Genomic DNA, 230686 nt, shown 5'->3' on the forward strand with positions numbered 1-230686 from the left:
TAACCGCCAGAAGGATCCTTCTGCAAATAGGCTTTTAATAACAGCGAGGTATTGTCATCCGGCTGCCACAGTAAGGAAGGCGATATCGCATAACGCTCTTCGCGGGTATGGTCATACTGGGTGTCGCTGGTACGGGTCATTCCGGTGATGCGGAAGGCCCACTGATCGTTAATGGCATTGGTGTAATCGAATGCGCCCCCTTTGGTATTCTGGCTGCCGGCAAACAGCCGGAAGTGCCCTTCAGAGGTAAACTGCGGGCGTTTGGAGGTCATATTGACCAGGCCGCCCGGCACCGTCTGGCCATATAACGCTGAAGACGGCCCTTTTATGATATCAACACGTTCCAGGAACCAGGGATCGATCTGCAAATTGTTATGGCTGCCGCTGTCGCTCATCACCCGCAGGCCGTCGAGGAAGGTGTTATCCACATCCCCTCCGTGAAAACCGCGCAGCGAAATAGTATCAAAGCGGGTCGCCGCGCCGGCGAAGTTGGTAAACACCCCCGGCGTATAGTTGAGGGCCTGGTTCAGGTTCGCCGCCCCCTGATCTTCGATCTGCTGGCTTGTCACGACAGAAACCGACTGCCCAGTGGTGATCAGCGGCTGGTCCGTTTTGGTTGCGCCGCTGCTGGTCTGCACGGTATAGCCGTGGGTTCCGCTCTGTGCGGAATCTTCAGGCGCTGAAGTCACCACTACGGTTTCTTCGGCAAACGAAGCGCCGGGCAGCAGGATAGCCAGCGAGCATAACAGGCAGGATCGTTTTAAACTGAAAGGCACCCACATAATCTCTGAACTCCTAAAAGAGGCATTGAAAATCGCACCGTGCAACACTTACCGTATGGCCGGCAAAATAAATGGAATGATAATCATTAGCGTCGAACTGTAAAACTTTCAAGTATATTCAGAAATTTATTATTCAAAATAATACATTGAAAATATTGTGGTTATTGACTACTTCCGCAGATGGACTCATTGCGCTGGCAAATAATTAGCTGATTTCAAATAAAAAAACAAGGAGATGCCAGGGTTAGCGCAACGCAGCTAAACAACGCCGACGCAAATAATACCGTGGATGGAAATAACCACATTATTAGTCTGGTCTGTTTGGGTAATTAATTGTTTTGATGATAACCATTACCCACAACATTATCCCTTGGTGGCAATCACAACTCTGGCTGGAACGCATTTCTTTTTCACAAGGCGCCGTATAAACTTACGGAAAATAGCCATACAAAAGGTTTGGTCGACATGGATCATCTGGGGTTAAGCGATCTTTCCTATCGCCATTTTGTGGAAAACGTTAAAGACTACGCGATTTATATGCTGAATCCTGATGGCACCATCGCCAGTTGGAATTTAGGCGCGCAAAAAGCCAAAGGCTATACCAGCGAAGAAATCGTTGGTCAGTTTTTTGGCATTTTTTACAGTGAATCCGAACAGCGGGCCGGGGGGCCGGAAAAAAACCTGGCGATGGCGCGCCTGAACGGCAAATTTGAAGGCGAAGGTTGGCGCTACCGCAAAGATGGCTCGCGGTTTTGGTCACACGTAATGATCGATACGATTTATGACGGAGAAGGTACGCTGCTCGGTTTTGCCAAAATCACGCGCGATATTTCCGAACAGAAGCAGATGAACGATCGCATGCATTACATGGCGCGCTACGATTCCCTGACTGAATTGCCTAACCGCCTTGAGTTTTTTACCGTGGTTGAAAAAATGCTCGCCGAAGCCCCGGAGCGCAACATCGCGATTTGCACCATTGATGTGGATAAATTCAAAGAGATCAACGATCGCGAGGGGCACCACACCGGCGATCTGTTGCTGCAGCAAACCGCCTCACGCATCCGGCAAACCCTCAGCGGTGATGAGATCGTCGCCCGTTTTGGCGGCGATGAATTTGTCGCCGCCAAGCCGTTTAGCGACAAGCGCGAGCTGGAAGCCTTCGTGCACCGCCTGTATTCCTGTTTTGCCGGGCACCGCGCCTTTGCGCAAACCGAGCTGGTGGTAAATGCCAGCATCGGCGTCTCGATATATCCGGATGACGCCACCGAAATCAACACGCTGATCGGCAATTCCGATCTGGCCATGTATCGCGCCAAGCACAATATTAATGAGAAAATCTGTTATTACGTTGTCGAAATGGATGAGAAAACGCGCCAACGCAACCAGATTGCCGCTGATATTCGCACTGGGCTACAGCAGGAACAGTTTTATATTAATTATCACGAAAAATATTCGCTCAAAGACGGAACGGTTACCGGCTATGAAGCATTATTACGCTGGAACCACCCCAGGCTTGGCCCAATATTGCCAGAAGTCTTTATTGTTATTGCCGAGGAATCCGGCGCAATTATCTCTTTAGGCTATTGGGTTATTGAGCATGTATGCCGTGAAGCGTTAAATAACAAGGTGGATAAAAAGGTCTCCGTCAATATTTCACCGGTGCAATTACGCGATCCGGTTTTTATCGACAAAGTGCGTGAAATATTAATGCGAACCGCGTATCCGCCAACGCAGCTGGAGTTTGAAGTCACAGAAACTGCATTTATCACCAATAAACAATTGGCGTTCAACCTGCTGCATCAATTACAAAAAATGGGGATTAGCATTGCATTGGACGATTTCGGCACCGGCTATTCTTCGCTAAGTATGCTGCGCGACTTTAATTTCGACGTGATTAAGCTCGATCGCTCGTTCGTCAGCAATGTTGAAAGCAATTTCCAGACGCGCTCCTTTGTGCGCGCGATGGTCACGCTAAGCCACTCGCTCAAAACGCCTGTCGTCGCTGAAGGCGTAGAAACGCGTGAGCAACTGCGCATTCTGGAAGAAGAAGGCTGCCAGGAAATTCAGGGCTTTCTGTTCGGCCAGCCGGTGGGGATTGAAGATCTGCGCAAATAAGCCGCCACCACCACGATAACGGGTACAGGCACGGCACAACGACTGCCGTGCCCATTCCCAATGCCATCACAATAAAACATTAATTCAGTGCCTCCTATCATAAAAAAAACTTATGGCAATTAGAAAGCGGTTGTATTACCTTCCAATTGATAACATTCTTACGCGTTTATACCCTTCATACTTCAAGTTGCAGGTGTGTTGGCTTTCCTCGCTCACCCCAGTCACTTACCGGAGTAAGCTCCTAAGGACTCGCTGCGTTGCCGCCTTCCTGCAACTCGAATTATTTTGGTTATAGGATAAGCCAGTAGCACAGACAGGTTAATTAAAAGGTTCACAACATCTATGTCACAATCAAACAAACTAACATCATTTATTATTATATTTATGGTGTTAGGGGTCATCACCGGCGCATTGGTTCATCAATATTTGGCGCCTGATATCGCCCAGTCTTATGCCAGCAATGTCTCCCTGTTGACCGATATATTCCTTCGCCTGATTAAAATGGTGATCGCCCCGCTGGTTTTCACCACGCTGACCGTCGGCATCATGAAAATGGGCGATACATCCAAAATTGGCCGCCTGGGCGGGAAAGCCTTCCTGTGGTTTATTTCTTCCTCGATCATCTCGATATTTCTTGGCCTGCTGGTGGTGACGTTACAGCAGCCCGGGCATGGGCTTAACCTGCAGATCCCGGCAGGCGCAGTGGACACCGGCCTGGCCGTCAGCGGGATGTCGCTGAAAGCGTTTATTTCGCACACCTTCCCTTCCAGCATCATTGAAGCGATGGCCAACAATGAGATCCTGCAGATTGTAGTGTTCGCCCTGTTTTTTGGCATTGCCGGCGCGTCCTTCGGCGAAACCTTCACCAAACCGCTGAGCGACAGCCTGAACGTGGTTGCCAATATCATGCTGAAAGTGACCGGCTACGTGATGTACGTTGCCCCACTGGCGATTTTCGCCGCGGTATCATCGGTGATCGCCACCCAGGGCCTGGGGATTTTGCTCAACTACGCATCGTTCGTCGGCGGCTACTATATTGCCATTCTGCTGGCCTGCACGCTGATGATCGCCTTCTGCTACCTGGTGTTAAAACAAGACACCTTCCGCCTGGTCAGCATGCTGAAATCGCCGGTATTGGTCGCCTTTACCACCAGCAGTTCGGAAGCGGCTTATCCAAAAACGCTGGAACAGCTGCGTAACTTTGGCTGCCCAGGCAACATCGCGTCGTTCGTGCTGCCCATCGGCTATTCGTTTAACCTGGTCGGCTCAATGATCTATTGCTCATTCGCCTCGATGTTTATCGCCCAGGCTTACAATATCCATCTGTCATTTTCTGAAGTTGCGGTGCTGATGCTCACGCTGATGTTGGCTTCCAAAGGGATCGCCGGGGTGCCGCGTTCGGCGCTGGTGGTGCTGGCCGCCACCATTCCCAGCTTCAACATTCCCGTCGCCGGCATCCTGTTGCTGATGGGGATTGACCACTTCCTGGATATGGGCCGTTCGGCGATTAACGTGCTGGGCAACGGCATTGCCACCGCCATGCTGGCGCGCAACGAGCCGGCAGAAGAAGAAAGCAGCGAACTGGCGGGTTCAACCGAACTCCCGTAAGCCAGCCACGTAACGGGCAGGGCGATACCCTGCCCTGTTTAGCTTCCCATCCACCGTTACGCCTCTTCGCGCTCCGCCCGCGTGCGCCGTACCTGCTGGCTATAGAATGCCAACGTTTGTTCCAGCGATTCCAGCGTCACCGGCTTCGACAGGCAGTTATCCATCCCCGCCGCCATACAGCGTTGCCGTTCTTCCGCCAACGCATTGGCGGTGACGCCGATCACCGGCGCACTAAAGTGCATCTCCCGCAGGCGCTGCGTCAGCTTATAACCGTCCATATTCGGCATGTTCACGTCGGTCAGCACAATATCGACCGGGTGATGGTTCAGCATCCCCAGCGCATCGACGCCGTCGTTGGCGGTCACCAGTTGATAGCCCAATGAAGAGAGCTGATCGGACAGCAAACGGCGGTTGATCGGGTGATCGTCCACCACCAGCAGGTGGATATCCTGGTTGCCCGCCGCCGGCGTTTTGGCCGCCGCCGGCAATTGCATCGGCGCTTTGTTGCCCCCCACGCCGAACAAACGGTTGAGCAGGCCGATGGTTTCCCGCGGGGTGGACGTACTGTGCACCCAATAGCCCGGCCGGGTTTGCTGCGCCGGGCCGATATGCTCAATGGAAAATTCGATCTGCGCCAACAGCGGCTGGGTAAACATCAGCGGGTAATCGCTGATCAGCACGTCGCCCTTCCCGGTCGCCTGCCCGGCATACCGCTGCAGTTGCGCGCCGTAGCCGGCGAGGATCTCCATCAGGTAGTTCTCTAACCGTTGGTTGCGAATGTCCAGCCATAGCTTGAGCCCCTGCCAGGTGTCGCTGGCCTGCGGCAGTACAAACTGGGCATCAAACAGCGGGATGCGGATAATAAACATGCTGCCTAGCCCAGGCTCAGACTCCACCGCAATATCGCCATCCATCATATTGATCAACTTTTCGCAGATCGCCAGCCCCAGGCCGGTGCCCTGGAAATGGCGCTGCACGCCGGTGCCCACCTGGAAGAACGGATCAAACAGCCGCGGGATCTCTTTCGCCTGAATGCCGACGCCGGTATCGCGCACGCTGAATTCCAGGTAGTTATCACGCGCACGTACCTGCAAAATAATGCAGCCGGTATCGGTGAACTTGATGGCATTATTCAGCAAATTGGAAAGCACCTGCTGCAAACGCACCGGATCGCCGGAGATTCGTTCAGGCACGGTTTGCTCAATAAAACAGAACAGCCCCAGCCGTTTTTTCACCACCAGCGGCAGATAGTTGCCGGCGATATGGGTAATCAGCTCCAGGCAAGAGAAATCCCTCGGCTCGATCTTGAGCTGTTCCGATTCAATCTTGGAGAAGTCCAAAATATCGCTGATGATTTTCAACAGCAGCCCGGACGAATTGTTCATCGCGTTCACCAGCCGATCGACCCCCAGCGGCAGCTCCTTGGTTTGCAGCAGCTCCAGGTTGCCGATAATACCGTACAGCGGGGTGCGCAGCTCATGGCTGACGGTCGCCAGGAACATCGACTTCGACTGGCTGGCCTGTTCGGCGGCGGCGGCCATTTCCTGCAGTGACTCTTCCATCTTCACGCGCGCGCTCACGTCGACCAACACGCAAATCGCCACGTCCTCGTTACGGTAACGGGAGTGAACGAAGCTGATCTGCAGGTTGTTGTTGTCGCTGGTCATGACATCAACAAAGTTCACCTGCTGCTCGCAGATGATGCGCGTGATGCGCTCCCGGTCTTCATGGGTCAACATGTTGATGTAGTTATGCGCCAGCTCATTGCTCAGGATATTGGTGCCGTCGCTGATGCGCAGAATACAGATCCCCACCGGCGCCGAAGCGACAATCTTGCGGTTAAACTGCTCGTGCTCTTCCAGCCGGAAGGCGTTGTTTTCCGCCGGCATGAACATTTTGCGTTCAAATAGCCAGGCCAGGCTGAACAGCACGATCGCCGAGAGCATGTTGAGCAGGACGGCGTTGAGGATCAGGATCTTGAAGCGCTCCGCCACGTTTTTTATCGGCAGCGAATACACCACGCTCAATGAAGACGGCGGCAGCGCCTTTTTCATGATCAGATCGTGGTAGCTGTCCACGTAGCCAAAATAGATATGCAAATCCGGGTAGCTGTCCGTCGGCAGCGCATCATCGGCCAGGCGCAGCACCGGTTCATTGTCTTCATCCAGCAAGGTGACGCCAGTCGACAGGTTGCCTGGCGCAACAAAATCCTCCAGGCGCACCGTTTGCTCGATGCCCAGCAACGCTTCCAGCTTGTTGCCGATATAAATCGGCGCCAGTACGTAGAGATAGCCCACATCCGGCCGCTGCGAGCTGGGGTTGATCCAGTACAAGTTGCTGTCTTTATCCTGGTTTTTGGCATTGCGGTATTTCAGGATGCGATCATGCAGCGATTTCAACACATCTTCGCGATCGATCACCCCGGTGCTATTGCCGAACTCCGCCATACACAGGCTGTCGCCGCCGATCACAAACACCCGGTTAAGATCGTAGGCGGCGACGAAGTTCTCGCGCCAGTATTGAATCAACCCGCTTAGCGAATCATACAGGCTGTGGTAGTTGGTGTTGAGCGAACAGTTGGATTCAGGGTAGAGGGGATAAAACACCGGCGGGCTGCTTTTGGCCGGGAACACGCCGCTGAACATGTCCAGATTGCTGACCGAACCGTTGAGGCGGTTCTCGGCCATGTATTTGATATCGCGCATCACATCCGCAGCATGGCGAATATAGCCCTGGGCCTGATCAAAATTCAGGTTGTATTCTTGCCGCAGCTCGGATTCTTTATCATGCAAGATGTTGAGAATATAAAAAGTGGTGAGCAACGCGCCCAATATCCACAGCATAATCGCCAACACCCGGAACAGATAGCGGGAGATTTTTAGCGCAGTACGAAAAGAGGCTAGATATTTCAATCTGATACCATATGAATGTAAATGGTGGCAAGCACGTTCTTACCTGAAGCCACATCCTGTGTTTGGCAGACCCATCACCCTGTTTATCCCCTGCATCATTCAAGCTGCAGCAACGCCTTTACGTCTGCAACCAGAAGTACGACGAGTATAACTGAAAAAAGGGCCCGGCATCGCAGCCAGGCCCTCTCTTTTATAACCTGCCGGAGCGTTACGACCCGGCAGACATAGCCACCCACTAAACGTTATGCGTCTTCGCCATCCGCATCGTCGGCCGCTTCGTTGTCGTCGCCGTCATCATCCAGCGGTGCGGCATCTTCTTCTACCGCTTCACCCGCTTCGATGCTGTCGAGCTCTTCATCTTCAACCGGTTCGGCAACGCGTTGCAGACCCACCACGTTCTCATCTTCAGCGGTACGGATCAACGTTACGCCCTGGGTATTACGGCCCACCACGCTGACTTCCGCCACGCGGGTGCGCACCAGCGTACCGGCATCGGTGATCATCATGATCTGGTCGGTGGTTTCCACCTGAACCGCACCGACGACCTGGCCGTTACGTTCGCTCACCTTAATGGAGATAACCCCTTGGGTGGCGCGCGATTTGGTCGGGTATTCGGTCACCGCGGTGCGTTTGCCGTAGCCGTTTTGCGTCACGGTCAGGATATCGCCTTCGCCGCGCGGCACAATCAACGACACCACGCGATCGCTCTCGCCCAGATTGATGCCGCGCACGCCGGTTGCGGTACGCCCCATTGATCGCACCTGCGACTCTGGGAAACGCACCACTTTACCGTTGGCGGAGAACAGCATCACTTCGTTGCTGCCGTCGGTCAGATCGACACCAATCAGCTCATCCCCCTCGTTGAGGTTGACGGCGATGATACCGGCGCTGCGCGGACGGCTGAACTCGGTCAGGGCGGTTTTCTTCACGGTGCCGCTGGCGGTGGCCATGAAGACATGGCGCCCTTCTTCATACTCGCGCACCGGCAGGATGGCGGTGATGCGTTCATCGGCCTCCAGCGGCAACAGGTTGACGATTGGGCGGCCACGTGCGCCACGGCTGGCTTCAGGCAATTGGTAAACCTTCATCCAGTACAGGCGCCCACGGCTGGAGAAGCACAGAATGGTGTCGTGGGTGTTGGCCACCAGCAGACGATCGATAAAGTCTTCTTCTTTTATGCGGGCGGCAGATTTGCCTTTGCCGCCGCGGCGCTGGGCTTCGTAATCGCTCAGCGGCTGATACTTCACATAGCCCTGGTGCGACAGCGTCACCACCACGTCTTCCTGGTTGATCAAATCTTCGATATTGATATCGGAAGAGTTGGCGGTGATCTCGGTGCGGCGCTGATCGCCAAACTGCTCACGTACGGCGACCAGTTCTTCACGAATCACTTCCATCAGGCGTTCAGGGCTTTCCAGGATGAAGATCAGTTCAGCGATTTGGTTGAGCAGCTCTTTGTACTCATCGAGCAGTTTTTCATGCTCAAGGCCGGTCAGTTTCTGCAGGCGCAGATCCAAAATCGCCTGAGCTTGCTGTTCGGTCAGGTGATATTTGCCGTCACGGATGCCGAATTCAGGCTCCAGCCACTCTGGCCGCGCCGCATCGTCGCCCGCGCGTTCCAACATCGCGGCCACGTTGCCCAGTTCCCAGGATTGCGCAACCAGCCCGGCTTTCGCTTCAGCCGGGGTCGGCGCGCGGCGGATCAGTTCAATGATCGGATCGATATTCGCCAGCGCGATCGCCAAACCTTCCAGGATGTGCGCACGATCGCGTGCCTTGCGCAGTTCGAAAATAGTACGGCGGGTCACCACTTCGCGGCGGTGGCGAACAAAGGCTTGCAGAATGTCTTTCAGGTTCAGCAGCTTTGGCTGCCCCTGGTGCAACGCCACCATGTTGATGCCGAAGGTCACCTGCAGTTGGGTTTGTGAGTACAGGTTGTTCAGCACCACTTCACCCACGGCGTCGCGTTTGACTTCAATCACAATGCGCATGCCGTCTTTGTCGGACTCGTCGCGCAGAGCGCTGATGCCTTCGACGCGTTTATCTTTCACCAGCTCGGCGATTTTCTCGATCAGGCGCGCTTTGTTCACCTGATACGGAATTTCGTGCACGATGATGGTTTCGCGGCCGGTTTTCGCGTCGGCTTCCACCTCGGCGCGGGCGCGGATATACACTTTGCCGCGGCCGGTGCGATAGGCTTCTTCAATGCCGCGACGGCCATTAATGATTGCCGCGGTTGGGAAATCCGGCCCCGGGATATGTTCCATCAGCCCTTCAATGCTGATGTTTTCATCATCGATATAGGCCAGGCAACCGTCGATAACCTCGGACAGGTTATGCGGCGGAATATTGGTCGCCATCCCTACCGCGATACCGGAGGAGCCGTTGATCAGCAGGTTAGGGATTTTGGTTGGCATGACTTCCGGAATCTGTTCCGTACCGTCATAGTTAGGCACAAAGTCAACGGTCTCTTTTTCCAGATCCGCCAGCAATTCGTGTGCGATTTTCGCCATGCGTACTTCGGTATAACGCATTGCCGCTGCGGAGTCGCCATCGACCGAACCGAAGTTCCCCTGGCCGTCCACCAGCATATAGCGCAGCGAAAACGGTTGGGCCATACGTACAATGGTGTCATAAACCGCGCTGTCGCCGTGCGGGTGATATTTACCGATCACGTCGCCGACGACACGGGCCGATTTCTTGTATGGCTTATTCCAGTCGTTACCCAGTACATTCATCGCGTACAAGACGCGGCGGTGCACCGGCTTTAGACCATCACGAACATCTGGCAACGCACGCCCGACGATAACGGACATTGCGTAATCCAGATACGAGCTTTTCAGCTCTTCTTCGATGTTTACCGGTGTGATTTCTCTGGCAAGGTCGCTCATGGAGCTGCTATCCCTCTACTAATGATTCATCTGCCCGCATGCCATAGTGGCAAAGGTGTAAAACTATATCACAAAGCGCGCTTTACAGGAAAATTACGCAGCAAAGAACCGTTTCCTCTCCGCCGGCTTGTGCCTTGCGGCACAGGCTGGGGACAGCGGCGCGCCAGAACATGTATACTCTCCGCAACAGGAACAGGAGCCAGAGCATAGCCATGAATGTAGAGACATCCAGCCAAGCGCAAAACGTCGACCAACAGGAAATCGCCAAGTTTGAGGCCGTGGCCTCGCGCTGGTGGGATTTGGAAGGGGAATTTAAACCGCTGCACCGCATTAACCCGCTGCGCCTGGCGTACATCATGCAGCGCGCCGGCGGCATCTTCGGCAAGACCGTGCTCGACGTCGGCTGCGGCGGCGGCATCCTGGCCGAGAGTATGGCGCAGGAAGGCGCCCTGGTGACCGGCCTGGATATGGGCGCGGAGCCGCTGCAGGTGGCGCGCCTGCACGCGCTGGAAAGCGGTGTCAACGTCACCTATACCCAGGAAACGGTGGAAAGCCATGCCCATGCCAACCCGCAACACTACGATGTGGTGACCTGCATGGAAATGCTGGAGCACGTGCCGGATCCGGCCTCGGTGGTGCGCGCCTGCGCTCACCTGGTGAAACCGGGCGGCCATGTGTTCTTCTCCACCATCAACCGCAATACCAAGGCCTGGCTGATGGCGGTGATCGGCGCCGAGTATATTCTCAAGATGGTGCCGCAGGGCACGCACGATCATAAAAAGTTTATTCGCCCGTCTGAACTGATCGGCTGGGTCGACGGCACCCCGCTGCGGGAAAAACACATGATCGGCCTGCATTACAACCCGATCACCGATCGCTTCAAGCTTGGCCGCAACGTGGACGTCAACTATATGGTGCACACCCAGCACCAAGGTTAACGCTCCCCATATCCTCGCCGATGGGGTCTATAGTAAATAGACCCATCATATGTTTTTACTTGGCACCCGCCGGGTAAAAACGTGCCGCAGGAGATCGATATGGCAACCGTTTCCCGCCGTTATTTTCTGCAGTTCATCTCCAGCCTGGCGCTCGGCGCGCCGGTGCTGCTGGCGCGCGCCGCGCACGCCGCTCCCATGGCCGAACAGCTGCGGCTGGAGCGCAACGGCTGGGTGCCCAATAACCCCCATTTGCCGGTGCTGCTGTATCGCCAGGTATTGCCCGGCCAGGATACCATCGCAAACGCGCAGGCGTTGTTCGGCCGCACCGGCTGGCCGCCGCAATGGGTGGCCGACGTTTATACTTTCCACCACTACCACAGCACCGCCCATGAAGTGCTGGGCTTTGCCGGCGGCAGCGCACGCCTGATGCTGGGTGGGCCGAACGGCCATGAGATCAGTGTGCGCGCCGGCGACGTCGCGTTGCTGCCCGCCGGCACCGGCCATTGCAAACTCAGCAGCAGCAGCGATTTTGTCGTGGTCGGTGCCTATCCGCCGCAGCAACGCTGGGATTTATGTCGGGCGGCGCCAACCCCGGCCATGCTGGAACGAATCGCCAATCTGCCTTTCCCGTACAGCGATCCGGTATCCGGCCCACAGGGGCCGTTGTTACAGTTCTGGCGCTAATCACCGTGAAAATGCTGCGCGGCCTTATCCATTTGCTGTTGCCCTGCCAGCGCTGTTTCGGCAAAACCTGGCACGGAAGCAAATGGAACAGCGCATCCCACATTAACCCCCGTGCCGGCGGGCGTGTTCAGCGCCGGCGGGGAAAAAATGGCGGGCGGCAGTTTTTTTATAATATTAAACCAGATCAATATGCCGTTTTTTTCTAATGTTTAAGAAAGCGGCAAACGATCATGTTTTTTAGCAAATCAGCAAAATCCGATCCTGCTTATTGACAACAGCGCCATGCCAGACACGGCGCGCATTGTGGAGCGGGCTTAACATTTTGCCCCCAAGTTATCCACAAAACAGGCCGTTTCTGTTCACTTGCCAAGGCCCTTTTTTCTCACTATCTTGACGCCTCTACCACATATAACCCCTATATATAGTGTTTACATACTGAGCAGAGCGACTACACTTCTGCCTGGCAGACATTATACGGAAAACAGCATATGAACCAGAGTCTACTTGTTACTAAGCGCGATGGCCGCAAAGAGCGCATCAATCTTGATAAAATTCACCGGGTCATCGACTGGGCCGCAGAAGGTTTAAATAACGTCTCGGTTTCTCAAGTAGCATTGCGTTCCCATATTCAGTTTTACGACGGCATCAAGACCGCTGATATCCATGAAACCATCATCAAGGCGGCGGCCGATCTGATCTCGCGCGATGCGCCGGATTACCAATACCTGGCCGCGCGCCTGGCCATTTTCCACCTGCGTAAAAAAGCTTACGGCAAGTTCGAGCCGCCGAAGCTGTATGCGCACGTGACCCGCATGGTCGAGATGGGCAAATACGATAAACATCTGCTGGAAGACTACAGCGCTGAAGAGTTCGAGCAGATGGACGGTTTTATCGATCACTGGCGTGACATGAACTTCTCTTATGCCGCCGTCAAGCAGCTGGAAGGGAAGTACCTGGCGCAGAACCGCGTTACCGGCGAAATCTACGAGAGCGCGCAGTTCCTGTACATTCTGGTGGCGGCCTGCCTATTCTCCGGCTACCCGCGCGCAACCCGTCTGGATTACGTCAAACGTTTCTACGACGCGATCTCGACCTTCAAAATCTCGCTGCCGACGCCGATTATGTCCGGCGTGCGCACCCCAACCCGCCAGTTCAGCTCCTGTGTGCTGATCGAATGCGGCGACAGCCTGGATTCGATTAACGCGACCTCCAGCGCGATCGTGAAATACGTTTCCCAACGCGCCGGCATCGGCATCAACGCCGGCCGTATTCGCGCGCTGGGCAGCCCGATCCGCGGCGGTGAGGCTTTCCACACCGGCTGTATCCCGTTCTATAAACACTTCCAGACCGCGGTGAAATCCTGCTCCCAGGGCGGCGTGCGCGGCGGTGCCGCCACCCTGTTCTACCCAATGTGGCACCTGGAAGTCGAAAGCCTGCTGGTGTTGAAAAACAACCGCGGCGTGGAAGGCAACCGCGTGCGCCACATGGACTACGGCGTGCAGTTGAACCGCCTGATGTACCAGCGCCTGATCAAAGGCGGCGACATTACCCTGTTCAGCCCATCCGACGTGCCGGGGCTGTACGACGCCTTCTTCGCCGACCAGGATGAATTCGAACGTTTGTACACCCAGTATGAACAAGACAGCAGCATCCGCCAAAAACGCGTGAAGGCCGTGGAGCTGTTCTCGTTGATGATGCAGGAACGCGCCTCCACCGGCCGCATCTACATTCAAAACGTCGACCACTGCAATACCCACAGCCCGTTTGATCCGCAGATCGCCCCGGTGCGCCAGTCTAACCTGTGCCTGGAAATCGCTCTGCCGACCAAGCCGCTGGAAGACGTCAACGACGAAAACGGCGAAATCGCGCTGTGCACCCTCTCGGCGTTCAACCTGGGCGCGATTGACAGCCTGGACGATCTGGAAGAGCTGGCCACCCTCGCCGTGCGTGCGCTCGACGCCCTGCTCGATTACCAGGACTACCCGATCCCGGCAGCCCGTCGCGGCGCGATGGGGCGCCGTACCCTGGGGATCGGTGTCATCAACTTCGCCTACTACCTGGCGAAAAACGGCGTGCGCTACTCCGACGGCAGCGCCAACGCCCTGACCCACAAAACTTTCGAGGCCATCCAGTACTATCTGCTGAAGGCGTCTAACCGCCTGGCCCAGGAACAGGGCGCCTGCCCGTGGTTCAACGAAACCACCTATGCGCAGGGTATCTTGCCGATCGACACCTACAAAAAAGACTTGAACGCCATCTGCGACGAGCCACTGCATTACGATTGGGAAACGCTGCGCAAAGAAATCAAAGAAACCGGCCTGCGCAACTCGACCCTGTCTGCGCTGATGCCGTCAGAAACGTCGTCACAGATTTCCAACGCCACCAACGGTATTGAGCCGCCGCGTGGCCACATCAGCATCAAAGCGTCGAAGGACGGCATTCTGCGCCAGGTGGTGCCAGAATATGAGCGCCTGAAAGAGGCCTACGAACTGCTGTGGGAAATGCCGAACAACGACGGCTACCTGCAGCTGGTTGGCCTGATGCAGAAGTTTATCGATCAGTCGATCTCTGCCAACACCAACTACGATCCGGCTCGCTTCCCAAGCACCAAAGTGCCGATGAAGCAACTGCTGAAAGATCTGCTCACCGCCTATAAGTTCGGCGTTAAAACGCTGTACTATCAGAATACCCGTGACGGCGCTGAGGATATCCAGGAAGACTTGCTGCCAGCACAGGGCGGCGATGACGACTGTGAAGGCGGCGCCTGCAAAATTTAACATTCATGCGTCGGGCCGTGGTAATGCGGCCCTCTCGCGTTTTCCTCACCAGGGCCGGATCACTCCGGCCTCTCTGCGTGGGGCAGCAAAGGATTAAGGCTTATGGCATACACCACTTTTTCGCAAAACAAGAACGATCAACTGCTTGAACCGATGTTTTTCGGCCAGTCGGTCAACGTGGCGCGTTTCGACCAGCAAAAACATGAAATCTTTGAAAAGCTGATCGAAAAACAGCTCTCCTTCTTCTGGCGCCCGGAAGAAGTGGACGTCTCACGCGATCGCATCGACTATCAGGCGCTGCCGGATCATGAAAAACACATTTTCATCAGCAACCTGAAATACCAGACGCTGCTGGACTCCATCCAGGGCCGCAGCCCGAACGTGGCGCTGTTGCCGTTGATTTCCATCCCGGAGCTGGAAACCTGGGTGGAGACCTGGTCGTTCTCGGAAACCATCCACTCCCGTTCCTACACCCACATTATCCGCAATATCGTCAACGATCCGGCGCTGGTGTTCGATGACATCGTCACCAACCAGGAGATCCTCAAGCGCGCGAAAGATATCTCCGGCTACTATGACGATCTGATCGAAATGACCGGCTATTACCATCTGCTGGGGGAAGGCACTCATCAGGTGAACGGTAAAACCGTCAAGGTTGACCTGCGCTCGCTGAAAAAACAGCTTTATCTGTGCCTGATGAGCGTCAACGCGCTGGAAGCGATTCGCTTCTACGTCAGCTTCGCCTGCTCGTTCGCCTTTGCCGAGCGCGAACTGATGGAAGGCAACGCCAAAATCATCAAGCTGATCGCCCGTGACGAAGCCCTGCACCTGACTGGTACCCAGCATATGCTGAACCTGATGCGCGCCGGCAGCGATGACCCGGAAATGGCGGAAATCGCCGTTGAATGCCAGCAAGAGTGCTACGATCTGTTCCTGAAAGCGGCACAGCAGGAAAAAGAGTGGGCTGAATATCTGTTCAGCGGCGGCTCGATGATCGGCCTGAACAAAGAGATCCTCTGCCAGTATGTGGAGTACATCACCAACATCCGCATGCAGGCGGTTGGCCTTAGCCTGCCGTTCGAAACCCGTTCCAACCCGATCCCGTGGATCAACGCCTGGCTGGTTTCCGACAACGTGCAGGTTGCCCCGCAGGAAGTCGAGGTGAGCTCTTATCTGGTCGGCCAGATCGATTCCGAAGTCAACGCCGACGATCTGAGCGATTTCGAACTGTAACACTCGCCCAGGGAGGGATGCCTTTACTATTATGGCAACGTCAACCGTAACGCTGCGCGCCACCGGCACGCAGTTGGCCTGCCCGGACAGCGAACACAGCCTGCTTGATGCGCTGGAGCGGCATAATGTTCAGGTGGAATACCAATGCCGCTCCGGGTACTGCGGCTCCTGCCGGCTGAAGCTGGTGAAAGGCCAGGTCGCCTATCGCCAGCAGCCGCTGGCGTTTATTAATGACGGTGAGATCCTGCCCTGCTGCTGTATGCCGCTGGCAGATATCGAACTGGAAATCTGAACCCCCTGCGCACGCCCCGCTCGTTTCCCGACGCGGGGCTTGCCGAACCCCTTCCTGGCGTTAGCCGATACGCTCGACCACATCCAGCCAGCTATAGTTGCCGCACGCGTTGCCCCCTTGCAACCAACGGCGCAGCATATCCAGCGCCAACATCGCCACCGATTCCTGGCGCAGGCTCAACCCGTGGCGCGCAGCGCGATATTGTACCGTCTGGGCAAATTCGCCCTGCGGCGTAGACAACGCGATATTGATCCGTTCGTCGACCATCGCGCCGACCGCCAGCGCCAGCGGCGCCCCGGCAAGCTGCGCCAAAGAGCGGGCGCGCGCCAGCACCGTGGGCAAATCCTCAATGCAATGGCTGGGCAACAGTTCGCCGCCCGCCAGCGGCGCACCGGCGGTTTGCAACTGCAGATTGATGAGGCCAGCGCTGAATTGCTCGCTGAGCGCCAGATGCAGCCCGCGCTGTTGCAGCGTTTGCGCCAACACCCCCGGCAGGCCGAGGGTGCCTTCGAAAATAGTGTTATCGCCCGCAACGGCACGCACCCGCTCCCATGCGGTTTCCATCGCCGCCCGCTGCTCCGCCGGCCCGGTCAACTTCAGCTCAATAATCGGGCTGGATGAGCGGTAACCCAGCACCACGCCCGCCGGCAACGCCATACCGTCCAGCTCGGCGGCCAGATCGCTTTCCGAAGTGCCAAAGGTGGTCAAACGCAGGCACAGCGGCGGCTCGGGCAAGGTAAAGCGCTGGCGCAGGCGCGGCACAATCTGTTCCGCCACCATCACCTTAAATTCCGACGGCACGCCGGGGGTGAAAAACATCAGGCATTTATTCAACGTCAACGCGAAACCACAGGCGGTGCCGACACGGTTATCAAGCATCTCCGCATTGGCCGGGATCTGCGCCTGTTTACGGTTGGACGCCGCCATCGGGCGCCCGCGTTCGGCAAAATAGGCGGTCATGCGCGCCAGCCATTCAGGGTGCTCGACCAACGCCACGCCGCAGGCGTTAGCCGCCGCCAGCGCGCTGAGATCGTCACTGGTCGGCCCCAGGCCGCCATTAACAATCAGCACGTCCGCAACGTGGCTGCGCTCCTGCAACGTTTCCACCAGCGAAGACAAATTATCCCCCACCGTTTCACGCCCGCTCATCGGCAAACCCTGCTGGAACAGGTAGTCCGCCAGCCAGGCCGCGTTGGTATCGATAATTTGCCCATACAGCACTTCATCGCCAGTGCTTAACATCTCCACCCTTAACATTGCTCTCTCCCGCATTTTTTGTTTTACCCACTATAGATGGCTGTAAACAACTTTTCACCCGTCACGTACCCTTCACGGTTGCCAGGCCCTCTACCCCCTTAATCGTAAATATAAATTTACACTCACTGTAACATCAGTTTGACTGAAAATAATCGTTCCTCTATTCTGCCGCCCTGCAAATGAGTTACTGATTATGTTGCCAAAATAGGCAACGGTAGAGAAAAACGTGAAGAATCGTACCCTTGGTAGTATTTTTATCGTGGCCGGCACCACTATCGGCGCCGGTATGTTGGCGATGCCGCTGGCGGCGGCCGGCGTCGGGTTCGGCGTCACCCTAGCGCTGCTGATCGGGCTGTGGCTGCTAATGTGCTATACCGCGCTGCTATTGGTGGAGGTGTACCAGCACCACCCGGCCGAAACCGGTCTGGGCACGCTGGCACGGCGTTATCTTGGCAGCGGCGGCCAATGGCTGACCAGTTTCAGCATGATGTTCCTGATGTATGCCCTCACCGCGGCCTACATTAGCGGCGCCGGCGAATTGCTGGCCGCCAGCATCAGCCACTGGACGGCCCGCAACGTGCCGGCCGTCTTTGGCGTGGTGCTGTTTACTCTGGTGGCGGGCGGCGTGGTGTGCATCGGCACGCATTCCGTCGATTTGTTCAACCGTATTTTGTTCAGCGCCAAAATGTTGCTACTGGTGGCGATGCTGGGGTTAATGTTGCCCAATATTCACCGGGCCAACCTGCTGACGCTGCCGCTGGGGCAAGGCCTGACGCTCTCGGCAATCCCGGTGATCCTTACTGCGTTTGGTTTCCACGGCAGCGTGCCCAGCGTAGTAAATTACATGGGCGGCGATATCCGCCGGCTGCGTTGGGTGTTTATCACCGGCAGCGCAATTCCGTTGCTTGCCTATATTTTCTGGCAATTGGCCACGCTCGGCAGCATCAGCTCACTCACGTTTGTCGGCATACTGGCGCAGCAGGCGGGGCTGAACGGGCTGCTGCAGGCCGTACGCGATGTGGTGGCTTCCACACATGTAGAATTGGCGGTACACCTGTTCGCCGATCTGGCGCTGGCGACTTCGTTCCTTGGCGTGGCATTAGGGCTGTTCGATTTCCTGGCCGATCTATGTAAACGCCGTAACACCGCGCATGGCCGCCTGCAGACCGGGCTTATCACCTTTTTGCCGCCGCTGGCCTTCGCCTTGTTTTATCCGCGCGGCTTCGTGCTGGCGCTGGGCTTCGCCGCCATTGCGCTCTCGGTGCTGGCTTTGCTGTTGCCCGCCTTGCTGGCCTGGAAAACCCGCCAACAACACCAGGCCGCCTACCGGGTGCGTGGCGGCCGCCCTGCGCTGGTGCTGGTGTTTGCCTGCGGCGTGTTGGTGATCGCCATTCAACTGGGCATCGCCGCCGGCCTGCTGCCCGCCGCCGGCTAACCCCCTTCCCCGCTTTGCCCTTCACGCCGCCCTGACGTCGCCGCCAGGGCGGCGGTATGTTTTTTGCACCTTATCATCAACCCGGGTACACGTCGGCAATGATAACCCACGCCTATTTGCTGCCGGCAAATAATAGGTCTACAACTAATAGGGAAAATTTAAACCGGCGATTAAGGAAAGCAAGCCATTGCCTTAACGGCGCTACAAGGTATTACGGGACACAACCCGGCCACCCGATCACGATTTCACTGTGAAAAGTAAGGAGCAACTGATGAGCAAGAAAGGACTGACCACCGTCGCCGGCGCGCCGGTGGTGGATAATAATAATGTGATTACCGCCGGAAAGCGCGGCCCAATGCTGCTGCAGGACGTCTGGTTCCTGGAAAAACTGGCCCACTTCGACCGTGAAGTGATCCCGGAACGCCGCATGCACGCCAAAGGTTCCGGCGCTTACGGCACTTTCACCGTCACCCATGACATTACACGCTATACGCGTGCGAAAATTTTCGCGGAAATCGGCAAAAAAACCGAGATGTTCGTGCGTTTCTCCACCGTCGCCGGTGAACGCGGCGCCGCCGATGCCGAACGCGACATCCGTGGCTTCGCCATGAAGTTCTACACCGAAGAAGGCAACTGGGATCTGGTGGGCAACGACACCCCGGTATTCTACCTGCGCGATCCGCTGAAATTCCCGGATCTGAACCACGTGGTAAAACGCGATCCGCGTACCAACCTGCGTAACCCGGTATACAAATGGGACTTTTTTTCCCACCTGCCGGAAGCCTTGCACCAGTTGACCATTGATTTCAGCGACCGCGGGCTGCCTAAATCCTATCGCCATATGCACGGTTTCGGCAGCCACACCTACAGCTTTATCAATGCCAACAACGAACGTTTCTGGGTGAAATTCCACTTCCGTTGCCAACAGGGCATCGAAAACCTGATGGATGACGAGGCCGAAGCCATCGTCGCCAAAGACCGTGAAAGCTCACAGCGCGATCTGTTCGACGCCATTGAACGCGGCGACCACCCGCGCTGGAACCTGCAAATCCAGATCATGCCGGAACATGAAGCCTCGCAGACCCCGTACAATCCGTTCGATCTGACCAAGGTATGGCCGCATGCGGATTACCCGTTGATTGACGTCGGCTTCTTTGAACTGAACCGCAACCCGGACAACTACTTCTCCGAAGTGGAGCAGGTGGCGATGAACCCGGCCAACGTGGTGCCAGGCATCAGCTTCTCGCCGGATAAAATGTTGCAGGGCCGCCTGTTCTCGTATGGCGACGCACACCGCTACCGCCTGGGCGTCAACCATCATCAGATCCCGGTCAACGCCGCAAAATGTCCGTTCCACAACTATCACCGCGACGGCGCGATGCGCGTTGACGGCAACAGCGGCAACGGCGCTACCTACGAACCCAACAGCTTTGGCGTATTCCAGGAGCAGCCGGATTTCAGTGAACCGCCATTGAGCATTGAAGGCGCGGCCGACCACTGGAACCACCGTGAAGACGAGGACTATTTCAGCCAACCGCGCGCCCTGTTCAACCTGCTGAGCGCCGAAGAACACCAGCGCATGTTCACCCGCATTGCCGGTGAGCTGTCGCAGGTGCCCGAGGCCATCCAGCGCCGCCAAATTGCGCTGTTCACCAAAGTGCACCCCGACTACGGCGCAGGCGTTGCCAACGCGCTGGGCCTTGCATAAGGCGAAATGCCCGGTGCGTAAACGTGCCATAACAAAACGCCCCCGGCCATGCGGCAGGGGGCGTTATACGTTTGAACGCCACGATACGCCAACGGGTTAGCGGATTGGCGAACCGGCGGGCAGTTGGCCGTGCTGGCGTTGACGCTGCCGCTGCAATACCGGCAGCAGCAGCGCGGCAACCAGCCCACACAGTGCCGCGATCGACAGCCACACGCCCGGCATCGCCTTATTGCCGGTCACATGGATCAGGTAGCTGGCGATGGCCGGCGTAAAGCCGCCAAACAGCGCGGTCGCCAGGCTGTAGGCCATGGAAAACCCGGTGGCGCGCACTTCCGCCGGCATCACCTCCGTCAACGCCACCACCATCGCCGAGTTATAGCTGGCATAGAGGAACGACAACCACAGCTCGGCTTCCAGCAGGTGAATAAAGCTCGGCGCGCTCACCAACCAGCTCAACACCGGGTAGGCAGTCAGCAAGATCAGCGCGGTGAACAACAGCAACAGCGGCCGGCGCCCCACCTTATCCGAGACGCTGCCCATCACCGGCAACCAGAACAGGTTGGACAACCCCACGCACAGCGTCACGATAAAGCTTTGCTGCTCGCTGAACTGCAAGACGGTTTTGCCGTAGGTCGGCGTGAAGGCGGTGATCATGTAAAAAGCCACCGTGGTGGTCACCACCATCATCATCCCCACCAGCACAATCGGCCAGTTGCTGGCCACCGAGCGGGCGATTTCCCCCATCGACGGGTGATGGCGGCGCTGGCGGAATGCGTCGGTTTCTTCCAGCATACGGCGGATCCAGAACAGGAACGGCACAATCATGCAGCCGACGAAGAACGGAATGCGCCAGCCCCAATCCGACATGATGGTTTTCCCCAGCCATTGGTTCAGCACCACCCCAAGCAATGCGGCGAACACCACCGCAATCTGCTGGCTGGCGGACTGCCAGCTAACATAGAAGCCCTTTTTCCCTTCCGGCGCGATTTCCGACAGATAAACGGAAACGCCGCCCAGTTCCACCCCGGCGGAGAAACCCTGCAGCAAGCGCCCAACCAGCACCAGTATCGGCGCTAATACGCCAATGCTGTGATAACCGGGCACACAGGCGATGGTCAGCGTACCGATGGCCATCAATCCCAGGGTGATCAGCAGCCCCTTGCGCCGGCCATGATGATCGATATAGGCCCCCAGCACCATGGCCCCCAACGGGCGCATCAGGAAGCCGGCGCCGAAGGTCATCAAGGTTAACATCAGGGAAGCAAACGGATTGGAACCGGGGAAAAAAGTGCCGGCAATGGCGCTGGCATAGTAGCCAAACACCATGAAATCATACATTTCAAGAAAGTTGCCGCTGGTAACGCGGAAAATATTCTTGGCATTCCCCTGCCGGGCGGCGGCAGGCCGGGTGTGTTTTGCTAACATACTGGCAGCTCCTGTTAATTTATTATTAAATAATTAACATCTGTTTATCATCTGCCACTGTGATCGCGCCGACACTTTCCCCCCAGGCGGGGAAAATTTCAGTAACACAATGTAAATCAAAAGGTTATGGTTTTTATGGCGTTTATGGTTTTAATGGTGTTAATCCCTGCCAGCGCCCTTAGCCGCCGCAGCGTTGCCCGCTTTGCACTACCCCCTCCGCCCAGGCTTGCACCTGCCGCCGGGCGATTTTAATCCCGCCGGTTTTCAACTGCGCCGGCAGCGGCAGCAGCGCCACCGGCCGTTGGAAATTTGCCAACTGATCCTGCGCCCATGCCAGTAGCGCCGGCAGAGACAGCGCCGCATCCCCTTCAAACACCGCCACCGGGCGCTGACCAAACTCCGCATCGTCCACCGGCACCACAAACACCTGCTCTATCTGTGGGTGGGCCGCCAGCACCCGCTCCACGTCTTCCGGCTGCACCCCTTCGCCGCCGCTGAAAAACAGGTTATCCAGCCGCCCGAGGATGCGCAGTTCGCCGTCAACCATCACGCCGCGATCGCGGGTGTGGAACCAGCCCTGACCATCGGCAATCGGCCGCAGCGCGTCATCGCACCAATACCCCAGCGCCAGGCTGGCGCCGCGTACCCACACTTCCTGATCCACCAATTTGATCTCACGGCCATGCAGCGGCAGCCCGACGCCCGGCAGCGCATCGGCACGTTTGCCACAGACGGTTGACGCCAGCTCGGTCATGCCATAGCCGCACCAGCAGCGGATGCCCGCCGCCTCTGCCCGTTCGGTAAGCGCCACCGGGATCATGGCGCCGCCCAACAGCACATCGGTTAACCCCGGCGCGCGCCGGGGTTCAGCCAGCAAACGCCAGAGTTGGGTTGGCACCAGCGACGCATGGCTGCAGCCAGCCAGCGCATCGGCCAGCGGCAGCCGATCGCGCACCACCAACCGGGCGCCCGCCGCCAGCCAGCGCCAGACGATCCCCTGCCCGGAAACGTGGAACAGCGGCAGCGACAGCATCCAGCTGTCCTGCGCCCGAAAGTTCATCAGCCGCAGCACCCCTTGCGCACTGGCGAGATGCCCCTGATAGCTGTGCGCCGCGGCTTTCGGCAACCCATTGGAGCCGGAGGTCAGCGTCAGAGTGGCTAAACGGTCGGCAGCCCATGCCAGCGGCGACGAGGATACGGCCGTTGACTGTGGCGCCAACGGCCGGATTGAATCAGGCAACGACGACGCGCCGTCCGGGCAATAGGCCAAAGAGATATTCAATGCCGGCAACAGCGTGGCCAGCAGCGCCGGCGGCAACGCCGGGTTCAGCGGCAGCAGCCGGGCGCCGCACTGCAGCAGCGCCAGATAGGCCAACAGCAGCGAGTAGCTGTTTTTGCCGCACAGCGCCACGCCGACGCCGGGGCTAACCCCCTGCTGCCGGAATGCCGCTGCCAGTTGCGCCACCTGTTGTTGCAAAGCGTGCCAACTGACGGCCTGTTGGCCCACCAGCAACGCCGTAGTCTGCGGCCGGTGCTGCGCCCAATAGCGCCACGGCCAGTCGGTCAACTGCGCCATACGCACTCCAGCCCGGCCTCGCCCTGCACGGGCAATGCGCTGCCGGGCCACGGGCGCAGCAGCTGCGCCTGCATCAAATGCAATGTATCCAGGCCCGGTACGGTGCCCGGCGTCAGCCACTGGGCCAGCCGCGCCAGTTGGGTCAGCCCCAGGCTGGATTCAATGCTGGAGCTGATCACCGCCGTCAGCCCGGCCTGATGCGCCTGCGTAACCAGCGTGCGACAGCGTGCCAGGCTGCCGACCAGCGTCGGCTTGATCACAATCGCCGCGACGCCAGGCTCGGCCTGCACGACGAAATCGGCGTCTCGCACGCTTTCATCCCAGGCAATAGCGATCCCGGTCGCCTGCGCAAAGGCGCGCGACTCATCGCGGGTTTTGCACGGCTCTTCCAGAAAGGCGATGCGATCGCGCCAGGCGGGATTGACGTATTTGGCGAAGCCTTGCGCCTTGGCCAGTGGCCAACTGCGGTTGGCGTCCAGCCGCAGTTTCAGATCCGGCAGCGCTTCCAGCAGCATATTAACGATCATGCCGTCGCGCACCGCTTCATACAGCCCGACCTTCACTTTGGCGATCTTCTCCCCCGGCAGCGCCGCCAGCAGCGCGAACAGCGCATCGGGATCGCCGGTGCACAACGGCGCCGTGCGATAATCCGCCTGCGGCGGCAACGCCCCGCTTAGCTCCGCCAGCGCGCAGCTGGTGCCGAATGCCACCGCCGGCAGGCCGCTTTCCGCCGGTTGCCCGCCGCGTAGCCAAACCGGCAGCCACGCCAGCAGCGCGCTTTGCGCCTCGGCCAGCGTTTCCAGGCTAAAGCCCGGCAGCGGCGCGATCTCTCCCCAGCCTTGCTGCTCGCCCTGTTGCAGGTGCAGCAGCAGGCCGTCGCGGGTTTTCAGCCGTTGGTTGCGCAGCACCACGCCGGCTTCCATCGGCAGTTGGTAACGGTATAGCGCCGCGCTGCGGGTTAGCTTATCCATCAAGGGTTACGCTTGAATTTGCTGAAGTCAGGCTGGCGTTTTTCATTGAATGCGTTGCGCCCCTCCTGGCCTTCGTCGGTCATGTAAAACAGCATGGTGGCGTTGCCCGCCAGCTCTTGCAAACCAGCCTGCCCGTCGCAGTCGGCGTTCAGCGCCGCCTTCAGGCAGCGCAACGCCATCGGGCTGTTTTGCAGCATTTCACGGCACCAGCGCACGGTTTCTTTTTCCAGATCCGCCAGCGGCACCACGGTGTTCACCAGCCCCATATCCAGTGCCTGCGCGGCATCATATTGGCGGCACAGGAACCAGATTTCGCGTGCTTTTTTCTGGCCGACGATGCGCGCCATGTAAGAAGCGCCCCAGCCGCCATCGAACGAGCCGACCTTCGGCCCGGTCTGGCCAAAAATGGCGTTGTCGGCGGCGATGGTCAGATCGCACATCATATGCAACACATGGCCGCCGCCGATGGAATAGCCCGCCACCATCGCCACGACCGGTTTCGGGCAGGTGCGGATCTGGCGCTGAAAATCAAGCACGTTCAGGTGGTGGACGCCGCTGGCGTCTTTGTAACCGCCGTAATCGCCGCGCACTTTCTGATCGCCACCGGAGCAGAATGCTTTCTCGCCAGCGCCGGTAAGAATAATGGTGCCAATGCCGTCGTCATAGCGAGCGTTGGCCAACGCTTCCAGCATCTCTTTCACCGTCAACGGGCGAAAAGCGTTGCGCACCTGCGGGCGGTTGATGGTGATTTTGGCAATCCCGTCGCTGGATTTGTGATACAGGATATCCTCGAAATCACCGCTGCAGTCTTGCCATTCAATCGGCGCGTAAAGCTGTTGTTCATCTGGGTAGAGCATGTTCTGTTCCTTCAAACGGGGTTATCGAGAAAATGATGCAGTTGGGCGACGAAATCCTGCGGGTTGCCCAGGTGGGCGTTGTGCCCGGCCTGCGGCACAATGCCCAACGGCAACCCGGCTTCGCGCACCAACGCCTGAAATTTATGATCGCTGTCGCCGCAGAGTACGCGCAGCGGCACCGGCAGTTGGCGCAGTTGGTCGCCCAGGTAAGGCTGGCGCCCGAGCGAGGTGGCTTCGAGCATGTCCGCCACCGCAGGGCCGTCATTAACAGCCCGTACGGCAATCAGCGCTTCGCGATGCACGGTGCTGAGATCGGCAAACACCGGCTGCTGGTACCAATCGGCCAGCACGCGGGTAATGGGTTCATGGCGAAAACGGCTGGCCCAGGCGGCGTCATGGGCGCTGCGCTGCTCGCGCAGGCTTTCGCAGCCTAAACCGGGGTTGCCGCCTTCAATCACCACGCCCTGCAAACCACTGTGGTTGCCCTGGCAGGCATGGTACATCGCAATGCGCCCGCCGAGCGAATAGCCCACCAGCCAGTACTTTTCAATACGGTAAAGCGCCAGCACCGCGTTGATTTGCCGGCTGACGTCGTCAAGACCGGTGCAGTGCTGGTTGGCCGAATCGCCATGGCCGGGCAGATCGATCGCCAGTGACGGCCACTGCGGGCAGTGGCCGGCTATCACCCGCCACTCGTTGTTATTCCCAAGAAAACCATGTAACCACACCAGCCAGGGGCGATCGCCCTCGCCGCTTTGCAATACTTTTGCTGCCAGCATCAGCCTGCCACCATTTGTTGTATCAGGTATTGCACCGCCTCTGCGCCATCGCTCGGCGGCACCTGTAATTCAATCAGCGTAGCGCCGCTGTGGCGCCAGCCCTGCTCCACCGCCTGGCATAACTGTTGCCAGTCGGCCGGGCAGGCATAGTTAATCTGGAACATCGCCGCTGCGTGGCTGAACGCCACATCTTGCGGCATGCAGTAGAAGCGCTGACGCTCCGTTTCCGGGGTGGGTAATAGCGAAAATATCTGGCCCCCGTTATTGTTCACGACGATCAGCACCGTCGGCGCCGAGCAGTGGCGCAGGAGCGCCAGCGCATTCAAGTCATACAGCGCGGAAAGATCGCCCACCACCGCCAGCGTGGGCTTGGCCGTGGCGCGCTGCACCCCAGCCGTCGTGGAAAGCAGCCCGTCAATACCACTGGCGCCGCGGTTGCTGAACACCGGGTAGCCCGGCGGCAACTGCGCCAGCGCATCAACCAACCGCACCACCAGGCTGTTGCCCAGAAACAGCTGGCCGTTTTCCGGCAGCAGTTGCGCCAGGCGATGCGCCAACAACGCTTCGCCAAAGCGATTGCGCAGATAGCCGGTCACCTGCTCATGGGTTTGCGCCGCGATAGCGGCCAGATCGTCTGCCCAGGGGGAGCGCAACTGCGCCGGATGCGCATCAAGCCATTGCCCCACCGGGCAACAAATACGCCGGCCGCGGTGCTGGGCGGGATCACGCTGCCCCGGCAGCGCGTCCACCAGCCAGTATTCTTGCGGCTGGCACTGCGCCTGCCATTGCAGCACGCGTTTGCCCGTCAGGCTGGCGCCAAATTGGATCACCAACTGGGCGTTGGCCAGGATGCCCTTGGCTTGCGGGCGCGCCAGCCACAAATCGGCACACGGCAACGGCTGCCCGGTCTGCGACAACACATCGCCAATCAGCGGCCACCCCAGCATCTCGGCCCAGGCCGCCAGTTGCACGCCTTCTTCTGCGCTGATGCGCCCGGCCACAATCACCCCGCGCTTCTGGCGCCAAACATGCCAGTCAGGCTGCTTCGCCACGCTCAACGTGGCCGGGGTGCAAAGCCAGGGGCGACGATCGTGCCACCAATTACCTAATTCAGCCGACCAGGCCGCATAGTGTTGTTCGTCGCCGCCATACAGCGGTTCGGCGAACGGGCAATTGATATGCAGGACGCCATGGGCCAGGTTCGCCATGGCGTTGTCCACGGTGGCAACCAGCCAGCGAGCCGGAATATCCGGGGTGGGCCGCGGCAAGTCTATCGCCTGCGCCGGGTGGCCGGCATACAGGCCGTGCTGGCGGATCGCCTGGTTGGCACCGCAGTCGATCAGCTCCGGCGGGCGATCGGCCGTCAGGCAAACCAGGCGTTCGCCGGTAAGGCTGGCTTCAATGATGGCAGGATACAGATTGGCAGCCGCCGTGCCGGAGGTGACGATCACCGCGACGGGCTCTTGCGCTGCTTTCGCCAGGCCCAGCGCCAAATGGCCCAGGCCGCGCTCGTCAAAATGGGTATGGCAAATGAAGGCGGGGTTGGCCGCCGCCGCAAGCGTCAACGGCGTGGAACGCGATCCGGGGGCAATGCAGACATGCCGCACCCCATGCCGAGACAGCGCTTCCAATAACAACGCCGCCCAGCGGCGATTAAAAACACTTGTCGACATAGTCCGCTCACAAATCCGTTAACAGAATTATTTCTCTGGCATTAATCACGCCAACGCAATGATCAAATTATATGAGTAGTTTTCAACACGGCTTTTGCGCTGGCGCAAAAACGCCGTATATCCTTAAAGCGCAATGGCGGCTTCTTACCCTGAAAGATCAAAGTTAATGTCTTGGTGAATGGCCGGTCGCCCATAATTGCAACCAAAAATGAACAAATAAATTACAGGTAGCTTACACGCAAGCGCACGGCTTCTCCATGCAGGGCCATGATTTCGGGATACATAAACAGCTCGCCCGGACAGTTAGCGAGTTTAGCGGCAAATGCAGCACAGAAGGCAGATAAAAAAGAGGGAAATGCGTGGAGAGACAAAGAAAGAAACAGGGCGCGGCACGCGCCCTGCCCGCTGCGTGCTAGCGTCGCGCCAGCAACAGGCCGAACACCAACCCCACGGTGGCGCCGATGCCGACGCTTTGCCAAGGTTTCTCGTGCACATAGAAATCCGCGCGCAAAGCGGCATCTTTGGCACGCGCGCAGTACGATTCCGAGACGCTTTCCAGCCGTGTTCTTACCTCTTGCAGCGCCTGCTCGGCATGGGATTTGATATCGACATAGGCCTGATCGGCGCGATCGCCGGAATACGCCAAAACCTCTTCCAGCGTGTCAGACAGCATTTTCAGATCGTCATCAAGGGTCGTTTGATCGTCGTCCGTATTTTTCGACATTTTCGTTTCCTCCGCCGTTAGAAAATTCACCCTGCCCCTAACTATAGGAACAAACCCCGTTTGCCGCCATGAGACTTTTGGCACCCCGGGTTGAACGCCAGACGCTATACGGCGACAGACATCCCGCCATCGACAAACAGCAGTTGGCCGTTAACAAAATCAGCCGCGCCGGAGGCCAGGAACACCGCCGCACCGATCAGTTCCGCCGGATCGCCCCAACGGGCCGCCGGCGTGCGTTTGGTCAGCCAGCCGGTAAATGCCGCATCGTCCGCCAGCGCCTGCGTCATTTCCGTTTTGAAATACCCCGGCGCGATGCCGTTTACCTGGATATTGTAACGCGCCAGTTCCACGCACATGCCGCGCGTCAGCATTTTCACCGCGCCTTTTGACGCTGCATACGGCGTGATGGTGTCGCGCCCAAGCTCGCTTTGCATCGAACCGATGTTGATAATTTTGCCGCGCCGGCGCTGCACCATATGGCGCGCGACCGCCTGCGACACCACAAATACCGCCTTCTGGTTAACCGCGATGATTTCGTCCCATTCGCTTTCCGGGAAATCGATAAACGGGTGGCGGCGTTGGATACCGGCGTTATTGATCAACACGTCAATCGGGCCAAGATCCGCCTCAACTTGTGCAATCGCCTGGTGGATAGCCTGCGAATCGGTAACGTCGAACGCCACCGCTTCGGCCTGCAGGCCCTCGCTGCGCAGGGCGTTCACCGCACGCTCGGCGCTTTCCGCCCTGGTGGCGTTCACCAGGATCTGCGCGCCGCGTTGCCCCAGCCCTTTAGCCAACAGGAAACCGATGCCGCGTGAAGAACCGGTGATAAGTATTCTTTTGTTTTCCAATGAAAATAACGGATCCATAATGCCCCCAGCCAATGCCGTGTAACGAAAATCGCCATGTGATAGCGTCTCTGTAGCATAGCTTACGCTCTGCCGCTGCCCTTATGGCGGTTGTTGCGCGCAAAAAAAACAGCGTGCAAGCACGCTGAAAATGATACACAACAACACCAGGGAAACCGCTCGCCATACTGCGCGGGGTTATCAGCGCGGAAAGTCTGCGCGCATCGCCCACAGGCCCAACCCCAAACACACTACGGCATTAACCAAAAATAGCAGATTGACCGCCACACTCAGGCTGACATGGTCAATAACCACCCCCAACAGGATAGGCACCCAGTTGGCAATGTAAGCAATCACGTAAAACAGCGATACCAGCCGCGCATGGCTTGCCGCGGGGGATATCAGGTTCACCAGCATGGCGCTGCCGACAAAAACCGCGCCGTAGGCATAACCGGCGATCGCCATCCCCACTGCCGCCATGCCCAGTGAGTGAAACGCCAGCGCAATGGCAAACACCACTACCGACAGCGCCTGCGCCAGGCAGCCGAGCATCAGCGAGTAACGGGCATTCGCCCGGCGGCTCAGCAGTTGGCTGATACCGGCAATCACCAGATACACGGCAATCACATAGCCAAACACCCCGCGGCTATGCATGCCTAACAACGTTTCCGCCACGCTGGGCCCGATCACCAGCATACTGGCCGCCAGCACCCAGCAGAAAAACAGCGCGCCGGCACACAGGAAAAACTTACCGCCGGTGGCCCGCAGGCCCTCGGCCAGCGCCCCGCGCACGGGCAGCGATGTATGCGTTGGCGCCGTACTCACCACCGCTGCGGCAGGCCCAGGTGGCCAGCGCAGCACCACGCCGATCAGCGCCACCGCAGCGATCATCATAATGATAGCAAACGGCAGTGCGGTGGTATAAAAACCGGTTTGCAACGCAATGCCGCTGAAAATCGGCCCCAGCGCCAGGCCGGCAGTAAACGATAAGGTGGCAATCAACGCCGCCGTTTTGCCCCCGTCCTGCGGGCCAAAGCGCATCAGCGCGATATTGGCGGCGCCGGTCAGCGCCCCGGTGCCAATGCCGGCCAGCAAACGCGCCATCAGCAGCATCACCAACGAATCCGCCATGGCGAACAGCAAAGCGCCACCCAACACGGCCAGTAGCGCCGGCACAATCATGATACGCAGGTCTTTTACCCTGCCCGCCAGGTTACCCACGCCAAACAGTGAAATGAGCACGCCGGCGGCATAGGCGCCATAAATAACCGTCAGGCTAACCGACGAAAGCCCCAGTTCCCGTTGGTAAAGCGGATACAACGGCGACGGCGCGCTACTGTTAAGCAATGCGGCCATTAACGCCAAGGCCAAAAACAGCAATACCGCAAAATGCGACGTACGCGGCCCTATTTTTAGGGCCTTTTCAACAGCAATACCTGCCGGCATCGATTCTCTCCCGAAACAATAAGGCACTAACCTTAAATAAATGTGTCACCCTGAAAGGCATTTCTAATAAGGGAACACAGTTATCTTACTGCCCGGGTATAAGGCAAAACATCACCAGAAATGCATCATGGTGATTCATTAATGCATCCCAACCGGAAAGGCCAGCCGATCAGGCAACCACGCGCGCATTTAATAACCAATTCAGTGCAATCAACAACGTATGAACTTATTTTGGCGACTAAGCCGGCAAAAGGCCAGCCCAACAGATGAATCAATCGGGAATAATAATATAAGAGAACGGACTAAGAGATGCCGTACAATTTGTGGCTACTTTCCACAGCGCACAGAAAACAACGCGGGCAAGCATTACAGCGGCAATTGCCTTTTTTCCATCTCGGCACGATAGAGCGCATAAAATTCGCCCTGCATCCTAACGAAAGATTTATAGAAAATACCGAAGATCAGAATGGGTATCAGGCGCTGATCTTTTTTCTTTTTATAAGAATGGTAAAATTTTGTAACTTTCTTATCGCTCATTTTCCCTGAACTCAGACGGCGCTGGAGTAGTTTTTTTGATAGCGCCGTTATTCCACGCACATAAAGCCCCAAAATTAAATATACCCTTCATACTTCAAGTTGCAGGTGTGTTGGCTTTCCTCGCTCACCCCAGTCACTTACTGGAGTAAGCTCCTGGGGATTCACTGCGTTGCCGCCTTCCTGCAACTCGAATTATTTTGGGTATAAACACTCACAACAATAACCACTAAAATAGCGATCTGCGCAATAGCATTTAACATTCCCGCATCCTTTAAAAATGAAAACGGAATGTATTGTAAGCGCCTGCAATATACCGAACAAGGGAAAAGGTCAGGTTTTGATTATGGAGTATACACTGCCAGAGAAGTAACGTAGCGGCTTTAACGTCATTTGTCACATACGCTATTTTTTAATACACTAACGAATTGAAAAATATGAAAATAATCGCATAAATAGATATAACGGCATGCAGTTAAGATTAATCTCAAAAACATGCCGTACATTTCATTCTTTATTCAAAATATTAAATACTCCCTTTGACCGGCATTACTTTCACACGCCCTGTATCACTGCTTTATGGTGATAGTTTTGGCCTTTCTGGCCGGAGCCCGCCTTAAAATAGCCAATGCCCCCGACAATATAATCAGCGCCATACCCGCCGCCGCGATATAAGACAGACTTTCGTCAAAGATCAGATACCCCAATAGCGTAGAGAAAATAATCGTACTGTACGAGAGGATGCTGACGATCACGGGGTTACCGCTGCCGTAGGCACGCGTCATACTGATTTGCGCCAGGCTACCAAACAAACCAATGGCGCACACACAGAGGAAGGTGCCGGCATCAAGGGGGGAAAAGCCAACCGTGGTCGCCATCACCACGCCAACCAGCGTGCCGACCAACGAGAAATAAAATACCACGCGCAGTTCAGGCTCGCCGCTGCGCACCAGTTTCCCGACGTTAAAATAGGCCAGCGCAGTCAACAGGCCGGATGACAGACCGACAAGGGTAGCGGCATATTCGCCGTGCGGCATATCCGGCCGCAGCAGCACAATGATACCGAGAAAGCCAAGCAATACCGAAAAGAGCAGTTTTCCCGTCAACTGCCCCTTCGCGGTGATAAAGGTGATCACCGACTGGAAAATGGGGTTGGTATAGCCCAACGTCGTGGCGGTGGCGATCGGCAGATGAATCAACGCATAAAACCCGCAATACATCGCCACATTACCGATTGCCGCGCGTTGCATATGCAGCCCCAGTTTGCGGGTACGAAAGCCGATATTCTTTATCTTGATCAGCGCCGCAACGATCAACACATTGATAAATGAACGGTAGAAAATGATTTCGAAAAAACCGACTTTAGCCGAGGCCAATTTAATGCTGGCGCCCATTAGCGCGAAAAACGCGCTGGCGACCACCATCCATAACGCAACCATGATTTCCCTTAAACACCACCCAAGCAGGCATTTTTTATTTATGATAACGGGGCACAAACGCCTCCCAGCGCCACGCCCGGCGTGAAACATCAGCCAGGCAAACAACACCTGCATCTTCGCGCCATTCAGCGCAGAACACAATATCCCTTGGCAACCCAACCGCCGTTTTCCCCGTCACTTTCGGCATAAAAAATGCCAGCCGGTAAAACCAGGCTGGCACGTTACGCTTGAGCCGGCGAGCGGCGATCAGAACATCGGCTGTGCCAACTGAACCAGGCTAATCAGCGGCTGCGGGTAGAGCCCCAAAAACAGCACCAGCGCAGCGGAGATCAGCACCACGACGCCACCGGCGGTCAACGCCCAGTTGTTTGGCGTATCGCGCACCGGGGTTTCCGGTGCGCTGAGGTACAGGCTCACCGTGACACGCAGATAATAATACAGGCCGATCGCACTGCCCACCACCACGGCACCGGTCAACCACCACTGGTGTGCGCTTACGCCGGTGGCGATAACAAAGAACTTACCGATAAAGCCCAGCGTCATCGGGATCCCTGCCAACGACAGCATCATCACCGTCATCACCGCCGACAGCACCGGCTTGTGCCAGAACAGCCCGCGATAAGCGAACAGAGAATCGGCGTCCGGGCCACGGTACGGGCTGGACATCAGGCTGACCACGCCAAAGGCCCCCAGGCTGCTGAACAGGTAACCGGCCAGGTATACGCCGACGGTTTCCAGCGACAGCTGGTGGGTTTGTACCGCCACCAGCGCCACCAGCAGATAGCCCAGATGCGCAATGGAGGAGTAACCCAGCAAACGCTTGATGTTGGTCTGGCTGATTGCCATCAGGTTGCCGAACAGGATCGAACAGAAGGCAATGATCGCCAGCACCATCCGCAACGCATTGCTGTCCGCCGCCGGGGCGTACAGGAACAGGCGCATCACCACCGCAAAAATGGCGATCTTGCTGGCGGTCGCCAGGAAGGTGGAAACTGGCGCCGGCGCCCCCTGATACACATCGGGCGTCCACAGTTGGAACGGCACCAATGACAGCTTAAAGCCCAGGCCGACGATCATCATGCCCATCCCCGCCAGAATCAACGGCTGGTGCAGCATGTTCTCGCTTAGGCTTTTACCGAGCATCGCCAGCGACAAATCGCCGGATTCCGCATACAGCAGCGCCATACCGAACAACAGGAAGCTGGACGCCGCCGCAGACAGCAGCATGTATTTGATGGCTGCTTCCAGCGAACGTTTCTGGCGGTAGGCATAGCCCACCAGCCCGAACAGCGGCAGCGAAATCAGCTCAATACCAATGAACAGCGAAGCCAGGTGATTGGCGCTCGCCAGCAGGATACCGCCCATCGCGGCAATCAGCACCAGCAGGTAGAACTCTTCACGGTTGTCCGGATACCCCACCAGCCACGGGTAGGCGAAGGTACAGGTTGCCAGGCTGGCCATCAGCACCAGGCCGGTGTAGAGCATGGAATAACCGTCAACCCGCAGCAGCGGGGTCACGTCCATCGGGCCTGCCTGGCCGACAAAGTAGAGTGAAAGCAGCGCCAGGTTGAGGCCAACCACTGCCAGCGTGGCGTTGATAAAGTGGTCGCGTCGCCACGCAATGCTTAGCATCACAACCACCACCGTCAATCCGACGATCAACAGCGGTAATAGTGCGATCAGTTGTTGAGGAGTTATTGTCATGGCGAATTACGGCCTTGTTGTTGAAATTGCAGAAACTGACGAACCAAACCAATGTTGCACGTTGCTCATCGCCGTGGCCGAGGTATCCAGAATCGGCTGCGGGAAGAACCCGAGCAGCACCAACAATACCGCCAGCAGCAGAATGATGAACAATTCCCGCGCGGTCATGCCAGGCAACGGCTGTTCGGATTTCGGCGCGCCATAGTAGGCACGCTGCATCATGATCAGCGAGTAAACCGAAGCGAACACCAAGCCGAAGGTAGAAATCACGGTAATGACCGGCACAACCTGGAAGCTGCCGAACAGGATCATGAACTCGCCGACGAAGTTACCGGTGCCCGGCATCCCCAGCGTTGCCACGGCGAAGAACAGCGATAGCGCCGGCAGATACTTGATGCGGCCCCACAGCCCGCCCATTTGGCGCATGTCGCGGGTGTGCAGGCGCTCGTAAAGCTGGCCGCAGATAATGAACATCCCGGCCGCCGACAGCCCGTGGGCAATCATCTGGATCACCGCGCCCTGATAGGCCAGTTGGCTGCCGGTGTAGATGGCGATCAGCACAAACCCCATGTGAGAAACCGAGGTGTAGGCAATCAGGCGTTTGATGTCGGTTTGGGCGAAGGCCATCCAGGCGCCGTAGAAAATCCCCACCACGCCCAGCCACATGGCGATCGGCGCAAACTCATGGGATGCGTTAGGGAACAGCGGCAGGCTGAAGCGCAACAGCCCGTAGGCCGCAGTTTTCAGCAAAATCCCCGCCAGGTCGACCGAGCCGGCGGTTGGCGCCTGGCTATGGGCGTCCGGCAGCCAACCGTGCAGCGGCACAACCGGCATTTTCACCGCAAAGGCGATGAAGAAGCCCAGCATCAGCAGGTATTCCACGTGATGCGACATCGGCGTGCTCAGCAGATCCTCATAGTTGAAGGTCCACACGCCGGTGTTGTTATAGTGCACAAACACCAGGCCCAAAATGGCAATCAGCATCACCAAGCCGCTGGCCTGGGTATAGATGAAGAATTTGGTCGCGGCGCTAATGCGTGTTTTACCGTCCGATGCCTTATGGCCCCACAGGGCTATCAGGAAGTACATCGGCACCAGCATCATTTCCCAGAAGAAGAAGAACAGGAACATGTCGATGGCAAGAAACACGCCGATGACGCCGCCCAGGATCCACAGCAAGTTGAGGTGGAAGAACCCCTGATATTTCTGGATCTCATTCCAAGAGCACAGGATCGCCAGCACGCCCAGCAACCCGGTCAAGACCACCATCAGCAGCGACAGGCCGTCCAGCGCCAGATGAATGGAAATACCAAAGCGCGGGATCCACGGCAGAACAAATGTTTCCTGCCACTGCGGAATACCCTGCGGCGTGGTCAACGTATAGCCACCCTGCAGCCACAGCAGCAGCGAGAGCACCAGTGTCAGCCCCATGGCAATCAAGGCGATCCAGCGTGGCGTCTTCGTGCCAAAGCGCTCGCACTGCCAGCACAGCAGGCCGCCAATAAAGGGGAGAAGAATTAGCCAAGGTAATAGCATGGCGTTTTGTGTCCCTTATCTGAATAATCTAAAGTCTGTATCAGGCCCCTGCTCACCAAGGGCCAAACCCAAAATGCGTTTGTTTAAATTATTCGTTAAACCCAAATCAACAGCGCCAAGACGACCACTGCACCCACACCCATCGATGCGATATACCACCGCACCTGACCATTCTCCGATACCGTCAGGCCTCGATTCCCGAAGCGGGAGAACACGGCCGGCAGATTCATCAGGCGGTCCAACGGATCGCGCTGCAGCAAACGGGCGATCCCCAGATATGGCCTGACGAACAGTTTGTCGTACAGCCAGTCAAAGCCCCAGGCATGGAACCACCAGACGGAGAAGAAACGGCCCGGCGCGCTAGCCGCCACGCTGTTGACCAGGCTACGTTTGCCGAGCCACAAGGCGGCCGCCAGCAGGATGCCGACAACGGCGACGATGCCGGAGGTGATTTCCAACGTCAGCATGGAACCGTGCGCCAGCTCGGCCGTTTCCGGCAGCACCCCTTGCAATGGCGGCACAATCAGCGCCCCGACAAAGGTGGACAACACCAGCAGAACCAGCAGCGGCAGGTGGTGGGTAATCCCCCGCCCCGCGTGCGCTTTGATTTTTTCTTCGCCATGGAACACGATGAAAATCATCCGGAAGGTGTACAGCGACGTCATAAACGCGCCGATCAGCCCCGCCAGCATCAGGTTGATATGGCCGTTGGCCATCGCCCCCGCAAGAATTTCATCCTTGCTGAAGAAGCCGGCGGTAATCAGCGGCAGCGCCGACAGCGCCGCGCCCCCCACCAGGAAGCACACGTAGACCAGCGGAATGCTCTTGCGCAGGCCGCCCATTTTGAAAATGTTCTGCTCGTGGTGGCAGGCCAGGATCACCGAACCGGAAGACAGGAACAGCAGCGCTTTGAAGAACGCGTGCGTCATCAGGTGGAAAATCGCCGCGTCCCACGCCTGCACGCCCAGCGCCAGGAACATATAGCCGATCTGGCTCATGGTGGAGTAGGCAAGCACGCGTTTGATGTCGGTTTGCACCAGCGCGGCAAAGCCGGCCAGCAGCAAGGTCACCGCCCCAACGATCCCCACCAGGTGCAGCACTTCCGGCGCCATCAGGAACAGGCCGTGGGTACGGGCGATCAGGTAAACGCCCGCGGTCACCATGGTGGCGGCGTGGATCAACGCGGACACCGGCGTTGGGCCGGCCATCGCGTCCGCCAGCCAGGTTTGCAGCGGCAACTGGGCAGATTTACCCACCGCCCCGCCCAGCAGCATCAGCGCCGCCCAGGTGATGGCCGGATCGCCCACCGCCAGTTTTTGCGGCGCCAGCACCATCAGCTCACGGAAGTTCAGCGTGCCCAGCTCGTGGTAGAGAATGAACAGTGCGAAGGCCAGGAACACGTCACCGACGCGGGTGACGATAAACGCCTTCATGGCCGCCGCGCCGTTGTGCGGATCTTTGTAATAGAAGCCAATCAACAGATAGCTGCACAAGCCCACGCCTTCCCAGCCCAGGTACATCAGCAACAGGTTATCCGCCAGTACCAACACCACCATGCTGGCGATAAACAGGTTGGTGTAGGCAAAGAAACGCGAATAGCCTTCTTCACCGCGCATGTACCAGGAAGCAAACATGTGGATGAAGAAGCCGACGCCGGTCACAACCCCCAGCATCGTCAGCGACAGGCCATCCAGCGCCAGGTTAAAGCCGATATTGAAGTTGCCGACGGCCATCCAGTTCCACAGGCTTTGCTCGAACACCTGCGCGCCGGTGGCCTGTTGACCGAGAAAACCGACGGCCACAAACACCGTTACCAGCGCCGCCAGGCCGACGGACCCCACGCCGATGGTCGCCGATGTGTTTTCGGACCAGCGGCCGCGGGAAAATGCCAACAGCAGAAACCCGATCAGCGGTAGCAGAATAGTTAAATATAATAGGTTCATCCGCGCATCTCACTGACTGTATCAATATTCAGGGTGTGACGGCGACGGTAAAGCTGCAGCAGCAGCGCCAGGCCAATGCTGGCTTCGGCCGCCGCCAGGCTGATCGCCAGGATATACATCACCTGCCCGTCCGCCTGGCCCCAGTAGCTTCCCGCCACGATAAACGCCAACGCCGCGGCGTTAATCATCACTTCAAGGCTGATCAGCATAAACAGCAGGTTGCGGCGCACCAGCAGCCCGGTCAGCCCAAGCACAAACAGAATCGCCGCCAGGATCAAACCATGTTGGAGAGGGATCATGCTTGTTCCTCCGATTTTCTTCTCGCCATTTCGCCACCGGCGGTGGCATTGCTCAATACCTCGCCCGGTTTGTGTTCACGGCCAATGTGGAAGGCAACAACCAACCCCGCCAACAGCAGCATTGAGGCCAGCTCCACCGCCAGCACGTAAGGGCCGAACAGGCTGATCCCCACCGCTTTGGCATCCACCATATCGCCGCTGATGCCCTGATCGGACACGCTGCGAATGGCCACAATCAATACCGCCAACAGCAACAGCGACAGCACGCCGGGGCCGATCCAGACCACCGGCCGCAGCCATTCGCGTTCCTGCTGCTGCACCGCACTGCCCAGGTTCAGCATCATCACCACGAACACGAACAGCACCATAATGGCGCCCGCGTAGACGATGATTTCCAGCGCGCCGGCAAAATAGGCGCCCAGCGAGAAAAAGACTGCCGCAATCGCCAGTAATGAAACGATCAGGTACAGCAGCGCATGCACAGGGTTGGTGTGCGTAATCACGCGAAGTGTCGCGAGAACCGCAATCAAACCTGCCAGATAAAAGGCAATTTCCATGCTCAGCTTGCTCCTTAGGGCAATAGACCTTTGACGTCAATCGGCTTGGCTTCGTTTTCGGCTTCACCTTTGGCTTTGCCGTCAATCGCCATACCGGCCATCCGGTAGAAGTTATATTCCGGATATTTACCCGGACCCGAGATCAACAAATCCGTCTTTTCATACACCAGATCCTGGCGTTTGAATTCCCCCATCTCAAAATCCGGCGTGAGCTGGATGGCCGTCGTCGGGCAGGCTTCCTCGCACAGCCCGCAGAAAATGCAGCGTGAGAAGTTGATGCGGAAAAATTCCGGATACCAGCGGCCGTCTTTCATCTCGGCCTTTTGCAGCGAGATGCAGCCTACCGGGCACGCTACCGCACACAGGTTACAGGCAACGCATCGCTCCTCGCCGTCCGGATCGCGCGTGAGCACGATACGGCCGCGGTAACGCGGCGGCAGATAAACCGGTTCTTCCGGATACATGCGGGTTTCACGTTTGGCAAAGGCATGCAGGCCAATCATCCAAATGCTGCGCACCTGGGTGGCGAAACCAACCACTAACTCTTTCAATGTCATGGTTCATTCACCCCTTTAATTCGCGTTATACAAAATGACCGCGGCAGTCGCCAGCAGGTTCAGCAGCGTCAGCGGCAGGCAGATCTTCCAGCCGAAGGCCATCACCTGGTCATAGCGCGGGCGCGGCAGCGCGGCGCGGATCAGAATGAACATCATCATGAAGAACGCCGTTTTCAGCGCAAACCAGATAAACGGCGGCAGGAACGGGCCATGCCAGCCGCCAAAGAACAGCGTCACAATCAGGGCCGAAACGGTCACGATACCGATGTATTCCCCCACAAAGAACAGGCCGAACTTCATGCCGGAATATTCAATATGGTAACCGTCCGCCAGTTCCTGTTCCGCTTCCGGTTGGTCAAACGGGTGGCGGTGGCACACCGCAACGCCGGCGATGGCAAAGGTCAGGAAGCCGAAGAACTGCGGGATCACATTCCACAGATGCGCCTGCGATTCCACGATCGCCTGCATATTGAAGGAGCCGGCCTGCGCCACCACGCCCATCAGCGACAGCCCGATGAACACTTCATAGCTCAGGGTTTGCGCCGAAGCACGCATTGCCCCCAACAGCGAGTATTTGTTGTTGCTTGACCAGCCGGCAAACAGCACGGCATACACCGCCAGGCCCGCCATCATCAGGAAGAACAAAATACCGATGTTAAGATCGGACACCGCCCAGGTCGGGCTGACCGGCACAATGGCAAACGACAGCAACAAAGAGGTGAAGGCGATCATCGGCGCCAGGGTGAAGATCACCCGGTCAGAGAACGCCGGCACCCAATCCTCTTTGAAGAACATTTTGATCATGTCGGCGACCAGCTGCAGGGAACCGCCCCAGCCGACACGGTTCGGCCCGTAACGGTTCTGGAACAGCCCGAGCAGACGGCGTTCGCCAAAGCTCATGAATGCCCCGCAGGTCACCACGACCAACAGAATGACTACCGCTTTCAGGATGGCGATCAGAATGGCGATCACCTCAGGGGTTAACCAGCTCATCGTGCCGCCTCCCGCAGATTCTCAACCTTCGATCCCACCAGCACCGGCGGGATCCCCGGCAGCCCCAACGGCAGGCCAAGCTGGCCCGGCGCCAGGCCTTCGCTCAGGCGCACCGGCAGGCGCAACTGCTGGCCGGCGCAGTTAAATTCCACCATCGCGCCGGCGTTAACGCCCAGCTGTGCCGCGTCCGCCGGATTAACCGCCACGTAGGCCTGCGGCATACGCTGCTGAATCACCGGGGAACGCTGCGACATCTCATCGCTGCCGAACAGGTGGTAATACGGCGCCACGCGCCAACCCTCGGCGTCGAACGCGGCCGGCACCTGGGTGAAGTAATCCAGGCTGCCCTCCCCCGCTTCAATCAGCCGCACGCCCGGATCGCCATGGCGCAGCTTGCCGCCCACTTCGGCCTGGAATTTGTTCCAGGCTTGCGGTGAGTTCCAGCCTGGCGCCCAGGCGAATGGGATCTGCTGGCGGTCGGCCAGCGGGCTGTTGTTCCCTTCCATCGAGAAAGCAAACATTGTGTCTTTATCCTGCGGCTGGCGCGGCTCATGCACGCTGATATTCGCGCGCATCGCCGTGCGGCCGCTGTAACGGTGCGGTGAACGCGCCAGCTTCTGGCCGCGAATGCGGAACGTGGCGTCCGGCGCGGCATCCACAATACCTTTCAACTGCGGCAGCGCCTCGGCGCAGGCATCGATCACATGATCGAGCTGCGTCCAGTCGACCTGGCGGCTGGTATAGGTGGAGTGCAGCGAGTGCAGCCAGCGCCAGCTTTCCAGCATGATGCTGCGCACGTTTTTCCCGGCATCGTCGTAGTAGGCGGGATCGTACACCTGGAAGAAGCGTTGAGCGCGGCCCTCCTGGTTAATCAGGGTGCCGTCGCTTTCGGCAAAGCTGGCCGCAGACAGGATTAAATCGGCCTTTTCCATAATGGCGGTGCGTTGATGATCGGCGACGATCAGGTTATTAACCTGCGCCAGCGCGGCATCTACCTTCTCCGCTGGCGCATGGCGGTACAGATCGTTTTCCATCACGATCGCCGTATCGGCGCTGCCCTCGGCCAACAGCGCCAGCGCGTCGTCAAGCGCCCCGCCGCCCATCATGGCCAAGCCCATACTGTTAGCGGCGCTGGCGACGAAGGTGATACCGACGTCAACCCCGCGCCCTTTCAGCGCCTTGGCGATATTAGCGGCGGCTTCGATAATCGCTTCGCTGCCGGCGTTGCTGCCGGTCACGATCAGCGGTTTCTGCGCACCGGCCAGCGCCTGCACGATAACGTCGATTTTCTTGTCCAGCCCGGCGGCCAGATCGCTGACGGCCGGCGCCGCCGCATCCAGCGCATGGGCGATGGCGAAGCCCAGCCGGGCCTGCTCATCCACCGGCGCCCGGTAGTTCCAGGCCGCAATGTCGTCCAGGCGGGTGCTATCCACGTTGGTGACGAACAACGGGTGTTTGGCGTGCTGGCCGATGTTCTGCACCGCCGCAATCTGCCAGTCGGCGACGCGCTGCGCCGCCGCCATCGCCCGGGCTTTGCCTTTCACTGCCTGGCGTACCGCCAGCGCGATGCGCGCGCCGGTTTGGGTCAGATCTTCGCCCAGGATCAGCACGGCGTCGTAGCTTTCGATTTCGCGCAGCGCCGGGGTATAAACGCCGCTGTTTTGCAGCACGTTCAGCATCAGCGCCAGCCGGCGCTGTTCGGCGCTGGCGATACCGGTGTAGAAGTTTTCCGCCCCGACCAGTTCACGCAGCGCGAAGTTGCTTTCCAGACTGGCGCGCGGCGAGCCGATACCGATGGTCTTCTTCGCCTGGCGCAGAATGTCTGCTGCCCCCTGCATCGCCTGCTCGGCGTTCAGCGTGATCCAATCTTCGCCGCGGCGCTGCTGCGGCTGGCGCGGACGGTCTTTCAGGTTGACGTAGCCGTAACCGAAACGCCCGCGATCGCACAGGAAGTAGTGGTTAACGCTGCCGTTGTAGCGGTTTTCGATGCGGCGCAGCTCGCCATAGCGCTCGCCCGGGCTGGTATTGCAGCCGATGCTGCACTGCTGGCAGATACTGGGCGCAAACTGCATGTCCCATTTGCGGTTGTAGCGTTCGGAATGGGTTTTATCGGTGAACACGCCGGTCGGGCACACTTCCACCAGGTTGCCGGAAAACTCGCTTTCCAGCACACCGCTTTCCGGGCGGCCGAAGTAGACGTTGTCGTGGGCGCCGTAAACGCCAAAATCCGTGCCGTCGGCATAATCTTTGTAATAGCGCACGCAGCGATAGCAGGCGATGCAGCGGTTCATTTCGTGGGAAATGAACGGCCCCAGTTCCTGGTTCTGGTGGGTGCGTTTGGTAAAGCGATAACGGCGGAAACTGTGCCCGGTCATCACCGTCATATCCTGCAGGTGGCAGTTGCCGCCTTCTTCACACACCGGGCAATCGTGCGGGTGGTTGGTCATCAGCCACTCAACCACGCTTTCACGGAACTGTTTCGCTTCGGCATCGTCGATGGAAATAAAGGTGCCATCGGCTGCCGGCGTCATACAGGACATCACCAAACGGCCGCGCGTATCTTCCGCGTTTTGATATTGCTTCACCGCACATTGGCGGCAAGCGCCGACGCTGCCGAGCGCCGGGTGCCAGCAAAAGTAAGGAATATCAAGGCCAAGAGAGAGACAAGCCTGCAACAGGTTGTCTGCTCCGTCGACGTCGTATTCTTTGCCGTCTACATGAATCGTAGCCATAGTCAGCATGCTTCCAAGTGGCCTGCCTTACGACAGGCGTTAATCAAAAATTCGGCCGTGCAAGGCGCTTAGCGCGCCCGGAAGCGGCTGTTTACCAGCGTTGCTTCAGCAAGTTGTTCGGCTGAATACCGCCGATCGCATGTGCATTGCTAAAGTGCTGCACGGCGATGCCCGCTTCGAACTCGTCACGGAAATATTTAATTGCGCTTTGCAGTGGCTCTACGGCACCTGGCGCGTGGGCGCAGAAGGTTTTGCCCGGGCCCAGGAAGCGGCAAAGCTGCTCCAGGGTTTCGATATCCCCGGGTTGCCCTTCGCCTTTTTCCAGCGCCCGCAGGATCTTGACGCTCCACGGTAGGCCATCGCGGCACGGTGTACACCAACCGCAGGATTCACGGGCGAAAAACTCTTCCAGGTTACGCACCAGCGACACCATGCCGATTTCGTGATCCACCGCCATGGCCAACGCCGTCCCCAGACGGCTGCCGGCTTTGCCGATATGCTCGAAATCCATTGGCAGATCGAGGTGATCCGCCGTCAGGAAGTCGGTGCCGGCGCCGCCCGGCTGCCAGGCTTTGAACTTCAGGCCGTCACGCATGCCGCCGGCGTAATCTTCCAGTATTTCGCGCGCCGTGGTGCCAAACGGCAGTTCCCAGACGCCGGGGTTTTTCACCCGGCCGGAGAACCCCATCAGTTTGGTACCGGCATCGTTGCTTTTGCCGGCGGAAATCCCCTGGTACCACTCCACGCCGTTGGCCAGGATGGCCGGCACGTTGCACAGGGTTTCCACGTTGTTGACGCAGGTCGGTTTGCCCCACACGCCGGCAGAGGCCGGGAACGGCGGTTTGGAGCGCGGGTTGGCGCGGCGCCCTTCCAGCGAGTTGATCAGCGCGGTTTCTTCGCCGCAGATGTAACGGCCGGCGCCGGTGTGCACAAACAGCTCCAGATCAAAACCGCTGCCCAGGATGTTTTTGCCCAGGAAGCCCGCTTCGGTGGCTTCGGCGATGGCGCGGCGCAGGTGTTTGGCCGCCTGCACGTATTCACCGCGCAGGAAGATGTAGCCGCGGTAGGCCTTCAGCGCGAAGGCGGAGATCAACATGCCTTCCACCAACAGGTGCGGCAGTTGCTCCATCAGCAGACGGTCTTTATAGGTGCCCGGTTCCATTTCATCAGCGTTACACAGCAGGTAACGGATGTTCATGGATTCGTCTTTCGGCATCAGGCTCCATTTCAAGCCGGTAGAGAACCCTGCGCCACCACGGCCTTTCAGGCCGGCGTCTTTCACCTGATTGACGATCTCTTCCGGCGCCAGCCCCTTGAGCGCTTTTTCCGCCCCGACATAACCGTTTTTGCTGCGATATTCATCCAGCCACACCGGCTGGTGATCGTCGCGCAGCCGCCAGGTCAGCGGGTGCATTTCGGCAGTACGTTTGATATCCATCATTTATACCGCTCCAATAGTTCGACCACGTTTTCCGGCGTCAGATGAGCATGGGTGTCCTCATCGATCATCATATTCGGGCCTTTGTCGCAGTTCCCCAGGCAGCAGGTCGGCAGCAGCGTAAACCGGCCGTCAAAGGTGGTTTGCCCTGGCTTGATGTTGAGCTTTTTCTCAAGCGCAGCCTGAATGCCCTGATAGCCGTTGATGTGGCAAACCACGCTGTCGCAGTAGCGGATGACGTGGCGCCCCACCGGCTGGCGGAAAATCTGGCTATAGAACGTGGCCACGCCTTCGACATCGCTGGCCGGGATACCCAGCACATCGGCGATGGCGTATATCGCGCCGTCCGGCACCCAACCGTGCTTTTTCTGCACGATCTTCAAGGCTTCAATCGACGCGGCGCGCGGATCTTCGTAATGGTGCTTTTCCTGCTCTATCGCATCACGTTCTTCAGCGCTCAGCGCAAAGGCCTCGGCGCCGTGCGGCAAAGGCGCGGCATCAATCGGCTCTGGCGCATCGTGACTCACGTGAGTGTCTTTTTGAGAGTGCATAGTTAGCGGTCCACATCTGACATGACAAAATCGATACTACCCAGATAAACGATCAGGTCGGAAACCAGGCTGCCGCGTATCACCGCTGGGATTTGCTGCAAATGCGCAAAGCTCGGCGTGCGTACCCGGGTGCGATAGCTCATGGTGCTGCCGTCGCTGGTCAGGTAGTAGCTGTTGATCCCTTTCGTGGCTTCAACCATCTGGAATGATTCGTTCGCCGGCATCACCGGCCCCCAGGAAACCTGCAGGAAGTGGGTAATCAGCGTTTCAATGTGCTGCAGCGTGCGCTCTTTCGGCGGCGGCGTCGTCAACGGATGATCGGCCTTGAACGGCCCTTCCGGCATGTTGTTCAGGCACTGTTCAAGAATACGCAGGCTCTGGCGCAGCTCTTCCACTTTCAACATGACGCGGGTGTAGCAATCGCTATTGCCATCGCCGATCGGCACGTCAAAATCGAAGTTTTCATAGCCGGAATAAGGCCGCCACTTACGCACGTCGAAGGAAATACCGGTCGCGCGCAGGCCAGCGCCGGTAACGCCCCAGGCCAACGCCTCTTTGGCGTTGTAGGAAGCCACACCGATGGAACGGCCCTTGAGGATGCTGTTCTGCAACGCCGCCTTCACGTAGGAATCCAGGCGCTTCGGCATCCAGTCGAGGAAATCACGCAGCAGGCGATCCCAGCCTTTCGGCAGATCGTGCGCCACGCCGCCGATACGGAACCAGGCCGGGTGCATACGGAACCCGGTGATCGCTTCCACCAGATCGTAGATTTTTTGGCGATCGGTAAAGGCGAAGAACACCGGGGTCATTGCGCCGACGTCCTGGATAAAGGTGCTGATGTACAGCAAGTGGCTGTTGATACGGAACAGCTCCGACAACATCACGCGGATGGTGTTGACGCGATCCGGCACCACGATACCGGCCAGTTTCTCAACCGCCAGCACGTAAGGCATTTCGTTGACGCAGCCGCCCAAGTATTCGATGCGATCGGTATAGGGAATGTAGCTGTGCCACGACTGGCGTTCGCCCATTTTCTCGGCGCCGCGGTGGTGGTAGCCGATATCCGGCACGCAGTCGACGATGTCTTCACCGTCCAACTGGAGGATGATTCGGAACGCGCCGTGCGAGGACGGGTGGTTGGGGCCGAGGTTAAGGAACATAAAGTCCTCGTTCTCGGTGCCGCGCTTCATGCCCCACTCTTCCGGTTTGAAGGTCAAGGCCTCCATTTCCAGATCTTCTTTCTGTTTGGTCAACACAAAGGGATCGAATTCCGTGGCGCGCGCCGGGTAGTCCTTGCGTAACGGATGGCCTTCCCAGGTCTTCGGCATCATGATGCGTGTCAGGTGCGGGTGGCCGTCAAAGGTAATGCCGAACATCTCCCAGGTTTCACGCTCATACCAGTTGGCGTTGGGGAAGATTTGGGTCACGGTGGGCACGTGCAGATGTTTTTCCGACAGCGCCACTTTCAGCATGATGTCGCGGTTGCGATCGATGGAGATCAAATGATAGAAAACGGAGAAGTCCGCCGCCGGCAGGCCCTGGCGATGGGTGCGCAAGCGTTCGTCCATGCCGTGCAGATCGAACAGCATAACGTACGGCTTCGGCAGTTTTCTTAAAAACGTCATTACTTCCAGCAGTTGTTCAACCTTCACCCATACCACGGGTATGCCGGTGCGGGTGGGCTGAACAGTAAAGGCTTCCGGCCCAAAACGGTTGCGCAGTTCGCCAATCACCGGATCATCAAGATGATCGCGGGTTTCCCATACAGGACGGGCAGTCTGGGCGTCGTGCGTCGTTAAATCTGTCATAATTTTTTCACCACGTTAAATGGTCATTTTTATTGCAAGCTTAACTGCTCTTGGTTACCGAACCGGCGCAACAAGGTCGGCATTCATCCACACGCTTAAATCTCGTCGGGCGTGCGAAGGTTAGTCACCGCGATGCGTTCGCCGTGCTTACGTTCCCTTTCAGACTGCATATTGGCGCGGTACACGCCCTGATCGCCAACCACCCATGACAACGGGCGGCGTTCTTTGCCGATGGACTCCTGCAGCAGCAGCAGCGCCTGCATGTAGGCCTCCGGGCGCGGCGGGCAACCGGGGATATACACGTCAACCGGCAGGAATTTGTCGACGCCCTGCACCACGGAATAAATGTCGTACATGCCGCCGGAGTTGGCGCAGGCGCCCATGGAGATCACCCATTTCGGCTCCAGCATCTGCTCATACAGGCGCTGAATAACCGGCGCCATCTTGGTAAAGCAGGTGCCGGCCACCACCATGAAATCCGCCTGGCGCGGAGAGGCGCGCAGCACTTCAGCACCGAAGCGCGCCACGTCGTGAACGGCAGTAAAGGAGGTCACCATTTCCACATAGCAACAAGAAAGGCCAAAGTTATAAGGCCAAAGAGAGTTTTTACGCCCCCAGTTCACCATGTCATGCAACGCATGCTCGAGTTTACCCATGTAAACCGTACGGTGAACCTGCTGCTCCAGAGGATCGCTGACGATCTCCTGCTTTTGCAGGGGGTAACGGTCATTCTCACCGTTCGGGTCTATGCGGGTGAGCGTATAGTCCATGTTAATGCCTCGCTGTTACTGCGGATGACTGTTGGTGTTAGTAATGATGCCTGGTTTGACCTGACGCTTGGAACGCGCCGGCGTCCAGTCCAGCGCGCCGATGCGCACCAGATAAAACAGGCCGGCCAAAAGCACCAGAATGAAGATGGTGGCTTCGACAAAACCCAACCAGCCGCTCTCACGAATAGAGACCGACCAGGCGTACAGGTATAAGGCTTCAACGTCGAAAATAACGAAGAACATGGCGACCAGGTAAAACTTGGCGGAGAGGCGCAAACGCGCCGACCCGACGGAGTCGATCCCTGATTCATAAGGGGTATTTTTGGCACGGGCTCTGGCTCTTCCGCCGAGGAAAAACGCCCCCAGCAGCATGAGGCCGCATAGCCCGATAGCTACGACAAGAAATACGGCAAACGCCCAGTGATGGGCGATAACTTCAGTGGTTGTTGACATACTCTTTGCTTACTCATCAAAAGCGGTGTCGGACATCCTGCTCTTATGGCTGGCAGTTAGCGCACCGCATCGATTCAAGGGAAGGATAAATAACCACAATAAAAAACTGCATTTAGATCACATTAGACAGTGATTTTAATGTGGTTTTTTACTCCTTTTCATAACCTTTTGTCAACTTTAACAAAAGATTCCTCACGTTAATTCACATATATAGCAATTTATTAACACTTAATGCGTCTTGGTTAGGCTAAATCGTGTCAGTCAACGGCGGTATAACGACCAACAGTAATAAACCAACATTAATATTCAGGTTTTAGTCTAACATTTTCTCAGGAAAGCCCGGTGTTTCCACTCACTACCTAGGGGTATTTTTTTGATCCAAGACACGTTTCCAGCAAAAAAACTGCTCCAGCCGTGCAAGGCATTGGCAACGCTTATCAATTTTCAGCCAACGCAATGCCGCGAATGAAAATAGCAAAATAACCACACTAACTCCAGGTTTTTACTTGGTTGTCTCATGAATGAAAAACAAACGGAACAGGCGATTAACACCACGGACGGGGAATATTGCTGGCAGGCAGACTGCAGGCGGGAAATGAGGTTACAGGCATAAAAAATGCCAACCGGTTTTAGCCCGGCTGGCATTCGCATAATCACGGCAATGTGTTACCAGAAAATAAATCTGGTGTTACTCATCGGCATCGGCGGCGCCGCTATCATCCTTGGCGCCCACGTCGGTACTGGTGAAGCTATAGCTATCGTTACCATTTTGCACCGCACGGAAAATGGCCATTGCCAGCTCATTCTCACACTGCGTGTCCTTGCACAAGACATACTGCGTATCCGGCAACGGCGGCAACCCTTCGGAGGAACCCAGCACGCGCAGATCCGGGCTCATCATTTCGATCGGCCGGGCCGTTACACCCAGGCCCGCCTTGCATGCGGCACGCACGGCGGAAAGCGTGGAGGCCACATAGGCGATGCGCCAGGGGATGCCGGCTTCGTCCAGATGCTTGATCGCCATAGCGCGGAACGGGCTGGGTTCGTCAAGCACCACCAGCGGGATCGGCTCACCCTGCTGATAACGATAATCCGCAGAGCAATACCACAGCGTCGGCGACGTGCGCAGCACAATATGTGGGTGCCCTTCGGCATCGACGGTGGTGATGGCCAAGTCGACCTCACCGGTTTTCAGCATATCGATCATAAACGGGCTGCGTTTCACCCGCACATCAATCGCCAGCTTGGGATAGACGGACGTCACGCGGCTGAGCAAAAAAGGCAGGATGGTATCGGCAGTATCATCAGACGCGCCAATCGTCAGGACACCCTTGATATTGTTGTACATCAATGAGGCACAGGCTTCATCGTTAAAGCGCAGGATTTTCCTGGCATAACCAAGCAGCTGAATGCCGTGTTCCGTCAACAACTTGTTACGGCCATGGCGGGCAAACAGTTCCTTGCCAACCAATTGCTCTAACCGCTGCATTTGCTGACTGACTGCTGACTGTGTTCGGCACACGGCGACGGCCGCGGCGGCAAAAGTATTTAAATCAGCAACAGCCACAAATGTCCTTAGCAGATCGAGGTCGAGATTAAGTATCGGACGATTTGCATTTGTCATAGTGTGTTCTTCACTTTTTGAATTCTATTAATTTATAAAACTACCCTGGTGTATTTCTAAGACGCCGTTTAAAGGGACGGCGCCAGATATGACAGTACCCCACTCATAAGTGGAGGGCAAAAAAATTACTTATATTTCGTTACCTCCATCGCCTTTTACGCTAAAACATATCGATATTACTTATCAAATACCGATACATACACGCTTAAAACCATTAACAATACGTTATCAAAAGGATTTTACGTAGTTGTCTGTTCCTTTTTCCATGCTATTCGTGCGCAACGGCGCCAAAAACAGCATGATTGCCGCAGCGGCAGAGATTCTTCAGGCAACGACAACGAAAAAGGAATCGCCATAACGGCCGGCTAACGCCGCCGATTCAATGAATAACCGTTTACGATCCGGCACACGTTAGCGTTTACCGCAATCAATATAACCCTAAATAGTTAAGTTATATTAATGTAATTAAGCATTCTCTCATACTTTTCCGGCGAGGACTATAGCGCCGCCTTCAGCCCGCCGCGCCGGCGACGCCGCAGAAAACAACCGAAAACAGGCGTAATCTTGGTGATTATAACCATAAAATAAATTCATTCAGACTTATCATCGCTACAGTCGCCCTTTCGGCAGATTTTTTACGTCGAAGGTGCCTGGAACTCTTCAAAAGCACCGGCGGCAGGAGTACATTGTGCGGATTGCGGAGTTCCACGGTAGGAGCCCCCGCTTCCAGTAATAAGGCTCAACATTCTATGTCCCCCATTGAGAAATCCAGCAAACTGGACAACGTCTGTTATGACATTCGCGGTCCGGTGCTTAAAGAAGCAAAACGCCTTGAAGAAGAAGGCAACAAAGTCCTCAAACTGAACATCGGCAACCCCGCGCCTTTCGGCTTTGAAGCCCCGGATGAAATCCTGGTCGACGTGATCCGCAATCTGCCTACGGCCCAGGGCTATTGCGATTCCAAGGGGCTGTATTCCGCCCGTAAGGCGATCATGCAGCACTACCAGGCGCGCGGCATGCGTGAAGTGACCGTGGAAGATATCTATATCGGCAACGGCGTTTCTGAACTGATCGTCCAGTCGATGCAAGCGCTGCTCAATAGCGGTGACGAGATGCTGGTGCCGGCGCCCGATTACCCGCTGTGGACCGCTGCGGTTTCGCTTTCCAGCGGCAATGCGGTGCACTATCTGTGCGACGAGCAGGCCGGCTGGTTCCCCGATCTTGACGATATCCGCAGCAAGATCACCCCGCGCACCCGCGGCATCGTGATCATTAACCCGAACAACCCAACCGGCGCGGTGTACAGCAAGGCGCTGCTGGAACAGATCGTCGATATTGCCCGCGAGCATAATCTGATCATCTTCGCCGACGAGATCTACGACAAGATCCTCTACGATGAAGCGGAACACCATTCGATCGCCGCGCTGGCGCCGGATTTACTCACCGTCACCTTTAACGGGCTGTCCAAGACCTACCGCGTCGCGGGCTTCCGTCAGGGCTGGATGGTGCTCAACGGGCCGAAAAAACACGCCAAAGGTTACATTGAAGGGCTGGAAATGCTGGCCTCGATGCGCCTGTGCGCCAACGTCCCGATGCAGCACGCCATCCAGACGGCGCTGGGCGGCTATCAGAGCATCAGCGAATTCATTCAGCCAGGCGGCCGCCTGTATGAACAGCGCAACCGCACCTGGGAATTGCTCAACGACATCCCCGGCGTTTCGTGCGTGAGACCCGAGGGGGCGCTGTATATGTTCCCGCGTATCGATGCCAAGCGCTTTAATATCCACGACGACCAGAAAATGGTGCTGGATCTGCTGCTGCAGGAGAAAGTGCTGTTGGTGCAGGGCAGCGCCTTCAACTGGCCTTACCCGGATCACGTACGCATTGTCACCCTGCCGCGCGTTGACGATCTGGAAATGGCCGTCGGCAAGCTGGGGCGTTTCCTGGAACACTACCGCCAGCTGTAACGCCGCACAGGGGCGCAGGCACTGCGCCCCTTATGCCGGCCCGATCGCACCACAAGATTTGCATAACCCGCCCCTACTGCCCACAATGTAGCTCTCACTTGCCGTTATAAAGAGAGCACCATGAGCCAGAGCCATTTCTTTGCCCACCTGTCACGCCTGAAACTGATTAGCCGCTGGCCGCTGATGCGTAACGTACGTACCGAAAATGTCTCCGAGCACAGCCTGCAGGTGGCCTTCGTCGCCCATGCGTTGACGGTGATTAAAAATCGTAAGTTTAATGGCAACCTGAACGCGGAGCGCGTGGCGCTGCTGGCGATGTACCACGATGCCAGTGAAGTGCTCACCGGCGACATGCCCACGCCGATCAAGTACTACAACCCGCAGATTGCCCATGAATATAAGAAGATCGAAAAAATCGCCCAGCAAAAGCTGCTGGATATGATCCCGGCGGAATTTCAGGATGATTTCCGGCCGATCCTCGACACCAGCTATTACACGGAAGACGAGCAGCATCTGGTCAAGCAGGCGGATGCGCTGTGCGCCTACCTGAAGTGCCTGGAGGAACTGTCTGCCGGCAACAATGAATTCAAACTGGCCAAGGCGCGCCTGGAAAAAACCTTACAGCAGCGCAACAGCCCGGAAATGGATTATTTCATGGCGGTGTTTATCCCAAGCTTCAGCCTCTCGCTGGACGAAATCAGCCTGGATTCGCCGCTGTAACCCACCTTCTGCCCGGCACGCCGCCGGGCCAGCCGCTAAAAGCCGTACAGCCACGGCACCACCACCACGCTGACCAGCATCACCAACAGGGTAAAGGGCACGCCCATCCGCACAAAATCGCCGAACTTGTAGTTGCCCGGCCCCAGCACCAGCGTGTTAACCGGCGAGGAAACCGGCGTCATAAATGCCGCCGATGCCGCAATGGCGATAATCATGGCGAACGGATACGGGGAGACGCCCATTTCCCGCGCGGCGGCAATGGCGATCGGCGCCATCAACACCGCCGTGGCAGTGTTCGAGATAAACAGGCCAATGGTGGCGCACAGCACGAACAGGCACACCAGCATCACCCGCGGCCCCATGCTGCCGGCCACGTCCATCAGCCCATGGACGATCAAATCCACCCCACCGGTTTTTTGCAGCGCCTGGGCGAACGGCATCATCCCCACGATCAGGATCACACTGGGCCAATGGATGGATTTATAGGCGCTCTCCATATCGATGCAGCGGAACTGCCCCATCAACAGACAGGCGATCAGCGCCGCAATCGGATTGGGGATTTCATCGGTCAGCATCATCGCCACCATCAGCGCCAGGCAAAACAAGGCGTGAGGCGCCTGGGTGATGGCCGGCGCGACTTCGTCCACTTCCGCCGGCAGGTTGAGCACGATAAAGTCGTGGGTTTCGGCCTGCAGTTGGCGGATCGCTTTCCAGTCGCCAATCACCAGCAAAATATCGCCAAACTGCAGCGGCTCATCCACCAGTTTGCCCGCCAGCGCCTCGCCGTTGCGGCGAATGCCCACCACATTCAGATCGTAGCGGGTACGGAATACCGTTTCGCGCAGGCTTTTGCCCAACAGGGCGGAATCCGGGATCAGCGATACCTCCGCCATGCCCACATTGCGCGCCTGCTCGGAAAAGTAATCCCCACGCAGCACCATCGGCTCCAACAGTTGTTCGCTACAGAACTGGCGCAGATCGACGTCGCTGTCCGACATATCGATCAGCAATACGTCGCGCTCGCGCAGTTCGGTGCTGCCGGAAGCGCTGATCATCACACGCCGAAAGCGCTTCCAGCGTTCGATCCCCACCACGTTCGCCCCATAGCGGGCGCGCAGATGCAGTTCATCCAGCGAATGGCCGACCAGCGGCGAACCGCTGCGGATCGCCAAACGGCGCGCGCGGCCGCTCAGCTTGTAATCACGGATCAAATCGCGAAAGGTGCGCCGCTGCCAGGTTTCGCGCGCGCTTTCCCCATCATCATTGCCCAGCCAGCGGCGTGCTATCAGCATATAGCCGATGCCCAACAACAGCACCAGCACGCCGACCGGCGTAAAATCGAAAAAACCAAAGCCGTGGGCGCCTTCACGCACCAGCTCACTGTTCACCACCATATTCGGCGGCGTTGCCACCAGCGTCATCATGCCGCTGATCAGGCCGGCAAAGCTCAACGGCATCATCAACCTGCCGGGCGCGGTTTTCATCCGCGCCGCCACGCTCAACACCACCGGGATGAAGATCGCCACCACGCCGGTCGAGCTCATAAATGCCCCCAGGCCCGCCACCGTCGCCATCAACAACGCCAGCATTTTGGTTTCGCTGCTGCCGGCCACCTTGACCAGCCAGTCCCCCACTTGGTAAGCCACGCCGGTGCGCACCAGCCCCTCGCCAATCACGAACAGGGCCGCGATCAAAATCACGTTGGGATCGCTAAAGCCGGCCATGGCCTCTTGCAAGGTCAATGTGCCGCTCAGTACAAAAGCGACGATCACCAATAACGCCACCACGTCCATGCGTAGTTTGTTAGTGGTGAACAGTACAATGGCCACCAGCAATAAACTCAATACCCACAGTAATTCACCGTTCACAGCGTTCCCATATGATCGTGATCCAAAGGCCTAAAAAATAGCATAAAAAAACCCCGCAAATGCGGGGTACAATCAATTTGTCTACAGATTACCGATAGCGCTTAGCGCACCACGTCGATACGGGCGCCCTGCGCCAGCTTGCCAACCTGTAACTGCGCCAGCGAAGACAACGCCAGCGCGACCTGATCCAACTTCGGCGCCTCCGCCGGCGCATTCACTGCGATCACCTGGCAGCCGGCCGCCAGCCCGGAAAGGATACCGGCCGCAGCGTCTTCCACCACCACGCACGCCTGCGGCGCCAGGCCCAGCCGTTCAGCGCCCAGCAGATAGGGATCCGGCTCCGGTTTACCGCGCTGTACCTGTTCTGCGGTGATAAACACCGCCGGGCGCGGCAACCCGCTGGCGGCCAGCCGCGAAGTGGCTACCGGCACCGAGCCGGAGGTGACGATCGCCCAAGGGATGTCAAGCGTATTCAAACGCGCCAGCAGCGCTGCCGCCCCCGGCAACGCGTGGACGCCATCGGTATCCTGCGCTTCCACCTGCTCAAGCACCGCGTGTTCATGCTGAATGTCCGCTTCGCTGGCGCCCAGCATAAAATGGCGCAGCGAAGTGATCGCCTGTTTACCATGAATAAAATCCAACACCTCCTGCACATCAAGGCCGCGACCCTTGGCCCAGTTGCTCCAGGCGCGCTCTACAACAGGTAATGAATCCACCAACGTTCCATCAAGATCAAATAGAAAACCCTTACACTCCACAGAAAACCTCTTTGTATACTCAGGCATTGATGATTTGCGCGATCTCCACAGCGCTCAGGTGATACTGGCGTGGGCAAGAGAGCCAAATGGCCAGCATACGCTGGTATTTTTCCCACATCTTGGTTTGGGCATTAAAGCCGTGGCTGCCGGAATCAAAGTGAGTATAACGCCCTTCCGTGTTGACCAGAAAACGCACGTAGCTCAGATAACGCGCCTCCGTGGCCGCATCAAAACCGAGGAATTCCAAACGACGCGGTTCAACACCCTGTTTATCCTTGAGGTTTTCCCATGAAACCTGAAGCGCATGGTGCATTTCCATAATATTGATAATTGTACGGCACACCTCTTCGCTCATTTCACCAAAATCCCGATCCAGCTCACGCAACTGTAAGCCAAAACCGCGTTCAATAATGGTTTGCAAGCGGCGATAGCGTTCCGCATTGTCTGGATCAAGCATCGACATCATTTTGTACTGATTAGACAGAATCAGGCGCTGGGCATTCGTCATTTCCATCATACTTTCCTCGGTGCTGAATAATGGCGCAAGCATCGCACAGCGCAAGAAAAGGGGAAATGACAACCCGCTCATTTTTTGATTTAACGTGGGGTTCTTGGGCAAGATCAAAAAACAGGCTGTTTGCAGAAACAGCCTGTTTTGATCTCAGAGGTCATCGAGGAAGGTTTTATCCAACTGTTTAAACGCACGCTTGAGCAAATCGGCCAGCGATTGATAGGTCGGCGGCCCTTCGATCGGCGCCACGGCCTGCCCGGCTTCGGCCAGCTTATTGCGCACCTCATGGAACCATTGCAGCAGCGTTGGCGGCAGCGGAGTGATGGCGCGGCGCCCCAACCACCACAGCCCCTGCATCGGCAGGCTACAGGCGAACAAGGCGGTGGCGATCGCCGGGCCCAGTTGCCCGCCGAGGGCGATCTGCCAGGTGAGGGTAAAGATCGCCAGCGGCGGCATGAAGCGCACGGCAAACTGCGTCGCCCGCGAAACGCGATTTTCCGGAAAAACAGGCGCCAGACGCTTATCCGCCGGCCAGGTTTTCATGTAGTGCTGCCCGCGCTGGAATACCTGAAACCAGCTTACAGTACCGGACGGTTTACTTGTCATGGCTACCTCAATTTCACGGTTGAAAATGTTTGTTCAGTCTGCGTCACTACTAAAAAATTTGAAGCTTTAAATTTATTTTGTGTTTGCCGCAGGCTATCGGTATGCTAAGCCGGCCTTTTGGCCGGTTAAAAGATGGCTTTTTTATCGCCACCGTTTAGCCCAATAAAAACGTAGATTATTTAAACCGCAGAGAAATCTCCGGTTTTTCCATCATCATGTGCTTTGCTTCACCCACATGATGTTAATCATAAATGTCAACGGCACTCTGCGCTACGCTTGTTGTCTGATTGACGGTTTATTCACCATTGTTTTGGGTCTCCCTTTAACAACACAAACTATTAAGTAGGTACTTCCATGTCGAGTAAGCTAGTACTGGTTCTTAACTGCGGCAGTTCTTCCCTGAAGTTCGCCATTATTGATGCAACCAACGGTGAAGAACACCTCTCTGGCTTGGCCGAGTGTTTCCACCTGCCAGAAGCCCGCATCAAGTGGAAAATGGACGGTAGCAAGCAGGAAGCGGCATTGGGTGCCGGTGCGGCACACAGCGAAGCGCTCAACTTCATTGTTAACACGATCCTGGCCCAAAAACCTGAGCTGTCCGCCAATCTGACGGCGATCGGTCACCGTATCGTACACGGCGGTGAAAAATTCACGGCCTCTGCGGTGATCAATGACGAAGTGCTTCAGGGTATCAAAGATTCCGTACCTTTTGCACCACTGCACAACCCAGCTCACCTGATCGGCATCGCCGAAGCGCTGAAATCTTTCCCTAAACTGGCCGATAAGAACGTTGCCGTGTTCGACACCGCGTTCCATCAAACCATGCCGGAAGAATCTTACCTGTATGCCCTGCCGTACAGCCTATACCGCGATCACGGCGTGCGCCGTTACGGCGCTCACGGCACCAGCCACTTTTACGTGACTCAGGAAGCCGCGAAAATGCTGAACAAGCCGGTTGAAGAGGTTAACCTGATCACCTGCCACCTCGGCAACGGCGGTTCGGTTACGGCGGTGCGCAACGGTAAGTGTGTTGATACCTCCATGGGGCTGACCCCGCTGGAAGGCCTGGTGATGGGTACCCGCAGCGGCGACATCGATCCGGCGATCATCTTCCACCTGCACGACACGCTGGGCATGAGCATCGACCAGATCAACAAGCTGCTGACCAAAGAATCCGGCCTGCTGGGCCTGACCGAAGTCACCAGCGACTGCCGTTACGTTGAAGATAACTACGCCAGCAAAGAAGACGCCAAGCGTGCGATGGATGTCTTCTGCCACCGCCTGGCCAAATACATCGGCGCCTATGGCGCGCTGATGGAAGGCCGCCTGGACGCGGTTATCTTCACCGGTGGCATCGGTGAAAACGCCGGTATGGTGCGCGAACTGACGCTGAACAAACTGGGCCTGATGGGCTTTGAAGTGGACCACGAACGCAACATGGCGGCCCGCTTCGGCAACGCTGGCGCGATCACCAAAGATGGCAGCCGTCTGGCACTGGTCATCCCGACCAATGAAGAATTGGTCATCGCGCAAGACGCCAACCGTCTGACCGCTTAATCCCCCAGCACCGCCAGCCGCCTCCAACCGCTGGCGGTGCTGTTTCAGGACTTGCATTGGCCGGTGGGCGTTCCTTCCCCGCGTAGCCATGCCGAATAAACCCGTGAAGAGGACTATTCTGTGTCACGTATAATCATGTTGATCCCTACCGGCACCAGCGTCGGCCTGACCAGCGTCAGCCTGGGCGTCATTCGCTCCATGGAGCAAAAAGGCGTTCGTCTGAGCGTATTCAAACCTATCGCGCAGCCACGCAGCGGTGCCGATACGCTGGATCAAACCACCACTATTATCCGTAGCAACTCCAGCATCCCAGCGGCCGAACCGCTGCGCATGAGCTACGTTGAAAGCCTGCTGAGCAGCAACCAGCAGGACGAGTTGATGGAAGAGATCGTAGCGCGCTACCACGAGAACACCAAAGATGCCGAAGTGGTGCTGATCGAAGGCCTGGTGCCGACCCGTAAACACCAGTTCGCCAACGCGCTGAACTATGAAATCGCCAAAACCCTGAATGCCGAAATCGTCTTCGTGCTGGCGTTGGGCAATGACTCCCCGGCACAGCTGACCGAGCGCATCGAACTGGCGCGCAGCAGCTTTGGCGGCAGCAAAAACAAAAACATCACCGGCGTTATCATCAATAAACTGAACGCGCCGGTTGACGAACAGGGCCGCACCCGCCCCGATCTGTCTGAAATCTTCGATGATTCCAGCAAGGCCAACGTGGCCAACGTCGATCCCTCACAGCTGTTCGCTAACAGCCCGCTGCCGGTGCTGGGCTGCATCCCGTGGAGCTTCGATCTGATCGCCACCCGCGCGATTGATATGGCACGCCACCTGAATGCACGCGTGATCAACGAAGGCGACATCATGACCCGCCGCGTGAAGTCCGTGACGTTCTGCGCACGCAGCATCCCGCACATGCTGGAACACTTCCGCCCCGGCTCCCTGCTGGTAACCTCTGCAGACCGCCCGGACGTGCTGGTTTCCGCCTGCCTGGCAGCGATGAACGGCGTTGAAATCGGCGCACTGCTGCTGACGGGCGGCTACGAAATCGACGGCGCCATCAAAAAACTGTGCGAACGCGCCTTCGAAACCGGCCTGCCGGTGCTGATGGTCGACACCAACACCTGGCAAACCTCGCTGAGTCTGCAAAGCTTCAACCTGGAAGTGCCGCCGGATGACCATCAGCGCGTTGAGAAAGTCCAGAACTACGTGGCCAGCCACATCAGCAGCGCGTGGATCGACACGCTGACCGCCACCTCTGAGCGTTCACGCCGCCTGTCGCCGCCGGCATTCCGTTACGAGCTGACCGAACTGGCGCGCCAGGCCGGCAAACGCATCGTCCTGCCGGAAGGTGACGAACCGCGCACCGTGAAAGCGGCCGCCATCTGCGCCGAACGCGGCATCGCACACTGCGTGCTGCTGGGCAACCCGGATGAAATCCAGCGCGTAGCCGCCGCGCAAGGCGTTGAACTGGGCAAAGGGATTGAGATTGTCGATCCGGTACAGGTGCGTGAAAACTACGTGCCGCGTCTGGTTGAACTGCGCAAGAGCAAGGGCATGACCGAAGTGGTTGCCCGCGAGCAGTTGGAAGACAACGTGGTGCTCGGCACCCTGATGCTGGAAAAAAGCGAAGTGGACGGCCTGGTTTCCGGCGCGGTTCACACCACCGCCAACACCATCCGCCCACCGCTGCAGTTGATCAAAACCGCGCCGGGCAGCTCGCTGGTGTCTTCCGTGTTCTTCATGCTGCTGCCGGATCAGGTTCTGGTCTACGGCGACTGCGCGATCAACCCGGATCCGACCGCTGAACAGCTGTCTGAAATTGCCATCCAGTCTGCAGATTCCGCCGCGGCGTTCGGCATCGAACCACGTGTAGCGATGATCTCTTACTCTACCGGCAACTCCGGCGCCGGCAGCGACGTTGATAAAGTGCGCGAAGCCACCCGCCTGGCGCAGGAAAAACGCCCGGATCTGATCATCGACGGCCCGCTGCAGTATGACGCCGCGATCATGGCTGACGTTGCCAAATCCAAAGCGCCGAACTCACCGGTTGCCGGCCAGGCTACCGTGTTCATCTTCCCGGATCTGAACACCGGTAATACCACCTACAAAGCGGTACAGCGCTCAGCAAACCTGGTATCTATCGGGCCGATGCTGCAAGGTATGCGCAAGCCGGTTAACGACCTGTCCCGTGGCGCACTGGTAGACGATATCGTCTACACCGTAGCGCTGACGGCAATTCAGGCCGCACAGGCAGAAAAACTGGCAGCCAAAGCGTAAGGCTGCAAGCCGCCCTCTCCCCCACAGGGAGAGGGCGTTTTATGCCAATGCCGGGCTTAGCCTGGCAGCAGTTGGTTGGCCACCGCAACGATATGCTCCGCGGTCAAACCATACTCCTGTTGCAGGAAGTCCTGCGTTCCCACCTGGCCATAGCGCTCTTTCACCCCCACTCGCCGCATCGGCACCGGGCAGGTTTCCACCAGCACTTCCGCCACCGCAGATCCCAGGCCGTTATGAATACTGTGATTTTCACAGGTTACGATACGCCCGGTTTTCGCCGCATAGGTCTGGATAATGTCCCGATCAATCGGTTTCAGGGTGAACATATCGATCACCGCCGCACTGATGCCGTTTTGCGCCAGCATCTGCGCCGCCTGCAGCGCTTCCGCCACCATGATGCCGTTGGCGATCAGCGTAATATCGCCGCCGTCACGCAGCAGGTTCCCCTTGCCGAGGGTAAAACGCGCCCCGTCTTGGTAGATACGCGTTGCCTGCTTGCGAATGGTGCGCACCCAGTAAAACCCCTCCAGCGCCATGAGCTGCTGCAAGATGTCTTTGAACATGGTGGCGTCCGTCACCTCCAGCACCACGGAATTCGCCAACCCACGCACGATGCCCATGTCTTCGAAAGACATATGGGTGCCGCCGTTATGGCAAGCGGTCACGCCGGCGTCCGAGGCAATCACCTTGACGTTATTGCGCTGATAGTCCAGAGACATAAACAGCTGATCAAAACAGCGGCGGCTGGCGAACGCCGTAAAGGTATGAACGAATGGCACGCGCCCGGTCAACGACAGGCCGGCGGCGACGCCAATCACGTTCGCTTCCATAATGCCGCAATTAATCACGTGCTGCGGGTAATCCCGATGCACGCCGTCCATCGCCATGGAGCTCATCAGATCGGCCTCCAGCGCAATGATCGGATGGCCGGCCTCTATTTGCCGGCGCACTTCGCCGGCGTATACCTTGCGCATCTCTATGCTGTCTTTTTCCAGCGGCGTAACGACATTACCCATGAGCGGCCTCCAGTTCAGCGATGGTTTTTTCGATCTCCCGCTTAATCTCCGGCGTCAGGCGCAGGTGATGCGAGTTCTTCATCTGCTCCAGGCAGGGCACGCCCTGCCCTTTGATGCTGTCGAGGATCACCACCAGCGGGCGCTGTTCGCCGCCGCGCACCGGCGCCGCTGCGGCGTGAATGGCGATAATATCGTCGCCTTTCACGGTGGAAACCTCAAAGCCGAAAGCGCGGAATTTGGCGGCCAGATCAAAAGGGTTGATCACTTCGTCCAAATTGCCATCCAACTGCTGTTTGTTGTAATCAATAAACAGCGTCAGATTATTGAGGTTATGGTGAGCAATAAACTGGAACGCCTCCCAGCACTGCCCCTCGTTCAGCTCGCCATCGCCAAGTATGCTGAACACCCGGTTGTCGCGCCCGGCCAGGCGATGCGACAGCGCCATCCCAGCGGCAATCGACACCCCCTGCCCCAGCGAGCCGGTAGTCGCATCCACGCCGGGCGTGCGCAGGCGATCCGGGTGGCTGGGCAGCCGGGTACCGTTCTGGTTGAGGGTTTTCAGCATTTCCCGAGGGAAATAGCCCTTGATCGCCAGCGTGCTGTAGAGCGCCGGGCCGGCATGCCCCTTCGACAGCACAAAATCATCACGCGCGGGCCAGCCCGGCTGGGCCGGATTGATACGCATCACCCCGCCATATAACACTGCCAGGGTTTCCACCACCGACATACACCCGCCATAGTGGCCAAACCCCAGCCCGGTCAGCGCCTTCAACGTTTCCAGGCGGATCAACCGCGCCAGTTCGCGCATTGCTTCGATATTTGCCGTTACAGAACTCATCATACCGCCCTCACTCTTTTTCAACGCCGTTGACAGCCGCGCCGCCCCCGCGTTTGCCCAGGAAGTTGTGCGCGACCAACAGCGCAAAGATGGCCACGATCGCCACCATGATCATTTCTTTGGACATGAAGCGCGCCATATTCCCCAGCACAATGCCCACCACGCCAAAATCAGCATCGGAGAAAGTGGTATTGGCAAAGCCGAGCGCGCCCAGTACCGGCAACAGCAGCACCGGCAGGAAGGTAATCAGCAAGCCGTTGGCAAACGCGCCCAACATGGCGCCGCGGCGCCCGCCGGTGGCATTGCCGAACACCCCGGCCGTGGCGCCGGTAAAGAAGTGCGGCACCACGCCAGGCAAAATCAGCACCATTTTCATTTGCCCAAGCAGGAACAGCCCGACCAACCCACCGAGGAAGCTAAACAGGAAGCCAATCAGCACCGCATTCGGCGCATAGGGGTAAACCACCGGGCAATCCAGCGCCGGGCGCGCATTCGGCACCAGCTTTTCTGAAAAACCGGTAAAGGCCGGGACGATCTCGGCTAGGATCAACCGTACCCCCTGCAGGATGATGAACACCCCGGCGGCGAAGGTAATGGCCTGGATGATCGAATACACCAGATAGTTCTGCCCGGCGCTGAGCTGGCTTTCCACATAGGCCTGGCCGGCGCAGATCGCCATAATCAGGTAGATAATGATCATCGTTATCGAAATGGAAATCGAACTGTCGCGCAGGAAGCTCAGGTTTTTAGGCAGGTTCATCTCTTCCGTCGAGCGCGAGTTTTTGCCGACCCGCGCCCCGATCCAGCCCGATAGCACATAGCCCAGGGTGCCAAAATGGCCGAAGGCAATGTCGTCATTGCCGGTGATGCGGCGCATATAGCGCTGCGCAAGCGCCGGAAAGAACGCCATCACCAACCCCAGCGACAATGCGCCGGTGAACACCAGCGCAAAACCCTCAAACCCGGCGACGGTCAGGATAATGCCAATCATGCAGGCCATATAAAAAGTATGGTGGCCGGTAAGAAATATATATTTCAGCCGGGTAAAGCGCGCCACCACAATATTCGCCACCATCCCGAAAGCCATAATTAACGCCGTAGAGGCGCCATACTTTTCAAGGGCAATAGAGACGATAGCTTCATTATTGGGGATAATCCCCTGAATGTTGAAGGCATGTTCGAACATACCGCCGAGCGGGTTCAGTGAACTGACCAATACGGTAGCGCCGCCGCCCAACACAATAAAACCAAGAATGGTTTTTACCGTCCCTTTTACGATATCAGAAAATGATTTACGTTGCGCCAGCAAACCGATAAGGGCAATAAGCCCCACCAGCACGGAGGGCACCTTTAATATATCAACCACGAATTTAAGCGTTTCCTGGATAAACATATCCACCTCGCCATTGGGTCTGATTAAAGAATGGAGTGTGCTGCAAAATACGCGCGCAGCTTGGTTTCCAGCTCATTGATACCAATAATATTGTCGATCACAACCAGTTGATCTTGCACAACGCTGGCGCTGCCGGCAATATCCTTCGCCATCACAAAAATATCGGCCGCACCGGGCGTAGCCGAAGATAAATCGGAATGTTCCACCTCTGCTTCTATACCCAGTTTCTTCAACACTTTCTTTATGTTCATTTCAACCATAAAGCTGCTGCCGAGGCCGGAGCCACAAATAGCCATGATTTTCATGATATTCACCCGCCTGATTTTTGTGTAAGATCTCCCCGCCGAAACAGTGCCCGGCTAAATAAAGGAGACCATCATGGAAAAAGACAAGTATTAATAGTGGGAAATAATATCCTCAATTTGCTGTTTATCTTTGGCGTTGAATAACTCATCCATCGCCGCATTGTTTGAAAATAGTTCAGCAAGCTGTGCAATAATATCAATATGGCTATTGCTGTCCGGCGCGGCCAGCATCACCACCACATAGACTGGATCATTATCCACAGAGTGGAACTTTACCCCCTGGTGTATTTTTAATAACGATAACCCCAGCGCTTTCGCCCCTGCTTCCGGCCGCGCATGCGGCATGGCGATACCAGGCGCCAACACAAAATAGGGCCCCAACAGCCGATATTGCTGCAGAATCGCCGTGACGTAATCGGGCGTGATCGCCCCGCGCAGCAGCAGTGGCTGTGCGCTCAACGCCACGGCCTGTTGCCAGCCATCAACGCGGTCACACAGTTGGATCGTGTCATTATTCAGCCAGTCATTCAGCACGTTCCCTCCTTGCCATCCAATCAGGAATCGAACATCTGCATCGGTTGAAGAACCAGGTGCCAGCGGTGGCGCAGATTTTCACGGCCGGCGCCGTTGGCTGCCACAACCTGATAAAACTTTAATCAACGCACCGATCGCCAGCCGTGATTGTCATCACAAAGATAGCGCTACCAAAAATTTACGATAGGATTTTGTGATAGCGCTATCAAATAAATGGCATATCCTGTTGTGTCTTGCCCGCCTTGCGCCAGCCATGCCGCAATGGCGCCAGCGCGCTTTGCCGTTCGGTGCTATGCGGCGCACAGTTTTTTATCACGCCCCACAAAGCCGCGGGTTAGAATAGGCTGAAAATGCGGCCGGTTCCGCAATACTCCTGCCCGGCAGCGCCGCAGGGGAAATCGTCCACCGTTTATGCGCACGATGCGCGGTTTAGTCAGGATTACACATGTCGATCGGTAAAAAACGGCGCAGTACCGGAAAGGTCACACTGGCCGACGTCGCCCAACTGGCCGGCGTTGGCACCATGACCGTTTCCCGGGCGCTGCGCACCCCGGAACAGGTCTCCGATAAACTACGAGAAAAAATCGAGGCGGCCATCAACGAGTTGGGCTATTTGCCTAACCTGGCGGCCAGTTCGCTGGCATCCGCATCTTCCTATACCGTTGCCATGGTGGTGCCCAGCCTGTCTGAATTCGGCTGCGCCGGCATGTTCGCCGGCTTGCAGCACGTATTACAGCCGGCGGGCTATCAGATCATGTTGGCGGAATCACAGCACCACCTTGAGCGGGAGGAAAAACTGCTGGAGACGCTGCTGTCGTATAATTTGGCCGCCGCGGTGTTGTTGAGCGTCGAACATTCGCAAAATACCCGCAACGCGCTGAAAATAGCCAATATCCCGGTGGTTGAAATTGGGGCGATACGCGCAGATCCGATTGATATGAATATCGGCATTGATTACGTGGCGGCCATGTATCAACTGACGCAGACGGTCATCGCCCGCGGTTACCAAAACGTTGGGCTGCTGTGCGCCAATCAGGAACAGTGGATTTTCCAACAGCACCTGCAGGGCTGGCACAAAGCGCTGCTGCATAATCACATGTCGCCGCACCGGGTGATCAACGCCGCACAGCCGGCCAGCTTCAGCATCGGCGCGCAGCAACTGCCCGAGTTCCTGCTCGCCTGGCCAGAGCTGGACGCGCTGGTCTGCGCCGCCGACGAGCTGGCCTGCGGCGCGCTGTACGAATGCCAGCGGCGGCACATCAAAGTGCCGGATCAGTTGGCGATCGTCGGCTTCGGCAACAGCGACGCCAGCCGGGTTTGCCAGCCACCGCTGACGACCATGACCGTGCCGCACAAAGAGATTGGTATTCAAGCCGGCAAAGCCTTGCTGGCGCGTTTGAATGATGAAGCCTGGCAACAGGAAGGATCGCTACCTTCCACGCTATGCCGGCGCAGCAGCTGTTAAAAAGCACAACACCGGCCAAATGGCCGGTGTTGTACATGACACTAGCAAACGATCAGGGCTGATCGTCACCCTCTTCTGGCTCCGCTTCCCGCGCCAGCGGCTTACCGTAAGCCTGCCCATTGTTGCGCGTCAGCCACAGCGACAGCGCTTTCAGCGAGTCTGGCGTAAACTCATCGCAACGCGCGGTAATTTCCTCCGGCTTCAGCCAGCACACTTCGGCAACTTCTTCTTCCTGCAGCGCAAACGGCCCGTGCGAAACGCAGCTAAACAACGCACCCCACACCCGGCACTGCGTTTCCTCGAAGTAGAACAGGCCATGCTCGGCAAACGGCACACCGGCGATACCCAGTTCTTCTTCCGCCTCACGGCGGGCCGACTCCAGCACGTTTTCGCCGCTTTGCACCACGCCGCCGGCGGTTGCATCCAGCCAGCCCGGATAGAAGTCTTTGGTTTCGGTGCGGCGCTGCACCAGTATTTTCCCCATCCCGTCATGCACCACGATATAGGTCGCACGATGACGCAGCCGCTCTGCACGCATTTGCTGGCGACTGGCTTGAGCAATCACTTCATTTTGCTCGTTGACAATATCAACCCACTCAATATCTGCAGCCTGACCCTGTTCCGCCATCCTCTAAAACCTTCTGTGTTGGCACGATGAATTCCGCGCACTGGTTGATCAATGAGTGTTATTCATAGATTCTTATTATGCAAATACCCGCCATACTGCAAGCTGCGTGCACATTGGCTTTGTTAGCAGGCAAAGGCCGCACCAACGCCGTTTCGCGCTGCAACTCGAATTATCGAGGGTATAAATTAATGGGATAATGACACCTCTGCAACCGTCTTGCCCTCGTGCAGAGACACTACCCGCAAAGTGTCTTCATCCAGCAGCCCGTAGCTGGCGGGAAAACCGCCTTTCGGTATGCTGACCGAGCCGGGATTAAAACAAAAGATATCGCCCTGCCGTTCTGCCTGCGGCAAGTGCGTGTGGCCATAGGCCAATACGTCGCCGGCCGATAGCGGCGGCAACGCAGAGGGATGATAAAGGTGACCGTGGGTCAAAAACAATCGTCTTTTTTGCAACAGCACTTGCTGCCAAGGGGCGGTGATTGGGAACGCGAGCAGCATCTGATCGACTTCGCTATCGCAATTCCCGCGAACGGCGATAATCTTGTCGCTATAGCCATTCAATTGTTCGGCAACCTGCGCCGGTTGATAGTTGTCCGGCAGCGCATTACGCGGCCCATGATTAAGAAAATCGCCAAGCAGGATCAGCCAGTCGGCGTCATGTTCTTCAAAACGTTCCAGCACACGTTCCGTGGCGGACAGTGAGCCGTGCAGATCGGAAGCAAATAACAGTTTCATACCCATTCCTGATGTCGCGAAGTGATTAGTGATGTTAGCGCCGCCTGGCAGCGCTACCCTGGCGTAACGGCGCCGGCCGCCGCCGCTTGGTTTACGTTAGCGAAGCCCGGCGGATTTTCCTAAATCTGGATCAAGCAACTCGCGATCGCCTACGCTGAACTGATATCCTAAGCCGCGTGATTGAGAACCATTTCACTGCGCCGTACGCAGGCTCGCTATCGCCGGGTGGTTTGATCCTTCAGGTTCACAGACGGCGTGCGGCGGCTGATTAGCCTTTTGGCGCCAACCGGCCCATGTTTCATCTTATGACGATGTTTTACAAGGAGTATCACTACATGATTGACCTGTATTACGCACCGACGCCCAACGGCCATAAGATAACCCTGTTCCTGGAAGAGGTTGGCTTACCCTATCGCCTTCACCCTGTGAATATCAGCGCCGGCGATCAGTTCAAACCCGAGTTTCTCGCCATCTCGCCCAACAATAAAATCCCGGCGATCGTCGATCGCAGCCCGGTCGACGGCGGCGCGCCGATCTGCCTGTTCGAATCCGGCGAGATCCTGCTTTATCTGGCAGAAAAAACCGGCAAACTGTTGAGCAAAAGCCTGCGCGAACGCGCGGCCACATTGCAGTGGTTGTTCTGGCAGGTGGCCGGCTTTGGCCCCATGCTCGGGCAAAATCACCACTTCACCCACTATGCGCCGCAGCCGGTTCCCTATGCCATCGAGCGCTACCAGTTGGAAACCAAACGCCTGTACGGCGTGCTGGAAGCGGAGCTGCAAAAGCACCCGTACCTGGGGGGCGATAATTACAGCATCGCGGATATCGCCACCTACCCCTGGGCCGCGGCGCATGCCCGCCAACGTATCGATCTGGCGGACTACCCGGCGGTGCGCAACTGGTACGAGCGTATCGGCAACCGCCCAGCCACCCAACGCGCCTATCAGAAGGCTGACCAGGCCTGACGGAGGGATGAGCTGCCGCCGGCGGCTCATCGCCGGCACCCCGCATTATATTTTCCCTACTTTCCGTGTATTCTGGGCGAAAACATTCAGCTCACGGAGAATTACTGATGTCATTTAGCCAACCTGACGCCATTATTCGTATAAAAAATCTACGGTTACGCACATTTGTCGGTATCAAGGAAGAAGAGATCAATAACCGCCAGGATGTCCTGATCAATGTAGCAATCCACTACCCCGCCGATAAAGCCCGCAACAGCGAAGACATTGCCGACGCCCTCAATTACCGCACCATTACCAAAGCCATCATCCGGCATGTGGAAGATAACCGTTTCGCGCTGCTGGAAAAATTAACCCAGGATGTGCTCGATATTGTGAAACAGCACCCGTGGGTGACCTATGCTGAAGTAGAAATAGACAAATTGCTGGCGCTGCGCTACGCCGATTCGGTTTCCATGACCATGAGCTATCGCCGGGGCTAACAACCCGTTATTCAGCGGCGAACCTGGCAGCGCAGCGTTACCCTGCCCTTCACGGGGTACAGCCAAAGGGAGATCTCCATGCGTATCCTGATTACCGGCGCAACAGGGCTGATAGGCAGCACACTGACGCAGCGCCTGCTCACTCAGGGCCATAGCATCACCGTACTGACGCGCAGCGTACAGCGGGCGCGCAAGCTGTTTGGCGAGCAAGCCAGCTACTGGCCCTCGCTGGCGGAACAGCGCGATCTCGACGGCATTGACGCCGTCATCAACCTGGCCGGCGAACCGATCGCCAACAAACGCTGGAGCAACACCCAGAAGGAACGGCTATGCCAAAGCCGCTGGGCGCTGACCGAGCGGTTGGCCGCCCTGTGCCACGCCAGCCGCCGCCCCCCGCAGGTGCTGATTTCCGGCTCCGCCGTCGGCTATTACGGCGATCAGGGCCAGGCGGTCGTCACCGAAGACACCCCGGCGCACGACGAATTCACCCACCAGCTATGCCAACGTTGGGAAGCCTTGGCCCTAAGGGCGCAAAGCCGCGAAACGCGGGTCTGCCTGCTGCGCACCGGCGTGGTGCTGGCCGCCAACGGCGGCGCGCTGGCGAAAATGCTGCCCCCGTTTCGTTTGGGCCTCGGCGGGCCGATAGGCGAGGGTAGCCAGTACCTGCCGTGGATCCATCTTGACGACATGGTTGGCGGCATCCTCTTCCTGCTGGCTGACGCTAACCAGCAGGGGCCGTTCAATATGGTGGCGCCCAATCCGGTGCATAACGAACAGTTTACCACCCAGCTCGCCAGGGTGCTCAACCGCCCGGCGTTTCTGCGCGTGCCGGCCTTCGCCATGAAGATAATGATGGGGGAAGCGGCGGTTCTGGTGCTCGGCGGGCAGCACGCCATCCCGAAACGGTTGGAACAGGCGGGATTCAGCTTCCGCTACAGCGAACTGGCGCCGGCGCTGGAGAACGTGATAAACGGCAAGTAGAGCGCCGCGCCGCACGCACGGTGCGGGCGCGGCTCGCGGCGGCTTATTTCAATGCGCCGGAAAGGAACTGCTGCAGGCGGGGGCTTTTCGGGTTGCCAAACAGCTCATCCGGCGGCCCCTGTTCTTCGATAACCCCCTGGTGCAGGAAGATCACATGGCTGGAAACGTGGCGCGCAAACTCCATTTCGTGCGTCACCACCACCATGGTTTTCCCCTCTTCGGCCAGTTTCTGCATGATGCGCAACACTTCGCCCACCAGCTCTGGATCCAGCGCTGAAGTCGGTTCATCAAACAGCAGCACCTCTGGCTCCATCGCCAACGCGCGGGCGATCGATACGCGTTGCTGTTGGCCGCCGGAGAGATGCACCGGATATTTACCACGCGCACGCTCGTCGATCCCCACCTTGTCCAGATAGCGTATGGCGCGCTCACGCGATTCCGCCTTGCTCAGCCCCAGCACCTGGATCGGCGCTTCCATCACGTTCTCCAGCACCGTCATATGGCTCCACAGGTTGAAATGCTGGAAGACCATCGTCAGGCGGGTGCGCAACAGCTGCAGCTGTTTTTTATCAAATACCTTAAGCTGCCCGTCTTTATCCCGCACCATGCGGATATCTTCATTGTTCAGGCTGATGGAGCCTTCGCTGGGCTTTTCCAGGAAGTTGATGCAACGCAGGAAGGTACTCTTGCCGGAGCCGGAGGAACCGATAATGCTGATCACGTCCCCCGCGTTCGCCGCCAGTGAAACCCCTTTCAATACTTCGTGTTCGCCATAGTGCTTATGCAACTCCGTGACGGCCAATTTTTTATCAGACATAGCGTTGTTCCCGTCATTCATCAATGTTGTTTAATGTGTACCATCCAGCGTTTTTCCGCCTTGCGGAACAGGCTGACAAGCGCATAAGAAATCACCAAATACAGCACCGCCGCAATGCCGAAGGCGTAGAACGGTTGGTAAGTGGCCGAGTTGATGTCACGCGCGATCTTCAGCAGATCCGGCACGGTGGCGGTAAAGGCCAGTGCGGTGGAGTGCAGCATCAAAATCACTTCATTGCTGTAAGCCGGCAATGCGGTGCGCAGCGCCGAAGGCAGAATGATACAGCGGTACATTTTGAAGCGTGAAAAGCCATAGGCTTCGGCCGCTTCAATTTCGCCATAAGGCACGGCACGGATCGCGCCGGCAAAGATTTCGGTGGTATAGGCGCAGGTGTTAAGCGTCAGCGCCAGGATGGTGCAGTTAAGCCCGCTGCGGAAAAACGCATTGAGAAACTCGCTGCCGCGCACGATCTCCAGGCTGTACATGCCGGAATAGAACACCAGCAGTTGCACATACAGCGGCGTGCCGCGGAACACATAGGTGTAAAACCACACCGGCAGGCGTATCCACGCAATGGAGGAAACCCGCCCCACCGCCATCGGTATCGCCAGCAGGCCGCCGAACACCACGGAAAGAATCAGCAGCCACAAGGTAACGGCCACGCCGGTAAAACGGTAGCCATCACTCCATAGCAGCGACTGCCAGTATTGCTGCAGGATCTCGATCATAGCTCCGCCCTCTTCACGCCCAGCGAATAACGCCGTTCAAGCCACAGCAACACACCGTTGGATACCGTGGTAAAAAACAGATAAACCGCACCGGCCACCAGCGCGTAAAACATCGGCTGATAGGTGCCCTTGCCCGCCAACTGCGTGGCTTTCACCACATCGTTCAGGCCAAGAATCGACACCAGCGCCGTCGCTTTCAGGATCACCTGCCAGTTATTGCCGATCCCGGGCAGCGCGTAGCGCATCATCGCCGGGAACATGATACGGCGGAAGATTTGGCTGCCGGTGAAGCCATAAGCGGTCGCCGCTTCAATCTGCCCGCGCGGTACCGCCAGGTAGGCGCCGCGGAAGGTTTCGGTGAAATAGGCGCCGTAAATAAAGGCCAGGGTAATAATACCGGCACCGAGAGGATCGATATCAATTTGTGCAACACCGAAAAACTCGGTGATATTGTTCAAAACAATCTGCAGGCCATAGAAAATCAACAGCATCAACACCAGATCCGGCACACCACGGATCAGTGTGGTGTAAGCGCCGAACAGCGAGGAGATTATGCGGTTTTGCGACAGTTTGCCGGCCGCGCCGATCAGACCGATCGCCACCGCCAGCAACACGGAACTGATCGCCAGTTCCAGCGTCACCAAAGCGCCTTCATAGATAATTTGGGAATAGCCTTGCAGCATTACTGGGCCCTGTCGTCATTATTCGTGAACTTCCAGAGAGGCACGCCTTCCCTGGCTGCAAGACAGGCTTGCAGTTCGCAGGGGCCGGTATACGGCCCCGTAGTTACCCTTCGGTAGGGCGTGTGGATTAACCGCCGTAGACGTCAAAATCGAAGTATTTTTTCGCAATCGTGTCGTAAGTACCGTCTTTACGCATTTCAGCGAAGGCTTTATCCAGCGCGGTTTTCAGCTCGGTGTCACCTTTGCGCAGCCCCATACCGGTGCCAACGCCAAAGAATTTATCGTCTTTCACCGCTTCGCCAGCGAAAGCATAGTTCTTGCCCGGGGGTTGTTTCAGGAAGCCGTCGCTGCCCGCCACTTCATCCTGGAATGCCGCATCGATACGCCCGGAAGCCAGATCGGCGTAGACCAGGTCCTGATTCTGGTAAGGCACAACCGTCACCCCTTTCGGCTGCCACAAGGCATTGGCGTAGGCTTCCTGTGTGGTGCCCTGCAGCACCCCAACGCTCTTGCCTTTGAGTGATTCAATCGTCGGCAGAATGCTTGAGCCTTTCGGTGCGATCAGCCGTGCGTTGGCCGCATACAGCTTGTCGGTAAAGTCGATTTCTTGCTGGCGTTTTTCAGTGATGGAAAGTGACGAAATAATGGCGTCGATTTTCTTGGCTTTCAGGGAAGGGATCAATGCATCAAAATCGCTCTCCACAAAAGTGCATTGGGTCTTTATACGTTTACACAGCTCTTTTGCCAAATCGATATCAAAGCCGACCAACTCCCCCTGCGCGTTTTTCGATTCGAATGGCGCATAGGTAGGATCGGTACCGATCTTTAATGGCGATGGAATCGCAGCGAATGCGCTGTGCAATGCACAGGCCATAAGCAGAGGAAGAATCAAAACCCGCTTTTTCATACATTACCCTCAATTGTTTTTGATGCCGCCTGGGCATGCTGTCATTATCCGCCAACGCGGGCCGGCAAAGCTGGCGCGTATCACATGTGACGGTTAACCACAGAATAAAAACCTACCCTATCCATCCGTATTAACTGCAGCAATCATGCCACATTTGCCATTGCCGGCCACAAGATGCGTGTCAAGCGCCCCGGGATGCGAATATGGCTACCATCAGCACAGAATTCGAACGTTCACACCCAGGCCGGCGCCCAGCCCATGACGAATAATTAAACACGGAAACAGCAGGGTTAAAATGGGTGATCCATTAAAGTGCAGACAAAGCACCACATTGGTGCAGTGTTGCATAAATGTATCAATATGGGGATTAACGGCTAATGGCTGCCCTGCCAGCGGGCAAACAAGTCGTGCGGCAAGGCAATATCGAACTGATCGATCACCCGGTTGACGGTCTGATCGATAATCGCTTCTACGCTGGTGGGTTGATGATAAAACGCCGGCATCGGCGGCATGATGATCGCCCCCATTTCCGCCGCCTGCGTCATCAGGCGCAGATGCCCCAGATGCAGCGGCGTTTCACGCACGCACAGCACCAAACGGCGGCTTTCTTTCAATACCACATCGGCGGCGCGGGTCAGCAGACCGTCGCTATAGCTGTTGACAATGCCGGATAACGTTTTAATCGAACAGGGTAAAATCACCATGCCGAGCGTTTTGAACGAGCCGGAAGAGATACTGGCGCCGATATCGCGCGTATCGTGCACCACATCGGCCAACGCCTGCACGTCACGCAGACTGAGCGGCGTTTCCAACGCCAGCGTCTGGCGCGCGGCGTTGCTCATCACCAGGTGGGTTTCCACATCGTCAACCGAACGCAATACCTGCAGCATACGCACGCCGTAGATAGCGCCGCTGGCGCCAGAAATACCGATGATGAGTCGTTTCATTCGCAGGCCTCTGCCTTGGGGATAAATCAGGGCGACTTTGCCGCAATACGGGCGAATAAGCAAGCCGTAACGGCGCGATGCACCACCAGCAAACCGGCCTGCACCATTTTAGCCAGCAGAAAATAGCGCCGTGCCGGTGATGAAAAACACAGGGCGAGGCCCCCAAAAGGGAACCTCGCCCACGATCACCGCCTGTAAACCTGCAGGAAAGTTAACCTTCGTTGTGCATTTCCAGGTTTTCGGCTTCCGCCTGGCCGCGCAGCGCCTTGGCGTCGTCGTTACGCAACGACTCCAGGTACTCCAGATAGCCCTGATCGACGTCCTTGGTCACGTAAATGCCGTTGAAGACCGAGCATTCAAACTGGGTGATATCCGGGTTCTCTTCGTTCACCGCGGCGATCAAATCCTCCAGGTTCTGGAAGATCAGCCCGTCGGCGCCGATAAGCTGGCGGATTTCATCCACTTCGCGGCCATGCGCGATCAGTTCATTGGCGCTTGGCATGTCGATGCCGTACACGTTAGGGAAGCGAATTTCCGGTGCGGCAGACGCCAGATAAACCCGTTTGGCGCCGGCGTCGCGCGCCATTTCCACGATTTGTTCTGACGTGGTGCCGCGCACGATGGAATCGTCCACCAGCAGCACATTCTTGTCGCGGAACTCGGCGCGGTTGGCATTCAGCTTGCGGCGTACGGATTTACGGCGCGCCTGCTGCCCCGGCATGATGAAGGTACGGCCGACGTAGCGGTTTTTTACAAACCCCTGGCGATACGGCTTGTTCAGGATACGGGCGATCTCCAGCGCGATATCGCAAGAGGTTTCCGGGATCGGGATCACCACGTCAATATCCAAATCTTCCCATTCGCGGGCAATTTTCTCGCCCAACTTTTGCCCCATGCGCACACGGGCGCTGTACACCGAAATCTTGTCCATGAAAGAGTCCGGGCGGGCAAAGTAAACGTATTCGAACAGGCAAGGGTTGGTTTTCGGGTTCTCCGCGCACTGACGGGTGAACAACTGCCCCTTTTCCGTGATGTACACCGCTTCGCCCGGCGCCACATCGCGCAGGAACTCAAAGCCCAGGGTATCCAGCGCCACGCTTTCGGAAGCAACCATATACTCGTTGCGGCCGTCTTCCAGCGTGCGTTTGCCAATCACCAGCGGCCGAATGCCGTGCGGATCGCGAAACGCCAGCAGGCCATGGCCGATGATCATCGCCACGCAGGCATAAGCGCCGCGCAGTTGCTGATGCATAGCCGCCACGGCGGTAAAGATGTCGTCGGCGCCCAACGGATAATGCGGGAAACGGTCCAGCTCGGTGGCCAGTACGTTCAGTAGAATCTCGGAGTCGGAGGTGGTGTTGACATGGCGGCGCCCGTTTTCAAACAGCGCCTGGCGTAATTCGTGAGCGTTGGTCAGATTACCGTTATGCGCCAGCGTAATGCCGAACGGCGAGTTGACGTAGAAGGGCTGAGCCTCGGAGGCGCTGGAGCTGCCGGCCGTGGGGTAACGCACATGGCCGATCCCCATATTCCCCTGCAGACGCTGCATATGACGTGCTTCAAACACGTCTTTCACCAGACCGTTTGCCTTACGCAGACGGAACCCGTTATGCGCATCGATAGTGACGATGCCTGCGGCATCCTGACCACGATGCTGAAGCACCGTCAATGCATCATAAATCGACTGGTTAACCGGCATAAAACCGGCGATACCGACAATACCGCACATGTTGTCTTTTCCTCTAAGCCGCTACCGCCCCGGTAAGTGGGCCGGTAAGAAACTCGACGTGCTCTGCAGATAGTCAAAAAACCACCTGATGATATAACTGAACTGCGGGATTAACTGTGACTGTTTCCAGTCTTCACTGTGTGAAAAGTCGGTAAAGGTATCCAGAAAGAACAGGATGGCCGCGACGATAAGCACCCCACGCAGCGCCCCGAAACAGATGCCCAGCACCCGATCGGTTCCTGACAGCCCGGTTTTTTCCACCAACGAGCTAATCACATAGTTAACAATCGCCCCGACGATCAGGGTCGCGATAAACAGGATAGTAATCGCGATACCATTTCGCACCAGTTCATCTTGAAAACGCGTGAAATAGACGGCAAGAGATGGGTAGAAATGGCTGGCAACAAAAAACGCACATCCCCAAGTCACAAGTGACAAAGCTTCGCGGACAAAACCGCGGATCAGGCTGACCAGAGCAGAAAAGCCAATCAGCGCAATAATGACGTAATCAATCCAGACCATGAACTATTCCAATAGTGAATCGCCCCTGCGTCCAATCGCGGCGAATTCTAACAGAAAAAGAAAACGTTTGCGTAGGGGATTTTCCCGAGCGCCGCAAATAAAAATCGGCGATGAAATAATTCCCAGCCGCCTCACAGGGATAGGCGATCGCCCCCGCACGGAGCTTACCACAGGGGCGGCGGGGGCCGCCCCTTGGCCGTTAGCGCACGCCGTACGGTTTGATCTGCCCACTCAATCCGCTGAGCGAGTTCAACTCCGGCAGCGCCGCCTGCAGTTTTTGCCGCGATGCATCCGGGCCAACGTAAATGCGGGTGATCTGCCCCTGCACCGGCGTTGCCGGCACGGTAAAGGCGCGGTGGCCGGATAACCGCAGCGAAGCGACGATCTCATTCACTTTGGCCGCGTTTTTCAGCGCCCCCAACTGCACCACGTAGGCCTGCCCCGCCGGCGCTTTTTCTTCGGCCGGTTTGGTTTCTGCCGGTTTAGGCTGCTCCACCGGTTTTGGCGCGGGCTTCACTTCCGGCTTCGGCACCGGTTTAGGCTTCGGCTCAACAGGCTTGGGTTCCACCGGTTTCACTTCGGCCGGCTTCGGTTTCGGCTGCGGCGCCGGTTTGCTTTCGGCCACCGCCGGCGGCGCAACGGCGGCAGGCTGCTGCTGCGCCGCCTGGTTGGCCGCCTGCTGCATGGCCGCTTCATTCGCCGCCTGCTGTTCTACCAGCGAAGCGGCGCCTTCCGGCGGTTGCGCCGGCAATGGCTGGCTAACCGGCGGCACCACGTCGGATTCTTCTACATCGCCGGGTTTCGGCACTAATGGGATTGCCGCAAACTCATCCTGATAGTGTTTCTTTTTGCCGTCCAGCAGCCCAGGCAGGATAATCACGCCCAGCGCCACCAGTATCACGGTCCCAACCAGACGGTTCTGAAATTTGCTTGCCACTCACTCTCCCCGTATCTCGTCTAACGCCGCCATCACGTGCGCAACGGTGTGGAACGATCCACAGACGATCACAATATCCTGTTTTTCTGCGTCCTGCATCGCCTGGCGCCAGGCGCTTGCAACATCGGCGAATTGCCGCGGCTGCGCTAAATGCTGGGCCAGCAGATCAACGCTTGCGCCACGCGGGCCTTCCAACGGCGCACAGTACCATTCATCCACTTCAGGCGCCAGGCAGGCCAGGGTGCCGGCGATGTCTTTATCCGCCAACATCCCCACAACGGCGCGCACCTTGCCGCCATTACGCGGCAACTGCGCCAGGCGGCTGGCCAGATAGCCGGCAGCATGTGGATTATGCGCCACGTCGAGGATCAACGTTGGCTCCTGCTGCACGATCTGGAAACGCCCTGGCAACAGCGCCTGCTGCAACCCGGTGAAAATCGCGCGCTCGTCCACTTCCAGCGCCGCATAGTGCAATGCAGCCAGCGCCGTCGCCGCATTGGCCAGCGGCACGTTCGGCATCGGCAAATCGGTCAACAGCGTGCCGTCGCCCTGCCACTGCCAGCGCTCGCCCTGCACGCTGAACGACCAGGCTTCGCCGCGGCGGTACAGCTTCGCTCCCAGCGATTGCGCCACCTGGGCAATGCTGGCCGGCATATCCGGCTCGCCGACCACCGCCGGTTTGCCGGCGCGGAAAATCCCGGCTTTCTCGCGGCCGATGCTCTCGCGGTTATCGCCCAGCCAATCGGTGTGATCCAACGCAATGCTGGTGATCACCGCCACATCGGGATCGACGATATTGGTGGCATCCAGGCGCCCGCCCAAGCCCACTTCCATGATCACAACATCGAGCCGCGCCTGTTTGAACAACTGCAGCGCCGCCAGCGTACCAAACTCGAAATAGGTCAGCGACGTCTCACCGCGCCCGGCTTCAACCGCCGCGAACGCGCGGCAGTGTTCGGCTTCGCTCAGTTCCTGGCCCTGGATCCGCACCCGCTCGGTGTAGCGGATCAGGTGCGGCGAGCTGTACACCCCCACCTTCAACCCGGCGGCCAGCAAAATGGCCTCCAGCGTGCGGCAGGTGGTGCCCTTGCCATTGGTGCCGGCAACGGTGAATACGGTCGGAGCGGGGGAAAGAAGATCAAGCTGCGTTGCAACACGCTGAACGCGTGCTAGCCCAAGTTCGATGGCCTGGCTGTGCAGACGCTCCAGATAGTAAAGCCACGCGCTGAGTGACGACGTGGCCTGGGGGATTTGGTGGTTTTGCATGCGTCCCATCACTGATTGGGTCATTAGTTCATCAGCGCACCACCGTCAACAGCGGCTAAGGGTGGTGCTCTCCGTTGCCAGCCAACGCTAAACCATAACACTGGCAAATTGCACACCGCGCGGCCTGGGCCGGCGCGGTGTTACCGCCTGAATTTAAGCATCCGCCTGGCTGTCCGGCGCAACCACCGGTGCCGTTTCGCCAAAGTTCGGCTGCGGCTGGTTGGTCAGCTTGGAAAGAATGCTGGCCAGCGTCTGGCGCAGCTCGGGGCGGCGCACGATCATGTCGATGGCCCCTTTTTCAATCAGGAACTCACTGCGCTGGAAACCAGGCGGCAGTTTTTCACGCACGGTTTGTTCGATCACGCGCGGGCCGGCGAAGCCAATCAGCGCCTTCGGCTCGGCGATGTTGATATCGCCAAGCATGGCCAGGCTGGCGGAAACGCCGCCCATGGTCGGATCGGTCAACACCGAGATATACGGCAGACCGCGCTCCTGCAATTTGGCCAGCGCAGCGCTGGTCTTCGCCATCTGCATCAGCGACATCAGCGCTTCCTGCATACGTGCGCCACCGCTGGCGGAGAAGCACACCAGCGGGCAGTTGTCTTCCAGCGCCTGTTCAACCGCACGCACAAAGCGCGCACCGACGACTGAAGACATGGAGCCGCCGATAAAGGCGAATTCAAACGCCGCCGCAACCACCGGCATGCCGTAGAGCGTGCCTTTCATCACCACCAGCGCATCTTTCTCGCCGGTCGCTTTCTGCGCCGCGCTCAGGCGGTCTTTATACTTTTTGGAATCCCTGAACTTCAGAACGTCTTTCGGTTCCAGTTCGCTGCCCAACTCAACTTCAGAGCCTTCATCCAGCAACGTGTGCAAGCGTGCGCGCGCAGACAAACGCATGTGGTGATCGCACTTCGGGCAAACTTCCAGATTACGCTCCAGCTCGGCGCGGTAAAGAACCTGGCCGCAGCTATCGCATTTGGTCCAAACCCCCTCGGGAATGCTCGCCTTACGGGTTTGTGTAATATTGCTTTTGTTAAGAATTCGTTCAATCCAGCTCATCGATGACCTTTCTGTTTGAACCTGGCAGACGCCAATCTGCTGTTCATGCTTTAGCAATCCCCTTGTGAACGCCCCCAAAGAAAAATGCCTGACAAAACGCGGCAAGCGCGCAACGCAGGCTTCGGGGTTGTTCACAGGAACAGACCTGTGAATGTCGCTCATTAAACCATATCGGCCCGGCGCTGTGGATAAAAAACTGGTCGAACCGATAGGTTAAGCGATGTTTTTGTTATTTTTGCTGGCGTGCAGCGGCGCGTTTATGGCGCCAAATTTCTACCACGCCCGGCAGAATCGAAACAATGATAATAGCAACAATCAAGAGTTTCAGGTTTTCTTGCACCACCGGTAAATCGCCAAACAGGTAGCCGGCGTAGGTAAACAGTAGCACCCACAGCAATGCCCCCGCCACGTTGTACGCGGCGAAATGGCGATAGGACATATGCCCCATACCCGCGACAAACGGTGCAAATGTCCGCACGATCGGCACAAAACGCGCCAGGATAATCGTCTTCCCGCCGTGCTTCTCATAAAACTGATGCGTTTTTTCCAGATAGCTGCGGCGGAAAATCTTCGAATCCGGATTGCTGAACAGCTTTTCGCCAAACAGCCGGCCGATGGTGTAATTCACCGCATCGCCGACGATGGCGGCAATCGCCATCAGCAGCACCATGGTGTGCACGTTCAAATCGTTACTGGGCAGTGCCGCCAGCGCGCCGGCGACAAACAGCAGAGAGTCCCCCGGCAAAAACGGCGTTACCACCAGGCCGGTTTCACAGAACAGGATCAGGAAAAGGATGGCGTACACCCACATGCCGTACTGCGCGACCAGCTCAGCCAGATGCACATCAATATGCAAAATAAAATCAACAAGGAACTTAATAATTTCCATAGATTCTCTCTTATGACCGGGCGAGCCACCCGCCCGGCGGATTAATCAGGGAACAATGCTTAATCATCAGGTAAAAACAGCGGCCCCAGAGTTGGCCGCGGTAATGCAAAATGCGCAGGATAATCCACGGAAACCAAATACAGCCCCCCTGCCCGCGCCGTCGCCGCCGCCAGATTGCGATCCTTCAACGCCAGCAGTTCAGCCATCCAGTTTTCATCCTGGTTGCCGCAGCCAATTTCCAGCAGGCTGCCGACAATGTTACGAACCATATGATGCACAAACGCATTCGCCTTGATATCTACCACGATATATTGCCCATGACGCGAAACTTTAACGTGTTTTACGTTTCTCCAGGGGGTACGCGATTGGCACTGCACGGCACGGAACGAGGTGAAGTCATTTTCCCCCAGCAATGCCTGTGCGGCGCGGTGCATACGGTCGGCGTCCAGCGGATGGTAAAAATGGGTGACGCCCTGTTGCAGCACGGCCGGGCGGTAGCGGTGATTGAAGATGATATAGCGGTAACGCCGCGCCGTAGCGCTAAAGCGCGCGTGGAAATCCGCCGGCACATCGGCCACCCAACGTACCGCGATGTCCGGCGGCAGGTGGGTATTCACCCCCATGGTCCAGGCGGCATCTTTGCGGCGCACGTTGGTTTCAAAGTGCGCCACCTGCCCAGTCGCGTGCACCCCGGCATCGGTACGGCCGGCGCAAAACACCACGATCGGCTCATCCGCGACTTTGCTCAGGGCCGCTTCCAGACAGCCCTGAATGCTGTCCACTTCCTGTTGGCGCTGCCAGCCGTAATAGCGGCTGCCATCATATTCAATACCCAGCGCAATTTTGTACGGTGGGGTTGCAACCTGTGACATCAGTACAACTGCTCCTGCAACAGGCGTTCGGCGGTTTCAATCGCCATCAGCGCGCCGCCAAAGCGCACATTATCAGCCACGGACCAAAATTGCAGCAGTTCCGGGATGCCGTAGTCATTGCGCAAGCAACCGATGCTCAACGCGTCGCTGCCGGAGGCTTCCGTCACCTGGGTGGGGTAATCGTCTTCTTCGCTCAGTTGGATATCCGCCGCCTGTGCATACTCCGCACGCGCTTCTTCGGCCGCCAGCGGGCGCAGTGCCTCAAGGTGCACCACCTGCGCATGGCCGTAAAACACCGGCGATTGCACGCAGCTCACCGAAATCGGCAGGCCGTCGTCCTGCAGTACTTTGCGCACCTGATCGACAATCAGCCGTTCTTCGCGCACGCTGCCCTGCTCGTCCGCCAGCAGCGGCAGCAGGTTAAACGCCAACTGTTTGCTGAACATGCCGGCTTCCGCCGGGATGCCGTTGAGCAGGCGCGCGCTTTGGCCTGCCAGTGCATCCACCGCGGCCTTGCCGCGTGAAGACACGGACATCAGCGTGGTGACGTGCAAACGGGCAAGGCCGGCCTGCTCCACCAGCGGTTTGATGGCGGTCAGTAACTGGCTCACCATACCGTCAGCCACCGCCACGATATTTCGGTTGCGGTAATCGGCCAGCGCCTGCGGGTTAACCCCCGGCACCACCAGCGGCACGTCCGGCTCCAGCGCAAACAGGCCGCTGCTGTCGATCACCAGGCAGCCCATGTTGCCCGCGTCTTCGGCATAGCGGGCCGAGGCTTCGCTGCCGGCGACGAAAAACGCCAACTGGGCCTGCGACCAGTCAAACTGCGCCGCGTCCTGCACCTGCAGGGATTTACCGTCGAAGCGCACCGTTTCGCCGGCGCTGCGTTCACTGGCCAAAGGATAGAGTTCACCCACCGGGAACTGACGTTCCTGCAACAATTCCAGCAACGCTTCCCCTACTGCGCCCGTAGCGCCGAGCAGAGCGATATTCCAGCCGTCAGACATTGGGTTTTCTCCAGAGTATGTCGTTCAAATGCAGACGGGCGTTACCGCCCTGGCCTTCCACACCCGCGTGGAAGGCGTTGGCGATACAACGCCCGCAGAGTAAAAATGTTGTCGCGGGTTGCCGATGGCCCCCCATGCCGCGCTACGGCAAGCTTATTGCACGGTGAAGCCCAGTTGGTGCAACAGTTCGGCGCTGGCGCTGTCATCACAGCGTACGCGCAGCGATGACCATTCGCGGCGCTCCTGATACTGCTTGCGCAAGCGATCGAACTCGCCGGGCTGGCCGGCCACTTTACGCAGCGGCGCGTCATCGCGGCGCACATCATACACCAAGTGCATCAATCGTTTTAACTTCGCGTCATCCAGCGGCCCGTGCAGGCGGATTTCACTGAATGCCGGCACCGGCAGCAGCGCCGCCAGCTCAACCTGCTGTGGCCGATCAAGATACTGACTAAAGGCTTCAAACACCTGCGTGGTGCCGCGCGCTTTGCCTTCCAACGAATAGCCGGCGATGTGCGCGGTACCGATATCCACCCGCGCCAGCAGCGGCAGAGAAAGCGCCGGCTCCGGCTCCCAGACGTCCAGCACCGTGCTCAATTTCTTGCCTTGCTCCAGCGCCTGCAGCAGCGCCGCGTTGTCGACCACCGGGCCGCGGCAAGCATTGATCAGGATCCGGTTATCCGGCAACGCCGCCAGCAGCTCGGCATCAGCCAGGTGCAGGGTGTTATACGGGCCGGATTTATTCAGCGGCGTGTGGAAGGTCAACACATCGGCTTCCGCCACCAGTTTTTCCAGCGGCCAAAACGCCCCGGCGTCGCCACGCGCGGCGCGCGGCGGATCGCACAGCAGCGTGCGCACGCCCAGCGCCTTCAGGCGCGCATCCAGCCGCGAACCCACGTTGCCGACCCCGATGATGCCGACCGTTTTATCACGCAGTTGAAAGCCGTCGCGCTCGGCCAGCAACATCAGCGCAGAAAATACATATTCAACCACCGCAATGGCGTTGCAGCCCGGCGCGGCGGAAAAGGCAATGCCAGCCTGTTTCAACCAGGCGTCGTCAACGTGATCGGTGCCGGCGGTGGCACTGCCGACAAAGCCGATGCGCGTGCCGGCCAACAGTTCTTCATTCACTTTGGTCACCGAACGCACCATCAGGGCGCCCGCATCAGCCAGCGCATCACGTGGGATCGGGCGCCCGGGCACCGCCCGCACTTCCCCCAAACGGCTGAACAGCTCAGCCGCATACGGCATATTTTCATCAACCAGGATTTTCACTTCGCTCTCCGGCGGGTTAAAACAGTGTTCGTCTGGCAATAGTTTGCCACTGAATGGCGCAGAAACCCAATGTTGTTATGCCCGGCGGAAACGCTCCGGCGTGGTGCCGGCGATCTGCTGGAACATAACGATAAACGCCGACGCCGAGCTGTACCCCACCTCCAGGGCAACCTCCTGCACGGTTTTGCCCTGCTCAAGCAATGAAGTGGCATACAGAAAGCGCAGGCGCTGGCGCCATTCGCTAAACGACATGCCCAGTTCCTGCTGGCAGCGGCGCGAAAGCGTGCGCTCGGTGGTATACACCCGCGCCGCCCACTGCGCCAGCGGCGTGTTGTCCGCCGGGCAGCGTTCCAGCGCCTGCAGCACCGGCGCCAAAAACTTGTCCCGCGAAGCAGGCAGATAGGCCTGTTGCTGCGGCGAACGGTGCAGTTGATCGATCAGCACCCGGCAAAGGCGCAAATCTTCCCGGGTCTGCGGCACATATTGCCGGCGGGCGTAAAAATCTTCGGCGATAGCACGAAAGATCGGCGTCACGTTAACCAGGCACGGTTCGGCCGGCATCCCGGCGCACAGCGGCTGCATGATATCCACCATCCTGCACTGCGCCTGCCTGCGGTTATAGCAAGAGTGCTCCAGCCCCGCCGGCGCCCACACCACAAACTCCGGCGGCGCCAAAAAGCGCTGGCCGCCGATGTTCAGCGCCATCACCCCGGCTTTTACCCACATCAGTTGCCCCCAGCTATGGCTGTGCGGCTGAAATTCTGTGTGCGCGTTGAAATCTTCGCAGCGAAACTGCACCGGGCGCGGAGCAAGAATGTGCTCGGCGGGAAAGTAACGGATCTCGGCCATCGTGTTAGCCCGTAGGTTGTCTTGTTTACGCAGCAATTTGTCTGGTTATCGTTATATATAATAAACCAGACACGCGTAAACTACCCGCTACGTTATCCGCAGTAAAATACGAAGATACAAGATTATGAACGCACTTTTCCCGTTGCTGGCGGTGTTCATCTGGTCTGTCAACGCCATCGTCAGTAAGCTTTCCGCGACCGCGATCGATCCTGCCGCCATCTCGTTCTACCGCTGGCTGCTGGCGCTGATAGCCCTGACGCCGATGGTGCTGCCGGGGCTGCTGCGCAATTGGCGCGCCGTACGCACCAACGGCTGGAAACTGTTGATTCTTGGCCTACTCGGCATGGTGCTGTACCAGAGCCTGGCCTACTATGCCGCGCACAGCGTCAGCGCGCTGTTTATGGGGATTATCGTTTCGCTGATCCCGCTGCTGACCATCCTGATCAGCATCTGGTTGCTGAACGTGGCGCCCACCCTTGGCGTGATGATTGGCAGTGTGCTATCGCTGGGCGGCATGGTGTGGCTGGTGAGCGGCGGCCAGCCGGGATTGCTGCTGGAACACGGCATCGGCAAGGGCGAACTGATGATGTTCGCCGCCGCCGCATCATACGCGCTGTACGGGGTGCTGACCAAACGCTGGGCAATCCCGATGCCGAACTGGCAGGCGCTGTATGTGCAGATCCTGTTCGGGGTGGTGCTGTTGCTGCCCAACTTCCTGCTGGCGCCGGATATCGGGCTCACCCGTGAGAACATCCCGCTGGTGCTGTTTGCCGGCATCCCGGCTTCAATCGCCGCGCCCTATCTGTGGATCCAGGGCGTAATGCGCATGGGCGCCAACACCGCGTCGATCTTTATGAACCTAGCGCCGGTATTTACCGCCGTGATCGCCGTGGCGTTCCTGCATGAGCATTTGCACAGCTACCACCTGATCGGCGGCGGCGCCACCCTGCTGGGGGTAATACTTTCCCAACGCCTGCGTACCCCGATCGGCCGTAAAAAACCGGCGGAACAGGCGAAAACCTGTAAAGACTGACGCTCGCCGCCGCGCTGGCTGAAATATCGGCAAGCGGGCGGCACGTCCGTCTTCAGTGAAAGAAATCTCGCCGAAACAGTATTGATAACCGTTATTTGCAGGTATCATTAAAGTACCTGCGCCGATACGGCGGGGATGACTTTTTTTCTACATTGGGAAGGACTGGTAATATGCAACCTTTGAGCGGGCCCGACACCACTAACGCCCCCGACAGTCCTTCTGCTCCGGGTAGCCAAAACGCCGGCGGCGGCGATCAGCCGCTCTCTACGGCACAGCGCACCACGCTGGAAAAACTGATCGTCAAAATCATGGCGCTCAGCCCGGTGAAATCCGCAGAAATCTGGGCCGCACTGCGCCACGATCTGGCGATAGACAACGGCAGCGAACTGCTGGCCCGCCATTTCCAGCCGGCGGAACAGCGCCTGCAAAGCCGCCTGGCGCAGGCACAGCAAAACCATGCCAGCCGCCAACTGCTGCAACAGCTGACCGAACTGCTGCCCCAGGGCAACAACCGCGTGGCCGTCAGCGACTATATTCGCCAGCAATTTAACTGCACGGTGCTCAGCCAGCTCAACGATGCGCAGCTGCAACAGGTGCTGGATCTGTTGCAAAGCGGCTCGCTGGCGATCCCCGCGCCGCAGCAGGCGATCGTTACCGATCGCCCCTTGCTGCCGGCGGAACACCAGAGCCTGGCGCCGTTAGTGACGCGCCTGAGCGCAACCACCGGCGAACCGCCGGCCAAAATCAGGCAGGCGATCTTCCACCTGGTCGGCATCAAAAGCAACGAGCCGTTGCCGGCGCGCCACTTCCAGTTGCTCAGCCAATACCTGCAGGTGAAAACCACGCTCAGCCAGCAAAGCGCGCCGACGCTAAACGGCCTGCTGGCGGCGCTTAAACAGCCGGCAGACCGGCAGGAGCGGCAGTTGCTCAGCGATTATTGCCTGTCGCGCTTTAACCGCCGCGCCAACGCGGCGTTAACCCAGGATCAGCTCAACGACGCCATTGGCCTGCTGTTTTCGCAGCGCCTGGAAAAAGCCGGAACGGCGACGCTGATCCGCAGTGAAGATATCGCCACCCCGCCGCCAGCACCCAGTTGGTGGCAAGCTATCGCACGCAAACCGCTGGTGCCGGCGATCGTTGCGCTGGTGATCATCATCGGCGCACTGATGCTGCTGTTCTAGGCAGCGTCAGCCTTACCCACAGCCGCAATCCCCGGCCGGCCGTGCGCCCCATTCACCCGCTAGCTCACCCGTGACTAACGGGTGGCCGTCGCGCAGCCAAAAATCCAGCCCGCCGATCAGCTCCTTCACCTTGAGGCCATACATCGCCAGCTTATAAGCGCCTTTGGTGGAGCCGTTGCAACCAATACCATCGCAATACGTGACGTACACCTTGCTGGGATCCAACTGCGCCAGCCGCGCTTCGTTCATCTGCCGGTGCGGCAAACTCAGCGCGCCGGGAATATGCCCGGCCCGATAGTATTCCGGCGAACGGGTGTCGATCACCACAATCGCAGTCACACCGTTGCGCAGATCTTCAGCCACGTCCCAGGCGTCGGCGTAGTAACTCAACTTGGCCTGCAGATAGGCCAGGTGTTGTGCCGGATCGGCGGGGGGAAAGGCTAAAACAGATGAAACGATAGCCATCGCTGACAGCTCCTGTGTTGTTTAAAGGCAGACCAAAGATGATAGTCCCACTCATCATGAAAAGAGGGAAAACTTAGGTTATACCGGGCTTTGTTGCTGATGAATCTTTATTTTCCTTTCCGTTTTCCTTTATCAGGAATCAACCAGAAAATAAAACAACCGATGAAGAATACTATGGCAGGCATAATATATCGCATGGAACCCTCGTTAAGCACGATAGCGCCAATCACGCAGAACGCGGTGATACCCATAACTATCCCACCCAAGGCATCAAAAAAAACGCGCAAAACCCTATCACATATTGTTGATTTCATTGATAACGCTCTCCAATTGCGCGGGATTACTTCGGGCTAACTTACTGATGGATAAGAAGTTTTCGAGAGGTTTTTCAAATAGAAAATAGAGCATGTCGAAATTTTGCACCCAAAGCTTTTGATACAGTCCTGGATTTTCATGGCGTAAACGGCGAGAGGCTTGAGCAGCTCGCGAAATTAACCCTTGGGTGAGTACAACACCGATAGAAAATGATGTCCCTATACGGATAGCCAACCTGCTAATGGCAGCGGCAGCTATCCCATCAACTAACCTTGCGCCGATGATACCACCAATGGCTAATTGTGTTATCTGCCGGGAACCAACAGCAGTCGCTTTACGAGCTATTGCATCATGTATTTTCTGGACAGCGCTATCTGGAAGGTGGCTTAGGGCATCATTAATGATGATTTCTGTTATCTGGATAATGACCGTCCGATTAGCACAAATCCTTTTCAACCCTTGATATAAACGGGTATCGTCATCAAAATTACGGCTCTGGTACATCTGCCCGCCGTCGCTTAAACTAAGGTCTTCCAAAGTTCGCTCAACACCGTAATAAAAATCGACGGGGATTGATACTACACCGTCTATAACCCCTTTACCTATACTTGCTATGTTCATCAGCCGCTTCCCATATCGTTTTTTTCCAATGATAACCTTATGAATAATCTGGGGGAAGCACAGACAAGCACTCAATAATACGATTAGGAATACTGCCTGATAAACGCCGGCCTTATGCCGCTGGCGATGCGCGCCGGGCAGCGATTTTTTACTTTCAGCCTTTTCATTTGCCGCGCTTTGCTCTATTTGTAACGCCCTTATCTGTTTTTAAGGGATGCACTATGGCTCACATTTATGCCAGGGTTTTGCTGCTGGGCGCCACGCTGGCTCTGCTCAGTGCCTGCGACAGCGCGCAAACCCGTCCACAGGTCACCATTGAAGGTAAAACCATGGGCACTTTCTACAGCGTTAAAATCAGCGGCGAACTGGCGGAAAGCCAGCAGCAGCTCCGGCAAGAGATCGACGCGCTGCTGGAACAGGCCAACGACGATATATCTACCTATCGGCCCGGTTCCGTGCTTTCCAGGTTCAACCACAGCCCAAGCACGGCACCGCAGCCGATTCCGCGCGGCATGGCCGATATTATCCTGATGGCCCAGCGCATCGGCCGCGACACGCACGGCGCGATGGACATCACCGTCGGCCCGCTGGTTAATCTGTGGGGCTTCGGCCCGGATAAACACCCGTGGAAAACCCCGGATCAACAGCAAATTGAGGCGGCGAAAAGCCTTGTGGGTTTACAGCACCTGCAATTGATCGGCAACAGCCAGGGCGAGTGGCTGCAAAAAGATCTGCCGGCGCTGTATGTTGACCTTTCCACCCTGGGTGAAGGCTACGGCGTGGATCAACTGGTGCAGTTGATGGCGCGCAAAGGCATCACCAACTACCTGGTTTCCGTGGGCGGCGCGGTTTCTTCACGTGGGGTGAACGGCCAGGGCAAACCCTGGCGGGTGGCGATCCAAAAACCCACCGACCAGGAAAACGCGGTGCAGGCACTGGTGGATCTGCAAGGTTATGGCATCAGCACTTCCGGCAGCTACCGCAACTATTTTGAGGAAAACGGCAAACGCTATTCTCATGTGATCGATCCCACCACCGGCCGGCCGATCGACCATAAGCTGGTTTCCGCCACGGTGATCGCGCCCACCGCGCTGGAAGCCGACGGCTGGGACACCGGGCTGATGGTGCTCGGCCCGGAAAAGGCGCTGCAACTGGCGCAGCAGAAAGGGCTGGCGGTGTATCTGATCACCAAGACCGATAGCGGCTTCAACGCGGTGATGACGCCGCAGTTCAAAGCTTTCCTGGTACAGCCGAGCGACTGACACTATCCGCCGCCGCCTAATACCGGGCGGCGGCGACATGTTATCGCTGGATTACCCTTTGCGGTGCAACAGCAGATACACCGCCGGGATCACCAGCATCGACAACAGCGGCGCGCTGATCATACCGCCAATCATCGGCGCAGCGATGCGCCGCATCACCTCGGAGCCAGCCCCATCCCCCCACATGATCGGCAACAGGCCGGCCATAATGGTGGCCACCGTCATCACCTTCGGCCGCACGCGCAATACCGCGCCTTCACGGATACCGGCCAGCACCTGTTCACGCGTTAACGGCTGCCCTGGCAAACGCTGGCGCGCCAACGCCTGGTTCAGATACAGCACCATAATCACGCCGAATTCGGCGGCCACCCCGGCCAGCGCAATAAACCCAACCGCGCCCGCGACCGACAGATTATAGTTGAGCAGATACAACAGCCACACGCCGCCGATCAATGCAAACGGCAACGTAGCGATAATCAGCAGCGCATCGCGCACGTTGCTGAAGGTGATAAACAGCAGCACAAAGATAATCATCAACGTGACCGGCAGCACCACCTTCAATTGGGCGCTGGCGCGTTCCAGGTATTCAAACTGCCCGGACCAACTCAATGAAACACCCGCCGGCAGTTGCACCTGCTGCGCCACCCGCTGTTGCATCTCCTCCACCGCCGAGCGCAAATCGCGCCCGCGCAGATCGACATAGATCCAGTTAGACAGCCGCGCGTTCTCGCTCTTGAGCATCGGCGGCCCTTCGCTGATGCGGATATCCGCCAGCGCAGAGAGCGGCAACTGTGCGCCGCTGGCGGTCACCACTGGCATCTCCCCCAACGCGGCGAACGAATCGCGGATCTCACGCGGATAACGCACGTTGATCGGGTAACGCGCCCGCCCGTCAAACACTTCGCCAACGTTTTCCCCGCCGATCAAGGTTGCCACCATCGCCTGCAGTTCCTGTACCGTCACGCCATAGCGCGCGGCGCGCTGGCGATCGATGTCGATATCCACGTAGCGCCCGCCGGTAACGCGCTCGGCCAGCGCCGAGGTCACCCCGGGTACCTGCTGGACGATTTGTTCGATCTGCCCGGCCACGCGTTCGATATCCGCCAGGTTGTTGCCGTTAACCTTGATGCCCACCGGGCTTTTGATGCCGGTAGCCAGCATGTCCAGCCGGTTGCGGATCGGCGGCACCCACACGTTGGCGATGCCGGGAACCTTAACCACACGATCCAGCTCCGCCACTAGCTTGTCCATGGTCATCCCCGGCCGCCACTGCTCACGCGGCTTGAAACGAATGGTGGATTCCAGCATGGTCAGCGGCGCCGGATCGGTGGCGGTTTCCGCGCGCCCGGCCTTGCCGAACACGGTGTCCACCTCCGGCACCGTTTTAATCAGCCGATCGGTGATCTGCAGCAAGCGCCCGGCCTCACGTGCCGAGATGCCCGGCAGCGTGGAAGGCATGTACAGCAGATCGCCCTCGTCCAGCGGCGGCATAAATTCGCTGCCCAACCGGCTAAGAGGATAAAACGTTAGCGCCAGCAGCAGCGCGGAAATCCCCAACGTGGTTTTCGGCCGCGCCAATACCACCGCCAGCAGCGGCTGATACAGACGAATCAGCCAGCGGTTGAGCGGGTTGGCATGCTCATCAGGAATACGCCCACGGATAAAATAGCCCATCAGCACCGGCACCAGCGTAATGCCAAGCCCGGCGGCCACCGCCATGGCATAGGTCTTGGTAAAGGCCAGCGGCGCAAACATGCGCCCTTCCTGCGCCTGCAGTGTAAAGACCGGAATAAACGACAGCGTGATGATCAGCAGGCTGCAAAACAGCGCTGGCCCCACCTCCACCGCCGCCTGTTCGGAAATGCGCCAATAATCGCCGCTGGCCGGCTGCCGGCCGGGATGATCGTGCCGCCACTGTTCCAGCACCTTGTGCATGTTTTCGATCATCACTATCGCCGCATCCACCATCGCGCCAATGGCGATGGCAATGCCGCCCAGCGACATGATATTGGCATTCACCCCCTGGTAGTGCATCACCACAAAGGCGCCCAGGATGCCCAGCGGCAAAGTGACGAGCGCCACCAGCGCCGAGCGCAGGTGGAACAAAAACAAAGAACAGACCACCGCCACCACCACGAACTCTTCCAGCAGCTTGTGCGACAGCGTTTCTATCGCGTGCTCAATCAGCTGCGAACGATCGTATACCGGCACGATCTCCACCCCCGCCGGCAGCGTATGCTGGATCTGCGCCAGCTTGGCCTTTAGCGCCTGGATGGTCGCCAACGCATTTTTGCCGTAGCGCATCACGATGATGCCGCCGGCCACTTCCCCCTCGCCGTTCAGCTCCGCCACGCCCCGGCGCAGTTCCGGCCCGAGACGCACTTCCGCCACCTGCGGCAACATAATCGGCACACCGTTGCGCTCGGCCACCAGCACCTGGTCAAAATCCGCTAATTGCCGCAGATAGCCGGTAGTGCGCACCATATATTCGGCTTCGCCCATTTCCAATAGCGCGCCACCGCCGGCCTGATTGGCACGCTGCAACGCATCAACCACCTGCTGCTGGGTAATGTTCAGCGCGCGCAGGCTTTGCGGATTAAGCACCACCTGGAACTGCCGCACCATGCCGCCAACGCTGGCCACTTCCGCCACGTCCGGCACGGTTTTCAGTTCAAACTTCAGCGTCCAGTCCTGCAGCGCGCGCAGATCGGCCAGGCTGTGTTTCCCGCTGCGATCCACCAACGCATAGGTATAGATCCACCCCACGCCGGTGGCGTCCGGCCCCAGTTCCACCTTCACCTGATCCGGCAGCGCGGCCTGCACCTGGCTAAGGGATTCCAGCACGCGTGAACGGGCCCAGTAAGGATCGGTGCCGTCTTCAAACAAGATGTAGATATAGGCGTCGCCGAACATGGAAAAACCCCGCACCGTTTTCGCGCCCGGCACCGTCAGCAGCGTGGTGGTTAACGGATACGTCACCTGATCCTCAATCACCTGCGGCGCTTTGCCGGGGTAGCTGGCGCGCACGATCACCTGTACATCGGACAAATCCGGCAGAGCATCCAGCGGCGCTTTCTGCAATGCCCATATCCCCCAGCCGGCCAGCATCAGTGAAGCCAACAACACCAGTAGCCGGTTACGCAACGACCAACGAATCACTGAAGCGATCATAGGTGGCCTCCATGCTCTGCGGCTTGCGGCATTATCCGGCTGATATGCGGGCCGTTGTCATCCACGCTGAAAAAGAACCTCACCTTGCTGCCCACCGGCAAACCGGCCGGCAACCCGCCGGGCGGCAAAGCGAAGTCCATGGTCATCGCTGGCCATTGCAGCGCCGGCACCGGGCCGTGCGCCAGGGTGATGGCGCCGTCCGCCAGTGCCACAATAGTGGCTTCGGCCTGGTATTGGGCGGCAGGCGCGTTTTCCCCAGCAAACTGCGGCAATGCGCTGCGCATGCTGGCCTCGGAGTCAATCAGGAACTGGCCGGAGGTCACCACCCGCTGCCCGGCCTGCAGGCCCTGTTTTATCTCGGCCCATCCGCCCTGCACCCGCCCGGCCACCACGTCGGCCGGCGTAAAATGCCCGTCGCTTTCGGCCAGCAGCACCGTGGTGCGATCGCTGCGGCTGATTAACGCCTCCTGCGGCACGGCAAGTACCGGTTGCCGCTGCCCGGCGGGCGATAACGTGGCCTGTAGAAACATGCCCGGCTGCAGTTTTTGCTGTGGGTTCGCCAATTCCACACGCGCCTGCGCCGTGCGGGTCTGCGGATCCACGTTCGGCAACAGTTCACTTATCCGCCCGATAAAACGTTCGCCAGGCCAACTGGCCGCACTGGCCTGCACCGCATCGCCCGGCTGCACCGGCGCGCCCTGCGGGTAATCGATCACCAGCCACACAGGATCCAGCGCGGCAAGCTCGAACAGCGCCTGGCCCACGGCCACCTGCTGCCCTTCCCGTACCGATAGTTGGTTAATAAAACCGCTGGCCGGCGCGTTAAGCGTCACCCATGGCTGCGGTTTACCGCTGCGTTCCACCTGGCGGATCACCGCTTCCGGCATAAACGCCAGTTGCAGCCGTTGGCGGGCGGCGGCGGTTAATGGGCGATCCCCCAGTTGGAGTACCGCCAGGTACTCCTGCTGCGCGGCGCTCCATTCCGGGATCCACAGTTGCGCTAACGGCTGCCCCTGTTGCACCCGCTGCTGGTTGGCGCGCACGTACAGTTTCTCGATCTGGGCGTTGGCGCGGGCAGCGATCACCTGCACACCGCGCTCATCGGTCGCGATGCGGCCAACGGCGTTCAACGGTGCTTCAAGCACGCGCATCTGCGCCTGCTCGGTGCGCACCCCCAGATTTTGCTGCTGGCGTGCGCTGATGGTCACGCCCCCTTCCGGCGCGGCCTCATCGGCATAGCGCGGCACCAGTTGCATATCCATAAACGGCGATTTCCCCGGGCGATCGAAGCGTTGGCCGGGCACCATCGGATCGTACCAGTACAACACCTGGCGCTGCGCATCTCCGGCCGGAGCCGGCGCGTGCTCGGCGGCCAGCCAATAGCCGGCCAGACCGCCGCCGGCCACTGCGGCCGCCAATAATGCAAGACTTAAGCGTAGGTTCATTGCGCGGCCTCCTGTAGCGTGAGATAGCGGATCGCCGCCCAGATTTGCGCCAGTTCACGCGCCGTGCGCCCTGCTTCCAGGCGGCTTTCCAGCAACGCCAGACGGGCTTCCAGTGGGCCGGCCAGCGCACTCTGGCCGCTGCGGTACTGCGCCAACTGCAGCGCAACCCGCTGTTGCTGCAGCGGTATCACCTGTTGTTGCTGGCGCTGCCACTGCGCCAGCGTGGCCTGATACTGCGCCAGCAGCGTATCGAGCTGCGCCTGGTGATCGCGGATCAACTGCGCCAGACGATCGTTGGCCTCCAGCGTGCGGGAAACGTCCGCCGCGTAGTCTTTGTCCTGGCGTTGGGCGGTGAACAACGGCAGATCGACGGTGAACATCACCCCGGCCATGTCTTCATAGCCGTCGGCGCGCTTGCCGTAATACACCTCGATGCCCACGTCCGGAATTGCCGCCACCTGTGACTGCGCCGAACGCGCCCGGGCCACATCCGCTTCGCGGCGGGCCTGCAGCACTTCCGGGTGTTGGGCAATGGCCTGCTGCAACACGCGGCTTTCCGCCGGCAGGCGCTCAAAGCGCGGCAACGGGCCTGTGACGCGCACCGCCGCATCGCCGGTGAGCTGAGTCAATCTGGCTTGCGCCACGGCGGTATCGCGTTGGGCTTCGCTGAGGCGATCCTGCATCGTCAGCAACGACAGGCGCGCCTCGATAAGCGCGCTGGCTGGGGCGCTGCCGCTTGCCACTCCAGCGCGCTGGGCGGCGATCTGGCGTTCGCTTTCCTGCACCAGGGCCCTGGCGTCTTGCCACGTCTGTTGGCTAAGCGCCAAATCAAGCCAGGCCTGCGCGGTTTGCTGGCGCAGTTGGCTGAGGATCACCACGCTGCCGGCGCCGGCCTGGCTGGCCTCGGCGCGCAGGGTCGCGGCCTTGCGCTGGCGTTTGCTGCTGCTGACGTAATCCTGCATGATGCCGACCCGCTCCATCGTCATACCTTCACGGGTAAAACGGCGGCCGTTGCCGCCCTGCACCGGCACGTTCTCAATACCGAACTTCAATTTGGGGTCGGGCAGTTGCATGGCCGCATCGGCCTGGTTATTCAGGGCATTGATTTGATGCTGGCTGGCCGAAAGCGCCGCCGAATGGCGCTCCGCCGCCGCCAGCGCCTGCGCCAGCGTTAACTCGGCGGCCAGTGCGCCGCTGGCCCAGCAGGCCAGCAGCAGCCCGCCCACCCGCAGTGGGTAAGAAAGACGTTTGTTCATGGTGGCTCCCGTTACCGCTGGCTGGCGTGGATCGCCGTCAATTGGTAACCGCCGGCGACCTGGCGGAAGCTGAAGTCAACCGGTGTGCCGGCCGGCAAGGCGCTAACCGGCGGCGGCGGCAACAGGAAGCTCATGGTCATCGGCGGCCAATTCAGCGCCGGGATCGCCTGGTGAGCAATCGACACCGCCTGCGGGCGCCAGGCTTTGATAACCCCCTGGGCATGAATTTCAGCGGATGAGGATGGCGCAAGCGCCGGGGCGGCTGGGGCCGCGACAGGGAACAACAGGAAAAGGGCCATAGCGGCCATCAGGTTACGCATAGTACAGACTCCGTAAAATAGTCAACAAACACCAAAACCACCCGGCAATGCGGGCGCGCACAGGGTTGTTGGGCTATTCACGGAAGCAACAAAAAGCAATCTCTGCCGGTGGGCCGACGATCGGCGGCATCTGCCAGACCGGGCGGGCGCCGTGGTATTGCACCGGTGGGATCACCGCCACCCGTTCGGTACCGGCAGGCAACGCCGCCAACACCGGCCCGGAGTGATCCTGCTGGGCGTTATCCGGCACGCAGTGTTTACCGCACACCGGCTCTGCGGCCGCATGCCGTTCGGTCTCGGCCGCACTGGCGTGCTGCATATGCTGCATCGCCGGCGCATCCAGCGTCGCCTGCAGGTGGCAAGCGTGGCTGGCGAGCGCCAATTGCGTATTCAGCAGCAGCCAGACGGCTACCCACAGCCAGGCGGCCGGCTTCTTCACCAGGCCGGCGTGATGCGTGGATAATAATCTGCTGATCCTGGCTGACATGCTGGTATTCCGCTCAACGTAACAGCGCGAGTATAACGGGGGGATAGGGGTGCAGAAACGGGATTTACATCAACTGACAAAGCCAGCCCGGCATTCAGCAATATGCGGCAACTATGTTGATTTAAATCAAAAAAAACAGAATAAAGGTAAAAAAAACGGGCGCGGCAAGCCGCACCCGATTGACCGCATACCCAGCAGGATTATGCCTGGTATTTACGCAGCGTCAGCGTTGCGTTGGTGCCGCCAAAGCCGAACCCGTTGGTCATCACGGTGGTCAGTTCACGTTTGGTCGGTTCAGTGATGATGTTCATCCCTTTCGCATGCTCATCCAGCGTTTCAATATTGATGCTCGGGGCAATAAAGCCGTGCTCCAGCATCAACAGCGTGTAGATGGTTTCCTGCACGCCAGCGGCGCCCAGCGAGTGGCCGGTCATTGCCTTGGTGGCAGAGATAGCCGGCACGTTGTCGCCGAACACTTCACGGATCGCGCCCAGTTCTTTCACATCACCAACCGGCGTAGAGGTGCCGTGCGTATTGATGTAATCGATCGGCGTATCAACACCTTGCATCGCCATTTTCATGCAGCGCACTGCGCCTTCGCCCGACGGAGCAACCATGTCGGCGCCATCAGAGGTGGCACCGTAGCCAACCACTTCAGCAAAGATGTGCGCACCACGTGCCAGCGCATGTTCCAGCTCTTCCACAACCACCATACCGCCGCCGCCGGCGATAACAAAACCGTCACGGTTAGCGTCATAGGTGCGGGATGCTTTTTCCGGCGTATCGTTGTATTTGGTGGACAGCGCGCCCATCGCATCGAACTCACAGGCCATTTCCCAGGTCAGCTCTTCGCCGCCGCCGGCGAATACGATGTCCTGTTTGCCCATCTGGATTTGTTCAACCGCGTTGCCGATGCAGTGTGCAGAAGTCGCACAGGCGGAACTGATGGAGTAGTTAACGCCATTGATTTTAAACGGCGTGGCCAGGCAGGCGGAAACGCTGGAAGCCATCGCTTTGGTCACCACGTAAGGACCAACGGCTTTCAGACCGCGCGGGCTGCGCATGGCATCGGCACCGAACACCTGAAAACGGGCGGAGCCGCCAGAACCGGCGATCAGACCAACGCGCGGATTATTTTGGTAAACGTCTTCAGTCAGACCGGCAGAAGCCACGGCTTCTTGCATGGACAGGTATGCGTAAATGGATGCGTCGCTCATGAAACGCACCACCTTGCGGTCGATGAGGCCGGTCGTATCCAGTTTTACGTTGCCCCATACGTGACTACGCATGCCGGAATCTTTCAGTTCCTGGGAGAAAGTGATCCCAGAACGTCCTTCCTGCAGGCTCGCCAGGACCTCCTGCTGGTTGTTACCAATGCTGGAGACGATGCCCAGGCCAGTAATCACTGCACGTTTCATTCAATACCTCTTCCACAATTATTACATTCGGGATTTCGTCACGCACTTTAGCGTACAGTTGTAAGCCGAACAAGTCCGATCAGCGTGATTCTTGTCTGATTTGCACCGGGAGGGCGCTGCGGCTAGAATCCCGTCACCCCTTGAGCTATGAGCAACCGCCGTGAATCACGCCCCCATCCAAACCGCCGCATTAACCTGGAATGAACAGGGTACACCTGTTTCGCAACAGTTCGATGACGTCTATTTTTCCAATCAGGATGGGCTGGAAGAAACCCGCTACGTTTTTTTGGGCGGCAACCGGTTGCCGCAGCGTTTTGCGCAGCACCCGCGCCCGCTATTTGTGGTGGCGGAGACCGGATTCGGCACCGGGCTGAATTTTTTGACCTTGTGGCAGGCGTTCAACGCCTTCCGGGCGCAGAGCCCGCAAGCCAGACTGCAACGCCTGCATTTTGTCAGCTTTGAAAAATTCCCACTGCAGTTGGCCGATCTGGCGGCGGCGCATGCGCGCTGGCTGGAGCTGGCGCCCTTCGCCGAGGAACTGCGCGCCAACTGGCCATTGCCGCTGCCCGGCTGCCACCGGCTGCTGTTGGACGGTGGGCGCGTCACGCTGGATTTATGGTTTGGCGACGTCAACGCCCTGCTGCCCACGCTCGATCACAGCATGAACCAACAGATTGACGCCTGGTTTCTCGACGGCTTCGCCCCGGCGAAAAACCCCGACATGTGGAGCCCGGCGCTGTTTAGCGCCATGGCGCGTCTGGCGCGCCCGCAGGGCAGCTTCGCTACCTTCACCGCCGCCGGCTTTGTGCGCAGGGGCCTGCAGCAGGCCGGCTTCACGGTGGAAAAATGCAAAGGGTTTGGCCAAAAGCGGGAAATGCTCACCGGCTGGATGCCGGCCGATGCGCAGCCCGCCGCCGACCCAACGCCCTGGTTCTATCGCCCGGCGGCGCACACGCCTGAAGACGTTGCCATTGTCGGCGGCGGCATCGCCAGCGCCCTCATCGCCCTGGCATTACAGCGGCGCGGCGCCCACGTCACGCTCTATTGCGCCGATGGTCAACCCGCAGAAGGCGCATCCGGCAACCGCCAGGGGGCGTTGTACCCTTTGCTGAACGGCCGCAATGATGCCCTGGAGCGTTTCTTTTGCGCCGCCTTCCCCTTTGCCCGCCGGCTATATGACGCGTTAGAGCAGCACGGCGTCGCGTTCGCTCACCAGTGGTGCGGCGTCAGCCAACTGGCCTATGACGAGAAAAGCGCCGGTAAAATCGAGCGAATGTTGTCCGCCCTCTGGCCACCGGAACTGGCGCAGGCGGCCGATCGGCACGCACTGAGCGCGCTTTGCGGCGTCGACAGCGGCTTTGGCGGCGCACACTACCCACTGGGCGGTTGGCTGTGCCCGGCCGAGCTGACGCGCAGCGCCGTCACGTTAGCGCAAAGTCAGGGGCTGGTCTGCCGCTATCAACACCGCCTCACAACGCTGGATCAGGACGCACAGGGCTGGCGGCTAGGGTTTGCCGATGGCGCAACCCAGCGGCACGCCACGGTGATTCTGGCCTGCGGCCACGCCTTAGCGGCGCTGGCGCAAAGCGCCGCGCTGCCGGTATATGCCGTCCGCGGCCAGGTTTCCCATATCCCCACGACGCCGGCGCTGGGCAAGCTGAAACAGGTGCTGTGTTACGACGGCTACCTGACGCCCGAGAACCCCGCGAATCAGCAGCACTGTATCGGCGCCAGCTACCAGCGCGGCGACACCGCCACCGACTATCGGGAAGAGGAACAGCAGGAAAACCGGCAGCGTTTATTGCGTTGCCTGCCGGCGCAGGATTGGCCGCGACAGGTGGATGTCAGCGGCGGCCAGGCGCGCTGTGGGGTGCGCAGCGCAACGCGCGACCATCTGCCGATGATGGGCGCCGTGCCGGACTATGCCGCTACGCGGGATGTTTATCAGGATTTGCCGCGGCAGCACCAGCGTGGTGAAGCGGTAGCCGATGCGCCGGTTTATCCGAATCTGTTTATTCTCGGCGCACTGGGCGCCCGCGGGCTTTGTTCCGCCCCGCTGGCCGCGGAAATACTGGCGGCGCAGATCTTCGGTGAACCCCTGCCCGCCGATGCCGAAATGCTGGCGGCGCTGAACCCCAACCGAATGTGGGTACGCAAGCTGCTGAAAGGGAAGGCGGTTTAATCCCCCTCACCCCAGCCCTCTCCCTAAGGGAGAGGGAGCAGTATGTGCACCGGTGATGAAATGCCCCTCTCCCCGAGGGCGAGAGAGCAGTATGTGCACCGGTGCTGAAACGCCCCTCACCCCGGCCCTCTCCCAGAGGGAGAGGGAGGAGTATGTGCTCCGGTGATGAAATGCCCCTCACCCCGGCCCTCTCCCCGAGGGAGAGGAGCAGTATGTGCATCGGTGCTGAAACGCCCTCACCCCGGCCCTCTCCCTGAGGGAGAGGGAGCCGTATGTGCACCGATGCTGAAATGCCCCTCACCCCGGCCCTCTCCCAGAGGGAGAGGGAGGAGTATGTGCACCGGTGCTGAAACGCCCCTCACCCCGGCACTCTCCCCGAGGGCGAGAGAGCAGTATATGCACCGGTGCTGAAATGCCCCTTATCCGGCCCTCTCCCAGAGGGAGAGGGAGCAGTATGTGCATCGGTGCTGAAACGCCCTCACCCCGGCACTCTCCCCAAGGGAGAGGGAGCAGTACGTGCATCGGTGTAGGTGAAGGGATAACGGAAACGGCAAACGGCGGCGGACGATCCCCTCTCCCGGCGGGAGAGGGTTAGGGTGAGGGCGAAAATCAGGCGGTGGGCAGCGCCTTTTGGTACAAATTCTCCCACATCCCGAGCACCAAGATCTGATCCGGCGGGGAAAGCTCACCGGCGCGGATGGCTTTATCCAGGCTGTGCTGCACGCGGGCCTTCAGTGCTTCGGCCGTATGCTCACCGTTCTCTTCCACTTCCGCCACTGCCAGCGTCAAATGACCGCGCAGGTAGCCACCGGCAAACAGTTCATCATCGCTGGCGTGTTCTACCATGTCATCAATCAGCGCCAGAATGCGCGCTTCAACTTCTGCGATCATCAAATTTCCTCTTAAACTCATTCAGTTGAGATCTTCCGGATAGGGGAAGTGCTCCGCCGTTAACGGGGGCGTATTGTAAAACGATTGTAGCGCCTGAATAAAGCGCGCAGGCCGTGTGGGTATTCCCTGTTCCAGCAGTTCCAGCACCCGCGCGCGCACTTTACGCTGGAAGGCGATGCGATCCGGCTCGCAATCCCCGTTCAGGTTGTCGCAGCTGACGTTGAACGGGAAGCCCGCCGCCACGCAGAACATCCACTCCAGCGCCTGCGGCTTGATCTCCACCGCCTCAAATTCGCTTTGCGTCTGGGCGTCGCGCCCGTCCGGGCAGTACCAGTAACCAAAATCCACCAACGTCCGGCGTTGTTCGCCGGCGATGCACCAGTGGGAAATCTCATGCATACCGCTGGCGTAAAAACCGTGGGCGAAGACGATGCGGTTATAGGGCACCGCGTCGTCCGCCGGCAGGTAGATCGGCTCATCATCGCCTTTTATCAGGCGCGTATTGTAATCACCGCTGAAACACTGATTGAAGATGTCGATCAGTTGGGTGTAATGATGCTTGTCGGCCATAGAAAAACCTGAATAACCCTAAAAATAAGGCGGCAATTATTTCATCTTGCCGCCCGTTTCGCCCATTAAAAATGCACTGCCAGCCACTGCATGATTTCTGCGCCGTGGTTATCGTAAAGCAACTTCAGGCTCATCAGCAGTGAAACCACCACGATCATCGGCCGGATCAGCTTTTGGCCGCGGGTCAGCACCATGTGCGCGCCAAGGCGTGCACCCAGCACCTGCCCCACCAACATCACCAGGCCCATGCTCCACACCACCTTTCCGCCGATGATAAACAACATCAGGCCGCCAAAGTTGGAGGTGAAGTTCAGCACTTTGGCATGCGCGGTGGATTTCGCCAGGTTAAAGCCACACAGCGTAACGTAGGCCAGGGCATAAAATGAGCCGGCGCCGGGGCCGAAGAAACCGTCGTAGAAACCGACGCAGCCGCCGGCAACCAGCCCGAACGGCACCGCGCTCAGGCGCCGCTGGCGATCGCTCTCCCCCAGCCGTGGGGTGAACAGAAAGTACAGGCCGATACCGATAATCAGCAGCGGCAACATCTGGCGCAGCAGATCGGCCCGCATATGCTGCACCAGCAGCGCACCAATCACCGAACCCAGCAAGGTCAGCGCAATCGTCAGCTTCTGATCGTGCAGATCCACCGCGCGGCGGCGGATAAAGTACAGGCTGGCGGAAAGGGAGCCGCCAACCGATTGCAGCTTGTTGGTGGCCAACGCCTGCGCCGGCGGTACGCCGACGGCCAGTAACGCCGGCACGGTCAGCAAACCGCCGCCGCCCGCAATCGAATCGATAAACCCAGCCAATAACGCCACAGCAAACAAGATCCCGAGCAGCCCGGGACCTGCAACAAGCCAATCCATGAATTATTCCGCAGTGAAATGATTATCCAACAACGCCTGGCAGGCAGGCGGCAAAGGCGGCGGTACGGGCTTACCGGGCTTCGCGCTCGGCAGATGCGGCTTAAACCAGCTTGCCAATTCAGCGCCGCAGCCATCGCCTGCCGGCGGCGCATCCTGCTCCTTGCACTCCAGGCTGCCCGCCGGGCAGCGCAAACGCACGTGCATGTGCGCACGATGGCCAAACCACGGCCGCACCTTTTGCAGCCAGGCGCGATCGCTGCCGGCATCTTCACACAGGCGCTGCTTGATCGCTGGATTGACAAAAATACGCGTGACCTCGTGATCCTGCGCCGCCAGCTTGATCAACTGGCCCACTTGCGGCTGCCACTGGCGCTCCACTACGCGCTTGCCGTCGGCGGAAACCAGATCAATCGGCTGCGGCTTCAGCAGTTGCTGCTGCGACCAGCGCTGGCGCGGCAATTGCAGCCAGATATCCACGTCCAGACCCGACTGGTGGCTGGCGTGGCCGCTGCTAAAGCGCCCGCCGGCCGGCATCGCCATGTCGCCGATCAGGACGGTGCCCAGCGCATTCTGCCGGGCTTCGCGGCCCAGGCGTTGAATAAACGCCAGTAAATCCGGGTGGCCGAAATAACGGCGTTGGTCGGTACGCATCACCTGATAATCCGCCGCTTCCAGCGGCAGCGGCTGCGCGCCAATCAAGCAGCCATTAGAGAAGCCGCCGATGGCCTGCGGCGCGCCGGCGACCGGATGATCGATCTTCTGCCACGGCGTGAGCGCCATCGCAGACGCCGAGGCCAGCAACGCAACAAGGCCGAACATGACGTTTTTCATGGCGGCTACCAACGCGGAACCGGGGAAGCCACATCACCGTTTTGCGCACGTTGGCGCAGCAAGTGATCCATCAGCACGATCGCCATCATCGCCTCGGCGATCGGCACCGCACGGAGGCCGACGCAGGGATCGTGGCGGCCGCGGGTGATCATTTCCACCGCTTCGCCCTGGCGATTGATCGTGCGCCCAGGCACCGTAATGCTGGAGGTCGGTTTCAGCGCCAGATGGGCGATCACCGGCTGGCCGCTGCTGATACCGCCCAGAATGCCGCCGGCATGGTTGCTCTGGAAGCCCTGCGGGGTGATTTCATCACGGTTTTCACTACCACGCTTGGTGACCACGGCAAAACCATCGCCGATTTCCACGCCTTTCACCGCATTGATGCTCATCAGCGCATGGGCCAGATCGGCATCAAGGCGATCGAATACCGGTTCACCGAGCCCGACCGGCACGTTTTCAGCCACTACGCTGACCTTCGCGCCAATCGAGTCCCCTTCTTTCTTCAGGGCGCGCATCAGTTCATCCAGCGCTTCCAGCTTGGCGGGATCCGGGCAAAAGAAGGGGTTCTGCTCAACCTGTTGCCAATCTTTCAGTTCACAGTGAACGTCCCCCATCTGCGCCAGGTAGCCGCGCACGGACACGCCAAACTTCTGCGCCAGGTATTTTTTGGCGATCGCCCCTGCGGCCACGCGCATCGCGGTTTCACGCGCCGAGGAACGGCCGCCGCCGCGGTAATCGCGCACGCCGTATTTTTGCTCATAGGTATAATCGGCGTGCCCCGGGCGGAACAGATCTTTAATCGCCCCGTAATCCTGCGAGCGCTGATCGGTGTTTTCAATGATCAGGCCGATGCTGGTGCCGGTCGTTACCCCCTCGAACACCCCGGAAAGAATACGCACCTGGTCCGGCTCGCGGCGTTGGGTGGTATAACGGGAAGTGCCTGGGCGGCGGCGATCCAAATCGTGTTGTAAGTCGGCTTCCGTCAATGGGATGCCCGGCGGCACGCCATCGACGATACATCCCAGCGCCACACCGTGGGATTCACCAAAAGTGGTGACGCGGAAGATTTGCCCAATACTGTTCCCTGCCATCACGGCTCCTTTTACCGTTGATTATTATCGTTATCAGGCCCGGCGCTGCGGGCCTGGTGAGTACATTAGTTGCGGTACGCGCTAAAATGCGCTTCACAGCCGACCAGTTGCTGTTTGGTCAGCATGAACACACCGTCACCGCCGTTTTCAAACTCCAGCCAGGTGAACGGAATATCCGGATACTGTTCCATAACATGTACCATGCTGTTGCCGACTTCACAAATCAGCACGCCGTCGTCGCTGAGGAAATCCGGCGCGCAGGCCAGAATGCGGCGCACCAGATCCAGGCCATCGTGGCCGGCGGCCAGGCCCAGTTCCGGCTCAAAGCGGAATTCCTGCGGCAGATCGGACATATCTTCAGCGTCGACGTACGGCGGGTTGGTGACGATCAGATCGTATTGGATCGCCGGCACATCGCGGAACAGATCGGAGCGAATGGGGATCACCTGCTGTTCAACGCCATGCGCCTGTATGTTGCGTTCGGTCACCGCCAGCGCGTCGCTGGAAATGTCCACGGCGTCCACCTCGGCTTCCGGGAACGCGTAGCTGCAGGCGATGGCGATGCAGCCGCTGCCGGTGCACATATCCAGAATATGCCGCGGAGCATGCGGCACCAGGCCGCTGAAACGCGCGTTGATCAATTCGCCGATCGGTGAACGCGGCACCAGCACGCGTTCATCCACGTAGAACTCCATGCCGCAGAACCAGGCTTTATTGGTCAGGTAGGCGACCGGGATGCGCTCGTTGACGCGGCGAATCACGCGCTCAACGATACGGTGGCGCTCGCTGGAGGTCAGGCGGGCGGTATGCATGTCTTCCGGAATATCAAGCGGCAGGTAGAGGCTGGGCAACACCAGTTGCACCGCTTCGTCCCATGGGTTGTCGGTGCCATGCCCATAATAGATAGCGGCGGCGTTAAAGCGGCTTACGGTCCAGCGCAGCATATCCTGGATGGTGTGCAGTTCACTGACTGCTTCATCGACGAAAATTTTGTCCAATTTGCCCTCCGGCAGGCATGATAATCACTCTATAGCCACATAGTTTGCCATGAAGCCGGCGACAAATCAGCAGCAATAGTCGCTCGCCGCCGTTGCCGCGGGGGGGGAAGGCGGCAGTTTTGCGTCGACAGAACATGGCAAGACGGTAAACTATTCGCTTAAACGACGATATCCGGTGAATAAATAATGAAAAATAAACCCTCTCTGAGCAAAGATGAAGTACAGCTCTTCAGGGAATCGGTGGCCGGCGCAAGAACACTGCGGCAGGATACCATTGTCCACCCCAAGCCAAAGGCCAGGTTCCGGCAGGCGGCCCCGCAGCGCCTGCTGCAGGAGCAGGTTGATGCCAGCTTTTATTTTTCCGATGAATTTCAGCCGCTGCTCGACGAAGACGGCCCGGCACGCTACGTGCGCCCCGGTTACAGCCATTTTGAGCTGAAAAAGCTGCGCCGCGGGGATTATGTGCCGGATTTGTTCCTGGATCTGCATGGGCTGACGCAAAAACAAGCCAAGCAGGAGCTGGGGGCGCTGCTGGCGGCCTGCCAGCGCGAACATGTGCACTGCGCCTGCGTGATGCACGGCCACGGCAAGCATATTCTCAAACAGCAAACGCCGCTGTGGCTGGCGCAGCATCCGGCCGTGCTGGCGTTCCACCAGGCGCCGAAAGAATGGGGCGGCAATGCGGCCATTCTGGTTTTGGTCGAACTGGCCGATTAGAAAACACTAAGGGCGATGCCATGCATCGCCCTTGTGGTTGACCGGGTGATGACGGGCTTTGGACGCAACGACGGCACCACGACCTATTGCGGGACACAGCCTAGGCTTTTACCGTCAATTGCGACGGCGCAACCTGCCATTCAAAGCTTCCGGCGCTGCCGTCGGCGGCCAGTTCAACATCCGCAATGGCCGAAGTGGCGAACATAGGCGCAGATTCACCCGGGCACAGTTCCGCCACCAGGTAACCCACCAGCGGCAAGTGAGAGATAACCAACACGGCCCCTACCCCTTCTTTTGCCAGAGCCTGCAGATAGCAGCTCACCAGGCCCGCGTCGCCGCCGGGAGTCAGTTCCGGCAGCACTTCAGCGCCTTCGGGCAGTGGCAACGCTTCACGCACCGCTTCCAGGGTTTGCTGTGCCCGCAGGTAAGGGCTGACCAGCACCCGTTCAATATCCACCGGCTTGGTGCTTAACCAGGCCGCCATTTGGCGTGAATCATCACGACCGCCGGTAGTTAAAGGCCTTACCGAATCGCTGGCGGCATCGAGTTCTGCCGCTCCGTGACGCATGATCAAAACTTGCATATTGCACCGCTGTTGTTAGCCAAAAAACGCTATACCCGCCATCGTGTAAGTTACAGGCGTGTGGGCTGCACTTGGGCTATAGGGTATAACAGAAACGCCGCGCGCACTTACCACATCGCGGGATTTTCCCCCAACGATAACGCACCGTCTCTCTGTGATGACCGGGCATTTTGCCTGAAAGTTCCGGTAAAAGAAAACGCTGTTTTTTACATCAGCGGCAACGGCCGCAGAATTTCCGGCGTATCTGCTCCCCATTCAACAGCTTAATATTTAATCTTCAACAAGATGAATTTTATTGATGACCACAGCGCCACGCCCCACCGTTGATCATTGCACGCACCGCCGGCGCATTGCCGGCCGCGCGCGGCCTTTCACGGATAGAAGCGCGCGCCCTGCTGCGCCATCTGCTGCAAGCGTTCGCAGGGCGCGAAATGCTCGCCGTACTGTTGCTGCAGATGGGCCAGGATTTTCACCACCTCCGCCGCCCCCAAGCGATCGATGTAGCGGAACGGGCCGCCGAGAAACGGCGGGAAACCAATGCCGAACACCGCGCCGATATCTCCGTCGCGCGCACTGCGCACCACGCCTTCATCCAGGCAGCGAACCGCCTCATTAAGCATCATCATCACGCAGCGCTGGGCGATCAACGCATGGGGGATATGCGCCTTCGGCGTGATGCCCAGAAGGGTATAAACGCGCTCGTCAACCCGCTTGCGCCAACGCCAGCGCACTTTCCCCGTGGGGTAAAGATAAAAACCGCGGCCGTTCTTGCGCCCTTTGCGCCCGTCTTTATGCAGCGCATCAAATGCCGCCGGCGCGGCAAAGCGCGGCCCAAGTTCAGCCTCCAGCACCGGGATAATCTTGGTGCCCACGTCAATGCCCACTTCGTCCAGCAGCGTTATCGGGCCAACCGGGAAACCAAAATCCACCAGCGCCCGATCCAGCGATTCGATCGGCTCCCCCGCCAGCAGGCAACGCGCCGCTTCATTGATATAGGGCGCCAAAATACGGTTGACGTAGAAACCGGCGCGATCGGCCACCACGATCGCGGTTTTCCCCTGTTTGTGCGCCAGCGCCACCGCGGTGGCGATCGTTTCATCGCTGGTGCCGGCATGGGGGATCACCTCCACCAGCGGCATTTTTTCCACCGGGCTGAAGTAATGCAGGCCGATCACCTGCTGCGGCCGCGCCGCGTTAGCGGCGATCTGGGCAATCGGCAGCGATGAGGTATTAGACGCGAAGACCGTGTGCGGCGCCGCGTGCTGTTCAACCTCGGCCACCATCTGCTGCTTGAGCGCCAGTTCCTCAAACACGGCTTCAATAACGATATCCACCTGTTCAAAGCCGCACCAGTTGGTTGCGCCGGAAATCAGCATCATCTGTTTTTGCCGCTGCGCCGGGCGCAGGCGTTTACTGCGCACCCGTTTACCCAGCAGGTTCCAGGTATATTGCAAAGCGCGATTGATCCCCTGCGTATCAACGTCTTTAATGCGCACCGGCAGTTCGCCGCGGGTGGCGGTAACGCAGGCAATGCCACCGCCCATCAGGCCGCCGCCGAGGATGCCGACACGGCGCAGCGGATGCGGTTGCGCTTCGCTGCCGCGCGCCTTTTTCAGCGCCGTCGCGGCAAAGAACAGGCTGCGCAACGCCGCCGACTGCGGCGACATCGCCAGCTCGCCAAACGCCAAGGCTTCCGCTTCGTAACCGCTGCGGCTGCCGCTATCAAGCCCGGTTCTGACCACCTGGATGATACGTTCCGCCGCCGGGTAGTTGCCGCGCGTTTTTTCCCGCGTTTTGCGCCGCACGATGCTGAACAACAGGCTGCGGCCCAGCGGCCCGTTCAACAACCGCTCGCGCCATGGCAGTTGCCGCTGCGCGCGCCAGCCTTGTTTAACCTGTGCCACCGCCGTCTGCAGCAGGATCGCCTGCGGCACGGCATCGTCCACCAGCCCGCTGCGCAACGCCTGGCGGGCACGCAGGTGTTTGCCGGTCAGCATCATATCCAGCGCCCGGCTGGCGCCCACCAGACGCGGCAACCGTTGAGTGCCGCCAGAACCGGGCAGCAACCCCAGTTGCACTTCCGGCAACCCCAGCACGGTTTTATCGTCCAGCGAACAAACGCGGCTATGGCATGCGAGCGCCAGTTCCAACCCGCCGCCCAGACAGGCGCCGTGGATAGCCGCCACCACCGGCACCGGGAACGCCGCGATTTGCGCCAGGGTGCTCTGGCCTTTTTTCGCCAGCGTTTGTGCCGCCTCGCGGCTGGCGCAGGCGGCAATCATGCTGATATCCGCGCCGGCGATAAACGAATCCGGCTTGCCGGAGATAATCACCAGCCCTTCCAGCGCGGCAATCTGCTGCGCCTTAAGCAGCACGGCATTTATCTGCTCGGCAAACTCCGCCTTGAGGGTATTCACCTTCTCATCCGGCACATCGATGGTGATCACGCCAATGTTGTCCGGCCGCAGCGTGAATTGGAACGCCGAAGGTTTGGCACGCTGTTCGTGCAGTGCGTTTTCCGTGCGCATCATGCCGCCTCCACCACCATTGCCGCCCCAAGCCCGCCCGCGGCGCAGGCCGTTGCCAGCCCCAGCCCGCCGCCACGGCGTTTCAGCTCATGCAGCGTTTGCGTCACCATACGGGCCCCGGTGGCGGCGAACGGATGACCATAGGCGATCGAACCACCCAGCACGTTGAATTTATCCATATCCACCTCGCCTATTGCCTGCGCCAGGCCCAGTTTCTCACGGGCAAACGTGGGGCTGGCGAACATTTTCAGGTTAGCCAGCGTCTGGGCGGCAAAGGCTTCATGCATGTCAATCAGAGCCAGATCTGCCAGCGTGATACCGGCACGCGCCAGCGCCAGCGGCGTGGCATAGGACGGGCCCAGTAGCATATCCTGCCGGACATCGATCGCCGTAAATGCATAGCTGCGCAGATAACCCAGCGGCGCCAGCCCCAGTTCCCTGGCGCGCGCCTCGCTCATCATCAGCACGGCCGCCGCGCCGTCGGTCAGCGGCGTGCTGTTGGCGGCGGTCACGCTGCCATGCTGACGATCGAACGCCGGTTTTAGCCTGGCGTAGGCCGCAAGGCTGGAGTCTTTGCGGATGTTGTTGTCTTCGGCAAGCGCGGTGTGGTAAGGCGGCACATAGGCGGTCATCACTTCATCAAGCAGCAGCCCCTGCGCCCAGGCCTGGGCGGCCAGCGTGTGGGAACGGTGCGCCAACGCGTCTTGCTCTTCGCGGCCGATCGCATAGGTTTTGGCCATTTGCTCCGCGGTATCGCCCATGCGCAAACCGGTGGAGTATTCCGCCACCGCGGGTGGCACCGGCAGCAGATCGCGCAGTTTCAGTTGGCTAAATAGCTTCAGGCGCTCCGCCAACGTCCGCGCCTTGCTGGCATCCACCAGCGTGCGCGCCAACGCTTTACTGACGCCGATAGGCAACACCGAGGACGAATCCGCACCGCCGGCGATGCCAATGCCGATATTACCGGCGATGATGCTTTCGGCCACGTTGGCAATCGCCTGGAAGCTGGTGGCGCAGGCGCGTGAAACGCTGTAGGCATCGGTATGCACGCTCATCCCGGTGCCGAGCACGATTTCACGCGCTATGTTGGGCGCCTCCGGCATTTGCACCACCTGGCCAAACACCAGTTGTTCAATAAGCTGCGGATCAACCCCGCTGCGCGCCAGCAGTTCACTCACGGCCATCTTGCCCAGATCCATCGCTGGAATGCCGTGATAGGCCGTCGCCTGTTTGGCAAAGGGCGTGCGCAGGCCGTTTACAATCGCAATGCGGTCCCCCTGGCGGGTCAGCAGCGGCAAAGCCTTACTCATCGGTGAAGCTCCTGAAAAAGAGAACGTCAGCACCATGGGTAACAAGAAGAGGTCTGACCTGATCGAAGGTCATTGTTAACCAAATATTTACATTTGGCAAACCGGCAAAAGTGAAAACTGCGAGCGGGAGCAACTTTCTAACAGGGAGAGGGGGAGCGGGAAGGAAGATGCGCGGGCAGCCCGCGCATGGCAGTACGTGTCGCGCTTAACGCAGGCCGAGTTGGAAAATCAAGGTTTCAGCCTGGCAGGCAAAGGTGAAATCGACGTCGAGCTGCACGCCGCCGTCAACCGGCTTGACGCTGCTGTTAATCGCGCAGGGTTCTGATTCCACGGCGCGCGCTTTTTCAGACAGCGCCGCCAGGGTGGTTTCCGCCTCCTGCTGGTTGGCGAACACGCGGCTGTAGGAAGCGGTGCAATCGGTGTTGTCCATTACGGTGCCGACATCCACACAGCAGCATGCTGCGGTTTCCTGTGCACTGCATTTGTTAATTGCATCTGACATAGGGCTATCTCCTCACGCGGGGCGCCGGGCCCCGATTGCCAATAATGATCTGGCGCAAAAACACAAAAATCTGCTGATTATTTTACCCTCACCGCCGACTAATCACTAGCACTTACTTTCTTTGGGTGTTTTAAGTGATGGATATCACAAATAAAAATCAGCAGTTGCTATCAGAGGGTAGGAATTTTGTTATTTTGCGCATTTTTTTGTTAGGCGGATCTCCTTTTCAAGATCAAATCATTAAATTTATATAAACAAATTTGCAACATTACCGGGAGTCAACCCTATAATTCAGCAACTGGTCAGATTTGTTGGGATGCTTACGAACCCTACAATCCGCGCTCCTTTGTTACCCGGTGTAACAATAGCTATCATAATAAACACAATGAGGTTTTGGTCATGAGCCAGAAAAACCTGTTCACTAAATCAGCACTCGCAGTTGCAGTGGCGATGATGACTTCAAACGTATATGCCGCTGGGTTCCAGCTGAACGAGTTTTCCGCCGTTGGTTTGGGGCGCGCGTATTCTGGCGAAGGCGCAATGGCGGATACCGCCGCCTCGGCCAGCCGTAACCCGGCCACCATGATGATGTTCGATCGCCCGGTGTTCTCCATCGGCGCGATATTCATCGATCCGGACGTGGATATCTCCGGGCGTTCACCTTCAGGCGCCAGCCTGGATGCAAAAAATATCGCCCCCACCGCCTGGGTGCCAAACCTGCATTACATTCACCCGATCAACGATCAGTGGGCGGTGGGCGGTTCGATCACCAGCAACTACGGCCTGGCCACCGAGTTTAACAGCGGCTATGCCGCCGGCGCCTACGGCGGCACGACCGATCTGGAAACCCTGAACCTGAACCTGAGCGCCGCCTACCGCCTGAACCAACACCTTAGTTTTGGCCTGGGCTTTGATGCGGTGTATGCCCGCGCCAAAATCGAGCGCTACGCCGGCGATCTGCCACAGTTGGCGGTGGCCTCCGGCCAGGTGCCGGCGGCCTACGCCGGCGCAGTGGGCAGCCTGCCGGCAGATACCCAGATCGCCCATTTGAAAGGCGATAAATGGGGCTACGGCTGGAACGCCGGCATTCTGTACGAAGTGGACGATAACAACCGCTATGGCTTCACCTACCGTTCGGAAGTGAAAATTGACTTCGACGGCGATTACAGCAGCAGCCTGCCGCCGGCGCTGAACCAGATCACCCAGGCCATGGGGCTGCCGTACGGTACCGGCGGTAACACGATCCCCGGCTCGCTGACGCTGAATTTGCCGGAAATGTGGGAAGTGTCAGGTTATAACAAAGTGGCGCCCAAATGGGCGGTGCACTATAGCCTGGCCTACACCAGTTGGAGCCAGTTCCAGGAGTTGAAAGCTACCGGCAGTAACGGCCAGACGCTGTTCCAGAAACATGAAGGCTTCCGCGATGCCTACCGCATTGCTCTCGGCACCACCTACTACTACGACGATACCTGGACCTTCCGTACCGGTATCGCCTTCGATGACAGCCCGGTGCCGGCAGAAAACCGCTCCATTTCCATCCCGGATCAGGATCGCCTCTGGCTGAGCGCAGGCACCACCTATGCCATCAGTAAGGATGCTTCGGTAGACGTGGGCGTATCCTACATGCGCGGCCAGAAAGTCTCCATCACGGAAGGCCCCTATACCTTCCAGTCCAAAGGCCGGGCCTGGCTGTACGGCGCCAACTTCAACTACAGTTTCTGATCGCCAATGCTTGCCGCCCTGCAGTCTGGGGCTTAAGCCAAAAAAAGGGCGCTGTCACAGCGCCCTTTTTGTCCCTACAACCTGCCAGAATGGCGTTAGTTGGCTGAATCGATATCGTTCAGATCGCCCTGAATCGCCTTGGCGTTCGGGTTTTCTTCCGGCTTCAGCACGCCGCCGTTGGCAATAAAGTCATGACGTTGGAAGTAGGCTTCGCGCACCATCAGGTAAGGATCGGACGAATTGCGCAGCAGCCCATCGGAATCCAGCAACTGAGCGCGACTTTCGATACCTTCGACCACCCATTTCCCCGCCGACATCCAGAAGGTCAGATAGCTCAACACCGGATAGATGGTATCGGCATAGTCGCCGGCGTCTTCACGCAGGGTAAAGCTGCCGTAGCCCGGCAACATCACGTAGGGGCCGTAACCCACGCCGTAGTGGCCAAGCGTACTGCCGAAACGGTTGGGCTCTTCCCGCGCCAGTTTCGGGTTCGCCATGCCGGCCACGTCAATCAGGCCGCCCATCCCCAGAATGGTGTTCAGGAAGAAACGGTTGAAGTGGATCATCCCGCGATAGGGATCGCCTTTAAGGAAGGCGTTGACCATACTGGCCGGTTCTTCCAGGTTAGAGGTGAAATTGCTTAAACCGTTGCGCGCCGGCATCGGCACATAATCGCGCCACGCCACCGCAACCGGCCGCAGAACATAAGGATCCAACACGTTGTAGTTGAAATTAAACATCGTGCGGTTGAACCCTTCCAGAGGATCAGAACGCCCTTGTGGATCATTGGGAGTGCTGGCGCACCCCACAAGCAGCACTGAGGCAAAAACCAGCCCTGTCAGGCGAAAATTCATATTTTTCTCCATAAAAACGCACGTTCAGTTTCTCTTTCAGGGAAGTTGCTTATCTATCTGAACGTTAATCTGCCCTTTACCATTAAAGCCCTGCACGGCGCTTTCGCCAAACCACTCCCCTGGCTGCGGGGTGGCGAGGCCCGCCTGCGAAATACGGACGCGCACCTGCACCTGATGCTGGGCGGAAAGCAACCGTTCCGGCATCATGGCGTTACTGTCATCCAACGAAAACGACAGCGGGAAACGGCTTAAAGGTAACTGTTTTACCGCAACCGGCAACGAATTATTACCATCGGTGACCGAAATAACCAGCACGCCTTGCTGCGGCAGTGCCTTTTCAGCCTGCGGCGACAGCGCCACATTGACGACAAGTTTAACAGTTTCTCCGCCTGCCTGTATTTTTGCTTGTTCAATACTGCGCTTGACCATGTCGATACGGCGATCGCCGGCCGGCAACAGCGGCAGCATTTGCTGCCAGGCCGCTATTGCCTGCGGGTAGTCTCCCTGCTCAAAGGCATTAAACGCCAGCAGGCTGCGCGCTCGCAGATCGCTACTATCCTCTGCGACCCGTTTGCGCAGTAAAACGGCAGCCTGCCTGTTATCCTCTGGATCGTTGGAACGCGTCAAGACTTCCGCATAGCCCAGGCGCACTTCCGGATTATTCGGATCCAGCCGATAAGCATGGGCAAACGCCTGGGTCGCCGTTGTCGCATTGTTCAGCGCCACGCCGATCCGCCCCAACATCATCCAGTCGTTGATATTGCGATCGTCATGCTGCAATGCGGTACGCAGCCCCAACCCCAGCCGGGCGATCTCTTCCATATTCAACGGGGCGGCATGCTCATCGGTCAGGCGTTCACGCAGCGCTGGCAGCTCGGCGCTCACCTGCTGCCAGGCCAGCACCTGCGCCAGACCGCCGGTTTTAAGGTACAGCCCCACCGTAACCAGCAGCAGCAGCAGCACGCCCGGCGCCAGCGCCCAGCGGTTGATCGGCCGCGCCTGCTCCGCCTGTTGATTGGGAATGTCATGCAGCAGATTTTGCTGTAATTCTTGGATTAGCGCCGGGCGCTCGGCGACCACGCCCTGTTCTTCGTCCTGCGCCAGCTCTTGCAGGCGATCCTGATAAAACGCCTTGTTGAGTGCGTCACGGCTGGCGGCGCCATCCCGCGGGGCCTGCCGCAGCGCCGGCACCACCAGCAACAGCGCGGCGCCCACCAGCAGCGCGATCATTATCAGCCAAAAAGCCATTAGGGTTTCTTCCTGTCAGTGTCGTCCAGCAGCGCCGCCAAACGCTGCCGCTCCTGCTCGGAGATATCATCGTTATCGCTAGCGGCGCGGCGGCGGCTGCGTGTTATCACCACCGCGCCGCCGATCAGCACAAACAGCAGCGGCCCGAGCCACAAAACCAGCGTCGCCGGCGTCAGCGGCGGCTGATAGGTCACAAAGTTGCCGTAGCGGGCCACCATGTAATCAATGATCTGCTGTTTGCTCTGCCCTTGCATCATCAGTTCATAAACCTTGGTGCGCATATCCGCGGCGATGATGGCGTTGGAATCGGCAATGCTGTTGTTTTGGCATTTCGGGCAACGTAGCTGTTCCGTCAGCTCACGGTACTGCTGCTCTTGCTCCACCGATTTGAACTTATAGGTGTCAATCGCGGCGGCGGCGTTCCAACTTAACAGCGCGGCACATATCAGCACGACCAGCCTCATGCATCACCCCCGTATTTACGGTACAGCGGCAGCACTTCCTGCTGCCAGACGCGCTCGTTCAGATCGCCGGCGTGGCGATAGCGGATAATGCCCTGGCCGTCGATCAGGAAGGTTTCCGGCGCGCCGTATACGCCCAGATCCAGCCCCAACATGCCGTCGCCATCGTACAGGCTGAGCGCATATGGATTGCCCAAGGTGTTCAGCCAGGCGATCGCTTTGGCGCGATCGTCCTTGTAGTTAAGGCCCACCACGCGCACGCCTTTAACCGCCAGGCTATTTAAATACTCATGTTCCGCCCGGCAGGTTGGGCACCAGGTCGCCCAGACGTTAAGCAGTATCGGCTTGCCGTTGCGCAGCACCGCTTGGCTATAGGTCTTTCCTGGTTGATCGAGGGATTCCAGCGTGAACACCGGCACCGGTTTGCCGATCAATGCCGATTCCAGCAGGGTGGGATCCTCCCCGCCGGCATTACGCGTCAGCTGTACCAGAAACGCCGCCACCAGCAGCAAAAACAGCATCAATGGAATGAATAACAGTTTACGCTTCATGCTTGCTCCCCTGATGCGCCCCGGCGTTGCTGTTTGCGGCTCATGCGGTAGCGCGGATCTAAAATACACAGCAGGCCGCCAAGCGCCATCAACACCCCGCCGTACCAGATCCAACGTACAAAGGGTTTGTAATACAGGCGAACCGCCCAGGCGCCGTCATCCAGCTCTTCGCCCAACGCCGCGTACAAATCGCGCGCCAGATTGCCGTCGATGGCCGCTTCGGTCATCATGCTGCGCGCCACGTTGTAATAGCGTTTTTCAGCATGCAAGGTGGCTTCCGGCTTGCCGTTGCGCGTTACGTCGATAATGCCAACGCCGCCGGTATAGTTCGGCCCGCGGATCTCATGCACGTCGCGGAAGATAAAGTGATAATCATGAATATCCACGCTATCGCCAGCCTTCATGCGCACGTCGCGTTCAACGCTGTAGTTCTGGCTGAAGGCGATGCCGATCACCGTGACCGCCACGCCAAGGTGCCCCAGCACCATGCCCCAGTGGCTGCGCGACAGGTGGCGCAGGCCGCGCCAGAAGCTATGGCGGTGGGTGGCGCGTTCGTGCAGTTCCACCAGCGACAGAACGATCACCCAAAACGCCATCACCAGGCCCACCACCGTCATGCCGGCGATGCTGTCTTGCAACAGCCACGGCAACAGGATCGATAACGCCAGCGTCACCACCAGCGCCGCACCCAGGCGGCGCCACAGCGTGGCCGGATCGTCACGGCGCCAGCGCACCAGCGGCCCAATGCCCAGCAACAGCGCCAACGGCGCCATCAGCCAGGTGAACATGGTATTAAAGAACGGCTCACCGACGGAAATGCTGCCCAGGCCAAGCTGTTTATGCACCAGCGGCAGCAGCGTGCCAAGCAGCACCACCAGCATGGCGGCAACCAGCAGCACGTTGTTGCCCAACAGGAAAGTTTCACGCGAGAAGGTTTCATGCTGCACCCGGCTGCGCACCTGGCCGCCTTTTATCGCATACAGCAACAACGAACCCCCGATGACGATCACCAGATAAGCCAGAATAAACATGCCGCGCGCCGGATCGGAGGCGAACGAGTGCACGGAAACCAGCACCCCGGAGCGCACCAGGAAGGTGCCAAGCAGGCACAGCGAGAAAGCCGTGATCGCCAGCAACACCGTCCAGGCCTTAAAAGTGCCGCGCTTTTCGGTTACCGCCAGCGAGTGGATCAGTGCGGTGCCGACCAGCCACGGCATAAACGAGGCGTTTTCCACCGGATCCCAGAACCACCAGCCGCCCCAGCCCAGCTCATAATAGGCCCAGGCCGAACCCAACACGATGCCCAGCGTCAGGAACACCCAGGCGGCGGTGGTCCAGGGGCGCGACCAACGGGCCCAGGCGGTATCCAGCCGGCCGGCCATCAGGGAGGCGATGGCGAAGGCAAAGGCGACCGAGAACCCGACGTAGCCCATATACAGCAGCGGCGGGTGGAAGATCAGGCCGATATCCTGCAGCAGCGGATTCAGATCGCGCCCGTCAATCGGGAATGCCGGCAGCGTGCGGGTGAAGGGGTTGGAAGTCAGGATGATGAACAGCAAAAAACCGACGCTGATCATCCCCATCACCGCCAGCACGCGCGCCACCGCATCTTGCGGCATGCGGCGGCTGCACAGCGCGACGGCCAGCGACCAGCCGCTCAGCAGCAGCACCCATAGCAGCAGCGAACCTTCATGCGCCCCCCAGGTGGCGGCAATGCGGTAATACACCGGCAACTGGCTATTGGAGTTGGCCGCCACATACGCCACGGTGAAATCATTGGCGACAAACGCATACACCAGGCAGAGAAAGGCCAGCGCAATGGCCGCAAACATGCCGTAGGTGAGCGGGCGCGCGACGTTCATTATGCGCACGTCCTGACGCACCGCGCCCCACTGTGGGTAAATGCTCAGTAGCAGTGCCAGCGCCAACGCCAGACACAGCAGAAAACTGCCCAGCTCAGGCATCATGGCGTGTTCCCCTGTTGCGGGCTGCGATAGGCGGCGGCCGGGCCCTGGTGATTTTCTTTCATGGCGTCGGCCACCTCCGGCGGGGTGTAGTTTTCATCGTGTTTAGCCAGCACTTCACGCGCATTGACCACGTTACCTTCGCCCAGCACGCCCTGGGCCACCACGCCCTGCCCTTCGCGGAACAGATCCGGCAGAATGCCTTCATAGGTAACATCGATGGCGCCGCGGGCATCGTAGATTTTGAACGTGACCTTCAGGCTTTGCGGATCGCGCTTCACCGATCCCGGCATCACCATCCCGCCGATACGTAAGCGCTGGCCAACATAGGGTTTTTGATGGCTTTCGCCTTTGCCCTGCAGGATCTCGCCGGGGGTGTAGAACAGATCGATATTGCTGCGCAGCGCATACAGCACCAGCGTTGCCGTCAGCGCAACGCCGATCAAGACCACCAGCGCCAGATACAGGCGGCTTTTGCGGCGTGGGTTCACAATGATTTCTCCGGCTGATTGGCGGCCTGCGGCGCGGATTGGCGGGCATGGCGGATACGCTGTTCACGCGCCTGGCGGCGGCGAACTTCGGCCAGCAGTTGCCGGCGTTGCCACAGGGTGTGGCAAACCAGGCCCAGCAGTGGGATTAAGGTGGCGGCGACCGCCAGCCAAACGTAGAAGGCATAGCCGCCCATGGCGAAAAACGCCGCCCAGGAATCGAATGCGGCGCTCATGATTGGCGCTCCTTGTTAACCAACGCGGCAACCCACGGGCGGCGGCTTTCTTGCGATAAAATCAGGTTACGCAGGCGCATCAGCGTCAGCGTAATAAAAAACAGCAGGTAGCCGAGGATCGCCCAGCGCAGCGGCGTGCGCATACTCGGCGCAATGCTCTGCTGCATGTTGGTGGAGCCCTGGTGGAGCGTATTCCACCATTCGACAGAGAAATGGATAATGGGAATGTTGACCACCCCGACCAGCACCAAAATACCGGCTGCGCGCCCGGCCAGGCGACGATCGTCAAAGGCGTTATACAACGCAATGATGCCCATATAGAGGAACAGCAGCACCAGTTCCGAGGTGAGGCGGGCATCCCACACCCACCAGGTGCCCCACATCGGTTTGCCCCATGCCGAGCCGGTAACCAACGCGATAAAGGTAAACACCGCGCCCACCGGGGCCATCGCCGCCACCAGGGTATCGGACATTTTCATCTGCCACACCAGGCCGATGAACGCCGCAACCGCCATAGCGGCATAGACGCCCATTGACCACATTGCCGCCGGCACATGGATATACATGATGCGGAAACTGTCGCCCTGCTGATAATCCCTGGGGGCAAAGCCAAAGCCCCATGCCCAGCCCAGCAGCAGACATGCCGCCCCTGCCAGCCCCAGCCAGGGAACCCAGCGGCCACAGATGTGGTAAAGCCGCTCTGGCCGGGCAAATTGATGTAACCATTTCCACATTGTCGTCATTGCTCACATTAACATTAATACGGTAGGCCGCCCCGCCAGCCGGAGCGTGCAACCTTCATATGCGACGGAATACGCTCTTGGTGGCGTTAATCCATAATTGAATCAGTCTGTCAGTGCACGCTTACGCGCAAGGCCGCCGCAATAGCGAACGGCGCCAGGGTGGCGCTGCCTGCCAGCATCGCCCCCAGTAGCGCCAGGTAGCCATCAATCGCCATCCCGGTGGCCGCGGCATCGATCGCCGCGGTCGCGAAGATCAACACGGGGATGAACAGCGGCAGCACCAGCAGGCTCAGCAGCATTCCGCCCTTGCGCAGCCCGACCGTCAGCGCCACGCCGATCGCGCCAACCAGGCTTAACGTTGGCGTGCCTAACAGCAGGGTTAACGCCACCGCCAGCCAGGTATGCATATCCAGCGACAACAACAGCGCCACCAACGGGGAAAGCACCAACAACGGTAACCCAGTTACCACCCAGTGAGCGCATACTTTGCCCAATGCCGTTAGCGGCAGCGGCGCCGGCAACAGCAGCAACTGCTCCAGGGAGCCGTCGAGAAAATCATCGCGGAACAGGCGCTCCAGCGACAACAGCGCTGCCAGGAGCGCGGCAACCCAGATAATGCCCGGCGCGATCCGCGCCAACAGCTGTGGCTCAGGGCCGATCCCTAACGGGAACAGCGTGATGACAATCAGAAAGAACCACAGCGGATTAACAATCTCTGCCCCTTTACGGAAGGCGATTTTCAACTCACGGCGCAACACCAGCAAGAACATCAGACTGACTCCGCGAACGTTGCCGCCAGCCGGATTTTACCCACCGTTTGCGTGGCGCCCGCCAATGCCTGATGGGTGGTTAACACTACCATCCCACCCTGCCGGGCATGTTGCTCAAAAAGCGCAATCAATTCGGTAACGCCCTGTTTATCAATCGCCGTTAGCGGCTCGTCCAAAATCCACAGCGGGCAGGCGCTCAACCACAGCCGCGCCAGCGCGACGCGCCGTTGCTGGCCGGCAGAAAGCTGCACCACCGGTATATCTTCGTAGCCCACCAGCCCTACCTGCGCCAGGGCTTGCCAAATGCTTGGGGTATCGGGCCGCCGATGCACCGCCTGATAAAACTGCAGGTTTTCAAACGCAGTGAGCGTGGCCTTGATGCCCGGCTGGTGGCCGATAAACAGCAGTTCCTGATAATAGGCGGCACGGTTGCGCAACGTGTTTTTCCCGCGCCAGTGGACCTCGCCATGCTCTGGCCGCGCCAGCCCGGCCAGGATGCGCAGCAGGCTGGTTTTGCCGGCGCCATTCGCCCCTTCCACCTGAACAATGTCGCCAGGGTTAACTGAAAAGCTTAACCCGCTAAATAACGTGCGTTCGTCACGCACACAACTCAGGTTTTTGGCTTCCAGCATGGGGGAAAACTCAACGTTAATTTCAGGGAGAAGGAATCATAGCATAAGCAATTTGGCCGACGTAGCCTGCGGCACGGCCAAGCGCTACTCCGTTGGGGGTAATATTACGATTCAGATCAATTCTGCACGAAAAAACACGCAAATTAAAATTTTGTTACTTTTCATAAAGTTTAGCACAATGCCGGCCAGCAACTATGCTTAGCCTGTATTGGCTGTTACTGCGTGATTAATAAATGAATGCCCGTGGCTGATTGCTGAATGGGGCGAGATGTTTAGGGAGAGAAGTATGAATGATAACGTGCCACGCACGGGCAAGGGCATCGATGCGCTAAAAGTTGAAAGCAAAGAGCATGACGAAGGCAAAACGGATATCGAAATAAAAGAAGAGAACCTGCCCTCCCGCGCCGCCGCGGTGCATGAACAGATCCGCATGGAAGGAGAAAAAGAGCTGGAGCGCGACTGGCAGGCACTGCTGTGGTCTGCCGTCGCCGCCGGGATTTCGATGGCAGCTTCGCTGATGGGAAAAGGCATTTTTCACGCCCGCCTGCCCGATGACCCAAGCCGTTTCTTTATTGAAAACATCGGCTACACCTTTGGATTTGTTATCGTCATCATGGCGCGCCAACAGCTATTTACCGAGAACACGGTAACTGCAGTTTTGCCGGTGATGCACCGGCCGACGCCACGCAATGTGTTGATTCTCTCACGGCTTTGGGGGCTGGTGCTGGTGGGCAACCTGTTCGGCACCGCCCTGGCGGCGCTGGCGTTTATCCATATGCCGATTCTGGATGACGGGGTGCGCAAGGCGTTTGTCGCCCTGGCGGAAGAGGTGATGCATAACTCACCGACGCAAATGTTCGCCGACGGTATTCTTGCCGGCTGGATCATCGCGACCATGGTGTGGATGCTGCCCGCCGCCGGCGCGGCGAAAATTTGGGTGATCGTACTGATGGTTTATCTGATGGGGATTTGCAACCTTACCCACATTGTGGCGGGTTCGGCCGAGATCCTGTATCTGGTGTTTACCGGCGCACTGCCCTGGCAAGCCTTTTTCTACCCGTTCGCCATCCCAACGCTGGCAGGCAATATCATCGGCGGCACCTTTATTTTCGCCCTGCTGAGCCATGTGCAGATCCGCAACGATCTGCGCCACGCGGCCAGAGCGGCAGAAAAGCAGGCCGGAAAAGCGCAAAAACCGTAATCCCATGCGCTTGCAGCCGCCAAATCCGGGCCGATTGGCGAGGGAATAAGCAAACGCACTGCTAAACGCTTATTATGCCGGTAAAAAAAGGTATAATGCCCGCCAGCACGCTTTTGCTGCTGGCGTGTCCCCGTAGTTAAACGGATATAACAAGCCCCTCCTAAGGGCTAGTTACTGGTTCGATTCCAGTCGGGGACACCATTTTGCTGCCGCTACCTTGTGGCGAAGGCTGCTCACCACAGCAAAATCAATAACAACGGGCACGACTAATCCCCACACCTTTCGTGTTATTGCTCATCCTGATTCCGAAGTTAACCCTCGCGCATCACACACATTATCTGCCAGCAAGCGCTGCCGGTTTTCATGGCAACGGCGCGGACTGTTGCACTTCCTGAGTCTGCTGGGTAAAACCGGCCATCAGCTGTTTCAAGTGCAGTTCCGTCTGCGCGCGCAGAGCCGCCGATGCCGGGCTGTTCGCCGGCTGTGCGGCCAACTGGCGCAGTTGCTCCTCTACCGGCACCGTCCGGTTCAGGGCCTGAGTGATGGAAAAAACCTGCGATTTGAGTTCGCTGACCGTCATGTATTTCCCTTTCTTTTCATCCAGGCCGTTGAGACGATGGGCCAGCTGTTGCAACTGCGCCATACCCTGATGCCAACCGTCCAGGCTGGCGGGTAACGCCGCCGCAGCGGCCAGTTGCTGTTGCCACTGCCGGGTGAGAGCGGCCGTTTCCGGTTGGTTCGGCCAAAGGCGCTGAGCCTGGTGAACCAGCCCGCTCCCGTAATCCCAGAGCCAGGCCGGCGACAGCGTGGGAAGCAGTTCCAGTTGCCGTTGCGCCTGCGCCAACCATACCGGATCAAAACCCGGCGCGGTCTGCTGCATCGCTTTCAGGGCGTCATCAGGTAAGGCGGCAGGCAATGGCGCCACTGTGGCCATCAGCACTTTCTGCACCGGGTTTTCGGCCAGGCGGTGTGCGCCCCATAGGGCTGTAGCCCCAACGATCAACGTGACCAACACGCCAGCCGCAAACGGTTTCCAGGGTTTTACCGGCCGGGCGGGCGCCACGTTAATCCGCGGTTCCGGCGCCGGCTGCACCACGTATACCCACCTGGGCGACGCGGCCTGGGCATTTTCCCCAGGCATCACCGCGGTTGGCGCCAGAACGACGGGCGGTGAAGCCGCGGTGCCAGCATCGCTATTTTCCAGACGAACGGCGGCGGTGTGAAGCAACTGACGCAACACATCAAGCCCCGCCTGATGCCGCAATTCCAGGCGCTGCAGGGCTTCGCCAACGTTAGCAAGATGTTTTTCCGCCTGGTACAGCGCGCCCAGATCGGCGTAAATCAGCGTCATGGTACGCAGCTGTTGCTGCAGGCGTTTATTTAGCGAAAACAGGATCTCGATACGGGCATGTACCTGCTGCGGCCACAGGCTTCCCCATTGCCGGGTAATCAGTGCTTCCAGAATGGACAACCCTTCGTTCAGCCCCGTCAGCCCGGCAATCTGAGTGCGCGCCAGCGTATACCAGGCGGCAGTTTGAAGCTCAATGCCATTATGTTCAAACAGGCTGAGGCAGAGCTTTTCGGCATAATGCCAATTTACATCGGGGCGCGCAGGATGCACCAGTTTGTTCAGCTCGTCGCGCAGGAGGACGTAATCCGCAAACGTGCGCGGATCGCCGCCGGTTCTGAGATGGCGTTCGGATATGTGTGTCATGATGATTATGAGTGATGATTAAGGTGAGAAAAAAGACCGTTACAGCGCAGCTCGCGGGGCCAGATAGTGTTGCTGTTTCAGGTAGCGCAGCAATATCTTGCCCTCGGGCATAAATTCGGTGCCGTAGCGAACCAGGCCCAAACCTTTCAGTTCGGCCTCAATGGCATAGCGCAGCTCGCCGGGTTGTGTTTGCTCCAGCAGCACCACGTTGATTTCTTTCAGCCGCGGCTCGTATTTCAGCAAAACGGCGGACAGCGTGCTCATCAGTTGATGGCTGGTGCCAGGCATCCCCTGCAGAATTTTGGTCATATCCGGCAGACCATAATCCGGCAGATGCGCCAGCGTGCCGGCACGGCAATTGAGAATACGCTGCATATTGTCCAGCACCGACAGGATCACCTGGTTTTGTTCGCTGACCTGATGAAGATCCAGGCCGCCGGAGAAATTGCCGTAGAGTATTTCGTAGAGTGAAGGACGCGGCATTTTACTCATCCTTCACAGGTTTCAGCGCCAGGCTGTTATTAGCGGCCTCGATAATCCTGGCCTTATCCGGATCGAGCTCATCGCGGGCCAGCACGATGCGCCAGGTATTATTCACCAGGTCTGGCGAGATAAACATGCCCGCCACAGCCACATACCGAGTGCCCTCTTCCATCGGCATATCTACCGTCACTGCCCCGCCGGGGGTAAGGCGAACATCTTTTTCCGCCAGCCAATCCGCTTTAATAGCCTGGCTATCACTAGCAAACAGTGACGGATAATCCGTACTGTCAAAGGCCCTCCGATCCTTTAACTGATAGATACGAATCACCGTGGAGAGCGCAACACCACCAGCATTGCTGTTGACGGCCTCGCGGGCCTGAATATCAAGGTGCAGAGTCTTCACCTGCTTGTAAAATATGGATTTGGTCACGGCCACGGTACCATCCGTGACCTTCTGCGCTAGCCCACAGCCAACAAGCAGCAGAGTGACCCCGGATACCAGAATAAGTAATGGGGCCCTACCAGCGGTAATCGCCATGCTCATCGATCTCCCTTCGGTGAATATTCTCCTGAACGCGCTCGTAACGCCCCAGATTGATAATGATTGCCTTGTCTGCTTGCGTTTCGGCAGCCTTAAGCGGCCTCATCACCGCCGTGCGGCCCAATTGCCCGCCCGATGCCCCCGAAGCACTGCGCATCTGGGCATCGGGAAGCAGGCTTCTGCCGACACACAGTTGCAGGCGTACGTCCAGACGAGCGCCCAGATAAACATGCAGCAACGCCAACAGGTCCGTGTGCAAACTCCCTCCCGGCAGCCAACCCTGCACTTCTTGCCGGCTGGTCGTGGTCAGGCGCATCAGCACCTGGCTGTTAACATCGGTTGCGTAAGCCCCCATCACTGGGCGCCCCTTCAGACTAACCGGCTGACGCACGCTCATAGCCAACTGTTTTTTCAACGGCACCCTTCGCCGATCATGGTGCCAGATCTGCGCTCGGGTATACGGCGCCAGCAGGCTGACCAGCGACGCCATGCCTTCCGCAGTACGACCAGGTAACAGCATGACCGGCAACAGGGCCAGAAAGCGGGATGCAGGGGTGGCGATATTTTCCGCACAGCCATCAATCCCCAGCCCTGCCAACCCCAGCAGATACTGTGAGGTTTTGTCCTTTCCTCCGGCCTTGAACGTCGCCGGGTAAGAGTATTTACGCCAGATCCTGTAATACTGGGTAATCAGGCGATGATTGAAAATATCGAGAAAATCAGCGGTCGCCTCAACGCCTTCCCGCCGCTGGGTGATGTCATCGATATAGTGCGTCGGCAGCGGCGACTCCACGCCGTAGAGCCCCATAAAGGTAATACGTACCGTAGGCGGCAGGTGCGGGTGTTCAGCGGGCTCGAATGCTTTGATTTCGGACGCTGGAAATCCCATTCCAGGATGCGGACGGAAGCGCACCGGCTCATGACGTACCTGCCAGGTGCTGCCGGCCACCGGTTTATCCGGCTGGCTTTGCTCCAGCAACTGGCAGAAGCGATAAAAGTTAATGTACGGCAACCGGTCACCCAGTTGCGCTATCAACCGGGCAGGCGCTGACTGTGGTTCTCTTTCCACCGGATGCATTTTCCTTCTGGCTGAACGATGAGGGTGAGCTGATTAAACTGGTTCATGTCGGCATAAAGCGCGAAGAAACGGTTGAGCATTTCCCCGAATAAATGAATATCGCCTTCACCGGTGAAGCCGTTGCTGTCAAGGGCCACCTCTATATCCAGGCCCCGGAGCAGGAAACCACCCTCGAAGCGCTGAATACGATGATGCGCAACACGCTGGATAGCATCCAGCCGACGGGTGTTTAGTTCATCATCCTGCCAGTTATAAAGCGCCAGCGTTCCACGCAGCACTTCCGCGCTGCTCATCATATTAAGGAAGCCGGAACCCAGATGGCTCAGCACCCGCCAATGAAAACGGTCTTCGGCAGGCGGGTAAACCGGCAGCGTGGGCTTGCAGATATTTTTCACCGACAGCGGTGTCTGCACCACCTGTTCGCAGCGGTCCAGCAGCGTGCTTTGCAGCGCCCGGCGCGGCAACTGACCATTAGTGCCGGTGATACGTAATGACACCGTTTCTCGGGCAAAAGCGCGATCGTCCTCCCACTGATGCCCTCCGAGGATCAGCCAGGTATCATGCAGGCCGGTGACACTGCGCTTAACACGGGTGTGGTAGTAACGCGGTGGCGCCTGGCGACGCATCATCCCACCTTTGTGACGGAAACTGCTGAACGGCACATATTCGGCATCGCCGGTACGGCCAGAGCCCATCACGGCGTCGACGGAGTAAATTTCGGTATGCCCGTCCTGCAGCCGTTTGGGGCGTAATAAGTATTCGCTTTCAAGCCCCGTAATGGTGAGCGGATCTGCCTCCAGCGTGAACAGATTGATGACGGGTACACAATGCAAGCGAATGGCGGCATCCGTTACCGGCAGGTCTGACGGCCAAGGCTGGCTCAGTACCACGTCAATATCAAAGTACGCCACACCTGAGGGGATCGTAATGCCATCCAGCCCGTTGAGGTGGACAAACATAAACTTGTCCCGGAAGGTGAAATACTCCAGCAGCAGTTGGTAGCCACTGAACGCGGTGTCCCCTTTAGGCCACAGACCATCTTCTTCACGAAAGCCGCCCGGCGAGAAATACCCATCAAGGCGAATACGGTCGGTCTGCCCGGGCAGGCGCATGTACAGTGCCGCCTGGCGTTTCGTCAGCATCAGGTGCAGATGACTACTGACCGGTTCATCTGCGCCGAGATACAGGCTCAGACGGCTGAGGTCGGCATGCGACCAGTCAGCCTGACTGCTGCAAGCAAAGCGCATCCGCAACAACGAGCGGCCATCAGGCTCAGTGGTCATGGTGATGCCTGAGATGCTTAGCGGATTGAGCATCACATCCTGAGTGGTGCAGTAGCGGCAAACAGTGTTCTTCGGCCCCACCGGGCGGGAATACACTTCCAGACCCGCAGGCACGACTTCCGCCATTTTCATGGTATGGAGAGCCGGCGTGAGCGCTACTACAGAGAGCGACGGAATGGTGCGCAGGTAGTGTGGCCAGAGCATACTGACCAGCCCTTCAGTCAACTCCGGCAGGTCGTCGTCAATCTTTTCCCGCAGCCGCCCCATCGAGAAGGCGAAGCCTTCGAACAGACGTTCGACATACGGATCGGGTATACCTGCTTTATCCAGATCCAGCATAGCAGCCCGGTCAGGGTGGATCTGGGCAAATTCTTTGGCGGCTTCACGCAGGTAGCGCATTTCCGCGTCGTAATAACGCAGGGTTAAATCTTCCATGTTGTTCCAGACAGGTGAGTTTAAATAGAGAGGCTGGCCAGTGGCTGGACAGATTAATCATGAGAAGCCGTGGCCAGAACATTTCCATCGTTGTCACGGTAAATAGCACCACCATTTGCGTCGAGCAGGGTGACGCTGCCAATGATATTCCCGGACTGGTCCTTATATATTATTTGCTTACCGGCCTCTGCTGTGGATGTACCTGCCAGATGTCCGTACTTGTTGCGGTAAGTCGTGCTGCCATCCTTTTCCTTTATCGAGGTCCCGAGTATCTGTCCGGCTTCATTTGCATAAGTGGTTTTGCCCATTGAATCAGTGACTTCATCAATCCGGTGGAAACCGCCATTCAGATAAAACACAGAAAACCCGTCAAATGAATGCGCCAGGGGAACAAATAAAAAACAAACAGCCAGAAGATACTTAAACATAATGCGTATGCCTTTCTTTAGTCATGTTTTTGGGGTAATAGGGCAGATACTTCAGTTGCGCAGGGCATTTTCATTATCCACAGAGTATTGCCGCCCGCACCGGATCAACCGCTATCAGCCCAGCCAGTAGATGGTCCATCACCGGCGTGAGGCGTACTCTGTCGGCCTCGCTGCGCCCGGCTTTTATTCTGAGTAATTTCAGATGGCGGGCGTGCACTTCAAACAGCAGTTCAGGCTCCCATTCAGTGAGGGTGACCTCATCGGCCCGTTCGCCCAGCTCAGCGAACAGATGCACCGCCAGTTCATTTTTACCGTACTGCTCCGCGATACGCCCCATCAGCAGGCGCAGCAGCCACTGCTGTCGCACAGTGGTGATATCTGGGCGATTCTGTAACCAGCCCAGGGCTGCATCCGGGCCTTCGCTGTCAGCCAGCGCCACTGCTTCTGGCTCCAGTGCCAGAATGTCATCGTTACCGACAGCCATCGGGGTGGATGGCGTGTCATTGCTCCACCCGCCCGTCGTATCCAGCACACTCTGCTGGATCCAGTTCAGCGTCACTTCATCCGCAAACGGGGTGCCGTCACTGAACGCCAGCGTCTCCAGCCCGGACAGGCGGGACAACAGTCCCTTCAGGTCAGCGGCAACAATATCGGCCAGTGTCTCCTGGCCGGATTTCGTCAGAGCCTGGTGGATATACCATTGCAAATCCAGCCACAGATGGTTAGCGCCGCGGGAAAAGGTGCTGTCCGCCGTCTCCAGCATTTCAGCCCAGTTCTGTTGCAAGTACAGGCGCTTAAGCAGCGCACGCTGGTCCGCCCTTGGCGGCTCGATACGTGTGCGGCCCTGAGCATCCGGGGCCGGAATAGCCCGCAGGGTATCGTGGCGCAGACTTTTCATCAGGTGGTGTGCTGATAGCCAGCCATCGGGCTGTTCACGCAGGTATTCGGTAAGGGTGCGGGCCTGTGCCAATAAATCCTGACCGGACGTGATACGTCCAATTGACGGTGCATCACTGTGGCCGATCGTAGATTGCGGTTCGCTGCTGCTGGCGTTCTGCGGCACCACGGCATCCACACCGCCGGCTTTCTGTAGCCGGCTTTCCAGCGCACCGTACAGCGCACTGAGCTGAGGGCGGGTTTCCTCCGGCTCGCTCTCGGTGAGTTGTGCTATCAGCAACAGTGCGCCGGTGGTACGCACCGCCTCTTCTCTGACCACCTCCGGGTACAGGGACAGACTGTCGGTCATACGCGAGCCGGCCAACCACTCCAGCGCCGCCTTTCGGCTGCGGTCACGTTGCGGATGCAACTGTACGCCAAAACGCTCAAGAAGGCCTGCCAGCAGTTCGAGCCCTTCGGCCAGCCCCTGCTCACCTTCGCGGTGCAGCTTTGCCCAGCAGCAGTAAGTTGCCACACGGATATCTTTGGCGGTGGTGGTCAGTAACTTCTCTGCCAGCCGGCAGATGAGCTCCGTATCGGCTCCGGAGAGTTTGTTGACCTCTTCGCGCATCTGCTGGAAATCATCGTCATAAACAGGGTCCTCACCGGCGGGCGATGAACCGGAAAAAGGCTGCAGCCAGTTGTCCCACTGCGCCACACGTTCACGGGTGGCGGCAAGCAGTGATTCCTGTTCGACCTGGCAAGCACTGAGTAAGCCATTCGGGGTATTCATCAATACACCTCCTCTTCATCATTGCCCGCGCTGGCGACCGGGTCTGATGGTGTCGCCCCAGTCGTGCTGAAGATGATCTCCGGCAGGTGGAAATTACGCAACTTCAGCAGTGCCAGTGGCCCCTCACCGGCCTCAGTGCGCAGCGTATAATTGAGATTACGCCCGTCCTGCGCTTTCCAGCTCAGACTGTAACTGCTGCCGACACCCGGGTAGGCTCTCACCGCAGCCCTATCAAGCAGGCGTATCCAGCCCCAGGCGCCGGGAATATCCGCATACTGACGGGTACCCGCCTGCGTGCTAATCCAACTTAAGTAGGCACCCGGCGCTTCGGTATCCGCAGGCCACGTAAAGCGCTTCCACGCCGGCATCTGATTGACGTAAGTCAGCTTCTGGCTGTCAATAGTCATGTCGGTCTGAATCACACCGGCAGCAGTGCCCGGGCGCAGTTCGAAATGCATCCCAGCGTTGCCTTGCGTAAATGCAACGTCAGAGAGCTGGCTCAGAATGTTAATGGCCTTCAGGAAGGCTGGATTAAAGGTCAACCCCTGTGAATTAATGCTGTCCGGCACCCAATGACTACCTTCCCGGTGCAGCACGCCTTTGAGCCGCGTCTGCAGGAATTGTGCAATACGGCCCGAATCGGCATTCAGGTATTTCGCCAGTAAAGGTAGGGAGACATCACTGCTGGAGTCACTGAACGGATAGCGCCCGCCAAAGGCGCTGTTCCACTCACTGACTACTGCCTGCTGCCACTGGGCATTAAGACTGTCCGCCGCCGGAGTCAGCACCTGCTGCCAGGCCTGCTCCATCGGCTGTACAAACACCGTCCGGCCAAAGCCACTCCATTCCTGGCCAAGGCCTGCGGCTATCAGGCTGCCATAATCGCGGGTTTCGGTCAGATCCACAGTTTTACCCTGGAACACCGTCTGGGCCAGCACTTGGGCCATCGCCTGCGGGTCAGCCGCGTTGGTGACCTGTTGCAGGCGAAGACGCACCTGGGTGACACGAGTCAGATATGCCTGCAGATTTTGTGCCTGCCCTGCGGTTTGGTTCCTGTCCATCAATGCCAGTACCGGACTGAAGGTCGCATCCAGCGGGCCATGAGCTCCCACTTGCTGGTCTATGGCGTCTTTGTTTTCTCCGCTCAGCAGGTTTTTCGCTGATTTCACCAGCGAGTCGGATATCGCCCCCCCGGTCTGGCCGGTACGGCCTTGAACGTTCAGGGTGTTCATCAGCGCGACCAGTGGTGACTGACGCACATCGGCCATCAGAGTTAACTGGTCAATAGAATCCGGCAAGGTGGCGGCACGGTGCCAGCGCAGGCTGTTAAGAAACGCCAGCCACGCCCCGCCGAAATCGGCAAAGTAGCGCTCCGTCAGCCGCTTTTTCAACGCTTCCGGGGAGGTTTCATCCTGTATTTTTGCCTGACGCTTGCTGTCAGTGAGCACCCAGTCGAGTTCGTCCCGACGCGCATTCACCACTTTCTCGATGGCTGGCTGTACCGCCTGCTCCCAGGCCTGGCGGGTGAACATCCCCGGCACAATTTCGGTGGTGCTGAACAGACGGGACACGTCGGTATCGCCGGTCATGTCTTCGAGGCGCATATCGACATACAGCTGTGCCACCTGAGAGAGCATCTTCTGATACAGGGTCGATTCGCTGTTACGCATCCCCATCAGGCGAACCAACAGGGAACGCGCCTGGCTGACCATGCTCTCATCAGCAGGTAACTTCCACTGCGGATGGGCCGCCAGCTGCGCACCGTAAAACGACAGCAGTGACGGTGCCATGCCCTGCCAAACACCGTCTTTCACACCGTCGCGCTTCGGCCAGTTATGCAGCAGCGCAGAACTGAACCAGGCGGCGTCCATATGTTCTGGGCGAGTCAGCATCAGGTAGAGCTTGAGCTGGTCATAGGTGGTTTTTGCTATCTGCTCACGCAGCGGGCTGCCCGGCGGCAGCGCATTAAAGGCGCTGACCTGCCTCTGCAGATGATCCGCGGCCGCATCACGCAACAGAGGCAACGCACTGTCCTGATAACGGGGCCAGAGTGCGGCCAGCAGAGCGTTATTCTGGCTCAACCCGGCCTGCGCATACCATGGCACACCATGCTCTGAACGGTACTGCAGGCGGGCCAGGGTTTTCTGCAGTTCAGACAGCGCGTGCAGGCGCTGTTCCAGTGGCTGATTTTGCCGGTCGGCCATCGCGGCCTGTGCATTCGCGCTGTCAATCTGGCTGCGGTTGGTCACATACGCGATGCCCATCCACGCAGCCCATCCCACCATCGCCAGGGCGACAACAAAAGCCATCACCTTGCGCCATGGAATACCCGGTTTGTGCGGGCGCAGTCCGGCAGGAAGCATCCGGACAGACTCTGGCAGAATATCCCAGCGCTTATCCATACCCCAGTGATGTTGCACGGCACGTTCAGCACCAGTAGAAGGCTGACTGAACACCACACCGGCCAGCGGCAGCGGGCGGTACGGATTGAGCATCACCGACAGCGGTGCGGTCACGCTCTCCGGTTCGCGGATGAGCTGGTCAGCCAGGGCAAGCAAAAAGTTGTGTTTCACATCATTACAGGTCTGTTGCAGACCCTGCGAGGTCAGTTCAGGCGTCAGGGCAGACAACTGCTCTATTAGCCCCTCTGTACGACAGCCGGCAGGCAACAGACAGCCTGTTGCCTGCGCAATCCGCCCTTCCTGCTTACCGGCTCGGGGATGCAGGGACCAGATATACAGCGGGAGTTTCCAGCCCAGCGCATCCATGCGCTCGCTGATGGCATGAGATAGGGAGTCCATGGTGCTTTCAGAAGGCACCGGCAATGGGCGTTCCTGGCCGGGGGCGGACAGTTGGTCGAAAGCCGAGGTTACCCACACCAGGCCATCGATCGGCCGGCGACGCAGCTTACGCAGTGCCGTCAGCCAGGCGTTGTCGGCTGGCGAGTTGAGGTCACCGCCCCACAACAGCAGCGTGCCACGATCTTCCTGCCAGAGCTGGCCGGTGAGACCAGGAGTCAGTTGCTCCACATCAGCGGCGGTACCGGTTATCAGCAGGATGCGGATTTTGCGGAACCACAATGAACCATAAGTGGATCTAAGCTGTTGCCGCAAATCCCTGAGTGGCGGAAAGCTGGAGGAATCAGCCTTTTTATTGACAGGCTGATTATCTTTACGATCATTCATATTTTCAGGACTGTAAATGAACTGTGCTTTCTTCTGCTTTCTCTGTAACCAGAATGGTGAAGCAATGACACACAGTAATAACGCTGAAAATACGCCTCCCCAAATAAACCAGGCTTTACGTACTGTGATGCCATTATCAACAATTCGGTCCTGATTAAAAAACAATAATAATGCACATATCCCGGCAAGACCAATAATCAATATGATATAACCAGCGATACTGTAACGCATTTCAACTTCCGTCGTAGATTTCCCTTCCATCATAAAAATAGTTCCCTGGTAATCAGACAAAGTGAATATGCATTTTCCTTCTGCCGGGAAATAAGTAGTTGAATTTCACCGGTATGGACGGCGGCGTCAGCTATCAGTGCAACCGAAACGGGAAATGATAGTGGCCCGTAGGGACCGAAGGAGTGATCAAGCAAATAGCAGGGTAGTTTCGCCGGTAACTGCCATTGCTGTTCTCCGGCATACTGAATAATACTCATCCGATCATCATTATCAGTTCCTGTCAGCCAGATATGGTGTAAACCTGCATTGTTCAGCCTGTTGTATTCATTCAGTATATCCAGCGCACAAGTTAATGAATCAGAAGATAAAAACCGCCCCAAACCGGCCATGACAGGCAGTGCATGTTTTGAAGCGAACGAAACCGATGTGATGATTTGCCCAGTGATAAATTCACTGTATTTTTTGCCGTTATCAGTAAACCAGTCCTGGATGCAAAGCAGCAAAGTCAGCCTGTCCTGTTCGGGATCTGACTGGATGTCATCAACTGAATTAATATATTCCGGATACAGGTCCCATTGTTTATAAACTGCCTGTTCGATCGATACCCACTGACTCGAATCAGGAATAAGAACTTTTACTGAATATAAAAAATGACGGTACCCCGGACACTGTATCTCCATCCGGGAATCAATGTATTCCAGCCGGTTACCCAGCCCAACAAGAACAGTGTGTAATGGCCGGGCCCTGCACGGGTATGCAGGTATATTAGCATAATCCCCCAGGAGGGAGATAATGCCGTCTTTTTCCGGCGTCAGAGCAACATTCCCCACGATAACCCATTGCCACATACACCAGCGCTGCCAGATTAATTTCGTCCGCTCAGACTCCTTATTCCACAATAGGGTATCATTAACTGATTTTTCATAGCGATGCCAGATAACACCAAAGAAACACAACCAGACGAAAAATGCAGGCAACACACCATACAGAATCATCTGTCCGTAACTAGTAACCCTGGAGAAAAATAACGCCAGCAATCCTCCCGCAACCAGCGTAAGGAAAAGAATAACGCCCCATCTTCTGTATTTCGGGCGAGGGTACGGTTGTTTCTCCGGGATGTCAGGAACAGGCCATTGCATATTTATGACTCAATACTGTTTTCGGGATGAGAACTGATAACGCGGCAGCCACACTCACAAAGACAAGAATCCACAACGACAGACACGCCTTCCTCTGATGCCGTGGGATCACCTTCAGTAATACGGTTTACTTCATGAACCGGACAGGACACAAGGTCACCGACCAAGGCAACCTGAATACCATTAATAAACAGAGTGGAGGATGCTGAAATGACTTTACCGCCGTGTGTCGTGGCATCACCCAGGCAAACTAATGCTGGCATAAATTTTACCCTTATTAAAAAGCATTCGGACGTAAGCGAACAGTATGGGTAATAGCGTCCCAGAAGGTAATGATCTCCTCCTGTGTATAAGGTGTGGGATTTCGACTGATATTACCTAGATCCAAGGTTAGCCCAGGTAACTTATAGCTGGCTATTTTTTCATTAATATACAGACCAAAACTATACCTGGATTCATTGTTCGATGGTTCAGGAGCCATCATCAGAATTTCTTCAGCATGCAGTCCATTAATATCAAAAGAACCCTTCCTGACAATATACCCATGCATTCTGGATAAGTCTCTGGAAATATCTCCCGCCCGCTCCAGCACACTATCACGCCCTTTAGTAAAATTATCCATATTTAGAGAAACCTTCAATCCCCAGGCCACATCACTGGTATAATTACGGTAAATATCTTCCTGCCCCTGTGCATATTTATCAGCGGCAATAAACGCATCAGCAATACAGCTTCCTGGCGTGGTCGGAATTTCACCCTCCTGTCTGCCGGTAATTCTGAAAAGCAGACTATTCATCCTATCTATATCCCGTGGAATAAAATTTCTGATTGGGTCACCGTCTCGGTCTTTTTCATAACGGGGAGAAGAATTATTAACGCTCACTTTTTGTAGTTTAATAGCGACACCATTAGTATAGAGATAACCTTCAAGTGTCCTCATGGCATCATTTGTTCCTGAATCTACGTTTCGCTCAAATATTACACCTTTCATCCCATTCGATAGTACCCAGACTTTTTTTAGATAGGGTTTGTTCAGTGGATTAATAACAATTCCCTGAGCAATCTCTTTTTCTCGTCGCTGAATAAACTGTTCAAATGCAGGGGAGTACATGCGTTTTGTTGTGATATATGTCTTACGTGAGTCATCTGGCATACTGACATTTGCAACCCAGTGGTTATCTTCTAACTGCTGAGAGCTCCGGTATGGGGTAAATGATGCCGGCAGGTCAATTAAGTAACGACCAACACAACGGGTTCTCATTTCTTTCAGCATTTCTTTCACATTAGCCTCCTGCCGGGACGTCAGTGTTTCTTTCGGGGGATAAGGGCGATTATACCACCAGACAATTGTTCCGGTAGCAATAATTACACACAAAACAATACGGAATTTTTTATTCATCCGCATAGGCCAGCCCTGTTTCTTTTATTTCCTGCGCTATCTTCAGAACTGCCCGAAGGGTGAACCTACGTGAATCCATTGACTCATCGTCTTTATAAGCCCCTTCATGATCTACACTCAAACCAATCTGAGATTTCAGCCCCGGAGCGTTAAAAACAGCACCGCGTACCGGAACCGTACCATCGCCATCTGCGTCCGGAGGTAAGAGCGTAAATTTCTTATACAAATGAGCATCTTCATCAGTCATTAGCCCGGCTATTCTAGTCGTTTTATTATTAACTTCCGGAGGATAAAAGATAACACCATCACTGGTTATTTTCTGGTTGTCGCTATCTTTATATTTTACCCCACTGACACCTTTCCAGTTAATTGTGCTATAAGAAGGAAACTTACTTCCGTTATTACCATAAAACATCCACGTATTTTTATGATAATGAGTTCGCAAATCTTCAATACCGGGTTTGACATAATTAGTTATCAAGTCTTTATAAATATCCCAATCATCATCAAATTGATTCTTATCCATTTCTTTATTCTCAGGGTTAATAAATCGCTCTTCACATAACCCCCACCATGCCCTGCGTTCCAGATAGATTTCCTTATAGGGATCACTCTTCGGCAACGATACCATCCCGTCAATACGGAGCCAGTGTGGCCCGTAAGCGAAACCCGGTAACAGCTGTAACGGCCCGGGAGACTGTGCCAGCACAGCCGTCATTTCGGCACCGTTACTGCCAATCACCCAACCTGTCCTTCCTGCTTCCCCGGTTTTCATTCGTTTATAGGCCATCGGTGAACCGGAATCCGGCATTACCCCGTGAACAATCCCCAGAATATCTTTATTTCCACCCTGTAATTCAGAACAACAACGTGCAACCAGTCCGCCCATGGAATGGGTCACTAGGATGATCTTCTCACATTTATACCCCATGGACTGATAATCCTGAATTGTTTTTTCTATCCTTTTTTTTATTATTTCGGCTGAAACCAAATTGGACTGGAGCCAGTTATAACCCATAGCATGAACGGGGAATAAATACTTATAACTTAACGCCACCTCACTGTCGGTCAGGCTGGACTCGCCTTTTTCCGCATTCAGATTCATATCCATTAATTCTTCACGGAGCGTCTTCTTACCGTTGTTTGACATTTTATTAACGATCATGCTGTCATGATCATTTAATGCATCCTGTAACCAAGGCAAAAACGTGCCATAGCTCATGGCGGCCACTTCACCCCACCCCCGATCCTGACGGGATTTAAACATCACCCGTTCTTTTGCTCCTTCAGGTTCAATATTTCCACCATTAAAAACGGAAGTACTATCCGGGTTAAGGATTTTCTTTCTCTGATCTGCGTTTTTTCCGATCCAGGTCAATAAATCCCACGAAGTCGTACTGTTTGCCAGCCATACAGCGTCCCCATTTTCATTCTTTAAATTACTGCCCATCACTCCGGGGAGAAAAATAACGGGTATGACTCGCTCAGGCCGTTTATATATTTTGGCCACGACATTTTTGTCTTTTCTGTCCGTGACTACAGGGTAATATGGCAAAGGGCCTTCTCCATAGACAGGCTCAATGATTATTTCATTATTTTCACTCATATTTTAACCCTCATCACTCAAATGTATATTAAGCCCGTCAATATTCATGCTTTTTTGTTTTTCCGCTTCACCGGATGCTGAGGTTTTCATACTTCTGGCTCCACCATCCCCCCCTGTCGCACTCATACTCTGTCCACTTACAGGGGAATTGTGGTATGGCCAGACTACTTTCGGCGTAACAGCAAAATCAGCACTATCCCACTGCTGAACCGCTTCACTGATGCTTTGCCCGCCAAACTTCTGCCACACCGCACCACGCTCAATAATTTTATCCGGTGCCGCGCACTCCACTGTGCCATCTGCTATCCGGATATAACCACCTCCACTGGTCAGAATAATTTCTTTTTTTGCATTGATGATGATTTTCCCTTCACTACTGCTCACTCGGATATCTTTCAGCGCATCCAGCATCATTTCATCCCCCTGGGCCTGAATCTCCACTTTCCCTTTACCGGCAAACAATTTGATACCCAACTTTTGGGCATACAGACTGATTCGCTCACCCGCAGCTACCGTCAGTTTCTTCAGGATACTAAAATCGGTATTACCGCCACTGGTCGCCGTGATATTTTCTCCTGCAGACAATTGCAAAGATTTCGGCGTCACTTGCGCAATGCCTTCTGGTGCAGACAGCAGTACAGCTGATTTTTTGAGATCCATCAGCGCTTCACTCAGTAACGTTTTCTGCGTCTGCAGATCTGCCAGTTCTGCCTTTGCCATGTCAGCTGCGCTGCTTAACGACTCCACCAGACTCTGAGCCTGTTGTAACTGGCTCAGAGCTGCAGCCATACCCAACATCATTCCATTTGCTGAAGACTGCTTATCCGCCGTGATGAACACCCCTGCTCCCCCACGAATGGAAACGTGCCTGTCGGTGCGTAGTTCTGCACCTTCACCACGCAGTTCACGGGAAGCATCCACGTTGTGCCCTAAATTAAGCTGTGTCTTACCCCCGTACTCCGTACTGAGCTTGATGTGCTCCTCACCACGTTTGTCTTCCATCCGCAGTTTGTTCAGACCAGCCGTGCGCACCACATTTCGTGTGCTGTTGGCTTCAGTGACATGGTCAACATGGCGAGAGTCATGCAGGGCGTGGGCGATGTATGGCCGGTCTGGATCGCCTTCATGGAACGCGATCGCCACTTCGGTCCCCTGAATCAGCGGAAAGTGAAAGCCGTATTTGTCGCCACCATAGGGCTTCGCCAGCCGCACCGGCATGCTTTCCATCCCTTGGCTTTTGTCATCCCGGTCGGCATCAAATTTCACCCGGTAAAGACCGGCTTCATCCTGCCAGGCGTAGATATCGTTATTTTTAGCACTGGTGATACGAGCCGTCAGGGTGCCGCTGACCACCGGGCGCTTTTTAGCGGCCGGGCGCCAGCAACGGTTCTCGTAGTACGGCATTGCCGCCCATTCCACCTTCAGCGCGTTCTGACGGCTGGCGGAGTAACCGGCGCTGATGATGACGAGGCCACTTGCGGTTTCACGGGGCAGCGTCGGCGGGATAGCCGTTTCGGTGATAGTCAGTACCTGTGCCGGCCCCAGGGTGTGGTCGGTGCTGCTGCCAGTCACCGTAGTCTGTGCGGACAGGAAGCGTTCATGCTCCAGGCGCGCCCAGAAGTTACCGGTTTCCGCTGAAGGTGTGATTTTGTCGCCACGCTCAAGGTGACGCGGGCGGTAGTGATACACATCACCGTAAGTGATACCGTCACCGTCGCCACAGGTCATGTCCGCCGGTACAGAGGTCAGGATATTCTGAGCTTCACGGTGATTGTAATCGCTGGCGGTGACAGAGCGCTCAACCACGTTGTGCCAGACGTGGATACCCCAGACCGAGTCAACCGCATTGTCATTCGCCCCTGACGGGCTGTTGAGCGGCAAAGTTTTCCCGAACGTCCAGGCACTCTGCTTGTCCGCGAAGTGCACTACTTCGGTCTGTGTGTCGGGCTGCAGGGTGAAGAAGTAAAAAATCCCCACCTCCGCCAGCAAGCGTTCAATGAACGCCAGGTCATTTTCCTGATACTGGTTAATCTGTTCACGCTTCGGATAGTCGGCTTTGAGGGTGAACGCGTACTCCCAGCCTTTCAGGCCATGCTCCTCAAGCACCTCTGCGACCACCTCCGGCACCGATTTGTTGACGAAAAAGCGGTGGGTACGGAACTGGTTACCCAGCAGCGCCAGAAACGGCTCCAGCACGATGCAGTACTGCGCTTCATCCGCTGAACCGCCAGTCCGTTCGAAGTGGGTAACCACCCCGTGAACCACCTTACGCTCCGTCAGGGAGAGCAGGTTACCCGCGCCCATGGTCAGGGTCGCCGGCTTGCTCAGCATCTGGCGGGCATCAATGGTTTTGTCCGCACTGGTGAAATTGATGGTGTAGCTGTACAGCGCACTCATCGCCTCCGAGCCGCTGAAATCCTCCACGTCGATATCTGCCGTACAGGAAGGAATATCGAGGCGGTAGCGGTTCAGGGTTTTTCCGGCGACGGTGGCCGCCATCGTGTTCAGGGTATCCGTCAGGCTCATGGCGTTGACTCCATTATGTAATCGGTTTTTCCGTCAGGGCTGGCCCGGGCCAGCATCGGTCACAGAAGTGGAAAAGGGGTTATTTTTTCGGGCGTTGTCGCAGCCAGTCAGCATCAGCAGGAGGTATGCCCCGACACCGCTCAACAGGGCCTTTATCAGGATCACCGTCATGGCAAGGTTATCCATCCCTTCCTCACCGTCCCCCTGCACCGGGAGGTGGTTAATGGTAAAATCGGTAAGATAGCCGTCGGGCAGGAAGAACGAGCCGAGTAGCGCGATGACAAGCACCAGCAGGATTTTCATTCTGCACTCGCCTTCTTCCGTTTCAGAGCCTGCTGCGCCCGCCGCTTCTCAGCCTCTTCCTTAGTTTTCTTAACTTCTTCCTCGCACTGGCTGAAATCAGGCGTGCCACGCACATCGATACGGGCGTAGGCCATCAGGCCATTGCCGCCCGGAACCGGAAACGTACCGCGTTGAAGCAGCAAATGGCGCAGATGCTGAAAATCGCTGTAACGGCGCAGGGTGATGCAGCCCCAGGATTCACCAGTGCCATCACTGTTAAGTGGATGAAGACGAAAACCCGTTCGGTTTAATCCATTGACGTTCAGTCTGTCTTTTTGGGTTTTATCGCTGAACAGCGCAAACCAGTCGGAATGGTGGTTTCGGTAATGGCTCCAGGTATCTATCGCCTCCGCCCGTACCCGGTTATACAGGCTGCCGGCAGAGCGGTCGGTGACCCAGTAAGCCCCGACCGGTATAGCGACTTTTTCATGGTCAGCGCAGTCGGGATTGTTGATATAGCGCTCAATACCGGACAGCACTTCAAACGTGCCGATGCCGTAGCATTTCAGGTACGCTGTTTTGCCATCCGCCGACAGGTTGCCGTAATCCATCATGCAAATCTGCATCTCAACCTCCGTGCGCCTCGTCAAACTCCAGCCCAATCCCTTCTTCATCATTCCAGCCAAGCGTCAAAGATTGCGGCTTTTGCTTAGCGGCCATATGGGCCAGCAGTTGCTGGCTCAGCACCGGCAGAATTTGTTGGTTGAGCAGGCTGTCGACGTTGCGTGCGCCGGTGTCCGGCAGCAGGCAGGCAGCCGTCAGCGCGTCATACAGGCTCTCATCAATCTGCGTGGTCAGGCCGTAGTGGCGGTGCAGGCGTTTGCTCACCTGCTCAAGCTTCATTTCCACGATGGTGCGCATGGCAGTCTCATTTAGCGGCCGGTAAATCACGGTCTGGAAGCGGGCCAGCAGCGCTGGCTGGAAGTGGTCGCGCAGAATTGGGCGCAGCAGTTCGTGCAAATCCCCCTCGGTGGCTTCCGGCCGTTCGTCCAGTAACTGCATCAGATGATCGCTGCCGAGGTTGGAGGTCATCAGGATAACGGTGTTACGGAAGTCGATTTCACGCCCTTCGCCGTCGCGCATAAAACCGCGATCGAACACCTGATAGAACAGGTTCATCACATCACGATGCGCTTTTTCCACTTCATCCAGCAGCACCACACTGTATGGCCGCTTGCGAACCGCTTCGGTAAGAATGCCGCCCTGGCCGTAACCCACGTAGCCTGGGGGCGAGCCTTTCAGTTGGGAAACGGTGTGTGGTTCCTGGTATTCAGACAGGTTAATGGTAATCAGCGATTTTTCACCGCCGTATAGCGCATCCGCCAGCGCCAACGCGCTCTCTGTTTTGCCCACCCCACTTGGCCCCACCAACAGGAATACGCCCTGCGGACCGTTCTCGGCGGTCAGGCCGGTTTTAGCGGCGCGCAGGCGCTGGGCAACGGCGGCCAGGGCCACTTCCTGACCGACTACCCGTTTACCGATTTCCTGTTCCAGCGTCAGCAGTTCGGTCTGCTGGTCTTTCATCAGCGAGGAGAGCGGCACGCCGGTCCAGTCGGCAATCACGTTGGCGACGGTGCGGGTATCCACATCAATCTGAATCAGGGCCGTATCCTGTTGCAGCGCTTCGAGCTTCTTCTGTAAATCATGGATATCCGCCTGGTACTCATCCCCAGGCTGAATGCCCTGGCGGCGGGCTATCAACTGCATCGCCAGCGTTTTTTCTGCTGCAAAATGCGCTTCCTGCCGTTGCAGAGTCGTTGACAGTTGGATGCGCTGCTGTTCAATGGCACGCAGGCGATCGCCGTGCTTATTGCTGCCCGTAGCGATATCTTCTTGCAGCGCCTGGGCTTCCAGCTCCAGTGCCGTCAGTTGCGCCTTCAAACGAGTGAGGGTTTCCGGGACGGTATCAAGCCCCATACGCACGCGAGCAGCGGCGGTATCCAGTAGATCGACCGCTTTGTCCGGCAGTTGCCGCCCGGTCAGATAGCGCCTTGAGAGCGTAACGGCGGCGCGTACCGCATCATCGGTGATGTGCACGCCGTGGTGCTCCGCGTAACGGGGTTTCAGGCCGCGCAACATCAGGCAGGCGGTGTCGTCATCCGGCTCATCCACCTTCACCATCTGAAAGCGGCGCTCCAGCGCGGCGTCGCGTTCAAAATACTGTTTGTATTCGCTCCAGGTAGTCGCGGCGATAGTGCGCAGTTCGCCACGCGCCAGCGCAGGTTTCAGCAGGTTGGCAGCATCAGCGCCCCCCGCCTGGTTGCCCGCGCCGATAATGGTGTGCGCTTCATCGATAAACAACAGAACCGGATCCGGCGACTGCTGTACGGCTTCAATGACATTTTTCAGGCGCTGTTCAAATTCACCTTTTACACCGGCTCCCGCTTGCAGCAGGCCGAGATCCAAAGTCCGCAAACTCACGGGTTTCAGGCTTTCCGGTACGTTGCCTTCGGCAATGCGCAGCGCCAGCCCTTCCACCAGCGCGGTTTTGCCCACGCCGGGTTCCCCCACCAGAATCGGGTTGTTCTTCCGGCGGCGGGAGAGGATGTCCACCATTTGGCGAATTTCGCTATCGCGGCCAAACACCGGATCGATTTTACCTTCGCGAGCTTTGGCGGTGACATCAAGGGTGAATTTGTCCAACGCATTTTGTAACGCCGGGTTGAGTTCCCCCGGTTTCACTTCCGCTCCAATCGGGCGGCCAACAAACACCACGTCGCCACCGTGCTCTTGCGCCAGTTCGGCTTCCTGTTGAACGTCCGGACGCTCGTCCGACTGCGCATCCAGCAGCGGGCGCAGGCGCTCCAGTTGGCTCCGCCCCAGGGTCAACAGCGGCCACAAACCATCGCAGCGAACCAGCTTCGGTTTATCAATCAACGCCATCAGCAGATACTGGCTTCGAATTTGCGCTTCACCGGCAAGCGAAGCCAGCAGCCAGGCTTGCTGCAACAGCGTTTGGGTGCTATCAGAGAGCTGTGGGCGGCTGCGCAACGCACGCGGCAGCTTGTCCAGCCAGCCGAGCAAATCCTGCCAGATCGCATCCATATCCCATTCGTAACGGCGCGCCAGCACCGTCAGATCGCCTTCGCCCTGCTCCAACAGTTTCAACAACCAGTGTTCTGGTGCGATTTCCGCGTGTGCGCGGGTCTGGCACAGGCAAGCCGCGCCTTCCAGCGCACGGGCACAGTAAGGATTAAGACGACGCAGGAGGATTGCCGGGTTTTCCATGTTATTTAACTCGCTATCAGAGACCTTCGGGCACGCTACCGCCCATCGCTGTAACCAAAGCGCATCAGGTCAGATTTCCGGGATATGTTCTTTTTTGAGTACCCGCCAGGCAGGTACTCAGAAAAGAAACTGCGAACAGGAAGCCCTGCCCGCATAGGATTTTGGGCTAAGGTTCCTGTTCCTCAACAACCGGGACCGCTTGCAAAACGCTATGAGCGCTGTCGCGTATATTTTTCTGCACAGCCACCGCCCCAAACAACGCCATAAAAAATGAGACGCCATAAAACCCTTTTTCGCTTGGCATCAGGCTGGCATTCCACAGACCAATTACCAGCAGGATTACCGCTATAGCGAAAGCCAGCAGACATACCATGTGATACAACTGGGTGGTGGGGATGCTTTCCAGTCGATCGCGTACCGTTTTTTGCAAAGAGACAGCAGCGAATAGCCCCAAAACCAGCACTGCCACGTAGTAACCTTTTTCATTGAGTTCCATATCCGCACGCCAGAGACCAACCAGGTAAACCAGTACACCCCCCAACATCGCCAGCCAGGAGATCACAATAAATGCGGGTGAGACGGGAATATTTTGCGTTTTCATAGTGATTCCATGTAATAAGCCACCTTCAGCAGACATACCTGTCTGCTATTTCGATGATTACGCGCAGTTGCGTATCAACACCTAGCCGCCAGCACAAAGCGGCCTGATAAAAACTGCGGACAGGCAACCCTGTCCGCATCGGGCTTATGCCGTGGCGCGTTCGTTCCACGAATCGGAATGAATGATGTTGCCGTCTTTGTAGGTCCAGGTGATTTTTTCGTAACGCAGTTCGATCTGCTCGAGATGGTTGTGCTTCTCGTAAGAAGGATCCTTGATGTCGTGCATCAGCGGGTTCACTTTCACCACTTTCACGTTTTCCAGTGTGGTGTTGAAGTACTCCACTTCCTGGCCCGCGTCGTTGATTTTGTACCACTTGAATTCCGCCGATTTCAGGGTCTGGCCGGTAGTCACCGCCTTGTACAAGTACGGGCTGGATGAGTCGATCTCCTTGGTGAACAAGAACGGGGTGTGAATACGGGTGCCGGTCAATTTGCCGGTGTTGTTGTCGGTTGGGATGTACAGGTTGTGCTCCTGAGCGACCACTTCGATGCTGCCTTCACGATCCTGAACATCCACAGACCCTTTGATGTCTGCGCCGCCGTCGTCTTTCAGCCAAAGATAAACAGGGATTGCCATGGTATTACTCTCCATTGTGTTGTGATGCGTCATCATCCTGCGATGGCGCCAGGGTATTGCCCGGTATCTGGCAGGCATCCGCCTGCGGTACCAGACTGATTTCGACACGGCGGTTGAGCGCGCGGCCTTCCGCAGTGTCATTGGTTGCGACCGGGCGGCTCGCGCCATAGCCCTGCACCGCAAAACAGCTTTCCGGCACGTCGCCGGTGTCGCGCATCCAGTCACGCACCGCTTCGGCGCGCTCGAGCGACAACGTTTGGTTTAGCTTCGGGTTGCCGGTGTTATCGGTGTGCCCGGCCACCACAATCAGCCAGCCCGGCCTGGCCTTAATGCCCACCAGAGAATTCACCAGCATTTTGGTCGAACCGGTTTTCAACGCAGACTGGCCGGAATCAAACAGCGACATGCTGTCGAGGCGGATAGTCTTCAGCCCCTGCACGATTTTGTTAATCACCGGTGGAGGTGTCTGCGACGGTGCCCAGTCACTGATTGCAGTTTCTACCGGCGCGATCAGGCACCCCCCTTGATACAAGCCCATGCGGTAACGCAGCGGTTCTCCCCGGCGCAGCCAGTCATCCAACAGACGTGCGTCAGCACGCAGGTGTTGCTGTGCCTGAAACTTAGGTTCTGGTGGCTCGCCGCTAAGGCGATGGTAGAGCGCAAGATGATCACCCACGCTACGGATAAGGCGCTGATTGTTGATAAACGAAGCCAGCATCGCCAGTGCAAGAAATACGCCGCCCAGCAACCCAACCCACCGCCAGAACACCATCCTGCTGCTGATCCCACGACGGCGCGGCAAACAGGAAAGCAGTAGCTCCGGTAGCGGCAGCGTATCCGCCAGGCCAATGCTTGCCGGCGCCAACGCCGTGATATCGGTTATATGTTGTTGCCAAAGGTTGCCACTCTTGCCATTGACTGGCGCCATGCAAAAGGCCTGCGCACAGGGCTTCTGTGCGGGCAACTCCCCCTGACGTACAGCCAACAGACTGTTCACCCTACTGGCCTGCCAGCCCAACAGGCTGTCGAGCCACAGCGCCTGGCTCAAACGGGTAAGATGCTCGGATGCATCGCTTTCTGTTATCCAGTCCGCAAGTGGTAGGTTCCCCTGCCCTGGCTGATAAACCTGCAAACCGGCGCTGTTATTGACGGAAACAAACCAGGCAGGATCTTCCCCCGCACAAGCACCTGGCGGTGAAACCCAGGTCACCGTGCATATGGGCGGTAAGCCGCTGAACCACGGGCGACACTGCACCGCGGCACGCAGCCAACCCCGCAGGCTTTGGGTAAAATCATCCGCGCAGGTATGGCGTTCAGGCTGTACCGCCAGCAACACGGACACCTGCGAGATCAGCGCCGGGCGCACAAGACTCAGATGCTGCGCCAACAAAGGAAGCTGTTCTGCATCCAACACCTGCAAGTACCAGCCCTGGCGAGTTTCACGGTGCCGGGAAGCAGCTTTAAACAGAGGGGAGCCGTCACCACAGACGAGAATCACGGCCCCCTGAAAATCTTCAGGGGGCAGGCTGCCATCCGCGATGCTGCGAACCGCTTCATGCCGTGCATGTGTCGCCAGCCACTGTCGCCACAACATCACACCGCAAGCCAGAACAACCAGTAAACTGAGCGCCACCCAGCTGCCCAGGGAAAACGGCCAGAATCCCAGGACAAGCCACAGGACAAGAAGCCCTACCAGTGTGGTCAACAGGGCGCGGTAAACATCACGCATCGCTTACCCCGGCCTGATTGTCTGGCTCACCATGTCGGTGAGGGAAGAAGAGAGGAAAAACCAAAGCGCCGCCAGCACGGCTATCCCGGCAATCCACGACAACCAATATAGACGGCGACCGCTGCGCAGACGTGACGCCCGAACAACAATCGGCGCGTCCTGCGCCAGAGTAAATGGCGGAACCCGCTCGCCAAGCGTGCGCACCACATCCTCACGGCGTTCGTCATTCTGTGCGCGGTACTGCCCGACAAACCCCAACTGCAGAGTGCGGTACAGACAGGTCAGCACGGCCGTATCCGGCGAGTTTTCCTTAAGAATATTGCGGATCCGCTCCCACAATTCCTCACCCGCCTTCAGAGTGCCAAAAAAACGCGCCTGCAATGGATCACGCCGCCAGAACAGATAACCATCATCATCCACGCCACGGTTAAGCACGCTCTCATCCAGCAGCGCACACAGCGCATAAATCATATGCTCCCGGCTGGCCTCGCTGTAACCGGCATCGGCCAATGCTTTACGGGCGCTTTCCACCAGATGGCAAGCACGGCGATACAAACGTTCACCATCATGTACTTTCTGCCCGCCGCGCAGTTGGCTGGCCATCAGCCAGCCGGGGTAAAAAATACGTTCTATCTGGCTAAGATCGGATCTATTCATGTACGCAGCACCGCATAAAGTTCCAGTTTCACATCCCCGAGCGATCGCGGGGTGTAGAAGGTACAACTGCCCGCTTCCAGCATCGCCCGGGCCGCATCCGTCGAGAGATCCAGCGCAAAATACTGGTTCTCAAGACGCAACGGGATAGCAGCCGGCACGTGGCTAAGCGGTTTGATGACCATGCCGCTCAACGCCACGTTCACCACATCGGAAACGTCATCAAAACTGCCGGCCTTACACAATTGCGGGAACCTGACCTGCAACTCATGATTTGGCATCGGGGAGCGCACCGAGAGGTAGAAATCAGCCCCTTCACGCAAACGGGCGTCGTGCAGCGAGCCTTTCCAAATTTGATCCTCATGCTCAAGTTGGATACTGACCACACGGGAAGGCAGGCTGGCTTCAAGGAGTTTGTCGAGCAGCGTAAGCAATGGCAGAAACACCTGCTCCGGCGCATCGTGCTGATAAGCCGGAATATCCCTGACATCATGTTCAAGTGAGAACGTCAGCAAGCTGCCGGCCAGGCGTGCCAGTTCCCGGTACAACAGCTCGGGATGACGGGCAGGCGCCTGCAAAAGCTCTGCCAGCACCGGCTCCGCGCTGTTCAGGGCATTCAGTAACCAGAACAGGGAAACATCCGCGACGGCGAAATCCGCCATCCGCTCATTGCTTTCGCGGCGCATGGCCATCAGGCGCTGGCGTCTTGCTTGCAGACGTTTCAGCAAGTCGCCCAGCGCCATCGCCAGCACAGGGCTCGCGGACAACGAGAGTAACGGTGGGATAAAAGAAATATCCCGGCTCCACTGCCCCTGCGCATTACGCACAAGCCGTGTGGCCGGGCAGGTCAGATACGCGGTATTTTCCTGTGAGGAAAGGCGCAACGAAATAGCATGACGCAGGATAGCCAGCTCGCCACGTTCGGTTCCGGCCAGATCCTGTACCTGCACGCGCTCAGCCTTCCAGCGGCGTGGGCGATCGCTATCTTGCCCGTCATCCAGATTACCGCCATTGGCGCTGAGCAACGGCAAAGCGAGCAGCACGTCCACCACATCCTGGCCGGATGCGGCAGACAAATCACAGACAGGGGGCAAATTGTCGGCCAGATCGGTATCGACCAATGTGCCATCCGGGAAACGCGCCACTATGCGGGTTGCATTGAGGCGGGATAATGCCAGCCCAGCGTCATCGAATTCTGCAGCAATAACTCCCCACGGATGGGCCAGCCCCATCCGTGCAACGATGTCGCTCACATACGCATCCCACTGCGCCTGCTGTTGAAACTGTTGCGGGGCCAGAAAGGCCCCGTCCTCCCATAATGGACGAAAAATCTTCATCGGCTTCCTGCCTTACTTTACTTAGGCTTTCGCCTTCGGCATCTGGGAAACCAGCGATAGATTGACGTCCATCCCTTCAACCTGGAAATGCGGCACGGCATACAGCTTCACGCGGAAGAAACCTGGGTTGTCTGCAATATCCTCAACGATCACTTTGGCATCGCGCAGCGGGTGAGAAGCCTGCAGCTCGTCGCCTGGATCGGTCATTTCGGTCACCAGGCCACGTACCCAGGTGTTAAGTTCCAGCTCTAACAGCCGGCGGTCTTTGGTGGTGCCGATGTTTTCACGCTGAATAATCTTCAGGTAATGAGCGATACGCGACAGCAGGAAGATATACGGCAAACGGGCGTTAATACGGCTGTTGGCCGTCGCGTCAGGGGTGTCGTACAGCGCCGGTTTTTGGGTGGAGTTCGCCGAGAAGAAACAGGCGTAGTCGCGGTTTTTGTAGTAAGACAGCGGAATGAAGCCAAGATTGGAGAACTCAAACTCACGGGTTTCCGGGATCATCACTTCAGAGGGGATTTTCACCTGATTGCCGGTGCCCAGGTCATACAGATGAATCGGCAAATCCTGAACCGCGCCGCCGGCCTGCGGGCCACGGATCTGCACGCACCAGCCATTGTTGATAAAGCTGCGCACCATATTGGAAGCAAAGGCAAACGAGGCGTTAGTCCACAGGTATTTCTCGTGTTCCGGGCCTTTCACTTCTTCCACATAGTTGAAGCTGCGCACCGGCACGGTGTCTGGGCCATACGGCAGGCGCCCCAACACGCGCGGCATCACCAGGCCAATATAACGGCTGTCGTCCGTCTCGCGGAAGGATTTCCATTTGATGTACTCGGCGCGGTCAAAGTAGTTGCCAATATCTTTAATGGCAGCCACCTGTTCCATATCCTCCTTCAGGAAGAATTTAGCGCCGGCGGCACCGATAAACGGCATATGGGCAGCGGCGGAAACTTTGGCGATGTTACGCAACAGCGCCACATCCTGGGCGGATGCGTCAAATTCATATGCCGAGATCACCGCCGCAATCGGCTCGCCCCCTGGCGTATCGTACTCGGCAATATACGTCTGGCGGTACAACCCACTCTGAATGATTTCCGGCGAGTCTTCGAAATCCTGGCGTAGATCTTCTTTGGCGAGATCGAGGATTTCCAGTTTCACGTTCTGGCGAAAATCCGTGTTGTCCACCAGGTGTTTAAGCCCGCGCCACAGGCTTTCAACCGCCTGAAATTCCGCATGGTGCATCACGGCATCAAGCTGGCGGCTAATCTGGTAATCCAGTTCAGCAATCTGGTGATCGATTAAGGTTTTATCGAGTTTATCAACCTTCTGGCCGGACTGTTTCAGGCGATCCAAAAACACCTGCACACCAGCGGTAATACGTTCATTCGCCCCAGCTTCGGCCATGGCGGTTTCATCCTGCCAGATACTGATATCGCTTAAATGCGTGGCCGGTTTGAGATTGATTTTTTCAAACAAGGAGGCGTATACGCCACCCGCTTCAGAACGTTCCCGAACGAGGGTTTCGCCGGAAGACGCCGTCGTGTTTTGTACAGACATGGGCATTCTCTCGTGTTGATCCGTGGAATTATCAGGCGTCTTTCGGAGCCAGTTCAGACAGTTCAGCGCGCAACTCCTCGCTTAGCGCCGGGTCACGTAATATGGCCTCAAAAGATTTTCTGAAGGTGGCGTTGTCCAGGAGGTTGGATTTCAGATCGCGCAGCAGATTGCGCATGGCAAGCATGGCTTTCAATTGAGGTATTTGGCGGGCGACCTGTTCCGGCTCGAAATCTTTCATGTCACGAAAGGCAAGATGAATATTTTCCTCGGCGCCATCACCGGCCAGGGTATTTTCAACGCAAAGATTTAAGGATGGGCTAAATTCTGCAAGTACGCTGTTAAAGTTATTTTTGTTGACATTTACTTTCTCACGTTCAGATAATGGCCGCGACTCTTTGCCATTACTGAAGTCGCCCGTCACTAACAATTTCAGCGGCAGTTCCACTTTCTTCTGCGCACCGCCGGTATGCAGGTCTAACTTCAGATTAACGCGAGCTTTTGGCACTTCATTCTGGAAGCTGTTTTCGCTCATAGATCCCTCTTCATATCGCCATGTGATGGTTTTTAAGACAAATTTCAACACAAGCGATATTAGAACAAACATCAATAAAAGATCAACCACACAGATCATTGATCTGAAAATTTAAAAAAACTAAGAATTTTCTATTATTTTGGCGATTAGAACATCAGTCAATAACCTTGGAAAGGTCGCCCAAATGACTATCATTTACACGTGAAGTAGCAATATCCACTGTCGGTGCGTTAAATGTCAGGGGAATGATAATAAATTTATCAAATATTGATTAAAATCAATATTAACATGGAACACACAATACTTATTCAGGGACTTATTTAACAAGCGAATATAAAAACCCTGAATCATCACTGAATATTTTCAATAAATCCACTTTCTTGCCAGACAAGCCAAAAATCAAATCGAATGATAGCAATTTATTTAAAACAGGGGATTGCTCGGAGCAAGGGCGTGGCATAAAGAGGAGAAAATAAATATACCCTTCATATATCAAGTTGCAGGTATGTTGACCAGGGCTTCGCCTCTGCGGGGCAGGGGCTGTTAAAAAACGCTTTTGTCCTGCAACGCGAATTATTTGGGATATAAATCACAGACAATGCGTTGTTTTAATCTTGAGGGCCGGGCAAAAACCCGGCCGCTAAACAGGCGCTTACACCCCGCCCTTTTCTTCCTGTGTTTCTTTGGCTTCGATCTGGCGATACCAGCGCGGATGGTGCTTCTTCGCCCAGCGGCGGCTGACCTTGCCTTCAATCATGCCTTTTATCGAACCTTTCACCCAAAAGGCCATGTACATATGAATCAAAATGGCATGGATCAGCACGATGCCCGCCGTGGCGTGGATCAACAGCGCAATGCGGATCCACACAATCGGGAAGAACGGCGCAAAATACGGCCGCCAGATAATCACCCCGGTGACCAGCAGCACAAAAATCATGCTCATGATGCTCCAGAACATCATCTTCTGCCCGGCATTGTATTTGCCAACGTCCGCCACTTTGTGCTCATTGCCCTTCAACACCTCGACGATGCCTTTGATCCACGGCAGATCTTCCTTTTCCGGGATGTTGTGTTTTACAAAGCGGAAAAACATAAACACCAGCGCCAGGAAAATCACCACGCCGAAAAACGGGTGCAGAATGCGCCCCATCTGCGGCGTGCCGAAGGTTTCCGTCAGCCACTGCAACGTGGGGAAGAACAACGCAATCCCCGAGAGCGCCACCAGGAAGAAACAGATCACCACCGTCCAATGACAGGCGCGATCGATGAACCGGGTGCGAACAATCATCTTGCTTTTACTCATGACCATTCTCCTCATCGTCATCCTCGGTCTCATTGTTTGGCCCAATGCCGATATAGTGGAAAATCAGGCTGGCGAAGGTGGCGATAAAGCCCGCGGCCGCCAGGGGTTTCAACACGCCTTTCCACAGGTTGACCGGCATAGCGATCTGCGGCTCTTTGGGCAGGTTGTGATAAAGCTCCGGCCGATCGGCATGGTGCAACACGTACATCACATGGGTACCGCCCACGCCCTGCGGGTTGTAAACGCCGGCCTGCGCATAGCCGCGCTTTTGCAGATGCGCAACGCGTTCCGCCCCCAGTTCCAGCATGTCTTGTTTGCTGCCGAAATGGATGGCGCCGGTTGGGCAGGTCTTCACACACGCCGGCTCCTGCCCTACGGTAACGCGGTCGACGCACAGGGTGCATTTATATACCCGGTGATCGTCCGGGTTCAGGCGCGGGATGTTGAACGGACAACCGGCGATACAGTAGCCACAGCCGATACAGTGCTCAGACTGAAAATCCACAATGCCGTTGGCATACTGAATAATCGCCCCGGCCGAAGGGCAAGCCTTCAGGCAGCCCGGCTCGGCGCAGTGCATGCAGCCGTCTTTGCGGATCAGCCACTCCAGCTTGCCGTTCTGCTCGGTTTCGCTAAAGCGCATCAGCGTCCAGGATTTGGCGCTTAGATCGGCCGGGTTATCGTAAACGCCGGTGCAGTGCCCCACCTCATCACGAATGTCGTTCCATTCCGAACAGGCCACCTGGCAAGCCTTGCAACCAATGCAGATGGAAACGTCAATCAGCTTGGCGACCTCTTCCTTATGAGAACGGGCCTGCGGCGGCGGCGTCATCGCATTGGTGGCCGAACGTTTGATAATGTCTTGGGATTGCATGGACATAAATTCGGCTCCTTATACCTTTTCCACGTTCACTAAGAAGGCCTTATACTCCGGCGTCTGCGAGTTGGCATCGCCAACCGACGGCGTCAGGGTATTGGCCAGGAACCCCTTGCGGGTTTCGCCTTCAAAGCCCCAGTGGCAAGGAATGCCGATCGTTTCCACCTCACTGCCGTTAATCAGCAGTGGCCGAATACGCTTGGTCACCACCGCTTTCGCCTTGATAAAACCGCGTTTAGACGAGATGCGAACTTCGTCGCCCTGGGCGATGCCTTTGCGGCTAGCCAGCGCTTCGCCGATCTCGATAAACTGCTCCGGCTGAACAATGGCGTTTAGCCGCGCATGTTTGGTCCAATGGCGGAACAGCTCGGTGATCGAATACGTCGTGGCGACATAGGGGAACTCCTCCGCACGCCCCATATTTTGCAAATCGTCAGCAAAAATACGCGCGGCCGGGTTGGAAACCACAGCCGGGTGCAACGGGTTGGTGCCGATCGGCGTTTCAACCGGTTCATAGTGTTCCGGGAACGGGCCGTCGTTCATTTTATCCAGCGCGAATAAACGGCCGACGCCTTCCTGGTTCATAATAAACGGCCCGACGCCGCTGCCTGGCGCGGCCTGGCTGTAATCCGCCACGTCAAACCCCACCCATTTGGCGCCGTCCCAGCGGATGATTTCACGTTTGGCATCCCAGGGTTTGCCCTGCGGATCCACCGATGCACGGTTATACAAGATGCGGCGGTTGGCCGGCCATGACCAGGCCCAGCCGGGCGTGCAGCCCAGCCCGGAAGGATCGCTGTTGTCGCGGCTATCCATCTGGTTGCCTTCCTCCGTCCAGCTCCCGGCATAAATCCAGCAGAAGCTGCTGGTTGAGCCGTCCGCTTTCAACTGGGAAAACGCGCTGATCTGCTGCCCCTTTTTCACTACCACATTGCCGGCGGCGTCGGTAATATCCGCCAGGGCTTTGCCGTTGGCTTCGCGGGCGATCTCTTCCGGGGTAGGATCGGCCGGATCATGATAATCCCAGGCCATATTCAGCACCGGTTCTGGGTTGGCGCCACCTTCCCGGCGATACATGTCGCGCAGCTGGGTAAACAGGCGGCCGATAATCTTGCCGTCGTGCAATGCCTCGGCCGGTGGCTCCGCCGCCGCCCAGTGCCACTGCAGCCAACGGCCGGAGTTGGCGATCGAGCCGTCTTCTTCAGCAAAGCAAGAGGACGGCAAGCGGAACACTTCGGTCTGGATGTCCGCCGGATTAATGTCATTCATCTCGCCGTGGTTCTGCCAGAAATTGGAAGATTCCGTCACCAGCGGATCGATCACCACCATGTATTTCAGCTTCGCCAGCGCCCGCGCCGATTTATTCTTATCCGGGAACGCTGCCAACGGGTTAAAGCCTTGAACGATATAGCCGTTCATTTTGCCCTGGGCCATCAGCTCCGCCTGCGTTAATACGTCATACAGGCGATCCCACTTCGGCAGCCAGTCATAACCCCACTGGTTTTGTGCACTGGCCTTATCGCCCCAAAAGCTTTTCATCATGCTGACGAAAAAGTTGGGCGTGTTGTGCCAGAAGTTGACTTCGTTCTGCCCCAGGCAGGCCGGCGTGATTTGCGTGATATAGCTCTGGTAATCGGCCTGCTTTTCAGAAGGCAACGGCATATAGCCGGGAAGATTGGTGGAGAGCAGGCCCAGATCGGTATAGCCCTGAATGTTCGAGTGGCCGCGCAGCGCATTGACCCCGCCGCCAGGCATGCCGATATTGCCCAACAACAGCTGCACCATCGCCGCACAGCGGATGATCTGTGCACCGCCGGAATGGTGCGTCCACCCCAACGCGTACAGAATGGTTGCGGTGCGATCGGGGGCGCAGGTTTCGGCCAATAACGCGCAGATTTTCAGGAAGTCGTCTTGCGGTGTGCCGCAAATACGGCTGACCAGCTCGGGCGTGTAACGGCTGACATGCTGTTTCAACAGGTTCCACACGCAGCGTGGATCGGTCAGCGTGGTATCACGCCGCGCATAGCCTTGTTCATCAAGCTGGTAGAACCAGGTGTGTTTGTCATATTGCCGTTTTTCTGCGTCGTAACCGCTGAACAGCCCATCGTGGAAGGTATAATCCTCCCGCACCAGGAAGCTGGCATTGGTGTAATTCTTCACGTACTCGGATTGAATTTTATTATTTTCAATCAGATAGTGAATCACACCCAGCAGGAACGCGGCGTCGGAGCCGGCGCGGATCGGCGAATAGAGATCCGCCACGGCGGCGCTGCGGTTAAAGCGCGGGTCCACCACCACCACGGTGGCGTCATTTTGCGTTTTCGCTTCTATCACCCATTTAAACCCGACCGGGTGCGCTTCCGCCGCGTTGCCGCCCATGATCAACACCAGGTTGGCATTTTTAATATCGACCCAGTTGTTGGTCATCGCACCGCGGCCAAAGGTGGGCGCCAGGGCTGAAACCGTCGGGCCATGGCACAAACGGGCCTGGCAATCGATCGCCACCATGCCGAGCGCGCGGGTGAATTTCTGATCCAGCAGCCCGGTTTCATTACTGGCAGCCGAAGAGCATAACATGCCGGTGGTCGTCCAGCGGTTGACGGTAACGTTCTGCGCATTCTTTTCCACAAAGTTGGCGTCGCGATCGTCTTTCATCAGGCGGGCGATGCGTTCAATCGCCTCCTCCCAACTGATGCGTTGCCAGCGATCGGTGCCGGGCGCACGGTACTGCGGGTAGCGCAGCCGGTTTTCACTGTGGATATAATCCAGCACCCCAGCCCCTTTCGGGCACAGTGAGCCGCGGCTCACGGGGTGATCCGGATCGCCCTCCACGTGGAAGATACTCTCGCGCACATTCTTGGCCCCATCCCCCATGCTATAGAGGATCACCCCGCAGCCCACTGAACAATAGGTGCAGTTGTTTCGGGTTTCTTTTGAGCGCAAGAGTTTATATTGGCGTGTTTCGGCTAACGCGATTGAGGGGGTGAATCCAAGGGCGGCGACGGTTGTACCCGCCATCCCGCCGGCACAAATCCTGAAAAACTGCCTTCTGCTTACCCGCATTGGGCTCCTCCATGCTCACATTCAAATGAAGCTCATACAATGTGGGCACGTATTACCCACGTAAATTAAACGGCTAAAAGACCTTTTATTTTGTATGGCAATGGTAGCACGAAGCGGGTTTTGATTTGGCGCAAATAATTACGCTATTCAAGCAAAAGGTGACTTACCGCACACCTTCATCACGATGGCGAGCAGCGGCGGGCCGAAATGGAATTAGCCAGCCCCAAGGGGCTGGCGTGCTTTATACGTTGGTAGAGGGATAACGCCTGAATAACCCGGTTCAGTTCACCCCACGGGCGGCGCGGCTGACAGCCTCACCCAGTTGCCATACCGCCATGGCGTAGTGGGTGCTGTGGTTATAACGGGTAATCACATAGAAGTTCGGCAAGCCAAACCAATATTGATAGCTGCTGCCCATATCAAGGCGCAGCAGGCTCACCTCTTGCTCCCCGGCCAGCGGGGTCTGCGGGGTTAAACTGGCCTCACGCAGGGCAGCAACGTTATAGCGTGTCTTAAAGCCGTTTGCCAACCCGGGCGCCTGGCCGTTGGCGACCACCGCCACACCGGCGCCTGGCTGCCAGCCGTGCGCCTTGAAGTAGTTGGCCACGCTGCCGATAGCATCCACCGGATCCCACAGGTTGATATGGCCATCGCCGTTAAAATCAACCGCATAGTTCTTGAATGACGAAGGCATAAATTGCCCATAGCCCATCGCGCCGGCATACGAGCCGCGCAGATCCAACGGATCGTCCTGCTCCGTACGGGCCATTAACAGGAATGTTTCCAGCTCGCTGCTGAAAAACTCGGCGCGGCGCGGGTAAGCAAAGGCCAGAGTCGCCAGAGCGTCGATGATGCGCGTTTTCCCCATCACGCGTCCCCAGCGGGTTTCCACCCCAATAATGCCGACGATAATTTCCGGCGGCACCCCGTAGATTTGCTGGGCACGCTGCAGGGCATCCTGATACTGGTTCCAGAACACTACGCCGTTTTGAACATTATCCGGCGTAATAAATTTGCCGCGGTAGCGGAGCCACGCGCCGTTCGGGCCGGATGGCGGCAGCGCCGTCGGCGCCTGCTGATCCATCAGGCGCAATACCCAATCCAGTTGCTTGGCCTGCGCCAGCACATCGTGCAGTTGCTGGCGCTCAAAACCATGTTCCCGCACCATTTTATCGATAAAGCGTTCTGTCGCCGGATTAGCGGCGAAATCCCCGCTCAGCGGGCTGACGCTATGCTCAGGCGTCAGCAGAAACCCCCCGTTTTTAGGCGCCGCCGTTTGCGGGGAGGCGATAGTCGGTTTCGGATTGCTGCTGCAGGCAGCCAGCAAGGTGATCAAAGGTAAAAGAGCAGCCAAGTGACGCATCGGATATCCATCGTAGCCATGCCAGTGAGAGTATGCGTTATGTTAATGCATTGTTCGGTGTGAACAAACTGGATTCTGCCGCTGGCGATATAACCCAACCTCAACTTGAGGCGGTGCCATCACGGCTAGCGCACTGTACATCGGGCAGGAAATGGTTAAGAAACCATCAATAAATGTGATCAAATACACAGTATTGAAATCATTCCGACATTGAGAGTACATTAGCGCCGATCCTGCCGTGGCTCACGTTAACCTCAAGGACAAGGAAACACGGCAACAGGGTGATTTGCAGCCGCAGGCATTGTTGTTCCTGATTTGAACAACCACCGGCAGGCCGTGGATAACCCATAAAATCTCAGCACAACAATCGGGATCGTTGCTGGCGAGGAACTCCAAACGGGAGTTATTCAGTGAAATATTTTTTGCTGGGCGTGTCGTTTATGCTGGTTGCATGGGTAGGCACCTTCATGTTTATGGTCTCCTGACCGACTAATCACCAGGCAAGGGGCATTCAGCCCCTTTCAAATGTAAAAAACCCCAAGGTTAGCCCCCTGGGGTTTTTTATTGCCGGCTGCGGGCGGCCAATTATTTCTCGGCGGCAGCCGCGCTGTGTTTGGCTGCTGGCTTGAGCAGCCCGTCTGCGCGGAACATCGCTTTAATCCCGCGCACCGCCTGGCGAATGCGATCTTGGTTTTCGATCAGCGCAAAGCGCACGTGATCATCGCCGTAATCGCCAAAGCCGATGCCCGGCGACACGCAGACTTTCGCCTCCGCCAGCAGGCGTTTAGCGAACTCCAGCGAGCCCATGTGCGCGTAAGGTTCCGGGATTTTCGCCCACACGTACATCGAAGCTTTCGGGTTTTCCACCATCCAACCGGCTTCATGCAACCCTTTCACCAACACGTTGCGCCGCTGGCGATACTGCTCGGCAATATCCAGCACGCACTGCTGGTCCCCTTCCAGGGCAGCGATGGCCGCCACCTGCAGCGGGGTGAACGTGCCGTAGTCGTGGTAACTTTTAATGCGCGTCAACGCGCTGACCAATTCCTGATTGCCCACCATAAAGCCGATGCGCCAACCCGCCATATTGTAGCTTTTCGACAGCGTGAAGAATTCCACCGCGATGTCTTTGGCGCCGGGCACCTGCATGATCGACGGGGCTTTCCAGCCGTCGTAAACGATATCGGCATAGGCCAGATCGTGGATCACCAGCACGTTATATTGCTTCGCCAACGCCACCACACGCTCAAAGAAATCAAGCTCGACGCACTGCGCCGTTGGGTTGGACGGGAAGCCGAGGATCATCATTTTTGGACGCGGGATCGTCTCGCGAATGGCGCGCTCCAGCTCACCAAAGAAATCGCCGCCTTCCACCAGCGGCACCGAACGCACCTGGGCGCCGGCGATCACTGCACCGTAAATATGGATCGGGTAGCTCGGGTTTGGCACCAGCACGGTATCACCATGATCGAGCGTTGCCAGCATCAGGTGCGCCAGCCCTTCTTTTGAGCCGATGGTGACAATGGCTTCGCTTTCCGGATCGATCTCGACCTGATAGCGATCCTGATACCAGCGCGAAATCGCGCGGCGCAGGCGCGGGATACCGCGTGAGGTCGAGTAGCCGTGGGTGTCGTCGCGCTGGGCCACGGTGCAGAGTTTTTCCACAATATGCGGCGGCGTTGGGCCGTCGGGGTTACCCATGCTGAAGTCGATGATGTCTTCACCACGCCGGCGCGCAGCCATCTTCAGTTCGGCGGTGATGTTGAATACATAAGGGGGGAGACGTTCGATGCGCGTAAAACGGCGCGGACTGTGATTATCAGCCATAGGTTCCTCGGGATACGTTAGCGCCCGGACCGTCCGAGCGACGCTGGCCACCGTTTTCGTGGCCGGAAACTGAACATAACGCAGCGCGGCTGGGCTGTCGACCCCCAGAAACATAATTTTACCTTGTCGCTTGCCGCCAGGCCGGCGGCACCGTTTATGCGATCGCGCCAGCAAAACGAAAAAAGAGGAAGTTTCAAATGAAAGATATCTCTTTATTTTCCTCAATAATCGCAGACAATCATTAACAGCACGGAAACAAAAACGCAACCCACTGCCGCCGCAGACATTCAACGGCAACCTAAGGAGAACATCATGTCATCCCTACAGATTGACGATATCCCCAGCGCAATAAAAACCGTTAAACAGCAGCTACGCCAGGCGTTGCCGAACTACCGCGAGGTGTTTGTGGCGCTGGAAGATAACATCCGCCAGCAGGTGGCGCAAATCCGCCGGGAACTGGCCAGCGGCGAAAACCCGGTGCCGCAGCTCAACGCCGAAGACATCCTGCAAAACCGCGTCACCGACCAGCAAAAAGCGCTGATAAAACAACGCGGCTGTTGCGCTATTCACGGCGTGTTCCCCGCGCAGCAGGCCGCGGCCTGGAACCAGGAAATCGGTGATTATCTGGCGCGCAACAACTTCGTCGAACGGCTGAAAAACGCCGCCGAAGATAACTACTTCGGCAAGCTGGCCGCCAGCAAGCCGCAGATCTACGGCATTTATTGGTCGAAACCGCAGGTGGAAGCGCGCCAGCATGAGCGGATGCACGCCGTGCAGGTATTCCTCAACAGCCTGTGGGAAACGCAAAGCAACGGCAAACAGCATTTTGATCCACAGCGTGTGGCTACCTATGCCGATCGCACACGCCGCCGCCCGCCCAACTCCTCATCACTGGGGCTGTCGCCGCACGTCGACAGCGGCACCATTGAGCGCTGGCTGGATGAAAACTTCCGCTACGTTTACCGCCATGTCTTTTCCGGCCACTGGCAACAGTACGATCCCTTTGCCGCGGACGGCCGTACCGAAGTGCGTGAAATCGCCTCCCCTGCGGTGTGCTCGATGTTCCGCACATTCCAGGGTTGGACGGCGCTCACGCCACAGCGCACCCACGCCGGCACGCTGAATCTGGTGCCCATCGCCAACGCCATGGCGTATATCCTGCTGCGCGCCCTGCAGGATGACGTCGCCGAGGACGATTTGTGCGATGCTGCGCCGGGGCGTGCGCTGTCGATCTCGGAAAAATGGCATCCCCTTTTGCTTAGTGGGATTTCCCCAATTCCCGATCTGGAGCCCGGCGATACGGTGTTTTGGCATTGCGACGTGATCCACGCGGTGGAAAACGAGCACCATGGCGAATTCGACAGCAACGTGATGTATATCGCCGCGGCGCCGGGCTGTGCGAAAAACGACGCCTACCTGCAGCGCCAGTTGCCAAGCTTCCTGGCCGGCCGCACGCCGCCGGATTTCGCCCCTGATGATTTTGAAGTGGATTTCATCGGCCGCGCCACCGCCGATCTGCTTACGCCGTTGGGCAAAGCGCAGTTAGGTATGCAATAACCCGCGCCGTGCGGCGGTTTGCCCGCCGCACGCTCTCATATATACTCGCTTTCTCTTTTTGCTACAGCGAGAGCGCCCTGTGCACCCGTTTTTTGAAATGCTGCTTGCGGTGTTTGATCGCGCCGCCCTGATGTTGATTTGTCTGTTCTTCCTCACCCGCACCCGGCTGTTCCGCCAGCTATTGCAGAAAGAGGAGCACACGCCGTTGGAACTGGCGGCGGTCACGGCCATCTTTTCGTTGTTCGCCCTGTTCAGTACCTATTCCGGCATCAACGTTGAAGGCTCGCTGGTTAACGTGCGGGTGATCGCCATCATGGCCGGCGGCATTCTGTTCGGCCCGTGGGTTGGCATCATCACCGGGGTGATCGCCGGGCTGCATCGCTATTTGATTGATATTGGCGGCATTACGTCGGTGCCCTGCCTGATCACCAGCATTATCGCGGGCATCAGCGCCGGCTATATCAACCTGAAGGTGAAAAAAGAGCAGCGCTGGCGCGCCGGGATCGTCGGCGGCATGCTGTGCGAAAGCCTGACTATGCTGCTGATTGTGCTATGGGCAACCCCCACATCGCTCGGGCTGGATATTGTTTCCAAAATTGCGCTGCCGATGATCCTGGGCACGGTGTGTATCGGCCTGATCGTGCTGCTGGTGCAAAGCGTGGAAGATGAAAAAGAAGTGATCGCCGCCCGCCAGGCCAAGCTGGCGCTGGATATCGCACGCAAAACCCTGCCCTATTTCCGCAACGTTAACAGCGAAGCGCTGGCCACCATCTGTGAAATTATCCGCCATGACATCAAGGCCGACGCGGTGGCGATGACCGATACGCACCAGGTGCTGGCCTACGTCGGGGTTGGTCAGGAGGCCTACCCCATCGGGCGCGAAGGGCTCAGCCGCGTAACGCGCGAAAGCATCCGGCACGGCAAAATCATCATCAAAAACAACCTGGAAAACCCGGCCACACCGCAGATCCACTCGCAGTTGGTGATCCCGCTGTGGGAAAAGGGCAACGTGTCCGGCGCGCTGAAAATTTACTACTGCCACGCGCACCAGATCACCAATACGCTGAAGGTCATGGCCGTCGGCCTGTCGCAAATCATCTCCACCCAGATGGAAGTTTCGCGCATTGAACACCTGCGCCAAATGGCGGATAAAGCGGAAATGCGCGCGCTGCAAAGCAAAATCAACCCCCACTTCCTGTTTAACGCGCTGAACGCCATCTCCTCGTCGATTCGCCTGAACCCGGATACCGCGCGCCAGCTGATTATCAACCTGTCGCGCTACCTGCGGTACAATCTTGAATTAAACGACGAATTTATCGATATCCGCAAAGAGCTGCACCAAATCCAGGACTATATCGCGATTGAACAGGCGCGCTTCGGCAGCAAGCTGACGGTGATTTACGACATCGATGATGATGTTTCTGTGCGCATCCCCAGCCTGCTGATCCAGCCGCTGGTAGAGAACGCCATCGTTCACGGTATCCAGCCCTGCAAAGGTAAAGGGGTGGTGGTGATCGCGGTGAAAGATCAGGGCGAATGCATCCGGATCTCGGTAAAAGATACCGGCAATGGTATTGAGCAGCAGGTGATCGACCGCGTTGCGCGCAACGAAGTGCCGGGCCACAACATCGGCCTGCTGAACGTGCACCATCGGGTTTCACTGCTGTACGGCAAGGGGCTGTGTATCCGCCGCCTGGAACCGGGCACCGAAATTGTGTTTTATGTCACCAGAAACGGCAGCAAACTGCAGACAGAAACCGCGGGGGAACAACCATGAAAGCCATTATTGTCGAAGATGAATTCCTTGCGCAGGAAGAGTTGAGCTACCTGATAAAAAAGCACAGCCGTATCACCATTGAAGCCACCTTTGAAGATGGGCTGGACGTGCTGAAATACCTGCAGAACCACCAGGTGGACGCCATTTTCCTGGATATCAATATTCCCTCGCTGGACGGGGTGCTGCTGGCGCAGAACATCAGTAAATTCGCCCACCGCCCGGCGATTATTTTTATTACCGCCTACAAGGAACATGCGGTTGAAGCCTTCGAGATCGAAGCTTTTGACTACATCCTCAAACCGTACCATGAGGCACGCATCGTCACCATGCTGCAAAAGCTGGAGGCGCTGCACAGCCGGCAGGCCGCCAGCGGAGCGGAACAGGCCCTTCCGGCCGGCCGCGGCGGCCACAGCATCAACCTGGTGAAAGATGAACGCATCATCGTGACGGATATCAACGATATCTACTATGCCGCCGCCGATGAAAAGGTTACGCGGGTATATACCCGGCGTGAAGAATTCGTCATGCCAATGAACATCACCGAATTTTACAGCCGGCTGCCGGAGGAACATTTTTACCGCTGCCACCGCTCCTACTGCGTCAACTTATCGAAAATCCGCGAGATCGTTCCGTGGTTCAACAACACCTATATTCTGCGGCTGAGCGACCTGGAGTTTGAGGTGCCGGTCAGCCGCAGCAAAGTGAAAGAGTTCCGCAAATTAATGCGCATCTAATTCGTTACCACCGCGGCGGGCCACGGCGATCGTCGCGATCGTGGTGATGATCGTGGTCGTGATAATCCCGATGCGGCGGGCGATCACGCCATCCACGTGGCGGCGGTGGCGGCGGCACGTAATAGACACGTGGCGGCGGCGCATAATAATAGCCGTCACGCGGCGGATAATGCCGGTGCCACCAACCGGGCTCGCGCCAGCGCCCCCCATCCCAGTAATAGCCACGGTCATCGCGATCGCCGATATGCAGCGATACGCCTGGCACACTCACACCGATGGAGATATCCGCATGGCTGATCATTGGCCATGGCAACAGCACGGCCAGTAATAGCAATACTTTCTTCATTCTTTCTACTCCTGCATTGCGGACATGGTCCGGTTGCAGACAACATAGTGCCGCCCCCTGCGCCGCTCTATAGGAACAATACCAATTTACGTCTTAGCGCCCCAATCTTCACATTTTTCATACAATTCACCGCCGCCGGCACCCAATAAATTGTTGATATGTTTGATGTAGATCACATGTCAACGGCGGTATTTCGCGCCTTTTTCGGCCCAAAATCGGCACTTCATGCAGCCTCTGATGCATTTCATTCCTCTGCGGCGGCAGCTCATTCCCGAAACGGCATGCCACACCGGCCCCCCTTTTATAATAAGCCCATACCGCGGGGCTTTCGCAGGCGACCCGCCCCGAACCACCCGCCGCTTTTCCAGCGCGTTTATTACAGAGGAAGGAGACCGGCCGATGAGCATCAAACCGGTAAATCGTAGCTTAATCGTTTTTGGCACCATCATTTGCCAGATGGGCCTGGGCACCATCTACACCTGGAGCCTGTTCAATCAGCCGCTGGTGGATAAGTTCCACTGGGGGCTGGGCGATGTGGCCACCACGTTCTCCATCACCAGCTTCTTCCTGGCGTTTTCCACGCTGTTTGCCGGCAAGTTGCAAGAACGCTTCGGCATCCGCAACCTGACATTGGCAGCCGGGGTGCTGGTTGGCCTGGGGTTGATCGCCAGCGCCTACGTCAGTTCACTGACCATGATTTACCTGCTGGCCGGGGTGCTCGTGGGCCTGGCGGTGGGGATCGCCTATATTTCCACGCTATCGAATCTGATCAAATGGTTCCCGGCCAACAAAGGGCTGATTTCAGGCATTTCGGTCGGCGCGTTCGGCTGCGGCAGCCTGCTGTTTAAATACGTAAACTCCGCGCTGATCGCTGGCGCCGGCGTGTCTGCGGCATTCTTCTACTGGGGCGCGATCATTATGGCGCTGATTGTTTTCGGCTCGCTGTGGTTGAAAGAGCCGGCCAACGCCCAACGTGCAGCGGGCCAATCCAGCGCACCGCGCAGTGATTACAGCGTGCGCCAAATGTTGGCGACCAAAGAAGCCTATCTGCTGTTCGCTATTTTCTTTAGCGCCTGCATGAGCGGCCTGTACCTGATCGGCATTGTCAAAGACATGGGTGTGCAACTGACCGGCATGGATTTGGCCACTGCGGCCAACACCGTTTCCGCCGTGGCCATCTGCAACACCGCCGGCCGCATCATCCTGGGCACGCTATCGGATAAAGTCGGCCGCATGCGGGTGATCAGCTTCACCATGCTGGTTACCATTCTGGCGGTGGTTGCCCTGAGCGTCTTCCACCTCAGCCATACCGCTTTCTTCCTGTGCGTGGGCGCCGTAGCCTTCTGTTTCGGCGGCAACATTACCGTTTTCCCGGCCATCATTGGTGACTTCTTCGGGATGAAAAACCACAGTAAGAACTACGGCATCATTTATCAGGGGTTTGGGCTGGGCGCCTTGGCGGGTTCTTTCATCGCCAAATACTTCGGCGGCTTCCACGCCACTTTTATTGTGATTACGGCGCTGTCCATCGCCTCGCTGCTGATTACGCTGTTCATTAAGGCGCCGCACGGCAGCAGCGACAAAACGCAAAGCGGCGAACGCCCGCAGTTGGCGCAGGCTAACGCCTGATTCGAACGCGCCAAAAAAAAGGATGCGGCCAAACGGCGGCATCCTTTTTCTTTTGGGTAACGGCCAGCGATTACAAATGCATCCCCAGCGTCTGGCGCAGGTGGGCGCCGGCGCCCAGCAGCCCCGGCTGCGCATGGGTAATCATGAACACCGGAATCGGGTGGACATAATCCTTAAAGCGCCCTTTATCCTCAAATGCGGCGCGAAAACCCGAAGCCTTAAAAAACGCCATAAAGCGCGGCACGATGCCGCCGGCAATATAAACGCCGCCAAACGTCCCAAGATTCAGCGCCAGATTGCCGCCAAAACGCCCCATGATCACGCAAAACAGCGACAGCGCGCGGCGGCAATCGGTACAGCTGTCTGCCAGCGCGCGCTCGGTGACGTCTTTCGGCGCCAGTTTTTCCGGCAGGCGGTTGTCCGCTTTAACGATCGCCCGGTAGAGATTCACCAGCCCCGGCCCCGAGAGCACACGCTCGGCCGAAACATGGCCGATTTCGGCGCGCAGCACCTCGAGGATCAAATCCTCCTCTTCGCTGTTCGGCGCGAAATCCACGTGGCCGCCCTCGCCCGGCAGGCTAACCCAGCGCCGGTTGACGTGCACCAGGTGGGACACGCCAAGCCCGGTGCCGGCGCCATAGACCGCAATCGGCTTGCCCTTTTGCGGCTGGCCGCCGCCGAACTGGATCACGTCGTCCTCGCCCAGTATCGGAACCGCCATCGACACCGCGGTAAAATCATTGATGACTTCCAAATGATTCAGCCCCAGATTGGCCTTCATTTCCTTGATCGAAAATGCCCAGGTATGGTTGGTCATGGCCACCCAGTCTTCGGTGACCGGGCAGGCAATGGCGATGCAGGCATCCTGCACCGCCACGTCATGTTCTTTCAGGTATTGGCGAATAACCGCTTCCAGGCTATCAAACTCCAGGCCGGAATAGGTTTTCGCCTGGGTAATGGCACCCGTCGCCACGGTGCATAACGCCAGCCGAGCGTTGGTACCGCCGACATCCCCAACGAGGGCATAGGTCATCAGTGTGTTCTCCGCAAAGTAAATAAAGCCCCTAACTCCCCACACTGTAAAATCCCGCCGCGAAAACAACAATCACCATCCGCAGGCCAACCATTCAATAGCGATCCAGATCACAAAAACGGTTCAGCAAATCGCTACCCGGTACGGATTGAAACAAATTGCGGCAAAAAAACGCCGTGGGTTTGGTTGTTAACCGTGAGACAACATTGGCACAATCGGCAGGTATTATCACTTTGCGCCGCCGGCGAATGCCGGGTGCGCACGCCGGTATTTCAACACCCCGTTGTCCGCTTAACAAGGAACCTGCATGCTGCATCCCCGCGCCTATGCCATGTTGGCGTTCGCCCTGCCCGCCGTCGTCATCGGCGCCGCCTCCAGTCTGGTTTTGATGATGTTGCTGGCCGTCACCGGCGCGCTGCAATCTCTGTTATGGCAGCATCTCCCTGCGTTGCTGCACATTGCGCCCGGCAACGCCGGCTGGCCGCTGATTATCCTGCCGGCAACCGGTATGGCGGTTGGGCTGGTTATTCGTTATCTGCCGGGCCACGCCGGGCCGGATCCGGCGGCTGAATCGTTGATCGGCCCGCCGCTGCCGCTTGGCGCGCTGCCCGGCCTGGTGCTGGCGATGGTGCTCGGCCTGGCCGGTGGCGTCAGCCTGGGGCCGGAGAACCCTATCACCGCCATTAACATCGCGCTGGCGGCCGCACTCGGCAGCCGCCTGTTGCCCAATGTACCGAAGATGGACTGGATCATCCTCGCCGCCGCCGGCACCCTCGGCGCCCTGTTCGGCACACCGGTGGCGGTAGCGCTGATTTTTGCGCAAACGCTGGGCAACGCCAGCGAAGCGCCGCTGTGGGAACGGTTGTTCGCCCCGCTGATGGCCGCCGCGGCCGGCGCCTTCACCGCGCAAGCCTTTGCCGCCCCACAGTTCGCCTTAACGCTCGCGCCCTACGATACGCCCCGGCTGGGGGATGTTTTCAGCGGCGCGATTGTCACGCTGATCGCCGTCGCGCTTGGCATGATCGCAGTCTGGTGTTTTCCGCGCGTGCACCGCGTATTCAACACGCTGCGCAACCCGGTGCTGAGGCTGGGTTTAGCCGGCCTGGCGCTGGGGGGATTGAGCCTGGTGGGTGGCGATCTTACGCTGTTTAGCGGGATGAATGAGATACAGCGGTTGGCCGGTGACGATAGCCTGTCGGTTCACACGCTGCTGGCGATCACCGTGGCGAAACTGGCGGCGTTAGTGATCGCCGCCGCCTGCGGCTTTCGCGGCGGGCGGATTTTCCCGGCGCTGTTCATCGGTGTGGCGCTAGGGTTGATGCTGCATGCGCACGTGCCGGCCGTGCCAGCGGCGATCACCATTTCCTGCGCCGTGATGGGGTTAGCGCTGGTAGTCACGCGCGAGGGGTGGCTAAGCCTGTTTGTCGCGCTCGCCGTGGTGCCGGATCTGCACCTGTTGCCGGTATTATGCCTGGTGATGCTGCCCGCCTGGCTGGTGCTGGCGGGCAAGCCGCTGATGCTGATTAACACGCGCCGCCCGCCCCACGACGACTAGGCCAGCGCGTACTCCGCGGCGGCGTGCGCATGGATGGCGGTGGTGTCGAACACCGGCACCGCCGCATCCTGCGCCCCGACCAACAGGCCGATTTCCGTGCAGCCAAAGATAATCCCCTGCGCGCCCTGCTGTTCCAGGCGGTGGATAATCTGGCGGTATTCCTCGCGTGAAGCGTCGCGGATCTCCCCGCGGCACAGCTCATCATAAATAATGCGGTGCACAATCTCGCGGTCGGCCGCCGCCGGCGTCACCACCTCAATACCATGTTGGTCCCGCAGGCGCCCGCGATAAAAGTCCTGCTCCATGGTAAAACGCGTACCCAATAGCCCGACGCGGCGGATCCCTTGCTGGCGCACCTGTTGCGCGGTGGCATCGGCGATGTGGATCAACGGCAGACCACTGGCCTGTTCGATCACGTCCGCCACTTTGTGCATGGTGTTGGTGCAGATCACGATGGCCTCGGCACCGGCGGCGCGCAATGACGCGGCCGCTGCGGCCAACAGTTGGCCGGCGCCGGCCCAGTCGCCCTGATGTTGCAGCCGCTCTATTTCCTGAAAATCGACGCTATAGAGCACGATTTTGGCCGAATGCAAGCCACCCAGCCGCGCCTTCACCTGTTCGTTAATCATGCGGTAATACGGGATGGTAGACTCCCAACTCATGCCGCCCAGCAGGCCCAATACTTTCATTGCTCTCTCCTCGGATCCATCGAATATACCGCCGATCTTACCTGAGGCATGCCCGGCTGACGATGCCTTATTTCGTGCCCGAGTTGATCGGCGCGCGCGCTTCGAACCAGCGCTGGCGCACGGTGTCATACAGCCAGTTGTAGAACATGGTGTATGGCAGGAAGAACAGGAAAAAGCCGATCTCCAGTATAAACGCCCGCAGCAGGGGAATATTCAGCATCCAGGCCGCGATGGGCACACCGATCAATACGAAGCCGCTTTCAAAGCCAAACGCATGCAGCACCCGCACCTTCAGCGTACGCGCCACCCGGTTTACCGGCCACAGACGATCGAACGCGGTGTTGTAGACCATGTTCCACACCATCGCGAGCGTCGACAGCATCACCGCCAGCGCCCCAACCTGCAGCATCGGGCGGTTGAGCAGCCACGCGCCCAGCGGGGCGAAGATCAACAAAGCAATGGCCTCGAAGCCGACGGCATGAATAATACGCTCAATGAAAGACTTGTTTTGCAGTTGCATACATCACCTGTTTTCTGACTATACCCTTCATACTTCAAGTTGCAGGTGTGTTGGCTTTATTACTCGGCCCATCCCTGGGCCTCGCCCCTTCGGGGCCGCTGCCAACAGCGTTCAAATCTGCTCCCGGCAGATTTGTCGCTCACCCCAGTCACTTACTTATGTAAGCTCCTGGGGATTGATGAGAGACATCCTTGTCTCTCACCGGAGGCTGGCCAGAGGCCAGGCAAATTCGTTCCTGACGAATTTGTCGCAGCAAAGCCGCCTACCTGCAACTCGAATTATTTTGGGTATATTAGAGTTTAAAGTCAGGTGATTATCATCGCTTTTTCGGGTAGGTTAAAAATAGGTTCCATCGATATAGTAGATAGATCATGCGTTATTCCCCCGAAGCATTACAGGCGTTTGTCGAGGCCGCCGCCCTTGGCTCGTTCTCCGCGGCGGCCCGCAAGCTGCGCAAGAGCCAGTCCACCATCAGCACCGCCATTGCCAACCTGGAAGCCGATCTGGCGCTGACGCTGTTCGATCGCCAGGGGCGCCAGCCGGTGCTGACCGCCGCCGGGCGCAAGGTGCTCAGCCAGGTGCAGGAAATCCTCGCCGCCAGCGAACGGCTTGACGCGCTAAGCATTCGGCTGGCGGGCAATGTCGAACCACGCCTGACCATCGTCTTTTCCGATACCTACCAGCCCAAGCACCATGACCGGATGATGATGAGTTTCGAACAGCGCTATCAGGATATTGAGCTGGAGTGCATGATCGCGGAAGACGGCGACGTGCTCGATCTGCTGCAGAGCGGCCGCGCCCACCTGGGCATGGTCGAAACGCAGAAAAACTACCCGCCGGATATCGCCTTTGCCCGTCTGCCTAACCAAACAGAAATGGGATTGTTCGTTGCCCGTCAGCACCCGCTGGCGCAGCTTTCCGCCCCCACCCTGGATCAGTTGGCCCGCACCCGCCAACTGTATCTGAATACCTATACCGGCACCGAAACCGCCAGGCCGGGCGGGCCGGTGTGGTCAGCGCCGAGCTACCTGATGCTGCTGGAAATGGCGGAGCAGGGCTTTGGCTGGGCGGTGTTGCCGCGCTGGTTGGTGCGGCAATACAGCCATGAAAAACTGACCGAGCTGCGCCCGCGCGGCTGGCCGAAGATGATCTCAGTGGATGTGGTATGGTCGAAACTCACCCCGCCGGGGCCGGCGGGGTATTGGCTACTGGAGCAACTGCTGGATAGCGCCTAGATCGCCGAATTGCGTGCATTCATGGAGCGCGACACCATATCCAACAGGGGTGGAATATCCATCTTCGGCAGCACCACTTCGATAAACGCTAACTGCGCACCATCCGCCGCTTCGCTCAGCGCCTGGCGCAGCTGTTGCCGATCGCTCGCGCGCAGGATCTTGCAGGGCTGCTCCCCGGCCAGCGCCTGCGGCAACTGCGCCCAGTTCCACGGCGCAATGTCGTTATAGGGTTGCTGCGGCCCGTGGATCGCCCGTTCAACCGTATAGCCGTCATTGTTGATCAGGAAGATGATCGGTTTCAGCCCGTAACGCAGCATCGATCCCAGCTCCTGGGCGGTCAACTGCGCGGAGCCATCGCCGATCAGCAGCAACACCCGGCGCTCCGGCTGCGCCATACCGGCACCAAACGCCGCCGGCAGCGTATAGCCAATCGAGCCCCACAGCGGCTGGACGATAAAGTGGCAGCCGGACGGCAGGCTCAGGCTCGCGGCGCCAAAGCTGGACGTGCCCTGTTCGGTCAGAACAATATCTCCCGGCCGCAGGAAATCCTGCATTTGGCACCAGAACCCTTGCTGATCCAAGCGTGGTTTGCCGGGATCCGGCAGTGGTGGGCGCGCGATCACCGGCAGTTGCCAGTGCGGCGCCAGTTCCAGCGTGAGCTGATGCAATGCCTTGATGGCGGCATGCATGGGAAGTTGGCTGAACAGTTGCCGGCCAACCCGCGCCTCAAACGGCTGGATATCGATACATTTTTCGGCCGGCAGATCGTGGCTGAAACCGGCGGTAATCGCATCGGAAAAACGCACGCCGACGTTAATCACCACTTCGGCGCCTTCGATCGCCTGCTTCACCTGCGGCGCGCTGGGTGCGCCGGCATAGGTTCCCACGAAATAAGGGTGGCGCTCATCCAGCACGCTTTTGCCCATCAGCAACGTGGCGTGCGGTATATCCACCTGCTGCAGCCACTGCGCCAGCAGCGGCGCGGCGCCAAAACGTTCGGCAAGGAAATCCGCCAGCAGTGAAACCCGGCGCGCCGGCTGCAATTTTTCCCGCGCGGCGGCGATAAACGCCTGCAACGCAGCTTCACACAGGGTGGGTTGCCGCGGCGCCAGCGGCACCGGCTGAACCGCCGGCAACGGCGCTTCAGCCACGTCGCTCGGCAACAGCAGATACACCGGGCGGTGTTCAAACAGGGCGGTGGCCAACAGACGATCGATTTCGCTCGCGGCGTTCTCCACGGTCAGGCTGGCCTGGGCCACGGTCACTTCCTGCGCCATGCGGGCAAAGTGACCAAAATCGCCATCCCCCAATGAGTGATGCACCAACTCGCCCGCGTGCTGCACCCGCAGCGACGGCGCGCCCACCACGTGGATCACCGGCAGGTACTCGGCGTAGCTGCCGGTGACGCCGTTTACCGCACTCAACTCGCCCACGCCAAACGTAGTCAGCAACGCCGCCGCCGGCTTACAACGCGCATAGCCATCGGCGGCATAAGCGGCGTTAAGTTCATTGGCACACCCCACCCAGGCGATGTGCGGGTGCGCGATCACGTGATCGAGAAACTGTAGATTGTAATCCCCTGGTACCCCAAAAAAATGATCAATGCCTATCTCAACCAACCGGTCAAGAAGGTAGTCAGCTACCGTATAATTATTACTCATGCGCCTCACCTGTCATCAAATAGGTTTCGGCTGCCCGCGCTTCTGATCCCAGGCCCGGAGGTTACGGCTTTTGCAAGACACCGCAGCGGCCATAGGCCAGCGCAGTAACAGTCATCAATAGTAAGTATCAGAGTTCTGACGCGGATTTCGAACATTCCCGGCAAAAAGCCGCTGGCAAGCAGGCGTTACATCCCTGCTCGCCCGGCAGGCAAACCGGCAACCGCATTAAAAACATTAATAATCCCAGCGTGTTCAAGCGTGATCGCGCACGCATTCCAACCCCGGTGTAAACGCATACACTCAGGCGATCATGGATTTAACAGGAGAGAAATGATGGTGTATCAGGCGAATGCGTTCCGTTATCAGGATATGACCTACCGGCGCTGCGGGCGCAGCGGCTTACAGCTGCCCGCCGTTTCCCTTGGGCTATGGCACAACTTTGGCGACACCAGCCCCAACGAACAGGCGCGCAGCCTGATATGCCACGCTTTCGATCTGGGCATCACGCATTTCGATCTGGCCAATAACTACGGCCCGCCGCCTGGTTCCGCCGAACAAACCTTTGGCCGCATCCTCAACAGCGATCTGCGCCCTTACCGCGACGAGCTGATTATCTCGACCAAGGCCGGCTACACCATGTGGCCGGGGCCATACGGCGACTGGGGCGCCAAAAAATATCTGGTCGCCAGCCTGAATCAAAGCCTCAAGCGCCTGGGCGTGGAGTACGTCGATATCTTCTATCACCACCGCCCCGATCCGCACACGCCGCTGGAAGAAACCCTGGCCGCGCTGGATCTGTTGGTGCGTCAGGGCAAGGCGCTGTATATCGGGCTGTCTAACTATCCGCCCGAACAGGCGCGCCGCGCATTCCGCATTCTGCGCCAGCTTGGCACGCCCTGCGTTATCCACCAGCCCAAATACTCGATGTTTGAACGCGGCGCCGAAGCGGAGCTGCTGGGCGCACTGCAGGAAGATGGCGTGGGAGCGATTGCTTTCTCGCCGCTGGCCGGCGGCGTATTAACCGATCGTTACCTACAAGGGATCCCGCAGGATTCGCGCGCCGCCAGCGCCAGCCCGTTCCTGAAGCCGGAAAGCCTGAGCGCGGAAAAGCTGGAAAAGGTGCAGCGGCTCAATCTGCTGGCGCAGCAGCGCGGGCAAAAGCTGGCACAGATGGCGCTGGCCTGGGTGCTACGCCACGCCGGTATCACCTCGGTATTGATTGGCGCCAGTAAAACCAGCCAAATTGACGATGCGATCGGCATGTTGGCCCAGCAGGGCTTCAGCGAAACAGAACTTCGGCAGATAGATGATATTCTGTTGTAATCGATCACAAACCCACCGAACTATACCCAAAATAATTCGAGTTGCAGGACAAAAACGCAAAAGCGTTTTTGAACAGCGCTAGCGCTGGCCCCGAAGGGGTGAGGCCGAATGGCCGAATCACGCGGCAACGCAGTGAATCCCCAGGAGCTTACTCCAGTAAGTGACTGGGGTGAGCGAGGAAAGCCAACACACCTGCAACTTGAAGTATGAAGGGTATATACGCCTGGATACATACTGACTTGCCGCCTTGAGGCATCCTGAATGATTTTGTTTATCCAAAATTTTATCGGCGATCATGCCTCTGGGCACGCAAATAGCATGCGAAATGATTAACATCTTGATTCTTGATGCTTTCACGTACTAAATTTTGTACTAATTCCAGTATAATTTCTCATATTTGCCAAGGAAGTCTCGTTTTTACACCCGGCGTTACATAAAATGACAGCCGAAACTCAGCCCGCCTCAAATTTGGAGCAAATATGTCCCATATTGCGCACTTTGCGTTAGCGTTGGTGGTTGTCGCGTTCCTGGCACTGGTGGTGTGCCGCGATCGTAAAAGCATCCGCATTCGCTATATCATTCAACTCTTGGTTATTGAAATCTTACTGGCTTACTTTTTCCTGCATTCGGAAGCTGGTTTGGGTTTTGTGAAAGGATTCGCAGGACTGTTCGACAAACTGCTTGGATTCGCAGCACAAGGGACGGATTTCGTGTTCGGCGGTATGGGCGATAAAGGCCTGGCCTTCTTCTTCCTGAAGGTACTTTGCCCGATCGTCTTTATTTCTGCGTTAATCGGTATTCTGCAATACATCAAAGTACTGCCTTTTATCATCCGCATCATCGGTACCGTCCTCTCAAAAATTAACGGCATGGGCAAGCTGGAATCGTTTAACGCGGTAAGCTCCCTGATCCTTGGCCAGTCTGAAAACTTTATTGCCTATAAAGACATTCTGAGCAAGATGTCGGAAAAGCGCATGTACACCATGGCAGCCACCGCGATGTCGACGGTTTCCATGTCGATTGTCGGCGCCTATATGACGATGCTGGATGCCAAATTTGTCGTGGCGGCGTTGGTACTGAACATGTTCAGCACCTTTATCGTGCTTTCCCTGATCAACCCTTACGACACCAGTAAAGAAGAAGAGCTGCATCTGGGCAACCTGCACGAAGGCCAGAGCTTCTTTGAAATGCTGGGTGAATATATCCTGGCAGGTTTCAAAGTCGCGATTATCGTTGCCGCTATGCTGATCGGCTTCATTGCGCTGATCGCCGCCGTTAACGCCCTGTTCAGCGCCATCTTCGGCCTGAGCTTCCAGGAAATTCTGGGCTACGTCTTCTACCCGTTCGCCTGGGTGATGGGTATTCCCAAGCATGAAGCGCTGCAGGTCGGCAGTATCATGGCAACCAAACTGGTTTCCAACGAATTTGTCGCCATGATGGAATTGCAGAAGGTTGCGACCGAACTGTCACCACGCAGCCAGGGGATCCTCTCCGTGTTCCTGGTGTCCTTCGCCAACTTCTCGTCTATCGGTATCGTTGCCGGCGCCATCAAAGGCCTGAACGAACACCAGGGCAACGTGGTTTCCCGCTTTGGCCTGAAGCTGGTTTACGGTTCTACCCTGGTGAGCATCCTGTCGGCTTCTATCGCCGGCCTGGTTCTGGGTTAACCGCCCCCGCCTCACGGATGTAACCCCCTGCCAGGCGCAGCGCCTGCAGGGGGTTTCTTTTTAGTACGCAAAAACCGCATTACCGCACTCAACGGCCAGATGAGCCGGCGCCCCCTGCTTTAATCGCCATCTCTTCCGCGGGTATCGGCCCCCCTATCCACCACATTCGGCATTAGCGCCGGGCCGCGGTGTCCCTTAATCCGCACACTTCTCTGGGTAATGTGTTAGTGAATTCACACTCTCCAGCGTTGCTTCTACTGTCGCCCGACGGTTTTTTATATAATTTTTCAAAAATAAATCCATGGTAATTTTATGGTAAAGTCGAATGCGAATATTTTTGAGCGGAAACGGTATTTCGTGCCCGTGGGGTTGTTGTTGTTTATTCTTCTTCTTGGCTGCGGGTATTTTTTCCTGCGGGTGTTTTTTTCTACCGTTTCTGACGCAGAGAGAATGCGGCTGGAAATGTATAAGGCAACCTTATATTCCACCATAGAACAATATAATTACTTGCCTTTTCTGTTATCCCAGGATCGGTTGATTCATACGCACGTCATTTCCCCCAATCCGGCATCGCGGGAAACAGTGAATGTTCGTCTTGCCAGCTTTAATAAAGCATTACGCACCACCGCGCTTTTTATCGTTGATGCCAAGGGGCAAGCGATAGCCTCCAGCAACTGGCAGGAGCCAGGCAGTTACGTAGGGCAGGACTACAGTTTCCGCCCCTATTACACCCAGGCGATGGAAGGCCGGCTGGGGAAGTTTTACGGCATTGGCAGTACCACGCTGCGCCCGGGGTTTTTTCTTTCCTTTCGTATTGAACATGAGGGGCATATCGCGGGGGTCATGGTGGTAAAAATCAGCCTGAATGATATTGAGCGCGCCTGGTCAGAAGGCCCGGATAATATTTATGTTTCTGACGAGCATAGCGTTATATTTTTAAGCGTGAATCCGCATTGGCGGATCAAATCGTTACATGCGCTCCCGCCTCAGGTCCTGGAAAAATTTGAAGAGACAAAGCAATATAATATTAGTGCGGTTGAAGTAGTGGAAAATTACTCCTGTTTTGATTTTCATGGTATTAAATTATTTAACCTTAATAAATCGCAGAGCTGTTTATTCCCCCGCTATTATCGGCAAACGGTAGCGATTCCGGAATTCCACTGGGAAATGGCCTCTGTCTCTTCGATGAAAAATGTCTATCTGGTGACGGCTATTGCCGCCACGGTGATACTGATTGCCTACCTGTTTTTATTAATGCTGTTTAAATATCTGCGCATGCGGATACGGGCACAAAATATTCTGGAGAAAAATAACGAATACCTGGAGCGGGAAGTCGGCGCCAGAACCCGCGCGCTGAAAGGCATTAATCAGCGATTGCTCCAGGCAATGAAGGAGCGCATTGAAGCAGAGCGTACTTTGCAGCACACGCGCAGCGAACTGGCCGAGTCCAGCAAGCTGGCGGCGCTGGGGCAAATGGCCACCGAGCTGGCCCATGAGCAGAACCAGCCGCTGGCGGCGCTCCATGCCTTAACCGACAACGCCCGCAAAATGTTGGGGCGCCATATGTACGCCGAGGCGGATCAGAACCTGCGTTACATCATTACGGTGATTGAACGTATGACGCAAAACATCTCGGAAATGAAGTCTTTCGCCAGCCGCCATCGGGTACCGAAGGGTAACGCCAACGTGATAAAAGCCCTGTATAACGCGGTGGCATTGCTAAGCCATAACCTGAAAAAAAACCGCGTTGAGCGCCGTATTAATATTTCGTCGTCGTCGCTGATGGTCGGTTGCGACGGGCACGGGCTGGAGCAAATCTTCAGTAACCTGATCATTAACGCCATCGATGCGATGGAAAATCAGCCGGTCAAGCGGCTGGATATTACTATCCGGGAGCATGACGCGCAGGTGATTGTCGCCATTAAAGACACCGGCCCAGGGGTGCCGCCGGAGGTGCAAAGCCGCATCTTCGAACCGTTTTTTACCACCAAACGCCGGGGAATGGGCCTTGGGCTGGCGATTGTCAGTGAAATCGTCACCAGCTCACACGGAACCATCAGCGCGAACAATCACCCGGATGGCGGCACCGTATTTACCCTCGTCTGGGCGGAATGGAGAGAGCAAAATGAAACAGCATCTTCCTGATATAAAAATAATTTATGTTGAAGACAGCGATGATGTGCGCTTTGCCTGCGAACAGACGATGATGCTGGCGGGATATCAGGTCATTGCGCTGGCAAATGCGGAACAGGGGCTACAGGCAATAGAGAAAGAGCCGTATGCCATTGTCGTCACGGATGTTCGCCTTCCCGGCTTATCCGGGCTGGAGCTGTTGAACCGCGCGCGGGCGCGGGACAGCGATCTGCCGGTGATTTTGATCACCGGGCATGGTGATGTGGAAATGGCCGTTGAGGCGATGCGCAACGGCGCCTACGACTTTATTGAAAAGCCGTGCAGTTCAGAAAAACTGCTGGAAGTGGTGGGGCGCGCCGTTGAAAAACGGCGGCTAGTGGTGGAAAACCGCCAGCTTAAAAATACCCTGCAGCAGGAGAAAGGGCCACTGCTGATTGGCCGCAGCCCGGTGATGAATGAGCTGCGCGATATGCTGATGCGCATTGCCGGCACCGGCGCGGATGTACTGATTCACGGTGAAACCGGGTGCGGCAAAGAGGTGGTGGCGCGCGCACTGCACCACTGGAATAATGCCGCCCGCGGCCATTTTGTGGCGCTGAACTGCGCCGGTTTGCCGGAAAGCCTGTTTGAAAGCGAGATATTCGGCCACGAACAGGGGGCGTTTACCGGCGCGATGAAGCGGCGCATTGGTAAAATCGAGCATGCCGACGGCGGTACGCTGTTTCTTGACGAAATTGAAGGGATGTCGCTGGCGATGCAGGCCAAACTGTTGCGGGTGTTGCAAGAGCGAACGCTCGAGCGGTTGGGCGCCAACCAACTAATCCCGGTGAACTGCCGGGTAGTGGCGGCTACCAAGGTCGATCTGTTGCAACTGGGCGAACAGGGGAAGTTTCGCCTCGATCTTTACTATCGGCTGAATGTGGTGACGCTGCGCATTCCGCCGCTGCGCGAACGGCGCGAAGATATCCCCGAACTGTTTTACTGGTTCGCCAGCCAGGCGGCGCAGAATTACCATCAGCCGCTGCCGGAGATTTCACCGATACTGCTGGCGTGGCTGCAGGCCCAAAGCTGGCCGGGCAATGTTCGGGAACTGAAACACACCGCCGAGCGTTTTGTGCTGGGGCTGTTGCGCCCTCCCCAGTCGGTTTCTATCAATCAGCAGGAAGAGTGCGGCCTGAACGCCTGTATTGATGCCTTCGAGAAGAAGCTGATTGAGGATATGCTGCGCCAGACCGGCGGGCAGGTTAGCCTGACGGCGCGGCAGCTGATGCTGCCGCGTAAAACATTGTATGACAAACTCAATAAGCACCAGATACATCCGCAGGCGTTTCGCGCTGCGGAATCCACCGGTTAAGCGTTGGCCATCAGCGGAACGTGCAGATCGATCCCGTTCCCGGCATAGCGATCGCTGATCCACTGCCACAGCGCCGGCGGCAACGTGATGCTGGCGCTGTGCGCCGCACGCATCGCCGCTTCCGGCATGCCGGGGTAAATCACGCGTTCAATCCCCGGCTGTGGCTTGGTTTCCAGTAAATAATCAATGAAATCATTCACTTTATCCTGAGACTGCGCTTTGCCGCAGAACCGGTTCGGATCGACCAGCAGCGCAAACAGGTGGTTATGAGCAGAGCCGGTAGCGCTGTGATCCTGTGCGATGGTATCCCCGCCGGAAAGTACGCCGGCCAGCAGTTCAATCATCAACGCCAGGCCGAAGCCTTTATGCCCGCCAAACGGCAACAGGGCGCCGGCGCCGTCGGCGAACAGCACCGCCGGATCGTCGCTCGGGTGGCCCCCGGCATCAATGAGCTGGCCGGGGGCGACACGCCGCCCCTGCTGTGCCAGGATCCGCGCTTTGTTAAGCGCCATACTGCTGGTGGCGAAATCCACCAGTACCGCCGGGCGCCCATCGGCCAGCGGCCAGGCAAAGCAGAATGGGTTGGTGGTCAGGCGCGCCTGTGCCCCGCCCCACGGGGCGACCAGCGCCGCGCGCCCCGTGACATTGCTGACGGCGAACAGGCTAAGCCCGGCGTCCGTGGCCATCTGTCCATAGTGGCCAAGCCGCCCCAGATGATGGGCATGGCAGAGGGTCATCAGGCAGTGCCCTTCCGTGCCGGCTTTATCGATAGCCGCGCGCATCGCCACCTTGGTGGCGTGCTGGCCAAAACCGTTGCGGGCATGAAAGCGCAGCAGGCCAGCGCTTTCCGTCAGTAAATCCGGGCGGGCGTTGGTGGTGACATCCCCCCGGGCAATGTTATCAAGGTATTTGGGCAACAGTGAGACGCCGTGGCTGCTGTAGCCGTGGCGGTCGGCTTCAATCATGTGTTCCGCAACGTCCTGCGCGATATCCGGTTCACAGCCGCTCAATTCCAGCAGGCCGGCGGTTAACCAACGAATTTTCTCAATAGCGATTTCCATCTGATTATCTCCTGTTACATCAGGCCCAGAAATTTCCACCAGGTGGCGGCGAATACCAGCAGCATCAGGTAACCCGCGAGGGTCAACACCAATCCGATGCGGGTGAACTGGCGGGGGGTGAAGGTGTCGGTTCCCAAACAAACCATGTTCTGCGGCGCGTTAATCGGCAGGATGAAGCCAAAGCTGACGCTAAAGGCCAACAGGATCGTCATCCCCGCCGGGTTAACGCCGGCGCTTTCCGGCAGGCTAATCAGCAGGCTGATCAGAATAGGCAACAGAGCGGCGGTCAGCGCTGTGGCGCTGGCGAACCCCAGGTGAATGACGATCAGAAATGCCGCGAGAATCGAAAAGATGGTGAAGGCCGAGAGGGATTCCAGGCCAAACCCTTTCACCACATAGTTCGCCATCCAGGTCGCCGCCTGGGTATCCAGCAGCGTAGAACCAAGGCTAATCCCGATGCCGAACATCAACAGCGTGCCCCATTGGACGCGTTTTTCTACGTCTTTCCACTGCATCACGCCGATGCCCGGCAGCAGCATAATGGCCAGCCCGACCAGGGTGACGGAGGTGGTATCGATACTGTGCAGTTTCCCGCCGGTTGACCAGAAGACCAACAGCAGCAGCGAAATCACAATCAGCCGTTTTTCCTTACCCGTGGCCGGCCCCAGATCGGCCAGGGATTTTTTAATCGCATCGATACCCCCTTCAACGGTTTCAGTTTCCGGCGGCAGTAATTTACGCACCAGTAAGTAGAGAATTACCGACATGGCGATACTCCACGGTGCCCCAGCCAGCAGCCAGTCCAGCCAACTGATGGCGTGCTCGGCGCCGAGGGTTTTGTGGATAAACCCCATGGAAAGCAAGTTTTGCGCGGCGGAGGTCTGAATGCCGACGTTCCAGATACTGGTCGCCTGAGCGATGACGATCATCATGGCGGCGGCCATGCGCGAATGTTTATCCACCTTAAACGCGGCGATCACGCCCATCATGATCGGCACTACGCAGGCGGTACGGGCGGTGGCGCTGGGCACCACCAGGCTAAGGACGATGGTCACGACAATCGCGCCAATCAAAATACTGCGGCTGCTGGCGCCGATTTTCGACATGGTAAAAAGTGCGATACGCCGGTCCAGGCCGGTAATGGTCATGGCGGCGGCGATGAACATTGCGGCGGCCACCAGCGCGAGCGCCGAGTTTGAGAAGCCGGACAGCGTCATTTTCAGCGCTTTTGTCGTGCCGAGCAGGACATCCGGGTTATTGATATCCGGGGCGAACCCCACCAGGAAAATGATCAGCGCCGAAATGGTGATCGCGCTGGCGGTATAGTCCATCGCTTCGCTAATCCAGACAATGATCGCGAAGACCAGAATAGCAATCATGTTTTTCCCAGCGATGGGCAAATCCGGCCCCAGAGGGAGAAGCATGATGATGACAACGGCGAAAACGGCAATCCATAGCCCGGGATGGGGTATGGACCATTTTTTATCCGGCATATTGGATGAAATACTGGACATAGTGACCTCGTTAATTGGAAAGAAATATTCGCTTTCCTATTGCAGGCCGTGTGCCAGATATTTTATGAATATAACCAATTGATTTTTATTTATTTAATTAAAAATCGCGTTCAAATATTGCGTGGGTTTCCGCACAGTGAAAATAAAGTGCGCCAACCGGCGCACAGGTCAAACCTGGCCTGCGATCACCGCGTTGCAAACCAAACGCCGCCGCGTTTTCGCCAGAAAAAACAAAGGGCCAAAACGGAATGTTGGCCCTTTGGGTAGAACGTGCGCCCGTTGGCGCTTATTTGCCGGCTAAAATAGCCCCCAGCGTGCTGCCAATCTGCGCCGGATTGCGCGTCCAGGCGATACCGGCGCGCTCAAAGGCGCGGAATTTATCTTCCGCGCCGCCGCTGCCGCCAGAGATGATCGCGCCGGCGTGGCCCATCCGCTTGCCCTTCGGCGCCGTGACGCCGGCAATGTAGCTGACCACCGGCTTGGTCATCTCATGGCGAATGAACTCTGCCGCCCGCTCTTCGGCGTTGCCGCCGATTTCGCCGATCATAATCACCGCATCGGTATCCGGGTCATCCTCAAACAGACGCAGCGCATCAATGAAGTTGGTGCCGGGAATCGGATCGCCGCCGATGCCGATACAAGTAGACTGTCCCATGCCCAGGGCAGTGGTCTGCGCCACCGCTTCGTAGGTCAGGGTGCCGGAACGGGAGACGATGCCGATACGCCCCGGCCGATGGATATTGCCGGGCATAATGCCGATTTTGCAGGCTCCCGGCGTAATGATGCCGGGGCAATTCGGCCCAATCAGGCGCACATCCGGGTAGCAATCCAGCAGGCGCCGGGCGCGCAGCATATCCAGAGTCGGCACGCCTTCCGTGATCACCACGATCAGCTTCACGCCGGCCTCTACGGCTTCCACAATCGAATCGAACACAAACGGCGCCGGCACATAAATAACGCTGGCGTCGGCCTCCGTGGCCGCCATCGCCGCCTTCATACTGTTGAACACTGGCCGTTCCAGATGGTACTGCCCGCCCTTGCCCGGCGTGACGCCGCCGACAATCTGCGTGCCATAGGCGATAGCCTGCTCTGAGTGGAAAGTCCCGTTCTTGCCGGTGAACCCCTGAACCAGAACCCGCGTCTGTTGGTTAACTAAAATACTCATGCCACCTCCTGATTCAGCTGTTCAATAATAAGCCGCGCCGCTTCATCCAACGCACTGGCGGTCTGTACCGGCAAACCGCTGTCAGCCAACAGTTGCTGTCCGATAGCCGCGTTATTGCCAGAAAGCCGCACCACGACCGGCAGCGTGACGCGTTCCTGTTCCAGAGCATGAATAATCGCGTTGGCGATCATGTCGCAACGCACGATGCCGCCAAAAATATTGACCAGAATGCCCTTCACCCGGGCGTCGGAGCAGATCAAACGGAAGGCTTCGGTAACCCGTTCCTGGGTAGCGCCGCCGCCGACGTCGAGGAAATTAGCCGGCTCGGCGCCGTAGAGTTTGATGATATCCATGGTGGCCATTGCCAGCCCGGCGCCGTTCACCATGCAGCCAATATTGCCGCCCAGCGAAACGTAGTTAAGCTCCAGCTCCGCGGCCTGGCGTTCCCGGGGATCTTCCTGAGTTTCATCACGCAGCGCGTCCAGTTCCGGGTGGCGGTACAGGGCGTTATCGTCCAGCGAAACTTTGGCATCGGCGCACATCAGTTCGCCGTTCTCGCGGATCACCAGCGGGTTGATTTCCAGCAGGGCAAAATCGCAGGCGTGAAATGCGCGCCAGGCATCCTCCACCAGGCGGCTGAAGGCGGCCCACTGGGCTTTTTCCAGCTGTAGCACGGCCAGCAGTTGGCGGATATGGCAAGGTTGTACGCCGGTTAGCGGATCGACGTGCACTTTGCCGATTTTCCCCGGCGTTTCCCGGGCGACCTGCTCGATCTCCACGCCGCCTTCCGGGCTGACGATAATCGTGGTCCTCTGGCTTTCGCGATCCACCACCATGCCGAAATACAGCTCCTGGCGCACCGGGTAGATATTTTCCCCCACCAATACGCCGCTCACGTACTGCCCCTGTGGCCCGCTCTGGTAAGTGACCAGATGAGAGCCAATAAGCCCTTCGGCAAAGTTTTGCGCTTCCTGTACATCACGGAAGACTTTAACCCCGCCGGCCTTGCCGCGGCCGCCGGCGTGAATTTGCGCTTTCACCACCGCGCCCTTGTCGCCATGGGCAACCTGTTGCCAGGCCTGCGCAAGCTGGCTGGCGTCGCTGATAAAGACTTCCCGCGGCACGGGAAGGCCTGCGTTGGCAAGCAGGCCCTTGGCCTGGTACTCATGAAGATTCATTCCTGTTTCTCCTGGTGCATTAAGGTGTTAGCCATGAATGGCGCGTTTATCCGCCGCCAGCGCAGCCTCGTGCAGCACTTCGCTGAGCGTGGGGTGCGCGTGCATCGTCAGTGAGAGATCCTCCGCCGAGGCCTGGAATGCCATAGCCATCGTGATCTCGTTGATCAGCTCTGAAGCCTGGGGACCAATAATCGCGGCGCCGACCAGCCGATCGGTGTCTTCCCGCACATACAGCGTGCAGCGGCCGCTATCCCGCCCCAGCGCCAGCGCCCGGCCGTTGGCGCCGAAAGGCGCGCTACCTTTTTTGATCCCGTCCGCCGGCTGGGTTATGCCCACCCAGGCCACTTCCGGATCGGTATAAATCACCGCAGGAATCGCGGACAGATCGATCGGCACCACCGGTTGCCCGGCGATGGCGTCGGCCACCTGGATGCCTTCATGCATCGCCTTGTGCGCCAGCATCGGGCCGCGAACCAGATCGCCTATCGCCCACAGGCCCGGTTGCCCGGTGCGGCACAGCTCGTCCACGGCGATCCCGCCGCGCGCATCTTTGGTCAGTCCCAGCGCTTCGGTATCCAGTTCGCCGCTATTGGGCTCGCGCCCGACGGCGACGATCAGCTTATCAACGGTGGTTTGGTGGTCTTCGCCCCCCTGTTGCCAATGGAGAACCAGGGCCTTACCGCGCTTCTCGACACGCTGCAGGGCAACGCCGAATTCCATGGCCATGCCGCCGGCGGTCAGCGCTTTGCGCACTTCGCCGGAAAGGCGTTTCTCCAGCGCGGGCAGGAAAGCGTCGGCCATCTCCAGCAGCGTGACCTGCGCCCCCAGCCGCTGCCAGACGGACCCCAGCTCCAGGCCAATCACGCCGGCGCCGATTACACCGAGCCGCGCCGGGCAGCTTTTAAGCGCCAGTGCGCCGGCGTTGTCGAGAATACTGACATTGTCCACCGCGACGCCGGGCAGCGCCCGCGGCCGCGATCCCATCGCCAGTATGACGTGCCTGGCCTGTAGAGTTTGCGGTGCCGCCGGCTGGCTGAGGGAAAGTTGCCAGACGCCGTCCTGGCTGCGCTGCGGCGTGGCGCGGCCGTGAAAAAACGCGATGCGGTTGCGTTCGAACAGCAGGCGGATGCCCTGGGTCAACCGGGTTACAATGGCATTTTTACGCGCCAGCATGGCCGGTACATCCAGCTTCGCCCCGCTCACGCTGATGCCGTGGGCGGCGCCTTCATGCTGTAGCGCATGGTACAGTTCAGAAGACTGGAGCAACGCTTTGGAAGGAATACAGCCCACGTTCAGACAGGTGCCACCTGGGGATGGCTCTCCCTGCGGGCTGGCGTAATCATCAATACAGGCGACCTTCAGCCCATGCTGAGCGGCGCGAATTGCCGCCACATAGCCGCCAGGGCCGGCGCCGATGACCGCCACATCGTAAAGGGTACTCATGGTGATTTCCTTTTAAAGATCCAGTAAAAAACGTTCCGGCGCTTCCAGCAGCCGACGTATCAATACCAGCGCCTGTACCGCTTCCTGTCCGTCGATAATGCGGTGGTCGTAGCTTAGGGCCAGATACATCATGGGCCGAATCACAATGGCGTCGTTCTCCACAACGGCGCGCGGGGTGATGGCGTGCATGCCCAAAATGGCGGACTGCGGCGGGTTAATGATCGGCGTGGACATCATTGAGCCGAACGTACCGCCGTTGGTGACTGAAAAGGTACCGCCCTGCAGCGCTTCAAGGGGCAGTTTGCCGGTGCGGGCCAGGGTGGCGTAATCAGCAATCTGGCGCTCAATATCGGCAATCGACATGTGCTGGGTGTCGCGCAGCACCGGCACCACCAGCCCGCGGGGGCTGCTGACGGCAATGCCGACGTCACAATAGTCGTGCCAGATAATCTCCTGCCCATCGACGCTGGCGTTGAGAATGGGAAATTCACGCAGCGCATACGTGGCGGCTTTCACGAAGAACGACATAAACCCCAGTTTTACGCCGTGTTTTTCGGCGAAGCGCTCTTTCCAGCGTTGGCGCAGCGCCATCACTGGCTGCATATTCACTTCGTTGAAGGTGGTCAGGATGGCGTTTTCGCGCTGGGAGGCGAGCAACCGTTCCGCCACGCGGGCGCGTAGCCGGGACATCGGCTCACGGCGCACGCCACGCGCCACGGGGGCTTCCACTGCCACCGGCGCGGGCGCGCTGGCCGACCTGTTTACCGCTGCGGCGGCGTGCGCCACGTCTTCTTTTAATACCCGGCCGCCGTTGCCGCTGCCGGCTACCTGTTCCGGCGCGATGCCCTGGCGCAGCGCTTCCTGACGCGCTGCCGGCATCACCGGCGGCGCGGCCGACGGTGCCGGTTCGGGGGCGGCTGGCGCCGGGGCCACATCGGCCGCCACGGCGGCGGCGGTCTGCGGCTGCAGATGAGCCAGCAACTGGCCGGATGCCACGGTGGCCTCCTCCGGGCAGACAATATCGCTAAGGATGCCATCCTGCGGGGCCGGGATCTCAAGGATCACTTTGTCAGTCTCCAGTTCAGCCAGCACTTCGTCACGCTTAACTGCCTCTCCGGGCTGCTTACACCAGCGGGTCAGGGTACCTTCGGCAACGGATTCAGGAAGTTGTGGGGCGGTAATTTCAATCATTGTTCTGCTCCCGCAGTTATTTTTTTCTCCACTTCCTGCATACCTGGGGCAAACGCGTCGTTGAGGAAGTCGGTGATTTGCTGGCGATGTACTGCGCCATAGCCCGTGGCCGGTGCAGCGGCGGCTGGGCGGCCCGCATAGCGCCAGCGGCCGCCCAGGGAGAGCGCGACCAAGTGATGATGAATCTGCCGCCAGGCGCCCTGGTTTTCCGGCTCTTCCTGTAGCCATACCCAATGCTGGCAGTGGCGTAACGGCGCCAGCAAGGCGGCAAGCGCTTCGGTCGGGAACGGATAGATCTGTTCGAGGCGGATAATGGCGACGCTGTCATCCAGGCCGCGCTGCTGGCGGGCATCCAATGCGTCGTAATACACCTGGCCGCTGCAAAGGATCACCTGCCGGATCTGTTTTGCCGGCAGGTTGAGCGGATCGCCAATCACCGGGCGGAAGCTATCGTCGGTGAAACGGGCGAGCTCACTCATTGCGGCTTTGGCGCGCAACAAACGCTTGCTCATCAAAATAATCAGCGGTTTGCGCATCGGGCGTATAACCTGGCCGCGCAGCAGATGGAACATCTGGCTGGATTCGCTGGGCATCACCACCTGCATGTTGTTTTCCGCACACAGTTGGAGCCAGCGTTCCGGGCGCGCGGACGAGTGCTCCGGCCCCTGCCCGTCGTAGCCGTGAGGCAGTATGATAGTCAGCCCACTGTAGCGCTGCCATTTGGTTTCGCCGGAACAGACGAACTGGTCGATAGCGACCTGAGCGCCATTGGCGAAATCGCCAAACTGGGCTTCCCAGATAGTCAACGCGTCCGGGGCGCTGGTGGAGTAGCCGTATTCCCAAGCCAGCAGCGCCTCTTCATTGAGCACGGAATCAATCACCTCAAAGGCCGCCTGTTGGGGGCTGATGTGCTGCAGCGGGATGTAGCTGCCGGCCTGCTGCTGATCGTGCAACACCGCATGGCGATGGCTAAAGGTGCCGCGGCCGGCGTCTTCACCGGAAAGGCGAACCCGGTAGCCTTCTTCAACCAGGGAGGCCCACGCCAGCGCCTCCGCCATGCCCCAGTCTACCGGCTGGTCGCCCAGGGACATCGCCCTGCGCTGCGCCAGTTGGCGCTTGACGGTAGGGTGCACGGTGAATCCAGGCGGTACGCAAGACAGCCTGTCGCCCCACCCGGCGATCCGTTCACGGGATACCTGGGTGCCGGTAATCGGGCGCCAGCCATGCTGATCGAACGTGTCCCAGCGGTGGCTGGCATCCTGCTCCGCGGCGGGGTTATCCAGCCATTCCCGGGCCGCCGCCGCCATCGCCACGGACTGTTGCTGGCTTAGCACGCCCTGCTGAACCAGTTTATCGGCATAGCGGCTGCGCACGCCGGGATGGCTATCGACGGCCTGGTACATCTGCGGCTGCGTCAGGCGTGGCTCGTCGCTTTCGTTATGGCCGTGTCTGCGAAAACACACCAGATCGATGGCGATATCTTTATGGAAGGTCTGGCGCCACTCCGCCGCCAGGTTCATGGCCCGGCAAACCGCATCCACGTCATCGCCGTTGACGTGTAACACCGGCATGCCGGCGCCTTTGGCGATATCGGTACAGTAGCGGAATGAGCGCATATCCTGCAGCTGGGAGGTGGTAAAGCCGATCTGGTTGTTGATCACCAGATGTACCGTGCCCCCGGTGGTGTAACCGCGGGTGGCGGCCAGGGTGAAGGTGGTCTGGTTGACGCCCAGCCCACCCAACGCGGAGTCGCCGTGGATCAACAGCGCGGCAACCTGTTGGCGAGCGGCGTCGCTGCGCCGATCCTGGCGGGCCCGAACCTGGCCCTGCACCACCGGGTTGACGATCTCCAGGTGCGAGGGGTTACAGGCCAGCGACAGGTGCATGGCGCCGTGCGCCGTTTCAATATTTCTGGCGTAACCGAGATGGTATTTCACATCCCCGGAGCCGGGCAACTGCGGCTGCTTGCCTTCAAATTCGGCGTACAGCAGAGCGGGAGATTTACCCATCACGTTAACCAGGACGTTCAGCCGCCCACGGTGCGCCATACCGATCACCAATTCCTCCACCCCCAGGCGGCTTAGCTGCGCGATCAGGGCGTGAATAGCCGGAATGGTGCTTTCGCCGCCTTCCAGCGAGAAGCGCTTTTGCCCGACATAGCGGGTGTGCAGGTAACGCTCAAGGGCTTCGGCGCGGGTGAGAAGTTCCAGGCGCGCCAGTTTCTCGGGCGCCGTGGCCGCGGCGGGAGCCGATTGTTCTATCCGGCTCATCAGCCAATCAATTTCACCGGCATCTTCCAGATGCATCACTTCGTAACCGGTGGTGCCGCACCAGGCCGTTTGATACAGGGAAAGGATCTGATGCAGCGGCATGCTGGCCTGTTGGCCGCCAAAGGTGACATCAAAGGCTTGCTGCGTATCCGCGGCTTCCAGCCCCCAACTTTGCGGATTGAGCTGCCGGATTTGCGGGACAGGCTGCAGCCCAAGCGGATCGAGACGTGCGTGCAGGTGGCCTTTGTGACGGATCGCCTGCGTGAGCAGAGTAACGGCAATCTGTTTTTTCAGCGCCGATGCGCAAACAGGTTTTTGCGCAGCCGCGTTACTGCCAAGGGGATTGGCGCTTTCAGTTTGTGCAAAGAGTTGCTGCCAGTCTTCCGCGAACTGTTCCGGGGCATCGAGCCAGCGCCGGTATTGTTGGTCAAGAAAGCCGGCATTTTCTCCGTTAAATAGCGCCGCAGAATACAGAGAGGGTGATTCCATCTTTTTCTCCTTATGGTTATCGGGAAAAGCGAATAACACCCCTGGCTTTGCAGAATTCATACCAGAATGGAGAACTATTTAATTGTTTGAAAAATAGATGATTTATTGGATTTTTATCGGGTGGATATGGCGGAAAAGGTGACAGTGGCGGGTTGGCTGAGCGGAACGAAGCACAGCCATACGCTGGCTGGGTGCTGTTTCCGCACGCGGTAGAAGGCGCTTGTGGGGTTGCCAAGGCGGGCGCGGAAACAACGGTTAATGCGCGCTGCCGTGTGTTGGCGTTGATAAAATGAAAAAAGCACCGAAGAGAGACTCATTCGGTGCTTATGTCCCGCCTGATTTCGCGTTCAGCATCAAGTCTTGCTTGAGTGAATGAACGGCGCTAATACCCAGGCCGGCTTTCTAAATTTTGGTGGAGCTAAGCGGGATCGAACCGCTGACCTCTTGCATGCCATGCAAGCGCTCTCCCAGCTGAGCTATAGCCCCACAGATGTGGTACACATTAACCGGTGTTTACGGTATCAACCAACCCTACCTGAGAAGAAAGGTTGGTGGAGCTAGACGGGATCGAACCGTCGACCTCTTGCATGCCATGCAAGCGCTCTCCCAGCTGAGCTATAGCCCCGTTCCACAATCACTTTGTGCTGTGAACGGGGCGCATAATATGAAACCCGATAAACCATGTCAACGGCTAAATTGAATTCCCCCCTCAAGCGCTGAAAAAGCCGCCAAATCAGGGCATTTAATCACAAATTCGCCGCCTGCGGCTGAGAGTGTCGGCAGCGTTCAGCCGCCCCAGCTTTTGCTGGTGACATGCTTGACGGATTGATAGGCCGCCAGCCCCCAGGGCCCCAGTTCACGGCCGATACCACTGCCCTTGGTACCACCCCACGAGGTTTCGACAAACACCGCCTGCGGCGAGTTAATCCACACATGCCCCACCTCCAGCGCATCAGCCACCCGTTCGGCACGCGCCGTGTCGCCGCTAACCACGGTGGCCACCAGCCCATAGTCGCAGTCGTTGGCCTGGCGAACGGCATCGGCTTCGTCGCTAAAGCGCCGCGCGCAAATCACCGGCCCGAAAATTTCTTCCCGCCACAACCGGCTGTGCGGCGGCACGTCAGCGTAGAACGTCGGGGCGATAAACCAGCCGGGCGGCGGCAGCGCTTCCCCACCCGCCAGGCAATGCAGTTGCTCATCGCACGCAACGGAAAAATACGCCTGTACAGTGTTCCACTGCCGCTCGCTGACCATCGGCCCCATGTCGACATCATCAGTGTGGGGATCGCCAACCCGCAGGGCCTGCAAGGCCGCCGCCAACCGGGCATATAACGCATCGGCAATCCCCTCCTGCACCAGCAGCCGCGAGGTGGCCGAGCACATTTGCCCGGCATTCCAACAGATGCCGGCGACGATCCATTCCACAGCCTGCGGCAGATCGCAATCGTCGAACACCACGATGGGCGATTTGCCGCCCAATTCCAGCGTTACCGGCAGGCAACGCTGCGCCGCAGCGTGCATCACCGCACTGCCGGTGGCGGTGCTGCCGGTAAATGACAGTTTGTCGATACCGGGATGCTGGCACAGCGCCCGGCCGGCGTTGCCATCGCCGCTAAGGATATTCAACACGCCGGGCGGCAGGCCAAGCTCATGGGCGATGGCGCCATATTCCAGTTCGGCCAGCGGTGCGATTTCGGAGGTTTTCAACACCACGGTGCAGCCGGCGGCCAGCGCCGGCGCGATTTTCCAGGCGCTGGTCACCAACGGGAAATTCCAGGGCACCACCAGGCCAACCACGCCCAGCGCCTCGTAGCGCAGGCGTGCCGTAAAGCCGGGCGCCGGCAGTTCAACGCCGGCGTTCTGGCGAGCGTCCAGCGTTTCAGCCAGGCCGGCATAGTAAGCAAAGGTCGCGATGGCATCGTCAATGTCCACCTGCGCTTCATGGCGCGGCTTGCCGTTATTGCGCATCTGCAGCTCAACCAGCGCGGCCTGGCGCTGGCCAAGCTGCTCGGCAAAGCCACGCAACAGGCGCGCACGCTCGGCGGCCGGCGTTTGCCGCCAGGCCGGGAGCGCCGCACGGGCGGCGCGCACTGCGTTATCAATATCCTCCGTTGACGCACTGGAAACCTCGGCCAATGGCCGGCCCTGCGCCGGTTCGAATACAGTGATGGTCGGCCCACGGCCCTGGCGCCATTCGCCGTTCAGATAGAGAGGATAAGTCATGGCAACGGCTCCGTCATTTCCGGGTTATTCAGGCTGGCCTGCGGCGCACAGCGCGCGGTGCGATAAACCGCCGCCGGCTCCGGGAAGATACGCAATAAGACGAGATAGGCCAGCGCCGCCAGGCCCAGCGTCACCGGCAGGCTGATATCAATCCCCCCGGCCAGCTCGCCCAGCGGGCCGACGAATTGCCCGGGAATATTGACCAGGCACAGCCCTATCCCCGCGCTGGGGATCCAGGCGCCAAGCCCACGCCAGTTCCAGCCATGGTGAAACCAGTAACGCCCGCCGCGCTGGCCGCGGGTAAAGACCTGCAGATCGTCCGCGTCGTAGAAACCGCGGCGTTCAACCAGCCCGATAATCATGATCACCATCCACGGCGTGGTGCAGGTAACGATCAGCACGGCGAAGGTGGAAACGCTCTGTACCAGGTTAAAGGCAAAACGGCCGATAAAAATAAACAGAATGGCGGCCACGCCGATGAGCAGCGTCGCCCGCACGCGGCTAAGTAAACGGGGGAACATGCTGGACATATCAAGCCCGGTGCCGTAAAGCGCGGTGGTGCCGGTAGACATGCCGCCGATGATCGCGATCAGGCATACCGGCAGGAAATACCAGGCCGGCGAGACGGCCAGCAGCCCGCCAACGTAGTTGTTATCCGCCAGGTACTGCGGCGCGTGGGTGGCCACCACCGTGGCGGAGCACAGCCCAAACAGGAACGGGATCAGCGTGGCTAACTGCGCGGCAAACACCGCCCCCATAATCCGTATCTTGGGGGTGCTGCGCGGGATATAGCGCGACCAATCCCCCAGAAAAGCGCCGAATGAAATCGGGTTGCTCATGGTCAACAGTACCGCGCCGATAAACGCGGCCCAGAAGCCAGGCGCGCCCAACGCCAGGCTGCCGCCAAAGCCGGAATCAAAGGTGCCGCTGAAGGCAAAGCACCCCAGCAGGAACATCAGGCTGGAGGCGAAGACGGCGATTTTGTTGACCCACAGCATAAAGCGAAAGCCATAGATGCACACCGTTAGCACCAGCACGGCAAAAACGCCGTAGGCCAGGCCAAGCGATATGTCATTATCGGGCACGCCCACCAGGCGCCGGGCGCCGCCGATCAGGGCATCGCCCGAACTCCAGACCGAGAGCGAAAAAAACGCCACCGCCGTCAGCAGCGACAAAAAAGAGCCCACGATGCGCCCGTGAACGCCAAAATGGGCGCCGGAGGACACTGCATTGTTGGTGCCGTTGATCGCACCAAACACCCCCATTGGCGCCAGGATCAGCGCCCCCACCACGACGCCGATCAGGATAGCCATCAGGCCAGCCTGGAACGACAGTCCGAATAGGATAGGAAAACTGCCAAGCACCGAGGTGGCAAAGGTATTGGCGCCGCCAAAGGTCAGGCGGAAAAGATCCAACGGCGTGGCGTCACGCCGATCGTCAGGTATTTGCTCGACCCCGAAGGTTTCGATGGACATGGTTGACTGTGACATAATTACCTCTGCTTGCTTCAGGGGCTGCGCCGTTATTTCAGTTGCAGGCCGACAAGTGCTCGTGGCAGGCCAGCCAGCCTTGCGGCGTGCGCCTGAACACTATGGTTTCAATCTCGTTCAACAGGCTCTCCTGCCCAGCAATCCTGATCCGGGTCGCGACGTTATGATGGAATACCGCCGCATCCCCATGCACCTGCACGTGTGCGTTGCTGGAAACGCAGCTCAGCACGCTGAAGCCCGCGTTTTGCCAGGCCGTCCACTGCGCCAAATAGGCGGTGCGGCTTAGCAACGGCGCTTCCAGGGTGTGCAGGATAAAGGTGGCGTCTTCGGTGAAGGCGGCAAAATAAGCCGGCGTGTCGTTACGGGCGAATGCCGCCACCAGGCGCTGCGCCGCAGCCTGTACCTCATTAACCTGGCTCATCGCTGCACCACGCCCGGCAGCACACAAAGCATTTCATAAAGCAGATTGGCCCCCATCTGGGCGGTCATGCCGCTGATATCATACGGCGGCGACACTTCCACCAGATCGCAGCCCACCAGTTGCAGCCCCCGGCAACCACGCACAATTTCCAACCCCTGTATTGAGGTCAAGCCCCCGACTTCCGGCGTGCCGGTGCCGGGCGCCCAGGCGGGATCCAGGCTGTCGATATCGTAGGAAAGGTATACCGGGCCGTCGCCCATCTGGGCGCGTATATCCGCCATCAACGGCGTCATGCTTTGGTACCAACACTGTTCAACCGGGATCAGACGGAAGCCCTGATCGACGCCCCACTGAAAGTCTTCACTGGTGTATCCCTGCGCGCGCTGGCCAATCTGCACCACGCGTTTGCAATCCAGCAGCCCTTCTTCAACGGCCCGGCGGAAGGTGGTGCCGTGGGCGATCTTCTCGCCGAACATCTCATCATTGGTGTCAGTGTGGGCATCGACGTGAATCAAGCCGACCGGGCCATGCTTTTTCGCCAGCGCGCGTAGGATCGGTAAGGTGATGGTATGGTCACCGCCCAGCGTCAGCGGGATCAGCGGCCATTTGTTAAGCTCGGTGTAGTAGTCTTCGATGATATCCACCGACTTCAGCAGGCTATAGGTATTGATCGGCACATCCCCCAGGTCCCCCACTTGCAGGGAATCGAACGGCGCGGCGCCGGTGGCCATGTTATAAGGGCGAATCATGACCGATTCGCTGCGGATATGGCGCGGCCCGTAACGTGTGCCTGCACGCTGGGAAGTGCCCAGATCCAACGGAATACCGACAAATGCGGCGTCCAGGCCCTGCGGCCCGCTGCAATAAGGCAGGCGCATCATGGTTGCACGCCCGGCAAAACGCGGCATTTCGTTGCCGTTCTGAGGTTGGTGATATTGGTTTTCCATCGTTGCTGTCTCCCACATCAACTGTTGCCGGTCATCACCGGCCCGATTAGTAGGAAAATAGTGCGATAGATGGCGGGGATTAAAAAATAGCAGAATACAAAAAATCAGTTCAGTAATTTGAAAACTAAACGCACCGCTTATTTTTGAAAAACGGCTGATATTTATCAGGAATCATGGCGTCTTCCACAACGGCTTTTTTGGCCCTGCGCAGCGGTTTTCGGGCAGATAACGGCCACAGTGCCTGCCCGGCAGGCATAAAAAAACCCCGCGGATGTCTCCGCAGGGCTTGTGGCACAACCACGGGCTATCAGGCTTGCGCTTCGCGCGCCGCAATAAAGGCCAGTGCCAGGTCAATACGCTGTAGTGAACGCGCCTGGCCAACGGCATGCACGGTCACGTCCACGCCCGGTGACTGGCCTGCGCCGGTTACCGCTACGCGCAGCGGCATACCGACCTTGCCCATCCCCACGCCCAGCTCATCGGCGGTGCCCTGAATGGCGTTATGCACGTTCTCCGGCGACCAATCGGCGATCGCCGCCAGCTTGGCGCGCACCACTTCCAGCGGTTGGCGCGCAACCGGGCGCAGGTGTTTCTTCGCCGCGTCGGCGTCGAATTCAGTGAAGTCCTGATAGAAATAAACGCAGGAAGCGGCCATTTCCTTCAGGGTTTTACAACGTTCGCCCAGCAGCTTGACGATATCCTTCAGCTCCGGGCCATTGCGGGTGTCGATCCCCAGTTGCTCAACGTGCCACGCCAGGTGCACGGCAACCTGCTCCGCCGGCAGGTGGTTAATGTAGTGGTGGTTCAGCCACTGCAGCTTTTCCGTGTTGAAAGCGCTGGCTGATTTGCTGATCGCTTCCAGCGTGAAAAACGCTTTCATTTCTTCAATAGAGAAAATTTCCTGATCGCCGTAGGACCAGCCCAGGCGCACCAGATAGTTCAGCAACGCCTCCGGCAGGTAGCCGTCGTCACGGTACTGCATCACCCCAACCGCGCCGTGGCGCTTGGAGAGTTTTTTACCGTCGTCACCCAGGATCATGGAAACGTGGGCGTATTCCGGCACCGGCGCGCCCAGCGCTTTCAGGATGTTGATCTGGCGCGGGGTGTTGTTGATATGGTCTTCGCCGCGGATCACATGGGTGATTTCCATATCCCAGTCGTCCACCACCACACAGAAGTTATAGGTTGGCGAACCGTCGGTGCGGCGGATGATCAGATCGTCCAGCTCCTGGTTGCTGAATTCGATCGGGCCACGGATTTTATCGTTAAAGATAACCGAGCCTTCCTGCGGGTTACGAAAACGCACCACATGCGGCTCATCAGCGCTGTGAGTGCACTGGCCGTCGCGGCAGCGGCCGTCGTAACGCGGCTTTTCGCCGTTGGCCATCTGCTGCTCGCGCAGCGCTTCCAGCCGCTCTTTAGAGCAGTAGCAGCGGTAGGCCGTGCCCTGCTCCAGCATTTGATCGATCACCGCGTTATAACGATCGAAGCGTTTGGTCTGGTAATACGGGCCTTCGTCCCAATCCAGGTTCAACCAGTTCATGCCATCCATAATCGCATCGATGGCATCCTGGGTTGAGCGCTCCAGATCGGTGTCTTCAATGCGCAGCACAAACTCACCACCCGCGTGGCGGCTGTATAACCAGGAGTAAAGCGCGGTACGGGCGCCACCGACGTGCAGGTAGCCGGTTGGGCTAGGTGCAAAACGGGTTTTGATTTTCATTGGGATCACTTGCCTTATTACGCAATGCGCGCCGACAGATGCCGACACATGCTCGGAATTGAAAAAAGTGGGCAACATTGTATCACCACGAGGCAATTCCTCAACGCCGACGCAAGGTTGCCAGCAGGAATTTCATCTAAATTCCGGCATGATTATGCCGTTAAAGTGCAAATAATCGGCGCCGCTGGCGATAAAGTTCGCAGCCTGTCTAAATTTGCGGCGAACGGTTGAAATCATTTTAAAAAGCGTTGACTCACATTGAACTATCCCTATAATGCGACTCCAACAAGACGGGGCGATTAGCTCAGTTGGTAGAGCATCTCCTTTACACGGAGGGGGTCGGCGGTTCGAGCCCGTCATCGCCCACCATCTTGTTAAGCATTGAGTATGAGGGTGATTAGCTCAGTTGGTAGAGCATCTCCTTTACACGGAGGGGGTCGGCGGTTCGAGCCCGTCATCACCCACCATCATTACTCATGCAAACCCGGAAGCCCTGAAGTGGGTGATTAGCTCAGTTGGTAGAGCATCTCCTTTACACGGAGGGGGTCGGCGGTTCGAGCCCGTCATCACCCACCACTTCTGCGGGTCGTTAGCTCAGTTGGTAGAGCAGTTGACTTTTAATCAATTGGTCGCAGGTTCGAATCCTGCACGACCCACCAATGTAAAAAAGCGCCCTAAAGGCGCTTTTTTGCTATGCGCTGCACTCAACGATTCGAACCTGCGGCGACGGCCCCAAGGATCAGCAACGCGAGTTATCCTCACTCCCCCGTTCAACAAGCGCCTTTAGGCGTTTTTTTATTTCCGCCGTGCCCGGTTGCGTTATCAATAATAAAGGCGCTGCAAGCAGCGCCATAACGGAACGGCCAGCATCACCCCATCAGGCAGCGAGCGTCGCCCCGCCGTCAATCACGATATCCTGCATGGTGATATGGCTGGCGAGATCCGAAGCCAAAAACAAGATCGCCTCGGTAACCTCACGCGGCTGGGCTATTTTGCCCAGCGGGATCCCCAGTTTGAACTGTTCAGGGAAGCCGTTAATGGTCTTCTGCTCGCCGCTTTCGTCCTGCCACATCCCCCGCTGCATCGGCGTATTGGTCGAACCGGGCGAAACAATATTACTGCGCACGCCATACGGCGCCATCTCCAGCCCAACGGTCTGGCACAGGCTGCGTAACGCCGCTTTGGATGCGCAATAAGCCGCCATCCCCACGCGCGGTACATGCGCGGCATTGGACGCAATGCTGACAATGGCGCCGCGCCGCTGACGGCGGAACACCGGCAGCGTATGGCGGAACAGGTTGAACGCACCGCCGGCATTAACCGCCAGGCACGCCAGCCAATCCTCGCTGCTGGTTTCATCCGTCAACCCCATGCGCAAAATGCCCGCGCCGTTAACCAGTACGTCCAGCCCATCATGTTCGGCCAGCAAACGGGCACACGTGCGATCAACCGCCGTCGCATCGGCAATGTCCAACAGCTCGGTGCGGAACGGGTAATCGTCATCGCCGAAATGGCGATCAAAGCCGATCACTTGCGCCCCGGCCTTCACAAACGCACGCGCGGTATCCAGACCGATGCCGGCGCCGGCGCCGGTCACCCAAACGCGTTTACCGCTGAAATCCCACTGGCTCATCAGGCTTTCCCCCCTGACAGTAACGCCCACCAGGCATCGATGGTCGGATTTTTCGCCAGGGCGACAAAATCGATATCGCTGCGGATTTTGCGCCAGCGGGTCGCCAGTTCCATAATACGCACCGAATCCAAACCGTAATCGATCAGGTTCTCATCGTTACCCATCTCTTCGCTATCCTCATCAAGCAGCGGCAGGATCTGTTGGCGCAGCGCGTCTTTGTTGGCGATGCCGGGCAACAGTTCGGCGGTGGTCACCACCCGGCCGCAGCGGCCGGCGGCATAGCGTAGCGCCATCAGATGCTCGTCACGTGAAAAGTCGGCCAATGCGTCCGCCACCATAAAGGGTTGGATATCGCGCATGAAGGCGTCCAGCGCCGTGGTCAGGCAGCCGATATGGGCGTAAACGCCGCAGATAATCAGCTGATCGCGGCCAGACTCCCGCAGGATCGCTTCCAACGGCGAGCGCTGGAAGGCGCTGTAGCGCCACTTGGTCAACACGGTGTCATCATCCTGCGGCGCCAGCGCCGCCACCACCGCCTTCTGATCCGGATGATCGTTCAGGCCCGGGCCCCACATATCGTTAAGCAACGCGCGGTCCGCATCAGACTGCTGGGTGGGCTGCGCGGTGTAAAACACCGGGATCCCCAGCTGCTTGCAATAACGGCGCAGATTGGCGGTGTTTTCCACCACCTGTTTGATTAACGGGCTGTCTTCCCGCCAAAAGTTCAGGAAATACTGCTGCATATCATGAATCAGTAGCGCAGCACGTTGCGGCTCAACTACCCAACCCACCTTATTCGCAGGCAATTCTTCCTGCGTCGGCAGCGCATAATCGTCAATTTTAGGAATGGCCATCACTACTCTCCTTGGGCCGTTGGCTGTTGCTGCGCTTCCAGGCTCTGACGCAGCAGTTTTTTATCCACTTTGCCGACCGGCGTTAACGGCAGGCTGTCTACCAGCACAATGCGGTCCGGCAACTTAAAATCGGCCACGCCCAGCTCACGCAAATGGCGGCGCAGCACCACCGGCTTCAGGGGGTGGGCAGCAATCACATAGGCACAGCTCTTTTCGCCCATCAGGGCATCCGGCATAGACACCAGCGCAGCGTTGATCACATCCGGGTGGCGCAGCAGCAGGTTTTCCACCTCTTCTGCGGCAATCTTTTCCCCACCGCGATTGATCTGATCTTTCTGCCGCCCCTGTACCTTGATATAGCCGTCTTCGGTGATGCTGATCAGATCGCCGGAGCAGTAAAAGCCGTTTTCGTCAAAGGCGCTGGCGTTGTGCTCCGGGCTCTGGTAATAACCGCGGAAGGTATACGGCCCCCGCGTCATCAGGCGGCCAACGGCCCCCGGCGGCAACGGGTTGCCCTCATCGTCGGCGACCCACACCTCATCGCCCGGCGACATCGGTTTACCTTGAGTGGTGAACATATACTGTTCGTCGTCGTCCAGCAGCGTGTAGTTGACCAGCCCTTCCGCCATGCCGAAGACCTGCTGCAGCCGGCAGCCGATCTCGGCGGGAATACGCGCCGCCAGCGTTTCGCTCAGCTTGGCGCCCCCCACCTGCAACAGTTGCAGGCTGGCCAATGCGGCATTGCTGCCCCACTCGTCTATCGCCTGCAGCCACAGCGTCACGGCCGGCGGCACCAGCGCGGTGACGGTGATCCGGTGCTGTTCAATCAGCCGGAAACACTGCGCCGCGTCTGGATCGCTGGCGAACACGGTTAACCCGCCTACGTAAAATACGCCCAGTACGCCCGGCGAGCTCATTGGGTAGTTGTGCGCCACCGGCAACGCGCACAGGAAGCGGGTCTGCGCGTCAAAACCACACACTTCGACGCTGCGGCGAATGCTGTAGTAATAGTCGTTGTGGGTTCGGGGGATCAGTTTCGGCGTGCCGGTGCTGCCGCCGGAAAGCTGGAAAAAGGCCACCTGATCGGCGGCGGACGGTGCGGCGACAAAGCCCTGGCTATCTTCTGCCATCCAGGCGGCAAGCGCGCGCGCATCGCCCTCGGCATGGTGTAACCCCACCACGCGCAATGACGGATGGCGGCTGCAAAAGACCGCCAGCACATCGTCATCGGCAAACAGCGGGTGGCGGCGATCGGCGATCAGCAAGCTGGGGCGAATCTGCGTGGCGTAAGCATCAAGCTCGCTGCGTTGGTGGTTGGGCAGCGCATTAACCGGCACCACGCCAATCTTCAACAGGGCAAAAAACACCACGTAAAACTCAACGTCGTTGCCCAACTGCACCAGGGCGGTATCGCCGGCTTGCACCCCACGGCGCTGCAACGCCGCCGCCAGGTTGGTGGAATACTGCGCCAGTTGGCGGTAGCTTAGGCTGCCACGGGCATCAATCAGCGCCGCCGTGTCATTTTCAGCCTGCCGATCGAGAATGTCGGTCAGCGGCAGATCAAGCCAATAACCGCACTCGCGGTAGCGGCGGGCAAACTCTTCGGGCCAGGGGGTAAAAGCAATGCTCATTATTTTTATCCTTGGTTCAAACCGAACGCACGCAGGATTGTGCTCAGTTTGACACCGGTTTCACGCCATTCGGATTCGGGCAAGGAGTCCTGCACTATGCCTGCGCCGGCAAACAACCTCACCTGCTTGCCATCCACGGTGCCGCAGCGGATGGTGACCACCCATTCACCGTCGCCGTTGGCATCACACCAGCCAACGATGCCGCCAAACAGTCCGCGGTCAAAGGGTTCCAACTGTTTAATCAGTTCTGCCGCCGCGGCCGTTGGCGTGCCGCACAGCGCAGGCGTTGGGTGCAACAGGCAGGCCAACGACAGCGCGTTTTCCGTTTTATCCGCCACTTCACCGTCAATCGGCGTTGACAGGTGCCAGAGCGTCGTGGTGCTGAGCAATTCCGGGGCGGCGGGGATATTCAGAACCTGGCTGCGTGCGGCCAGCATGCGGCGCATGCCTTCGGTCACGATCTGGTGCTCGTAGCGATCTTTTTCCGACGCCATCAACTGTTGGCGCACCTCGCGATCGCGCTGTGGATCGGCTTCCCGCCGGGTTGAGCCCGCCAACGGGTTCGAGTAGAAGCGATCGCCCTCTTTGCGTAACAGCAATTCCGGGCTGGCTCCCAACAGCGCGCCGGTGGCGAGCGGCACATGGAAATGAAAACCGTGCGGGTTCTGGGTAATAATGCGCGCCATCAGCGCATGCCGGTCCACCGGGTGGCGGGTTTCAATCTCCAGCAGTCGTGAAAGCACCGCCTTATCCAACCGCCCGCTATTCATTTGTGCCACCGCATCGCTGACCATCTGCATGAACACCGGCTGTGGTGGCACTTCAAGCTGGCTGGCGATTTCCGGCGCGCTGCCGTTGGCCGCTGCGGCAGCGCCAAATGCGCGTTCGCGCTCAAACCAGTGAACGTGTTGCGGCACAAACAAGGCCGAAGGCTGGTGCGTGTCGAAGGGGATAGCGCCACATAACACCGGGTTGCTAACCCCGGCTAACCGCGCTTTGGCGAATGCCTGTTGCACCGCCTGTTGAAATACACCGCCAATCTCTTCACCGCCAAACGCAGGCAAAGCCATCGCGGCCACGCAGCCTTCCGTCCTCAGGCTCCGATAGGGCGAAGAGAAAAAGAAGCCGGAGGCCAGAGGTAAAGATGCCGCCTCTGCGCGCTCATCATCCCTGCTAAACGGTTCCCTATGATTGGCACCACTCATGGCTATATCCATCGGTACACCTTTATCCTTTCATCAACGAGAATCACCGATAATAATGATTATCATTTATGTTAATCGCGCGCTAAATTACCTGTCATGATTTATCATGTCAACCAACAGTAACCCCTTCTCTGCGCCTGAATTATCAGGTAAACATTGGGGTTTTGGGCCTATTTTCCCGCAATGTTGCGCGATACGGAAAGCTGGCCTTGTGGCGGCTCATCCGAGTGGCTTAGGCGATCTCATCACCGGGCGTTGGAACAAAAAACCAACACCTATGCAACTTGCCCCTATGGCGGACACATATATTTTTTATAATTGGTAGATATAACTCTTTAATCTAAAAGGACACGTTTCGATGAACAAAATTCTGCTGCTGGCGGCGGCGCTGTTCGGTTTCCTGGCGTTCAACAGCAGCCATGCTGCCGGCCCAGCCTGGCCGCGTACCCTGCAAACCCCCCACGGTAGCGTTACGCTGGATCACCCGCCGGTGCGCATCGTTTCCACCAGTGTGACCGTTACCGGCACCCTCCTGGCCATTGACGCGCCGGTGATCGCCAGCGGCGCCGCCACGCCCAATCAGCGCCTGACCGACCCACAGGGCTTTTTCCGCCAGTGGGCGGATGTCGCCCGGCAGCGCGGCGTAAAACGCTTGTATATCGGCGAGCCCAATGCCGAAACCGTTGCCGGTGAAGCGCCCGATCTGATCATCGTGGCCGCCACCGGCGGCGATTCCGCCCTGCCGATCTACGATCAGTTAAAGGCCATTGCCCCGGTGCTGGTCGTCAACTACGACGATAAAAGCTGGCAAGAATTGGCCCAGGAACTTGGCCAGGCGACCGGGCACGAAGCACAGGCCGCCAACGTGATCGCCGCGTTCGATGCGCAAGAAAACGCGCTGAAACAGCGGATGCAATTGCCGCCCCAGCCGGTTTCCGCGCTGGTGTTCCGCAACGACGGCAAGGCGGCCAACCTGTGGACCGCCGAATCCTCACAGGGGAAACTGTTACAGCAGCTTGGCTTTACCCTGGCGACGTTGCCGCCAAAATTAAGCACCAGCACCAGCATGGGGATGCGCAAGGATATCATCCAACTGGGCGGGGAAAATCTGGCCGCCGGGCTGAACGGCCAAACGCTGATGCTGTTCGCCAACGATGAAAGCGACGCCCAACGCCTGATGGCCAACAGCCTGCTGGCGCATCTGCCGGCGGTACAGAACAAGCGGGTTTACCCACTGGGCAATGATACCTTCCGCCTGGATTATTACAGCGCCAGCAACCTGTTAACGCGGCTGGAAAAGCAGTTCACTTCCCACTGACGGTTAACGGTGAGTTTTCCTCCGGCCTGTGCAGGGTAACCTGCCGCAGGCCGGTCATCGTCACCAACAGCAGCACGCCCAGCAGCGCCGCCCCCAGACCGAAACCGGTGGCGGTCATCGCCGGCAACATAAAGGCCCCCATCGCCCCCAGCAACAGCGCGCCCAGCGCATCGCCCACCACGTTCTGCGCCGTCCACAGGCCGTTAATCCGGCCAAGGAACGCATCCGGCGTCAGGTTCTGGATCAGCCCGTATTGCAACAACGAATTCACCGCGCTCAGGTAGCCGAAGACCACCAGGCACACCAACGCCAGGCTATACCACGGCATCAGGCCGAACAGCGCAATCGCCACGAAGGCGCCAATGGCCGTCAGCAACATCATCCAGCCGGGGCGCGCCACCTGCGCCACTCGCCCGCTGGTAAAGGCACCGAGCGCCGCGCCGAGCGGCACCGCGGAATACATAAAGCCCAGATGAGAAGCGCTGATATGCCAGCTTTCACCCACGGCGGGATAAATGACGCGCACCGCGCTGGCCATGGTCAGCAACGCCCCGATCAGCGCCACCATGCCAATCACTTTGTTTTGGAACAAGAAGGCAAAACCGCTCACCAATGCACGCAGCGGGTGTTCACGCGGCTGCGGCGGCGGCGGCAACTGCGGCAGGCGGAGCAACGGCACCAGCGTCAGCAGGGTGCCCAACGCCGCCAGGCCATAGTTCCAGCTCACCCCGGCGCTGGCGATCACTACGCCGCCCACCGCCGGAGAAAGCACCGAGCCAAACCGCACCGTCAGCATACTGATCGCCCCGGCCTGAACGATATTTTCTCGCCCGACCAGCGCGGGAGTGGCCGCCAACAGTGCCGTCACCCCCACCGCGCCGAAAAAGCCGTCCCACACGGCGAGCAGGTAGATCACCGCCAGCGAAGGCGCGGGCAAGGCGGCGTTAACGCACAGGCCGATAAAACCAACGCCACAGGTTGCGCGGGCAAACAGGATCAGGCGGCGGCGCTCATAGCGATCCGCCAGCACGCCGCCCATCAATAGCCCGGTGAACATCCCGCCGCCGGCGAACGTTACCGCCAGCCCCACCAGCAGCGTTGAACCGGTTAACGCCTGAATTTGCACCGGGATGGCGATTGCCATCAGGCCCAGAGCCAAAATAGAAATAAAGCGCGCGCAGAACACGGCGCGAAAGGCACGGTTAGTTCTCAGCAGGCTAAAATCGAGCAAAATAGAGGGTTTATTCATTGGTATTTTCACCACAAATTCCAGGTTGTGCGCCGCAATGCCATGACGCGAGCGCTGCAATCATTTGGCGACTCATGCTACCATAGACGGACACAACCAATAATGATAATAACTATCATTGATGTTCAGTTTGAAAATGGGATGTCATGTTTCGGCTTACACGCAACAATATCTCTTCACCTCCCCTCGCCGCGGGGTCTTACGGCATGCCCGGTTCTTCCCGCTCGTTTCGCCGCCGGTTTTATGGCCTGCTATTGGCCGTTTTGGCGCTGCTGCTGGTGGCGGTGCTCAGCCTGGCGCTGGGCGCAAAATCCATCCCTTTTGATACCGTAATCCAGGCGTTGTCCGGCCAATGCAGCACGGCGGACTGCGTGATCATCACCGAATCCCGGTTGCCGCGGACGTTGGCCGGAATATTGGCCGGCGTGGCGCTTGGCCTGGCGGGCGCATTAATGCAAACGCTCACCCGTAACCCGTTGGCGGATCCCGGGATCCTCGGCATCAACGCCGGCGCCGGCTTTGCCGTGGTCTTGGGGATCACCTTTTTTGGCGCGGTCAGCGTTGGCCACTACCTCTGGTTCGCCTTTGCCGGCGCGCTGCTGGCCTCCCTGCTGGTAGCGCTGATCGGCGCGCTGGGCGGCAGCACCATCAATCCTATCCGCCTGACGCTGGCCGGCGTGGCGCTGGCCGCGGTGCTGGAAGGGATGACCTCGGGCATTGCGTTGCTCAACCCGCTGGTGTTCGATCAACTGCGCTTCTGGCAGGCCGGTTCGCTGGATATTCAAAATATGCAGGTGGTGCGCACCGTGGCCTTGCCCATTGTGCTTGGCACCCTGATCACACTGTGGATGAACAAGGCGCTCAACAGCCTGAGCATGGGCAATGAACTGGCTACCGCCCTCGGCACCGGCATTGTGCGCACCCAACTGCTCGGGCTGCTGGCGATCACGCTGCTGTGCGGCAGCGCCACCGCCGCCGTGGGCCCGATTGCCTTTGTCGGCCTGATGATGCCGCACATCGCGCGCCGCCTGTCCGGTTCGGAGCTGCAGTGGATGTTGCCGTGGACGCTGGTGCTCACACCGATTTTACTGCTCAGCGCCGATCTGCTCGGCCGTTTTCTGGTGCCGGGCGAACTGCGCGTTTCCGTCGTCACCGCCCTGCTCGGCTCGCCGATGCTGATTGCGCTGGTGCGCAAACGCCATCTGTTCAGAAGGGGGCGCTAATGTCGATGCTGGCTGCCCGCCTGATGATGACCAAACGCCCGTTGCGCGCCTCCAGGCCCCTGCTGACCGCGCTGGTGCTGGCGCTGGCCTGCGCCGCCCTGGCGGTTTATGCACTCGGCTCCGGTACGCTGGCGCTCAGCGCCGGCCAGGTGATTGACGCACTGCGCGGCGAAGGCCCAGCCAATCTGCTGGTGATCGTTAACCAGTGGCGGCTGCCGCGCGTCGTCATGGCGCTGGTGCTGGGGGCGGCGCTGGGGCTGAGCGGCGCCATATTCCAGTCGCTGTTGCGTAACCCGCTCGGCAGCCCGGACGTGATCGGCTTTAATACCGGCGCCTATACCGGGGTGCTGATCACCCTAGTACTCTTCAACCAAAACGTGCTTGCCATTACCGGCGGCGCGCTGGCGGGCGGCCTGCTGACCGCCGTGCTGATTTATCTGCTGGCCTGGCGCGACGGTATGGAGGCTTTCCGGCTGATTATCGTCGGGATTGCCGTGCGGGCGTTGCTGGTGGGGGCTAATACCTGGCTCATTATCAGCGCGTCGCTGGAATCGGCCATGACCGCCGGGCTCTGGAGCGCCGGCTCGCTCAACGGCATCACCTGGGCGAAAAGCCTGCCGGTGCTGGCGATCATCGCCCTGTGTTGTCTGCTGCTATCGATACTGGCGCGCCGCATGCGCCTGCTGGAAATGGGCGACGATACCGCCTGTGCCTTGGGCGTGCCGGTAGAACGATCGCGCATGCTGCTGTTGCTGATCGGCGTGCTATTAACCGCGGCGGCGACCGCCGTGGCCGGCCCCATTTCTTTTATTGCGCTCGTCGCACCGCAGATCGCCCGCCGCCTGTGCAACAACCGCTGCGTGCTGTTGTTGACGACGCTCAGCGGCGCCCTGCTGCTGCTGGCCGCCGACGTTACCGCACAGCGGTTGTTTACGCCTTACCAACTGCCGGTGGGCGTACTGACCGTAAGCCTGGGCGGCATTTACCTGATTTGGCTGTTAATCCGTGAGTCACGAAAAAAATGAGTGCTGATACCCTGTTGCCCACGCCGCTGCGCGCCGAAAACCTGACGCTGAGCTACGATAAGAAAATCGTGGCGCAAAACCTGTCGGTTTCCATTCCCGAAGGCGAGCTAACGGTGATCATTGGCCCCAACGCCTGTGGAAAATCCACGCTGCTGCGCACCCTGAGCCGCCTGATGCAACCGCAACAGGGCGCAGTCTGGCTCAACGGCAAGCTCATCGGCGAATACGCCACCAAAGAAGTCGCCCGCCAGCTTGGCCTGTTGCCGCAAACCTCTATCGCACCGGGCGATATCACGGTGTTCGATCTGGTGGCGCGCGGCCGTTACCCGCACCAGGGGCTGTTCAGCCGCTGGCGCCCGGAAGATCAACAGGCGGTGGAAGAAGCGATGCGCGCCACCGGCGTGGCAGAACTGGCGGAACAGCCGGTGGATACGCTCTCCGGCGGCCAGCGGCAACGGGTGTGGATCGCGATGGTGCTGGCGCAGCAAACGCCGCTGCTGCTGTTGGACGAACCCACCACCTGGCTGGACATTACTTACCAGATCGAGCTGCTGGAGCTGATGCGCCAGCTTAATCGCGACAAAGGCTACACCCTGGTGGTGGTGCTGCACGATCTGAACCATGCCTGCCGCTACGCCACGCACCTGATCGCCATGCGCGGCGGCAAAGTGGTGGCGGAGGGCGCGCCGAAAGACATCGTCACGCCGGCGTTGATTGAAGAGGTCTACGGGCTGCCGTGCGTGATTATTGACGATCCGGTTTCACACACGCCGCTGGTGGTGCCGCTGGGGAAATAACGTCGCCGTAAAGCAACGGGGGCCATAAAGGCCCCCGTGGTTGTTGAAGCGCCGGATACACCTTACAGCGCCCGCAACACCCGGTTTAATAACGGCCCCAGCACATTAAACGACGCCGGCGACACGATATCCACGTGAGCGCAGTCCAGTTCGTGCACCTGCAGCACATCCACATAGCGCGCCCAGGTTTGCTGCACGTCCATACCCTCCTGCAAGGTGCGTTTGGCCACAAACAGCGTCGCCGTGCCGTGGAAGCGGGCGGTACGGGTGCGGGAAAGTAGCCGCACCGAATCCGCATAGTTGGCCTCAATGTTGTCAAACATCACCGCGCGGCCTGCACCCAACGCCGGATCGAGCGTGCCCTCCGATACTGCCAGGAACTGTTCACGTTCGCGCTGCACTTCCTTCAACACGTTGTCATCCAGCATAACGTCCCAGTTTTGGGTTTCCGGCGGGTAGGTATCCAACAGCCCCAGGAACGCCACCCGCTCCCCCCGCGCCTGCAAGCGCGCGGCAATCCCCTGCGCCAGCGTGCCGCCCAGCGAATAGCCGATAAAATGGTACGGGCCGTTCGGCTGCACCCGCAGCACGGTAGCCAGATGCGCCTCAACCACCTGATCCATATCTTCGCTGGCGGCCAACGGCCCATCAGGACGCGGCGACTGAATGCCGACCAACGACCAGTGTTGGTCAAGATAGCGCGGCAATACGCTGAACTGCCAGGAAAAACCGGAGGCCGGATGCAGGCAGAACAGGATCGGCCCGTCGGTGATCCGCAGCGGCAACACGCTGTCGAAACCACTCCGCTCGGCCTCTTCCTGCGAACGATCTTCCGCCATCAGTTGCGCCAGTTGCTCCACCGTCGAGGCCACCATCACCTGCCCCACCGCCACCGCTTTACCCAGATCGCGGCGCAGTTCCGCCGCCAGGCGCATCGCCAGCAACGAATGACCACCCAGAGCAAAGAAATCATCGTCGGCAAAGACCTGTTCACGCTGCAACAAGCGTGCGAACACGGCGGCGATCGCCGTTTCCAGGCCCGGCGCCGGCGGCCGGCCGGCCTTGCGCGCCTGGAGTTGCGGCTGCGGCAATGCCTTGCGATCCAGCTTGCCGTTGGCGCTCAACGGCAGCTCGTCCATCTCAACCAGCGCCACCGGCACCATATGCGGCGGCAACCGCTCAGCCAACGCCGCTCGCAACGCCGCCAGATCCAACCGCACATTCGGCTGCGCCACCAGATAACCCACCAGTTGGCGAGCATCGCCGGCAGCGCTCGCCGGCGTGCCTTGCAACACCAACGCGTGCGCCACCGCCTGGCGCACGCCCGGCAGCGACAGCAATGCATGATCGATATCGCTTAGCTCAATACGTTGGCCGCGGATTTTTAACTGATCGTCACTGCGGCCGAGGTATTCCACTTCACCGCCCGGCAGCCAGCGCGCCACGTCGCCGGTGCGGTACATGCGCCCGCCATTGCCGAACGGATCGGCAACGAAACGGCTGGCGGTCAGATCCGGCCTGCCAAGATAGCCCTGGGCCAGTTGCACGCCAGTCAGATACAGATCGCCAGCGACGCCCGGCGGCACCGGCCGCAGGCGCACGTCCAAAATACGCAGGCCAGTATTCCACACCGGCAAGCCGATCGGCACGTGGCTGCCGGTCACCCGGGCCAGCGATTCGCCATAAGCCGGATACCAGGAAACATCCACCGCCGCTTCCGTCGGGCCATACAGGTTATGCAATGGCACCGCAGTGCGGCTCTGCCACTGGCGGCACAGCTCCGCCGGCAGGGCTTCACCGCTGCAGAACACCTGCCGCAGCGAGGCACAGTGGCTCACCGCCCGTTCAGAATCCAGCGCGGCGACAAAGGCCGCCAGCATGGAGGGCACAAAGTGCATGGTCGTGACGCGGTATTGGGCGATCAGGTCTTGCAACTGGTGCGGATCGCGGTGGGCCTCCGGCGGCGCCATCACCAACTGCGCGCCCACCATCAGCGGCCAGAAAAATTCCCATACCGATACGTCAAAACTGCACGGTGTTTTTTGCAGCACCACATCGCCGGCGCCGATGGTGTATTGATGCTGCATCCACAGCAGGCGGTTGACGATCGCCTGGTGGCCGACCAATACCCCCTTCGGCCGCCCGGTGGAGCCCGAAGTGAAGATAATATAAGCCGCGTGCTGCGGCGTAGGCGGGGTGATTGTCACGTCGGCCGCGTAATCAACCGGCAGCAGCGCGGCATAAATCAGCATCTTGCCTTTGCCGGCGAAGCGCGCCTGCTGTAACGGATCGGTGACGATCAGGCGCGGGCCGGCGTCTTCCAGCATCATGCTCAGGCGCTCATCCGGGTAGCCGGTATCCAGCGGCAAATAAGCCGCCCCGGTTTCCACAATCGCCATCAGCGCCAATGAAAGGTAGACCGAACGTGGCAACGCCACCGCCACAATGTCGCCCGGGCGCACACCCTGCGCCACCAGTTGGCGCGCCAGCGCGCGCACTTGCTCACGCACTTCACGGTAGCTGAGTTGCAGCAGCGGATCGGCCAACGCGGGGGCATCCGGGGTTTTCTGCGCCTGCTGCGCCAGCAGGCTGCTGAGGGTTTCGGCCGGCACCGGGCAGGCGGTATCGTTAACCCGCGCCAACAGCGCATGGTCCTGCGCCGTCAGCAGATCGGCCTCGCCAATCGGCAACGCAGGGTGCGCCGCAAACTGGCTGAGCAGCAGCGGCAGGCGCTGCAAATGCGCCGCCAGCTCCTGGCGGGAATAACGGTCCGCACTGGCCAGCAGCTCAACCTTCAACACGCCGTCCTGGCCGATGAACAGCGCGATTTCCAGATCCCGTACCGGCCCGGAAGCCAGATCGTGGGTAACGCCCTCAATGCCGTTAAAGTCGAGCTGGTAATCAAACATTTTAAAATTGAACACCGTGCCGTACAGCGGCTCGGCGTCGCCGACATGGCCCAGATCGCGCTGCACCTGTTCAGCGTCATAACGCTGGTGGCGGCGCACGCTTTTCAGTTCGCGGCTGATGCCGGCCGCGGCTTCACCCAGCGTGGCCTGCGGCTCAAGATGCATTGCCATCGGCAACACGTTGATCACTGGGCCGGCGGCGCACAGCGCGGCCGAACCGGTACGGCGCATGAAAATAAATCCTGCGCTGAAACTGGGTTGGCCACTCAGGCGCGATACCCACACGGCCAACAGCGCCACCGCCATATCCGCCGCGGTCATATGCTGCGCCTGGCCGGCCGCGGCCAGCGCGGCGAACGCCGTTTTATCACACTGTAAATCCAAACGGTGAATACGCGGCGTGGGCACCGCCCCCGCCAATGGCTGTGGACTGATGGTGGCCGCCGGCGGCAATTGGCGCGCTTTGGTCAGCCAAAAATCGGCGTCGCGTTGCCAGGCCGGCGATGCCTGATAGGTCTGATACTCCGCTACCACCTCGCTAAAGGGGGTAAACGGCGCCGGCGGCAAGGCATCACCCCGGCACAGGTGGCTATAGATCGCCGCAATGCGGCGGGCGATGGCCGTGAAACTAAAGCCATCCACTAGCATATGGTGATAACGCTGATACCAATACCAGCGGTCATCGGCAAGCCGTATCAGCACATGGCGATACAGCGGTTTGCCGCTGCCGGCGCGCAGATCGCCAGACAGATCAATCGCCATCAACGCCCGCGCGGCCGCCGGCGCGTCGGGTGAAACGGCCAGATCGACAAACTCCGGTTCAATCAAGGCCAGCGCCGGGTCATAAATCTGTACCGGCACGCCGTCATGTTCGCTAAAACGCAACCGCAGCGTATCCACTTCACTCAACCCCTGCCCGATCGCCGCCAGCAGGTGTTCTTTATCCACAGCCCCCTGCAATTCAATATAGTGTGCAACGGCATAAGCATTGCCGTGTGGGGAAAGCTGATCGGCTACCCAAATACCAGGCTGCGCCGCCACCAACGGCAATTCACCGGCGGCCGCCTGCCCGGCAGGCAAAATAGCGTTTTCTCGCACTACGATCTCCCGTTGTTGGTTTACCTGTTCAATGCATGGCCAGACGATAACGGCCGGATGTCCGGCCAGTGCTGCGCCAGCCATTCATCGCATTGCGCATGCGTTGCCGGGCCGAACGCCACCGTCCACCCGTTTGGGATAGCGTTGGCATCGAACCACAGGCTGTATTGCGCTTCGTGATTGCAGAGCACCAGACTGGGCTGCTGCGGATCGTCAAACGGACTCTGTTTTTCCATCTTGTTCCCCTTGCCATGCTGAAACCTGGGAGGACATGCCGCCCTCAACCACCCGGTACTGCACCGCATGCCCGGCGCTGCGCGCTAAGCTGATGAAACAGCGTTTCTTTATCAAGACAGGGAATAAAGCAGCAGTTGCCGCGCCTATCGCCGTAGAGTTCGGTTTGCCAGAACCAGACGTCCGTTCCGGGCAGACGCTGCAGGCTTTGCGCAGGATTAGGCGGTGGTATTCGGTCAGACCGTTGCCCGGCGGGGCGCCCCGTGGCGTACTCTGCCGGGCGATTTCCCTCCACCAACCAGGGCTCCCGGCATGTTGGCAGGCCAATAACGCGTTGCTTGCTGACGGTGTTGCTCTATTCAAAACGCCTATCCACTGTGTAATTAGCCCCGGCGAACGGTTGGCCCACCCCGGCCGTGCGGCTTGCCGAAACAAACGGTGAAGCCGAAATACTATTGATAGTTATTTGCATTTGCAATAGTGTGTAAAGGCTCAGTAAAGCAGACCGGCATTCTGGCCGGCCTCCAACACCCAATAGAGTGCCGTTTTGCGTCTCGGCCTTTGGGATTTTGTTCCTGGCAAAATAAAAATAACCGGCTCCCCCTTCCGCTGGCGTTTAGCCACAGTCGTCGGGAGATGGCGAGTTGGTAGGAAATTCAAAATGAACCGCAAATTATCTCGTTATTCGTTAGCCACAATCATTGGGTTAGGGTTGGGCGCGCCCGCCTTTACCCAAGCAGCACAAACTAATACCGATACAGCCGAAACGGAAAATACCCCTTCGGCCACACAGCAAAAAAAGACCCAGGGTGAAGAAACCCTCGTGGTTACCGCCGCCCGCCAAAACCTGCAGGCGCCAGGCGTTTCCACTATCACCGCCGATGAGATCCAAAAACGCCCGCCGGCACGCGATATCAATGAGCTGATCCGCACCATGCCAGGGGTTAACCTGACGGGCAACTCCACCAGCGGCCAGCGCGGCAACAACCGGCAGATTGATATCCGCGGTATGGGCCCGGAAAACACCCTGATCCTGATCGACGGTATGCCGGCCACCAGCCGCAATTCGGTGCGCCAGGGCTGGCGCGGCGAACGCGATACCCGCGGCGATACCGCTTGGGTGCCGCCAGAAATGATCGAACGTATTGAAGTGTTGCGTGGCCCGGCCGCGGCGCGCTACGGCAACGGCGCCGCCGGTGGGGTGGTGAATATCATCACCAAAAAGCCCGGCAACGATCTGCACGGCTCGTTGAACGCCTATTACAACGTGCCGCAACATAAAGACGAAGGCGCCACCCGCCGCACCGACTTCAGCCTCTCCGGCCCCTTGAGCGACGTGCTGAGCTTCCGCCTGTTCGGCGGCTACAGCAAAACCCAGGCCGACGCCTGGGATATTAACGAGGCGCATAAATCCGAACGTGTGGGCACCTACAGCAGCAGCATTCCCGCCGGGCGCGAAGGTGTGGTCGACAAAAACATTGATGCGATGCTGCACTGGGACTTCGCGCACCTGCAGTCGCTGGAGTTTGAGTATTCTTACGGCCGCCAGGGCAACCGCTATGCCGGCGATACCCAGAACACCAACACCAACGCCCTGGTGCAAAGCAACTACGGTAATGAAACCAACCGTATCTACCGCGAAACCTTCAGCCTGAACCACCGCGGCGCCTGGGATAACGGCATCAGCACCAACAACTATATTCGCTTCGAGCGCACTCGTAATACCCGCCTGAACGAAGGGTTAGCCGGCGGTACGGAAGGGATTTTCGACACCACCAATGAAGGCTACGGCACCACCAAGTTGGATGATTTCCTGGCGCACAGCGAAATCAGCGTGCCGTTTGAACTCGGCGTAGCGCAAACCGCCACGTTGGGTACCGAGTGGAACCAGCAGCGGATGAAAGACGGTTCCTCTACCAGCCAAAGCCTATTGGGAGGAACCATTCCTGGTATGGGGACAGGCGCTCGCAGCCCTTATGCTTCCGCTCATATTTTCTCGCTATTCGCCGAAGACAATATCGAGCTGACCGACAGCACCATGCTAACGCCGGGCCTGCGTTACGATCTGCACTCCGAAGCCGGCAACAATTGGAGCCCGTCGCTGAACCTGTCGCAGGAACTGGGCGATAACTTCACCCTGAAAATGGGTATCGCCCGCGCCTACAAAGCGCCGAACCTATTCCAGTCTAACCCAAACTATTTGCTGTACAGCAAAGGTCAGGGCTGTGCAGCCAACGATGTCAGCACCGGCTGCTACCTGCTCGGCAACAAGGATCTGAAGGCGGAAACCAGCGTTAATAAAGAGATTGGGCTGGAGTTCCATAAAGACGGTTGGCTGGCCGGCGTGACCTACTTCCGCAACGATTACCGTAACAAGATCGAAGCCGGCAGCACCCGAATCGCCAGCAGCAGCAGCGGCACAGCGGTTTACGAGTGGGTAAACGTGCCGAAGGCGGTAGTGCAAGGGTTGGAAGGCACGCTGAACGTGCCGGTCAGCGAAACCGTCACCTGGAGCAACAACGCCACCTATATGATCGAGAACGAGAACAAAACCACCGGCGATTACCTGTCGGTGATCCCGAAGTTCACCATCAACTCGACCCTGAGCTGGCAGGCAACGGAAGATTTGTCGCTGCAATCGACCCTGACCTGGTACGGCCGGCAGAAACCGAAGAAGTACAACTATCAGGGCAAAGCGGCCGTCTGGCCTGAAACCCGTGAGCTGAGCCCTTATGCGGTCGTCGGCGCCAGCGCCACCTATGAGGTGAACAAGAACGTCAGCCTCACCGCCGGTATCGACAACCTGTTCGATAAACGCCAGTTCCGCGCCGGCAACGCGCAGAACGTTGGCACCCCAGGTAGTACGGTTAATATCGCCGGTGCGGGCGCGGCCACCTACAACGAACCGGGGCGCACCTTCTATATGAGCATCAATACCCACTTCTGATGGTGGATGATCAGTAAAAATCCGGATGCCGGCCAAATGGCCGGCATTTTTTTTGCCCGTCCATCACGGCGGGAAAACCTGGAAAGGTGATATCAATAACAGGGAAAGTCAGGATACGGCGGGGCGAAAATGACGAACCCGCCGTGGCCGGCGGGTTCAGGGATGGAAATGCAGATTAGATCATCTGGCTGAAGTTCATCTGTGCCATCAGTTTATAGTTGTCGGAGTAGTCCACAGGGATAGCAACCACCACCGGCCCCTGGATATCCATGGCTTTACGCAGCACCGGGCGCAGTTCTTCCACCGACTCTACGTTAAAACCAACCGCACCGCAGGCTTCAGCATACTGTTTAAAATCGATCGGCCCGAACTCAACGCCAGATTTACGATCGTATTTTTTCACTTCCTGCATTTCGACCATGTTATAGGCGTTATCCACCCAAACAATGTGCACGATGTTGGTTTTCAGGCGTACCGCCGTTTCCAGCTCCATGCTGGACTGCATAAAGCCGCCGTCGCCCGAAATGGAAACCACTTTATCGCCCGGGCGCACCAGAGACGCGCCGATAGCCCACGGCAGCGCCACACCCATGGTTTGCTGGCCATTGGAGATCAGCAACTGGCGGGCACGGAAGCTGTAAAGATAACGGGCAATCCAGATATGGAAGCTCCCCATATCCACACACAGCGTCACGTCATCGCTGACCACATCCTGCAGTTCCTTCACGATACGCAGCGGGTGAATCGGCATACCGCCGCGGCGTGCCGCACGCTCGGCCAACTCGGTGCGCTGGCGGCCGAGATCGCTGAGGATATTTTCCACTTCACCCGGGATCTGCAACACGCTCTGGAACGATTCCGTCAGCGCATGGAGCGTAGCGCTGATGTTGCCGATCAGTTCCACATCCGGGCGATAGCAGGTATCGATTTCCGATGGCAGCACATCGATGTGCACCAGTTTCAGACGATGCTGGCTATTCCACATGCATGGATCGTATTCGATCGGGCCGTAACCCACGCTGACCACCAAATCCGCTTTTTGCAGCAGTTGGTCGGCAGGCTGGTTGTTGAACAGCCCCACGCGGCCGGCAAAACGGGCAAAATGATTCACATCGATGGCGCCGGCAGCCTGATAGGTTCCCACCACCGGCATTGCCGTGCGGCACAGCAGATGGCGCACTGCTTCGCTGTTTTCCGGGCGGCTGGCCTGCAGGCCAAGCAGCAGTACCGGACATTTGGCTTCTTTAATCAGTTTCACCGCAGACTGAATGTCTTCCCCGGCGGCGGCGCCCATGCGTGGCACGCGGCAACCCGCCAGCACCGGCCCGGTGGTCGGTTCATTGACAATATCCATCGGCAGGCTGACGAAAGACGCGCCAGGACGGCCAAACTCTGCGCTACGGAAAGCGTTAGCAATCACCTCGGAAATGGCCTCGCCTACGTGCACTTCGGCGCAGTATTTGGTGATCGGCCGCATCATGCTGACGGTATCCATGCTCTGGTGGGTTTGTTTCAGGTTATCCGCGCGTTTAACCGCACCACCGAACGCCACCACCGCGTCCCCTTCGGACGTTGCCGTCGCCAGGCCGGTCACCAGGTTGGAAGCCCCCGGCCCGGAGGTGGCCAGCGCGACGCCCGCTTTACCGGTCAAACGGCCAACCGCCGCTGCCATAAACGCCGCGTTAGCTTCGTGGCGCACCACTACGGTTTCAATTGACTGTGAGTCTACCAGTGAATCGAATACCCGGTCGATCTTCGCACCCGGTATACCAAAAACGTGTTTTACTCCCTGCGCTTCCAGGTTCTTTACCACTAAATCAGCGCCACACTGCCAATTGTTATCCGTATTTACCTTTGCCATGGTTCTCTACCTCCTAAAGAAAAAACGACTGCCGGAATTGCCATCGCAGATGGCACAGGAGTACTTAGCCTTCGGCAGCACGTATTGCGCGGTCCAAATCCTCTGGGCAGAGGTCGGCGCGCAGAAAATCCGCATCTTGCGGTAACTGAAGATTAAGACGGGTGATCACCCCAAACTGCAGGCGGCCACGTTCAAGCTGGTAATCCAGCACGTGGCCGCCGCCGCTGCGATCATCGGTAACGAAATGTTCGTGGTAACCGGCTACCGTAACCCCCTGCATATAATCAGGCGAACGGAAACCGACCAACGAGCCCTGGCGCTGTTTGAATGAAAAAATAGGCTGTTCTTCGATCGCTTCCAGCATGTGTTTATAGGGCCTTTCCTGGCGGGGGACGGTGCGCGTTTCTACCGAACTGAACTCACCGTCGATACGTAATGCGCAGAACACATTGGGGGAATCGATTTGCTCATCAATACACTGATGTAGCGCATCTTTGGTGATAGGGTGGGTAAACTCCTGTGTGACGGTGGGTTTGAAAAAGGTGACCACGGCAAACGGGGTTTTCTGATCCAGGCTGGCGGGCCGGGCGCTGCCGTCGGCGCGCAGTTGGTGAATTTCCTGATCAAAGGCAATCAGTTCGCCATCAAGATGATTGAAAGTCCCCAGACCGAAATCACCATGTTTCAACAACTCAGCGATCGTAACGTCTCCCTCGTACACGCCGCTAAGTAAGGCACTCATCAGCGAGATCTGATAAATCTCACCTTCACCGGTGCTCACTCGTTGTTTGGCGAAGCCCTGCGCCAAATGCTGGGCACAGGAACAACCCTGGTTATGGTTCATGACTTACTCCTCCACCAGTGTGAAGCACAATGCATCACACGTTCGAAAATGCGCATCAGCTGCAATGCGCTAACTTGTCACTGCCAAACGGCTGACGATTGACTCGATTCAGCCTGCTGCGACAAAAAAACCGGTTGCGGCAACCGGTGACACGCGAAACCAACAAACAATTAGCAAGTTTAATGAATTGCTAATCATTGCCATTTGCATAGCGTCTGATTGAACGATTTATCTGGTGTTGGAGCAGAACGAATACCGCTGATGAAAGGCTAAATCGGCGGTCAATTTATTACAGGCACTGTAAAAACCGCGCGAGTATTCATTATTTTCTGCACGGCACAGCTGGCGTTCGGTAACCCCGTCCACCAGATGCCTGCAAGGGTAGTCGTTTTACATTAACCAGAGAACCCTATATTCATAAGAAACGCTTTTGCATATAATGCAAAGATGAATGACGCACGCTATGCAGAACATCTGCCAATTTTTATCGAGGTTGCCCAACACGGTAGCTTCTCCGCGGCGGCCCGCAAGCTGGGTATGGTTCCCTCATCGCTGGTCCGTCATATCGATTCGCTGGAAAACCTGCTGAATGTCACCCTGTTTATCCGCTCAACGCGCGGCCTGATGCTGACCGACGCCGGCAAACTGCTGCAGGAACGCGCCACCCAGATACTGGCTGACATCATTGATATCAAAGCCGAGCTAAACTCGCTGAGCGACAGCCCGCAGGGGATACTGCGCATCAGTTGCCTGCCGACCTTTGGCAAAAACTACATCCTGCCGTTGCTGCCGGAATTGGCGCACCGCTATCCACGCCTGTCCGTCGATCTTGATCTGACGGAACAACAGACCGATCCGACGCAAGAGTTGCTGGACGCAACGATCCGCATAGGCGAGCAGAAAGACAGCGGGCTGTATGCCAGCCATATCGCCACCCAACGCTGGATGATGTGCGCCAGCCCGGCCTACATCGCCCGCCATGGGCAGCCAGCCACCCTGGCGGAACTGCCGCGCCACCGGCTGATCGCCCGGTATCACCGGCAAGAGCCGACCTGCTGGGCGCAGATCCTCGATAGCTCGCTGATGAGCCAATGCAATATGGTATTACGCTGTGATGACTTCACCGCCCAGCGCCAGGCGGCGTTGCTCGGGATCGGGATCACCTTCTTGCCCAACTGGGTGGTCGGGCCGGATATCCAGGCCGGCAAGCTGCAGAAAATATTGGACGATCCGCGCGGTGAAAAACAGGGGATCTACCTGCTGCGCCCGCTGGCAAAAATCTCCGCCAAGCTGGAGGCCTTTATCCACCTGCTGCAACAGAGTATCGGCCAACCACCCAGTTGGGAGTGACGTGCAACGGCGGCGGCCCTTGCCCGCCGTTTAGTACTCGCCCTGACGTTGCCGCTGCTGGGCCAACAGCGCCGCCTGCTGGCGCACCACCTGCCAGATCACCTCTGCCGCCGGCGTCAGGGAACGGTTTTTACGCCGCACCAGCATCAGCGCGCGGTTAATTTCCGGCTCGAGCCGGCACACCTTGAGCTGCTCCCCTTCCGGCAACGGCAACGCCAGCGCCGGGAAAATGCTGATGCCAATACCGGCGGTCACCATGGGAAAAATCGTGGCCGGATGGCCGATTTCCTGCACCACCTGCGCCTTAATCCCCTGTTGGCGAATCGCCTGGTCAATCAGCGGCCGGCTACCGGAGGCATAGTCCTGCAACACCAGACGGCAACCGTTTAATGCCGTCCAGTGCACCACCGCCTGGCTGGCGAACGGGTGATCGCGGCGGCACAGCAACAAAAACGGCTCATACAGAATCGGTTCACAGTCCAGATCCACCGCCTGCACCGGATCGACCACGATGCCGAAATCCACTTCGGCATTGCGGATGCTGCTCAGCACTTGCTGCTGGGCCTGATCGCGCAGCAGGATGCGAATATCTGGGTACTGCTTCTCGCCGGCGGCAATGCACTGCGGCATCAGGTGGGCAGAGATGGTTTGGCTGGAGGCCACCCTGACGGTGCCGCTGCGCTGTACGCCAAAGCTGCGCACATCCAGCAACGTGGCCTGCAGCTCGTCCAACAGCCGTTCAACCTGGTGCGCCAGCCGCTGCCCGGCATCGGTCAATATCACCTCGCGCGTGGTGCGATCCAGCAAACGCACGCCGATCTCCGCCTCCAGCTCTTTCACGCTGTGGCTTACCGCCGACTGCGTCAGGCCTATCGCCTCGCCGGCGCGGCTGAAACTGCCATAGCGGGCAATGGTGACAAAGATCCGCAACTGTTTAAGGGAGTAATTCATGTTTTTTATTCATAAATGAATTAAATAAATCAATTTTATTATTATATCGCAGCGCGGGAAAATAGCCGCCATAATATTCACTGCCGAGAAGATTCGATGAGATTTTTACCCGATCGCTTTACCCTGACGCTGCTCACTACCGTGTTGCTGGCTTCGTTCCTGCCGGCGCGCGGCGAGTTTGTCGGCTGGTTGAATATCCTCACCACCGCGGCCATCGCCCTGCTGTTTTTCATGCATGGCGCCAAGCTGTCGCGCCAGGCGATCCTCGCCGGCAGCAACAACTGGCGTTTGCACCTGTGGGTGATGTTCAGCACCTTCATCATTTTCCCGCTGCTTGGCATCCTGTTTAAATGGTGGTCGCCGGTCAACGTCAGCCCGGAACTGTATAACGGTTTCCTCTACCTGTGCATTCTGCCGGCCACGGTGCAGTCGGCTATCGCTTTCACCTCGCTGGCGGGCGGCAATGTGGCTGCCGCTGTCTGCAGCGCGTCTGCCTCCAGCCTGCTGGGGATTTTCGTTTCGCCGCTGCTGGTCGGGCTGTTGATGAATGTCCACGGCGACACCGGCAGCCTGCGCCAGGTGGGCACCATTGTATTGCAGCTGCTGGTGCCGTTTATTGCCGGCCACCTGTCACGGCCGCTGATTGGCAACTGGATCGAACGTAACCGCAAGCTGATCGGCAAAACCGACCAAACCTCGATCCTGCTGGTGGTCTACGCCGCCTTTAGCGAAGCGGTGACGCACGGCATCTGGCACCAGGTGGGGATTGGCTCAATGGCGTTCATTGTGTTGGTCAGCCTGGTTTTACTGGCTATCGTGCTGGTGGTGAATACCTACATGGCGCGCAAGCTGGGCTTTAGCAAAGCGGATGAGATCACGATTGTGTTCTGCGGCTCGAAAAAGAGCCTGGCTAACGGCATTCCGATGGCGAACATTCTGTTCCCGGCATCGGTGGTCGGGGTGATGGTGCTGCCGCTGATGGTGTTCCACCAGGTACAACTGATGACCTGCGCGGCGTTGGCCCGGCGCTACCAGAAAAAACAGCAGGCCGGCCAGACAACGCCGGCGCCGCAAGCGGCGCCTCGCCAGCGTGCGTAAAGCAACGCAATTGGAAATCATCGGGCCGCGCCTTAACGCAGGCTAGGCCCTATAAACGGCGGGCGATGCAAAAGCGCGGCGTCACTCAACCGCGCTTTAACGGTTTGACCAGATGATCGAGCCCCTCGATTTTGATCGCCAATGTCATTTCCATCAGCATGCCGAGTTTGCCCTGCGGGAATTCGCCCTTACGGGCGAACCACAGCAGATACTCTTCAGGCAAGTCGATCAGCACCCGCCCCTGGTATTTGCCAAACGGCATCACCGTATTGGCGATCTCGATCAGGTTCTCTTTTTCCATCAGTCACCCAGCAGGCGGAGCATCTCCGCTTCGTCGATCACCGCGATCCCCAGCTCCTGCGCTTTCGCCAGTTTGGAGCCGGCGGCTTCGCCGGCGATCACCAGATCGGTTTTCTTCGACACGCTGCCGCTCACTTTCGCCCCCAGCGCCACCAGGCGATCTTTCGCCTCATCGCGGGAAAGCAGACTGAGTGAACCGGTCAGCACGATGGTTTTACCGGCAAACGGGCTGTCGATCTCTTCAGCCACCACCACCGCCGGCATCGGCCAGTTAATGCCGATCTCCGGGCTGAGCAGCTCGTCGATCACCTGCTGGTTATGCGCTTCGGCAAAGAAGTTAACCACATGTTTGGCCACCACTTCACCCACGTCCGCCACCTGTTTCAACGCCTCTTCATCCGCGGCGCGCAGTTTTTCCAGCTCGCCGAAGTGCGCCGCCAGATTGGCTGCCGTCGCTTCCCCCACTTCGCGGATCCCCAGCGCATACAAGAAACGGGCAAACGTGGTCTGCTTAGCCTTTTCCAGCGCGTTGACCAGGTTCAGCGCCGACTTCGGCCCCATGCGATCTAACCCAGTCAGAATGCCAGCAGACAGGCGGAACAGATCGGCCGGCGTTTTGACGTACTCTTTTTCCACCAGTTGCTCAATGATTTTGTCGCCCATGCCGTCGACGTCCATCGCGCGGCGCGAAACAAAATGCTTCAGCGCCTCTTTCCGCTGGGCAGCACAGATGAGCCCACCGGTGCAGCGCGCCACCGCTTCCCCCTCTACCCGCTCCACGTCTGAACCGCAAACCGGGCAGTGCTGCGGGAAAACAATGTCGCGCGCATCTTGCGGGCGGCGATCTTCCAGCACCCCCACCACCTGCGGGATCACATCGCCGGCCCGGCGGACGATCACCGTGTCGCCGATACGCAGCCCCAGGCGCTCTATCTCATCGGCGTTATGCAGCGTGGCATTACTGACGGTCACCCCGGCAACCAATACCGGCTCCAAACGCGCCACCGGCGTTACCGCCCCAGTGCGGCCAACCTGGAATTCCACGTCACGCACGATGGTAATCTGTTCCTGTGCCGGGAATTTATATGCGGTGGCCCAGCGCGGCGCGCGGGCGACAAAGCCGAGCTGTTCTTGCAGATCGATATCGTCGATCTTCACTACCACGCCGTCGATATCGAACCCCAGATCGGCACGGGTTTGTTCCACCTGGTGATAAAAGGCCAGCACCTCGTCGCTGCCGGTACACAGCTTAACGCGATCGCTCACCGGCAGCCCCCAGGCTTTGAACTGCATCAGGCGCTGCCAGTGGCTGCGCGGCAGCTCGCCGCCTTCCAGCAGCCCCACCCCATAGCAGAAAAAGGTCAGCGGGCGCGTGGCGGTGATGCGTGGATCAAGCTGGCGCAGCGAGCCGGCGGCGGCGTTGCGCGGGTTGGCGAACACTTTGCCGTCTTTGCGCCGCGCCTCTTCGTTCATTTTCTCAAAGCCCGCCTGCGGCATAAACACTTCCCCCCGCACTTCCAGGCGGCGAGGAATATTCGCCCCGGACAGGCGCAGCGGGATAGCGCGAATGGTGCGCACGTTGGCGGTAATGTTCTCGCCGGTGGTGCCGTCGCCGCGGGTGGCGGCACGCACCAGCACGCCGTCTTCATACAGCAGGCTGACCGCCAGGCCGTCCAGCTTCAACTCACAGCAGAAGGTCAGCGGTTCGCTGCTTTTAAGGCGATCCTGCACCCGCTTGTAAAACGCCAGATAACTGTCTTCGTCAAAGACGTTGTCCAGCGACAGCATCGGAATTTCGTGCCGCACCTGTTCAAAGGCGCTCAGCGGCGCCGCCCCGACCCGCTGGGTGGGGGAATCCGGCGTGATCAGCTCGGGATGCGCCTCTTCCAGCGCGCGCAGCTCGCGCATCAGGCGGTCGTATTCCGCATCCGGGATCTCTGGCGCATCAAGCACGTGATATTGATATTCATGGTGGCGCAGCGCCGTGCGCAGTTGGGTGATCTGTTCGATTATGGGTTCCATGGCTCACCATCAAAGATAAAAAACCCCCGGCGGGCGGGGGTTGATGATTAGGCGTTATTCAGCGCGCGTAACAGGCCGGTCAGGCGTTGTTTTCCAACACTTCACGAATGCGCGCTTTATAGGTTTCCAACTTTTGCGGGGTCATCATGCGGCGCTCGTCGTCCAATACCACCCCGCCCACGTCGTCAGCGATACGCTGCGCCGACTGGAGCATCAGCTTGAAGTTCTGGTTAGCGTCGCCATAGGACGGCACCATCATAAACATGGACACACCCGGCGTGGAGAAATCGGACATGGTGTCGGGATCAAACGACCCCGGCTTGACCATGTTCGCCAGGCTGAACAACACCGGGCCGCTGCCGGCCGGGTTCAGATGGCGGTGGAAAATGTTCATCTCGCCGAACTGGAACCCCGCCTGCAATACGCTCTGCAGCAGCACTTCACCGCCAATCACGCCGCCCTGATGCGCCGCAACGTGCAGCACCAAAACGGTTTCCATGCGTTTGACCGGTTTGGCCGGCGCCTGCGGTTCAGTTGCCGGTTCAGGCTGCGGCTGCGCAGGTTCGCTGTGTGGCTTGGGTGATGGCGCGCTGGCCGGCAGATCGTCAACGCGTGGCTCACGGCGCGCCGTTGCCGGCTGCTGCTGCGGTGCGTCATCGTCCTCATCGTCTTCCGCATAGGTATCCAGCAGCACGTCGTCATAATCCGGGCGGCTTGAAAGCGGTGCTGGTTTCTGCGCCGGTTGGCCTGCCGGAGCAGGTTTGGGCGCAGGCACGGATTCTTCGCGTTCGCGGGCAGCATCGAAATGCCCCAGTTGCGGTTCACCCTGTGGATGGGCAGGGCGCACGCGCACCTCCCCTACCCCATCGTCGAGATCGTCAATTGGGGACGGTTCACGCTCTTTTTTAGCGCGTTTAGCTGGGCGATCGCGAAAAAGCGAAGAGCGTTCCTTACGGCTGGTCCAAAGACCATGTAATAACAACGCTATTATGGCGATCGCGCCAACAACGATTAATATCAGACGCAAATCCTGCATCATTGCTATCTCTGTTGTTCCAATACATTGCCACCGCGGCAAACATTCACTCATTAACTCTATTTGCCCGCGCAGACAAGTGCAAGTCCGTGCTGAACTTTATGCCAATAAAGATGATTATACTGCCTTTTTTTGCTGTTTTTTCAGCCAATGCGCCGCTAGCCAGTAGAAAATCATCCCGATATGATAGCGAAGCCTGTTCAGACAATGAGATAACTTAAGATATGTCCTATACGCAGCAACCTGTAAAAAACACCAGCGGCATCCATTATTTTGCCGAAGGGTGGCGGCTGATTTCCCGCCCCGGCCTCAAACGCTATGTCGTGATGCCGCTGTTGGTCAATATTCTGCTGATGGGCTCTGCCTTTTGGTGGTTATTTAGCCAGCTGGGCGGCTGGATCCCGCAGCTAATGAGTTACGTGCCCGATTGGCTGCAGTGGCTGAGTTACGTGCTGTGGCCGCTGGCGGTGATTTCCGTGCTGCTGGTGTTCAGCTATTTATTCAGTACCCTGACCAACATCATTGCCGCCCCGTTTTGCGGCCTGTTGGCGGAGCAACTGGAAGGCCAGTTGACCGGGCACCCGCTGCCGGATACCGGCGTGATGGGGTTACTCAAGGATGTGCCGCGCATTATGGCGCGTGAATGGCGCAAGCTGATGTATTACCTGCCGCGCGCGCTGGCGCTGCTGGTGCTGTACTTTATCCCGGGCGTCGGGCAAACGGTGGCGCCGGTGCTGTGGTTCCTGTTCAGCGCCTGGATGCTGGCGATTCAATATTGCGACTATCCTTTCGATAACCACAAAATCAGCTTCGCTGACATGCGCCAGGCGTTGCGCCAACATAAGAGCGACAACCTGCAATTCGGCGCGCTGGTCAGCCTGTTCACCATGGTGCCCATCCTTAACCTGGTGATTTTACCGGTGGCGGTATGCGGCGCAACCGCCATGTGGGTCGATCGCTACCGCGCGCAATTCGTCCGCGGATAGCCGCGGCGGCGCTGAAGGCTTAAGCGAAGGGCACCGCGCGTGCCCTTCTTATTGTGCTTAAAACTTATTTCTTAAGAACATATAGATATACCAATTCTTTACTTCCCTGAACCGCACGTTAGCGTATGCTTTTCAACGTTCCCCAAAATTTCATAGAGTTAAAGGACGGGCTATGAGCAAAATATATGAAGACAATTCATTAACAATCGGCCACTCGCCGCTGGTTCGTCTGAACCGTATCGGCAATGGGCGCATTCTGGCAAAGGTTGAATCACGCAACCCGAGCTTCAGCGTCAAATGCCGCATCGGCGCTAACCTGATTTGGGATGCAGAAAAACGCGGTATCCTTACTCCTGGGAAAGAGTTGGTTGAACCGACCAGCGGCAACACCGGCATTGCACTGGCGTTCGTCGCCGCGGCGCGCGGCTACAAGCTGACGCTGACCATGCCGGAAACCATGAGCATTGAGCGGCGCAAGCTGCTGAAAGCGCTCGGCGCCAACCTGGTGCTGACCGAAGGCGCCAAAGGGATGAAGGGTGCCATCGCCAAAGCCGAAGAGATTGTCGCGACCGATCCGAACCGCTACATCATCCTGCAACAGTTCAGCAACCCGGCTAACCCGGAAATCCATGAAAAAACCACCGGCCCGGAAATCTGGGAAGATACCGACGGCAACGTCGACGTCTTTATTGCTGGCGTGGGCACCGGCGGTACCCTGACCGGCGTCAGCCGCTATATCAAAAAAACCAAAGGCAAGGCCATCATCAGCGTGGCAGTGGAACCGACAGATTCCCCGGTCATCACACAGGCGCTGGCGGGTGAAGAGATCAAACCAGGGCCGCACAAAATTCAGGGCATCGGCGCCGGTTTCATCCCGGACAACCTGGATCTGGATCTGGTCGACCGCGTTGAGCGAATCACCAATGACGAAGCCATCAGCACGGCGCGCCGCCTGATGGAAGAAGAAGGCATTCTGGCGGGGATTTCCTCCGGTGCGGCCGTTGCCGCCGCGTTGAAACTCATCGAAGAGCCAGAGTTCGCTGATAAAAACATTGTGGTGATCCTCCCCTCTTCCGGTGAACGCTATTTGAGCACCGCGCTATTCGCGGATCTGTTCACCGAACAAGAACTGCAGCAGTAACCCGATTGCGCACAAAAAGTCCAAAAAGCACCTTTCGGGGTGCTTTTTTGTGGGCTAGATCAAACTTTATAGCAGTTAACGATTGATTTTATGCGCTGGCTTTAGTATTTAACCGGGCAATTATTTCGATGCGGAAAATTAATCACCCAAAAACCCTGTTTCAGGCTGAATCGATTTACTTATTTGTCGCTTCGGTATAAAACACGGCATAATGGGAAACTGATTGAAACGACGCCGAATGCCAGATTTTTTTTGATCTGAAATGTCTAACCCGTCGTTTTCTGTTGCATCAAAGCTCGCCCCTGTACCATAGTCAGGCGCTAACCAAGCAAGCTAAAGTACAGCCGATGGGCTAGACTTTAGCTCCACAACATTAATCCAAATAAGTTGGGGAAACATCAATGTTCCAGCAAGAAGTTACTATTACCGCTCCAAATGGCCTGCATACGCGCCCAGCCGCTCAGTTCGTCAAAGAAGCCAAAGGTTTCACTTCTGACATCACCGTAACCTCCAACGGCAAAAGCGCCAGCGCCAAGAGCCTGTTCAAACTGCAGACCCTGGGGCTTACTCAAGGAACGGTAGTAACAATTTCCGCAGAAGGTGAAGACGAGCAGAAAGCCGTTGAACACTTGGTAAAACTGATGGCAGAGCTTGAGTAATCAGCCCGTCTTTTTAGTTTAAACCAGTCAAGAGTAAGGTAGGGTTATGATTTCAGGCATTTTAGTATCACCGGGTATCGCTTTTGGTAAGGCTCTCTTACTAAAAGACGATGAGATTGTCATCAACCGGAAAAAAATCTCTGCTGATCAGGTAGAGCAAGAAGTCTCACGTTTTCTGGCTGGCCGCGCCAAAGCGGCTGAGCAATTGGAAGCGATCAAGACCAAAGCTGGCGAGACCTTCGGCGAAGAGAAGGAAGCGATCTTCGAAGGCCACATCATGTTGCTGGAAGACGAAGAACTTGAGCAGGAAATCATAGCCCTCATTAAAGATGACTTGGTCTCCGCTGATGCCGCGGCTTACACCGTGGTCGAAGGCCAGGCCAAAGCGCTGGAAGAACTGGACGATGAATACCTGAAAGAACGTGCCGCAGACGTACGTGATATCGGGAAACGCCTGCTGAAAAACATTCTCGGCATGGCCATTGTCGATCTGGGTTCCATTCAGGATGAAGTCATCCTGGTTGCCAGCGATCTGACCCCGTCAGAAACCGCACAGTTGAACCTGGACAAAGTGCTGGGCTTCATTACCGATCTGGGTGGCCGTACGTCCCATACCTCCATCATGGCCCGCTCTCTCGAGCTGCCTGCGATTGTGGGTACCGTCAACGTCACCAAACAGGTCAAAAACGGCGACTACCTGATTCTGGATGCGATTAACAACCAGATCTACGTTAATCCAACCGCTGACGTCATTGATAAAATGAAGGCGGAGCAGAACCTGTACGTTACCGAGAAAAACGATCTGGCCAAGCTGAAAGATCTGCCGGCCATCACGCTCGACGGCCACCAGGTTGAAGTTTGCGCCAACATCGGCACCGTGCGTGACGTGGCAGGCGCAGAGCGCAACGGCGCAGAAGGCGTCGGCCTGTATCGTACCGAATTCCTGTTCATGGACCGCGACGCACTGCCAACCGAAGATGAGCAGTTCCAGGCTTACAAAGCCGTTGCGGAAGCCATGGGCTCCCAGGCAGTGATCGTCCGTACCATGGACATCGGCGGCGACAAAGATCTGCCGTACATGAACCTGCCGAAAGAAGAAAACCCGTTCCTGGGCTGGCGTGCAATTCGCATCGCGATGGATCGTCGTGAAATCCTGCATGCTCAGCTGCGCGCAATCCTGCGTGCTTCCGCATTCGGCAAGCTGCGCATCATGTTCCCGATGATCATCTCGGTTGAAGAAGTGCGCGATCTGAAAGGCGAGCTGGAAACCCTGAAGGGCCAGCTGCGTGAAGAAGGCAAAGCGTTTGACGAAAGCATCGAAGTCGGCGTGATGGTCGAAACACCAGCCGCTGCCGTCATCGCTCACCACTTGGCGAAAGAAGTCGACTTCTTTAGTATTGGGACAAACGATCTAACCCAGTATACTCTGGCAGTAGATCGCGGCAATGAGCTGATTTCTCATCTCTACAACCCGATGTCCCCATCAGTGCTTGGCCTGATCAAACAGGTTATCGACGCGTCTCATGCCGAAGGCAAGTGGACCGGCATGTGCGGCGAACTGGCCGGTGATGAACGTGCTACGCTGTTGTTATTGGGCATGGGGCTGGATGAGTTCAGCATGAGTGCGATTTCAATTCCGCGCATCAAGAAAATTATTCGTAATACGAATTTCGAAGATGTGAAGGCGTTGGCCGACCAAGCTCTGGCACAGCCAACGGCGCAAGATCTGATGAACTGCGTGAGCAAGTTCATCGAAGAGAAAACGCTCTGCTAAACGGCCCAAACACTGGAACGCCGCCCAATTTAATGCTTAGGAGAAGATCATGGGTTTGTTCGATAAACTGAAATCTCTGGTTTCTGATGATAAGAAAGACACGGGCACTATCGAGATCGTTGCTCCGCTTTCTGGCGAAATCGTCAACATCGAAGATGTGCCAGACGTTGTATTCGCAGAAAAAATCGTTGGTGACGGTATTGCCATCAAACCAGCTGGCAACAAAATCGTTGCGCCGGTTGACGGCACTATCGGTAAGATTTTTGAAACCAACCACGCGTTCTCTATCGAATCCGACAGCGGCATCGAGCTGTTTGTGCACTTCGGTATTGATACCGTTGAACTGAAAGGCGAAGGTTTCAAACGCATCGCTGAAGAAGGCCAACGCGTCAAGAAAGGCGACGTTGTGATTGAGTTCGATCTGCCGCTGCTGGAAGAAAAAGCCAAGTCTACCCTGACGCCGGTGGTTATCTCCAACATGGATGAGATCAAAGAGCTGATCAAGCTTTCCGGCAACGTTATCGTTGGCGAAACCCCGATCATTCGCATCAAGAAGTAATTTGCGAAGGAGCATGGGGCTATGCCCCATGCATAAAAAAGCCAGTCGTTCATCGACTGGCTTTTTTGTTGCCCCGCCGCCAACGGCAAACCGGGAACGGGGAACATAAATGCGCGGCAAACCCGCCGCTGATTTGAGTGCTTATGCCTGTTGCTGCTGCCAGCGGGGTATGCGCATGGTAATCACTAATCCCCCCTGCTCCGCGTTGCGGGCGTCAACTTGCCCACCGTGCGCCAACACCACCTTACGGGTTATCGCCAGCCCCAGCCCATAGCCCTTGCCGGACATCGATGATTTCACCCGCACGAAGGGATCAAAAATGCTGGAAAGCTTCGATTCCTCAACCCCCGGCCCCTGATCGCTGACCTCAATCTGGAACTGCTGATCGATCCGCACCAACGCCACCGTCACCCGCTGCCCCTGCGCGGAAAAACGCAGCGCGTTGCGCACGATATTGTCTACCGCCCGCCGCATCAGTTCCGCGTTGCCTTTCACGGTATATTCCACCGCGGAATCCGCCAGCAAGACAATCTCCACCCCGGGAACCTGCGCTTCGTAACGCGCATCGCTCACCACCGCTTCCACCAGCCCATAAAGATCAAAATACTCTTCATCCGGCAGGCTATTGTTTTCAGCGCGCGACAACGTGAGCAGCTCGCCGATCATCTTATCCATCCGGCCGGTTTCATGCTCGATCCGCTGCAAGGCATTCTCAACCCCATCCGGGTTTTGCCGGGCAAGGCCGATGGCCAACTGCAGGCGCGCCAACGGCGAACGCAGCTCATGAGAAACGTCATGCAGCAGTTGCTCACGCGCGCTGACCAACAATTCCAGGCGTTCCGCCATCGCATCAAAATCACGCGCCACTTCAGAAAGCTCATCGTGCCGCCGCCGCATCGACGGGAATAGCCGCACCGCCAGATCGCCTTGCGACACGCGATCAAACCCGCGGCGCAGTTGGCGCATCGGCAGCACCAGGTTCCAGGCCAACACGGCGCTGAACAATAGCCCGCCAATGCCGCCCACCAGCAGCATCGGTTCTGGAATATTCAAAAGATGGCCACGCCTTTCAGAACGGTATTGTTGGCGCAACCCTTCCAGATCGTAACGCAGCAAATAGCCGTGCTTTTCCGCCCCCGGGCCGTATTCAACGTAACGCTGCGGGGTGCGAACGGCCGGCGGCGCATCGCCCTCTGGCGCTGAAATGGGTTCAACGGCATCCGCCGGCGGGCGTTCAGCCGGCTGCACGCTAAAGAAACGCCGATCGTCATCAGGCCAATCGGCCAGCATCATATCTAACGCCGGCATACCGCCGTTGCGCAATATCGCCGCCGCCGATGTCATCTGCAGGTTAGCCACCCGCCGCGCCACCGCGTAATCCGGTGGCTCATGGCGGTTGTCATACAACGAAAACGCCACCCACAGCGCCTGGGTGATAATAATGAACGTCAGCCAAAAACCGAACAGGATCTTCCAGAATAATCGTCCGCGCATGCGCATTACCTGATGCGGTAGCCGATGCTGCGCACCGTTTCAATACTGAGCGTATTGCCCGGCAGCACGCTCAACTTCTGACGAATGTTGCTGATATGCACGTCCACGCTGCGATCATAGGCTTCACGCGGGCGGCCGAGCCCCTGCTCCGACAGTTCATCCTTCGACACCACGCGTTCGGGCGAACGCAGCAGCAGCTCCAGCAGGTTGAACTCCGAGGCCGTGAGATCAAAGCTTTTGCCACACCACTCGCTGATACGCGTTGAGGGGTTGAGCTGCAGATCGCCAAAGATAATCGGCGCGTCGCTGTCGACCTCTTCCGGCTGCTCCTCCACGCGCCGCAGCACCGCGCGCAGGCGTGCCACCAATTCGCGCGGGTAGCACGGTTTCGGCATGTAATCATCGGCGCCCATCTCCAGCCCGATGACCCTATCGATATTATCACCCTTCGCCGTCAGCATAATGATCGGCAGGCGGCTCTTTTTACGCACGTCCCGCAGCACATCAATGCCGCTCATATCAGGCAGCATGATGTCGAGGATCATCGCGGTATATTCACCGGACAACGCGCCTTCCACCCCGGCTTTGCCGGTTAAAACGAGCGTGGCGTTAAAGCCCTCGGCCGTCAGGTACTCACGCAGCATCGTGCCCAGTTCCAGATCGTCATCGACCAACAAAATTTTCATGCTTTGCTCCTATACATATTCGCGCTATTCTCCCGACAATCTGCCTACTTCGCAGCCGGTTTTACCTTATTCTTACATATTCCTTCGTGCCACTTAACTTCTGCCGGGACGCTGGCGCGTTAAATTAGTACATAAAGACTTTTACCGTGTTCAACACAAGGAAAAAATGTTGTTATGCCACTGGCCAAACGTTCAAAACTGTACCTGATACTGTTGGGTTTTGCTGTATGTGCCGCATTGTTCAGCTACTTTACTTTATTCAGAACGCCCGACGCCCCCCGTTATATCACCGCCGTTGCGCAAACGCGCGAACTGGAGCAAACGGTGCTGGCCGACGGCACTATTGAAGCACAAAAGCTGGTCAGCATCGGCGCCCAGGTTTCCGGCCAAATCAAAGTGCTGAGCGTTTCTCTCGGCGATAGAGTGCACAAAGGGCAACCGATCGCTGAAATTGACGATCTCACCCAGCAGAATGCCCTGCGGGAGGCGCAGGCCGCGCTGAAAAACGTGCAGGCGCAGCGTGCGGCCAAACAAGCCGCGTTACGCAACAACCAGTTGGCCTTTGAGCGCCAGCAAAAAATTCTGGCGCGCGGCCTTGGCGTACAGGCCGATTATGACAGCGCCAGAGCCACCCTGGACGCGACCTTAGCCGACATCGAAGCCCTGGATGCCCAGATAGTGCAGGCACAGATTGCAGTCAGCACCGCCCAGCTTAACCTTGGCTATACCAAAATCACCGCCCCGATGGACGGCACCATTGTGGCGATTCCGGTGGAAGAAGGCCAGACGGTCAACGCCGTACAAAGCGCCCCCACCATCGCCAAGGTCGCCAAATTGGATACCATGACCATCAAAGCGCAGATTTCCGAGGCGGACGTCGTGAAGGTCAAAGCCGGCATGCCGGTCTATTTCACCATCCTCGGCGAGCCCGACAAGCGCTATCACGCCACCTTGCGTGCGGTAGAGCCGGCGCCAGATACGATCAACGACGATACATCGACATCCAGTAGCAGCAGCAGTTCCAACAGCAGCTCATCTTCTTCCAGCAGCGCGATTTACTACAACGGCCTGTTTGACGCCGCCAACCCGGACGGCGCATTGCGTATCTCCATGACGGCACAGGTATATATTGTGCTGCAGAAGGTGAAAAATGCGGTGGTGATCCCCGCCACCGCGCTGCATGGCGATTGGATACAGGTGGTGGACAGCCAGGGCGGCATTGAACGGCGCCCGGTGAAAGTCGGTATCAACAACAACGTTGACGCCCAGATTATCAGCGGTCTCCAGGCCGGCGAAAAAGTCATTATCAGCCAGTTGGGGGGAAGCACATCAAGCAACGACGGCCATATGGGCCCACCGCCGATGGGGAGGTAAGCATGAGCGCACAACCCCTGCTGCAACTGAGCGGCATTAGCCGCCGTTTCAAGGCTGGCGAGCAAACCGTTACGGTGCTGAACAACATCAATTTGACGATCAACCGCGGCGAAATGGTGGCGATCGTCGGCGCCTCTGGTTCTGGCAAATCCACGCTGATGAACATCCTCGGCTGCCTCGATCGCCCCAGCAGCGGCGATTATCAAGTGGCGGGGCGCAGCACCGGGCAATTGGATCGCGACAGCTTGGCTGAACTGCGCCGCGAACATTTCGGCTTTATCTTCCAGCGTTATCATTTGCTGCGGGATCTCACCGCACGCGGCAACGTTGAAGTGCCCGCCATTTACGCCGGCTACGCGCGCATTGCCCGGCAGCAACGGGCCGAGGATCTGCTTAAGCGCCTGGGGTTAGGCGATCGCCTGGATTACCACCCCGGCCAGCTTTC

193 protein-coding genes and 7 tRNA genes (2 of these 200 only partly in view) are annotated in these 230686 nt (G+C 57.9%); 54 read left to right on the forward strand and 146 right to left on the reverse strand.

Going from position 1 to position 230686, the window contains the following annotated elements; genetic code table 11:
* Positions 1-782 carry the 5' end (the start) of a TonB-dependent siderophore receptor gene (locus ABFX35_RS15330; protein ID WP_346082097.1) on the reverse strand. Its footprint begins 1336 nt before the window's first position, so only the first 782 of its 2118 coding nucleotides appear in the window; its start codon is at positions 780-782; the stop codon falls past the left edge of the window.
* A 465-nt stretch (positions 783-1247) separates the two neighbouring features.
* Between ABFX35_RS15330 and ABFX35_RS15335 the strand changes: the two genes are divergently transcribed.
* Positions 1248-2897, forward strand: coding sequence for a putative bifunctional diguanylate cyclase/phosphodiesterase (locus ABFX35_RS15335; protein WP_279022706.1), 1650 nt, complete (start codon positions 1248-1250; stop codon positions 2895-2897).
* 342 nt (positions 2898-3239) lie between these two features.
* Entirely contained in the window at positions 3240-4505 is a 1266-nt protein-coding gene (locus tag ABFX35_RS15340; protein ID WP_346082098.1) for a dicarboxylate/amino acid:cation symporter, read from the forward strand.
* Positions 4506-4561: 56 nt separating this feature from the next.
* Here ABFX35_RS15340 and rcsC read toward each other — a convergent pair whose 3' ends face one another.
* Positions 4562-7417 carry a two-component system sensor histidine kinase RcsC gene (gene rcsC, locus ABFX35_RS15345; protein ID WP_346082099.1) on the reverse strand — a complete coding sequence of 952 codons (2856 nt, stop codon included), beginning with the start codon at positions 7415-7417 and terminating at the stop codon, positions 4562-4564.
* Between the two features lie 242 nt (positions 7418-7659).
* A complete protein-coding gene (gyrA, locus tag ABFX35_RS15350) occupies positions 7660-10308 on the reverse strand; it encodes a DNA topoisomerase (ATP-hydrolyzing) subunit A (RefSeq protein WP_279022703.1) in 2649 nt (882 codons plus the stop codon).
* Between the two features lie 212 nt (positions 10309-10520).
* Here gyrA and ubiG point away from each other — a divergent pair, with 212 nt between their 5' ends.
* The 5 genes from ubiG to yfaE all read left to right on the forward strand — a co-directional run bounded on the left by ubiG (position 10521) and on the right by yfaE (position 16232).
* Positions 10521-11246 carry a bifunctional 2-polyprenyl-6-hydroxyphenol methylase/3-demethylubiquinol 3-O-methyltransferase UbiG gene (gene ubiG / locus ABFX35_RS15355; RefSeq protein WP_346082100.1) on the forward strand — a complete coding sequence of 242 codons (726 nt, stop codon included), beginning with the start codon at positions 10521-10523 and terminating at the stop codon, positions 11244-11246.
* A gap of 99 nt (positions 11247-11345) precedes the next feature.
* Positions 11346-11930 carry a cupin domain-containing protein gene (locus tag ABFX35_RS15360; protein WP_346082101.1) on the forward strand — a complete coding sequence of 195 codons (585 nt, stop codon included), beginning with the start codon at positions 11346-11348 and terminating at the stop codon, positions 11928-11930.
* A gap of 488 nt (positions 11931-12418) precedes the next feature.
* Complete coding sequence (gene nrdA / locus ABFX35_RS15365) at positions 12419-14707, forward strand: class 1a ribonucleoside-diphosphate reductase subunit alpha (RefSeq protein ID WP_279022700.1); 2289 nt, start codon at positions 12419-12421, stop codon at positions 14705-14707.
* Between the two features lie 102 nt (positions 14708-14809).
* Positions 14810-15940 (forward strand): class Ia ribonucleoside-diphosphate reductase subunit beta, encoded by a 1131-nt coding sequence (gene nrdB, locus ABFX35_RS15370; RefSeq protein WP_346082102.1) that lies wholly within the window; start codon positions 14810-14812, stop codon positions 15938-15940.
* Between the two features lie 31 nt (positions 15941-15971).
* Entirely contained in the window at positions 15972-16232 is a 261-nt protein-coding gene (yfaE, locus tag ABFX35_RS15375) for a class I ribonucleotide reductase maintenance protein YfaE (RefSeq protein WP_279022698.1), read from the forward strand.
* Between the two features lie 60 nt (positions 16233-16292).
* Here the strand turns inward: yfaE and ABFX35_RS15380 are convergent, their stop codons facing one another.
* Positions 16293-17489, reverse strand: a complete 1197-nt coding sequence (locus ABFX35_RS15380) for a nicotinamide mononucleotide deamidase-related protein YfaY (protein WP_346082103.1) — start codon at positions 17487-17489, stop codon at positions 16293-16295.
* 226 nt (positions 17490-17715) lie between these two features.
* Here ABFX35_RS15380 and tyrP point away from each other — a divergent pair, with 226 nt between their 5' ends.
* On the forward strand, positions 17716-18924 hold the full coding sequence (gene tyrP / locus ABFX35_RS15385) for a tyrosine transporter TyrP (RefSeq protein WP_346082104.1): 1209 nt from the start codon (positions 17716-17718) through the stop codon (positions 18922-18924).
* Between the two features lie 271 nt (positions 18925-19195).
* Complete coding sequence (gene katA, locus ABFX35_RS15390) at positions 19196-20632, forward strand: catalase KatA (RefSeq protein ID WP_346082105.1); 1437 nt, start codon at positions 19196-19198, stop codon at positions 20630-20632.
* A 96-nt stretch (positions 20633-20728) separates the two neighbouring features.
* Here the strand turns inward: katA and tcuC are convergent, their stop codons facing one another.
* From tcuC to lrhA, 25 genes are all read right to left on the reverse strand, one after another.
* Positions 20729-22057: an MFS transporter gene (tcuC, locus tag ABFX35_RS15395; RefSeq protein WP_279022694.1), complete on the reverse strand. Its 1329-nt coding sequence runs from the start codon at positions 22055-22057 to the stop codon at positions 20729-20731.
* Between the two features lie 178 nt (positions 22058-22235).
* Positions 22236-23633 carry an o-succinylbenzoate--CoA ligase gene (gene menE / locus ABFX35_RS15400; protein WP_346082106.1) on the reverse strand — a complete coding sequence of 466 codons (1398 nt, stop codon included), beginning with the start codon at positions 23631-23633 and terminating at the stop codon, positions 22236-22238.
* On the reverse strand, positions 23621-24604 hold the full coding sequence (gene menC, locus ABFX35_RS15405) for an o-succinylbenzoate synthase (protein ID WP_346082107.1): 984 nt from the start codon (positions 24602-24604) through the stop codon (positions 23621-23623). The genes menE and menC overlap by 13 nt, the downstream gene beginning before the upstream one ends.
* A complete protein-coding gene (gene menB, locus ABFX35_RS15410; RefSeq protein WP_346082108.1) occupies positions 24604-25461 on the reverse strand; it encodes a 1,4-dihydroxy-2-naphthoyl-CoA synthase in 858 nt (285 codons plus the stop codon). Before menB ends, menC begins: the two co-directional genes overlap by 1 nt.
* A gap of 11 nt (positions 25462-25472) precedes the next feature.
* Positions 25473-26240 carry a 2-succinyl-6-hydroxy-2,4-cyclohexadiene-1-carboxylate synthase gene (menH, locus tag ABFX35_RS15415; protein ID WP_279022691.1) on the reverse strand — a complete coding sequence of 256 codons (768 nt, stop codon included), beginning with the start codon at positions 26238-26240 and terminating at the stop codon, positions 25473-25475.
* Positions 26240-27913: a 2-succinyl-5-enolpyruvyl-6-hydroxy-3-cyclohexene-1-carboxylic-acid synthase gene (menD, locus tag ABFX35_RS15420; RefSeq protein WP_346082109.1), complete on the reverse strand. Its 1674-nt coding sequence runs from the start codon at positions 27911-27913 to the stop codon at positions 26240-26242. The genes menH and menD overlap by 1 nt, the downstream gene beginning before the upstream one ends.
* 412 nt (positions 27914-28325) lie before the next feature.
* Positions 28326-28637, reverse strand: coding sequence for a stress response protein ElaB (gene elaB / locus ABFX35_RS15425; RefSeq protein ID WP_095847989.1), 312 nt, complete (start codon positions 28635-28637; stop codon positions 28326-28328).
* Between the two features lie 104 nt (positions 28638-28741).
* The gene (idnO, locus tag ABFX35_RS15430) at positions 28742-29506 is read right to left on the reverse strand and encodes a gluconate 5-dehydrogenase (RefSeq protein ID WP_346082110.1); all 765 of its coding nucleotides are present in this window, start codon (positions 29504-29506) and stop codon (positions 28742-28744) included.
* A gap of 180 nt (positions 29507-29686) precedes the next feature.
* Positions 29687-30931 (reverse strand): MFS transporter, encoded by a 1245-nt coding sequence (locus tag ABFX35_RS15435; RefSeq protein WP_346082111.1) that lies wholly within the window; start codon positions 30929-30931, stop codon positions 29687-29689.
* Between the two features lie 366 nt (positions 30932-31297).
* Complete coding sequence (locus ABFX35_RS15440; RefSeq protein ID WP_131928994.1) at positions 31298-31528, reverse strand: hypothetical protein; 231 nt, start codon at positions 31526-31528, stop codon at positions 31298-31300.
* Between the two features lie 506 nt (positions 31529-32034).
* Positions 32035-32904, reverse strand: a complete 870-nt coding sequence (locus ABFX35_RS15445; protein ID WP_346082112.1) for a DMT family transporter — start codon at positions 32902-32904, stop codon at positions 32035-32037.
* Positions 32905-33150: 246 nt separating this feature from the next.
* Positions 33151-34608 (reverse strand): NADH-quinone oxidoreductase subunit NuoN, encoded by a 1458-nt coding sequence (gene nuoN, locus ABFX35_RS15450; RefSeq protein WP_279022686.1) that lies wholly within the window; start codon positions 34606-34608, stop codon positions 33151-33153.
* Between the two features lie 6 nt (positions 34609-34614).
* A complete protein-coding gene (nuoM, locus tag ABFX35_RS15455; RefSeq protein ID WP_279022685.1) occupies positions 34615-36144 on the reverse strand; it encodes an NADH-quinone oxidoreductase subunit M in 1530 nt (509 codons plus the stop codon).
* 95 nt (positions 36145-36239) lie between these two features.
* The gene (gene nuoL, locus ABFX35_RS15460) at positions 36240-38087 is read right to left on the reverse strand and encodes an NADH-quinone oxidoreductase subunit L (protein WP_346082113.1); all 1848 of its coding nucleotides are present in this window, start codon (positions 38085-38087) and stop codon (positions 36240-36242) included.
* Positions 38084-38386 carry an NADH-quinone oxidoreductase subunit NuoK gene (gene nuoK, locus ABFX35_RS15465; protein WP_004936014.1) on the reverse strand — a complete coding sequence of 101 codons (303 nt, stop codon included), beginning with the start codon at positions 38384-38386 and terminating at the stop codon, positions 38084-38086. The genes nuoL and nuoK overlap by 4 nt, the downstream gene beginning before the upstream one ends.
* Positions 38383-38943, reverse strand: a complete 561-nt coding sequence (gene nuoJ, locus ABFX35_RS15470) for an NADH-quinone oxidoreductase subunit J (protein WP_095847982.1) — start codon at positions 38941-38943, stop codon at positions 38383-38385. Before nuoJ ends, nuoK begins: the two co-directional genes overlap by 4 nt.
* Positions 38944-38957: 14 nt before the next feature.
* A complete protein-coding gene (gene nuoI, locus ABFX35_RS15475; RefSeq protein ID WP_095847981.1) occupies positions 38958-39500 on the reverse strand; it encodes an NADH-quinone oxidoreductase subunit NuoI in 543 nt (180 codons plus the stop codon).
* A gap of 15 nt (positions 39501-39515) precedes the next feature.
* Positions 39516-40493, reverse strand: coding sequence for an NADH-quinone oxidoreductase subunit NuoH (gene nuoH / locus ABFX35_RS15480; RefSeq protein WP_095847980.1), 978 nt, complete (start codon positions 40491-40493; stop codon positions 39516-39518).
* On the reverse strand, positions 40490-43225 hold the full coding sequence (gene nuoG / locus ABFX35_RS15485) for an NADH-quinone oxidoreductase subunit NuoG (protein WP_346082114.1): 2736 nt from the start codon (positions 43223-43225) through the stop codon (positions 40490-40492). Before nuoG ends, nuoH begins: the two co-directional genes overlap by 4 nt.
* A 91-nt stretch (positions 43226-43316) precedes the next feature.
* Positions 43317-44666 carry an NADH-quinone oxidoreductase subunit NuoF gene (nuoF, locus tag ABFX35_RS15490; RefSeq protein ID WP_346082115.1) on the reverse strand — a complete coding sequence of 450 codons (1350 nt, stop codon included), beginning with the start codon at positions 44664-44666 and terminating at the stop codon, positions 43317-43319.
* Complete coding sequence (gene nuoE, locus ABFX35_RS15495; RefSeq protein WP_230472527.1) at positions 44663-45214, reverse strand: NADH-quinone oxidoreductase subunit NuoE; 552 nt, start codon at positions 45212-45214, stop codon at positions 44663-44665. Before nuoE ends, nuoF begins: the two co-directional genes overlap by 4 nt.
* A 2-nt stretch (positions 45215-45216) precedes the next feature.
* Positions 45217-47022 carry an NADH-quinone oxidoreductase subunit C/D gene (gene nuoC, locus ABFX35_RS15500; protein ID WP_279022680.1) on the reverse strand — a complete coding sequence of 602 codons (1806 nt, stop codon included), beginning with the start codon at positions 47020-47022 and terminating at the stop codon, positions 45217-45219.
* A 95-nt stretch (positions 47023-47117) separates the two neighbouring features.
* The gene (locus ABFX35_RS15505) at positions 47118-47792 is read right to left on the reverse strand and encodes a NuoB/complex I 20 kDa subunit family protein (RefSeq protein ID WP_095847977.1); all 675 of its coding nucleotides are present in this window, start codon (positions 47790-47792) and stop codon (positions 47118-47120) included.
* A 15-nt stretch (positions 47793-47807) separates the two neighbouring features.
* Positions 47808-48245 (reverse strand): NADH-quinone oxidoreductase subunit A, encoded by a 438-nt coding sequence (locus ABFX35_RS15510; protein ID WP_279022679.1) that lies wholly within the window; start codon positions 48243-48245, stop codon positions 47808-47810.
* A gap of 688 nt (positions 48246-48933) precedes the next feature.
* Positions 48934-49869, reverse strand: coding sequence for a transcriptional regulator LrhA (lrhA, locus tag ABFX35_RS15515; RefSeq protein ID WP_346082116.1), 936 nt, complete (start codon positions 49867-49869; stop codon positions 48934-48936).
* A gap of 749 nt (positions 49870-50618) precedes the next feature.
* Here lrhA and ABFX35_RS15520 point away from each other — a divergent pair.
* Together ABFX35_RS15520 and yfbR are read left to right on the forward strand one after the other, a co-directional pair.
* Positions 50619-51836, forward strand: a complete 1218-nt coding sequence (locus ABFX35_RS15520) for a pyridoxal phosphate-dependent aminotransferase (protein WP_346082117.1) — start codon at positions 50619-50621, stop codon at positions 51834-51836.
* A 120-nt stretch (positions 51837-51956) separates the two neighbouring features.
* A complete protein-coding gene (gene yfbR / locus ABFX35_RS15525) occupies positions 51957-52556 on the forward strand; it encodes a 5'-deoxynucleotidase (protein WP_279022676.1) in 600 nt (199 codons plus the stop codon).
* A 35-nt stretch (positions 52557-52591) separates the two neighbouring features.
* Here the strand turns inward: yfbR and ABFX35_RS15530 are convergent, their stop codons facing one another.
* The 4 genes from ABFX35_RS15530 to yfbV all read right to left on the reverse strand — a co-directional run bounded on the left by ABFX35_RS15530 (position 52592) and on the right by yfbV (position 56299).
* Positions 52592-54424, reverse strand: a complete 1833-nt coding sequence (locus ABFX35_RS15530; protein ID WP_279022675.1) for an SLC13 family permease — start codon at positions 54422-54424, stop codon at positions 52592-52594.
* Between the two features lie 101 nt (positions 54425-54525).
* On the reverse strand, positions 54526-55182 hold the full coding sequence (locus ABFX35_RS15535) for a sugar phosphatase (RefSeq protein WP_346082118.1): 657 nt from the start codon (positions 55180-55182) through the stop codon (positions 54526-54528).
* A gap of 19 nt (positions 55183-55201) precedes the next feature.
* Positions 55202-55696, reverse strand: a complete 495-nt coding sequence (locus tag ABFX35_RS15540) for a YfbU family protein (RefSeq protein ID WP_095849120.1) — start codon at positions 55694-55696, stop codon at positions 55202-55204.
* A 147-nt stretch (positions 55697-55843) separates the two neighbouring features.
* Positions 55844-56299, reverse strand: a complete 456-nt coding sequence (gene yfbV, locus ABFX35_RS15545) for a terminus macrodomain insulation protein YfbV (protein ID WP_121525496.1) — start codon at positions 56297-56299, stop codon at positions 55844-55846.
* 354 nt (positions 56300-56653) lie between these two features.
* Between yfbV and ackA the strand changes: the two genes are divergently transcribed.
* The gene (gene ackA / locus ABFX35_RS15550) at positions 56654-57856 is read left to right on the forward strand and encodes an acetate kinase (RefSeq protein ID WP_279022673.1); all 1203 of its coding nucleotides are present in this window, start codon (positions 56654-56656) and stop codon (positions 57854-57856) included.
* Positions 57857-57976: 120 nt separating this feature from the next.
* Positions 57977-60136 carry a phosphate acetyltransferase gene (gene pta, locus ABFX35_RS15555; RefSeq protein ID WP_279022672.1) on the forward strand — a complete coding sequence of 720 codons (2160 nt, stop codon included), beginning with the start codon at positions 57977-57979 and terminating at the stop codon, positions 60134-60136.
* A 56-nt stretch (positions 60137-60192) separates the two neighbouring features.
* Here pta and ABFX35_RS15560 read toward each other — a convergent pair whose 3' ends face one another.
* From ABFX35_RS15560 to ABFX35_RS15580, 5 genes are all read right to left on the reverse strand, one after another.
* A complete protein-coding gene (locus tag ABFX35_RS15560; RefSeq protein ID WP_279022671.1) occupies positions 60193-61152 on the reverse strand; it encodes a transketolase family protein in 960 nt (319 codons plus the stop codon).
* Complete coding sequence (locus ABFX35_RS15565; RefSeq protein ID WP_279022670.1) at positions 61145-61993, reverse strand: transketolase; 849 nt, start codon at positions 61991-61993, stop codon at positions 61145-61147. The genes ABFX35_RS15560 and ABFX35_RS15565 overlap by 8 nt, the downstream gene beginning before the upstream one ends.
* A gap of 7 nt (positions 61994-62000) precedes the next feature.
* Positions 62001-63383, reverse strand: a complete 1383-nt coding sequence (locus ABFX35_RS15570) for a PTS ascorbate transporter subunit IIC (RefSeq protein ID WP_346082119.1) — start codon at positions 63381-63383, stop codon at positions 62001-62003.
* 23 nt (positions 63384-63406) lie between these two features.
* The gene (locus ABFX35_RS15575) at positions 63407-63688 is read right to left on the reverse strand and encodes a PTS sugar transporter subunit IIB (protein WP_346082120.1); all 282 of its coding nucleotides are present in this window, start codon (positions 63686-63688) and stop codon (positions 63407-63409) included.
* Positions 63689-63778: 90 nt separating this feature from the next.
* A complete protein-coding gene (locus ABFX35_RS15580; RefSeq protein WP_279022669.1) occupies positions 63779-64222 on the reverse strand; it encodes a PTS sugar transporter subunit IIA in 444 nt (147 codons plus the stop codon).
* Positions 64223-64667: 445 nt separating this feature from the next.
* Here ABFX35_RS15580 and ABFX35_RS15585 point away from each other — a divergent pair, with 445 nt between their 5' ends.
* Positions 64668-65687, forward strand: a complete 1020-nt coding sequence (locus ABFX35_RS15585; protein ID WP_346082121.1) for a LacI family DNA-binding transcriptional regulator — start codon at positions 64668-64670, stop codon at positions 65685-65687.
* A 52-nt stretch (positions 65688-65739) separates the two neighbouring features.
* On the opposite strand, the gene yfcD is transcribed toward ABFX35_RS15585, so the two are convergent.
* Complete coding sequence (yfcD, locus tag ABFX35_RS15590) at positions 65740-66315, reverse strand: NUDIX hydrolase YfcD (RefSeq protein ID WP_279022667.1); 576 nt, start codon at positions 66313-66315, stop codon at positions 65740-65742.
* Positions 66316-66500: 185 nt separating this feature from the next.
* Positions 66501-67052 (reverse strand): phosphodiesterase, encoded by a 552-nt coding sequence (gene yfcE, locus ABFX35_RS15595; protein WP_095847961.1) that lies wholly within the window; start codon positions 67050-67052, stop codon positions 66501-66503.
* 335 nt (positions 67053-67387) lie between these two features.
* On the opposite strand from yfcE, the gene yfcG reads away from it, so the two are divergent.
* From yfcG to ABFX35_RS15610, 3 genes are all read left to right on the forward strand, one after another.
* Complete coding sequence (yfcG, locus tag ABFX35_RS15600) at positions 67388-68017, forward strand: GSH-dependent disulfide bond oxidoreductase (RefSeq protein WP_279022666.1); 630 nt, start codon at positions 67388-67390, stop codon at positions 68015-68017.
* Between the two features lie 107 nt (positions 68018-68124).
* A complete protein-coding gene (folX, locus tag ABFX35_RS15605; RefSeq protein WP_346082122.1) occupies positions 68125-68496 on the forward strand; it encodes a dihydroneopterin triphosphate 2'-epimerase in 372 nt (123 codons plus the stop codon).
* 78 nt (positions 68497-68574) lie between these two features.
* Entirely contained in the window at positions 68575-69477 is a 903-nt protein-coding gene (locus ABFX35_RS15610; RefSeq protein WP_279022664.1) for a TIGR01777 family oxidoreductase, read from the forward strand.
* 43 nt (positions 69478-69520) lie between these two features.
* Here ABFX35_RS15610 and hisP read toward each other — a convergent pair whose 3' ends face one another.
* The 15 genes from hisP to ABFX35_RS15685 all read right to left on the reverse strand — a co-directional run bounded on the left by hisP (position 69521) and on the right by ABFX35_RS15685 (position 83970).
* Positions 69521-70294: a histidine ABC transporter ATP-binding protein HisP gene (gene hisP / locus ABFX35_RS15615; RefSeq protein WP_095849118.1), complete on the reverse strand. Its 774-nt coding sequence runs from the start codon at positions 70292-70294 to the stop codon at positions 69521-69523.
* 20 nt (positions 70295-70314) lie between these two features.
* Complete coding sequence (locus ABFX35_RS15620) at positions 70315-71022, reverse strand: ABC transporter permease (protein ID WP_095847957.1); 708 nt, start codon at positions 71020-71022, stop codon at positions 70315-70317.
* Positions 71019-71705: a histidine ABC transporter permease HisQ gene (locus tag ABFX35_RS15625; RefSeq protein ID WP_095847956.1), complete on the reverse strand. Its 687-nt coding sequence runs from the start codon at positions 71703-71705 to the stop codon at positions 71019-71021. Before ABFX35_RS15625 ends, ABFX35_RS15620 begins: the two co-directional genes overlap by 4 nt.
* A 127-nt stretch (positions 71706-71832) precedes the next feature.
* Entirely contained in the window at positions 71833-72612 is a 780-nt protein-coding gene (locus ABFX35_RS15630; RefSeq protein ID WP_279022662.1) for a lysine/arginine/ornithine ABC transporter substrate-binding protein, read from the reverse strand.
* A 374-nt stretch (positions 72613-72986) separates the two neighbouring features.
* The gene (locus tag ABFX35_RS15635; RefSeq protein ID WP_346082123.1) at positions 72987-73559 is read right to left on the reverse strand and encodes a UbiX family flavin prenyltransferase; all 573 of its coding nucleotides are present in this window, start codon (positions 73557-73559) and stop codon (positions 72987-72989) included.
* Between the two features lie 211 nt (positions 73560-73770).
* Positions 73771-75288, reverse strand: coding sequence for an amidophosphoribosyltransferase (gene purF / locus ABFX35_RS15640; protein WP_121553195.1), 1518 nt, complete (start codon positions 75286-75288; stop codon positions 73771-73773).
* A 21-nt stretch (positions 75289-75309) separates the two neighbouring features.
* Positions 75310-75810 (reverse strand): colicin V production protein, encoded by a 501-nt coding sequence (gene cvpA, locus ABFX35_RS15645; protein ID WP_095847952.1) that lies wholly within the window; start codon positions 75808-75810, stop codon positions 75310-75312.
* A gap of 199 nt (positions 75811-76009) precedes the next feature.
* The gene (gene dedD, locus ABFX35_RS15650; protein WP_346082124.1) at positions 76010-76747 is read right to left on the reverse strand and encodes a cell division protein DedD; all 738 of its coding nucleotides are present in this window, start codon (positions 76745-76747) and stop codon (positions 76010-76012) included.
* Positions 76748-78013, reverse strand: a complete 1266-nt coding sequence (folC, locus tag ABFX35_RS15655) for a bifunctional tetrahydrofolate synthase/dihydrofolate synthase (RefSeq protein WP_279022658.1) — start codon at positions 78011-78013, stop codon at positions 76748-76750. It abuts the gene before it with no gap.
* 153 nt (positions 78014-78166) lie between these two features.
* Positions 78167-79075: an acetyl-CoA carboxylase, carboxyltransferase subunit beta gene (accD, locus tag ABFX35_RS15660; RefSeq protein ID WP_279022656.1), complete on the reverse strand. Its 909-nt coding sequence runs from the start codon at positions 79073-79075 to the stop codon at positions 78167-78169.
* Between the two features lie 229 nt (positions 79076-79304).
* Entirely contained in the window at positions 79305-79964 is a 660-nt protein-coding gene (locus ABFX35_RS15665; protein WP_095847948.1) for a DedA family protein, read from the reverse strand.
* A gap of 59 nt (positions 79965-80023) precedes the next feature.
* Complete coding sequence (gene truA / locus ABFX35_RS15670; RefSeq protein ID WP_279022653.1) at positions 80024-80836, reverse strand: tRNA pseudouridine(38-40) synthase TruA; 813 nt, start codon at positions 80834-80836, stop codon at positions 80024-80026.
* Complete coding sequence (locus ABFX35_RS15675; protein ID WP_279022651.1) at positions 80836-81846, reverse strand: aspartate-semialdehyde dehydrogenase; 1011 nt, start codon at positions 81844-81846, stop codon at positions 80836-80838. The genes truA and ABFX35_RS15675 overlap by 1 nt, the downstream gene beginning before the upstream one ends.
* 153 nt (positions 81847-81999) lie before the next feature.
* Complete coding sequence (gene pdxB, locus ABFX35_RS15680; protein WP_346082125.1) at positions 82000-83121, reverse strand: 4-phosphoerythronate dehydrogenase PdxB; 1122 nt, start codon at positions 83119-83121, stop codon at positions 82000-82002.
* A 75-nt stretch (positions 83122-83196) separates the two neighbouring features.
* Positions 83197-83970 carry an AraC family transcriptional regulator gene (locus ABFX35_RS15685; RefSeq protein ID WP_279022648.1) on the reverse strand — a complete coding sequence of 258 codons (774 nt, stop codon included), beginning with the start codon at positions 83968-83970 and terminating at the stop codon, positions 83197-83199.
* Positions 83971-84094: 124 nt separating this feature from the next.
* Here ABFX35_RS15685 and ABFX35_RS15690 point away from each other — a divergent pair, with 124 nt between their 5' ends.
* Positions 84095-85003 carry a DMT family transporter gene (locus tag ABFX35_RS15690; protein ID WP_279022646.1) on the forward strand — a complete coding sequence of 303 codons (909 nt, stop codon included), beginning with the start codon at positions 84095-84097 and terminating at the stop codon, positions 85001-85003.
* Between the two features lie 170 nt (positions 85004-85173).
* Complete coding sequence (gene flk / locus ABFX35_RS15695; RefSeq protein ID WP_279022644.1) at positions 85174-86184, forward strand: flagella biosynthesis regulator Flk; 1011 nt, start codon at positions 85174-85176, stop codon at positions 86182-86184.
* A 12-nt stretch (positions 86185-86196) separates the two neighbouring features.
* Here flk and ABFX35_RS15700 read toward each other — a convergent pair whose 3' ends face one another.
* Together ABFX35_RS15700 and ABFX35_RS15705 are read right to left on the reverse strand one after the other, a co-directional pair.
* Positions 86197-86649 carry a rhodanese-like domain-containing protein gene (locus ABFX35_RS15700; RefSeq protein ID WP_279022642.1) on the reverse strand — a complete coding sequence of 151 codons (453 nt, stop codon included), beginning with the start codon at positions 86647-86649 and terminating at the stop codon, positions 86197-86199.
* A gap of 294 nt (positions 86650-86943) precedes the next feature.
* Positions 86944-87585: a hypothetical protein gene (locus ABFX35_RS15705; protein ID WP_346082126.1), complete on the reverse strand. Its 642-nt coding sequence runs from the start codon at positions 87583-87585 to the stop codon at positions 86944-86946.
* A 221-nt stretch (positions 87586-87806) separates the two neighbouring features.
* Between ABFX35_RS15705 and apbE the strand changes: the two genes are divergently transcribed.
* Positions 87807-88847: an FAD:protein FMN transferase ApbE gene (gene apbE / locus ABFX35_RS15710; RefSeq protein WP_095847940.1), complete on the forward strand. Its 1041-nt coding sequence runs from the start codon at positions 87807-87809 to the stop codon at positions 88845-88847.
* 51 nt (positions 88848-88898) lie between these two features.
* Here apbE and ABFX35_RS15715 read toward each other — a convergent pair whose 3' ends face one another.
* The 6 genes from ABFX35_RS15715 to fabB all read right to left on the reverse strand — a co-directional run bounded on the left by ABFX35_RS15715 (position 88899) and on the right by fabB (position 96944).
* A complete protein-coding gene (locus tag ABFX35_RS15715) occupies positions 88899-92018 on the reverse strand; it encodes an efflux RND transporter permease subunit (protein ID WP_346082127.1) in 3120 nt (1039 codons plus the stop codon).
* Positions 92015-93463, reverse strand: a complete 1449-nt coding sequence (locus ABFX35_RS15720; RefSeq protein ID WP_346082128.1) for an efflux RND transporter periplasmic adaptor subunit — start codon at positions 93461-93463, stop codon at positions 92015-92017. Before ABFX35_RS15720 ends, ABFX35_RS15715 begins: the two co-directional genes overlap by 4 nt.
* Positions 93460-94719, reverse strand: a complete 1260-nt coding sequence (locus tag ABFX35_RS15725; protein ID WP_346082129.1) for a TolC family protein — start codon at positions 94717-94719, stop codon at positions 93460-93462. The genes ABFX35_RS15720 and ABFX35_RS15725 overlap by 4 nt, the downstream gene beginning before the upstream one ends.
* 11 nt (positions 94720-94730) lie before the next feature.
* Entirely contained in the window at positions 94731-95039 is a 309-nt protein-coding gene (locus ABFX35_RS15730) for a copper-binding protein (RefSeq protein WP_095847936.1), read from the reverse strand.
* 73 nt (positions 95040-95112) lie between these two features.
* Positions 95113-95526, reverse strand: coding sequence for a hypothetical protein (locus tag ABFX35_RS15735; RefSeq protein ID WP_279022630.1), 414 nt, complete (start codon positions 95524-95526; stop codon positions 95113-95115).
* Positions 95527-95726: 200 nt separating this feature from the next.
* Positions 95727-96944, reverse strand: a complete 1218-nt coding sequence (gene fabB, locus ABFX35_RS15740) for a beta-ketoacyl-ACP synthase I (RefSeq protein ID WP_095847934.1) — start codon at positions 96942-96944, stop codon at positions 95727-95729.
* Between the two features lie 160 nt (positions 96945-97104).
* Here fabB and mnmC point away from each other — a divergent pair, with 160 nt between their 5' ends.
* Complete coding sequence (gene mnmC, locus ABFX35_RS15745; protein WP_346082130.1) at positions 97105-99126, forward strand: bifunctional tRNA (5-methylaminomethyl-2-thiouridine)(34)-methyltransferase MnmC2/FAD-dependent 5-carboxymethylaminomethyl-2-thiouridine(34) oxidoreductase MnmC1; 2022 nt, start codon at positions 97105-97107, stop codon at positions 99124-99126.
* Positions 99127-99735: 609 nt separating this feature from the next.
* Here the strand turns inward: mnmC and ABFX35_RS15750 are convergent.
* The 6 genes from ABFX35_RS15750 to prmB all read right to left on the reverse strand — a co-directional run bounded on the left by ABFX35_RS15750 (position 99736) and on the right by prmB (position 104373).
* Positions 99736-100017: a YfcL family protein gene (locus ABFX35_RS15750; RefSeq protein WP_095847932.1), complete on the reverse strand. Its 282-nt coding sequence runs from the start codon at positions 100015-100017 to the stop codon at positions 99736-99738.
* A 21-nt stretch (positions 100018-100038) separates the two neighbouring features.
* Positions 100039-100587 (reverse strand): elongation factor P hydroxylase, encoded by a 549-nt coding sequence (locus ABFX35_RS15755; protein ID WP_346082131.1) that lies wholly within the window; start codon positions 100585-100587, stop codon positions 100039-100041.
* A 65-nt stretch (positions 100588-100652) separates the two neighbouring features.
* Positions 100653-101453, reverse strand: a complete 801-nt coding sequence (locus ABFX35_RS15760) for a sulfite exporter TauE/SafE family protein (RefSeq protein WP_279022625.1) — start codon at positions 101451-101453, stop codon at positions 100653-100655.
* A gap of 3 nt (positions 101454-101456) precedes the next feature.
* Positions 101457-102284, reverse strand: coding sequence for a penicillin-insensitive murein endopeptidase (gene mepA, locus ABFX35_RS15765; protein ID WP_346082132.1), 828 nt, complete (start codon positions 102282-102284; stop codon positions 101457-101459).
* Positions 102285-102289: 5 nt separating this feature from the next.
* Entirely contained in the window at positions 102290-103375 is a 1086-nt protein-coding gene (gene aroC, locus ABFX35_RS15770; protein WP_346082133.1) for a chorismate synthase, read from the reverse strand.
* A 65-nt stretch (positions 103376-103440) separates the two neighbouring features.
* Positions 103441-104373 carry a 50S ribosomal protein L3 N(5)-glutamine methyltransferase gene (prmB, locus tag ABFX35_RS15775; RefSeq protein WP_346082134.1) on the reverse strand — a complete coding sequence of 311 codons (933 nt, stop codon included), beginning with the start codon at positions 104371-104373 and terminating at the stop codon, positions 103441-103443.
* 186 nt (positions 104374-104559) lie between these two features.
* Between prmB and smrB the strand changes: the two genes are divergently transcribed.
* Positions 104560-105090, forward strand: a complete 531-nt coding sequence (smrB, locus tag ABFX35_RS15780) for an endonuclease SmrB (protein ID WP_121553214.1) — start codon at positions 104560-104562, stop codon at positions 105088-105090.
* A 100-nt stretch (positions 105091-105190) separates the two neighbouring features.
* Here the strand turns inward: smrB and sixA are convergent, their stop codons facing one another.
* The 4 genes from sixA to ABFX35_RS15800 all read right to left on the reverse strand — a co-directional run bounded on the left by sixA (position 105191) and on the right by ABFX35_RS15800 (position 110001).
* The gene (gene sixA, locus ABFX35_RS15785) at positions 105191-105673 is read right to left on the reverse strand and encodes a phosphohistidine phosphatase SixA (protein WP_095847925.1); all 483 of its coding nucleotides are present in this window, start codon (positions 105671-105673) and stop codon (positions 105191-105193) included.
* Between the two features lie 371 nt (positions 105674-106044).
* Complete coding sequence (gene fadJ / locus ABFX35_RS15790; protein WP_346082379.1) at positions 106045-108201, reverse strand: fatty acid oxidation complex subunit alpha FadJ; 2157 nt, start codon at positions 108199-108201, stop codon at positions 106045-106047.
* The gene (fadI, locus tag ABFX35_RS15795; RefSeq protein ID WP_346082135.1) at positions 108201-109511 is read right to left on the reverse strand and encodes an acetyl-CoA C-acyltransferase FadI; all 1311 of its coding nucleotides are present in this window, start codon (positions 109509-109511) and stop codon (positions 108201-108203) included. The genes fadJ and fadI overlap by 1 nt, the downstream gene beginning before the upstream one ends.
* 205 nt (positions 109512-109716) lie before the next feature.
* Complete coding sequence (locus ABFX35_RS15800; protein ID WP_279022711.1) at positions 109717-110001, reverse strand: YfcZ/YiiS family protein; 285 nt, start codon at positions 109999-110001, stop codon at positions 109717-109719.
* 411 nt (positions 110002-110412) lie between these two features.
* On the opposite strand from ABFX35_RS15800, the gene fadL reads away from it, so the two are divergent.
* Complete coding sequence (gene fadL / locus ABFX35_RS15805; RefSeq protein ID WP_346082136.1) at positions 110413-111735, forward strand: long-chain fatty acid transporter FadL; 1323 nt, start codon at positions 110413-110415, stop codon at positions 111733-111735.
* Positions 111736-111830: 95 nt separating this feature from the next.
* On the opposite strand, the gene mlaA is transcribed toward fadL, so the two are convergent.
* The 10 genes from mlaA to ccmA all read right to left on the reverse strand — a co-directional run bounded on the left by mlaA (position 111831) and on the right by ccmA (position 119682).
* The gene (gene mlaA / locus ABFX35_RS15810) at positions 111831-112589 is read right to left on the reverse strand and encodes a phospholipid-binding lipoprotein MlaA (protein WP_346082137.1); all 759 of its coding nucleotides are present in this window, start codon (positions 112587-112589) and stop codon (positions 111831-111833) included.
* 36 nt (positions 112590-112625) lie between these two features.
* Entirely contained in the window at positions 112626-113837 is a 1212-nt protein-coding gene (gene ccmI, locus ABFX35_RS15815; protein ID WP_346082138.1) for a c-type cytochrome biogenesis protein CcmI, read from the reverse strand.
* A complete protein-coding gene (locus tag ABFX35_RS15820; RefSeq protein WP_346082139.1) occupies positions 113837-114301 on the reverse strand; it encodes a cytochrome c-type biogenesis protein in 465 nt (154 codons plus the stop codon). Before ABFX35_RS15820 ends, ccmI begins: the two co-directional genes overlap by 1 nt.
* Positions 114298-114849 carry a DsbE family thiol:disulfide interchange protein gene (locus ABFX35_RS15825; RefSeq protein WP_346082140.1) on the reverse strand — a complete coding sequence of 184 codons (552 nt, stop codon included), beginning with the start codon at positions 114847-114849 and terminating at the stop codon, positions 114298-114300. Before ABFX35_RS15825 ends, ABFX35_RS15820 begins: the two co-directional genes overlap by 4 nt.
* Positions 114846-116816, reverse strand: a complete 1971-nt coding sequence (locus ABFX35_RS15830; protein ID WP_346082141.1) for a heme lyase CcmF/NrfE family subunit — start codon at positions 116814-116816, stop codon at positions 114846-114848. The genes ABFX35_RS15825 and ABFX35_RS15830 overlap by 4 nt, the downstream gene beginning before the upstream one ends.
* Entirely contained in the window at positions 116813-117304 is a 492-nt protein-coding gene (ccmE, locus tag ABFX35_RS15835; protein WP_346082142.1) for a cytochrome c maturation protein CcmE, read from the reverse strand. Before ccmE ends, ABFX35_RS15830 begins: the two co-directional genes overlap by 4 nt.
* On the reverse strand, positions 117301-117537 hold the full coding sequence (gene ccmD / locus ABFX35_RS15840; RefSeq protein ID WP_095847916.1) for a heme exporter protein CcmD: 237 nt from the start codon (positions 117535-117537) through the stop codon (positions 117301-117303). Before ccmD ends, ccmE begins: the two co-directional genes overlap by 4 nt.
* Positions 117534-118271: a heme ABC transporter permease gene (locus ABFX35_RS15845; RefSeq protein WP_095847915.1), complete on the reverse strand. Its 738-nt coding sequence runs from the start codon at positions 118269-118271 to the stop codon at positions 117534-117536. Before ABFX35_RS15845 ends, ccmD begins: the two co-directional genes overlap by 4 nt.
* A gap of 119 nt (positions 118272-118390) precedes the next feature.
* The gene (gene ccmB, locus ABFX35_RS15850; protein ID WP_346082143.1) at positions 118391-119050 is read right to left on the reverse strand and encodes a heme exporter protein CcmB; all 660 of its coding nucleotides are present in this window, start codon (positions 119048-119050) and stop codon (positions 118391-118393) included.
* Complete coding sequence (gene ccmA, locus ABFX35_RS15855; RefSeq protein ID WP_346082144.1) at positions 119050-119682, reverse strand: cytochrome c biogenesis heme-transporting ATPase CcmA; 633 nt, start codon at positions 119680-119682, stop codon at positions 119050-119052. The genes ccmB and ccmA overlap by 1 nt, the downstream gene beginning before the upstream one ends.
* Positions 119683-119968: 286 nt before the next feature.
* Between ccmA and ABFX35_RS15860 the strand changes: the two genes are divergently transcribed.
* Positions 119969-120883 (forward strand): formate/nitrite transporter family protein, encoded by a 915-nt coding sequence (locus tag ABFX35_RS15860; protein WP_346082145.1) that lies wholly within the window; start codon positions 119969-119971, stop codon positions 120881-120883.
* A 126-nt stretch (positions 120884-121009) separates the two neighbouring features.
* Positions 121010-121084: transfer RNA gene (locus tag ABFX35_RS15865), tRNA-Arg, on the forward strand.
* A gap of 160 nt (positions 121085-121244) precedes the next feature.
* Here ABFX35_RS15865 and ABFX35_RS15870 read toward each other — a convergent pair.
* The 27 genes from ABFX35_RS15870 to mltB form a co-directional block, all read right to left on the reverse strand.
* Positions 121245-122597: a VasL domain-containing protein gene (locus ABFX35_RS15870; protein ID WP_346082146.1), complete on the reverse strand. Its 1353-nt coding sequence runs from the start codon at positions 122595-122597 to the stop codon at positions 121245-121247.
* Positions 122598-122636: 39 nt separating this feature from the next.
* Positions 122637-123080, reverse strand: a complete 444-nt coding sequence (tssE, locus tag ABFX35_RS15875) for a type VI secretion system baseplate subunit TssE (RefSeq protein ID WP_279022596.1) — start codon at positions 123078-123080, stop codon at positions 122637-122639.
* A gap of 1 nt (position 123081) precedes the next feature.
* Positions 123082-123618, reverse strand: coding sequence for a type VI secretion system lipoprotein TssJ (tssJ, locus tag ABFX35_RS15880; RefSeq protein ID WP_346082380.1), 537 nt, complete (start codon positions 123616-123618; stop codon positions 123082-123084).
* Positions 123599-124699: a type VI secretion system baseplate subunit TssG gene (gene tssG, locus ABFX35_RS15885; RefSeq protein ID WP_346082147.1), complete on the reverse strand. Its 1101-nt coding sequence runs from the start codon at positions 124697-124699 to the stop codon at positions 123599-123601. The genes tssJ and tssG overlap by 20 nt, the downstream gene beginning before the upstream one ends.
* Positions 124654-126417 (reverse strand): type VI secretion system baseplate subunit TssF, encoded by a 1764-nt coding sequence (tssF, locus tag ABFX35_RS15890; protein WP_346082148.1) that lies wholly within the window; start codon positions 126415-126417, stop codon positions 124654-124656. The genes tssG and tssF overlap by 46 nt, the downstream gene beginning before the upstream one ends.
* Positions 126418-126470: 53 nt before the next feature.
* Positions 126471-126845 (reverse strand): hypothetical protein, encoded by a 375-nt coding sequence (locus tag ABFX35_RS15895; protein WP_279022592.1) that lies wholly within the window; start codon positions 126843-126845, stop codon positions 126471-126473.
* A 73-nt stretch (positions 126846-126918) separates the two neighbouring features.
* Positions 126919-128514 carry a type VI secretion system protein TssA gene (tssA, locus tag ABFX35_RS15900; RefSeq protein ID WP_346082149.1) on the reverse strand — a complete coding sequence of 532 codons (1596 nt, stop codon included), beginning with the start codon at positions 128512-128514 and terminating at the stop codon, positions 126919-126921.
* A complete protein-coding gene (locus ABFX35_RS15905) occupies positions 128514-131699 on the reverse strand; it encodes an ImcF-related family protein (protein ID WP_428832202.1) in 3186 nt (1061 codons plus the stop codon). Before ABFX35_RS15905 ends, tssA begins: the two co-directional genes overlap by 1 nt.
* 260 nt (positions 131700-131959) lie before the next feature.
* A complete protein-coding gene (locus tag ABFX35_RS15910) occupies positions 131960-133069 on the reverse strand; it encodes a hypothetical protein (protein WP_346082150.1) in 1110 nt (369 codons plus the stop codon).
* Between the two features lie 2 nt (positions 133070-133071).
* Positions 133072-133332 carry a PAAR domain-containing protein gene (locus ABFX35_RS15915; RefSeq protein WP_346082151.1) on the reverse strand — a complete coding sequence of 87 codons (261 nt, stop codon included), beginning with the start codon at positions 133330-133332 and terminating at the stop codon, positions 133072-133074.
* A gap of 14 nt (positions 133333-133346) precedes the next feature.
* Complete coding sequence (locus tag ABFX35_RS15920; protein WP_346082382.1) at positions 133347-134342, reverse strand: T6SS immunity protein Tli4 family protein; 996 nt, start codon at positions 134340-134342, stop codon at positions 133347-133349.
* A 118-nt stretch (positions 134343-134460) separates the two neighbouring features.
* Entirely contained in the window at positions 134461-136074 is a 1614-nt protein-coding gene (locus ABFX35_RS15925) for an alpha/beta hydrolase (protein ID WP_346082152.1), read from the reverse strand.
* A 3-nt stretch (positions 136075-136077) separates the two neighbouring features.
* The gene (locus ABFX35_RS15930) at positions 136078-138600 is read right to left on the reverse strand and encodes a type VI secretion system Vgr family protein (RefSeq protein ID WP_346082153.1); all 2523 of its coding nucleotides are present in this window, start codon (positions 138598-138600) and stop codon (positions 136078-136080) included.
* 33 nt (positions 138601-138633) lie between these two features.
* A complete protein-coding gene (locus ABFX35_RS15935) occupies positions 138634-138903 on the reverse strand; it encodes a hypothetical protein (protein ID WP_346082154.1) in 270 nt (89 codons plus the stop codon).
* The gene (locus tag ABFX35_RS15940; protein ID WP_346082155.1) at positions 138900-139496 is read right to left on the reverse strand and encodes a DUF2778 domain-containing protein; all 597 of its coding nucleotides are present in this window, start codon (positions 139494-139496) and stop codon (positions 138900-138902) included. The genes ABFX35_RS15935 and ABFX35_RS15940 overlap by 4 nt, the downstream gene beginning before the upstream one ends.
* A gap of 13 nt (positions 139497-139509) precedes the next feature.
* The gene (tssH, locus tag ABFX35_RS15945; protein ID WP_346082156.1) at positions 139510-142170 is read right to left on the reverse strand and encodes a type VI secretion system ATPase TssH; all 2661 of its coding nucleotides are present in this window, start codon (positions 142168-142170) and stop codon (positions 139510-139512) included.
* A 166-nt stretch (positions 142171-142336) separates the two neighbouring features.
* Positions 142337-142771: an inner membrane protein YiaA gene (gene yiaA, locus ABFX35_RS15950; RefSeq protein WP_346082157.1), complete on the reverse strand. Its 435-nt coding sequence runs from the start codon at positions 142769-142771 to the stop codon at positions 142337-142339.
* A gap of 144 nt (positions 142772-142915) precedes the next feature.
* Complete coding sequence (hcp, locus tag ABFX35_RS15955; RefSeq protein WP_279025908.1) at positions 142916-143407, reverse strand: type VI secretion system effector Hcp; 492 nt, start codon at positions 143405-143407, stop codon at positions 142916-142918.
* Positions 143408-143411: 4 nt separating this feature from the next.
* A complete protein-coding gene (locus ABFX35_RS15960) occupies positions 143412-145136 on the reverse strand; it encodes an OmpA family protein (RefSeq protein ID WP_346082158.1) in 1725 nt (574 codons plus the stop codon).
* A gap of 3 nt (positions 145137-145139) precedes the next feature.
* Positions 145140-145793, reverse strand: coding sequence for a type VI secretion system protein TssL, short form (gene tssL / locus ABFX35_RS15965; RefSeq protein WP_095847896.1), 654 nt, complete (start codon positions 145791-145793; stop codon positions 145140-145142).
* A complete protein-coding gene (gene tssK, locus ABFX35_RS15970; protein WP_279025911.1) occupies positions 145790-147127 on the reverse strand; it encodes a type VI secretion system baseplate subunit TssK in 1338 nt (445 codons plus the stop codon). The genes tssL and tssK overlap by 4 nt, the downstream gene beginning before the upstream one ends.
* Before the next feature lie 21 nt (positions 147128-147148).
* Positions 147149-148696 (reverse strand): type VI secretion system contractile sheath large subunit, encoded by a 1548-nt coding sequence (gene tssC / locus ABFX35_RS15975; protein ID WP_346082159.1) that lies wholly within the window; start codon positions 148694-148696, stop codon positions 147149-147151.
* Positions 148697-148721: 25 nt separating this feature from the next.
* Entirely contained in the window at positions 148722-149222 is a 501-nt protein-coding gene (tssB, locus tag ABFX35_RS15980; protein WP_095847893.1) for a type VI secretion system contractile sheath small subunit, read from the reverse strand.
* A 652-nt stretch (positions 149223-149874) separates the two neighbouring features.
* Positions 149875-150525, reverse strand: coding sequence for a formate dehydrogenase-N subunit gamma (fdnI, locus tag ABFX35_RS15985; RefSeq protein WP_183096557.1), 651 nt, complete (start codon positions 150523-150525; stop codon positions 149875-149877).
* The gene (gene fdxH / locus ABFX35_RS15990) at positions 150518-151405 is read right to left on the reverse strand and encodes a formate dehydrogenase subunit beta (RefSeq protein WP_121554480.1); all 888 of its coding nucleotides are present in this window, start codon (positions 151403-151405) and stop codon (positions 150518-150520) included. The genes fdnI and fdxH overlap by 8 nt, the downstream gene beginning before the upstream one ends.
* A gap of 12 nt (positions 151406-151417) precedes the next feature.
* Positions 151418-154465 carry a formate dehydrogenase-N subunit alpha gene (fdnG, locus tag ABFX35_RS15995; protein ID WP_346082160.1) on the reverse strand — a complete coding sequence of 1016 codons (3048 nt, stop codon included), beginning with the start codon at positions 154463-154465 and terminating at the stop codon, positions 151418-151420.
* 280 nt (positions 154466-154745) lie between these two features.
* Positions 154746-155828, reverse strand: coding sequence for a lytic murein transglycosylase B (gene mltB, locus ABFX35_RS16000; RefSeq protein WP_346082161.1), 1083 nt, complete (start codon positions 155826-155828; stop codon positions 154746-154748).
* 410 nt (positions 155829-156238) lie between these two features.
* Between mltB and ypdK the strand changes: the two genes are divergently transcribed.
* Complete coding sequence (ypdK, locus tag ABFX35_RS24215) at positions 156239-156313, forward strand: membrane protein YpdK (protein WP_121525611.1); 75 nt, start codon at positions 156239-156241, stop codon at positions 156311-156313.
* A gap of 100 nt (positions 156314-156413) precedes the next feature.
* Here ypdK and alaC read toward each other — a convergent pair whose 3' ends face one another.
* Positions 156414-157655, reverse strand: coding sequence for an alanine transaminase (alaC, locus tag ABFX35_RS16005; RefSeq protein WP_279025922.1), 1242 nt, complete (start codon positions 157653-157655; stop codon positions 156414-156416).
* Positions 157656-157967: 312 nt separating this feature from the next.
* Between alaC and ABFX35_RS16010 the strand changes: the two genes are divergently transcribed.
* From ABFX35_RS16010 to ABFX35_RS16020, 3 genes are all read left to right on the forward strand, one after another.
* Entirely contained in the window at positions 157968-159212 is a 1245-nt protein-coding gene (locus ABFX35_RS16010; protein WP_279025924.1) for a DUF1479 domain-containing protein, read from the forward strand.
* 97 nt (positions 159213-159309) lie between these two features.
* Positions 159310-160989 carry a sensor histidine kinase gene (locus tag ABFX35_RS16015; protein WP_279025930.1) on the forward strand — a complete coding sequence of 560 codons (1680 nt, stop codon included), beginning with the start codon at positions 159310-159312 and terminating at the stop codon, positions 160987-160989.
* The gene (locus ABFX35_RS16020) at positions 160986-161723 is read left to right on the forward strand and encodes a LytR/AlgR family response regulator transcription factor (protein WP_346082162.1); all 738 of its coding nucleotides are present in this window, start codon (positions 160986-160988) and stop codon (positions 161721-161723) included. The genes ABFX35_RS16015 and ABFX35_RS16020 overlap by 4 nt, the downstream gene beginning before the upstream one ends.
* Positions 161724-161727: 4 nt before the next feature.
* Here ABFX35_RS16020 and ABFX35_RS16025 read toward each other — a convergent pair whose 3' ends face one another.
* Positions 161728-162069, reverse strand: a complete 342-nt coding sequence (locus ABFX35_RS16025; protein ID WP_346082163.1) for a DUF2502 domain-containing protein — start codon at positions 162067-162069, stop codon at positions 161728-161730.
* Positions 162070-162468: 399 nt separating this feature from the next.
* On the opposite strand from ABFX35_RS16025, the gene ABFX35_RS16030 reads away from it, so the two are divergent.
* Entirely contained in the window at positions 162469-163698 is a 1230-nt protein-coding gene (locus tag ABFX35_RS16030; protein ID WP_279029314.1) for an L-lactate MFS transporter, read from the forward strand.
* 70 nt (positions 163699-163768) lie between these two features.
* Here ABFX35_RS16030 and glk read toward each other — a convergent pair whose 3' ends face one another.
* Entirely contained in the window at positions 163769-164734 is a 966-nt protein-coding gene (gene glk / locus ABFX35_RS16035; protein ID WP_346082383.1) for a glucokinase, read from the reverse strand.
* Between the two features lie 304 nt (positions 164735-165038).
* Between glk and ABFX35_RS16040 the strand changes: the two genes are divergently transcribed.
* The gene (locus ABFX35_RS16040) at positions 165039-166286 is read left to right on the forward strand and encodes an ion channel protein (RefSeq protein WP_279029317.1); all 1248 of its coding nucleotides are present in this window, start codon (positions 165039-165041) and stop codon (positions 166284-166286) included.
* Here the strand turns inward: ABFX35_RS16040 and ABFX35_RS16045 are convergent.
* The gene (locus ABFX35_RS16045) at positions 166283-166975 is read right to left on the reverse strand and encodes an aspartate/glutamate racemase family protein (RefSeq protein WP_346082164.1); all 693 of its coding nucleotides are present in this window, start codon (positions 166973-166975) and stop codon (positions 166283-166285) included. The genes ABFX35_RS16040 and ABFX35_RS16045 overlap by 4 nt on opposite strands.
* Positions 166976-167042: 67 nt before the next feature.
* Positions 167043-167495 carry a multidrug/biocide efflux PACE transporter gene (locus tag ABFX35_RS16050; protein ID WP_279029322.1) on the reverse strand — a complete coding sequence of 151 codons (453 nt, stop codon included), beginning with the start codon at positions 167493-167495 and terminating at the stop codon, positions 167043-167045.
* Positions 167496-167866: 371 nt separating this feature from the next.
* Between ABFX35_RS16050 and ABFX35_RS16055 the strand changes: the two genes are divergently transcribed.
* Positions 167867-168730: a LysR family transcriptional regulator gene (locus tag ABFX35_RS16055; RefSeq protein ID WP_346082165.1), complete on the forward strand. Its 864-nt coding sequence runs from the start codon at positions 167867-167869 to the stop codon at positions 168728-168730.
* On the opposite strand, the gene ABFX35_RS16060 is transcribed toward ABFX35_RS16055, so the two are convergent.
* Entirely contained in the window at positions 168727-170391 is a 1665-nt protein-coding gene (locus tag ABFX35_RS16060) for an alpha-keto acid decarboxylase family protein (RefSeq protein WP_346082166.1), read from the reverse strand. The two genes, ABFX35_RS16055 and ABFX35_RS16060, sit on opposite strands and share 4 nt — an antisense overlap.
* 333 nt (positions 170392-170724) lie before the next feature.
* On the opposite strand from ABFX35_RS16060, the gene ABFX35_RS16065 reads away from it, so the two are divergent.
* The 4 genes from ABFX35_RS16065 to ABFX35_RS16080 all read left to right on the forward strand — a co-directional run bounded on the left by ABFX35_RS16065 (position 170725) and on the right by ABFX35_RS16080 (position 176868).
* A complete protein-coding gene (locus ABFX35_RS16065; RefSeq protein ID WP_346082384.1) occupies positions 170725-171714 on the forward strand; it encodes an aldo/keto reductase in 990 nt (329 codons plus the stop codon).
* A gap of 479 nt (positions 171715-172193) precedes the next feature.
* The gene (locus tag ABFX35_RS16070) at positions 172194-173381 is read left to right on the forward strand and encodes a NupC/NupG family nucleoside CNT transporter (RefSeq protein ID WP_095847866.1); all 1188 of its coding nucleotides are present in this window, start codon (positions 172194-172196) and stop codon (positions 173379-173381) included.
* 312 nt (positions 173382-173693) lie between these two features.
* Positions 173694-175526 carry an ATP-binding protein gene (locus tag ABFX35_RS16075; protein ID WP_279028896.1) on the forward strand — a complete coding sequence of 611 codons (1833 nt, stop codon included), beginning with the start codon at positions 173694-173696 and terminating at the stop codon, positions 175524-175526.
* On the forward strand, positions 175507-176868 hold the full coding sequence (locus ABFX35_RS16080) for a sigma-54-dependent transcriptional regulator (RefSeq protein WP_279028893.1): 1362 nt from the start codon (positions 175507-175509) through the stop codon (positions 176866-176868). The genes ABFX35_RS16075 and ABFX35_RS16080 overlap by 20 nt, the downstream gene beginning before the upstream one ends.
* Here the strand turns inward: ABFX35_RS16080 and ABFX35_RS16085 are convergent.
* The 14 genes from ABFX35_RS16085 to gltX form a co-directional block, all read right to left on the reverse strand.
* Entirely contained in the window at positions 176865-177929 is a 1065-nt protein-coding gene (locus ABFX35_RS16085) for an Ldh family oxidoreductase (RefSeq protein ID WP_346082167.1), read from the reverse strand. The genes ABFX35_RS16080 and ABFX35_RS16085 overlap by 4 nt on opposite strands.
* A 14-nt stretch (positions 177930-177943) precedes the next feature.
* Positions 177944-179443 carry a DASS family sodium-coupled anion symporter gene (locus tag ABFX35_RS16090; RefSeq protein ID WP_346082168.1) on the reverse strand — a complete coding sequence of 500 codons (1500 nt, stop codon included), beginning with the start codon at positions 179441-179443 and terminating at the stop codon, positions 177944-177946.
* Between the two features lie 286 nt (positions 179444-179729).
* A complete protein-coding gene (sucD, locus tag ABFX35_RS16095) occupies positions 179730-180608 on the reverse strand; it encodes a succinate--CoA ligase subunit alpha (protein ID WP_346082169.1) in 879 nt (292 codons plus the stop codon).
* On the reverse strand, positions 180605-181786 hold the full coding sequence (sucC, locus tag ABFX35_RS16100) for an ADP-forming succinate--CoA ligase subunit beta (protein ID WP_279027703.1): 1182 nt from the start codon (positions 181784-181786) through the stop codon (positions 180605-180607). Before sucC ends, sucD begins: the two co-directional genes overlap by 4 nt.
* A 27-nt stretch (positions 181787-181813) precedes the next feature.
* A complete protein-coding gene (lpdA, locus tag ABFX35_RS16105) occupies positions 181814-183229 on the reverse strand; it encodes a dihydrolipoyl dehydrogenase (protein ID WP_279027700.1) in 1416 nt (471 codons plus the stop codon).
* A 12-nt stretch (positions 183230-183241) separates the two neighbouring features.
* Positions 183242-184420 (reverse strand): 2-oxoglutarate dehydrogenase complex dihydrolipoyllysine-residue succinyltransferase, encoded by a 1179-nt coding sequence (gene odhB, locus ABFX35_RS16110; protein ID WP_346082170.1) that lies wholly within the window; start codon positions 184418-184420, stop codon positions 183242-183244.
* A complete protein-coding gene (locus ABFX35_RS16115; RefSeq protein WP_346082171.1) occupies positions 184417-187179 on the reverse strand; it encodes a 2-oxoglutarate dehydrogenase E1 component in 2763 nt (920 codons plus the stop codon). The genes odhB and ABFX35_RS16115 overlap by 4 nt, the downstream gene beginning before the upstream one ends.
* 410 nt (positions 187180-187589) lie before the next feature.
* Positions 187590-187665 (reverse strand) — tRNA-Ala (locus ABFX35_RS16120).
* A gap of 63 nt (positions 187666-187728) precedes the next feature.
* Positions 187729-187804: transfer RNA gene (locus tag ABFX35_RS16125), tRNA-Ala, on the reverse strand.
* Positions 187805-187965: 161 nt separating this feature from the next.
* The gene (locus tag ABFX35_RS16130; protein WP_279027694.1) at positions 187966-189402 is read right to left on the reverse strand and encodes an aldehyde dehydrogenase family protein; all 1437 of its coding nucleotides are present in this window, start codon (positions 189400-189402) and stop codon (positions 187966-187968) included.
* The gene (locus ABFX35_RS16135; RefSeq protein WP_346082172.1) at positions 189399-190892 is read right to left on the reverse strand and encodes a purine-cytosine permease family protein; all 1494 of its coding nucleotides are present in this window, start codon (positions 190890-190892) and stop codon (positions 189399-189401) included. The genes ABFX35_RS16130 and ABFX35_RS16135 overlap by 4 nt, the downstream gene beginning before the upstream one ends.
* A 37-nt stretch (positions 190893-190929) precedes the next feature.
* Positions 190930-191313, reverse strand: coding sequence for a YybH family protein (locus tag ABFX35_RS16140; protein WP_095847854.1), 384 nt, complete (start codon positions 191311-191313; stop codon positions 190930-190932).
* Positions 191310-192260, reverse strand: coding sequence for an agmatinase (speB, locus tag ABFX35_RS16145; RefSeq protein WP_095847853.1), 951 nt, complete (start codon positions 192258-192260; stop codon positions 191310-191312). Before speB ends, ABFX35_RS16140 begins: the two co-directional genes overlap by 4 nt.
* Before the next feature lie 307 nt (positions 192261-192567).
* Positions 192568-193983 (reverse strand): glutamate--tRNA ligase, encoded by a 1416-nt coding sequence (gltX, locus tag ABFX35_RS16150; RefSeq protein WP_279027690.1) that lies wholly within the window; start codon positions 193981-193983, stop codon positions 192568-192570.
* 293 nt (positions 193984-194276) lie between these two features.
* Between gltX and ABFX35_RS16155 the strand changes: the two genes are divergently transcribed.
* The 4 genes from ABFX35_RS16155 to ABFX35_RS16170 all read left to right on the forward strand — a co-directional run bounded on the left by ABFX35_RS16155 (position 194277) and on the right by ABFX35_RS16170 (position 194642).
* Positions 194277-194352, forward strand: a tRNA-Val gene (locus ABFX35_RS16155).
* A gap of 22 nt (positions 194353-194374) precedes the next feature.
* A tRNA-Val gene (locus ABFX35_RS16160) sits at positions 194375-194450 on the forward strand.
* Between the two features lie 33 nt (positions 194451-194483).
* Positions 194484-194559: transfer RNA gene (locus ABFX35_RS16165), tRNA-Val, on the forward strand.
* 7 nt (positions 194560-194566) lie between these two features.
* Positions 194567-194642: transfer RNA gene (locus ABFX35_RS16170), tRNA-Lys, on the forward strand.
* A 218-nt stretch (positions 194643-194860) separates the two neighbouring features.
* On the opposite strand, the gene dhbA is transcribed toward ABFX35_RS16170, so the two are convergent.
* From dhbA to ABFX35_RS16190, 4 genes are read right to left on the reverse strand one after another with little or no spacing between them, the layout of a single operon-like run.
* Positions 194861-195616: a 2,3-dihydro-2,3-dihydroxybenzoate dehydrogenase gene (dhbA, locus tag ABFX35_RS16175; RefSeq protein ID WP_279024380.1), complete on the reverse strand. Its 756-nt coding sequence runs from the start codon at positions 195614-195616 to the stop codon at positions 194861-194863.
* Positions 195616-196470 (reverse strand): isochorismatase family protein, encoded by an 855-nt coding sequence (locus ABFX35_RS16180; protein WP_346082173.1) that lies wholly within the window; start codon positions 196468-196470, stop codon positions 195616-195618. Before ABFX35_RS16180 ends, dhbA begins: the two co-directional genes overlap by 1 nt.
* Positions 196471-196472: 2 nt before the next feature.
* Entirely contained in the window at positions 196473-198101 is a 1629-nt protein-coding gene (locus ABFX35_RS16185) for a (2,3-dihydroxybenzoyl)adenylate synthase (RefSeq protein ID WP_346082174.1), read from the reverse strand.
* Between the two features lie 5 nt (positions 198102-198106).
* A complete protein-coding gene (locus ABFX35_RS16190; RefSeq protein ID WP_121554516.1) occupies positions 198107-199318 on the reverse strand; it encodes an isochorismate synthase in 1212 nt (403 codons plus the stop codon).
* Between the two features lie 346 nt (positions 199319-199664).
* Between ABFX35_RS16190 and fepB the strand changes: the two genes are divergently transcribed.
* Positions 199665-200624 (forward strand): Fe2+-enterobactin ABC transporter substrate-binding protein, encoded by a 960-nt coding sequence (fepB, locus tag ABFX35_RS16195; RefSeq protein ID WP_279024374.1) that lies wholly within the window; start codon positions 199665-199667, stop codon positions 200622-200624.
* On the opposite strand, the gene entS is transcribed toward fepB, so the two are convergent.
* Positions 200611-201873 carry an enterobactin transporter EntS gene (entS, locus tag ABFX35_RS16200; protein ID WP_279024372.1) on the reverse strand — a complete coding sequence of 421 codons (1263 nt, stop codon included), beginning with the start codon at positions 201871-201873 and terminating at the stop codon, positions 200611-200613. The two genes, fepB and entS, sit on opposite strands and share 14 nt — an antisense overlap.
* 146 nt (positions 201874-202019) lie before the next feature.
* On the opposite strand from entS, the gene fepD reads away from it, so the two are divergent.
* From fepD to ABFX35_RS16215, 3 genes are read left to right on the forward strand one after another with little or no spacing between them, the layout of a single operon-like run.
* Positions 202020-203096: a Fe(3+)-siderophore ABC transporter permease gene (gene fepD, locus ABFX35_RS16205; RefSeq protein WP_279024370.1), complete on the forward strand. Its 1077-nt coding sequence runs from the start codon at positions 202020-202022 to the stop codon at positions 203094-203096.
* The gene (fepG, locus tag ABFX35_RS16210) at positions 203096-204121 is read left to right on the forward strand and encodes an iron-enterobactin ABC transporter permease (RefSeq protein ID WP_346082175.1); all 1026 of its coding nucleotides are present in this window, start codon (positions 203096-203098) and stop codon (positions 204119-204121) included. The genes fepD and fepG overlap by 1 nt, the downstream gene beginning before the upstream one ends.
* Positions 204118-204918: an ATP-binding cassette domain-containing protein gene (locus ABFX35_RS16215; protein WP_279024366.1), complete on the forward strand. Its 801-nt coding sequence runs from the start codon at positions 204118-204120 to the stop codon at positions 204916-204918. The genes fepG and ABFX35_RS16215 overlap by 4 nt, the downstream gene beginning before the upstream one ends.
* A 62-nt stretch (positions 204919-204980) precedes the next feature.
* Here ABFX35_RS16215 and ABFX35_RS16220 read toward each other — a convergent pair whose 3' ends face one another.
* The 3 genes from ABFX35_RS16220 to ABFX35_RS24220 form a co-directional block, all read right to left on the reverse strand.
* Positions 204981-208877: an enterobactin synthase subunit F gene (locus ABFX35_RS16220; RefSeq protein ID WP_428832211.1), complete on the reverse strand. Its 3897-nt coding sequence runs from the start codon at positions 208875-208877 to the stop codon at positions 204981-204983.
* Between the two features lie 68 nt (positions 208878-208945).
* Positions 208946-209161, reverse strand: coding sequence for an MbtH family protein (locus ABFX35_RS16225; protein ID WP_279024362.1), 216 nt, complete (start codon positions 209159-209161; stop codon positions 208946-208948).
* Between the two features lie 44 nt (positions 209162-209205).
* On the reverse strand, positions 209206-209454 hold the full coding sequence (locus tag ABFX35_RS24220) for an enterochelin esterase domain-containing protein (RefSeq protein ID WP_428832203.1): 249 nt from the start codon (positions 209452-209454) through the stop codon (positions 209206-209208).
* 366 nt (positions 209455-209820) lie between these two features.
* Here ABFX35_RS24220 and ABFX35_RS16235 point away from each other — a divergent pair, with 366 nt between their 5' ends.
* A complete protein-coding gene (locus ABFX35_RS16235) occupies positions 209821-212106 on the forward strand; it encodes a TonB-dependent siderophore receptor (RefSeq protein WP_346082177.1) in 2286 nt (761 codons plus the stop codon).
* A gap of 175 nt (positions 212107-212281) precedes the next feature.
* On the opposite strand, the gene alsS is transcribed toward ABFX35_RS16235, so the two are convergent.
* A complete protein-coding gene (gene alsS / locus ABFX35_RS16240) occupies positions 212282-213967 on the reverse strand; it encodes an acetolactate synthase AlsS (RefSeq protein ID WP_279024358.1) in 1686 nt (561 codons plus the stop codon).
* Positions 213968-214031: 64 nt separating this feature from the next.
* The gene (gene budA / locus ABFX35_RS16245; protein ID WP_095847834.1) at positions 214032-214811 is read right to left on the reverse strand and encodes an acetolactate decarboxylase; all 780 of its coding nucleotides are present in this window, start codon (positions 214809-214811) and stop codon (positions 214032-214034) included.
* A 447-nt stretch (positions 214812-215258) separates the two neighbouring features.
* Here budA and ABFX35_RS16250 point away from each other — a divergent pair, with 447 nt between their 5' ends.
* Entirely contained in the window at positions 215259-216161 is a 903-nt protein-coding gene (locus tag ABFX35_RS16250) for a LysR family transcriptional regulator (protein ID WP_346082178.1), read from the forward strand.
* Between the two features lie 30 nt (positions 216162-216191).
* Here ABFX35_RS16250 and ABFX35_RS16255 read toward each other — a convergent pair whose 3' ends face one another.
* Positions 216192-217112, reverse strand: a complete 921-nt coding sequence (locus ABFX35_RS16255) for a LysR family transcriptional regulator (protein ID WP_279024353.1) — start codon at positions 217110-217112, stop codon at positions 216192-216194.
* 96 nt (positions 217113-217208) lie between these two features.
* On the opposite strand from ABFX35_RS16255, the gene ABFX35_RS16260 reads away from it, so the two are divergent.
* Complete coding sequence (locus ABFX35_RS16260) at positions 217209-218210, forward strand: bile acid:sodium symporter family protein (protein WP_279024351.1); 1002 nt, start codon at positions 217209-217211, stop codon at positions 218208-218210.
* A gap of 85 nt (positions 218211-218295) precedes the next feature.
* On the opposite strand, the gene ABFX35_RS16265 is transcribed toward ABFX35_RS16260, so the two are convergent.
* The 3 genes from ABFX35_RS16265 to zipA all read right to left on the reverse strand — a co-directional run bounded on the left by ABFX35_RS16265 (position 218296) and on the right by zipA (position 221571).
* Positions 218296-218511 (reverse strand): DUF3820 family protein, encoded by a 216-nt coding sequence (locus tag ABFX35_RS16265; protein ID WP_095847830.1) that lies wholly within the window; start codon positions 218509-218511, stop codon positions 218296-218298.
* A complete protein-coding gene (ligA, locus tag ABFX35_RS16270) occupies positions 218511-220532 on the reverse strand; it encodes an NAD-dependent DNA ligase LigA (RefSeq protein ID WP_346082179.1) in 2022 nt (673 codons plus the stop codon). The genes ABFX35_RS16265 and ligA overlap by 1 nt, the downstream gene beginning before the upstream one ends.
* Before the next feature lie 79 nt (positions 220533-220611).
* Positions 220612-221571 carry a cell division protein ZipA gene (zipA, locus tag ABFX35_RS16275; RefSeq protein WP_346082180.1) on the reverse strand — a complete coding sequence of 320 codons (960 nt, stop codon included), beginning with the start codon at positions 221569-221571 and terminating at the stop codon, positions 220612-220614.
* Between the two features lie 221 nt (positions 221572-221792).
* On the opposite strand from zipA, the gene cysZ reads away from it, so the two are divergent.
* From cysZ to crr, 5 genes are all read left to right on the forward strand, one after another.
* A complete protein-coding gene (cysZ, locus tag ABFX35_RS16280; RefSeq protein ID WP_279024345.1) occupies positions 221793-222554 on the forward strand; it encodes a sulfate transporter CysZ in 762 nt (253 codons plus the stop codon).
* Between the two features lie 172 nt (positions 222555-222726).
* Positions 222727-223695, forward strand: coding sequence for a cysteine synthase A (cysK, locus tag ABFX35_RS16285; protein ID WP_279024344.1), 969 nt, complete (start codon positions 222727-222729; stop codon positions 223693-223695).
* 401 nt (positions 223696-224096) lie between these two features.
* Positions 224097-224354: a phosphocarrier protein Hpr gene (gene ptsH / locus ABFX35_RS16290; protein WP_004936458.1), complete on the forward strand. Its 258-nt coding sequence runs from the start codon at positions 224097-224099 to the stop codon at positions 224352-224354.
* A gap of 46 nt (positions 224355-224400) precedes the next feature.
* Positions 224401-226128: a phosphoenolpyruvate-protein phosphotransferase PtsI gene (gene ptsI / locus ABFX35_RS16295; protein WP_279024343.1), complete on the forward strand. Its 1728-nt coding sequence runs from the start codon at positions 224401-224403 to the stop codon at positions 226126-226128.
* A 49-nt stretch (positions 226129-226177) separates the two neighbouring features.
* Positions 226178-226687 (forward strand): PTS glucose transporter subunit IIA, encoded by a 510-nt coding sequence (gene crr / locus ABFX35_RS16300; protein WP_095847824.1) that lies wholly within the window; start codon positions 226178-226180, stop codon positions 226685-226687.
* A 141-nt stretch (positions 226688-226828) separates the two neighbouring features.
* Here the strand turns inward: crr and ABFX35_RS16305 are convergent, their stop codons facing one another.
* On the reverse strand, positions 226829-228181 hold the full coding sequence (locus ABFX35_RS16305; protein ID WP_346082181.1) for a sensor histidine kinase: 1353 nt from the start codon (positions 228179-228181) through the stop codon (positions 226829-226831).
* Positions 228182-228186: 5 nt separating this feature from the next.
* On the reverse strand, positions 228187-228867 hold the full coding sequence (locus ABFX35_RS16310; protein ID WP_279024339.1) for a response regulator transcription factor: 681 nt from the start codon (positions 228865-228867) through the stop codon (positions 228187-228189).
* Between the two features lie 174 nt (positions 228868-229041).
* Between ABFX35_RS16310 and ABFX35_RS16315 the strand changes: the two genes are divergently transcribed.
* Both ABFX35_RS16315 and ABFX35_RS16320 read left to right on the forward strand, forming a co-directional pair.
* Complete coding sequence (locus tag ABFX35_RS16315) at positions 229042-230241, forward strand: efflux RND transporter periplasmic adaptor subunit (RefSeq protein ID WP_279024338.1); 1200 nt, start codon at positions 229042-229044, stop codon at positions 230239-230241.
* Positions 230242-230243: 2 nt separating this feature from the next.
* On the forward strand, positions 230244-230686 hold the 5' portion of the coding sequence (locus tag ABFX35_RS16320) for a MacB family efflux pump subunit (RefSeq protein ID WP_346082182.1). It continues 1507 nt past the right edge of the window; the window shows 443 of its 1950 coding nt (coding positions 1-443); the start codon lies at positions 230244-230246; its stop codon lies beyond the right edge, outside the window.

Origin of the sequence: Gibbsiella dentisursi, assembly GCF_039539505.1 — a bacterium.
In the GTDB taxonomy this organism is placed as follows: Bacteria; Pseudomonadota; Gammaproteobacteria; order Enterobacterales; family Enterobacteriaceae; genus Gibbsiella; species Gibbsiella quercinecans.

Coding starts and splice junctions, on each gene's coding strand:
- yiaA (WP_346082157.1), bottom strand. CDS start 142,771: ATGAAAACGCAAAATATTCCCGTCTCACCCGCATTTATTGTGATCTCC.
- yfcG (WP_279022666.1), top strand. CDS start 67,388: ATGATTGACCTGTATTACGCACCGACGCCCAACGGCCATAAGATAACC.
- cysK (WP_279024344.1), top strand. CDS start 222,727: ATGAGCAAAATATATGAAGACAATTCATTAACAATCGGCCACTCGCCG.
- ABFX35_RS15820 (WP_346082139.1), bottom strand. CDS start 114,301: ATGAGGCTGGTCGTGCTGATATGTGCCGCGCTGTTAAGTTGGAACGCC.
- ABFX35_RS15715 (WP_346082127.1), bottom strand. CDS start 92,018: ATGATCGCTTCAGTGATTCGTTGGTCGTTGCGTAACCGGCTACTGGTG.
- lrhA (WP_346082116.1), bottom strand. CDS start 49,869: ATGACAAATGCAAATCGTCCGATACTTAATCTCGACCTCGATCTGCTA.
- menE (WP_346082106.1), bottom strand. CDS start 23,633: ATGGCGCAGTTGACCGACTGGCCGTGGCGCTATTGGGCGCAGCACCGG.
- gyrA (WP_279022703.1), bottom strand. CDS start 10,308: ATGAGCGACCTTGCCAGAGAAATCACACCGGTAAACATCGAAGAAGAG.
- ABFX35_RS15540 (WP_095849120.1), bottom strand. CDS start 55,696: ATGGAAATGACGAATGCCCAGCGCCTGATTCTGTCTAATCAGTACAAA.
- ABFX35_RS16115 (WP_346082171.1), bottom strand. CDS start 187,179: ATGGAATCACCCTCTCTGTATTCTGCGGCGCTATTTAACGGAGAAAAT.
- apbE (WP_095847940.1), top strand. CDS start 87,807: ATGGCTCACATTTATGCCAGGGTTTTGCTGCTGGGCGCCACGCTGGCT.
- ABFX35_RS15845 (WP_095847915.1), bottom strand. CDS start 118,271: ATGTGGAAATGGTTACATCAATTTGCCCGGCCAGAGCGGCTTTACCAC.
- fepB (WP_279024374.1), top strand. CDS start 199,665: ATGAACAAAATTCTGCTGCTGGCGGCGGCGCTGTTCGGTTTCCTGGCG.
- tssE (WP_279022596.1), bottom strand. CDS start 123,080: ATGCCGCGTCCTTCACTCTACGAAATACTCTACGGCAATTTCTCCGGC.
- nrdB (WP_346082102.1), top strand. CDS start 14,810: ATGGCATACACCACTTTTTCGCAAAACAAGAACGATCAACTGCTTGAA.
- nuoM (WP_279022685.1), bottom strand. CDS start 36,144: ATGCTATTACCTTGGCTAATTCTTCTCCCCTTTATTGGCGGCCTGCTG.
- ABFX35_RS15895 (WP_279022592.1), bottom strand. CDS start 126,845: ATGTTTAAGTATCTTCTGGCTGTTTGTTTTTTATTTGTTCCCCTGGCG.
- ABFX35_RS16315 (WP_279024338.1), top strand. CDS start 229,042: ATGCCACTGGCCAAACGTTCAAAACTGTACCTGATACTGTTGGGTTTT.
- nuoE (WP_230472527.1), bottom strand. CDS start 45,214: ATGCACTCTCAAAAAGACACTCACGTGAGTCACGATGCGCCAGAGCCG.
- ABFX35_RS15570 (WP_346082119.1), bottom strand. CDS start 63,383: ATGTTTATCCAGGAAACGCTTAAATTCGTGGTTGATATATTAAAGGTG.
- ABFX35_RS16075 (WP_279028896.1), top strand. CDS start 173,694: ATGGTAAAGTCGAATGCGAATATTTTTGAGCGGAAACGGTATTTCGTG.
- lpdA (WP_279027700.1), bottom strand. CDS start 183,229: ATGAGTACCCTTTACGATGTGGCGGTCATCGGCGCCGGCCCTGGCGGC.
- entS (WP_279024372.1), bottom strand. CDS start 201,873: ATGAATAAACCCTCTATTTTGCTCGATTTTAGCCTGCTGAGAACTAAC.
- ABFX35_RS15825 (WP_346082140.1), bottom strand. CDS start 114,849: ATGAAGCGTAAACTGTTATTCATTCCATTGATGCTGTTTTTGCTGCTG.
- yfbR (WP_279022676.1), top strand. CDS start 51,957: ATGAGCCAGAGCCATTTCTTTGCCCACCTGTCACGCCTGAAACTGATT.
- ABFX35_RS15905 (WP_428832202.1), bottom strand. CDS start 131,699: ATGAATGATCGTAAAGATAATCAGCCTGTCAATAAAAAGGCTGATTCC.
- ABFX35_RS15930 (WP_346082153.1), bottom strand. CDS start 138,600: ATGAGCCTGACGGATACCCTGAACACGATGGCGGCCACCGTCGCCGGA.
- ABFX35_RS16225 (WP_279024362.1), bottom strand. CDS start 209,161: ATGGAAAAACAGAGTCCGTTTGACGATCCGCAGCAGCCCAGTCTGGTG.
- fdnG (WP_346082160.1), bottom strand. CDS start 154,465: ATGCGGGTAAGCAGAAGGCAGTTTTTCAGGATTTGTGCCGGCGGGATG.
- ABFX35_RS15920 (WP_346082382.1), bottom strand. CDS start 134,342: ATGCTGAAAGAAATGAGAACCCGTTGTGTTGGTCGTTACTTAATTGAC.
- tcuC (WP_279022694.1), bottom strand. CDS start 22,057: ATGTTAGCAAAACACACCCGGCCTGCCGCCGCCCGGCAGGGGAATGCC.
- ABFX35_RS15665 (WP_095847948.1), bottom strand. CDS start 79,964: ATGGAAATTATTAAGTTCCTTGTTGATTTTATTTTGCATATTGATGTG.
- ABFX35_RS15510 (WP_279022679.1), bottom strand. CDS start 48,245: ATGTCAACAACCACTGAAGTTATCGCCCATCACTGGGCGTTTGCCGTA.
- tssL (WP_095847896.1), bottom strand. CDS start 145,793: ATGAATAGATCCGATCTTAGCCAGATAGAACGTATTTTTTACCCCGGC.
- tssK (WP_279025911.1), bottom strand. CDS start 147,127: ATGAAGATTTTTCGTCCATTATGGGAGGACGGGGCCTTTCTGGCCCCG.
- tssC (WP_346082159.1), bottom strand. CDS start 148,696: ATGCCCATGTCTGTACAAAACACGACGGCGTCTTCCGGCGAAACCCTC.
- ABFX35_RS15735 (WP_279022630.1), bottom strand. CDS start 95,526: ATGTCAGCCAGGATCAGCAGATTATTATCCACGCATCACGCCGGCCTG.
- mepA (WP_346082132.1), bottom strand. CDS start 102,284: ATGAAAAACGTCATGTTCGGCCTTGTTGCGTTGCTGGCCTCGGCGTCT.
- aroC (WP_346082133.1), bottom strand. CDS start 103,375: ATGGCAGGGAACAGTATTGGGCAAATCTTCCGCGTCACCACTTTTGGT.
- ABFX35_RS15675 (WP_279022651.1), bottom strand. CDS start 81,846: ATGTCTGACGGCTGGAATATCGCTCTGCTCGGCGCTACGGGCGCAGTA.
- ABFX35_RS16015 (WP_279025930.1), top strand. CDS start 159,310: ATGCTGCTTGCGGTGTTTGATCGCGCCGCCCTGATGTTGATTTGTCTG.
- ABFX35_RS15750 (WP_095847932.1), bottom strand. CDS start 100,017: ATGATCGCAGAAGTTGAAGCGCGCATTCTGGCGCTGATTGATGACATG.
- dhbA (WP_279024380.1), bottom strand. CDS start 195,616: ATGAGCCAGTGGGATTTCAGCGGTAAACGCGTTTGGGTGACCGGCGCC.
- nuoN (WP_279022686.1), bottom strand. CDS start 34,608: ATGACAATAACTCCTCAACAACTGATCGCACTATTACCGCTGTTGATC.
- crr (WP_095847824.1), top strand. CDS start 226,178: ATGGGTTTGTTCGATAAACTGAAATCTCTGGTTTCTGATGATAAGAAA.
- ABFX35_RS15435 (WP_346082111.1), bottom strand. CDS start 30,931: ATGCCGGCAGGTATTGCTGTTGAAAAGGCCCTAAAAATAGGGCCGCGT.
- idnO (WP_346082110.1), bottom strand. CDS start 29,506: ATGGATCCGTTATTTTCATTGGAAAACAAAAGAATACTTATCACCGGT.
- ABFX35_RS16090 (WP_346082168.1), bottom strand. CDS start 179,443: ATGTCCAGTATTTCATCCAATATGCCGGATAAAAAATGGTCCATACCC.
- nuoK (WP_004936014.1), bottom strand. CDS start 38,386: ATGATCCCTCTCCAACATGGTTTGATCCTGGCGGCGATTCTGTTTGTG.
- fadJ (WP_346082379.1), bottom strand. CDS start 108,201: ATGCGCACGGAAAACGCACTGCACGAACAGCGTGCCAAACCTTCGGCG.
- ABFX35_RS16045 (WP_346082164.1), bottom strand. CDS start 166,975: ATGAAAGTATTGGGCCTGCTGGGCGGCATGAGTTGGGAGTCTACCATC.
- tssJ (WP_346082380.1), bottom strand. CDS start 123,618: ATGGCGATTACCGCTGGTAGGGCCCCATTACTTATTCTGGTATCCGGG.
- ABFX35_RS15700 (WP_279022642.1), bottom strand. CDS start 86,649: ATGGCTATCGTTTCATCTGTTTTAGCCTTTCCCCCCGCCGATCCGGCA.
- ABFX35_RS15690 (WP_279022646.1), top strand. CDS start 84,095: ATGAACGCACTTTTCCCGTTGCTGGCGGTGTTCATCTGGTCTGTCAAC.
- nuoG (WP_346082114.1), bottom strand. CDS start 43,225: ATGGCTACGATTCATGTAGACGGCAAAGAATACGACGTCGACGGAGCA.
- ABFX35_RS16085 (WP_346082167.1), bottom strand. CDS start 177,929: ATGGAAATCGCTATTGAGAAAATTCGTTGGTTAACCGCCGGCCTGCTG.
- speB (WP_095847853.1), bottom strand. CDS start 192,260: ATGGAAAACCAATATCACCAACCTCAGAACGGCAACGAAATGCCGCGT.
- fadL (WP_346082136.1), top strand. CDS start 110,413: ATGAGCCAGAAAAACCTGTTCACTAAATCAGCACTCGCAGTTGCAGTG.
- ABFX35_RS15610 (WP_279022664.1), top strand. CDS start 68,575: ATGCGTATCCTGATTACCGGCGCAACAGGGCTGATAGGCAGCACACTG.
- ABFX35_RS16260 (WP_279024351.1), top strand. CDS start 217,209: ATGAGATTTTTACCCGATCGCTTTACCCTGACGCTGCTCACTACCGTG.
- accD (WP_279022656.1), bottom strand. CDS start 79,075: ATGAGCTGGATTGAACGAATTCTTAACAAAAGCAATATTACACAAACC.
- fadI (WP_346082135.1), bottom strand. CDS start 109,511: ATGAGTAAGGCTTTGCCGCTGCTGACCCGCCAGGGGGACCGCATTGCG.
- ABFX35_RS15380 (WP_346082103.1), bottom strand. CDS start 17,489: ATGTTAAGGGTGGAGATGTTAAGCACTGGCGATGAAGTGCTGTATGGG.
- ABFX35_RS15725 (WP_346082129.1), bottom strand. CDS start 94,719: ATGAACAAACGTCTTTCTTACCCACTGCGGGTGGGCGGGCTGCTGCTG.
- nrdA (WP_279022700.1), top strand. CDS start 12,419: ATGAACCAGAGTCTACTTGTTACTAAGCGCGATGGCCGCAAAGAGCGC.
- ccmB (WP_346082143.1), bottom strand. CDS start 119,050: ATGTTCTTGCTGGTGTTGCGCCGTGAGTTGAAAATCGCCTTCCGTAAA.
- ABFX35_RS15635 (WP_346082123.1), bottom strand. CDS start 73,559: ATGAAACGACTCATCATCGGTATTTCTGGCGCCAGCGGCGCTATCTAC.
- ABFX35_RS15520 (WP_346082117.1), top strand. CDS start 50,619: ATGTCCCCCATTGAGAAATCCAGCAAACTGGACAACGTCTGTTATGAC.
- ABFX35_RS16060 (WP_346082166.1), bottom strand. CDS start 170,391: ATGAGTAATAATTATACGGTAGCTGACTACCTTCTTGACCGGTTGGTT.
- ABFX35_RS15620 (WP_095847957.1), bottom strand. CDS start 71,022: ATGATCGAGATCCTGCAGCAATACTGGCAGTCGCTGCTATGGAGTGAT.
- ABFX35_RS16020 (WP_346082162.1), top strand. CDS start 160,986: ATGAAAGCCATTATTGTCGAAGATGAATTCCTTGCGCAGGAAGAGTTG.
- mltB (WP_346082161.1), bottom strand. CDS start 155,828: ATGCGTCACTTGGCTGCTCTTTTACCTTTGATCACCTTGCTGGCTGCC.
- ABFX35_RS16070 (WP_095847866.1), top strand. CDS start 172,194: ATGTCCCATATTGCGCACTTTGCGTTAGCGTTGGTGGTTGTCGCGTTC.
- ABFX35_RS16255 (WP_279024353.1), bottom strand. CDS start 217,112: ATGAATTACTCCCTTAAACAGTTGCGGATCTTTGTCACCATTGCCCGC.
- ptsH (WP_004936458.1), top strand. CDS start 224,097: ATGTTCCAGCAAGAAGTTACTATTACCGCTCCAAATGGCCTGCATACG.
- ABFX35_RS16065 (WP_346082384.1), top strand. CDS start 170,725: ATGGTGTATCAGGCGAATGCGTTCCGTTATCAGGATATGACCTACCGG.
- fabB (WP_095847934.1), bottom strand. CDS start 96,944: ATGAAACGTGCAGTGATTACTGGCCTGGGCATCGTCTCCAGCATTGGT.
- flk (WP_279022644.1), top strand. CDS start 85,174: ATGCAACCTTTGAGCGGGCCCGACACCACTAACGCCCCCGACAGTCCT.
- ABFX35_RS16040 (WP_279029317.1), top strand. CDS start 165,039: ATGCTGCATCCCCGCGCCTATGCCATGTTGGCGTTCGCCCTGCCCGCC.
- ABFX35_RS16130 (WP_279027694.1), bottom strand. CDS start 189,402: ATGACTTATCCTCTCTATCTGAACGGCGAATGGCGCCAGGGCCGTGGG.
- ABFX35_RS15565 (WP_279022670.1), bottom strand. CDS start 61,993: ATGATGAGTTCTGTAACGGCAAATATCGAAGCAATGCGCGAACTGGCG.
- ABFX35_RS16025 (WP_346082163.1), bottom strand. CDS start 162,069: ATGAAGAAAGTATTGCTATTACTGGCCGTGCTGTTGCCATGGCCAATG.
- nuoH (WP_095847980.1), bottom strand. CDS start 40,493: ATGAGCTGGTTAACCCCTGAGGTGATCGCCATTCTGATCGCCATCCTG.
- ccmI (WP_346082138.1), bottom strand. CDS start 113,837: ATGGCTTTTTGGCTGATAATGATCGCGCTGCTGGTGGGCGCCGCGCTG.
- ABFX35_RS15915 (WP_346082151.1), bottom strand. CDS start 133,332: ATGCCAGCATTAGTTTGCCTGGGTGATGCCACGACACACGGCGGTAAA.
- ABFX35_RS15625 (WP_095847956.1), bottom strand. CDS start 71,705: ATGCTGCAAGGCTATTCCCAAATTATCTATGAAGGCGCTTTGGTGACG.
- ABFX35_RS15730 (WP_095847936.1), bottom strand. CDS start 95,039: ATGCGTAACCTGATGGCCGCTATGGCCCTTTTCCTGTTGTTCCCTGTC.
- tssA (WP_346082149.1), bottom strand. CDS start 128,514: ATGAATACCCCGAATGGCTTACTCAGTGCTTGCCAGGTCGAACAGGAA.
- gltX (WP_279027690.1), bottom strand. CDS start 193,983: ATGAAAATCAAAACCCGTTTTGCACCTAGCCCAACCGGCTACCTGCAC.
- sixA (WP_095847925.1), bottom strand. CDS start 105,673: ATGCAAGTTTTGATCATGCGTCACGGAGCGGCAGAACTCGATGCCGCC.
- ABFX35_RS16190 (WP_121554516.1), bottom strand. CDS start 199,318: ATGGATATAGCCATGAGTGGTGCCAATCATAGGGAACCGTTTAGCAGG.
- ABFX35_RS15755 (WP_346082131.1), bottom strand. CDS start 100,587: ATGGCCGACAAGCATCATTACACCCAACTGATCGACATCTTCAATCAG.
- yfaE (WP_279022698.1), top strand. CDS start 15,972: ATGGCAACGTCAACCGTAACGCTGCGCGCCACCGGCACGCAGTTGGCC.
- ABFX35_RS15560 (WP_279022671.1), bottom strand. CDS start 61,152: ATGGGTAATGTCGTTACGCCGCTGGAAAAAGACAGCATAGAGATGCGC.
- purF (WP_121553195.1), bottom strand. CDS start 75,288: ATGTGCGGTATTGTCGGTATCGCCGGTTTTATGCCGGTTAACCAGTCG.
- tssH (WP_346082156.1), bottom strand. CDS start 142,170: ATGGAAAACCCGGCAATCCTCCTGCGTCGTCTTAATCCTTACTGTGCC.
- ABFX35_RS16030 (WP_279029314.1), top strand. CDS start 162,469: ATGAGCATCAAACCGGTAAATCGTAGCTTAATCGTTTTTGGCACCATC.
- nuoJ (WP_095847982.1), bottom strand. CDS start 38,943: ATGGAAATTGCCTTTTATCTGGCAGGTTTGATTGCGGTTCTCGCGACA.
- ABFX35_RS16310 (WP_279024339.1), bottom strand. CDS start 228,867: ATGAAAATTTTGTTGGTCGATGACGATCTGGAACTGGGCACGATGCTG.
- ubiG (WP_346082100.1), top strand. CDS start 10,521: ATGAATGTAGAGACATCCAGCCAAGCGCAAAACGTCGACCAACAGGAA.
- menB (WP_346082108.1), bottom strand. CDS start 25,461: ATGCTCTACCCAGATGAACAACAGCTTTACGCGCCGATTGAATGGCAA.
- ABFX35_RS15830 (WP_346082141.1), bottom strand. CDS start 116,816: ATGATGCCTGAGCTGGGCAGTTTTCTGCTGTGTCTGGCGTTGGCGCTG.
- fdnI (WP_183096557.1), bottom strand. CDS start 150,525: ATGAGTAAAAGCAAGATGATTGTTCGCACCCGGTTCATCGATCGCGCC.
- ABFX35_RS15760 (WP_279022625.1), bottom strand. CDS start 101,453: ATGGATTGGCTTGTTGCAGGTCCCGGGCTGCTCGGGATCTTGTTTGCT.
- ABFX35_RS16185 (WP_346082174.1), bottom strand. CDS start 198,101: ATGAGCATTGCTTTTACCCCCTGGCCCGAAGAGTTTGCCCGCCGCTAC.
- ABFX35_RS15870 (WP_346082146.1), bottom strand. CDS start 122,597: ATGACACACATATCCGAACGCCATCTCAGAACCGGCGGCGATCCGCGC.
- folC (WP_279022658.1), bottom strand. CDS start 78,013: ATGCAAAACCACCAAATCCCCCAGGCCACGTCGTCACTCAGCGCGTGG.
- hcp (WP_279025908.1), bottom strand. CDS start 143,407: ATGGCAATCCCTGTTTATCTTTGGCTGAAAGACGACGGCGGCGCAGAC.
- tssF (WP_346082148.1), bottom strand. CDS start 126,417: ATGGAAGATTTAACCCTGCGTTATTACGACGCGGAAATGCGCTACCTG.
- folX (WP_346082122.1), top strand. CDS start 68,125: ATGTCATTTAGCCAACCTGACGCCATTATTCGTATAAAAAATCTACGG.
- ABFX35_RS16080 (WP_279028893.1), top strand. CDS start 175,507: ATGAAACAGCATCTTCCTGATATAAAAATAATTTATGTTGAAGACAGC.
- ABFX35_RS16180 (WP_346082173.1), bottom strand. CDS start 196,470: ATGGCCATTCCTAAAATTGACGATTATGCGCTGCCGACGCAGGAAGAA.
- ABFX35_RS16215 (WP_279024366.1), top strand. CDS start 204,118: ATGAGTGCTGATACCCTGTTGCCCACGCCGCTGCGCGCCGAAAACCTG.
- ABFX35_RS15860 (WP_346082145.1), top strand. CDS start 119,969: ATGAATGATAACGTGCCACGCACGGGCAAGGGCATCGATGCGCTAAAA.
- menD (WP_346082109.1), bottom strand. CDS start 27,913: ATGTCGACAAGTGTTTTTAATCGCCGCTGGGCGGCGTTGTTATTGGAA.
- ackA (WP_279022673.1), top strand. CDS start 56,654: ATGTCGAGTAAGCTAGTACTGGTTCTTAACTGCGGCAGTTCTTCCCTG.
- menC (WP_346082107.1), bottom strand. CDS start 24,604: ATGGATAAGCTAACCCGCAGCGCGGCGCTATACCGTTACCAACTGCCG.
- alsS (WP_279024358.1), bottom strand. CDS start 213,967: ATGGCAAAGGTAAATACGGATAACAATTGGCAGTGTGGCGCTGATTTA.
- ABFX35_RS16135 (WP_346082172.1), bottom strand. CDS start 190,892: ATGTCACAGTCAACCATGTCCATCGAAACCTTCGGGGTCGAGCAAATA.
- ABFX35_RS15630 (WP_279022662.1), bottom strand. CDS start 72,612: ATGAAAAAGCGGGTTTTGATTCTTCCTCTGCTTATGGCCTGTGCATTG.
- ligA (WP_346082179.1), bottom strand. CDS start 220,532: ATGGAACCCATAATCGAACAGATCACCCAACTGCGCACGGCGCTGCGC.
- smrB (WP_121553214.1), top strand. CDS start 104,560: ATGAAAAATAAACCCTCTCTGAGCAAAGATGAAGTACAGCTCTTCAGG.
- ccmA (WP_346082144.1), bottom strand. CDS start 119,682: ATGCTGGAAGCCAAAAACCTGAGTTGTGTGCGTGACGAACGCACGTTA.
- ABFX35_RS15720 (WP_346082128.1), bottom strand. CDS start 93,463: ATGAACCTACGCTTAAGTCTTGCATTATTGGCGGCCGCAGTGGCCGGC.
- ccmD (WP_095847916.1), bottom strand. CDS start 117,537: ATGAGCGCCGCATTCGATTCCTGGGCGGCGTTTTTCGCCATGGGCGGC.
- fepG (WP_346082175.1), top strand. CDS start 203,096: ATGTCGATGCTGGCTGCCCGCCTGATGATGACCAAACGCCCGTTGCGC.
- ABFX35_RS16250 (WP_346082178.1), top strand. CDS start 215,259: ATGAATGACGCACGCTATGCAGAACATCTGCCAATTTTTATCGAGGTT.
- ptsI (WP_279024343.1), top strand. CDS start 224,401: ATGATTTCAGGCATTTTAGTATCACCGGGTATCGCTTTTGGTAAGGCT.
- ABFX35_RS15505 (WP_095847977.1), bottom strand. CDS start 47,792: ATGGACTATACGCTCACCCGCATAGACCCGAACGGTGAGAATGACCGT.
- ABFX35_RS15925 (WP_346082152.1), bottom strand. CDS start 136,074: ATGAGTGAAAATAATGAAATAATCATTGAGCCTGTCTATGGAGAAGGC.
- hisP (WP_095849118.1), bottom strand. CDS start 70,294: ATGTCTGATAAAAAATTGGCCGTCACGGAGTTGCATAAGCACTATGGC.
- ABFX35_RS16140 (WP_095847854.1), bottom strand. CDS start 191,313: ATGAGCCAGGTTAATGAGGTACAGGCTGCGGCGCAGCGCCTGGTGGCG.
- yfbV (WP_121525496.1), bottom strand. CDS start 56,299: ATGACAAGTAAACCGTCCGGTACTGTAAGCTGGTTTCAGGTATTCCAG.
- zipA (WP_346082180.1), bottom strand. CDS start 221,571: ATGATGCAGGATTTGCGTCTGATATTAATCGTTGTTGGCGCGATCGCC.
- ABFX35_RS15960 (WP_346082158.1), bottom strand. CDS start 145,136: ATGCGTGATGTTTACCGCGCCCTGTTGACCACACTGGTAGGGCTTCTT.
- mlaA (WP_346082137.1), bottom strand. CDS start 112,589: ATGAATTTTCGCCTGACAGGGCTGGTTTTTGCCTCAGTGCTGCTTGTG.
- ABFX35_RS15340 (WP_346082098.1), top strand. CDS start 3,240: ATGTCACAATCAAACAAACTAACATCATTTATTATTATATTTATGGTG.
- ABFX35_RS16055 (WP_346082165.1), top strand. CDS start 167,867: ATGCGTTATTCCCCCGAAGCATTACAGGCGTTTGTCGAGGCCGCCGCC.
- sucD (WP_346082169.1), bottom strand. CDS start 180,608: ATGAGTATTTTAGTTAACCAACAGACGCGGGTTCTGGTTCAGGGGTTC.
- nuoF (WP_346082115.1), bottom strand. CDS start 44,666: ATGATGGATATCAAACGTACTGCCGAAATGCACCCGCTGACCTGGCGG.
- ABFX35_RS16235 (WP_346082177.1), top strand. CDS start 209,821: ATGAACCGCAAATTATCTCGTTATTCGTTAGCCACAATCATTGGGTTA.
- cvpA (WP_095847952.1), bottom strand. CDS start 75,810: ATGGTCTGGATTGATTACGTCATTATTGCGCTGATTGGCTTTTCTGCT.
- ABFX35_RS15705 (WP_346082126.1), bottom strand. CDS start 87,585: ATGAACATAGCAAGTATAGGTAAAGGGGTTATAGACGGTGTAGTATCA.
- ABFX35_RS15360 (WP_346082101.1), top strand. CDS start 11,346: ATGGCAACCGTTTCCCGCCGTTATTTTCTGCAGTTCATCTCCAGCCTG.
- ABFX35_RS15940 (WP_346082155.1), bottom strand. CDS start 139,496: ATGATGGATTACGGCAACCTGTCGGCGGATGGCAAAACAGCGTACCTG.
- elaB (WP_095847989.1), bottom strand. CDS start 28,637: ATGTCGAAAAATACGGACGACGATCAAACGACCCTTGATGACGATCTG.
- ABFX35_RS16265 (WP_095847830.1), bottom strand. CDS start 218,511: ATGGAAAAAGAGAACCTGATCGAGATCGCCAATACGGTGATGCCGTTT.
- tssG (WP_346082147.1), bottom strand. CDS start 124,699: ATGCATCCGGTGGAAAGAGAACCACAGTCAGCGCCTGCCCGGTTGATA.
- truA (WP_279022653.1), bottom strand. CDS start 80,836: ATGTCACAGGTTGCAACCCCACCGTACAAAATTGCGCTGGGTATTGAA.
- cysZ (WP_279024345.1), top strand. CDS start 221,793: ATGTCCTATACGCAGCAACCTGTAAAAAACACCAGCGGCATCCATTAT.
- ABFX35_RS15685 (WP_279022648.1), bottom strand. CDS start 83,970: ATGGCCGAGATCCGTTACTTTCCCGCCGAGCACATTCTTGCTCCGCGC.
- ABFX35_RS16305 (WP_346082181.1), bottom strand. CDS start 228,181: ATGCGCGGACGATTATTCTGGAAGATCCTGTTCGGTTTTTGGCTGACG.
- katA (WP_346082105.1), top strand. CDS start 19,196: ATGAGCAAGAAAGGACTGACCACCGTCGCCGGCGCGCCGGTGGTGGAT.
- ABFX35_RS16010 (WP_279025924.1), top strand. CDS start 157,968: ATGTCATCCCTACAGATTGACGATATCCCCAGCGCAATAAAAACCGTT.
- nuoC (WP_279022680.1), bottom strand. CDS start 47,022: ATGACAGATTTAACGACGCACGACGCCCAGACTGCCCGTCCTGTATGG.
- nuoI (WP_095847981.1), bottom strand. CDS start 39,500: ATGACATTGAAAGAGTTAGTGGTTGGTTTCGCCACCCAGGTGCGCAGC.
- yfcE (WP_095847961.1), bottom strand. CDS start 67,052: ATGAAACTGTTATTTGCTTCCGATCTGCACGGCTCACTGTCCGCCACG.
- fdxH (WP_121554480.1), bottom strand. CDS start 151,405: ATGTCCATGCAATCCCAAGACATTATCAAACGTTCGGCCACCAATGCG.
- ABFX35_RS15335 (WP_279022706.1), top strand. CDS start 1,248: ATGGATCATCTGGGGTTAAGCGATCTTTCCTATCGCCATTTTGTGGAA.
- nuoL (WP_346082113.1), bottom strand. CDS start 38,087: ATGAACCTATTATATTTAACTATTCTGCTACCGCTGATCGGGTTTCTG.
- odhB (WP_346082170.1), bottom strand. CDS start 184,420: ATGATTGAAATTACCGCCCCACAACTTCCTGAATCCGTTGCCGAAGGT.
- ABFX35_RS15445 (WP_346082112.1), bottom strand. CDS start 32,904: ATGGTTGCGTTATGGATGGTGGTCGCCAGCGCGTTTTTCGCGCTAATG.
- yfcD (WP_279022667.1), bottom strand. CDS start 66,315: ATGGCGGAACAGGGTCAGGCTGCAGATATTGAGTGGGTTGATATTGTC.
- budA (WP_095847834.1), bottom strand. CDS start 214,811: ATGAACCATAACCAGGGTTGTTCCTGTGCCCAGCATTTGGCGCAGGGC.
- fepD (WP_279024370.1), top strand. CDS start 202,020: ATGTTTCGGCTTACACGCAACAATATCTCTTCACCTCCCCTCGCCGCG.
- ABFX35_RS15935 (WP_346082154.1), bottom strand. CDS start 138,903: ATGAAAATCCTGCTGGTGCTTGTCATCGCGCTACTCGGCTCGTTCTTC.
- alaC (WP_279025922.1), bottom strand. CDS start 157,655: ATGGCTGATAATCACAGTCCGCGCCGTTTTACGCGCATCGAACGTCTC.
- menH (WP_279022691.1), bottom strand. CDS start 26,240: ATGCTGGCAGCAAAAGTATTGCAAAGCGGCGAGGGCGATCGCCCCTGG.
- ABFX35_RS15585 (WP_346082121.1), top strand. CDS start 64,668: ATGTCGATCGGTAAAAAACGGCGCAGTACCGGAAAGGTCACACTGGCC.
- sucC (WP_279027703.1), bottom strand. CDS start 181,786: ATGAATCTTCATGAGTACCAGGCCAAGGGCCTGCTTGCCAACGCAGGC.
- ABFX35_RS16050 (WP_279029322.1), bottom strand. CDS start 167,495: ATGCAACTGCAAAACAAGTCTTTCATTGAGCGTATTATTCATGCCGTC.
- tssB (WP_095847893.1), bottom strand. CDS start 149,222: ATGAGCGAAAACAGCTTCCAGAATGAAGTGCCAAAAGCTCGCGTTAAT.
- ABFX35_RS15910 (WP_346082150.1), bottom strand. CDS start 133,069: ATGCAATGGCCTGTTCCTGACATCCCGGAGAAACAACCGTACCCTCGC.
- ABFX35_RS15575 (WP_346082120.1), bottom strand. CDS start 63,688: ATGAAAATCATGGCTATTTGTGGCTCCGGCCTCGGCAGCAGCTTTATG.